Here is a 227,219-nt window from a genome sequence, read left to right as displayed (position 1 = left end):
GTCGGCGCTGCACGACGCCGCCGCCGAACACGGGCTGATGTTCCCCCTCACGCTGGGCGCGCGCGGATCGGCCATGATCGGCGGCCTTCTGGGCACCAATGCGGGCGGGTCGAACGTGCTGAAATACGGCAACATGCGCGACCTGTGCCTCGGCCTCGAAGTCGTCACGCCCACGGGCGAGGTGATGGATCTGATGTCGGAACTGCGCAAGGACAACTCGGGCTACAACCTCCGCAACCTGATCGTGGGGGCCGAGGGCACGCTGGGCGTCGTCACGGCGGCGGTGCTGAAACTGGTCCCGCAACCGGCGGCCTATGCCACCGCGATGGTCGCCGTGCCCGCGCTCGACGACGCGCTGGCGCTCCTGAACCGGTTGCAGGTCGAAACCGGCGGCGCGGTCGAGGCTTTCGAATACATGCCCCGCGCCTACATGGAGCGGCACGTCCGCCTGACGGGCAAACGCCCGCCCTTCGACACCGACTACGACGTGAACCTGCTCGTGGAACTCGGCGCGACCGCCGCACGCGACGCGCAACCCGGCCCGGACGGCACGGTGCCGGTCGTCGCCCGGCTGGAGGCGCTTCTGGCCGAAGGGCTGGAAACCGGTGCGGTGCTGGACGCCGTGGTCGCGCAGAACGAGGCGCAGCGGGCCGAGATGTGGGACCGGCGCGAGGACGCGGCCGAGATCACCTTCGCCACCAAGCCCTTCGTCAACAACGACGTGGCCCTGCCGCTGGAGCAGGTGGCGGTCTTCCTCGACCGGATGAAGACGCGGCTGGCCAAGGTCGACCCCGACGGATCGGAACTCGCCATCGCGCACCTGGGCGACGGCAACGTGCATTACACCGCCTATATCTCGCGCGACGACAAAGCGCTTTACGACGCGGTGGTGGAGGCGGTGGAGGACGTGGCGCTGGAGTTGGGCGGCTCGTTCTCGGCAGAACACGGCGTGGGCCTGTCCAAGCTGAACTCGATGGCGCGGCGGAAGGACCCGGTGGCGCTGGCGATGATGCGAAGCATCAAGGCGGCGCTGGACCCCAAGGGCATCATGAACCCCGGCAAGGTCCTGCCCGGCTGAACCGGCGGACCGGGGCGCTGCCCCGGACCCCGACATATTTGCAAAGAGAAGAAGCTCTCAGGCAGATTTCCAGTCGAAGAAATCGTCGCTGGCTTGTGACAGAAGCTCAGAGGCGAGAGCGCGGCCCATATCCGCGCCGTCGGCGATGGGGCCGGTGCGCGCGCCGGCAAGACATTCCGAGCCGTCGGTGCGCAGGATTTCGCCGCGCAGGGTGAGCGTGTCGCCGTCAAGCGTGGCGAGCCCCGCGATGGGCGTTTCGCAGGAGCCGTCAAGTGCCGCGAGGAAGGCGCGTTCGGCGGCGAGGCGCTGGCCGGTGGGGGTGTCGTGGATGGCCTGCAGCAGGGTGGCGGTGGCGTCGTCATCCGCGCGCCGCTCGATCCCGATGGCCCCCTGCGCCACGGCGGGCAGCATGTCGTCGGTGTCGATCGGGGTGGCGGGGATCTTGTCCATCATGCCCAGCCGGTTGAGCCCGGCGGTGGCGAGGAAGGTGCAGGCGGCGACGTTGTCCTGCAGCTTCTTCATGCGGGTCTGCACGTTGCCGCGAAACTCCACGATGGGCTGGCCGGGGCGGCGGTGCAGAAGCTGCGCACGGCGGCGCAGCGAGGAGGTGCCGAGGACGGCATCGGGCGGCAGGTCCGCCAGCGCGCCATGGGCAAAGCTGACGAAGGCGTCGCGCGGGTCCTCGCGCGGCAGGTAGCAATCCAGAAGCAGGCCCGCGGGCTGTTCGACTGGCATGTCCTTCATCGAGTGCACGGCGATGTGGATATCGCCGCGCAGCATCGCCTCCTCGATCTCCTTGGTGAAAAGGCCCTTGCCGCCGATCTCCTTCAGCGGACGGTCCAGCACGCGGTCGCCGGTCGTCTTGATCACGACGATTTCGAAGGCGTCGTCGGGCAGGCCGTGGGCGGCAGCGAGACGCTCTCGCGTCTCGTGCGCCTGCGCGAGCGCGAGGGGCGAGCCGCGGGTGCCGATCTTGAGCGGGGCGGAGGGGGAAGGCGAGGTCATGGCGGAAGGGGTAAAGGTGTCAGGTTGACTTGACAAGTCGGGAGTGCAAGCTGTGCCCCGACCAACAGGATTCCGAGCATGACCAAGACGATACTGAAAGCGCTGGCGGGAGAGGTACAGGACGTCCCGCCGATCTGGATGATGCGGCAGGCGGGGCGCTACCTGCCCGAATACCGCGCCACGCGGGCGCAGGCCGGGGATTTCCTGTCGCTGTGCTACAATCCCGAACTGGCCGCCGAGGTCACGTTGCAGCCGATCCGCCGCTACGGGTTCGACGCGGCGATCCTGTTCGCCGACATCCTGCTCTTGCCACAGGCGCTGGGGGCGGACCTGTGGTTCGTCACCGGCGAAGGCCCGCGCCTGTCGACGATCACGTCCGAAGACGAACTGGCGCAGCTGAAGCCGGTGGACGAGATCGACGAGACGCTGTCCCCCATCTATGAAACCGTGCGCATCCTGAGCCGCGAATTGCCGTCCGAGACGACGCTGATCGGCTTTGCCGGAGCGCCTTGGACCGTGGCCACCTACATGATCGCCGGGAAGGGCACCAAGGACCAGGGGCCGGCGCATGCGCTGAAGGACGGGAACCGCGCGGTGTTCGAAGGCATCCTCGACCGGTTGACCGAAGGCACGATCCACTACCTGTCGAAACAGATCGAGGCGGGCGCGGAGGTCGTGAAGATATTCGACAGCTGGGCGGGGTCGCTGAAGGGCGAGGATTTCCGGAAATACGCGGTGGAGCCCTGCCGCCGGATCACCGCCGCGATCAAGGAACGGCATCCCGGCATCCCGGTGATCGGCTTCCCGCGCGAGGCGGGCGAGGGATACGTGGGGTTCCACGCCGCGACCGGCGTCGATTGCGTGGCTCTCGACAACTCGGTGTCGGCGGAATGGGCGGCGAAAGAGGTGCAGAAGGATGGTTGCGTGCAGGGCAACCTGGCATCAACACACATGGTCACGGGCGGGCAGGCGCTGGTCGACGAGACCCGCGCCATCGTCAAGGCATTCTCGGGCGGACCGCATATCTTCAACCTCGGCCACGGGATCACGCCGGACGCCGATCCCGACAACGTCACCCGCATGATCGAGGCGGTGCGGGGCGGGTAACCCGGAGACCGGGGTAACCCACGGGTTACCGGTAAAGCACTGATTAACAGTGAAGAACCGGTTAAAGGCGACCTGCTCATCGCGCCCTTGCAGCCGCGCCTCGCGACCGTCTGTGCGGAAAAACGCATGGCAGGTGTGCAGAGACGTTGCTTTTCCCCACAGGCACACCGCGTTACCTGACAGGTCCCGAAGGAAAGAAGACGACATGACGGCAATCGTTGACGTGACCGACCTGCGCAAGGTCTATGACGGCGGGTTCGAGGCGCTGAAAGGCGTGACCCTGCAGATCCGCGAGGGCGAGATCCTAGCCCTGCTGGGGCCGAACGGCGCGGGCAAGACGACCCTGATTTCGACCATCTGCGGGATCACGCGCGCCACGTCGGGGCGGGTGAGTGTGGGCGGGTACGACAACGTCACCGAGTTCCGCAAGGCGCGGTCGCTGATCGGGCTGGTCCCGCAGGAGATCGCGCTGGAACCGTTCGAGACGGTCTGGAACACGGTGTCGCTGACGCGGGGCCTCTATGGCCGGGGTCGGGACGACGCCTACCTTGAAAAGGTGCTGCGGCAACTGAGCCTCTGGGACAAGAAGGACGCCCGCACGATGGAATTGTCGGGCGGCATGAAGCGCCGGGTGCTGATCGCCAAGGCGCTGAGCCACGCGCCGCGCGTCCTGTTCCTTGACGAGCCGACGGCGGGCGTCGACGTCGATTTGCGGCGCGACATGTGGAACATCGTGGCCGACCTGAAGGCCGATGGCGTCACCATCATCCTGACCACCCATTACATCGAGGAGGCCGAGGCCATCGCCGACCGCGTGGCGGTGATCCGCAAGGGCGAGATCCTGCTGGTCGAGGAGAAGGACACGCTGATGCGGCGCATGGCGCAGAAGGAGTTGCGGATCGAGCTGCAGGCCCCCCTCTCCACGCTGCCGGAAAGCGTTGCCCGCGACAACCTGCGGCTGGTCGAGGACGGCAGCGCGCTGGTCTATACCTATGACACGACGGGCGAGCGGACGGGGATCACCCGGCTGCTGGCCAGCCTTTCCGAGGCGGGCATCGCGCTGAAGGACCTCAGCACCACGCAATCGAGCCTCGAAGACATCTTCGTCGGTCTCGTGAAGGAGGACGCGGCATGAACCTGCACGCCATCCGCGCCATTTACGTGAAAGAGATGATGCGGTTCTTCCGCACGCTGGCGCAGTCCTTCATCTCCCCGGTGCTGTCGACATCGCTTTATTTCGTCGTCTTCGGCACCGCCATCGGGTCGCGCATCCAGGAGGTGGACGGCGTCAGTTACGGCGCGTTCATCGTGCCGGGCCTCATCATGCTGAGCGTGATGACACAGGCCATTTCCAACGCGTCCTTCGCCATCTTCTTCCCGAAATTCACCGGCACGATCTATGAAGTGCTGACCGCACCGGTGAACTTCCTTGAAATCGTGGTGGGCTATGCGGGCGCGGCGGCGACCAAGGCGCTGTTCATCGGTGTCGTGATCCTTTTCACCGCGGCCTTCTTCGTGGAGCTGCAAATCCAGCACCCGCTGGCGATGATCGCGTTCCTTGTCCTGACCTGCACCTCCTTTTCGCTGTTCGGGTTCATCATCGGCATCTGGGCGAAGAATTTCGAGCAGTTGCAACTGATCCCACTCTTGATCGTGACGCCGCTCGTCTTCCTTGGCGGGTCGTTCTATTCGATCTCGATGCTGCCGCCGGTCTGGCAGACGATTTCGATGTTCAACCCGGTGGTCTACTTGGTTTCGGGCTTCCGCTGGTCGTTCTATGGCCTGTCGGACGTGCCGGTGGGGATCAGCCTTGTCGCCATCGCGGGGTTCACGACGCTCTGCATCGCGGTTGTCTACTGGATCTTCCGCACCGGCTGGCGCATCCGCGACTGATTGCGCGCGGTCTCAAAAACGGGCAGTTGCGCAGCGGTCGGCAATAAACCGGGGCGCCTGCCTTGTTTGGCGGGGTCCTGCCCTCTACATCGCCCCCCATGAAGCGATTTATCCCGTTCGTGAAATCCCCGCCGGTCGTGTCCATCGTGCGGTTGCAGGGCACGATTGCCGCAGGCTCCCGCGGGGCGCTGAGCGAGCGTGCGGTTGCCGCCAGCCTCGACAAGGCATTCAAACGCGGCAAGCCGAAAGCCGTCGCGCTCGAGATCAACTCGCCCGGCGGCAGCCCGGTGCAATCCTCGCTCATCGCCTCGCGCATCCGGCAACTGGCCGACAAGCACGAGGTGCCGGTGATCGCCTTCGTCGAGGACGTGGCCGCCTCCGGCGGATACTGGCTGGCCTGCGCGGCGGACGAGATTTTCGGCGATGCCGGATCGATCGTGGGATCGATCGGCGTGATTTCCGCCTCGTTCGGGGCGCATGACTTCATCGAACGCCACGGGATCGAACGGCGGGTCTACACCTCGGGCCGCTCGAAATCGCAGCTGGACCCGTTCAAGCCGGAAAACCCCGACGACGTGGCCCGCCTGAAAGGGCTGATGGAGCAGTTGCACACCACCTTCATCGACCACGTGAAATCGCGCCGGGGCGACCGGCTGGCCGACGATCCGCGCCTGTTCACGGGCGAGTTCTGGACCGGCGCGACCGCGCTGGAACTGGGCCTGATCGACGGGATCGGCCATGTCGAGACCGAGATGCGCGCGCGGTTCGGCGACGACGTGACCTTCCGCCTGTATGGCCAGCGGCGCGGGTTGCTGGCCCGGTTCGGCGCATCGCTGGTCGCCGATGTGAGCCACGCCATTGACGAACGCGCGGCCTACGCGCGGTTCGGCCTGTGACACCATGATCTTCAAGATCGTCACCCTGTTCCTGGTCGGCATGGCCGTGCTGGCGATGTTCGGCAAGCTGAAGGTTCCGGGGCAGAAGCGGCTTGCCTCGGCCAAGTGCCCGAAATGCGGCCGGTACCGGATCGGGCGCGGGACCTGTCCCTGCGGCAAGGCGGGCAAGGGATGATCGTTCCCTGGCTGCTGGCCGGACTGGGCCTTGGAGTGCTTGTCCTGGCCGGTGACGCGCTGGTGAAGGGGGCGGTGAACCTCAGCCTGCGGCTGGGCATCCCGGCGCTGATCGTCAGCCTGACGGTGGTGGCCTTCGGCACCTCGGCGCCCGAGCTTCTGATCGCGATCAACGCGGTGATCGGCAATGCGCCGGGGATCGCCATGGGCAACGTGGTGGGATCGAACACCGCCAACGCCCTGCTGGTGCTGGGCCTGCCGGCCATGTTCGCGGCACTTCACACGGCGGACACGGACGCGCGCAAAAGCTATCTCCAGATGATGGCGGCCACCGTGCTGTTCATCGCGCTGGCATTCGCGGGCGTGTTCGCGTGGTGGTCGGGCCTGATCCTGCTCGGCGGGCTTGCGCTTTATATCGGGTCGGCGTTGCGCGCGGCGCGGCGGCACCGCCGGGCGCGGAAGAACGGCAATGGCGACAACGACGACCTGGACGGCGCCGACCCGTCGATGCCGGGCCTGAAGATCGCAATGTACCTTGTCGCGGGCCTTGTCGGCCTGCCGCTGGGCGCGGACCTGCTGGTGGACAATGCCAGCATCATCGCACGCACCTTTGGCATCAGCGACACGGCCATCGGCCTGACGCTGGTCGCATTGGGCACCTCGCTGCCGGAACTGGCAACCACGGTGATGGCGGCGTTGCGGCGGCAGGCGGACGTGGCGCTGGGCAGCGTGATCGGGTCCAACATGTTCAACCTGCTGGCCATCATCGGGGTCGCCTCGCTAATCGGGGCGATCCCGGTCGACCGCGCCTTCCTGACCTTCGACCTGTGGGTGATGCTGGCGGCCTCGGTCATGCTGGTCCCCTTCGTGTTCTTCGGCCAGCCCGTCACCCGCATCTGGGGCGCGGGGTTGACGGCGATCTATCTGACCTACGTCTGGGTTGTGCTAAGCTGATGCGAGGGAGGTGAACATGCGCGCCTTGGTGACCGGAGCGGGAAAGCGGCTGGGACGGGCGATGGCCCTGCATCTGGGCAGCCGCGGGTACGACGTCGCGGTGCATTACGCCTCCTCGTCGGACGCGGCGGACGAGGTCGCGGGGTTGCTGCGCGACATGGGCCGCAAAGCCGTCACCGTGCAGGCCGACCTGCTGGACGAGGCGCAGACGCAGGCGCTGGTCCCCGCCGCGATGGAGGCCCTGGGCGGGCCGATCACCTGCCTTGTGAACAACGCCTCGATCTTCGAATACGACACCATCGAAAGCGCCACGCGCGACAGCTGGGACCGGCACCTTGAATCGAACCTGCGCGCGCCCTTCGTGCTGACACAGGCCGTCGCCGCGTCGATGCCCGACGCCGTGCCGGACGACCGTGGCGAACCCGTCGCACAGGGCCTTGTCGTCAACATGATCGACCAGCGCGTGCGCAAGCTGACGCCCGAGTTCATGACCTACACCATCGCCAAGATGGGCCTGTGGGCCTTCACCCGCACGGCGGCGCAGGCGCTTGCCCCGCATGTGCGCGTGAACGGCATCGGACCGGGCCCCACCTTGCAGGGCGGACGGCAGTCGGCAGAGCATTTCGCCAAGCAGCGCGCGGCCACCGTGCTGGAGCGCGGAGCGGACGAATCGGACATCACCGGGGCGCTCGATTACCTGCTGAACGCGCGGGCGGTGACGGGGCAGTTGATCTGCGTCGATGGCGGCCAGCACCTTGGCTGGCAAACCCCGGACGTGATCGGCGTAGAGTGACGCCGGGGCAAGTTGTGCACCTCCGCCGGGCAGTGCCGCAAAAGGCAAAATATTTTTTAGTATTTTCAGGATGTTGAGCGCGCTCCAAATTTTTATAACATGTTTTCAATAGCTTGCAATACTGCCTAAAATTTGGGCAATCCAATCAAGCCTGCCGAGAACAAGGAAAAATTCCGGATGCCCGCACCTTATCCTGAAACTTGTCCACAGGAACCGTGGATTTGTTAAGTCTTGCTGAAACCGCTTTGGGCCTCTAACGACTCACCTCGAATCATCCATGTCCGACACCGAATCATCCCTGACCGGCCACGCGCTGATCCAGTCGTATCTGAAGACGCTGGATGGCTCGCCGGGCGTGTACCGCATGCTCGATGCGCAGGCGCGGGTTCTGTATGTTGGCAAGGCGCGCAACCTGCGCGCGCGCGTGTCGAATTACGCGCGCCCTTCAGGCCACAGCCCGCGCATCGCGCGCATGATCCGCGACACCGCGCAGATGATGTTCCTGACCACCCGGACCGAGACCGAGGCGCTGCTGCTTGAACAGAACCTCATCAAGCAGCTCAAGCCGCGCTACAACGTGCTGTTGCGCGACGACAAGTCGTTCCCGAACGTGCTGGTGGCCAAGAACCATCCCTATCCGCAGATCAAGAAACATCGCGGCGCAAAGACCGAAAAGGGCGCCTATTACGGCCCCTTCGCCAGCGCCGGCGCGGTCAACCGCTCGCTCAACCAGTTGCAGAAGGTGTTCCTGCTGCGGAACTGTTCGGATTCGATGTTCGACAGCCGCACGCGGCCCTGCCTGCTGTACCAGATCAAGCGCTGCAGCGCGCCCTGCGTCGGCTATATCGCCGAAGAGGATTACGCGCGCTCGGTCAAGGATGCCGAACGGTTCCTGCAGGGCAAGTCGACCGAAGTGCAGGCGCTCTTGGCCGAACAGATGCAGGAAGCCTCCGAGGCGATGGAATTCGAACGCGCCGCCGCCCTGCGCGACCGCATCCGCGCCATGACGCAGGTGCAGACGGCGCAGGGCATCAACCCGCGCGGCGTGACCGAGGCTGACGTGATCGCGCTGCACCTCGATCGCGGGCAGGCCTGCGTGCAGGTCTTCTTCATCCGGGCGAACCAGAACTGGGGCAACCGCGATTTCTATCCCCGCGTGGGCGAATACGTGGAGGAGGCCGAGGCGCTCGAAGCCTTCATCGGCCAGTTCTACGACACCAAGGAACCGCCCCGGCAACTGATCCTGTCCCACGCCATCGAGAACCCCGACCTGATGGCCGAGGCCCTGACCGAGAAGCTGGGCCGCAAGGTCGAGATCCTCGTGCCGCAACGGGGGGAGAAGGCCGAACTGGTCGCCTCTGCCGCGCGCAACGCCCGCGAAAGCCTCGCCCGGAAGATGGCGGAAACGGCGACGCAGGCGCGGCTGCTCAAAGGTCTGGCCGAGGCGTTCGACCTCGACGCCCCGCCGCAGCGGGTGGAGGTGTACGACAACTCCCATATCCAGGGCGCGCATGCGGTTGGCGCGATGATCGTGGCGGGACCCGACGGGTTCCTGAAATCGAGCTATCGCAAGTTCAACATCAAGGGCACCGACCTGACGCCGGGCGACGATTTCGGCATGATGAAAGAGGTGCTGACCCGCCGCTTCACCCGCCTTCTGAAAGAAGACCCCGACCGCGAGAAAGGCGACTGGCCCGACCTTTTGCTGATCGACGGCGGCGCCGGGCAGGTCAGCGCGGTGCGCGAGATCATGGAGGATATGGGGGTCGAGGACATCGCGATGGTCGGCGTCGCCAAGGGCGTGGACCGTGACGCGGGCAAGGAAGAATTCCACCGCACCGGCAAGCGCCCCTTCGCGCTGAAGCACAACGATCCCGTCCTCTATTTCGTGCAACGCCTTCGGGACGAGGCGCACCGGTTCGCCATCGGCACCCACCGCGCCAAGCGGGCCAAGGCCGTGTCAAAGACCCCGCTTGACGACATCCCCGGCGTGGGTGCGGCGCGCAAACGCGCGCTTCTGGCGCATTTCGGGTCGGCCAAGGCGGTGAGCCGCGCCAACCTCGCGGACCTCAAGGCGGTGGACGGGGTGTCGGAGACGCTGGCCGAAAAAATCTACGACTTCTTCCACGAAGGCGGCTGACGCCTATTCGGCGGGGCGGGCGAGCGGCGGGCGTTCGTCTTCCTCGAACTCGAACGTGTCGAGCCGGCGCGCGCGGCGGCTGGCCTTGTCGGCGCTGACGCGGATTTCCGACAGGTCCTTCGCCGCCTGCCCGAAGTGCCGGTCAAGGTTGTCGACCCGCGCGCCCAGCCGCGTCACGTCGTCGTTCAAAAGCCCCAGTTCGCGCCGGATCGCGCCTGCCTGTTCGCGCATCCGCGCGTCCTTCAGAACCGCGCGCATCGTGTTCAGCACCGCCATGCAGGTCGTCGGCGACACGATCCAGACCCGCGCGGCGAACCCTTCGCGCACCACGTCGGCGAAATTGGCGTGCAACTCGGCATACACCGCCTCGGACGGCAGGAACAGCAGCGCCCCATCCGCCGTTTCTCCGGGCAGGACGTACTTGTCGGCGATATCGCGGATATGCTTGCGCAGGTCACGCTTCATCTGGGCGATGGCGGCGTTCAGCTCGGCATTCGTGCCCGACCGGCGGATCGCCTCGTAGGCGTCCAGCGGGAACTTGGCATCCACCACGATCGGTCCCGGCGGTTGCGGCAGGTGGATCAGCAGATCGGCCCGCGCGCCCGTCGTCAGCGTCGCCTGCCAGGTATAGCTGTCCTTGGGCAGCGCCTTGGCGACGATGTCGTGCAACTGGATCTCGCCGAAGGCACCGCGCGTCTGCTTGTTCGACAGGATGTCCTGCAGCGACAGCACGTCGCCCGACAGCTTGGTGATGTTGGCCTGCGCCCGGTCGATGGCCGTCAGGCGCTCCTGCAACTCGCCCAGCGACTGCGCCGTGCGGCGGGACGCCCCGCCCAGCGCCTCTGCCATCTGCGCGTTCACATCCGCCAGCCGCGCCTCCATCAGCCGCAACACCTGCGTTTGCGACGCCGCCTGCGCCTCGGACACGTGGGTCAGACCGCCGGCAAGCTGCTGTTGCCCGTCGCCTAGGGCCTGCACCCGCGCGTTCAGCGCCGCGACCGATTGCGCGAGGGGTTCGGACGCACGCGCGGCGCGGGACGCCGCCCGGGCCGAGGACCACAGCAGGATAAGAACCACCAGCGCCACAGCCCCCAGCGCCAGCACGACCGGATCGTCCAGAGCGATCTGCAAATCACCCAGCTGGATCATGTGCGGCCGAACAGCCGTTCGATGTCAGCCAGCTTCAACTCGACATACGTGGGCCGCCCGTGGTTGCACTGGCCGGAATGGGGCGTCGCCTCCATCTCGCGCAAGAGGGCGTTCATCTCGTCCGCCTGCATCCGACGCCCGGATCGCACCGATCCGTGGCAGGCCATGCGGCTGAGGATCGCGTCGATCCGCGCCTGCACCAGCTGGCTGTCGCCCTCGTCCGTCAGCTCGTCAAGAATGTCGCGGATCAGCGGCGCTGCCTCGACCGTGCCGAGGATCGCGGGCACCTCCCGCACGGCGAGCGCGGTTGGGCCGAACGCCTCGATTCCGAGGCCGAGGCGGGTGAGGTCTTCGGCACGGGTCAGAAGCAGGTCGCGTTCTTCGCGTGTGACCTCGATAACCTCGGGGATCAGCAGCGCCTGCGCGGCGACGCCCCGCGCGGCCACCTGCGCCTTCAGCTTTTCATAGACCAGCCGCTCATGCGCGGCGTGCTGGTCGACGATCACCATCCCGTCCCGCGTCTGCGCGATGATGTAGCACTCGTGCACCTGCCCGCGTGCCGCGCCCAGCGGCTGGTCGGCGGCGGGCGCAGGCGCTGGTTCCTCCACCACGTCCTCCACCCGCGCCGATACCGGCGCGAAGGGCGCGGGCCCCTCGCTCATCCGGTGCGGCAGGGGCGCGGAGACAGAGCGGGAGGCAAGGTCCATCTGGTAAACCGGTGTGACGGGGGTTTCGGGGCGGGCGGCCCCGAGCGTCGCGCCTGCCACGGTGGTCGAGGCGCGATGCCCCGCCTCGGCCAAGGCATGGCGCAAGCCGCTGACGATCAGGCCGCGCGCCGCGCCGGGATCGCGGAACCGCACTTCGGACTTCGCCGGGTGCACGTTCACGTCAACAAGGTGCGGATCGCAATCGATGAAGAGCGCCGCCGCCGCGTGCCGGTCGCGCGGCAGAAGGTCGTAATAGGCGGCCCGCAATGCCCCACCCAGCAGCTTGTCCCGCACCGGGCGGCCACCCACGAACAGGTACTGCGCCACCGCCGCGCCTCGCGAATAGGTCGGCAGCGCGGCGAACCCCGTCAGGTGCAGCCCGTCGCGTTCGGCATCGAGCGGCAGGGAATTGTCGATGAACTCCCGCCCGATGATCTGCCGCAGCCGCCCCTGCAGCGCGCCGAACAGGTCTCCGGTCTGCGCATCGGCGCGGAAGGTCACCCGGTCCTGCCCGCCCGAGCGGTCGCGCAGGGTGAAACCGACGAAGGGTTCGGCCATGGCGAGGCGCTTGACCACGTCGGTCACCGCCTGCATCTCGGACCGGGCGGAGCGGAGGAACTTCAGCCGTGCGGGCGTGGCATAGAAAAGGTCGCGCAACTCCACCACGGTGCCCGCGTTCAGCGCGGCGGGGGTGACGGCGCCCTGAACCCCGCCTTCGACCGTGACGCGGTGCGCGGGCTCGTCCGGCGGGCGGGAGATGAGCGTCAACCGCCCCACCGCGCCGAGGGAGGGCAGCGCCTCCCCCCTGAACCCGAAGGAGCGGATGTCGAGCAGGTCGGCCCCGTCGGTCTTGGACGTGGCGTGGCGCGACAGGGCGAGCGCCAGGTCGTCGGGCCCCATGCCGCAGCCATCGTCGGTGACCCGGATGAGCGTGGTGCCGCCATCGGCGACCTCGACCGCGATACGCGTCGCGCCCGCATCCAGCGCATTCTCGACCAGCTCCTTCACCGCGCTCGCCGGGCGCTCCACCACTTCCCCTGCCGCGATGCGGTTGATGGTGGCGTCATCCAGCTGTCGGATGACCGGTCTTGTGGATATGTTGCGGGCGTCGTCCGGCATACCACGAGATGTAGCAGGGCATGGGTGATTCCGGAAGGGCAGAGGCAGCAAGGCCTTTCGAAAGGCCTTGGCGAAGCGCCCGCGCGGGTGCTTGGTCAAGCGATTTCGAAATCGCTTGGGCCGCCGCGCGCGGCGGCAACGATCTTCGAAGATCGTTGCACGAAAAAACCCGGGCGCGAACGCCCGGGCAGTGGTCACATGAGGGTTGATCGGGAAGGAACGATCAGCCCTTGGAGAATTCGGGATACGCCTCCATGCCCAGTTCCGACATGTCGAGACCGTTCACTTCGTCCTCTTCGCTCACCCGTATGCCCATCACGGCCTTGAGGATGAACCACACGACGAGGCTGGCGACGAAGGTGAAGACACCGTAGGCCGCGATGCCCATCAGCTGCGTGCCGAGGCTGGCGTCGCCGTTGTAGAAGACAACCGCGATGGTGCCCCAGATGCCCGCGAACAGGTGCACCGGGATGGCACCGACCACGTCGTCGAGCTTGAACCGGTCGAGCATCGGGATGGTCAGGACAACGATCACGCCACCCACGGCACCGATCCACAGCGCGCCGAACAGCGTCGGTGCCAGCGGCTCGGCGGTGATCGACACGAGGCCGGCCAGCGCGCCGTTCAGCACCATCGTGAGGTCGGGCTTCTTGTAGAGGATCTGCGTCAGGATCAGCGCGGTCACCGCGCCGGCTGCCGCCGCCATGTTGGTGTTGGCAAAGATGCGCGACACGTCGCTGACGTCACCCACGGTGCCCATTGCCAGCTGCGACCCGCCGTTGAAGCCGAACCAGCCGAGCCACAGGATGAACGTCCCCAGCGTGGCGAGGGCAAGGTTCGAACCGGGCATCGGGTTGACGCGACCGTCCTTGTACTTGCCCAGACGCGGGCCCAGCACGATGACACCCGCCAGCGCCGCCCAGCCACCGACCGAGTGCACGACCGTCGACCCCGCAAAGTCCGAGAAGCCCGCTTCGGACAGCCAGCCGCCGCCCCACTGCCACGACCCCGAGATCGGGTACATGACACCGGTCAGCACGACGACGAAGATCAGGAAGGGCCACAGCTTGATCCGCTCGGCCACGGCGCCCGACACGATCGAGGCGGTCGCGGCGACGAAGACCAGTTGGAAGAAGAAGTCGGACCCGACCGACGCATAGTCAAGCGCGGCATCCGCCGCCGACACGCCCACCGGATCAAGAACCGTCGGCACGAAGAAGCTGCCGACATAGCCGTTGAAATCGCCGGGATACATCAGGTTGAAACCGATGAACCAGTACATGATCGCGGCTATGGAATAGAGCGCGATGTTCTTGGTCATCTGCATGGTCACGTTCTTGCCGCGCACCAGCCCGCCTTCGAGCATGGCAAAACCCGCGGCCATGAAGAACACCAGAAAGCCCGCCATGCAGAACAGCAGGGTGGTCATGATGTACGGGCCGATCTCGTCGAAACCGGGCGCCGCGTCCTGGGCCAGCGCAAGGCCGGGCAGCAGGACGACCGCCGCGCCAAGGGCCAGAGAGTTGCGAAGTGTCATTGTGAAATTCCCCTTGGTCAGCGCGCCTTACAGCGCATCTTCGTTGGTTTCGCCGGTGCGCACCCGCACGGCCTGGACCACGTCGAGAACAAAGATCTTGCCGTCGCCGATCTTGCCCGTCTGTGCGGTCTTGGTGATGGTCTCGACGACCTGGTCGGTCATCGCCGCCGTCACCGCGATCTCCAGTTTGATTTTCGGTACGAAGTTCACGGCATATTCGGCGCCGCGATAGATTTCGGTGTGGCCCGATTGCGATCCGAAACCCTTGATTTCGGTCACCATCATGCCGCGCACGCCAATCTCGGTCAGTGCCTCGCGCACTTCTTCGAGCTTGAACGGCTTGATCGTTGCAATGATCAGTTTCACCAGTGTCCCCTTTCCTTGCGCGGGTCGGGCCCGCTGCTTGCACCCGCAAGAAATCGGTCGGTGGCGCGTGAAAGGAAGGATTTGGCGTATCGAGCGTCTCGAAACCGGACGTGCGCGCACATTTTTTAAGCACAAATGCGTCACAGCCTAAAATTTCATCAGTATCGAATCCGGCAGGTCGCGTCGCGGTCTCTACAAACGCGGCGCATCGGGGTATACATCGGCAAAACAGCACGAGCCGGGCAGGCCAGATCATGAGTGAGTCAAAGGGACGCAAACCGCGGCTTGTCGCGGATCGTCGGTACAGCGCGTCCAAACCCAAGGCCGCGCGCAAGACCAGGCGCCGCCCGAAAAAGCGCACGGCGCGCAAGGGCGGCATCCGCGGCTGGCTGCTCGCCGTCCTGATGTGGCCGGTGCGCCTGCTGTGGCGGCTGACGCTTGCGGGCACGGCGATCGTTGCCGTGCTGGTGGGCCTCGCGGTCTTCTACTACGCCTCGACCATTCCCGATTATGACACGCTGCTGGACGGGCGTGCGCGCGGGTCGGTCACGCTCCTTGACCGGAACGGGCGCACCTTTGCGTGGCGCGGCGACCAGTTCGGCGGGGCGATCGCGGTGTCGCAGGTCTCGCCGCACCTGAAGAACGCGGTGATCGCGACCGAGGACAAGCGCTTCTACCGCCATTTCGGCGTCAGCCCGCGCGGCGTGGCGTCGGCCATGCGCATCAACGTGCGAGAGGGGCGCGGGCCGCTGTCCGGCCACGGCGGGTCCACCATCACCCAGCAAGTCGCCAAGCTTCTGTGCCTCGGCCAGCCCTTCGATCCCGCCATCTGGGCGTCGGAGGCGAAGTACGAGGCCGAATGCCGCCGCACCACGCTCTGGCGCAAGGTCAAGGAAGCGGCCTATGCGCTGGCGCTGGAGACACGCTTCACCAAGGACGAGATCCTCGGCATCTACCTCAACCGCGCCTTCCTCGGCTCCGGCGCGCGCGGGTTCGAAGCGGCCTCCAAACGCTATTTCGGCAAATCCGCGCAGCTGGTGAACGCGCCCGAGGCGGCGATGCTGGCGGGCCTTCTGGTCGCGCCGACGCGGTACGCGCCCACCAATGACCTCGACCGGTCCCGCAGTCGCGCCAACCTCGTGCTCGGCCTGATGGAAGACCAGGGCTACCTCACCAAGGCAGAGGCCGACACCGCCCGCGCCAACCCCGCCGTCCTGTCACAGGCGGCCGAGGCGCGCGCGGGCGGCGCCTTTGCCGACTGGGTGGTGTCGTCGGGCCCGGAATTCTTCACCCGCAACACCACCGACGACGTCTTCATCCAGACCACGCTTGACCCCGCCGTGCAGCGCGCCGCCGAAGAGGCGCTGTCCTATGTCTTCGAGAACCGCGTGCGCGAAGGGTCCGAAGCGCAGGCCGCCATCGTGGTGATGAGCGCCGACGGCGCGGTGCGCGCGATGGTCGGCGGGCGGCAATTGCGCAGCGCCGGCGGGTTCAACCGCGCGACGCAGGCCAACCGGCAGACCGGGTCGTCGTTCAAGCCGTTCATCTACGCGCTGGCGATGCAGGAAGGTTATTCGCCGCTCGATTTCGTGCGGGACGAACCCTACACGATCAATGTCCCCGGTTCGGGGCCCTACACGCCCAGCAACTATGACAACAAGTTCCACGGCCGCATCACCCTGACCGAGGCGCTGGCCCAAAGCTACAACATCCCCGCCGTGAAGATCTCCGAAGGTCTGGGCCGCGACAAGGTGCGCGAGATCGGCCGCAATTTCGGCCTGTCGGGACCGCTGGTGGACAGCCCCTCGGTCGCGCTGGGGGCGTCGGAATCGACGCTGCTGGAGATGACGGGCGCCTATGCGGGCATCCTGAACGGCGGCTCCTCGGTGACGCCCTATGGCCTTGTCGAGTTGCGCCTGCAGGGCGAATCCGAGCCGCTGATGGGCACGACGGGCGGCATCGGCCCCCGCGTGATCCGCGAGGACGCGGCGCAGAAACTCGTCTGGATGATGTACCAGGCGGTGGAAACGGGCACCGGCACCCGCGCCCGGCTCGACGACCGGCAGGTCGCGGGCAAGACCGGCACGACGCAGGCGGCGCGGGACGCGTGGTTCATCGGGTTCACCGCCGATTACGTGGCGGGCGTCTGGATGGGGTATGACGACAACACGCCCCTGACCGGCGTGACGGGCGGTGGCCTCCCGGCGGCGATCTGGCGGGAGACGATGGTGCGTGTCCATGCCGGCGTGCCGCCCCGCCCCCTGCCGATGATCGTGCCCGAAACGCCCGCCTCGCGCGCGGCAGAGGCGCAGCGGCAGCCTACCCGGCGGCAACAGGTCAAACGCGAAACCGTCCTGCGGCAGGTCCTGCGCGATCTTCTGGGTCAGAACTAGCGGCTACGCGCCGCCCCACCGCATCAGGGTAAAGACCGTCCCGCCATAGCGGCGCTCTTCCAGCGTCTCGAACCCCTCGGGCGGGTCCATCGGCGCGGCCTCTTCCCAGACGATCAGCGCATCCTCGGCGAGCCAGCCGCCCCAAGCGGCGGCGGCAAGCGCACGCGCGCCAAGATCGCGGCCATAGGGCGGGTCAAGAAAAACGAGGCCGGCCATCAGGCCGGATGAGTGGCCCGGCCGTGTCGCGTCGCGGGCAATCAGCCGGGCGCGGCCGCCCAGACCCAGCGCGCGGATATTGTCGCGGATCAGGCCCTGCCCCACGCGTCCGCTTTCGACGAACACCGCCTCAGCCGCGCCGCGGCTCAGCGCCTCCAGCCCCAGCGCCCCGGTCCCCGCGAAGAGATCGAGCACCCGCGCACCCGTCACCGGATCGCCGTAACGCCCGCCTTCCAGCACGTTGAACAGGGCTTCGCGCAGGCGGTCGGTGGTGGGGCGCAGCGCCGCCTTGGCGTCGCCTTTGCCCAGCGCCGCCAGCCGCCTGCCACCCAGCTCTCCGCCGACGATCCTCACGCGCGCAAAAGTGCCTTCAGGTCGGTGTCGGGGTCGGCGATGGTGTCGGGCGCGGGCGAGCGGCCCGCCTCGATCAGCCGCTTGCCGATCATGTAGCCGCGCGGATCGTTCATCGCGTCCACCGCCAGCAGCGTCAGCCCGTGGTAGTACCAGAAGGACACGGCATCGCCTTCTCCCTGCCGCGTCACGATCCGGTCATAGCCGGTGTTCAGCCCGGCGATCTGCAGCTTGGTGTCGTACTGGTCCGACCAGAACCACGGCTGTGGCACGTAATCGATGCCCGCGCCCATCATGTTCTGCGCCACCACCTCGGCCTGGTCGATGGCGTTCTGCACCGATTCCAGCCGGATGCGCTGGCCCCGGAACGGCAGCGAGGCGCAATCGCCCGCCGCCCAGATATTTGCGTCCGACGTGCGCCCGTGCAGGTCGGTGCGGATGCCGTTCTTGATGGCAAGCCCCGCCGCCTCGGCCAGCGCGGTCGCGGGTGCGATGCCGACGCCGACGATCACGAAATCGACCTCCAGCCGCGTGCCGTCCGTCAGGTGGGCCGCGCGCACCCGGTCGTCGCCGTCTAGCCGGTCGAGCCCCGTGCCTTCGCGGATGTCGACGCCATGGCTGGTATGCAGGGCGCGGAAATAATCCGATGTCTCGGGCGCGGCGACGCGGCCAAGGATTCGGTCGGCCATTTCGACCAGCGTCACGGCGAGGCCGCGCTTGGCGCAGACCGCCGCCGCCTCCAGGCCGATATAGCCGCCGCCCACGATCAGGACCCGCGCGCCCTCGCGCACCTGGGGCTCCATGGCGTCGACGTCCGCCAGCGTGCGCACCACGTGCACCCCGCCAAGGTCACCGCCGATGGCGGCGGGCAGGCGGCGCGGCACCGATCCCGTGGTCAGCGCCAACTGGTCGTAATGCAGCACCTCGCCGCCCACGGTCACGGTCTGCGCCTCAGCGTCGATCGCGTCCACGCGCGCGCCGGTCTTCAGGGTGATCGACTGGTCGGCGTAAAAGCTTTCGGGTCGCAGGAACAGCCTCTCCAGCGCCATGTCGCCCAGCAGGTAGCCCTTGCTCAGCGGCGGGCGCTGGTAGGGCGGGACCGGCTCTTCGCAGACCAGCGTGACCTCGCCGTCGAACCCGTCCTTGCGCAGCCGCGCGACCAGGGATGCCCCGGCCTGCCCGCCGCCCACTACGATGAAATGCGCCATACTCGTCCTCGTTGGCCTTTGCCCGTCTCCCGATTATATCAGCCGCAGACGAAACCCAACCGGTCGAAGGACGACACGAATGATTGCTCAAGGCGACACGCTTCCCGCTGCAACGCTTCTGAAGATGGGAGAGAACGGCCCCGAACAGGTGGACCTCGGATCGAAGACCGCAGGCCGCAAGGTCGTGATCTTCGCCGTGCCGGGTGCCTTCACCCCCACCTGCCACTCGGCCCACGTGCCGTCCTTCATCCGCACCAAGGACGAATTCGACGCCAAGGGCGTGGACGAGATCATCTGCGTCTCCGTCAACGACCCCTTCGTGATGAAGGCCTGGGGAGAGGCCACGGGCGCCACCGATGCCGGCCTGACCCTGCTGGGCGATGCCGATGGCAGCTTCACCAAGGCGATCGGCATGGATTTCGACGCGCCGCCCGCCGGCCTGATAACCCGGTCCAAGCGCTACGCGATGCTGGTCGAGGACGGCAAGGTCACCACCCTGCATGTCGAGGAAAGCCCCGGCACCTGCGAAGTGTCGGGCGGCGAGGCCCTGCTTGCCACGATGTGAGCCGGACAAGGGGGGTGGGTGAAATCACCCACCCTACGATTGCAGGGGCACCGGCGGTGCGCGATGGCCGGCGGTGCCGGGTGAGATCACCCGACCTACGTCACCCCGCCTGCACAAGCGTGCGCGTGGGGAACGGGATGTCGATCCCGCCGGCATCCAGCGCCTCTTTCACCGCGCGCTTCATGTCCGCCTGGTAGGCGAAGTAATCCGACGCATCCACCCAGACCCGCACGAGGAAATCCACCGACGAATCGCCCAGGTTGTTGACCTGGATGAACGGCGCGGGATCGCTTTTCGACCGCGGATCGCCAAGGATCGTGTCGCGGATGATCCGCTCCGCCTCGGCCAGGTTGGCGCCGTAACCGACCCCGAAGGTCCATTCCGCGCGCCGTGTCGGATAGGTCGAGTAGTTGGTGATCGTGTTTCCCCAGACCTCGCTGTTGGGAATGATGATCTGCACGTTCCCGACCGAGGCGAGCTCGGTGAAGTTGAGCGTGATGGCCTTCACGGTGCCCATCTGCCCGTTGACCTCGACGAAATCGCCCTGCCGGATCGGCCGGAAGAAGATCAGCATCACCCCCGCCGCCACGTTCGACAGCGTGCCCTGAAGGGCAAGGCCGATGGCCAGGCCCGCCGCACCGATCACCGCCACGACGGACGTCGTCTGCACCCCGAAGGTGTTCAGCACGAACAGGAAGGCAAAGCCGATGATCGCGTAGCGCGCGATGTTGGCAAGGAAATCAAACAGCGTGTCGTCCATCTGCGGATGCCGGTGCGCGATGCGCATGATCCGCCGCGACACCCAGCCCGCGATGATGAACCCCGCGATCAGGATCACGATGGCGGCAAGCACCGATCCCAGCACCTGCGCGAGGAACTCGACCGACACGATGTCTCCAACGGTGCGGCCCTGCCACACCTCCGTCTGCAAAAGCTGTTCGATCATGCCGCCGCGTCCTCCATGGCGCGGGCAAGGGTCATGTCCAGTTCGGTCAGCCCGTTGGCGTCATGGGTGACCAGCGTCACCTCGACCCGGTTGTAGACATTGGCCCATTCGGGGTGATGATCCATCTTGTCGGCCACGATGGCGATCCGCGTCATCCAGCCGAAGGCCTGCGCGAAATCCTTGAACCTGAACGTCTTGGTGATCGCGTCCCGTTCGCCGTCATGCGCCCATCCCCGCGCTTCGGCCCATGCCAGCGCGTCGGCGCGCGCCGCGTCTTCCAGTCTGGTCATTCGTCTTCCTCGACCTGGACCTTGCGGAACGGTCCGAACGCCGCAAGGTCGGTGTTTTCATCTTCCACGGCGGCCCGTTCGGCCTCCAGGTACCGCGCCACCGCGTCCCGGAACCCGGCATCCCGGATCCAGTGCAGCGAATGCGTGGTCACAGGCATGTAACCCCGTGCCAGCTTGTGCGTTCCCTGCGCCCCCGCCTCGACCCGGCCGAGCCCCTGCGCGATGGCATAGTCGATGGCCCGGTAATAACACGCTTCGAAATGCAGGCAGGGGTGATCCTCGACACAGCCCCAGTAGCGGCCATAAAGCGTCTCGCGCCCGATGAAGTTCAGCGCCCCCGCCACGTCCCGTCCATCGCGCGAGGCCATGACCAGCGCCATGTCGCCCCTGAGCGTGTCCTGCGCGATGTCGAAGAACTCCCGCGTCAGGTAGGGAGAGCCCCACTTCCGCGCCCCGGTATCGGTGTAGAACCGCCAGAAGGCATCCCAGTGATGCGGGCGGATGTCATCGCCGGTGAGCGTCGCGATCTCGCCGCCAAAGGCCTGCGCCACCCGGCGTTCCTTGCGGATCGTCTTGCGCTTGCGGGAGTTCAGCGCGGCGAGGAAATCGTCGAACGTCGCGTAGCCGTCATTGACCCAGTGAAACTGCTGGCTCGCCCGGCGCAGCAGGCCGATCTTCTCGCCCGCGATGGCCTCCGCCTCGGTGCAGAAAGTGACGTGCAGCGACGACACCTCGTTCTCCGCCGCCAGCTGTACCGCGCCCTGCACCAGCGCGCTCAACCCCGCCGCCTCGAACCCCGGCCGGGTGAGGAACCTCCGCCCCGTGGCGGGCGTGAACGGCACCGCCTGCTGCAGCTTGGGGTAATATGCCCCGCCCGCGTTTTCATAGGCATGGGCCCAGGAATGGTCGAAGATATACTCGCCCATCGAATGGCTCTTGGCATACAGCGGCGCCACGGCCACCGCCTCGCCCCCCATCCGCGCCACAAGGTGACGCGGCTGCCAGCCGGTGCCGGACCCGACCGATCCCGACGCTTCCAGCGCATGCAGGAACCGGTGCGTGGTGAACGGATCATTCGGCGCACCGCCATCCGCCGCCTCGGGACAGGCGCAGGCATCCCACTCCGCCTCCGGGATGGCATCCATCCCGCCCAGCACCTCGATCGCTATGGTCCGGTCATCATCCATCGCAACGCCTCATGCAGGGACAGATGGCGCTCACGCTCGCGGGTTCAAGCGAGGTAACCCTCGAAGGTGACCTGGTCGGCCACCTTGCGCGCCTCCCGCTCCGCCTCGGGTGACCGCACGGTCCAGCACAGGATGCTGCGGCCCCCTGCCTTCACCTCCGCGACCCTCGGCGCCTGAAGGTCCCGCACGTCATGGCTGATGAAATCGCAGCCCAGCCGCTCCACGTCGGGAATGGCACGCAGGGCCTGCCTGCGCGCCTCCGGCACCAGCGGCCAGTCCTTCGCCGCCCAGTCGCAGGTCACAAGCCCCCTCGGCACGTCCGGCAAGGCCTCGGCCAGAACCTCCACGCTGTGCGGGTTGAACGACATCACCGCCACCGGCCCTTCATAGCCGCGCAACAGATCCGCCGCCGCGCGCTCCAGCCGGCCCACGCCCGGCCCCAGCGCTCCGTCCTGGTCCTTCACCTCGATCACCAGGGGCACCGCGCCACCGACGATCTCCAGCACCTCTGCCAGCGTCGGCACACCCTCGTCACCACCAAGCAGTCGCCGCCCGGCAAGCTCGTCCACGGGCACCGCCGCAACCGCCCCGGCCTGCCCGGTCAACCGCGCCATGTCGTAATCGTGAAACACCATCGGCACGCCGTCGGACGAGGGCTGCAGATCGATCTCGATCCCGTATCCCGCCGCCACCGCCGCACGGATCGCCGCGCGGCTGTTCTCGGGCCGCCCATGCGCCACGTCATGCAGGGCCCGATGCGCGATCGGGCGGCGCAGGAACGCCTCAGGCAGCATCGATCTCGAAAATCCCCTCGATCTCGACCGCCACGCCCAGCGGCAAGGCTCCCGCCGACACCGCCGACCTCGCATGCCGCCCGGCATCGCCCAGCACGTCGACCATCAGGTCCGAACAGCCGTTGATGACCGCCGGCTGGCCCTCGAAATCCGGCGTCGAATTGACGAACCCCGTCAGCTTCACCGCGCGCCGGAACCGCGACCAGTCACCCCCGATCGCCGCACTCACCTGCGCCAGCAGGTTCAACCCGCAACGCCGCGCCGCCTCGGCTCCCTCCTCGGGAGACAGGTCCGCGCCCACCTTGCCGATGATCTTCGACCCGTCCGCCGCAAGCGAGATCTGCCCCGACACGTACAGCGTGCCGCCCACCTGCACGAACGGCACGTAATTCGCCGCCGGCGCCGACGCATTGGGCAACTCCAGCCCCATCTCCGCAAGTTTCGCCACCACGTCGACCATCTCGTACCCTCCATTCAAGCCGCGCCGCAACGCTACGCGCCCCACCCGCCAGCGCAAGCCCATTCCGGCTTCTTCTCTTTGCAAATATGTCCGCCGGAGGCTCCCGCCCCCGCAACCCGCTCCCCCACCCGATCGAACCGGACAGGCCCCGCCACGTGCGCACCCCCCGAGGGGGCCGGGGGGGTCACGACGCCATGCGTGGGCGCCAGCCCAATCCGCGCGGTCAGGTCAGCTTTCGCGGAAGGCGCGGGCGAAGTAATCCGCCATCGGCTTCACGAGGTAGGCCAGCGGGGTGCGGTCGTCGGTGCGGATGAAGGCCTCCACCGGCATGCCGGGGATCAGCGTCGCCCCGGCGGGCAGGCGGTCCTGCTCGCCTTCCGACAGCACGATTTCCGCGCGGTAATAGGACGCGCCCGTCGTCTCGTCGGAAAAGGCATCGGCCGAGATCTGCGTCACCCGCCCGAACAGTTCCGGCGTCGTGCGCTGGTCGAGAGCGGCGAAGCGCAACGACACCGTCTGGTCCATGAACAGCTGGTCGATATGGATCGTCTCCACCTGCGCCGCGATCACCAGCGGGCGATCCTGCGGCACGATGTAAAGGACGGGCTCCGCCGGGCGCACCACCGCGCGCTTGGCAAAGACCTCCAGGCCATAGACGATGCCCGACACAGGTGCCGTGATGTCCAGACGCTGCAACTGGTCGATCAGCGCGCGGCGCTGCTCGGCGAATTCGCGCTCGCGCGATTGCAGGTCGCGCAGCTCTGTGATCGCCTCCTCGCGGCGGCGCTCCTCCAGTTTCAGGATTTCAAGGTCCAGCTCGGTGATCCGGCCCGCCGCCTGCGCGCCCTGCGCCGTCAGTTCGCCCACCGTGCCCGACAGCCGCGCCTGTTCGCGCTGCAGCCCCAGAACCCGGCTCGCCTGGGCAAGCCCGCGGTCCAGCAGGTCCTGCTGGTTCGCCAGTTCCTCGCCGATCAGCTCCAGCTGCGTCGCCAGCGCCTCCTGCTGCGCCTCGATCCCGCGCACCTGGTCGGCGATCTGGTCGCGTCGCTTGCCCAGCTGCTCGATCTCGCGCGCGATGGACACCGCCCGCGCCCGGAACAGGCGCTCCTGCCCGTCCCGCAAGTCGGCGACCTCGGGATCGGTGGCCGCGCGTTCCAGCAGCACCGGGGCCCAGTCGATCACGTCTTTCTCGTCGCGCTCGGCCACCAGCCGGCTGCGCCGCGCCACGGCCTCGAAATACTGGCCCTCGACGATGGCCAGCTGCGATTGCAGGCGCACCGGGTCCAGCCGGATCAGCACGTCGCCCGCCTCTACCACGTCGCCCTCGTCGACGAGGATATCCTCGACCACACCGCCATCGGGGTGCTGCACCACCTGCCGGTTCTGGTCGACCTCGATCTGCCCGCTGGCGATGATCGCGCCCGAGATATTGGCCGTCGCCGCCCAGTACCCGAACCCGCCGACAAGGATCGCCAGCGACAGGACACCCAGGATCATCGGGCCGCGCATGCTGAATTTGACAGGGTCGCTCATCGCACGCCGCCTCCGCCGGTGTTCTGCTTGATGTCCTGGTAGTTCTTCACGACGTTCTTCAGCACCTCGTCCTTCGGACCGAAGGCCGTGCGCGCACCGCCATCCAGCATCAACAGCATGTCGCATTCCTGGATCGCCGAAGGCCTGTGCGCCATGATGATCGCCGACTTGCCGCGGTCGCGCATCGACCGGATCGCCTTGTTCAGCGCCTCGGACCCCTCGTTGTCGAGGTTCGAGTTCGGCTCGTCCAGCACCAGCAGCACCGGATCGCCATACATCGCCCGCGCCAGCCCGATCCGCTGGACCTGCCCGCCCGACAGGCGGCCACCCGCCGCGCTGACCGGCGTGTCATAGCCGTGCGGCAGCTTCAGGATCATCTCGTGCGCATCGGCCTTCTTGGCGGCCTCGACCACCTTCTCGGCATCCGGGCGCGGCGACAGCTTGGCGATGTTTTCCGCGATGGTGCCGTCGAACAGCTGCACCCGCTGCGGCAGGTAGCCGATATGCTGGCCCAGCACGCCCACCGGGTACTGGTCGAGCGCGGCGTTATCCAGCCGGATCTTGCCGCCCGCCGGACGCCACACACCCGTCAGCGCGCGCGCCAGCGTCGACTTGCCCGCCCCCGACGGGCCGATCACGCCCAGCGCCTGGCCGGGTTTGAGAGAGAAGGACACCATCCGCAGGCTGGCCTGGCTTTCGCCCGGCGGCACCACCGTGACCTGCTGCACGTCCAGCTTGGCCTGCGGCGCGGGCAGTTCGGTGCGCTCGGGCTCGGGCGGGACCTCGCTCAGAAGCTGGGCGAGGTTGTCCCAGCCCTTGCGCGCGCGCTGTACCAGCGCCCACTGGTTGATCGCCATCTCGATTGGCGCCAGCGCCCGGCCCATCAGGATCGACCCGGCGATCATCGCGCCCGGCGTCAGTTCGTTCTGCAGCACAAGGTACGCGCCCAGGCCCAGCATCGCCGATTGCAGGAACAGGCGGAACGTCTTGGTCGTGGTCGAAAAGGTGCCCAGCAGGTCCGCCGACCGCACCTGGCTGTCAAGAGACCGGGTGCGCGCGACGGTCCAGCGCTGGAACGCGGCCTCGCGCATGCCCATCGCCTGCACCATCTCGGCCTCCTTGCGGATCTGGTCGCCCATCGCCTCCGACTGGTAGGACGCGCCCGCCGCTTCCTGCTGCGGCTTGCGGGTCATCGCCTGGTTGATGAAGGTCACGAGGATCAGGAAGGCCCCGCCCACCAGCGCCAGCGCGCCGAGCCACGGATGGAAGATCGCGATCGCCAGCAGGAAGAACGGCGTCCACGGGATGTCGAACAGCGCCATCAGCACGGGCGAAGACAAAAGCCGCTGCACCGATTCAAGGTCTTTCAGGCCGGTTGCGCCGGTTTCGTCCTGCACCAGCGCCGACCGGCGCACCACCGCGTCGAAGACCCGCAGGTCCAGCTTTTGCTGGAACCGCGCGCCGACGCGGCCCATCACCCGGCCACGGGTATAGTCCAGCAGGCCCATCATGCCGTACAGGAACACCACCAGCACCGACAGCGCGACCAGCGTCGCCTCTGACCGCGAACCCAGCACCCGGTCATAGACCTGCAGCATGTACATCGGGCCGGTCAGCATCAGCATGTTCACGAAGAAGCTGAAAATGGCGACAAACCAGTAATACTTGCGGCTTTCACGCCGCGCCGCGCGCAACTCCTCGCGTCCGGCTTCGTCACTTTTCGGTTTCATGCGCGTCTTTCCGCCGTCTGATCTTTTCCCCGACCCCGGCACTATGCCATGAAAGGGCCGAAGCTCGTCAATGTCGCCCTTTCGCCACAGCAGCGGTGAACCACCGTCCGGGCTCTGGGAAAATCAATGTCATGGCCTAGGTTCATTAAACTGATACGTGGATTACGAAACGCCGCACCGGATTGCCACTGTTGAATACCTTACCCCGCCTCCTCCGCCGTTCGGCCGCGCTTGTCGCGGTTCTTCTCGTGGCCGCCTGCGCCGCGCCACCGCCCAGCGGTGCGCCGGGCGAGTTCAACGATCCCTACGAGGCGGCCAACCGCAAGCGGCACGAGTTCAACAAGCGGATCGACCGGACGCTGGTGCGCCCGGTGGCACGCCGCGTGTCCAAGGGCGACGGTGACGGCACCGCGGGCCGCGTGGTGAGCAACTTCGCGTCGAACCTATCGATGCCGCAGGCGGTGGTGAACCACGTCCTGCAGGGCGATCTGAACAACGCCACCCGGATGACCGCGCGGTTCCTGCTGAATTCCACCTTCGGGTTCGGCGGCCTCGCCGATATCGCGACCGAGGCCGGCCTGCCCGAGGAAGACACCGATTTCGGCGCGACCCTGCACGCCTGGGGTGTGGGCGAAGGCGCGTATCTCGAACTGCCGGTCTTCGGCCCCTCCACCGAACGGGACGCGGCGGGCATGGTCGTCGACCTCTTCACCGACCCTCTGGGATCGGTGCTGACCGCGCGGCAGGCCAACATCGCCCGCGCTGCCCGCATCGCGGGCAAGGTGGCCGACCGGGGACGGTTCGGTGACACGCTCGATTCGATCCTCTATGACAGCGCCGACAGCTACGCGCAGGCGCGGCTGATCTACCTGCTGAACCGCCGCGACGAGTTGGGCGTTGAGGCCGAAGACGACTTTATCGATCCCTACGAGGATATCTATGCCGAGTAACCCGTTTCGCCGCCGCCGCGTCCTTGGCCTGATGGCCGCGCTGCCCTTCGCCACTTTGCCGCTGCCCGCGCTGGCCCTGTCCGAGGCGAAGGCGAAACGCCTCGTCGAAGGCATCGTCGCCGACATCAACCGCATCATCGCGTCCGGCAAGTCCGAAGCCGCGATGATCCGCGACTTCGAACGCATCTTCGTGGAATATGCCGACGTGCCCACCATCGCGCTCTACACGCTGGGGCGCGACGGGCGGCAGGCCTCGAACGCGCAGAAACGCGCCTTCACCGAAGCCTTCCAGGGCTATATCGCGCGCAAGTACGGCAAGCGGTTCCGCGAATTCATCGGCGGCCGGATCGAGGTGGAAAGCGCCAAGACGGTGAAAACCTCGGTCGAAGTCCGCACCACCGCCTACCTGCGCGGCGAGGCCCCCTTCACCATCGACTGGGTGGTGTCCGACCGGTCGGGCCGCGACAAGTTCTTCAACATGGTGATCGAGGGCGTGAACATGCTCCTGACCGAGCGGACCGAGATCGGCGCGATGCTCGACCGCCGCCGCGGCAATATCGACCAGCTGATCGCGGACCTGCGCACCGCGGGCTGACCTTTGGCGGGGGTCGGCTGGCAAGCAGCCGACCTACATTCCCACGACGCCGTAGGTCGGCTGATCCTCAGCCGACACCTCCGACCAAAAGCTTCACAGCATCGTAGGTCGGCTGATCCTCAGCCGACACCCCCGACCAAAAGCTTCACAGCATCGTAGGTCGGCTGATCCTCAGCCGACCCCGCCTTGTCACGACCAAACCGGGACCTGCCGCCGCGCCGCACGACGGCGCAGGATCAACGTGACCACGATCAGGTTCAGCACGTATCCGCCATTGAGCGTCAGATCGTACAACACGCCCGACGTCTCCCCGAAAACCAGCTCGACCGGGATGGCGACCAGAATGGTCGAGCCCGCTCCGAACGCGAAAGCCAATGCATAGGCCATCCAGATCCCGTGCCGTGCAAAATCCCGCTGCCACGCCGCACGCGCGCCCAGCCAGAGCGTCCCCAGCCAGCCCAACGCCACGACCCAGCGCAGCACGTTGACAAGCGGTCCGTCCGCGGGCCGTATCGGCGTGTTCACAATGGCCGCAAGGCCTGCCACAACCGCGACCGTGCCCAGACATAACAGCGCATGTCCCGCCCAGCGATGGGCCTGACGTGGCGCAAGGGTGACCTGCCACGCCCCGATCAGGCAGAACAGGTTCGCCGCGATGATATGGGTCACCAGCGCCACCGGCGGCGCGCCATTCGTTGCCGCGTCAGGCTGCAGAGGTATCCATCCCGCAATCGCTGCCAACCGAATACTCCCACCCGCAACCGGGACAAGAGCCAGAATACATAGTCCTGCAAAGACCAGCCGTGGCCGGCGCATCCGCGTCACGCCGCGCATCGCAAATCTCCAGATCAATCAATGGACGCGGCATAGCGCGGCCGCCCGGTCACGCGGAAGTGCCGGAATCTGCAGATGTCTTACGCGTATTACGAATAGGTCGGGTGGAACCGGCGCGCGGGTGACAGGGTAAAGATCTCCACCCCGTCCTCGGTCACGCCGACCGAATGTTCGAACTGCGCCGACAGCGACTTGTCGCGCGTCACCGCCGTCCAGTCATCCGACAGCACCTTGGTTTCCGGCCGCCCGAGGTTCACCATCGGCTCGATGGTGAAGAACATGCCGGGTTCCAGCTTCGGCCCCGTGCCCGCGCGCCCATAATGCAGCACGTTGGGCGGCGCGTGGAACACCCGGCCCAGCCCGTGCCCGCAGAAATCGCGCACCACGCTCATGCGGTGGCCTTCGACGAAGACCTGGATCGCGTGGCCGATATCGCCGAACGTGTTGCCAGGCTTCACCGCCTCGATGCCCAGCATCAGGCTGTCATGGGTCACCTGCAACAGGCGCTCGGACTTGCGGCTCAGCCGTCCGGCCACGTACATCCGGCTGGTATCGCCGTACCAGCCATCGACGATCACGGTCACGTCGATGTTGAGGATGTCACCCTCCTTCAGCACCTTCGTTCCCGGAATGCCGTGGCAGACCACGTGGTTCACGCTGATGCAACTGGCGTGCTGGTAGCCCTTGTAACCGATCGTGGCCGAGGTCGCGCCCAGCTCGGTCACCCGATTGCGGATGAAATCGTCCAGCGCGCCGGTGGTCTGGCCCACATGCACATGCTCTGCCACCTCGTCGAGGATCTTTGCCGCGACCTGTCCGGCCACGCGCATCCCTTCGAAATCCGCCGGGGCGAACAGGCGAATGCCATCACGGGTCAGTCTGCCACGTTCTTCTCGGTTCACGGGCGTGCTCCTTTGTGCATTGGCGGTACTTAGGCGCAAACGCCGCCATTTGCCAGCCCCGTGCCCCGGATTGGCAGGTCGGCCCATCCACGCTATCCTCGTCGCCATATTTTGTAAGCACCGGATGATTTGCCATGAAACACCTCGCTTGCGCGGCCGCGCTTTGCGTGGCACCGCTCCCCGCCCTCGCCGATTGCACCGCCGAGATCGCCGCCCTGTTCGACGGTGGCGCGCTTGACGCCTATGCCCGTCCGCCGCACCGCCACTTCAAGGAGATCCGCGGCGAGGACGGCACCCTGAAACAGACCTTCACCTCGGTGGTCGAAACACCGCTGAAGACCATTTCCGACGACAGCGCCGGCACCTACGCCCTGGCGGTGGAGGACCGCGCCTGGACCGGCCCCGGCGAAGACGGGCCATGGACGCCTTCGCCCGCCAACTTCCCCGCCGACCGCAAGGGTACGCACAAGGCGATGATGGCGGCACAGGTGCGGAACCTGAAGGATACGGTCTGCCACGGTACGGTCACGCGCGACGGGCGCGACTATCTCGGCTACACCTTCACCACCCAAACCGATCCCGACCCGCAATTCGGCAACGCTTTCTTCGGGTCGACCGACACGGTGTTCATCGACCCCGCGACCGGCCGGCTGGCGATCTGGCAGCAGACGGGCCTCTTCTCGTCATGGCTGCCGACGCCGCAGACCGACGTCTACACCACCACCTTCACCTACGACCCGACCATTTCCATCGAGGCCCCCGAATGACACGCACCCTCGCCATCGCCCTCGCCGCCATGCTGGCCCCGGCGCTTGCCTCCGCCGATGCTTGCCGCGACGAGATCGCGGCCCTGTTCGATACCGGCCCGCTCAACCCGTTCAACCTGCCGCCCAACCATGTAGAGAAGGAGGTGCTGAACCCCGATGGCAGCCGCCAGTATATCCTCGACATCCACACCCAGTCGCCCACCCGCATCGTGTCGGGCATCCGGGGCGGGATGCTGATGATGATGGTGGGCTCCGATACGTGGATGGGTCCGTCGCTCGACGGGCCGTGGACGGCGGGCCAGCGGATGCAGACCGATGACATGGAAGCCGCCCAGCGCACCGTGCCCGAGGCGCAGGCGCGCAACCTGTCGGATACCGAATGCCCCGGCATCACGTCGCTCGACGGCAAGGACCGGCTGACCTACGTCTTCCGCACCCGGACCGACCCGCACCCGGCGCGCGGCAATTCGTGGTGGGGATCGCTCGACCGCGTCTATATCGACCCCGCGACCGGGCTGATCGACGAAATCCACCAGACCGAGCATGTCGCAAGCTGGGCCGAGGGGATGAAGATGGAGACGCACATCCTGCGCTACAGCTACGACCCCGACCTGAGGATCGAACCGCCCGAATAAGCGGTCAGAGGACCGGCAAGGGCCCGCCGACCGTGATCCCGGTCACGTCAATCTTCGCGGCCAGCGCCATGATCTCCACCCCCGCCCCGCGCGCGGCATCCAACGCGGCGGCATAGGCGGGATCGATATCGGCGGCGACGCAGACCCGGTCGCAATCGGTGCGCTGCACGAGGTACAAAAGCGCCGCCCGGTCGCCCGCGCGCACGCGCCCGGCCAACTCGTCCAGATGCTTGGCTCCACGCCTGGTCACGCTGTCGGGAAACTCCGCCAGACCGTCCTGCCGCGACAGGGTGACCGATTTCACCTCCAGCCACAGATCGGGCGCATCACCGCCCGTCAGCAGGAAATCCACACGGCTGCCCGCGCCATACGGCACCTCGGCCCGCACACTGTCATAGCCGGCAAAGGCCGCGACCTCCCCCGCCTCCAGCGCCGCCTTCAGCGCGCGGTTCGGCACGCCGGTATCGACGCCCACGAACCCGCCCGGCACCTCGACCAGCCGCCAGCCGAACTTCAGCTTCTTCTTCGGATCGTCGTTCGGCTCCAGCCAGACGCGCATCCCCGGCTCGGCCAGCCCCATCATGCTGCCGGGATTGGCGCAATGCGCCACGACCTCGCGCCCGTCCTCCAGCGTCACGTCGGCAAGGAAGCGTTTGTACCGCCGGATCAGCCGACCCGGCACCAGAGGCGATGGAAACTGCATGACAGCCGCCCTATACCGTGACCAGCGCGTACTCAAGGAGGCCCCATGACCAACCCCACAGCCGCCATGCTGGTGATCGGCGACGAGATCCTTTCGGGCCGCACGCGCGACGCCAACATGCACCACCTCGCAGGCGAACTGACCCGCGTGGGCATCGACCTGAAGGAAGCGCGCGTCGTGTCCGACCACGCCCCCGCCATCGTCGCGGCCGCCCGCGCCCTCTCGGCCGCCTATGACCACGTCTTTACCTCGGGCGGGATCGGCCCGACGCACGACGACATCACCGCCGACTGCATCGCCGAGGCGATGGGCGACACGATCGACGTGCGTGCCGATGCCCGCGCGGTGTTGCAGGCCCATTACGACGCGCAGGGGATCGAGTTGAACGAAGCGCGCCTGCGCATGGCGCGCATCCCCTCGCGCGCCACGCTGATCGACAACCCGGTTTCCGCCGCGCCGGGCTTCACGCTGGGCAACGTGCACGTCATGGCGGGCGTGCCGCGCATCTTCACGGCGATGGTCGCCTCGGTCCTGCCGACGCTGACGGGCGGTGCGCCGCTGCTGTCGGAAAGCCTGCGCGTCGACCGTGGCGAAGGCGACATCGCCAAGCCGCTCGCCGACATGGTCGCGGCCCATCCCGACCTGTCCTTCGGCTCCTACCCGTTCCAGAAGGATGGCGGGTTCGGCGTCAACGTGGTGATCCGGGGCACCGATGCCGCGCGGCTTGCGCAGGTGCGGGAGGACCTCGCCGCCCGCCTCGCCGAGATATGACCGACCCGTCCCTCCTCCCCCGGCTCTGCGCCGCGATCCACGGCACCTGGCCCGCGAAATCCACCCGCCGGCTCGGCCCCTTCACCCTGCGCGACGGCGACGGCGGCGGTCAGCGCGTATCGGCAGCGACCTGTGACGAGGCGGGCACGGCAGGGCCCGACGAGAGCGCGCTGGATGATGCCATCGCCGCCATGGCGCGACCGCTCTTCATGGTCCGTCCCGGCCAGTCCGCACTCGACGCGGCGCTGGCCGCGCGCGGTTTCGCGCTGAAGGACCCGACCGACATCCTCGTCACGCCCACCGACCGGCTGACCGGAACGCCCGTTCCCCGCGTCACCACCTTCGCCATCTGGGAACCCCTGCAGATCATGCGCGACATCTGGGCCGAAGGCGGCACGGACGCCGCCCGCCTGCGCGTCATGGACCGCGCTCCGGGGCCGAAAACCGGCATCCTCGGCCGGATCGACGACCAGCCCGCCGCCGCCGCCTTCGTCGCCATCCATGACGGGATCGCGATGCTGCACGCGCTCGAAATCCGGCCCGCGCACCGGCGCAAGGGGCTGGCCGTCTGGATGATGCGGCAGGCCGCGATCTGGGCCGCCGACCACGGTGCCGCGCAGTTTTCCGTCCTCGTGACCGCCGCCAATGCACCCGCACAGGCGCTCTACGCTTCCCTCGGCCTGACACACGTGGGACAATACCACTACCGCATCAAGGACCAGGCCCCATGACCCGCCCCGACCAGCCCTCCGCGCTCGACCTGCCACCCGTCGATCCCCTGCCGCCGGAAACGCAGGCCTATTTCGACATCTGCCAGGAGAAACTGGGGCTGGTGCCCAACGTGCTGCGTGCCCATGCCTTCGACATCGACAAACTGAACGCCTTCACCGGGCTCTACAACGACCTGATGCTTGCCGATAGCGGGCTCACCAAGCTCGACCGCGAGATGATCGCCGTCGTCGTCAGCGCCGAGAACCGCTGCTTCTACTGCCTCGTCGCCCACGGGCAGGCGGTGCGCGCCCTGTCGGGCGACCCGATCCTCGGCGAACAGCTGGTGATGAACTACCGCACCGCCGCGCTCGACGCGCGCCGCCGGGCCATGCTCGACTTCGCCGTGGCCGTGACCCGCCGCCCGGCCGAGATCGAGGACCCCGACCGCGACCGCCTGCGCGCCCACGGATTCACCGAGCGCGACATCTGGGACATCTCGGCAGTGGCCGCCTTCTTCAACATGACGAACCGGCTCGCCGCCGCAACCGACATGCGCCCGAATGACGAATACCATGCCCGCAACCGGTAGAACGGCGGCAGCGGCGGCGCTCCTGTCGCTGCTGGCGGTGACGCCGCTCTCCGCGCTCGACCTGCCGCGCGGCGCGGTGTCGGACGGCGCGCAGGTGCGCGCCTTCGACAGCTATGCCCTGCCCACCGGCCCGTGGAGCGACGGGCTGCTGCCGACCGAGACCTTCGAAGGCCGCGTGTCGCGGCAGGCGTGGCGCATTCCCGTCGCGGGCCTGACCACGCTGCAACTGATCGCCCCCCTGCGCGACCAGCTCGAAGCCGACGGGTTCGACATCGTCTTCGAGTGCCAGGCAGAGGTCTGCGGCGGGTTCGATTTCCGCTTCTCGATCGACGTGCTGCCCGCGCCCGAGATGTTCGTCGACCTCGCCCGCTACCGCTTCCTGTCGGCCTGGCGCGCGGTCGACGGCGCGCGCAGCGCGGTGTCGGTGCTGGTCAGCCGCACCGACGAGGCCGGGTTCGTCCAGATCATCCAGGCCGGTGACGCCGCCGCACAGGCGACGGTCACGGCAACCGCAAGCCGCGTGACCTCCGCCGGCGCGCTGTCGCTGGGCGAGGCGCTGGAAACCGACGGGCGCTACATCCTTTCGGACCTCGCGTTCGAAACCGGGTCCTCGGCGCTCGGCGCCGGCCCGTTTGCGTCACTGGCCACGCTGGCGGATTACCTCAAGGCCAATCCCGGCCGCCGGGTGGCGCTGGTGGGTCATACAGACTCGACCGGCTCGCTCGACGGCAACATCGCGCTGTCCAAACGCCGCGCGGGATCGGTGCGCCAGCGCCTGATCGACACCCATGGCGTCCCCGCCGCGCAGATGGCCGCCGAGGGCATGGGCTACCTCGCGCCGCTGACCTCGAACCTCACCCCCGAAGGCCGCGACCGCAACCGCCGGGTCGAGGTGATCCTGATCTCGACCGAATGAAAAAGGTCGGCTGACGAGCAGCCGACCTACATCATGGTCGCGTCGCGGATATGTAGGTCGGCTGGTTCCCAGCCGACCCCGCCGATTACCAGTCGTTCGCGCCCTTGTCGCCGTACTGGTGCACGAGGAAGTCGATGAAGGCGCGGACCTTGGGCTGGGTGAACCGGCCCGGCGGGTAGACGGCGTAGATGCCCTGCGTCTCCATCGGCAGGTCGGGGATCGCGTCCTCGACAAGGCCCTGTTCCATCGCGTCCGCGTACAGAAACGACGGCAGGTAGGCGATGCCCAGCCCCGCCATGCAGGCGTTCAGAAGCGACTGCCCGTCATTCACCGACAGCCAGCCGGCCGTACGCACCTGGCGTTTCTCTCCCGACGGCGCGGTCACCTTCCACACGTTGCCCGAGGACTGGTTGGAATAGTGCAAGAGCTTGTGCTCGTTCAGGTCGTCGATCTTGGCCGGGCGGCCGTATTTCTCGAAATAGGACGGGGCGGCGATCATGCGCTTGTTGGTCTCGGTCAGCTTGCGCGCCCGCAACGTGCTGTCTTCGAGGTCACCGATCCGGATCGCCATGTCGAACCCTTCCGAGATCAGCTCGACGTAACGGTTGTTCAGCACCATGTTCACCGTGATGTCGGGGAACTCGGCCAGGAAATCGCCCAGGATCGGGCTCAGGTGGTTGACCCCGAAATCGGTCGCGACGCTGACCCGCAACAGGCCCGACGGGGCCGATTGCATCGACGTGACCAGCGCGTCCGCCTCGCCTGCATCGTTCAGCACCCGGCGGGCGCGGTCGTAATAGGCCAGGCCGATTTCGGTCGGCGACACGCGGCGCGTCGTGCGGTTGAGAAGGCGCGCGCCAAGTCGGGCCTCCAGCGAGCTGACGTGCTTCGACACGGCAGACTTGGAAATGCCCATCTTCTTGGCCGCATCCGTAAATCCGCCCTGGTCCACCACTGTGGCAAAGGCTTCCATTTCGGTCAGTCGGTCCATGCTCTGTCCTCTTTTTGTCGAGGATCGTATGGCGGCGAAATGCGACCGGTGTGAGGCAGGCGGCAGACAATATCGGGGTAATCCCGCGGATTGTCTGGGGCGGCGAAACAGGGGAACAGTGTGTTTACAGCGCCGCCCGCGCGACCTTTGCCGCCTTTTGCACGGTCTCTGCCGTGCCGCCGATCAGCAGGAAGGCATGGGCATCTGTGGCCCATGCCACGGCGGGCAGGCCCTCCATCTCCCGCATCACGGGGGCAGAGGCACCGCCCGCGCGGGCGATGATGCACAAGGCAACCGGGCGGCCCTCGGCATCGGCATAGGCGATCTGCAACAGGGGCTGACCGTCATGGCCCAGCATCTGCGCGCGCCGCAGGTTCAGCCCAGGCAAATCCGGCAGCGCGGACAGGTCAATCCCAAGCTCGGGCGCAAGCTCGGCAATCCGCGCCCGTGCCGCATCAGGCGTCAGGTCCGCCCCCGCCACGGTGGCCGGCACGTAAAGCGCCTGGTAGGCCGCCACGTAGCGCTCCCAAGCGGGCGGGCGGGAATAGAGCCACCCCGCGCCCGCGATCGCGGCAACAGCAATACCTGCGGCGAACCCCGCCGCCATTCCGCGCCAAGCGATGCGCCCGGCAGCGGGAGACAGGTCCGGCGCGTCGGGCGCGTCGGCCATCAGCGCATCGAACCCCGCAACAAGATGTGCGCCCGCCGCTTCCATCGCGGCAAGATCGGCGGCAAAGTCCGGGTCGGCGTCACGCGCCGCCGCGATCCGCACCGCCAGCGCGGGGTCGGCCTCTCCGTCAAGGAAGGCCGAGATCTCTTCATCCGTGAACCGTTCCACCATCACGTTCCCGCTTATCGTACCTTCCGCCCCGCCTCTTGCGCGTCGCCCACCCGTGCCGCGACCGACCGGCGCGCCGCGGCGATCCGGCTCATCACCGTCCCCACCGGAATGTCGAGCGCCTCTGCCGCTTCCGCATAACTGTAACCTTCAACCAGCACCAGAAGCGCGGTCACGCGCTGCGCCTCGGGCAGGGCCGTCACCACGTCAAACACTTCTGATGCGAAAATATGCGTCTCTATCCCCGGCGCGGGATCGGGCAGGTCCAGCTCCTCCACCGGGCGCAGGCCCGTGCCCTTGCGCACCGCGCGGTGCCGCAACTCGTTCAGCCACAGCCGCCGCGCCATCACGAACAGCCAGCGGTCCAGATGCGTGCCGGGCTGGAACTTCGCCGCCTGCTCCAGCGCGCGCAGAACCGTTGCCTGCGCCAGGTCCTCGCCCGCCGCGCGATCCCCCGCCAGCGACACGCAGAACCGCCACAGGCGCGGATACACCGCGCCGATCCCGGCCCTCACCGCATTTTTCCGCGCACCCCACCGCATAAACCCGAAGGCTCCCGTGTTGTCGGTGTGGGTTATGACATGACAGGGAGGACAACCCCATGAAAACTTTCGCAACCGCCGCCGCATTCGCGCTTCTCGGCTCAGCCGCCTTCGCGGGGGAGACACCTTCGAACCCCGATGCCAAGGTCTATTTCATCAACATTACCGACGGGGCGACCGTGCAAAGCCCGGTCTTCCTGCAATTCGGCCTGTCCGGCATGGGCGTCGCGCCCGCCGGGACCGAGAAAGAGATGACCGGCCACCACCACCTGCTGGTCGACCGCGCGCCGTTCGGCGAAGGTGCGGACGATGCCGAGATGGATGCCGACGGGCTTTATTCCGACGACAACCACCGCCATTTCGGCAAGGGCCAGACGGAAACCTCTGTCGAACTGGCGCCGGGCACGCACACACTGCAACTGGTGCTGGGCGATCTGTATCACGCGCCCCACGACACGGCGATCAAGTCCGACGTGATCACCATCACGGTGACCGAATAACCGCGTGTCTCGCCCCGGTGGCGGTTCACCGGGGCGGGGCCACCGTGCTCAGATCCAGCGCAGCCAGCGGAACAGCCACAGGACCACCGCGGCGCTGATGACCATCGCCACGCAGAGAACCGCGAAGGCGCCGGGCCAGTCGAGCCCCGGAACCCCCGCCACGTTCACCCCGAACAGCCCCGTCAGAAAGCCCAGCGGCAGGAACACCGCCGCACCACGCTCAGCGCGTAGGAGTTGCGCGAATGACGCGCGGCGTGAATCGCGTCGAGGTGGTCGGCCGCCGCCGCGCCCCGGTCGCGAACCGCTTCCATCTCTTCCACCGCGCGGGTCAGGCGCAGCGCGCTTTCGGCCAGCCGCAACCGCTCGTGTTCGTCCACCACGGCGTTCACCGTCGACATCTTCGCCACCGCGTCGCGTTGCGGGCGGGCAAAGCGCAACAGCATGATGGCCCTGCGCCGCACCGGGCCAAGCTCGTCATGCACGCCCTCGTCCGCATCGAGGACCCGGTCATCGACCGCGTCCATCGCGTCCGTCAGCGCGACCGAGGCACCCTCGATCCGGTCGACCAGCCGGTCGGTCAGCGTCGCCACGAAGACGCCCGCATCCGCCGGGGCGTGACCCGCTTCCGCCTGCAGGCGCATGTCGTCGGCGGCAAAGACCCGGCGCAGACGCGCGGTGATGACAAGCCCGGCGGAGACCCAGCACCGCAACGAGATCATGTCGGCCACGTCCGCCCCGTCATTGAGGTTGATCGCGCGCAGGTTCAGGATCATGCCGTCGCCAACCACGTCGCAGCGGGGGCGCGTTTCCGCCTGCGTCAGCGCCGCCGCGACGCGTTCGGGCAATTCCGCGTGGATCCATTTCACCGTCGCCGGGTCCGTCAGGTCAAGGTGCAGCCAGCGATAGCCTTGCGCAGGTGGTTCGGCACTGGCACTGGCCACGGGCACGGCCCGGCCCGACGGGTCGATGTCAAAGGCGCAGATCGGGGTCATGGGCGGTATCCGCATACAAGTAGGGGCCGAACCTGCAAAGGTCCGGCCCCGTCGTCAACCCTTCGGGCGCATGGCGTCAGGCCGCCTTGCGCGCGTGCTCGCCTTCCTCGACCTCCTCGACGATCTTCGACACGAAGTCCTTCAGGTCGTCGGGATTGCGGCTGGTGATGATGCCCTGGTCCACCACGACCGGGCTGTCCTCGAAATGCGCGCCGGCATTGATCACGTCGGTCTTGACCGAGTGGTACGAGGTCATCTTGCGGCCCTTGGCGATCCCCGCCTCGACCAGCACCCACGGCGCGTGGCAGACGGCGGCGATGGGTTTGCCCGCATCGTGGAACGCCTTGACCAGCTTGATGGCGTCCTCGTTCACGCGCAGCAGGTCGGGGTTGATCTGGCCACCGGGGATGACCAGCGCGTCATAGTCTTCGACCTTGGCATCGGCGATCTTCAGATCGGCCTCCGCCTCGCGGCCCCAGTCACTGCCTTCCCAGCCCTTGATGGCCTCTCCGTCCGGCGTGGCGACGTGCACCGTCGCGTCCTTGACCCGCAGCTGGTCGCGCGGGAATTCCAGTTCGGATTGCTCGTAGCCATGGGTGGCGATGATGAGGATCTTCGATTCGTTGATCTTCGGCATGTCAGCCTCCTGTGCGTTGATTTGCCCCCTCAACGCTCAAGGCCCCTTTGCCCGTTCCGAAATTTCCCCTGCTCCCGCGCATCCCGTGGCGAGGCGGCCCATCAGGGCCGATGAGCGGCCCGCCTAAAGGCTTGCCGCCAGCCGGGTGCCCTGGTCGATGGCGCGCTTGGCGTCGAGTTCCGCTGCCACGTCCGCGCCGCCGATCACGTGCACGGTCCGGCCCGCCGCCTCAAGCGTATCGGCCAGCGACCGCTCGCTCACTTGGCCCGCGCACAGAACCACCGTGTCGGCGGCGATCACCTCGGGGTTTTCCCGCGCCTCGCCATAGCTGACATGCAGGCCGTCGGCGTCGATGCGTTCGTAATTCACGCCCGCCTTCATCTCGACGCCCTTCATCATCAGCGCCGCGCGGTGGATCCAGCCTGTGGTCTTGCCCAGCCGCTTGCCCGGTTTCTCGGACTTGCGCTGCAACAGCGTCACCTGCCGTGCCGCCGGATCGGGTTGCGGGCCTTCTGCGGCCAGCCCGCCGGGGGTCTCGGACGGATCGCCCACGCCCCATTCCTCGCGCCATTCGTCAAGGTTCTCTGTGGGGCTCTCGCCCTCGTGGACAAGGAACTCGCTCACGTCGAACCCGATGCCGCCCGCGCCCACGACCGCGACGCGCTTGCCCACCTCGGCCCCGTGCTTCAGCACGTCGACATAGGACAGCGCCGCCTCCTGCCCCGCGATCTGCGGGTCGCGCGGGAGGACGCCGGTGGCGATGATGATCTCGTCGAACCCGTCCAGCATGTCCGCCGTCGCCTCGGTCTCCAGCCGCAGGTCGATGCCGTTCACCTCGACCATGCGGGCGAACCAGTCGACCAGACCCCAGAACTCTTCCTTGCCCGGCACCTGCTTCGCCATGTTGAGCTGCCCGCCCAGCTGGCTGTCCCGGTCGAACACGGTGACGTTGTGCCCCCGCTCTGCCGCCGTGATCGCCGCCGACAGGCCTGCCGGACCGGCGCCGACGACCGCCACCGTCTTGGGCGCGTCGGCCTTGGTGATCGTCAACTCGGTCTCATGACACGCGCGCGGGTTCACCAGGCACGACGACAGCTTGCCACTGAACGTGTGGTCCAGGCACGCCTGGTTGCAGGCGATGCAGGGCGCGATCTGGTCGGCGCGGCCTTCCTCGGCCTTCTTCACGAAATCCGCATCCGCAAGGAACGGGCGCGCCATGCTGACCATGTCGGCGCAGCCATCGGCCAGCACCTGTTCGGCCACGTCCGGCATGTTGATCCGGTTCGAGGTGATCAGCGGGACCTTCACCTCCCCCATCAACTTCTTCGTCACCCACGTGAACGCCCGGCGCGGGACCGAGGTGGCGATGGTCGGGATGCGCGCCTCGTGCCAGCCGATGCCGGTATTGATGATCGTGGCACCCGCCTCTTCAATGGCCTTGGCCAGCATCACGACCTCGTCCCATGTCGACCCGTTGGGGACAAGGTCGATCATCGACAGGCGGTAGATGATGATGAAATCCTCGCCCACCGCCTCGCGGCAGCGGCGCACCACCTCGACCGGCAGGCGCATGCGGTTCTCGTAAGGGCCGCCCCAGCGGTCGGTGCGCTTGTTGGTGTGGGTGACGAGGAACTGGTTCAGGAAATACCCTTCGGACCCCATGATTTCCACCCCGTCATAGCCGGCCTCGCGGGCGCGGGTCGTCGCGGTCACGTAATCGGCGATCTGCTTCTCGATGCCGTCCTCGTCCAGCTCTTTCGGCGGGAAGGGAGAGATCGGGGACTTGACCGCGCTCGCACTGACGCATTCGGGGGAATAGGCATAGCGCCCCGCATGCAGGATCTGCATTGCGATCTTGCCGCCCGCGTCGTGCACCCGGTCGGTCACCACCTTGTGGTTGGCGATGTCGTCGTCGGTATAAAGCCCCGCCGCCCCCGGAAAGACCCCGCCCTCGCGGTTCGGCGCCATGCCGCCCGTGACCATCAGCGCCACGCCGCCGCGCGCGCGTTCGGCATAGAACTCCGCCACGCGGTTCCAGTCCTTGGTCTCTTCAAGGCCGGTATGCATCGACCCCATCAGCACCCGGTTCTTCAGCGTGGTGAAGCCCAGGTCGAGCGGTTCAAGTAGGTGGGGATACAGGGTCATGGCACGCCTCCTCGGTGTCGCGCCAACTCAACCCCATCTCGCGCCCCGCGTCACCTGCAGACGCAGCGTCATTGCGGCCCGCGGGCCACATCGCGTGAACCGGATTGTCCCGCCCGCCCAGCGGACGACCGTCCGGTTCGCAGATGACGTGGTAGTTGCGGGCATTGCGCGACCCGAACCGGCTGTCATCCAGCGGGTAGATGCGCCGCCGTGCGCGCATCCCGCAACCGGGATACAATTCCCACACCTTCAGGCCCAGCACCCCGCCATAGGCGTCCATCAGGTAGCCCGCCAGAACCGCCGAATGGGTTGTGTCGTTGCCCGGCGCGCCCAGCCCCTCGCCGCCATCCCAGCGGTCGGCAGGCCGCCCATCGCGGTGCATGAAGGTGCCGATGGGCGTGCCCGGCGGGATCACCGCATCCACGACCCGCGGCCCGCGCCGCCAGTTGGCGACGCTGCGCATGGCGTTGACCGCGACCTTGGGCAGGACGACACATTCCTCGCATCGCCAATAGCGCACATGCGCGGTCAGCCACTCCTCCAGCCCCGTGTCGAACCGCCACTCCCGACAGTTGCCCAGCTCAGGCGCCGGACGCGGCCGTATCCCGCGCAGGTCATCCATCGCCGTCGCCCGCCTTTGACAGATCCGCCGCCATCAGCATCTGGCGGGCATGGCTTTCCAGCGCGGTTGCGCCCAGCCCCTTCAGATGCGGGTTCGCGGCCCAGTAGGCCTCGGGATCGAACGAGGCGGTGGGCCGCCGCCCCTCCACCACCCCGAATTCGAGGTAATGCTCCAGCGGGTCGATCCCGGCCTCGGCCACTTCCGGGTAGGTGTCGAGGTACCATGCCGGGTCGAACACCCCCGCCGCCACGATCACGCGGTAGGCCTCGTCATGGCTGTTGGCCGCGGGCTCGGTCGCGATCCCGCGCTCGGCCAAGAGCAACTGCATCAGGTGCCGGACGCGCCCCTCGGCCTGCGCCAGGTCCTCGCGCAGCCGCTCGGTCCGGGCGGTCAGCACCGTGACCTCCTCGCGGGAGACGTTGCGCGACTCCCACATGTCGTTCACCTCGCCCGCCAGCCAGCCGAGGTAACCCGCGAATTCGCCTTGGCCGCTGGCGGTGCCCGCATCGGCCACGGCGCGGGCATAACTCGCCTCGAAAGCATCCAGCGCGGCCTGGAAGGTAAAGCGCCGCCGCACCTCCTGCGTGACGCGCGCGATGTCCACCGGGTCCCACGCCGCGATCTGGCCGCGCAGCCATGCCGTGTCGAACCGGTCCGCCGACCGGTAATAGCGCGGGCTGTAATTCGCCTCCGCCCAGTCATCGAGCGTATCCATCGTTATCCGCGTGCCCGCCAGTTGCGGCACGATAGGGATTACCGCGCAACCACAGGCCATGGCCTCCAGCGCCGACCGCCCGATGGCAAAGACCATGTCGAAATCCGGCAAGGCGTATTCCGGGCGCGGGCGCGGGTTGTTGTAGGGATAGCCGATCTTTTCCAGCGTCAGCCCGTTGGCGACGCAGGCCTCTTCCAGCATCCGCAACTCGTGCGCGTAAAACCCGCCATGCCCGAACAGCGTCGCGCTGTGGGGCCGGTCGGGCACCGTGCGCACGTGCGAGAACCGGTCGGTATCGACGGTGTTGGGGATCAGGTCGATCCGGTCCTCGGGGATGCCGTGCTCGGCCGCCATCAGCGGCCGCATCCGCCCCGAGGTCACGATCCGCCGCACGATGCGCGGATGGTGCGGCACCTCTTCCACCCATGGCCGCGCGCCGTGCCAGACATGCACGGCGGGCACGCCTTCGAACCGCGCCAGCGCCGCCATCAGCGGCAAGTGATGCTGACCGTGGATCACGTCGGGGACAAAGGGCAGCGCGTCGGTGGCGTCCGCCACCACGATCCCGTTCGATGAGATCAGCCGCGCGATCTGGCCGGGGCGCGGGCAATAGACGGCCACGTCATGGCCCCGCGCCTTCAGGCCGCGCGCCACTTCGGCGGTATAAAGCTCGGACCCGCTGTATTTCTCCAGCGCCCGCTGCGTCAGCAATATCTTCACGGTGGCCCCAACCTGCAAATCCGCGAAACGAGTGACTTCACTTGAATGCAGGCAGCTTGTCCAACCCGCCCCGGCCACGCAAGGATTTAAGATAAAACAACAATTTCTGTGGATAACTACACAACCCCAGCGAAAGCCGCCCGCGCTTACCTCGCGTAAACGTTTAGGGGTTGATCAATATTCCGGCGTTTGACCCGGTTTCAGGTCGTCTCGACGCAATGGCGGCGGAACGCGCGCTTCAGCATGTCGAGTTCGGCGCGCAGCAGGTCCATCTCTGCCCGGATGTCATCGCCCAGCGCCTCGCCCGCGAGAATCGCGAAAGAGCCCAGCGTCTCGTCGGTGTCGCCATCGGTGATCAGCACGGTCTGCACGCCGTCGGCGATCGCCTCCGCCGGGACGCGCACCTTGAGGTCCCACGCGCCCTCGTCCTGCGTCTCGCTCAGCGACACGCCTTCGAGCGGCTGTTCGAGATGCGTGACCTTGAGGTTCGGACGCCCCGCGCCGTCGCGCAGCCGCGTCACCACGCCTTCCCACACGCCTTCGAACAGGCGCACCTTCGTCAGGGCATAATCGCTCATCCGGTCACATCCCTACATCTCGGCCCGCGGGAACCGCGTCATCGTCAGGTCGCGCAGGATCACCTGGTTCATCTGCGGCCCCTCGAAGATCACGTCGAGCCACAGGCCCGTCACCCGCTTTTCGTTCATCTTGGTATAGGCAAGGTCAAACTCCACCGCGACCTCCTCGGCGCTGACCGGCACCTCGCGCACGATCTGCTCGGTGTTGGGGCCGTGCTTGATGTTGAGCCGCGCGAACAGTTCCAGCGGCTTCTCCATCTCCACGATCGTCTCCATCCGGATGACGTGGCGCTTGCGCAGCCCCTCGGTCGCGTCCTTCGGCAGGTCGATGGCCAGCGACAGGTAGGACCCGTCGAACTGGAACACGTCCAGCCGCAGCCCGAAGGGCGCAAGGTCGGCCTCCCGCGTGTTGCGCAGCTGGCGCAGCGTCAGCTCGGAATGGGCGCAATCGTGGAACAGCGTGACCTCGCGGCCCAGCATCGCCTTGGACTGGACCGAGGACATGCCCGGCACGCCCAGGGGCCCGCGCCACAATTCCGGCCGCCACGCCCAGTCGGTGCCATGCGGCTTGGCAATCGCGGTCGACCCGATGGCGGGCAGCGCCAGCCGCCCCTCGGCCACGTGCAGCAGCTTGTCGATATGGCTCCGCAGGGCTCGCGCGCGGCCGCGCTGGTCGCGCAGGTCCGACAGGTCCGTCTCGGCCGCCGATTCCGCCGCACGCGCCCAGCGGCGCAGAGCAAAGCCATGCACCATCCTGTCCAGACGCGATCCACCCCGGTCGCTCATACTGCCTCCGCCCGCTTGGCCCGTTCGGGCCTGTTCCGGCAACATTAACCAAAAAGGTGAACGATCCACAAACGCAGACCTGCGAATGGCGGTCCGGCGTGGCCTTCGCGCCTCAGCCGTCGGTGTCGGCGACCAGGTCCTCGGATCGCCGCGCGATGACCGAGGCATCGCGCACGCTGGCGGCAAGGTCGCGCAACAGGTCGCCGCCCCTCGCACCCACCAGCGCGCTGCCCTTCGGCACGTAGACGGCCAGCCCCACCAGCCGCGGGCCGACATGCAGAACGCCCCGCCAATGCACCGGCGACGCGCCGGGCACGGCAAGGTCGCCGCCCTTTTCAAGCTGCACCACCACCAGGTCCTCGCCACCCTTGGCCGCGCGCGGCCCCTGGTCGGCAAAGGCCGCGGCCAGCGCCTGCGCATCGACATCGGCAGTGCCCAGCACGTGCAGCCGCCCGACGGTGACGGTCAGTACGGCCGAGGGCACGTCCGCGCCCTGCCCCTTGCCCGACACCCGGTCGCAACTGGCCATGACGGCGACGCGGCGGCTGATGCCCGGACCGCTGGCGGCGGAGGCATCGACGCAATAGCCCGCGGGCGCGCGCGCCACGACCCCGCCGGTCAGGACCAGCTCGCCCACCGCCTCGCCCTCGGGCCTCGCCTTCGGCTGGCTCAACCCCGCGCGTGGCGCGTCCTTGCGCTCGAAAAACCCGGCGAGGAAACCGCGCTTCGGCGCCGCCTCGTCGACGGGTTCGGCAATGTCAGACCGCAACGCGATGTCGGCCTCGACCGCGCCGGCGGCCTTGTCCGCGCCCTCCGCGCTCCCGCCCCGCAGGTCGGGCAGGACACCGCCGCACCCGGCCAGCCCCAGCGAGAGGCACAGGATCGGGAAAAGGCGGCGGTTCGGGATCATCGCGTCACAGGTCCATGTACGAGTGCTTCTCAGCCGCGCCGCCGGGATGGGTCACCGCCCCGCGATAGGTCGCACCCACCGCCTGCGCGTATTTCCACAGCGCGCCGCTGGCATAGATCGTCTCGCGCGGGCCGGCCCATGCCGCCTTGCGCGCCGCCATCTCGTCATCGTCCAGCGCGACGCTGATCGACCCCTCGATGGCGTTGATCGTGATCATATCGCCATCCTTCAACAGCGCAATGGGCCCGCCATGCGCGGCCTCGGGGCCGACATGGCCCACGCAGAAGCCCCGCGTCGCGCCCGAGAACCGTCCATCGGTGATCAGCGCCACCTTCTTGCCCATGCCCTGACCCGACAGCGCCGCCGTAGTCGCCAGCATCTCGCGCATGCCCGGCCCGCCGGACGGGCCCTCGTTGCGGATGACGAACACGTCGCCTTCCTCGTAGGCGCGCGACTGCACGGCGTCGAAAGCGTCCTGCTCGCATTCGAAGATGCGCGCGGGGCCGGTGAATATCTGATGCTGCGGCTCGATCCCCGCGACCTTCACGATCGCGCCTTCGGGGGCAAGGTTGCCCTTCAGGCCGACAACGCCACCGGTCTTGGTGATCGGCGTCTCGACCGGGTGGATCACCTGCCCGTCCGCTTCGCGCGTGTTGCGGTCCAGCTCCTCGCCCACGGTCAGGCCGCTGGCGGTCATGCAATCCTCGTGGATCAGGCCCGCCTTGCGCAGCTCCTTCATGACGACCGGCACGCCGCCCGCCTCGTAAAGGTCCTTGGCGACGTACTGACCGCCGGGCTTGAGGTCGACGAAATAGGGCGTGTCGCGGAAGATCTCGCACACGTCGTCAAGGAAGAACTCGATCCCCGCCTCGTGCGCCATCGCCGGCAGGTGCAGGCCCGCATTGGTCGACCCGCCGGTGCAGGCGACGACCCGCGCCGCGTTCTCGAACGCTTCGCGCGTGCAGATGTCGCGGGCGCGGATGTTCTTCTCCAGAAGGTCCATCACCGCACGGCCCGACGCCTCGGCATACTGGTCGCGGCTCTCGTAGGGCGCGGGCGCGCCCGACGAGTTGAACAACGCCAGACCGATCGCTTCGGACACGCAGGCCATCGTGTTCGCGGTGAACTGGCCGCCACAGGCCCCCGCCGACGGGCAGGCAACCCGTTCCAGCACATCAAGCGCCGCATCCGACATCTGGTCGTTCTGGTGACGGCCCACCGCCTCGAACATGTCCTGCACGGTCAGGTCGCGGTTGGCGAAATCCTCGGGCACGTCGGCGCCCACGGGTGCCTTGCCCGGCAGGATCGACCCGCCATACAGGAACACCGACGGCACGTTCAGCCGGATCATCGCCATCATCATGCCCGGCAGGCTCTTGTCGCAGCCGGCAAGGCCGACCAGCGCGTCATAGCAATGACCGCGCATCGTCAACTCGACCGTGTCGGCAATCGCCTCCCGGCTGGCCAGCGACGAGCGCATGCCCTCGTGCCCCATGGCGATCCCGTCGGTCACGGTGATGGTGGTGAACTCGCGCGGCGTGCCGCTGCCCGCCTTCACGCCCATCTTGGCCGACTGCGCCTGGCGGTTCAGCGCGATGTTGCACGGCGCCGCCTCGTTCCAGCAGGTGGCCACGCCGACCAGCGGCTGGTGGATTTCCTCCTCCGTCATCCCCATCGCGTAATAGTACGAGCGATGCGGAGCGCGGGCCGGGCCCTCGGTTACGTGACGCGACGGCAACTTGGACTTATCGAACGGACGTTTCAGCATTGATCTTTCCCCGCGAACAATCGTTGCGTTTCGGGATAAAGAAGCCACGTCTGGGGAACAAGGCCGATTGCGACGCTCGAGGCCGTCGCGTAAGCACAATCATGGACTACCGCCTGCATCACCTGCTGACAGACCCCGCGCGCCCCACCGCGCAACTGTGGCGGCTTGTCGCCGGCGCGGCGCTGATCGTGCTGATGTACGTCGTCCTCGGCATGGTGATGATGTCCGCCCTGTCGCAGGTCGTGGGCGAACTCGGCTACGCCGTTCTCACCGACGAGATGAACACCGGCGCCACCCCCCGCGGCATGCTGGCGCAACTCTTCGGCATCGGGCTTCTGACGATCCCGGTCCTGCTGGTGACGATGTCGCTGCACCAGCGCGCGCCGCTGGGCCTCTTCGGGCCGCTGCCGCTGGCCACCGCCCATTTCGTCCGGGTGACCATCGCGGCCTTCGCCGCCTCGCTGCTGATCTGGGTGCTGCCGCCCTCGGAATACCTCGTCGACCCGGTCCGCGCGATGGCGATGCGCCCGTGGCTTGCGCTCCTGCCGCTGTCGCTCGCCGCCGTGCTGGTGCAGGTCATGGCCGAGGAACTGGTCTTCCGCGGTTACCTCCAGCAACAACTGGCCGCGCGGTTCGATCACTGGGTGATCTGGATGGGCGTGCCCTCGGCGCTGTTCGCCATGCTGCACTACGCGCCCGAGTTTGGCCCCAACGCGTGGCTGGTCGTGGCGTGGGCCTTCGCCTTCGGATGTGCCGCCGCCGACCTGACGGCGCGGTCGGGCACGCTGGGCGCCGCCATCGGCCTGCACTTCGCCAACAACACCATCGCGCTCCTGATCGTCGCCTTGCGCGGCAATTTCGACGCGCTGGCGCTCTGGCACCTGCCGGTTGCGCTGTCGGACGCCGCCGCGATGCGCCCGATGATCCTGATCGATTTCGTCGTCCTCATCTGCCTCTGGATCGCCGCCCGCGTCGCCCTGCGGCGGTAACCGGTCGGCCCGCCCGCACCCCGCCCCTTCGCCATGCGGCAATTGCATCCACCGCCCGCGCCCATTAAGTGAGCGGCACCCAAGCACGGAACGCGCCATGAACTGGATCTCGAACTACGTCCGGCCCCGCATCAACTCCATCTTCTCGCGCCGCGAGGTGCCCGAGAACCTGTGGACCAAGTGCGACGAGTGCGGAACGATGCTGTTCCACCGCGAACTCAGCGACAATCTCAACGTCTGCACCTCCTGCGACCACCACATGCCGATCTCGCCCCGCGCGCGGTTCGCCACGCTGTTCGACGGCGGCACCTTCGCCACCGTGGACGTGCCCGAACCGGTCGAGGACCCGCTGAAATTCCGCGACCAGAAACGCTACCCCGACCGGATGAAAACCGCCCAGCGCGCCACCGGCGAGAAAGAGGCGATGCTGGTCGCCACCGGCGAAATCGGCCGCACGCCCATCGTCGCCGCCTGCCAGGACTTCTCGTTCATGGCGGGATCCATGGGCATGTATGTCGGCAACGCCATCATCGCCGCGGCCGAGAAGGCGGTTGAACTGAACCGCCCGCTGATCCTCTTCTCCGCCGCCGGCGGCGCGCGGATGCAGGAGGGCATCCTGTCGCTGATGCAGATGCCGCGCACGACCGTCGCGGTGCAGATGCTGAAAGAGGCCGGCCTGCCCTACATCGTCGTGCTGACCCACCCGACCACGGGTGGCGTCACCGCGTCCTACGCGATGCTGGGCGACGTGCACATCGCCGAACCGAACGCGCTGATCTGCTTTGCCGGGCCGCGCGTGATCGAACAGACCATCCGCGAAAAGCTGCCCGAAGGGTTCCAGCGCGCCGAATACCTGCTCGACCACGGGATGCTCGACCGGGTGACGCCGCGCACCGAACTGCGTGACGAGCTGATCACGATCACCCGGATGCTCCTCGGCCTGCCGCCCGCGATCATGGGCGACCTGCCCGCGCCGGACGCCACCGACGACGCGGCACCCTCCGACGACACCGCGCCCGCCGCCTGAGCCGAGGCGGGCATGCACAAGCCCGACGAGGCGCCACCCATGACGCACTCCTCCGACGTCATCCTCGACCGGATGATGGCGCTGCACCCCAAGATCATCGACCTGACGCTCGACCGGATGTGGCGGCTGCTGGAGCGCCTCGGCAACCCCGAACGCGACCTGCCGCCGGTGATCCATGTCGCGGGCACCAACGGCAAGGGATCGACGCAGGCGATGATCCGCGCCGGGCTCGAAGCGGCGGGGCATCGCGTGCACGCCTATACCTCGCCCCACCTCGCCCGGTTCCACGAACGCATCCGGCTGGCGGGAGAACTGATCACCGAAGAACACCTGGCGCAGGTGCTGGATGAATGCGAGGCCGCGAACGGCGGCACGCCGATCACCTATTTCGAAATCACCACCTGCGCCGCGCTGCTTGCCATGGCGCGCACGCCCGCCGACTACACCCTGCTCGAAGTGGGCCTCGGCGGCAGGCTCGACGCGACCAACGTGGTGGACCGCCCTGCGCTGACGGTCATCACGCCCGTCTCCATCGACCACACCCAGTTCCTCGGCGACACCATCGCCCAGATCGCCGGCGAGAAGGCGGGCATCCTGAAACGCGGCGTGCCCTGCGTCGTGTCGCGCCAGCACGAGGACGCGCAGGCGGTGATCGAGGCGCGCGCGGCCCGCCTTGGCGCGCCCCTGCACGTGCAGGACGAACACTGGCACGTGGAAGAAGACCACGGGCGGCTCGCCTACCATGACGACACCGGCCTTCTCGACCTGCCCCGCCCCGCGCTGATCGGCGCGCACCAGGTCCAGAACGCGGGCGCGGCGATCACCGCGCTGCGGCTGCTCGGGCAGGGAGAAGAGGCCTGCGCGGGCGCGATGCGCAACGTGACATGGCCCGCGCGGATGCAACGCCTGACCCGCGGCCCGCTGATCGACGCCGCGCCGGGGGCCGAGATCTGGCTGGATGGCGGGCACAACCCCGCCTGCGCCGCGACGCTCGATGAAACGCTGTCGCGCCTGCCCGCGCGGCCGACCTTCGCGATCTGCGGCATGATGAACACCAAGGACGTGGCGGGCTACATGGCGCCGCTCGCCGGGCATCTCGCGCACCTGACGGCGGTGCCCATTCCGGGCGAGCCGAACACCCTGCCCGCCGCGGCCACCCGCGACTTCGCCGAGGGCGCGGGCATCCCCGCGGACACTGCCGAAGACGCCGCTTCGGCGCTTGCCGCCATCGTCGACCGCGCGCCGGACGCCCGCATCCTGATCTGCGGCTCGCTCTACCTGGCCGGTCGCATCCTGCGCGATCACGCCTGATCTCCGCCCATTGCAAATCGTCGAATGGCGCCATTTCGCGCCGGATTCCGCCCAATCGAATTGCCATTTCGGCGGAAAACGAATCGCTGATTCGGGGGGTTACGAAAAATCTTGCCAAGTGATTCGATTTTTCTTTGACGCGCGAATCACCTTGCCGCTATATCTGGTGCCACATCCAATGCGCACCGGGCCTGCCAGCCAATAACACATCATATGGTGCGCTGGATCTGGGGGTATTGGGCATGAAATACGCGGCATCGGGCGCGCTTTTGGCGATATGCGCCAGCTTCTCGGCTCAGGCAGACACGTTCGAAGTCACCTCGTTCCTCTTCAACGGCCAGCGCCTCACCATCCACCAGTCGACCCAGATCAGCGGCAGCAAGCTGCTGCAATTCGCCGCCCTGCCGCAAAGCTGCACGGGCGTCTGCGTGTCGCCGATGATCGCCACCCGCGGCGTCGCCACGGTGGGCGAACTGGAAGTGCTCGAATTCATGAAATTCTCGGTCGCGCCCGGCCTCGGCCTCGTGATCGACGCGCGCCCGCAGGACCAGCGGCGGCTCGGCTTCGTGCCGTCCTCGATCAACATTCCCGTCGCCGTGATGGAAGGCGCCACCGCCTACCGCACCCAGATCCTCGAAGCCCTCGGCGGGCAGCGGACGGGCACGGGGTGGGACTTCCGCAATGCCTACGAACTGGTGGTCTACGACACCGGCCCCGGCACCTCGGACGCGCCGCAGCTTCTGCGCGAACTGGTGAGCTTCGGCTACCCGGCGTCCAAGCTCTATTTCTACCGGGGCGGGATGCAGGCCTGGGCGGGCCTCGGCCTCAGCTATTCGGAGCCGCAATCATGACGACCCGCGCCCCCCTGACCATCGACAGCGTCCGCGCCACCAAGGGCCCCGGCATCACCGTGACCTCGGTGCGCCCCCTGCGCCTTGCGGTGACCGAGCCGGGATCGCGGATCGCCTCGGCGGCCACCACCACCACCGCCGCCGCCACCACCACCGCCGCCGCCACAGCCGTCGCACCCGCCACAGCCGTCGCACCCGCGCAGCCCGTCGAACGCCCCATCGGCCTTGGCGCCGACCTCACGCACAAACCCGACATCCCGTCGAAAGGCCCCAACCTCGGCCTGCTCGTGGCGCTCGCCGGGATCGCCTTCGCCGCCGGTATGGTCGTGACCGTCGCCACGCAGCGCCCCGACCTCCTCGCCGTCTGGACGTCACCCGTGGCGTCCGAGACCTCTGTCACCCGCAACGCCACCGCGCTCCTCGACGCACCCGTGGCCGAGCCGACCGCGCCCGAGCCAATCTCCGGCTCCATCGCGCTCACCCCCGAACAGCAGCAAAGCATCGCCGCCGTGCTGGCCCTGGCCGAGGGGGAGGCCACCTCCCCCGCCCCGGCGCAGGTCGAACAGGTCGTCGCCAAGGACCGCTTCCACGTCATCGCGCCGGGAGAGACGCTCGCCGACATCGCCGCCCGCTACTACGGCGACGCCGCCGAAACCGCGCCGATCCTCGGGGCCAATGCCGACACGATCCGCAATCCCGACCGCCTGACCATCGGGCGCATCCTCACCATTCCGCCGCTCTGACACCGCCCGCGCGCCACGAAGGACGACACTTCCATGACCCGAGTATCCACCGCCTCCGCCGCCCTCGCCGTGACCGGCGTCGCGTTCTTCGTCGGCAGCCTCGTGACGCTGCAGATGATCTCGAACGCGCCGCAACAGGGCTATGCCCCGGTTGCAACGCAGGTGACCCGCGCCGCAAGCCCCGCGCTGCTTGCCCCTGCCACGCCAGAGCCGGTGCTGGCGGCGACGACCACCGTGACCGAACCGGCCCCCGCCGCCGCGCTTGCCACGCCCGGCGCGCTCGACATCACCAGCGCCCTGCGCGCGCCCGCGCCCTCTGCCGCGCAACCCGCCGCACCGGCGGCCACGGCGGAACTGGGGACCGACACGATCGAGCTGATCCAGCAGGCCGCGCAGGCCTACCGCGTGATCGGCCGGTCGGAAACGCTCGACGGCAATACCAAGCGCGTCGTGCTGGTCGGCCTGCAGGGCGGCAAGGACGAACGCGGCCTGCAGGACATGCTGGGACACGCCGCCCGGTCCGGCCTGATCGCCGTACCCGAAGGCCTGTCCACCGCCGATGGCGGCGTCGACACCCGGTCGCTTCTGCTGAACATCGTGGAGAAGGCGGTGCAGGAAAACGATCTGCGCACCGCCCCGCAACGGCAGGTCGCCGCGCTCGACAGCACCACGCGCCCCGTCGCCGCCCCGACGCGGCAACTGGCCGAACCCGTCATCTACGTGGTCGAACCGGGCGACAGCCTCGCCTACATCTCGCTCCAGTTCTACGGGCGCACGTCCGACTACAACCGCATCTTCAACGCCAACCGCGACCAGCTGCGCAACCCTAACCGCATCAGCGTGGGCCAGCGCCTCGTGATCCCGGCGGGCTGATACAGGAGTTTTCCAAGGGTCCGAGCGGGCAAACCGCCAGAACCGTACAGAGCAGAACCAGCCGAGCAGCAAACTTTCAGGAGGCCTTCGGGCCTCCTTTTTTCATGCGCCCCAGCCGTCCGACATCATCTCGCGCAAGCGGGACGCCGTGCGCTCGAACTCGAATGCGCCGGTGCCTTCGAGATACAGCATCTCGGGTCGCCGCGCGGCGCTGGCGACCAGCCGCACGCGGGCCTCGTAGAGCGCGTCGATCAGTGTCACGAAGCGCCGCGCCTCGTTGAAATTCGACCGGCCAAGCTCGGGGATGTCCTCCAGCAGCAGCACGCGCACCGCCTCGGCCACGGCAAGATAATCGGCGGGGCCCAGCGCACTGCCACACAGGTCATAGAAGGTCACCCGCGCCACGCCGTTGTGAAAGGCGGGCAGCACGACCTCCCGCCCCTTCACGACCAGCGTCAGGGGCGAGGCCGGGGCACCATCCGTAAGGTCCTGCCAAACCGCGTCCACGGCCTCCCGCGCCTCCCGCCCCAAGGGCGTGAAATAGACGGTCGCACCGGCCAGCCGGTCCTGCCGGTAATCGGTGTCCGACGACAGGTGATGCACCACCATGCGCTCTTCCAGAAGCGCGATGAAGGGCAGGAACAGGTCGCGGTTCAGCCCGTCCTTGTAAAGATCGGCGGGCACCCGGTTCGACGTGGTCACCACCACCACGCCCTGATCGAACAGCTTCTGGAACAGGCGGCCCACGATCATCGCGTCGGCGATGTCGGTGATCTGCATCTCGTCGAAGGCCAGCACCCGCGCCTCGCCCGCGATCTTGTCCGCGACCGGCTGGATGGCGTCCTCGATCCCGCGCTCGCGGGCGGCGGCGATCCCGGCCTGCACCTCCTGCATGAAGGCGTGGAAATGGACGCGCCGTGCGGGCACGTCGAGCGTGTCGACGAACAGGTCCATCAGCATCGACTTGCCGCGCCCCACCCCGCCCCAGATGTAAAGGCCGGGGACCGGATCGGGCTTCTTGGCGAACCATCCGCGCCTGACCGGTTGCGCCACCGCCGCGCGGATGCGCTCCAGTTCGGGCAGCACCGCGCGCTGGACGGGATCGTCCTGCAAGGCGCCCTCGGCCACCTGCGCCTCGTATGTCTCCAACACGCTCATGCGGCAGGCTTAACCCGCGTGGCGCGGGTTGTGAATGAGGTCCGGCACAGGCCGCGCATCCGCGTGATTCCCGCCATCACGAACAATCATGAACCGGCCGCGCGCCGGGTGTTGCGCAGCACCGGGCAATCTGCTCAGTTCCGCGGACCGAAGTGAGCAAATTGTACGGAAATCAATACCACCGATGTCCCAACGCACGTCTTTGCTTACACCCGTCCTGATCGTCGGTTGCATCATCGTTCTGGTTAGTTTCGCGATCCGCGCGTCCTTTGGCGTGTTCCAGATCCCCATCGCGTCCGAATTCGGCTGGGTCCGGACCGAGTTCTCGCTCGCCATCGCCATCCAGAACCTCGCATGGGGGATCGGCCAGCCGATCTTCGGGGCCATCGCCGAAAAGGTCGGCGACAGAAAAGCCATTGTTCTCGGGGCGTTGGTCTATGCCGCGGGGCTCGTGGCCTCGTCGGTCTCCACCACGCCCGAGGCGCACCAGGCCTTCAACTGGCTGATCGGCTTCGGCATCGCGGGCACCGGGTTCGGCGTGATCCTGGCGGTCGTGGGACGTGCCGCGTCGGACGAAAACCGCTCCATGTCGCTGGCCATCGTGACCGCGTTCGGCTCTGGCGGGCAGATCGTCGGCCCACCGCTGGCGGAATGGCTGTTAACCTTTATCACGTGGCAACAGGTGTTTCTCGTGTTCACCGCGATGATCCTTGCCACGCTGCTGATGCTGCCGATGATGCGGGCGCCGGTGCGGGCTACCAAGGTGGAACTCGAAGAGTCGCTGGGCCGGATCCTTGTCAAGGCGTTCCGGGATCCGTCCTACTCGTTGATTTTCCTTGGCTTTTTCTCCTGCGGGTACCAGCTTTCCTTCGTCACGGCACACTTTCCGGCGCTGGTGACCGAGATGAGCGCGCCGATCGCGCCGGGCGGATGGCTCGACTCGATCGGCATCTCCACCGCCTCGGCGCTTGGCGCGGTCGCCATTTCGGTCATCGGGATCACCAATGTCGCGGGCACGCTTCTGGCCGGTTGGGCGGGCAAGCATTGGCCGAAAAAGTATTTGCTGGCAGGAGTTTATACGGGCCGGACACTGATCGCGGCGGTGTTCTTCATGTTTCCGATCACGCCGGTTTCGGTGATCGTGTTCTCGGCCGCGATGGGCTCGCTCTGGCTCGCAACCGTGCCGCTGACCTCGGGCCTTGTCGCGCATATCTACGGCCTGCGCTACATGGGCACGCTCTACGGCATCGTGTTCCTCAGCCACCAGCTGGGCAGCTTCCTCGGCGTGTGGCTGGGCGGGAAAATGTACGACATTACAGGGGATTATACGCTGGTCTGGTGGGTCGGCGTCGGCGTCAGCGCGTTCTCGGCCCTCGTGCACCTGCCCATCCGCGAGCGCCCCCTTGCCGCCACCGCCGCCTGACAGTTGCCAATTCCCCTTTCATTTCGACATAATGAAAACAAAATTGTCGCCTAGAGACGGCCTTAACAAACGCAAAGTAACGAGGCGGTCTGAGCAGGCCGGAGCATGTCGATGCTGGAATTCGACAACGTCAGCAAGTCCTTCTGGACCGGGACGCAGCGCAAGGTGATCCTTGACGGTGCCTCGTTCCGCGTGGACCTCGGCACGTCGCTCGGCATCCTTGCCCCCAACGGCACCGGCAAGACCACCCTGATCAAGATGATGGCCGGGCTGGAAAAACCCGACGAGGGCGAAATCCGCCGCGGCTGCAAGATCTCGTTCCCACTGGGCTTCATGGGCGGCGTCGTCGCCAAGCACACCGCGCGCGAGAACGCGCGCTACATCGCGCAGCTCTACGGACTCGACCCCGATTACGTCGAGGCGTTCTGCCGCTGGCTGTGCGAACTGAAAGAGTATTTCGATCAACCGCTTGGCACGTATTCGTCCGGGATGCGCGCGCGGTTCACCTTCTCGCTCATGCTGGCGCTCGACTTCGACATGTACCTGATCGACGAAGGCATGCCCTCGTCAACGGATGTCGATTTCAACCGCAAGGCGGGCGAGATCCTGCAAGAGCGACTGCGGACGACGACCATCGTGATCGTGTCCCACCAGCCCGACATCCTGCAGAAATTCGCGCGGCGCGCCGGCGTTCTGATGAACGGCAAGCTCCACATGTTCGACACCTTGGAAGAAGCGAAGCAATTGTATGACTACGAAACCCAAGGCTAAGAAATTCCGCATCCGCCGCCCCGAAGGCGGATCGACGCCCCCCGCCACCCCGGCGGCAACGCAACCCGACGTGGCGGATGCCGTTGCCGCGACGGTGGCCGAGAACGCGGGCACTCAGAAGAAAAGCGGCGTCACCTCGATGGCGGCGGCGCGCAAGACCACCGACAAACCGGCCACGGCCCGCGACGGACAGGTCGCCTCCGCCGCCGAGGCGGAGACCGACATCACGATCGAGTCGATCCGCAAGGAAGGCCTCACCGGACGCCAGCTGCGCATGGCCCGCCGGGTGGCACAGAAGCACGGGCTTGCAGCGACATCCGATTTCGACGCGGTGCGGCTGCTGCGCCTGAACGGGATCGACCCGTTCCAGAAATCGAACATGCTGGAACTGGTCGTGCCGGACCCCAACGCGCCCAAGCCCGCCGACAGCGGCAAGACGCAACTGCCGCAGACGATGCCTGTGGGGCAGGTCAAGCTGCCCTCGACCCAGACGGCCAGCCCGGCAGAGCGCCGGGCGCGCGAAATCTCGGAAATCCAGCGCAACATCGCCAAGCGCCGCCGCCGCAAGGTGATGCAGCTGTTCACCCGGCTCGCGATCTTCGTGGGCCTGCCGACGCTGATCGCGGGCTGGTATTTCTATGTCATCGCGACGCCGCTTTACGCGACCAAGTCGGAATTCCTGATCCTCAAGGCCGAAAGCGGCGGCGGGGCGATCGGCGGCCTGTTCTCGGGCACGCAATTCGCCACCAACCAGGACGCGATCGCGGTGCAAAGCTATTTGACGTCGAAGGACGCGATGCTGCGGCTGGACAAGGACGTGGGCTACAAGGCGCATTTCTCGCAGGACTGGATCGACCCGATCCAGCGGCTGAACGAGAACCCCTCGAACGAGGCCGCGCACAAGCTGTTCAAGCGGCACGTGCAGATCGGGTATGACCCGACCGAGGGCGTGATCAAGATGGAGGTCACCGCCGCCGATCCCGAAACCGCGGCCGAGTTCTCCCGCGCGCTGATTTCCTATGCCGAAGAGCGGGTCGACAACCTGTCGCGCCGCAAGCGCGAAAACCAGGTGGCCGACGCCCAGCGCGCGCTGGACGAAGCGACCGACAAGCGCCGCACGGCGCAGGAATCGCTGGTCGCGTTGCAGCAGGAAAACCAGATCGTCGACCCCGAGGGGCGCATAGCCTCGCTTAGGACGCAGATCGGCAACGTGGAGACGCAGATCCTCGACAAGGAGCTGGAGCTTGCGGCGCTCCTCGACAACGCGCGTCCGAACCGCGCCAAGGTCGAAGGCACGCAGGGCGACATCCGCCGCCTGAACGCCAAGCTGGCGGAACTGAACGCCGCGATGACCGAAGCGTCGAGCGGGGAGACGTCGCTGGCCGAGTTGAGCGCACGCATCCAGATGGCGCAGGCCGACCTCGCCACGCGCGACCTGATGCTGCAATCGGCGTTGGAGACGATGGAACAGACCCGCCGTGACGCGCTGAGCCAGGCGCGGTACCTCACGACCTCGGTCGTGCCGGTCGCGTCCGAAGACCCCACCTATCCGCGCAAGTTCGAGAACACGGTACTGGCTTTCCTGATCTTCTCGGGCATCTACCTGATGATGTCGCTGACGGCATCAATCCTGCGCGAACAGGTGTCGACCTGACCCATTGGCGGGGCCGCTCGTCGCTCTCGGCCGAGCGCGCCTCGCTCTCTCCGCCCTGCCCTAGCCTTTGGGATAGGGCGGCTCACCTTCTTCCCGGTTCACTGACCCTTGTGGCAAATTGCCCGGCAGGTGCCGCGTCTGGCATCACCGCCTCGTGTGAGAGGAGACCAACGACATGACCGCCCCCCTGCCCCAAGTCACGCCCAACTCATGGGCCTTCCTTCAGGATGCGATGATCGCGCCCACCGGCTTCCGCGAATACGACGCGCGCTGGCAGTACCCTGAACAGATCAACCTGCCCGGCATGACCGCGCTTGGCCTTGGGCTTGGAACGCAGATGCGCCGCAGGGGCATCCGCCCGGAAATCGCCGTGGGCAACGATTACCGCGACTATTCGCTGGCTATCAAACAGGCGCTGATCCTCGGCCTCGTGCAGGCCGGGATCGAAGTGAAGGATATCGGCCCGGCGCTGTCGCCGATGGCCTATTTCAGCCAGTTCCACCTGGACGTGCCAGCGGTAGCGATGGTCACGGCGTCGCACAATCCCAATGGCTGGACCGGGGTGAAGATGGGATTTGACCGCCCGCTGACCCACGGCCCGGACGAGATGGCGGAGTTGCGCGATATCGTGCTGCAGGGACAGGGCGAACCGGCCCCCGGCGGCGGCTGGACCCGCGTGGATGGCGTGCGCGAGGCGTATCTTGACGACCTCGCCGGCGATTTCAGGCTGTCGCGGCCGCTGAAGGTTGTCGTGGCCTGCGGCAACGGCACGGCATCGGCCTTTGCGCCCAAGTTGCTGGAACGGATCGGGGCCGAGGTTGTGCCGCTGCATTGCGAACTGGATTACACCTTCCCCAACTACAACCCGAACCCCGAAGCGATGGAGATGCTGCACGACATGGCCGCCGCCGTGAAGGCGAGCGGTGCGGATCTTGCGCTTGGCTTCGACGGGGATGGCGACCGGTGTGGCGTGGTGGATGACGAGGGCGAAGAGATCTTTGCCGACAAGGTCGGTGTCATCATGGCGCGCGACCTGGCCAAGCTGTATCCGGGCGCGACCTTTGTCGCGGACGTGAAATCGACGGGACTTTTCGCATCGGACCCCGAACTGAAGGCGCATGGGGCAAAGGCCGATTACTGGAAGACCGGCCACAGCCACATGAAGCGCCGCGTGAAGGAACTGGGCGCGCTGGCCGGATTCGAGAAGTCGGGCCACTACTTCCTGTCGGGCGAAGTGGGCCGTGGATACGATTGCGGCATGCGCGTCGCGGTGGAATTGTGCAAGCTGATGGACCGCAACCCGGACAAGTCGATGTCGGACCTGCGCCGCGCGCTGCCCACGACTTACGCCATGCCGACCCTGTCACCCTATGCCGCCGATACCGAGAAATACGACATCCTCGACCGCACGGTCGAACGCCTGAAATCCCGCACCGAACTGGGCGGTCGCAAGGTCGCCGACATCGTCACGGTGAACGGCGCGCGCGTGATCCTCGACAACGGGTCATGGGGGCTGGTGCGCGCTTCGTCCAACACGCCGAACCTCGTGGTGGTCTGCGAATCGAACGACAGCGAGGAAGAGTTGCGCGCGATCTTCGCCGACCTCGACGCGGTGATCCGCGAAGAGCCCGGCGTGGGCGATTACGACCAGACATTCTGACGCAGAACAGCGTTGCAGGACACGCATGGGGCCGCGGGGTGACAACCTTCGCGGCCCCGCCTATAAGGCCGCGACTTTGCTTCCCAGATCAGGACCCATTCCCATGACCACGCTCGTTTTCGGCCACAAATCTCCCGACACCGACTCGACCGGCTCGCCGATCATCTGGGCGTGGTACCTGCAAAGCCAGGGCATCGATGCGGCGCCGCGCCTGCTGGGAGAACCGAACACCGAAGCAGCCTTCGTGCTGGAACGCTGGAACCTCGACAAGCCCGAGATCATCGAAGACGTTGCCGCCGATACGCCGGTGGTGATCGTGGACACCAACAACCCCGCTGAACTGCCCGGCAGCATCAACGACGCCGACATCCGCGCGATCATCGACCACCACAAGCTGGTGGGCGGGCTGGAGACGAAAGGCCCGATCGACATCACCGTGCGCCCGCTGGCCTGCACCGCGACGATCATGGTCGACCTGATGGGCGACGCCGCTGCCGACATGCCCGAAGGCATCAAGGGCGCGGCGCTGAGCTGCATCCTGAGCGACACGCTGGAATTCCGCTCGCCCACCACCACCGATCACGACCGCGCGCTGGCCGAGAAACTGGCGGGCGACCTGGGCGTGTCGATCCCCGACTACGCGACCGAGATGTTCGCGGCGAAATCCGACGTGAGCGCCTTTTCGGATGCCGAATTGCTGCGGATGGATTCCAAGGAATATCCCGTCGGCGACACCAAGTTCCGCGTGTCGGTTTTGGAAACCACGTCGCCCGGCACTGTGCTGGCGCGCAAGGACAGCCTGATGGAGAGCATGAAGACCGTGGCCGCCGAAGACGGCGTCGACCAGGTCCTGCTGTTCGTCATCGACATCCTGAACGAGGAAGCCACACTGCTGGTGCCGAACGAGCTGGTGAAATCGGTCGCCAAGGCGTCGTTCGGCGCGGATGCGGCGGGTGACACGGTTGTCCTGCCCGGCGTAATGAGCCGCAAGAAGCAGATCATCCCGAACCTCGCGGTCTGATCCGCGGCGGGGTCGGCTGACGATCAGCCGACCTACAGGTCCGCGGTGATGTAGGTCGGCTGCTTGCCAGCCGACCCCCCTGAGCCCACACTTGCACCATGGCCGACGCGAAGGCCCAAACCCCGCAAAAGGGAGAGCCCGCCATGACCCAGATCATCTCGCACCTGTCCGAAATCGGCGACAGCTATGACGCGACCTTCGTCGATCTGTGGGGATGTCTGCACAATGGCGTCACCGCCTTTCCCGATGCCGTCGCCGCCCTGCAGGATTATCGCCGCAAGGGCGGGATCGTCGTGCTGCTGACCAACGCGCCGCGGCAGCGCAGCGAAGTCCGCAAGCAACTCAAGAAATTCAACGTGCCCGACGATTGCTGGGACACGATCACCACCTCCGGCGACAGCGCGCGGCTGGCGATGTTCACGGGTGCCGTGGGCAACAAGGTCTATTTCATCGGGCAACCGCACGACCAGCCGTTCTTCGACCCGCTGAAACTGGTCGAGGACCCGGTCGAGATCCGCCAAGTTCCGCTGGAAGAGGCCGAGGGCATCGTCTGCTGCGGCCCGTTCGACCCTTACGCCGATCCCGACGAGATGCGCGGGCCGCTCCTCTATGCCAAGCAGAAGGGGCTGAAGCTGCTTTGCGCCAACCCCGATATCGTGGTCGACCGGGGCGAACGGCGGGAATGGTGCGCCGGCAAGCTGGCGCAGATGTACGAGGAGATGGGCGGGCAGAGCCTGTATTTCGGCAAGCCGCATCCGCCGATCTACGACCTCGCGCGCCGCCGTCTGGGCGCAGTGAAACAGGGCATCCCCGACAGCCGCATCCTGTGCATCGGCGACGGCATCCTCACGGATGTGCGCGGCGCGATTGGCGAGGACCTCGACTGTCTGTTCATCACCGGCGGACTGGCGCGGGAAGAGACCGGGACGGATGAGCAGCCCGACCCGGAAAAGCTCGACGCGTTTCTCGCGGCAGAGCAGATGTCGCCGCGCTACGCGATCGGGATGCTGCGCTGATACTGCTTGATCTTTCTGCGACTGCGAAGTAATTATATTGCCGAAACCCGGCAGTTAAGTGAATCATCGTTTCGCGCAGGATGGACAATCAGATGCTTGACAACCAGCCACGCGGCACCATCGTCATCGAGGAACTGGAAATCGGCATGTCCCGCTACCTGCAGAAGGTGGTGACGGACCGCGATATCCAGATGTTCGCCGAGGTGTCGACAGACCACAACCCGGTGCACCTGGACGATGCCTATGCCAACGACACGATCTTCCAGGGCCGGATCGCGCACGGGATGCTGACGGCGGGCCTGATCTCTGCGGTGATCGGCGAGCAGCTTCCGGGCCACGGCACCGTCTACATGTCGCAATCGCTGAAATTCCTCGCCCCCGTGCGGCCCGGTGACCTTGTCCGTGCCGAGGTGACGGTGCTGGATATCGAACATTCCAAGCGCCGCGTGAAGCTGGATTGCGAGTGCACCATCGACGGCAAGAAAGTGCTGGTGGGCGAAGCCGTGGTGCTGGCCCCGTCCGGCAAGTTCGACTGATCCTTGCACCCCGCGCGCCCGGCGGCTAACCGGGACGCATGAAGACCCTGCGCGATTATCGATATGTCGCCCCCGAGGATCGCGGGGCCAGCGCCGCCATCGGCAATTTCGATGGCGTCCACCTTGGCCATCGCTCGGTGATCGACCTCGCACGCCGCGATGGCGTTCCCCTTGGCGTGATGACCTTCGAACCGCATCCACGCGAATTCTTCCAGCCCGACGCACCTCCCTTTCGCCTGATGAGCCCGACGGCGCGCGCCGCACGCCTCGCCAAGCTGGGCGTCGACGTGTTGTTCGAATTGCCGTTCAACAGCGCGCTTGCATCGCTCACGGCGCGTGAATTCGCGCAGGACGTGATCGCGGACGGGTTCGGCCTGTCGCACGTGGTCGTCGGGCAGGATTTCCGGTTCGGCAAGGGCCGGGAGGGCGATGCCGCGATGCTGGCCGATCTGGGCCACGAGATGGGGTTCGAGGTCACGCAGGCGCCGCTGCTGGAAATCGGGGGGCTGGAAGTGTCCTCCACCGCGATCCGCACCGCGCTGAGCGAGGGCCGCCCGCGCGACGCCGCGGCCCTTCTGGGGCACTGGCACCGGTTCGAGGGCCCGGTGATCGGCGGCGAACAGCGCGGGCGCGAACTGGGCTATCCCACCGCCAACATGTCGGTCGACGGGCTGCACCTGCCGAAGCTGGGCGTCTACGCGGTCGAGGTCGACGTGCGTGACGGCCCGCATGCCGGGTCATACACCGGCGCGGCGAGCCTTGGCGTGCGTCCGATGTTCGGGGAGAACCTGCCGAACCTTGAAACCTACCTGTTCGACTTCTCGGGCGATCTGTACGGCGCGACCCTGTCGGTCGCGCTGGTCGAGTTCCTGCGCCCCGAGTTGAAATTCGACGGGCTGGACGCGCTCATCACGCAGATGGACGCCGATTGCGCCCGCGCGCGCGAAATCCTGGCCGCGGCATGAGCGATCCCATCGACCGCGACGGCCTGCGCGACGGGTTCTGGCGCAAACCCATGCACAAGATGTCCCGCAAGGAGTGGGAGGCGTTGTGCGACGGCTGCGGCAAGTGCTGCCTGAACAAGCTGGAAGACGAGGATACGGGCGAGGTTGCGCTGACGCGGGTGGCCTGCCGGTTGCTGGACGACAGCACCTGCCTGTGCGCGCAGTACCCGATCCGCCACCAGTTCGTGCCGGATTGCATCGTTCTGACGCCGGGCAACATCGCCGACAACCTCTACTGGATGCCGCAGACCTGCACCTACCGCCTCGTCTACGAAGGCCGCGACCTGCCGCCATGGCATCCCCTGGTATCCGGGTCGCACGACACGGTGCACGAGGCGGGCGTCTCGGTGCGGGGGATCACGGTGTCGGAATTCGACACGCCCGAGGACGACTGGGAAGACCATATCATCGAGGAGCCCGTCTGATGTTCTTCGCCTCCGACAATGCGGGCCCGGCCCATCCCGAGGTCATGCAGGCGCTGATGGACGCGAATGCCGGATATGCCATGCCCTATGGCGCGGACGTCCAGATGGCCGAGGTCACCGCGCGCATCCGCGACATATTCGAAGCGCCCGAGGCGGCGGTGTTCCTTGTCGCGACCGGAACGGCGGCCAATGCGCTGGCGCTGGCGACGCTGTGCCAGCCGTACCAGACAGTGTTCTGCTCGCCTGTGGCGCATATCAATTGTGACGAATGCAACGCGCCCGAATTCTACACCGGCGGGGCAAAGCTGACGCTTGTGGGCGACAGCCACCGCATGACGCCCGAGGCGTTGCAGACAGCCATCGCCGGTTCGAGCCCCAGCGACGTACATGTCGCGCAGCGCGGCCCGGTCTCGATCACGCAGGTTACCGAGTGCGGCGGTGTCTACACGCTGGCCGAATTGCAGGCCCTGTGCCGCGTGGCGCATGACGCGGGCCTGCCGGTGCATCTGGACGGTGCGCGGTTCACCAACGCGCTGGTCGCACTGGGCTGCACCCCGGCCGAGATGTCGTGGCGCGCGGGCGTGAACGTGGTGTGTTTCGGCGGCACCAAGAACGGCTGTCCGGGGGTCGAGGCGGTGATCTTCTTCGATCCCGCCCATGCGCGGGAATTCGAGCTGCGCCGCAAGCGCGGCGCGCACCTGTTTTCCAAGCACCGCTATCTCAGCGCTCAGATGCTGGCCTACCTGACGGATGATCTGTGGCTGCGCTCGGCCCGGTCGGCCAATGCCAACGCCAAGCGGCTGGCGGACGGGCTGGCGCTGAAAGGCGCGCAGTTCGAACACGACCCGCAGGCCAACATGATCTTTGCCCGCCTGACCCGCGCGCAACATCAGGCGGCACATGCGGCGGGCGCGCGGTACTATCTCAATGACGGTCCTCTCGACACCGGCCACGCGGACACGCGCCTGTCGGCGCGGTTCGTCTGCGACTGGTCGATTCAGCCGCAACAGATCGACGCGTTTCTCGCCGCGATCTGACCCCGGATCAGTAGCTGTATTCGTCGTAGATCCGGCCCAGGTCCCCACCCCATTCGCCGTGATACCTCGCCAGCAACTCGTCCGCCGGGACTTGCCCGCTGTCGAGGCTCTCTTTCAGGGCGTTGAGGAAATGCGTCTCGTCCGGGATCATGCCGCCCGCGCCGGGACGCGCCCGCCGCGCAAGCCCGCCTTCCGACAGCGCCACGACCTCGCTCGCCAATGCGTGCATGTCGATATCCCCGACCTTGGCGGCAAGCCCGTCAACCGAGGCCGCGACCCGCAGCGCCTCGCGCGTCTCGGCATCCCAGCCTTTGACAAGGTCCCACGAGGCATCCAGCGCCGACTGATCGTACATCAGCCCGACCCAGAAGGCCGGCAGCGCACAAAGGCGCCGCCACGGCCCGCCATCGGCGCCGCGCATCTCGATGAACTTCTTGACGCGCGCCTCGGGGAACACCGTGGTCAGGTGATCCGCCCAGTCACTGAGCGTGGGCGTCTCACCCGGCAGGGCGGGCAGCTTGCCGTCGAGAAAATCGCGGAAGGACTGGCCCAGCGCGTCGATATATTCGCCGTCGCGGTAGACGAAATACATCGGCACATCGAGCGCGTATTCGGCCCATGCCTCGAACCCGAAGCCTTCGTCGAACACGAAGGGCAGCATGCCGGTGCGGTCGGCGTCAAGGTCGCGCCAGACGCGACTGCGCCACGACTTGTGGCCGTTTACCTTGCCCTCGAAGAACGGCGAATTGGCGAAAAGCGCCGTGGCCACGGGTTGCAGCGCCAGCGCCACGCGCATCTTCCGGACCATGTCCGCCTCGGTCGAGAAGTCGAGGTTGACCTGAACGGTGCAGGTCCGCCGCATCATCACGCGGCCCATCGTTCCGACCTTCTGCATGTAGGCATCCATCAGCGCGTAGCGCCCCTTGGGCATCAGCGGCATGTCCTCGTGCCGCCATTCCGGCGCGGCCCCCAGCCCGATGAACCCGGCACCGATTTCGTCCGCGATGTCCTTCACCTGCTGCAGGTGGTCGTTCACCTCGTCACAGGTCTGGTGGATGGTCTCAAGCGGAGCGCCCGACAATTCCAGCTGTCCCCCCGGTTCCAGCGAGATGTTGGCCCCGTCCTTGGTCAGCCCGATCAGCTTGCCCTTTTCGTCCACCGGCGCCCAGCCGTGGCGGTCGCGCAGACCTTCGAGGATGGCGCGGATCGACCGCGCCCCGTCGTACGGCAGGGGTTTGTGGGTATCCCGGCAATAGCCGAATTTCTCGTGCTCCGTCCCGATGCGCCAGTCTTCCTTGGGCTTGCACCCTGCTTCGAGGTAGCCGGCAAGCTGCTCGTGCCGCTCGATCGGGCCGCCGCCGGATTGGGGGATGGACATGGACGGTCTCCGTTTGCAGGTCAGGGCCGAGGGTTGGTCCGAAATTCCGGGCGTGTCAATGCAGCCTTGCGGGAGGTTCGTGCCAGATGACGACCGGATGGTCGGGCCGGGTCTCCAGCGCGCGCAGCATGTGGCCGGTTTTCAGGCCGGGCAGGACGGCGAAGGCATCGAACAGCGCCTCGGCCCCGTCGGCATCCAGCGGGATCGACAGGTCGTCCTCTCCCGCGGCCTGCAGCACCCATGACGGCGGGTGCGCCGTCGGGTCAAGGATTACGGCCCGCAGGCCGCGCAATCGCCGCACACCACCGGTGAGCGGCCCGAAATAGGCGATCTCTCCCTCGGCCACCTGCACCGTGCCCGGCCCGCCATCGCCCACGCGGAACCGCCCCCGCTGCACGCCAAGCCAGATCACCGCCAGCGCCAGCGGGGCAAGCGCCGCGCCGACGTAGGGCAATATGCCCCGGCCAAGGATCAGCCATCCCAGCGCCAGCGCCAGCAAGGCGACGCCTGCCAGCGCCTCGGCCCAGCGCGACAGGGCGGCGGCGGCTTCGGGCCGGATGAAACTCATCGCCAGTCCCCCACGCCGTGTTGCCACAATGTCAGCGCCGCGACCGCCGCCGTGTCGGCGCGCAGGATGCGCGGGCCGAGAGAGATCGTCGTGACATGGTCGAGCGCCTTCAGCCGCGCGCGTTCGCCGTCGGAAAACCCGCCCTCCGGCCCGATCAGCACCGCGCCGCAGGTTGCGAGGCCGCCCGTCAGGGCGGATGAGCCGCCCGCTTCCGCCTCGTCACAGAAGACGATCTGCCGGGACGGGTCCCAGTCCCGCAGCACCTCGTCAAGCCGCCTCAGCGGCGCGACCTCGGCCACGACCGTGTTGCCGCATTGCTCTGCCGCTTCCACGGCATGGGCCTGCAACCGGTCCTGCCGGATGCGTTCGGCATTGGTGAACTCGGTCTGCACCGGCAGGATCCGGCGCACGCCCATCTCTGCCGCCTTTTCGACGATGAAATCGGTACGCGCCTTCTTGATCGGCGCGAAAAGAAGCCAGAGGTCGGGCACCACGTCCTGCGTCTTGCTTTGCGCCACGCATCGCAAGCTCCCGCCGCGCTTGCCCGCCTCATCGACCACCGCGCGCCATTCCCCGTCGATCCCGTTGAACAGCGCCACCTCCACTCCGACCGATTGCCGCATCACGCCGAACAGGTAATGGGCATGGTCCCGTGACAGCTGAACGGATTGCTCCGCCCCCAGCGGCTGGTCTACAAAAAGGCGGATCTTCGGTCTCATGAGGCAAGACATATGACGCAGGGGCCGGGCATTCCAGAACCATCGGGCCAGGTCGCCGATGCGGTATCGGGCAATTGGGTCGATCGGTACGCGCCATCCGCGACCCGCCCCTACCTGCGCCTCAGCCGCGCGGACCGTCCAATCGGGACCTGGCTGCTACTGCTGCCCTGCTGGATGGGGCTGGCGCTGGCCATCTTCCACGACGGTTACCTGCGGTGGGAGGATGCGTGGATCGCGCTGGGCTGCGCCGCGGGCGCATGGCTGATGCGCGGCGCGGGATGCACGTGGAACGATATCACCGACCGCGATTTCGACGCGCAGGTGGCGCGCACCCGCTCGCGCCCCATCCCTTCGGGCCAGGTCACGCCCCGTGCCGCGTTGGCATGGCTGATGGCGCAGGCGCTTGTCGCCTTCGCCATCCTTCTGACGTTCAACACCGCCGCCATCGTGCTGGGCATCGTCGCGCTGGCCCCTGTCGCGATTTACCCCTTCGCCAAGCGCTTCACGTGGTGGCCGCAGGTCTTCCTTGGCATCGCCTTCAACTGGGGCGCCCTCCTGGCATGGACGGCGCATACCGGCAGCCTCGGCTGGCCCGCGGTCGTCCTGTATGCCGGCGGGATCGCGTGGACGCTATTCTACGACACAATCTATGCCCATCAGGACACCGAGGATGACGCGCTGATCGGCGTGAAATCGACCGCCCGTCTCTTCGGCGAAAACAGCCCCACATGGCTCGCGCGGTTTCTCGTGGCCACCGTCAGCCTCATTGGCCTCGCCGTCGTCCTCGCCGCACCCAGCGGAGAGCTTTTGTCACTGGTCATCGCCATTGGCGGACCATGGGCGATGGGCTGGCACATGACCTGGCAGATGCGACAGCTCGACATCGACAATCCGGACACCTGCCTGCGCCTCTTCCGCTCAAACCGCGATACCGGGCTCTTGGGCGTGCTGTTTTTTGCCGTGGCCGCGCTCCTGTGATTGATCGCGCGTCTCACCCGGCGTATCACGTGTCGGCAACTAGTACGGGTCACTCACCTCGATGCGACTGTCCTCTGTCCTGCTGACCGCCGGCATCTTCATCCTTGCCGGTGCGCTATGCGTGCTCGCGGCGGTGTTTGCCGTCCGGATGGTCGAGGACAATTCACGCCTCGCCGTGATCCGCGTGCTGGGAGAGGCGAACATCAACTGGGCCGACGCCGATACCGACGGCCTGCAGGTCTTCGTCATCGGCACCGCCCCGACCGAAGCCGCCCGCTTCCGCGCCCTGTCGACGGCGGGCACCGTGGTCGATGCCGCCCGCGTGATCGACCAGATGACCATCGCCGAAGCGGACGACATCGCGCCGCCCCGCTTCTCGATCGAGATCCTGCGCAACGAGGCGGGTATCTCGCTGATCGGCCTTGTCCCGGCTTCCACCGACCGTGACGAACTGGTCAACCGCGTGGACCGCCTGACGCGCGGGACCACCGTGTCGGACCTTCTGGAAAGCGCCGATTTCCCGACGCCGGATGGCTGGGAGGCCGCGCTCGATTTCTCGACGCTGGCCCTGCAACTCCTCCCCCGCTCCAAGATCTCGGTCGAGGCCGGTCAGGTATCGCTCACCGCGATGACCGACAGCGCCGAGGCCCGCGTGCGGCTCGAAGAGGAACTGATGCGCAAGCTGCCGGGCGAGGTGGAGCTGGAACTGAACCTCTCCGCCCCCCGCCCGGTGATCACGCCCTTCACCCTGCGCTTCGTGAAAGACAGCGACGGCGCCCGGTTCGATGCCTGTTCCGCCGACGAGGAAGACGCCCGCGACCGCATCCTCGCCGCAGCCCGGCGCGCCGGCGTGCCCGAGGACACGACCTGCACCATCGGCCTCGGCGTGCCGACGCGCAAATGGTCCGAAGCCGCCGCCAAGTCCATCGCGGCAACCGACGAGTTGGGAGGCGGCACGCTGACCCTGTCAGACGCGGATATCGCGCTGATCGCGCTTGAAGGCACCGACCAGGCGCTGTTCGACCGTGTCGTGGGCGAACTGGAAAACTCGCTACCTGACGTCTTCGCCCTGAAAGCCGTCCTGCCCAAGACCCCCGAGGCAAGCGCCGAAGGCCCGCCCGAATTCCTCGCCATCCTCAGCCCCGAGGGCGCCGTGCAGCTGCGTGGCCGCGTCGCCGGCGAAATCGCCCGCCAGACGGTCGACAGCTTCGCCAAGGCGCGGTTCGGCTCCACCGCCGTGCGCACCGCCGCCCGCGTCGACGACACGCTGCCCGCCGAATGGTCGATCCGCGTCCTCGCCGGGCTCGAAGTCCTGACCCACCTCAACAACGGCGCCGTGACCGTCACGCCGGACGAGGTCGCCGTGCGCGGCATCACCGGCAGCCAGACCGCCACTGCCGATATCAGCCGCCTCCTGTCGGAAAAGCTGGGCGAGGCGCAGGACTTCGCGATCGACGTCTCCTACGACAAGAAACTGGACCCCGTCCTCGGCCTGCCCACGCCCGAGGAATGCGAGGCCCAGATCGCGGACGTGATGGCCGAAACCAAGATCACCTTCCAGCCGGGCTCGGCCGATATCGACACCGGCTCCGAAACCGTGATGGACGAAATCGCCGCGATCCTGCGCCGCTGCGAGGACATCGCCTTCGAAATCGGCGGCCACAGCGACAACCAGGGCCGCGACTCGATGAACCTCGAACTCAGCCAGGCCCGCGCCGAAACCGTCCTGAACGAATTGCGCGACCGCCGCATCCTGACGGCCAGCTTCATCGCCAAGGGCTACGGCGAAACCACCCCCATCGCCGATAACGGCACCGAGGAAGGCCGCGAGGCCAACCGCCGGATCGAATTCAGGCTGATCGCCGAGGCACCGGCCGAAGACGCGGACGACACCGCCGCCGCCGCTGAAGAAGAGGACACATCGAATGAACAGAACTGAGTTCATCATCGCCACCGCGGTGATCCTGATGGTCGCCTTCTGCATGGGCTGGTTCGCCAACTGGTTGCTGCACCGCTTCACCCGCGTCTCGAAATCCGACGTCTCCGAACTGGAACGCATGAGCCAGGAACTGCACGACGCCGAGGAAACCCGCGACCAGGCCATCACCTACCTGCAACAGCGCGAAGCCGAACTCACCAACCAGCTCACCCAGACCGAAGCGGAACTGAGCGCGGCGATGGAAGGCCTGCGCGACGCGCGCCACGAGGCGGAAGAACTGCGCATGTATGTCGAACGCATGCAGAACGCCTGACCAGACACCGCTTCTTCTCTTTGAAAATATGTCCGCCGGAGGCACCCGGACCCATCCGCCCGCGTATCCGCCCGACACCAATTGGCGCTCCGCCCGCCACGCGCACTAGGATAAAGCGCGCCGCAGGCGCTCGATCAGGTCACGGCCGGCTCACCAGCGATCGAGGGCGGCCTCGTCGTCGTCCTTCGCCGCAACCCACGTCGCGCCGCCATCCGCGCGGTGTTCCTTCTTCCAGAACGGCGCGCGGGACTTGAGGTAGTCCATCAGGAAATCCGCCGCCTCGAAGGCCGCAGCGCGGTGGGCAGCGGCGGTTGCGACCATCATGATCGGCGCGCCCGGCTCCAGCCGCCCGAACCGGTGGATGACCAGCGCATCGGCAAGGTCCCAGCGGTCCATCGCCGTCTGCACGATGCCGGTGATCGCGCGTTCGGTCATGCCGGGGTAATGCTCGATTTCCATGGCCATGATCGGGTCGTCCTCAAGCGACCGGACGACGCCGGTGAAGGTCACGACCGCACCGATGTCGCTGCGCCCCGCCGCAAAGGCACTTGCCTCGGCGCCGGCGTCGAACGGCTCGGGCTGCACGACAACGCGCATCAGCCGCCCGTCATCGGCGGGAAGAACGCAACCTCCCGCACACCGGCAAGCGAGGCGTCGAAATCCGCGAGGTCCTGGTCAAGTGCGACGCGCACCGCGGTCAAGTCGGCAAAGGCCGCCGCATACCGCGCGTCCCGTGCCGACAGTTCGGCGACAAGATCGGCCACCGTGGCCGCTTGCGTCTCGACGCTTTCACGCGGGACGCCGATCCGCTCCCGCACCCATGCGAAATAGACCACGTCCATCAGCGTCCCTCCTTCAGGTGGGGGATCGCCTTGCGCAGGTAATCATACCCGGTGATCGCGGTCAGGGCGGCCGCGATCCACAACAGGGTCAGCCCCACGTCACCCGACCATTGCATCCCCGCGACCTTCCATTGCAGGCCAAGGACGTCCTCTTCTTCCCCGTTCAGGATCGCGTCGACCATCGCGGCATCCATGCCGAACACGCTCATGCCCACGTAATGCTCGAACACGCCCTGCAGGAACAGAACCGCGATCGCGATCATCTGCACGGTCGTCTTCCACTTGGCGAGCTTCGTCACCTTGAGCGTCCCCGCCACGTCGCCGAGGTATTCGCGCAGGCCCGACACGAACACCTCGCGGAACAGGATCACGGTTGTCGGCAGGACAAGCCATGGCGAATAGGACGAATAGCCCACGATCACCATCAGCGCGATCACCACCATCGCCTTGTCGGCAATCGGGTCCAGCATCGCGCCCAGCTTGGTTTCCTGCTTCCACGACCGGGCAAGGTAGCCGTCGAACCAGTCGGTGACCGCCGCGCCGACGAACAGGATCAGCGCGCACCAATCCGCGATGGGCCGAGCGAAATACAGAAACATCACCGCCACGCCCGGCGCCGCGATGAGGCGCAGGAGGGTCAGGATATTGGGAAGCGTCCAGGTCATGCCGCCTGACTACCCCGCTTTGCCGGTCGGTAAAAGATGTCTCCGCCGGGGCACCGCTTCCTCATAACCCGTCCACCCGCCGGGCAAAGTGGCTGACGAAGCGCGCCCGCGCCTCGGGCAGGGGCCGGTTGCCAAGGTCGTGCGCAAGAACGTTGGTCAGGAAATGGCCGGTGACCTGGAACGCCTGCAACACCTCGGCATCCTCGCCGTCCCCGTCGCCGCGCAGGATGGGCGGCAGCGGCAAAAGGCGCGACGCCCATTCCCCGGCACCCGATGCCGACACCGCCCGGCCCGTGCGCGGGGAGACATAGATGAGATCGCGGCTCGATCCGGTCACCGCGCACCGCGCCAGATCAAGGGCGAAACCCGTCTCTTCCAGCAATGCAACCTCCCACTTCAGATAGGCCAGCGGCCAGAGGTCGGGCTGGTCGAGCAGGTCCAGAAGGCGTTCGGTGCGCGCATACAGCGCCGGGTGCGCTTCGCGTTCGGCCAGCGCGAAGGACAGAAGCGCGCAAACCGCGTTCAGACCGGCAAGCGCCAGCCGGTGGCCCATCGCCGCCGCGGCACGCGACCGGACGGGTTCGACCGTGTAGGTGCCGATATGGTCTTCGAGACGCGCGCGCCACGCCACGTCCAGCTGCGCACCCGGTTGCAGGACCGGAGCGATCTTGCGGCTGGTCGCGCCCCGCAGGACCCCGGCATGGCGGCCGTGGTCGGGCGTGAAGACATCAAGGATGGCCGAGCTTTCGCCGTGCCGCCGAAGCCCCAGCAATATCCCCTGATCGCGCCATTCCATGTCTCAGACATGGCCCGCAGCGCGGCGCGCGACAAGCCCTGCCATGCGGCGCGATCAGGCGACGTCGGTCGACCGGGTCATGAAGGCGGGCGGCGTCATCACGACGCTGTCGTCGGCCGCCACGGCAGGGGCCGGATCGACGGGCAGAACGTGAAGATCCGCCGTGGCGAGATCGGCCTCGGGCCGTGCCGGTCGGCGCAGGCGTGACGGGGCCATGCCGAAATCCCGGCGGAACGCGCGGGAGAAGGCGGCAGCACTGGAATAGCCATAGGTCTGCGCGGCGGCCTCGACGCTCAACTCGCCATCCTTGATGCGGTGCGCCGCAAGGATCATGCGCCAGTGGTTCAGGTACGCCATCGGCGTCTGGCCCACCATCTCTCCGAACCGCCGCGCGAAGGTGGCGCGCGCCAGCCCCGCGCTCAACGACATGGTGCGCAGGGTCCAGTTGTCGCCGGGATGGGCATGAATGTCGTCCAGCATCTGCGCGATGCCGGGATCGGTCAGACCCTTCAGCCAGGACGGCGGCAGGTCGGTGCCATGCGCCTCGACCCAGACCCGCAGCGTCAGCGCCAGCAGGCTGTCGAGAAGACGCGGCAGCACCAGCCCCGCGCCGGTCCCCGACGCCGCCGCTTCGGTCCGGATCAGTTCGACCAGCAGGTGCAGTTGCGGGTTCTTCGCGATCTGGTCGGCGCGCAGGATCATCGGTTCGGGCAACGCCGCGAGGATCGAACCCGGCGCGACCATGTCCTGCGAATAGGACACCGTCATCACCGTCGCGGTCGGGCCCATATGGGTCTGCAACAGCGCGGCGTTGCGGTCGAGCGCGCGGGACAGCGTCAGCGCGCGGCTTTCGGGATGGTCCGACAGGATATGCGCCGCGCCCGACGGGATCAGGACAAGATCACCCGAGGCCAGCCGTTCGGGCAGGTGCCCGCCGCAGCGCAGGCAGCATCCGCCATCGGCCACGAGGTGCAGTGTTGCGCAGGGGGTATCCGGCTTTTCCTCGAACAAGACGCCCCAAGGCAGGGCGAAAGAGCCGAGGCATTCGATTCGGCCCGTCAGGCGCGCGGCGGAAAAGATCGAGGTCAATGCATCCATAACGAATCGTACCCAGAACAAATTATCCTTGGATTATCGGCAAATTTCCGCTGAGTGACAAATGTCGAACGTCTCAAAGTCAGTTATTCCAGACCTTCTGCCTCAAGAAGATGCCGTCCGGCGCGGTCTTCGACCTCGATCACCCAGAGGTCGGGGTCGAACTGCCGCTGCTTGCGAATCGAGTCGTCGACCTCCGCTTCGTCGCCCGAGACCAGCGTGGCCCAGACGCGGTCGCCGGTGGCGAGGTCGAAACTGCGCGTGAAGGCCTCTGCCTTGCCATCAAGTGTGTTGAGTTTGACCAGAACCGCGCCGCCGGTGTCGTCGCCATGGGCGGTGACGAAGGCAGGAATGTCCGACAGGCGCAGGCGCGCAAGGTAGGCGTCCACCCAGAAACGCGCGGTCAGCCTAGGAGCCATCGCGGAAATCGAGGCCCATCTCGGAATACCGCGCGGCCTCTTCCAGCCAGCCGGACCGGACCTTGACCTGCAGGAACAGGTGCACCTTGCGCCCAAGGAATTCGGACAGCTCCTCGCGCGCGGCCTTGGACACGGCCTTGATCGTTTCGCCCTTGTGACCCAGCACGATGCCCTTGTGCCCGTCGCGCGTGACATAGATCACCTGGTCGACGCGGGCCGAACCATCGTCCCGTTCCTCCCAGCTTTCGGTCTCGACCGTCAGTTGGTACGGCAATTCCTGGTGCAGGCGCAGCGTCAGCTTTTCGCGGGTCATCTCTGCCGCGATCATCCGCAGGGGCAGATCGGCGATCTGGTCCTCGGGATACAGCCACGGGCCTTCCGGCATCTGTTCGGCCAGCCATGCCTTGAGATCGGCGGCGCCATGCCCCTTCTCGGCCGAGATCATGAAGGTGTTGGCAAAGTCGAACCGGTCGTTGAGGTCCTTCGACAGCGCAAGCAACGTGTCGGCCTTCACGCGGTCGATCTTGTTGATGGCCAGCGCGACGGTGCGACCCTTGCCGATCTCGGCCAGCCGTTCGAGGATCGCCTCGACCCCCCTGGTCACGCCGCGATGCGCTTCGACCATCAGGACGACCACGTCGGCATCCGCGGCCCCGCCCCACGCCGCGGCCACCATCGCGCGGTCGAGCCGGCGGCGCGGTTCGAACAGGCCGGGCGTGTCGACGAAGACGATCTGCGCCTCACCTTCCAGCGCGACGCCGCGGATGCGCGCGCGCGTGGTCTGCACCTTGTGGGTCACGATCGACACCTTCGCGCCCACCATCCAGTTGGTGAGCGTGGACTTGCCCGCATTGGGCTCTCCGATCAGGGCAACGAATCCGGCGCGGGTTGTCATGTACGTTCCTTTGGCGATGCGGCGGGGTAACGGATTTTGCCAGACTTGGAAAGCCGACACGATTTCGGCCTGATTTCGCCTTTTTCGCGGGATCCGGAACCAATTCCGTCAAGATCGGGGTAATTTTGACCAAACATGTTCAAACCCGCGTTCTTGCTGCCGAAAATTTCATCTTATGCACAAATTACTGCACGAATCGGTGTCTAGGCAGGCTCGTGACATCTGGGGAGATGACACATGCAGAACGAAACACTCACTAAAACCGCCCGACTGTACCACGATGCCTGGTGCGCGCCCGATCCTCGAACGATGATGCGCGCCACCGGGACAGACCTGCGACCGGATGCGCGCGAAAATGACTGCGGGACACGCGAAGAGGGCGACAGCATGGCTGTCGCCCTCTGCCGTTCCGGCACCGGCTTTTTCGACCTGGTCGCGGAGAGTGAAGCAGAGCTCGCCCGCGCCATCCTCATCATCATGGAAACCGTGCCGGTCACCGCTGTTGGCTGGCTCGAACCGCATATGGTGGTCGACCGGGACACGTTCCGTGCGATCCTCGAACCGCCCGCCGCGCCCTGCCCGCAACGCCCCCGGCCATCGGGTCGCCGCCGGCCCCGCCCGACGCGGCGTGCCGCGCTGCGCATGTGCGCCGATCAGCGCGCCGAGATCAGCGACGAGGTTCTGCGCCACGGCTTCGTGACCGAAGCCGAGCGCGTCGAACTCGCCCGCCTGCGCAAGGAACTGGGACTGCCCGCGCATCAGCACCGCGCGGCATGCCACGTGATCGCGTCCACCGCTGCGGTGATCGCGCTGAACGCAACACAGGCCGCGGCCGGCGTACTGGCCTACCTGCCCACTTTCTGAAGACTGTCTCAGGCCTCGACTGCGGCCAGAAGCGCTTTTGCGGCAAGTTGCTGCGCGTCCCGCTTGGACCGTGCCTGCGCCTGCGCCGCCTGACCAGAGGCCAGCCGCGCCTCGACCGTAAACAGCGGCGCATGATCGGGGCCATCCCGACCGACATCCACGTAATCGGGAGGCGGCAGCTTGCGGGCCTGCGCCCATTCCTGAAGCGCGGTCTTGGCATCGCGCGCGTCCGCTTCCACCGACAGGATCCGACCTCCCCACAGCCGCAGGATCAGCGCCTGCGCCGCGGCAAAGCCCGCATCGCGATAGACCGCCGCGATCACCGCCTCCATCGCATCGCCCAGAAGCGCCTGCTTGCGCCGCCCGCCGGTCATCATCTCGGACCGGCCGAGTTTGAGCGCGGCACCAAGGTCGATCTCGCGCGCGACGGCGGCGCAGGTCTCTTTCCGCACGAGCGCGTTGAAACGCGGGGCAAGCTGGCCTTCGGTGGCGTCCGGGTCGGCCTCCAGCAGCGCTTCGGCCATGACGAGGCCCAGCACGCGGTCACCGAGGAATTCCAGACGCTGGTAATCGCCGCGGGTCGGGGAGCCGACCGAGGAATGCGTCAGCGCCCGGACCAGTAGCGCGGGATCGGCGAACCGGTGGCCAAGGCGGTCCTCGAAGGCGCGTGTCTCTGCCGACAGCTTCACTCGATCCTCTTGAAGAACCGGTCACCCCGCCAGGTCCAGAAGAACAGCATCGACGCGCCCGCAGACGAGAACATCACGCGTTCAGCGCGGCCGACGAGGTTTTCGTAAGGCACGTAGCCCACGCCACCGAACTGCTGCGGCACGCGGCTGTCGGACGAGTTGTCGCGGTTGTCGCCCATGAAGAAATACATGCCTTCGGGGATAGTGTAGACGGGCGTGTTGTCCGAGGGCTGTGTGCGCACGTTCAGGATCGAATGGGTGTGCCCGCCGGGCAGCGTTTCGATGAACTTTTCCTTGATGCAATCCGCGCCTTCGCCCACGGGACCGTTGGCACAGGCCTGTCCCGTGCGGCGCGAGATGATGCGCGGTTCGACGAAGGTGCCATCCGGACTGACCTCGACCGGGGTGCCGTTGATCGACACGACCCCGTCATTCACCTGCACCGTCTCTCCCGGCAACCCGATCAGGCGCTTGATGAAGTCGCGGCCGGTGACGGGGTGGCGGAAGACAACGACATCGCCGCGCTCGGGCTCACCGCCCCAGTAGCGCCCGCCATCGTCCTTCTTGAGAAAGCCGCAGATGTCCTCGGCATCGATATTGATGCCGAAGCGGGGGATGATGACCGACGGGCAAGAGGCATAGCTGTAGCCATAGGCCATCTTGTTCACGAACAGGAAGTCACCGATCAGCAGCGTGTCCTTCATCGACCCCGACGGGATCCAGAACGGCTGGTAGAAAAGCGACCGGAACACGCCCGCGATCAGCAACGCGTAGACGATCGTCTTGATCGTCTCGATAACGGCATTGCCCTTTTTCTGCTCGGCCTTGGCCATGGCGTGCCCCTTTGTCAAATAATGCGCGCTACATCGCCGGGGCGGGTGCGGGTGTCAATGGTCACACCCGTTTGACGTCATCCGAGCGCAGGAATTCGGCGATGCCCTCGGGCACGGTCAGCCCTTCGTCGCGCACGCGGGCATCGAGCGCGTCTTCGAGCGCCCGAACCTCTTTCACCCGCACGGCGACGGCGTCTATTTCCTCGAACGGCACGATCACGACGCCGTCGCGGTCGGCAACCACGAGATCGCCGGGCCCGATGCGCTGGCCCGCCATGGTCATCGGCAGGCCGGTGCGGCCCGGTCCGTTGTCGTGGGGCGTGGCGGGTGTCAGCCCGGTGGCCCAGACCGGCAGGCCGACTTCGGCCAGCCCATCCGCATCCCGCACCGGCCCGTCCGTCACGATCCCGACACCGCCCGCGTTGCGGAACATGCCCGCCACCCTGTCCCCTACGGCGGCCATGCCCTGCCCGCCCGAGACCGAGATCACCAGAACGTCGCCCGGTTGCGCGCAGGCCAGCGCGGCCAGCGTCGCGACGATGGCGCCGGGCGGGTTTTCGGCGGGCAGCGCGGCCCCCACCACATGGCGCGGCACGTGATCCTCGACCAGGACCGGGCTGATCGCCCCGTCAAGCACGCCCCGCCCCATCATCGCGTCGGACACGATGCTGGCGGGCACGCTTTCGAAGGCGGCGATCTGCGCCGGCGTCGGGCGCGGCCAGTCTTCGCGCAGGGTCAGCTTGGGGGGATGTTCGATCATGGGTCACTCCGTCACGGGCCGGGCCTCGATCAGCACGAAGGCCTGCGCCCACGGGTGATCGTCGGTCAATGTGACATGCACGATAGCCTCGTGCCCCGGCGGCGTCATCTGTTCCAACCGCTCGGCGGCCCAGCCCGTCAGGTGCATCACCGGCTGGCCGGTGGACAGGTTGCTGACGGCCATGTCCTTCCACGCGATCCCCATGCGCAACCCGGTGCCCAGCGCCTTGGAGCAGGCCTCTTTCGCGGCCCAGCGCTTGGCATAGGTGCCGGGCGTGTCGGCGCGGCGTTCGGCCTTGCGCTGCTCGACCTCGGTAAAGACGCGGTTGCGGAAGCGGTCCCCGAACCGGTCGAGCGTGCGCGCGATCCGGTCGATATTGGCAAGGTCGGTGCCGATGCCGAGGATCATGGACGGACCCGCAGACGCATGATCAGTCAGGCGGGTTCAGCACGGTGTCGATCTCACCGGTCGACTGGTTGAGCGTGAAGGACAGCATCATGTTGTCGAACATCGCGGTCGCCGGGTTGTAGACCTGCACCGGCACGTCGAACAGAAGGCCGACCGCCGGATCATATCCCGTCTGCATCGCGTCCCAGTAGACGCCCGCGAAACCGGTCGACCATGTATGGCTGATAATCCGGCATTGCCGGCTGCCCAGTTCGTCGCGTGGCGGCGACAAAAGGTGCAGGTGGAACGCGCCCGCCGCCGGTTCGATCCGGTCAAGCAGCGTCAGCCGCGTCTGGCCGTTGGCGAAGGTGCGGGTGTGTTCCTCCCACGGTTCGACGATGGCCTGCGCGGTGCCTTCCCAAAGGCAATCCTGAATGACCTGCGCATGGGTGGCGAACGGTACGTATGAAAGGAGGGCAACCGCCCCGATCTTGAACGCGTACTTCATGGAAAAGGGACTCTTCGGAAGAAACATGGCCCAAGCATATCGGTCTGCGCCCGGCCCGTAAACGGGTGGGGAGGCGGGTGCAGCAGCGGCGCTCCTACACCCGCGGTCATGTTCAGAGAACGAACTGAAGGATGGCCAGGACGATTACGACCAGGCCGACCAGATAGATGATGTTGCGCATGGGATGTTCCTTCGAGAGTTGTGCTGTCACAACCCCGGACGTCCCCGGCGGTTCCCCGTCTAGCCCGCGCGCGCGGCGTCCATGGCCTCTCGCATCTGGGAGATCGCGGGGCCAAGGCCGCGGAAGATCGCCTCGCCGATCAGGAAATGCCCGATGTTCAGCTCCACCACCTGCGGGATCGCGGCGACCGGGCCGACATCGTCATAGGTCAGCCCGTGGCCCGCATGAACTTCGAGCCCTAGGTCGTGGGCATAGGCCGCCATGTCGACCATCGCGGCGAGTTCGGCGTCGCGTTTGGCCATGTCGCCCTCGGCAAAGGCATCGCAATAGGCGCCGGTATGCAACTCGATCACCTGCGCACCGATGCGATGCGCGGCGGTGATCTGGTCGCGGTCGGCGGCGATGAAGATCGACACCCGGCAGCCAGCCTCCCGCAGGGGTGCAATGTAATGCGCAAGGCGATTGTCGTCGCGCACGACGTCGAGCCCGCCTTCGGTCGTCCGTTCCTCGCGCTTTTCGGGCACAATGCAGACCGCGTGCGGCACGTGGCGCAAGGCGATCTCCTGCATCTCGGGCGTCGCGGCCATCTCGAAATTCAGCGGCACGGTCAGCGCGTCCATCAGCGCCTCGATATCGGCGTCGCGGATGTGGCGGCGGTCTTCGCGCAGGTGGGCGGTAATACCGTCGGCGCCCGCCTCCTGCGCCATGATCGCTGCGCGGGTCGGATCGGGAACGGCACCGCCGCGCGCGTTGCGGACGGTCGCGACGTGATCGATGTTGACGCCAAGGCGCAGGGGGCCGACGGGCTGCATGCTGGTTCTCCTATCGCGGGTCAGGCCAGAGTGTAGACCGCGCCCGCGGTTTTCAAAATCGGGTGGTTCACCTGTCGGACCGTTCGCCCTCTGCCTTGGCCTTGGCGGCCTCTGCTTCGGCCTTGGCGGCGGCGCGGCGTTCGCGCAGGGCTTCGAATTTCTCCTTCAACAGCCCCTTGCGGCGTTTCTTGTAGGCCCGGATCACGGGGATCGACAGGTAATAGCCGATCGTGGCCACGACGATCCCCGGCAGGATGCCCCCGATGAGGTAGGGAAAGAAGACCTCCTGGTAGAACACGCCCAGGGCTGTCCAGTCCGCGGTCGCGTCCGTGAAGGGTGCCGTGATGTTGTGCCAGAGGTCCTCACCCGCCTTGACGAACTTGCGGCCGATCGATCCATCGATCCGGTCCTCGGGCCGGATGCCCAGAAGCGCATAGCCCGTGTGCAACGAGATGACGCCGATCGGGACATAGGTCAGCGGGTTGCCGAAGAACGTCGCCAGCATCGCGGCAAGGATATTGCCGCGCATCACCATGGCGATGGCACCCGCGACGATGAAATGCAGGCCATAGAACGGCGTGAAGGTCGTGAACAGGCCCGCCCAGATGCCACGGCTGATGCGTTCGGGGCTGTCAGGCAGACGGCGGAGACGGTGCTTGACGTATTGCGCCGCGCGGGTCCAGCCGCCCTTGGGCCAGATCAGCTCAAGAGCCCAGCGGCCCCAGCTTTTCCTGTCGCGGCGCTTGAACACCATGCGTGGTCTTGCTCCCTTCCTGTGCGCGTCAGGCCGCCGCGCCGGGCAGAATCCGGCCCGGATCGCGATGGCGGCCGATCTCTGCCACGTGGTCCTCGGCCTCGAGCGTCGAGATCAGGGAATGGAGATGCTGGGCGTCGCTGAGTTCGACGGTCATCATCAGGCGGAAGAAATCGGGTTTGCGGTCTACGAATTGCAAGTCCGAGATATTCGCCATCCGCTCGCCGATCAATGTGCAAACGCGTCCCAGGACGCCGGCATCGTTGCCGATCACCAGGTCGAGCGTGACGGAATAGATCGCCGGGTGCCGGCCTTCCTGCCAGTGCAGGTCCAGCCAGCGCGACGGCTGGTCGTCGAACCGTTCCAGCGTGTCGCAGTCGATGGCATGCACGACAACGCCCCGCCCGCGCACGGTGATGCCGACGATCCGTTCGCCGGGCAGAGGCTGGCAGCAATCGGCCCGTTCGAACGCCTGGCCCGGTTCAAGCCCGATGACCGCGCGGCTGGCCGCGATCTCTTCACCCGCCTCGGCGACAAGTTCGGGATATACGGCGGCGACGATCTGCGCCGCCGTCAACTCGCCCGATCCGACGCGACCAAGGAGGTCGTCGATCTCCTTGATCCGCAAGGTCCGCGCGGCGGTTTGCAGCACCTTGTCGGTCAGCTTCTTGTTGATGTTCTGGAAGGCCGAGCGGACGACCTCGCGCCCCAGCTTGGCGAATTTCTCGCGGTCCACCTCGCGCAGCGCCTTGCGGATGGCCGAGCGCGCCTTGCCGGTGGTCGCGATGTCGAGCCACGTGGCCTGAGGCACCTGCCCGTCGGCGGTGATGATCTGCACCGACTGCCCGTTCTTGATCCGCGTCCACAAGGGCACGCGGATGCCGTCGATCTTGCCCCCCACACAGCCCGCGCCGATCCGGGTGTGGATGGCATAGGCAAAGTCGAGAGGCGTCGCCCCGCGCGGCAGTTTCACAACGTCGCCCTTGGGCGTGAAGCAGAACACCTGGTCGGAATACATCTCGAGCTTCACGGCTTCGAGGAATTCCTCGTGATCGTCCTCGGGATCGAAGGTCTCGGTCAGCTGTGCGATCCACTTGGCGGGATCGACGGCGAACGGGTTCTCGGACCGGACGCCATCGCGGTACGACCAGTGCGCCGCCACGCCGGTTTCGGCCACGTCGTGCATCTGGCGGGTGCGGATCTGCACCTCGACCCGCTTGCCGTCCCGGCCCGACACCGTGGTGTGGATCGAGCGGTAGCCGTTCGACTTGGGCTGGCTGATATAATCCTTGAACCGACCGGGCACCGCGCGCCAGCGGCGGTGGATCGTGCCCAGCACCTGGTAGCAGTCTTCTTCCGTCTCGGTGATGATGCGGAACCCGTAGATGTCGCTGAGGCGGGAGAAGCCAAGGCCCTTCTCCTCCATCTTGCGCCAGATGGAATAGGGTTTCTTGGCGCGGCCGAACACCTCGGCCTCGATGCCCGCCTTTTCCAGTTCGGCGCGCATGTCACCGGTGATCTTCTGCATCACGTCGCCGGTTTCGCGCTGAAGCGTGATGAAGCGGCGGATGATCGAATTGCGCGCCTCGGGGTTCATGACGCGGAAGCTGAGATCCTCCAGCTCTTCGCGCATCCACTGCATACCCATGCGACCGGCAAGGGGCGCGTAGATCTCCATCGTCTCGCGCGCCTTCTGGGCCTGCTTCTCGGGCCGCATCGCGCGGATCGTGCGCATGTTGTGCAGCCGGTCGGCCAGCTTCACGAGGATCACGCGCATGTCCTTGGACATGGCGATGAACAGCTTGCGGAAGTTCTCGGCCTGCTTCGTCTCGGACGACGACAGCTGCAGGTTGGTCAGCTTGGTGACACCATCCACGAGGTCGGCGATTTCCGACCCGAACCGGTCGGCGATCTCGGAATAGGTCGAGCGCGTGTCCTCGATCGTGTCGTGCAGAAGCGCGGTGATGATCGTCGCGTCGTCAAGATGCTGCTGGGTCAGGATCGCGGCGACGGCGACCGGATGCGTGAAATAGGGCTCGCCCGACTGGCGGAACTGCCCTTCGTGCATCTCTTTGCCATAGGCGTAGGCGTCCGCGATCAGGGTCGCGTTCGTCTTGGGGTTATAGGTGCGAACCAGAGCAAGGAGGTCATCGACCGAGATCATCCGCCCTGGCCCTCACGCCAAAAGCGGGGCGTGCGTCGCGGCCCCGCTTACCCCCGTTCCTGCGCTTGCATCAGCTGGCGCAGCAGGTTTTCCTCGCTCATGTCGCCCTCGGCCGGCTTGTCCGGTTCCGAGCCCATGAGCAGCGCCATCGAGTCCTCTTCGGGCTCGTCCACCTCGATCTGGGTCTGGTTCGACTCGATCAGGCGTTCGCGCAGTTCCTCGACCGACTGGGTCTCTTCCGCGATCTCGCGCAGGGACACGACGGGGTTCTTGTCGTTGTCACGCTCGACGGTGATCGGGGCACCCGCGGAAATCTCGCGCGCGCGGTGCGCGGCAAGCATGACCAGCTCGAACCGGTTCGGCACTTTGTCAACGCAATCTTCGACCGTCACACGGGCCATCGGGAAACTCCTGTTCGCTCCTCGGGGTGAGAGGTGTCAGATAGAACCATATCTGCGGATTTACAAGCCAAACCCGCGTGATCCGTCACAGGGGAACAACTTGTGATTTGTCGTCGGGATCGAGCCGCCCCGCCATCTGGGAAACGGTGATATCCAGCACGGGATGACGCCAATCAGCGGCAATATCCATCAAGGGAACCACCACGAAGGCGCGCTCGTGCAGGCGGGGATGCGGCAGGATCAGGTGATCCGGCGTGTGATTCGGCTGTTCGGCGGGCGGAATTTGCATCCAGCGGCCCACGACAGCGGAATCCGGCACGACTTCGTGACCCAACGTCAACAAATCAAGGTCCAGCGTGCGTGCACCCCAGCGGGCAAGGCGTTCGCGGTCGTGATCCGCCTCGATCCGGTGCAACACGTCCAGCAACGATCGCGCGTCGCCTGACCACATGCCCGAGCATGTTGCATTTATGTAATCAGGCCCGGCACCTGCGGGGAAAGCCGGCGTGCGGTAGAACCGGCTGATCGCCGTCAGCCGCACACCCGATCCGGCCAGCCTTTCAAGGGCGGATGCGCAGATTTCCACTGAATTTTCGGCGCCATTCGGCAGGTTGGACCCCAGCGCGATGAGGAATTCTTGATCCATGCTCAACCCTCGGTTACCCTTTTGATGTGTATTGTATCTTGCGAGGATTTATACCAAGCCCTAGCTTCTGCTGAGGACCGCCGACTTTTCACACTCACTCACGGACAGGCGGGACTCCATTTCGGAAGGACATTTGATGTTTTACAAAGACGAACGGCTCGCGCTGTTCATCGATGGGTCGAACCTGTACGCCGCGGCCAAGGCGCTCGGGTTTGATATCGACTACAAGCTACTGCGTCAGGAGTTCGTGCGCCGCGGCAAGATGCTGCGCGCCTTCTACTACACCGCGCTTCTCGAAAACGACGAGTATTCACCGATCCGTCCCCTCGTGGACTGGCTGCACTACAACGGCTTCACCATGGTGACGAAGCCGGCCAAGGAATACACCGACAGCCAGGGCCGCCGGAAGGTCAAGGGCAACATGGATATCGAGCTTACGGTCGATGCCATGGAGCTGGCACCGCGGGTCGATCATATCGTGCTGTTTTCGGGCGACGGGGATTTCCGCCCGCTGGTGGAAAGCCTGCAGCGCCAGGGCGTGCGCGTTTCGGTCGTGTCGACCATCCGGTCGCAACCGCCGATGATCGCGGACGAACTGCGCCGTCAAGCCGACAACTTCATCGAACTCGACGAGCTGAAGGACGTGATCGGACGTCCGCCGCGCGAACAGCAATACAGCGATCGCGGTGATCGCGACCGCGAACCGCAGGCAGCGGCCGGGGCCTGACCCAAGCCGCTGGCGCCCTGCCGGACTTTCCACTAATCAGGTGGATGCCGGAGGAGTGCCATGTCGAAACCTGACCTGACGATTCATCTTGCCGCACCGCGAGGGTTCTGCGCGGGCGTTGATCGTGCGATCAAGATCGTGGAGATGGCGCTCGACAAATGGGGCGCGCCCGTCTTTGTCCGCCACGAGATCGTGCACAACAAGTTCGTGGTGGACGGCCTGCGCGAAAAGGGCGCGGTGTTCGTCGAGGAACTGGACGAGTGCCCGCCGGACCGGCCCGTGATCTTTTCCGCCCATGGCGTTCCCAAATCGGTGCCCGCCGCCGCCGAGGCGCGGGAGATGGTGTATGTCGACGCGACCTGCCCGCTGGTCAGCAAGGTCCATATCGAGGCGCAGCGCCACGCCGATAATGGCCTGCAGATGGTGATGATCGGCCATGCGGGCCATCCCGAAACCATCGGCACGATGGGACAGCTGCCCGAGGGCGAGGTCCTGCTTGTCGAAACCGTCGAGGACGTGGCCACGCTTGACGTGCGCGACCCGGCACGACTGGCCTATGTCACCCAGACCACGCTGAGCGTCGACGACACCGCCGACATCGTCGCCGCCCTGCAGGAGCGTTTCCCCGCGATCCAGGGACCGCACAAGGAAGACATCTGCTACGCCACCACAAACCGCCAGGAAGCGGTAAAGGCGATGGCGCCCGAATGCGATGCCTTGCTGGTCGTCGGCGCGCCCAATTCGTCGAATTCCAAGCGGCTGGTCGAAGTCGGTGCGCGGGCGGGCTGCGCCTATGCCCAGTTGGTCCAGCGCGCCGGGGACATCGACTGGCGCGCGCTGGACGGCATCCGCTCGGTCGGCATCACGGCGGGGGCAAGCGCGCCCGAAGTGCTGGTCAATGAGGTGATCGACGCGTTCCGCGACCGCTTTGACGTGACCGTGAAACCGGTCGTCACGGCCGAGGAAAACGTCGAATTCAAGGTGCCCCGCGTCCTGCGGATGGCCACGGCATGATTTCGGCGCAGTTCCTGCTGACGGCGTTCGTGGTCGTGATCGCGCCGGGCACCGGGGTGCTTTACACGCTGGCGCTCGGGCTTGGGCAGGGACGGCGCGCGGCGATCGCCGCCGCCTTGGGCTGCACCTTCGGGATCGTGCCGCACCTTGCGGCGGCGACGCTGGGCCTTGCCGCCGTGCTGCATACCAGCGCGCTTTTGTTCAACATCGTCAAGTTCGCGGGCGTGGCGTACCTGTTGTACCTCGCATGGGGCGCGCTGAAGGAAACGGGCGGGCTGTCCATCGCCCCGCGCCGCACCTCGGACGGGTGGGCGCGGATCGCGACGCGCGGGGCGCTCATCAACGTGCTCAACCCAAAACTGTCGATCTTCTTCCTTGCGCTCCTGCCGCCGTTCCTGTCCGGCGCGCCGGATCGCGCGGCGCTGGAGATGGCGACGCTGGGCGCGGTTTTCATGGCGATGACTTTCGGTGTCTTCGTCGTCTACGGCCTGTTCGCCGCGGCGATGCGGCGCTGGATCCTCGGATCGGAGCGCGTGATGACATGGCTCAACCGGTCCTTCGCGGCGGTCTTTGCCGGGCTGGCTGGACGGCTGGCGCTGGAACGCGCCTGACCCTTGCCAGCGCGGCCTGCCGCCACACCTGTCACCCCATGACCGGCTACGTCACCTTCACCGCGCGGATCGTCCCGATGGAATGGGGCGACAGCACCTATACCGTGCTGCCCCTGCCCGACGACGTGCGCGCCGCACTTGGCCCGGCCAAGCGGGTGGAGGGAGAGATCAACGAGCATCCCGTCAACCTCGCCGTCACCAGGGCCCCGGTGCTGGACATGCCGTTCCTCTGGACGGGGAAATCCCTTCTGGACGAGATCGGCATCGCGCCGGGCGACGAGGTGGAGGTGCGCCTGCGCCCGGCCGATCCCGACGCGGTCGACGTACCGCGGGACGTGACGCTCGCCCTGCGGAGCGCCGGCGTGACCGACGCATGGGACGCGCTGACCCCCGGCAAACGCCGCGGCTTGCTTCACACGGTGAAGACGGCGAAAAGGGCGGAGACCCGCGCGCGGCGCATCCATGCGCTGATCGCCCAACTGACCGAAGGATGATGGATGCCCGTACCCCGCACCGCTCTTGTCCTGACATGGGCCGGGATGCTGCCCTTCGTGCTGGCGGCCATCCTGCGCCTTGCCCCTGATCCTGCCGCGCCTCCGGGACATTTCGGCCTGCTCTACCCGACGGATGCCATCGCGATCCTCGCGGCTTACGGGGCCGTCATCCTGTGCTTCATGTCGGGCGTCCTGTGGGGGTTCGCCGCGCAAGGACCCTCCCCCCGCGCACCTTTGGCATACGTGCTGTCCGTGATCCCCGCCCTCGCCGTCTTTTTCCTTGCGACGCAACACATCCTCGGCGCGCCGTCCAACACTGACGCGCTCTTCTGGCTGATGCTGTTCTTCCCCGGCCTGCTGATCCTCGACTGGCTGTTCCGCCGCTGGGCGCTAGCACCGGATTGGTGGCTTCGCTTGCGTGTGCCGCCGACGATCGTTGCGACGATCAGCTGCGCCATCGGATGGGCGGTATGAGCGACCGTGAAACCATCGCCGTCTACGACGCCCGCGCGCAGGACTACGCGGACCGGTTCGGCACCGATGCGCCCGGTGGCGCGCTGCGGCGGTTCATGGACCTGTTGCCGGAAGGCGGACGTGTCCTCGACCTCGGCTGCGGCCCCGGCCATTCCGCCGCGCACCTGGCGCAGGCGGGTTTCGTCGTCGATGCAACCGACGCCTCTGCCGGGATGGCCCGCCTCGCCGCCGCCCAGCCGGGCGTGTCCGCGCGGCAAGCCCGGTTCGAGGACCTGACAGCCACGGCACTCTATGACGGCATCTGGGCCAACTTCGCCCTCCTCCATGCGCCGCGCGATCAGATGGACGGTCACCTCGCCGCCATCGCCACCGCACTTCGGCTCCGCGGCGTGCTCCACATCGGCATGAAGACCGGCGACGGCACCGCGCGCGATCCCATCGGCCGCAGGTACACGTATTACACCCCGGACGACCTGCGCTCGCGGCTCGACCGAGCCGGGTTCGACATCGTGGGCGAGGAAACCGGCAGCGACACCGGCCTTGCCGGGACAAACGATCCGTGGATCATCCTCAGGGCGCGCCTGCGTGGCTGAACTCTTCGCCTATACGGACGGCGCGTGCTCGGGCAATCCCGGCCCCGGCGGGTGGGGCGTCCTGCTGCGCGCCATGGACGGAGAGACCGTCGTCAAGGAACGCGAGTTGAGCGGCGGCGCGGCCGAAACCACGAACAACCAGATGGAATTGCTCGCCGCCATTTCCGCACTCGAGGCCCTGTCCCGCCCCTCCAGGCTGACGGTGGTGACCGACAGCGCCTACGTGAAAAACGGTGTCACAAGCTGGATCCACGGCTGGAAGCGCAACGGTTGGCGGACGGCGTCGAAGAAGCAGGTCAAGAACGCCGAGCTGTGGCAACGCCTCGACGAGGCCGCAAGCCGCCACGAGGTGACATGGGAATGGGTAAAGGGCCATGCCGGCCACCCCGAAAACGAACGCGCTGACGCGCTCGCCCGCGCGGGCATGGCCCCCTTCAAGAGCTGACGCCTCAGGCATTCGAAATCGGTGTTATGCCTCTGGACACCGGTCGGACGCTCGCCTAGAACGCACGCACCCAACGGCCAGCCGTTCCCGTGCCCGGGTAGCTCAGGGGTAGAGCAGTGGATTGAAAATCCTCGTGTCGGTGGTTCGATTCCGCCCCCGGGCACCATTATTAAAACAAAACACAATGAAATCATGGTGCTGCAGAATCTGGCGGTTTTCAGGCCACCTTTTGGGCCACCTCGCCGACAGCGATGCGGTGGCGTTGTATGTTCCGCTATGGGTCCGCTATTCTAAAACTCCTCGGACCGTGGGCAACCGCAACCGGGGCATCGCGATGCTCCTTATCTCAAGGAGACATTGTGATGAGGATACTGTCGAAACGCGAACTGAAGGAGTTGGTCTTGTATTCACCGCAACACGTCGCGCGATTGGAGAAGGCGGGTCAGTTTCCCAAGCGGGTACAACTCGGTCCCAATCGTGTTGGCTGGATTGAGGATGAGGTGCTGGACTGGCTGCGAATTCGGGTAGAGTTGCGAAAGTAACCGCACAAACTCCGAACAGAGCGATGGCGGCTCGGGTTGGCCAAAATCCCGGGTCGCCATTTTGATTGGGTGTGATACGAGAAGTGGGTAATAAAGAGAGTGCTGACGGTGGGCGCAAAAGAAACGATAAGAAAAGAATTCGGCTGTACCAATTTGGCGGCTGGAGAGTTGCTTGCTAAGTCGAAGTCACTTTCGGACGCATTTCTTAAGTTGCGTAATGCTTATAGCACAGACCTGCTGAGTGAGGCTGATGGCGGGGTCCGTCGATCCATCTGCGACTGGCAACATGGAAGCCATCTGCCGCAACTGCGCCCACGTCATTTTGGAACACGATCACTACCGTTAAATGCGCATGCCGGCTTTGCCCCTTTCCGGCACAACTTTGTGTTCCGCCAACTCGAAGGGCTGCCGTCAGATTTCGCCACCGGTTGGCACTTTGCCGACGATCGAGCCGCCAATCCATTTCCGTTGTCTAACGCGAACTGGCCAGGGTGACCGAGGAGCGCGACATCCTAAAGTCGTTGGCTGGTCCGCCCAGTCCCGAATGACCACGGACCTGGTCCTGCAGGCCCTGTTGATGGCCGTCTGGCGACGCAAGCCAACGGACCGGGTCACGGTGCACTCCGACCAAGGTTCGCAGTTCACCAGCCGGGAGTGGCAGATGTTCCTACATCAGCACAATCTGTAACCGAGCATGAGCCGGCGCGGAAACTGCCATGACAATGCCGTTGCAGAAAGCTTCTTCCAGCTCCTGAAGCGGGAGCGCATCCGGCGACGAACATATCCGACCCGCGACGACACGCGGCGAGACGTGTTCGAATACATTGAGCTGTTCTACAACCCGAAGCGCAAGCACACGAACAACGGCATGCCGTCGCCCGTTGACTATGAGATCAGGCAGCAGGAACTGAACCAGGCAGGTGTCTAGGAAACTAGGGGCACCTCAATCTGCAGCTGCCGGATGGCATCCACGCGGGACATTCCCTGTCCGCACAGCACCTCAACCTCCCGTAACTTCATGACAATCTCTTCCGGCTTGTGGCGTTTGATCCCCATCTTTGATCCTCCGTTTCCTAACTATAGGGGCGGACCACTTCAGTGGGGGAGGATCAGAAGCCTTGAGCCGGTTGTAGAGATAATTGGTCCTTTCACGTATTGAACGTAGGAAGCAATTTTCTTACGCTGAGGACGCGCAGATAAATTATTTCGAATGTCTCAAATATTCATCTCATATCCCCGGTCACATTTTGCGGCAATAAAGCCCGTGATTGACTACATGCGTACCAGAGGCGCGTCGGTCTGGTATGATGGGGATGTCGTTGTTGGCAATTTCGAAGACCAGATCATGGAAGCGATCGATGCCTGTAAGGCATTTGTCGCATTCATAACGGAGGCCAGTGTCGCAGCCGGAAGCACAGGCTGGGTTGAAAGAGAAATCAGCTACGCGCGAGACAGCCGAAAGCCGTACATCTATCCTTGCATAATTGGTGATTTCCAGCTGCCGCAGTCTCTCGACCGGTCGATTTCGTCCCTGCAGCAAGGTGCGTTGGAGGAAGGTAGCAACTACCTTGAGAATGAAGCGTTCAAAAAACAAATTGACTTCCTGATCGACGTCGCATGTCAGGGTGCAAGCGAATCTTCACGTCCTGTTCCCGTTGGGGCAACCCCGGCAGAATGGTTCACGCACGAGCGCAGTGTCAAGGCGGAGGCGTTGGCATTAACGGTTGCGTGCCTTGAATACGCGCATGCGTCGGCAGTTCTGACCGTTGCAAAGTCGCTGGAAGCTGCTTTTGAAGTAAAGCTCCGGCCTTTGACCGAGGAAGAAGCGAAAGCCCAACCCAGGTCTATCAGCGCCGCGACGCAATCCGCGATGTTGAGTGAAGTTGCGGCGGAACGCGTAAGCCTGCCTGATCCGTGGACAGGTAAGAACGAAAATGTGGTGCGTTTCAAGGATCGGAATTGGCGCCATGGACTTCTGAGTCATGTGTGGCTTGAACTTGATGAGGTTCGCGAAGTCTTTCTTGCGTGGATTTCCAACCTTCTGATTCAAAAAGACACCGCCGAGTTTGGTCTTTACATTTCGCGAACTCTGGGAACGTTCGCCTTGCTGGATTTTCGCGGATTAGAGATAAACGTGCTGGACCATTGGCTGGATCCCGAGCGCGGCTTGGACCTCCATCATGTGCGCGCGTGCGCCACAATCATGGCTGTCGCCGCGGAAGACAAATCCAACACGCCTCAGATCGAAGCCCAGTTAATTCGGCTGCTTTCATCTCGCCGAAACCGTTTGGCGGCTCGACAGGCAGCTTTGATTATTGCCTTGGGACCACTGGGTTTGCGCCGACCAAAAATCGCAATGGAAGTCCTGCGCAGGCTAGACCGACAGACATTTGCGAATGATGCGTTGCTTGAGGTTTTCCTGCGGACGGATGCGATTTACGGTGCCAAGAAGGACGATGAGCGTGACATCGACGTAAGCGAAATGCAGGAGGCTGTCGCATCGGAAGAGGCCAGTGAAAGCGCAGGCGGCGTTCAGGAGACCCTCGAAACAATGGAAGACCGGCTCGAACCGGTAGCGGTAAGCGCGCTTCCGGCTGCGGAATTCCTCGCGGAGTTGGCGGATTGGGCAGATGCCAAGGTGGATGGCAAGCCTGGCCTCATCAAGCGGCAGACGCCACTTGCCGCGTTGTTTTTTGCCATGCAGCGAATGCCGTTGTTGACATCCAAACGCTCCAATCGATTGACGCTTGAGGACCTCACTTCCGACATTGCTGATAAGTGGCCCGGCCTGATCGATAGATTGATACGGGCGTTTGTTCGCGCTGCTCTTGCGAGGCCCTTGAACGAAAGCCGGTACGTGCCGAAGCGGCATATGCAGGAGGCAATGCGTCTTTTCGCTCGTGAACGTGACATGATCCGCAAGAATGGTGGTGCACTGCCAGACCGTGATCCATACCTTTGGTTTGCTGCGAAACTTTACGCCGCGTTTTTGCCCTACGGTGATGACACGGCTGCACTCGTGCTGGAGCGCAGTTCAGCGTACCTTTTAGACAAAGACATTGCCGCGATCCGAAGCGGTTTACCGCTGTGATAGCAAAGGGAACCCGAAATGAGCGTGCTTATTCAGACCTATGATAGTTTTGCGAGCCTACCAAAGGACAAGCGCGGCTGGGTATGTGTTGCAAAAACGAAGCGTGATTTCGTCACTCTCGGATCCCCGCCGCGCTTGACCATGGGGGAACGATTGCTCGGTGGCTACGGCCCGTTTTACCTGATAAATACCGGTCCATTGAACATGACACGGAGTTGCGAGGCCAGATCACGTTCCGGTCAACTTGAATTCAAAGTGAGACTGGACGTTGATTTCCAACTCGAACCGGATGCCGCCATCGAAGCCATCGAGGCATCCGACCCCATCGGGTCTTTCGTTTTTCGCCCACTGATACTTGAGGCCCAGGAGCTTAGTGAGACCTTCGAAATCACTAATGACAGGGATTATCAAGCTGCCCTCAAAAACAGGCTTGACCCGGTCAACAACATTACTGCGTCATATCGACCGTTCCAATTGATCCGGTTACGCGTCCGTGTGGATCCTCCTCGGGAAGTCACTTCGAAAGACGAGCATTGGGCGATTCTTCAGAATATTGATTCCGATTTGATCGTGGCGGAACGCCGCGGCGACAGCGAAACAGCAAAACGACTGCGCGCGGCGAAAGCGGCCATGAAGGAACTACGTGGCGATCAGAGCGGCGCCGTGCTCGCTGCCGGTATGGATATTGTCGAGATGCGCAAGCTTGTCACGGCAATGGAAGATGCAGGCTTCTCACGCGATGATCCGGTTGTTCGGCAATACCTTGAGAAGATCGAGGACTACAGCTGTCAGGGCAAACCAGTTGTGCAAGATGGGAGGCGATCAATTGGCAGCGCTGACCAGAAAGAAATCCAAGATCAAGAAGATGATGACTGGAACTAAGTCTTCGGCGCGGAGTGAATTTTCTTGCTAGGTTTTCTGCTCCCTGACGCGATCAACGCACAGTTCTACGAAATTGTTCGGAACCTGCACTATGCGTGGCACTGGATCGGAATGGCGATTTTTGCAGCGTGCTATTACGCGCTGATCGGTTTCATCATATATTTTTCCACCCTGCGCATAGACGCACGGGTGTCCTTCGCGCGTAGAAAGGCGGGGCATATCCCCGGGCCTGTCTTGCATGCGATATCTCCCGTCGCTTGGTGGCTGTTTATCAGTTTTTCTGCGCTTGGCGCTCTGTTTGTCGCAAGCGCAACGCTCTACACGATCGGAGCTCGCACCGGACTTGGCCAATCCGAGGCCTACACCGGAATCCATGCAATTTCGCGGAGTGTTTATCAATTTATGCGTCCGTGAGGCGCTCAAAAAAAAATCCTGCAAAACCTATTGACAGAATCGCCGATATTTAAAAGCTTGTCAATTATAGGGAGTTGATTTTATGGTCCGCATGATTTTTGCGTGCATTTTTGCATGTTTGATATCTTTTCCCGTTGCCGCTGCAGAATGCAATTCGGAAACTGAAAGTGAGATTCGGGGACTGCGTGACGAAGCACAGAACATTTCGAAACAGGCTCGTCGATTGTCCGCGCGGGCTGATGGACAGACATTCCGCGTTTTGAAATTGCCGGTGGGGTGGCGGTCTTCAGTGCCAAAAGCTCCGGAAATTCCGCGGTTGAGCCTAGATCAGTTCGGTGAAGATCTGAGGCCGATCATTGTATGCGACAATGAAGGAAACGGAACGGTAGGTCTTGATGCGGCGACGTCTGCTCTTCTGGACTACGCCGAGGCGCTAGACGCGATCTCACAAACGCTAGACGCTCGGGAAACCGCGCTGGTGAGCGTCGAAGACAAGGTTGCAGCGGGCGAAGCGCCGCCAGAAGCTGCCGCTCCTCCGGTTGTTGCGGAAGCCGATCCAGAGGCTCCCCCTCAGACGGACAAGCCCGAAGCGCCAGAGGTGGCCGAGCCTGAAGCCCCGGAGGTAGACGAGTCGCAGCCTAACGAGGCCCCCGAAGTTGCTGCCCCTGGCGCCGTACGCGAACCGCTGTTTGTTGAAGGTACCGAAGGGCTGTACCGGCGGGCAATCTCGCTTCCTAGTGCCCAACTGTACGGGTCGGCTTCGGAAGGTGATGTCACGGGTGCGCTACCCACGTTCTCGGTTCTGTATGTTTTTGCCGAAAGTTCGGCCAACGGTAAAAGCTGGCTTGAAGTGGGCGACAGCTTGCGGGAGCCGCCATCGGGATGGGTGAAGGTTGATGAAACCTTGCCGTGGTCTTCCATGCTTGTGATGCAATTCGCGCCACGCGGGAAGCGTAGCCGCGTTGTGTTTTTTGAGCGCGAAACGATGCTCGCGGATCTGGTTAACTCGTTTTCATTCCGCAACGAAGCGCAATCCATCTATCAGACGTTGGAGGAGGAAAAGCGCCGTATTGCCGATCAACCGGACGCTGAGCCCAATTGGGATCGTCGCCTCGTTGCGATCGAGCCGGAGACGGCCGTCAGTTTTTCGGATCAACCCTACCTACTGCCAATCCTGGATTGGCGGCCCGAGCTGTTTGACGGCACAGTCGAAACAACTCTTTTGAAGGTTGCAGCTATACCCGCAACTGCGCAATCTGTCGGCACACGGGATTCGCAGAGTTTCGAAAACGACGCGGGCCAATTGGCCGCCGAAGATGGTGAATTGCGCGTTGGGGTTGTGTTTGTGATCGACACAACGGTTTCGATGCGTCCGTTCTTGGAACGGACTTACGAGACCATTGAACGCTTTTATCGCGCCTTTGAACAGTTCGAGAGTACCTCATTCATATCGTTTGGCCTGCTTGGCTTCCGTGACAACATAAAACACGACAACGCAGGGATCGAATACGTAACCCGAATGTTCCAACCTCTGGATCCCGAGACATCGCCGCGACAAATCCTTTCCAACATGGAGCAGATGCGTGAAGCCAAGAAACCTACGATAGATTTCAAGGAAGATGTCTTTGCCGGTTTGATTGAGGCGATCGAGGACAACGACTGGACACCATATGATGCCCGGCTGATCGTTCTTGTTACGGATGCGTCTGCGCGGACGGGACGCGACCCCTTGGCCACATACCAGGGAGAAACAGCGGGTTCAGTTGCACAATTGGCGCGCGACAAGAATATTGTCATTCTGCCGGTTCACCTTATTACTCCGACAAACCAACGCAACAACAACGATGCCGAAGCCGAAGATCAGTTCCGGGAATTATCGCAAACGGGTGATGAGAACACTGCAAAGTATGTGCGTGCCGATGCCACATCTGATGAGCGATTCGCTGCAGAAATAGACCTACTCGCCAACCGTATCGCTGAATCTGTGTTCAAGGCGAACTCCGGCCAACTGATTGGTGCGCCGGGCGGCAATATAGAGCTGGAAGAAATCCCATCGCCGTCCAAGCCGGGCCTTTTGGCAGACGCGGCGCAAAACGAAATTTTCCGAGCGCAGCTCGAAAGCCTCAGTCGTCAAAGCGGAGGCGACGCACCATCATTTCTCGCGGGATGGGCGTCGGACCGTGATCTGGTTGACCCCGATGTCGAGACGTTGCAGGTCAGCGTATTCCTGACGCGTAACCAACTATCGACCCTCGACAAGCGGCTTGACCTGATCGTTGACGCCTTTCGATCAGGTGGCGATGACCCCGAAGTCTTTTTCGACAATCTCCAGCTTTTGGCGGCAGAGATGTCGACAGATCCGGATGCCGTGCGTGCGGATGAAAGGCAAGCGATCCAAACGCTCTTGCCCAGCTTCCTCCAGAACCTGCCCTACAAAAGCCAGGTGCTTCGGTTGAACAGGGATTACTGGTCTAGCCTGAGTGTGGCACTGCGGCAGGAGTTCATTGAGCAAATCGAAGGCAAACAGACAATCTACGCCAACATTTTCGACCAGACCAGCCTCTGGATGGACTTCGGAGCTGGAGACCCTGGGCTTGAGGCAACGGCCATCCGCTTGAGCAATTTGCCGTGACCGACGCGGCCCGCGTGTCTGACAGCCTGTCGCCACTGACGTCTGTGCGCGTGGATGGCGCTCGGATTTCGCGTAAACCCCGCGCATCGGTGCCTTATGCGCTGGAGCTTGACTCCTTTCACGCGCGTCAAGGGGCACGGCTTGGTATTGTTGGCCCAAGCGGCAGCGGGAAAACGACTTTTCTGGAGTTCCTGGGGCTGTTGTCTTGGCCGGATACAGTGCGCGGATTCGACATCGCACCTTATGGCGATGGCCGCCTGATGGATGTGACGCCGCTGTTGACCAATCGAGAGGTGTCCGCACTTGCCCAAATCCGCGCGCAATGCGTTGGTTTCGTCATTCAGGATGGCGGCTTGTTACCTTACTTGACAGTCTTGGAAAACGCTCTGTTGGCGGCGGAATTGTCACAAGGTTCGCACCACAAGCAACGCACCAAAATCCACGAATTGGCGAATGCGATGGACATTGGCGATCTTCTCAACCGTTATCCCGCCACGCTTTCAGGTGGGCAGCGCCAACGCGCTGCTGTTCTGCGGGCTTTAGCGCCGGGCGTCCCTATCCTGATTGCGGATGAGCCAACGGCGGCGCTGGATCCGGACACAAGCTTGGAGGTCATGGACGCGATCTGTGCAACCGCGACGCAGCAGAATGCTACCGTGATTGTCGCCAGCCACAACTTTGATCTTCTTTCAGCCTTTGATTTTTCGCTCCACTTTGTTGAAGTCGAAAAGACATCCGAACTTATTTCGGCCCGGTTGGTGGCGGCGTGATTGCCCGGCTTCGCATAGGTCTGGTCGCTTGGCTTGCAGTGCGCGATTTGCGGCACGCCTGGCAGTCCACGGCGTGTCTCGTGGTTGCGGTGGCTGCGGCACTGACACCGCTGCTTTTGCTGTTCGCCTTAAAGTTCGGCGTCATCACGTCGTTGATCGACACTATGCGAACCGACCCGCGCATTCGCGAAATAAGCTTGGTGCGCGATACCGAGCTTTCCCCTGAGTGGTTCGCTGCATTGCAAGCGCGTGACGACGTCGGCTTTCTGCTCCCGCGTGCAAACTACCTCGCATCATCCGTGAGGTTGCGTGGTGCCGATGGTCGCTCCCTGTTGGAAACGCGCCTGATCCCAACAGATCAGGGTGACCCTTTGTTGGCCGGACATGAGGTTCCGCGTGGATTGTCGGAGATTGTCATGACGGCTCGTGCTGCTCAGGAAGCTAAGGCTGTTCCGGGCGACACAGTAACGTTGATTGTACGGCGTTTCGTGAACGATGAGCAGCAACGCGAACGCCACAGGGTGCTTGTTCGGGACGTTATTCCCCGGGACCTGCTGCAGACTGACGACATTTTTGTCACCCGCTCTTTGGAAGACGCAATTGAGCGTTATCGACAGGGATTCGCGGTGGAAAAGCTCGGTTGGGAGGGTGTTCGTGCGTCCTCTAGTACCGCCGCGCCGTCTTTTGCAAGCTTTCGTCTGTATGCAACCGATGTTCGGACCGTGCCCGGTTTGCGGGATCATTTGCTACGCGAGGGGCTGGATGTGCGCACCCGGGCGGAAGAGATCGAAACGACGCTTGCCATTGAAACTGGACTGGGCTGGGTCTTTCTTGTTGTTTCAACCCTCGCCGCCGCGGGTTTTTTGGTTACGCTGGGACTGCATCTGGCGGCGGCAGCAGTTGAAAAGGCGCGAGAACTAGCGGTTTTGCGGTTGCTTGGGTTGCGCAGCCTAGAGCTTGCTTTGATCCCATCGTTACAAGGCATTTTTATCGGAGGCCTCGGCGCGCTTTTTGCGTTTGGCGCTTTCGTCGTCGCTCAGCCTCTCCTGAACAGCGCGCTTGAAGGACTCGCCGGACTGAGCGGGGATGTCGCTCTGATGCAGTCTCGACATTTTGTAATTGCCTTGTTGGCCACACTGGCGGCAGGCGCGTTGTCCGGTTCAGTGGCCGGGTTACAGACAGCGTCGCTGGAACCAACTGAAGGATTGCGCCGTGATTAGACCTTCCGCCGTTTGCATTGCATTGCTTTTGGCTGCTTCAAGCGTCGAGGCGCAGGCAATAGGTGAGAAGGAAGACTGGTGCCAAATTGACGATCCCGCCAGTTGGACGGAAGCAAGGCAAAAGTTGATCGAAGACGGCGCTCAAACGCTCGACGATATCCCGTGTCCAGAGAAAGAAGGCGGCGCTGCGTTGCCGGTTACGGTGACACTGCCGATGCCGTGCGGCCGTGCCATGGTGTTCCGTCGCGTGGACATATTGGTCGATGACGCGTTATCACAAGCGGTCGGAGCCTTTGGGCGATCGCTGGATGTGACGTCCGAAACACCGCAGAACATTTTGTCAAACGGACCTTGGGATGCACCGGTCGGTGGCGTGTTCAGCATAGCGGAGACCGGCCTGAACGGCGTGTCTTCCACACTCGTCAACATCAAGGCGCGGTCATATTATATGGCGCGCTACGAAGTCACCGAATTGCAGTGGGCTCTGCATGAGTTGGGGCTTTTCGAATTACCCTTGGCGGACACCGCGACGGCAGACGCGCCAGGCTGCGTTGATTTCGAAGCATTGCTGGCGACCGCCTTCGAAACGACAAAGCTCCGCAACATCAATGCACAGGGTGGTCTCTCGTGGTTTGACGCGGTTGAGTTCGGGCGCACCTACGGCAATTGGCTGATCCGCAATGATGCGGCTCGACTCGATCGCGGTGCAGATCCAATACTGCCTTGGGAGCAGGGCGCGACCGGTTATGTCAGGTTGCCAACTGAAGCCGAGTGGGAATATGCGGCGCGGGGCGGGCAGGCATTTGTTACCAAACAATCGCGCAACCAGCGCATGCCCGCAGTACAGGCTACAGATGACGCAGGCGACACGCAGCGGGCGGCAGAACTCAATGAAGTTTGTGCCGATGAACCCCGGCAGCGGGATCAGGTGCTTGGACCGGTTGGCCGGAAATCACCCAATCTTTTGGGACTGTACGATGTTGTCTGCAACGCGGAAGAGATCGTGCTCGACCTCTTTCGGCCCACGCGCCCCGATGGTTTGGCCGGCCAGATAGGCGGTGTCACCACAAAGGGCGGTAGTTCGAAGTTCCTGCGGACGCAAAACACCGTTGGGCGCAGGACCGAGGCCGCGGCGCTGTTTACGCTGGACGGCGAGGGGGCCAGCGCGTCGATGGGAATGCGGCTGATGATCTCGGCACCAGTATTCGCCGGACGGCGTGATACGGGAGATCCGTATAGAGAAGGCCGCGCAAACCAACCGTTGGAACAAGCCTTTGTTGACGCTCATGCACGATTGTCGAATGAGACAAATGACTCCACCGGCGACCAAAGCCAGGCGCTTAGCCAAGAAGTGGAGCGGCTGCGGGCCCGTATTGAAGCCGGTCAGGTGACAGAGGCAGAACTGTCGCAACGCACCAGCGCTCTGCAAATTGAACTGGATCGGCTGAACACTGCACTTCAACGGCAGGCTGGGGAAACGGTCTTGATGTCGATCCGGTCGGCTATCGTTAGTGCCAACTTGATCGACCGTATCGGGCGCAACATGTACGCAGCAATGGAAGGCGTAAAGCAGGTTCGTGCCGGGGGGGCACTTTCTGCCGAAAACCGTGAAGCAATCCAGCGACTGCGTACTCGTATCGCTGTGAACGAGCGCCGGATACAGGCGACCTTTGATCTTTATTTGCGGGTTCATTCTGACCTCGCCGAGCAGGCAGAGCCGTTTGTCTTTCGTCAGATCAGGTCGAGCAAGCGCGGCCTTGGAGGGGCCAGCATCGAGGTGTTCGGAGCTTATCATGAACTGTTTGAGCAACACCATAAGGCAGTCCGCGACAACCGCGACCGTGTCAGCGAAACCATGCGTCGTGATTGGCTGAAGCAACTCGACGCAACCAGAGACTTAAGAGCGCGGGAATTTCCAGACCAACAACCATAGTCAATTCAGAGGAGGGATATAAATGATGAATTCACCTAGAGGCCGAACGGTTCGCGCAGCTCCGGCAGTGCTGGCCGTCGCGGGAATGCTGCTGCTTGGCGCATGTGACGAGCAAATCACGCTGACGCAGACGGCGCAGGACCCAAACGACAACTGCACTCCGTTCCGCCAGCAGATCTCAGATGCGAGACGTACTGAAATTCAAAAGCAGACGCAGAACGCCGTCGCGGGCGCTGTTGTTGGTGGAATACTTGGCGCACTTGTAGCCGGGGGGGACAGCCAACAACGCGCTCGTGGCGCGTTGATTGGTGCTGCTGCAGGCGGTTTGGCTGGATACTCAGCAACCTATTACAACCAAAAGAAACAGCGTTCCAGCGATGCGGCAGCGCTGTTGCGTTCAGTGAACGCAGACGCATCGCGCGAAAGCGCCTTGGTTTCCCGCACTGGTAAAGCCGCAAACTCCCTGCGCAGCTGCCGAATTTCTCAGCTGGCGGCTTTGGAAAGCCGTGTCAAACGGCAACAGGTGAGCAAATCGCAAGCCAAGGCGGAACTTCGCCAGATTCGCGCCAAGGTTTCAGGGGACAATCGCATCATATCAGCCGCGTTCAACGGGATTGGGCAACGGGTGGATGCTTACGTGGATGCTACCGCGGCAGAAACTGGTGTTAACCGCGCAATTGTTGCCAACCAAAGAGCAGCGCAAAACGCGCGGGATCGCAGAGCGCGCGCCGCAACGCCAAACGTGGCGCGGGTGAGCACGCAATCCAGCCAAATCCGGGCGGCTGACAAGCGAGCCAGTGATGCTGTGGACAGAAAGCTGAATTCCTTGGAAATTCTGCTGGGATGATGCGCTTAAGCGCAATTTCGGTCGCTCTGGTATTTGCTGGAGCGGCCTCCTATGCCAACCCGCCCGCGCGCGTTCTGGATGCACTTGGGTTTGTGCAGCCGCGTGCCAGCGAAAGCCAACGTGTCTTGGAGTTGCAGCAGGATCTCGCGTGGCTTGGTCTTTATGATGGTGCATTGAACGCTGTCGAGGATCGCGCAACGACCCGAGCAATTCGTCAATTCCAAATTTCTCTGGATGGCAGGGCGACCGGTCGCCTCGACCGCGATGAGCGTGAAACGCTTCGTCGGCGCGCGCGTCAAGCCATCAGTGATGCAGAATTTTCAACGGAAAAGATTGACTGGACCGGTATGCAGCTTGCCATGCCCAACGCTTTTTTGAACGGACCGCAATTGAAAGGAAAAGAGCGCCATCATGTCTCCTATAGCGGTCGCGATGCGGGGAGATTCAAGATTGAATTATGGCGTTTTTTTTGGGGCGTATCTGCCACTAACCTTTTGCGAGAACTGGAAAAAGCGGCCATCGGCGACGATAAAGATGAACCCGGCCAAGTGATTGTGAAAGGCAGCTCCAGCGACTACGTCTATTTGCGCTCGTTGCGCGACGGAGCAGAGCAGATAGATGTCTTTCAAATTAGACGGGATGAGGTACGGGGCATTACTCTGTCCTACGAACAATCGTCCCGCGGCAGCCTGCTTCCGATTGTGAGCCGTGTTCTGAATTCGCTCGTTTTGTTCGATGGTCCAGGAGTTGCAAAAGGGGATGTCAGAGCGCGCTTGCGCTCGAGGGATTATCCCGGCGGCCGCGATACACCGGCCTGGTACGACAGTGTTGTTGGATCCGGTTCAGGCTCGGTTGTGTCCTTTTCTGGTCATATACTGACAAATTTCCATGTGGTTTCAGGATGTAGGCGGCTTACGGTAAATGGCCAGCCCGCTGATCTAATTGGTTCTGATGTCCGTACGGATCTTGCCCTTCTTGTCGCACCGCGTTTCGCAAACCGGTCTCCGGTTCGGTTCGCCGAGCGGTCAATCGGATTGGGCGAGCAGGTATTTGTCATGGGTTATCCCGTGTTTTCGTTGACCCAATCTCTAAATCTGACGGACGGGATAGTGTCGTCTACTGTGGGATTGTATGGCGACCGGACGCGCATCCAGATCACAGCGCCCGTTCAGCCTGGCAACTCCGGAGGACCAGTTCTTGACCGGCGTGGTGCGCAAGTCGCGGTCGTTGTTTCGAAAGTCTCTGCTGCCGCTCAATTTTCCAGGAATGTCGAAAATATCGCTTGGGTGATCCGAGCTAACGAAGCTGTCCGTTTTCTGCGGCGCTTTGCGGTTGAACCTCTGTGGACGCGTGCGGAAACTCCTGCCGTGCCTGTTTCCGCTGAAAGAGTTCGCGACTGGCGAAATTTCACTGTCAGGGTCGAATGTCACGACTCTTGACGCGCGGGTGAAACTTTAGCAACGCCGCTTGCATCAATCGTGACAATGGTCTTTTTCTTCGTTGCCGCCGTTTTGGCGGCCCGCGACGAATGTGACTGGGGCCTGTCCGCGCCTCCAAAAATGCAAATGTCTGCCAGATCAATTATGTGCGCGTTGGCGGTCTCAATCCCATCTGCAAAGGTTTTGGACGTAGACAATATGTCAACATCTGAAGCCCCAAGTGGACGCAAGTCAATCATGCGGTCACGACCTCGCGCTGCCCGCGACAGAGCGGCATTTGCTTCTTCAACCGCATCGTGACGCAGGTTTTTGGCAGCTATTGCCTCCGTATCCAACCTGGCTTTCGTCAATATCCGTAGTCTAAGGAGATCGCCTGGGCGATTGGAAAGCCGCCTCCAACTGTCTAACAACGCGGTTGCCGCCTCAGTGTCAAAGCCAGGTGCATCGGGGGTCAGAACTTCCAACGATAGACATTCGATGGGCAATGATTGGTCTGCCACCAGTTTTTCTAATATCGTTGGCAATTCTGAAAGATACGGAGAAGCCCCCCGGATCGGCCCCATCACCGAAACCCTTACCCGCTTGCGCCATTGCGGCCAGAGAGCAAATGCCTTGTTGAGCTTGGGTGCATTGTCGATGATTGTCTTTAGTACATCCAGGTCCTTGTTTTGCTCGTCGATTGGCAACAGATCGAAGGCTGCCAGGGAAGGGTGAAGTTTTTTTTCATCATCACGTTGCGCACCGACCGCCAGTTTGTATCCGTCTGCCGCCTTTTCCGAACGCCACCTGTCATGTTCGGTCCGGTGCAAAGCGGTGAACCCCGCCACTGTATCCAACAAGTGTTGAGCAACCGGTGAAGAAATCCGCATGCTTGCCTGCGCGGCATTTGCATCAGGTACCAAGCCCATGACGCGATAAATTTCAGGAAGAAACATTGCAGCCCGAACGCTGGACTGGCGTTGAGCCGCCGACATGTTCACCCATTTAGACGGGTTTTCCCCTCGCATGATTTGGCCTTTGACCCAGCTTTCATGCACAGCGCGCCCGATGTCATCAAACAGGGCGCTCATGCGCATGTCCATGCGGCTTCGGGTGCGTCCACCGAAATAGATGATACCAGCGTTCAGGTGATCGATGGCTTCTGGCGCGACACTTCTGCGTGCGTCGCTGCGAACAAAAATTGGTGCTTTGAGAATTAAACGCTCTCTCTGCAGCAGCCTCAGACGCATCGCGATTGTGGCGTTTACCTCGTCCTTTCCAGTCGCGACAACAATCGCTGTTACACGCAGTTTACATTCTATCTGCTCAAGCCGGTCGCTTGTCTCACCGACATTGGCACACTGGAGGCCGTCAAAGTCGACAAATTCAATGCGGTTTTCTGCCTCCATTGCTGCGAGCATGCCTGGCTGTTCGGTTGCAAACCGATGGCGCGCGCGCTGCGGCTCACGATCGAGCACTGTCAGATGAAGCGGCAGGAGATCGGGGCTGTGAAAACTCATGAACGCCTCAACGGCGACCTCGACACCTACACTGCCAAGACCGATGATGAGTACATGAACACGGTCTTGCCTTTGAATGCGGGCCAGATCAGTGATGGCGCTGTGGTGCGACCATGTTTTGGCAACAGTTCTAGCACTGGAAAAAACCGTGGCCCGGGTCAATTCGGGCGCGTAAAGACCAAGATCACGCAGTACGGCATCGCTTTCGATCCGCAATGAAATGCTGGTGTCCGGATATTGTCTTACAAAATGACGCGCACGTACGAGATTTGTGACCGTGTCTTTCGTCCCGAAAACTGCATATTCAGGCGACTGGCCACAAGCCCGGGCCAGTTGCACCGGATCGTCAGGGTTTGCGGGGATCCCAAGTGATTTTCCGAACCTTTCGGGTGGGGTGTTGATTTTCATCAATGCATCAGGATTATCGATGATTGTCACGTCGCGCCGATCGTTGGCCGCCAGTTGCAAGGCTTCGGTTTGGGCGAAATCAGAGGCCCCGATCAACACAACATGCCGAGTACGTCGCGCGGCTCGTACCATCGCAATGCGATCCCGCAGAAAACCAAGCACAATTGTCAAAACAGCCGCGAGCGTTGCCAGGAAACCGGTCAACCGCGCCACGCGAAGCTGCCAATTCCCCATCTCTGGAGCACTGGCATATATCGGATCACCACTGAACGCGATCAATGTCAGGTAGAACGCATCCCAAGGGTCTCGGCCTTGCTTGAGCCAACCCACCATGCCGAAAGTCAATGTTGCAAAGATGCAAAGGACGACACCCAAAAAAATAATTGGTTTCATATGTTTTCTTCGCTGAGACCACTCAAATTCTTGCCTTTCTCTGGGATTCCTGTTCGGTGCGCGTATCGCGTCGATTGCTAGAGAAACACCAACAACAACCACGAAAAACGTCGCCGGGATCAGCAGTACGCGCCAGCTCGGGATCTCACCAGTTTGCGAAAACCCTGCAAATGTAAGCAGCGCAGCCGAGAGAAATGGAGCATGCATGCGTGCGCGGCGTCCAAATCCGTAGTGAGGAGCGTGCCAAACCACAAGCAGTGCGACGAGACCGGCTTGGGCTGTTTCTAAGCTCAAACTCCGCTCGGATGCCCAAACATGGAATGCGTCGGTTAATATCAGGGATGACAAAGCGGTCAGAGGCGCTGTCAAAATCGCATGAATGTCTGCCGAAAGAGCTTCGGTATCGCGCCTCGCCACAATGATCAATGCGGCGCTCATAAGGAACCAAATGAACAAAGCCGAAAGCAGCACGTGCGAGGTGGAAACATCGCCAATCAGCCAAGGCCAAATCGTCGCGTCTCGCCCCGCAAACAATACGGCCACGGCCAGAGTGATCGCTAGAACGGCGCTGATCTTGCGGCCGATCATTCTGCGCGGCTCGCGGCTTGTAGGGCGCTTACTCGTTGCCCGAGAAATGCAGCGCATCCGCGCGATACTGCGAGGTACGCCGTGAGTTGATCCCAATGTGCTTGCGCTGCCCGGGTCAGCCCGGCTCGCGAGCTCGCATGGGCCACGGCAGCTATGCGGGCCACGCTTGCATTGCGCATCTCGCGACCGAGGGACCGTGCGATATCCGCTCTAGCCGTAATGGATGTGACGTTTCGCAGAACGTTCTCGACATCTTCTAGAATGGCTGCGGTCAGAAAATCGCAAATCGTGGGGTTGCGCAAAACTCTGGCCTGGCTAGCAAGCAACCTGTCTGATACTTCAATACGCCTGATCCGTGCAGCAGAGTAATATGGGTCTGCCCGTATCGCGCGGGTGTAGTGTGCATGGCAGTCAAGATCAGGCTTGCGGCTGCGTTCGCACAAAACGCCATCGACGAACGCCAGATCGGCTCCTATCTGAATTCCTCCGACATCCGGAAGAGCGGCGGCAAGCGGCTGCATGTCTTTGGCAAGCTTCGTGAGACTGTCATTTGTTACCGCATCTGGTGAACGGAGAGCCCGCAGCAGCATTTCCAGACCGGCTCGGTATCTTATCTCGATCGAGTAGTCCGGATGGGTCAATGGTTGCAGAATTTGCCACGCAACTTTTGTCGTGCGGGCAATCTCGGCCGCTATGAAGCGGCGGCTTATTGCAACGGGGATATTTTGAATCTTGATCGGATGTCGCATAAAGACTGTGTCCGCAAGCGGCAAACGCTCTTTATCGGTTTCATCACAAGGCTCCGCCATTTCTCGCAGCACCTGATCCGTACGGTTCGGATCGGCTGACATAGGCGCTGGTGCTTTTTTCCGAGCCGGGTCGTACACAAAATGCGGCCCTAAAGGCGCTGGTGCGCTGACCTGCCCCGGGACACTGCGGGTCACTTCAATTGGTGCGCATGCAAGCGCGGCGTTTCCAGACAAGATCAACCAAATCAGCCAAAAGAGCCTCATCTGCAAAATCCGCTATCCTCGAACACAAGCTCGGTCCTCTCGCGGCGCAGCCGTTCTTCAGTGAGTGCCCACCTAAACGATACACCTGACGCAATCAGTTCCGGAAAAATTTGCGCGAACGCAGCGTACCCACCTTCGGTAACACTGAAATATGCAGCGTAGCCGCGATCAAATATTTCTTGGTTTAGTAGCGCAATATTGCGCGCTGCCGTGCCCGGACGCGGATCCATTTTTATGATGTCCACACTAAGCGACATGGCGTTGAAATCTCGCCGCTCGATCATGCGTTCTACGCCCATTTCGAAAGCACCATTTTCCGATATCAGGTTGGCGCGCAAAGACGCCGCGTAGTCTGCGCCGAACGCGTCATATGGTACGATCCGCATGCCCTTTTCCGAGACGTGGACAAATCGCGAAACCGGACGCAATGCACTTAGTGTACATTCTCGCAAACTGACAAGCGGCTGGCCAGGTGGGTTTTGTGTTGGCGCGGGGGCGTCAGTGACAACCACGTTTGCGGGAAACAGCAGCAACACCAGCATCAAGACCGCGAATAGGTTCAAAACAACGTCGGTGAACGGAATAGTGGTCGCGTCAAGAGAGCCTTGAATTTCGTCTTCCGTCATGGCGTGGATCCAATCCCAAGAAGAGAAGTGCACGCCTGATTGCTCTCGCAGGGCACCATTTCGACGCGCCAATCGATTTCGGAAAGCCCGAGGTTGGCGCGAACACTTTTCAGGGAAGTGTATACCTTTTTGGCACACGCCAAACCGTCCGCATCTGTCAAGATCGCCACTGCCACGCTTTCAAGACCTGGAGCGAGCATGCGTTGCAGGGAGGCAATCGGTACGGCAAGACGGGTTACCTTTGCGGCTTTCCCGGCCGGATAGGTAATGAACGTATCGCCGTTGGCGCCGATCTCGTCATCTGTGTAGCACCCGACCACATGAGTTGCCTGGCGATGATATCCTTTATTTTCTTCGCCTGAGGTCAGCACCAGCAAAAAAATCAGGAGAACTGCGGATGCACCCAGCACGACATCGAGTAGAGCATCAGGACGGAACGCATTCATCGCAGGTTTGGCTGCGCCATGCGATCTTCTGCAAGCGCCCGGGCGACATCGGCCATATTGCTCAGGTACATCCGCGCCAAAGATAGGGTGAGCGACCCCAGAATCCCAATGATCGTTGTGGCAAAGGCGTATCCCAAGCTACCTAAAATGATGCCCTTGTCCTGTGCAGTTGCGTCTTCGGACAGAACTCGAGGCATGTCTTGTATCGCCAGACTCAGGCCGATAATTGTTCCAAGCAACCCGAGCATCGTCAATGCGCCGACACCAAACTCGATAGGGCGCATCAGTCTTTGATCCGTGCGGGTTTGCAGCCTAAAATACCCATCTTCGATAATCTGGTCGATATCTGCCGAGTGAGCCGCCGGAATGATGTTTCTTCCCGTCGCCCGCAGCATCCTGCAGGCTGTGATTGAAACGCGGCCGCCCTTGAGAAGACCAAGCTCAACCCGGTAACCAAGAATTTGAAGGCCCGCATATGCCCAAAACATGCACGCTGGCAGGAAAACGATGTTAATGAGCGGTTCGGTCGCCAGAAGAGAGACAATGTCCAATGCACTGCCTTCGCGTTGGACGCTCCGTGCGATCAGAATGATAAGCGAGAAAGCCGATAGCCCGATAAGCGCAGCCAACAGCGTAGGCCGCGCGAAAGTTGGACCATGCTTTTTTTCCGTAAGCACGCGTCAGTCTGATGCAGCGTTTGGTTCGGCCGACTCGGTACCAGCCGCCGCTTGGCTGATCGTGCTGAGTGCGACGACAACGTTCTCCATTCCGGAAATCGACGCGTCGATTTCGTCGAGAGCGCGCGAGACATAGTTTGCCCGCAGCAGCGTTTTGGCCCGTTTCTTGGCGGTTTCAAGCTGCGCGGCAGCTGCATTCGCGTTGACGCGCAGGTCGCCAAGGCGACCGCGAAGCGCTTCCCAACGAGCGTATTCCTCTTCGAAAAGCGGCGCAAGATCTACCGTGTCGATATCCCCTAAAGCCTCTTCGCGAAACTCGATAATCAAGCGGCCGAAACGGTCCATTTCGCTGGAAAGCGGGCCACCTTCACTGCTCATGTCAATAATGCTCAACGCAAGTTGCTCCATATCGGTCAATTGCTGTTCGACGTTTTGCGCGTTGTCGATGTTCTCGCGAAGCGACTCCAAGCGGGCTTCAACCGAAGGTCCGAGACTGTCCCCCATTCGATCCAAGTACTCAACGATGCACGTGAAGTCTGTTGTGTCCAACGGACAGTCCAAAGGTGCAATTGCCAGTTCTGAATTCAGTTCATCCTCTCCGAGTGCTTCGACCGGAGCGTCTTGCGCGAAGACTGCATTTGCTAGGGCAAAAGTAGCAACGAATGTCAGGCTAGAAAGAAATTTGGTCATGTTGGTCTCCACCAGTGTTTTCGAATAGACAATTAATCACCCGTTCCTACGGGATCGGTTGAGCCACCAAAGGTCCTGATGGCCTCCTGAAACAGCGCGTCAAGTTCGCGGAACTCGCTGACCAGTTGTTCCGCGCCTTCGATCGCCGACAAATAGCGTTGCTCAGCGCGCATGCCTGGAACTTGCTCTTGCAGGACAACTCGCAACTGTTCCGAGAGCCGATCCATCGAGTTGCGTGTTTCCGCAAGTTCGACGAGACTCGTTTCCAATCGCTCGGAGAGTCGCGATTTCTGCTCGGCACTCAAAGCGGGGTCATCCTGAACTTCAATCAAAAGGTCCTGCACTTGTTGAACGGCAACCCGAATGCGAGAGTTGAATATACCTCCCGGCAATGCGTCTTCGCGAAATTTTTCCATAGCTCCAACAATCGATTCAAGATTACTGAGGCTTGGATCGTTGTTATACCTGTCAACTTGACCGGTGGCAGTTCTAAGGCGCTCCAAAATCTGAAGCCGCAATTCCGCGTTGCCTAATGGGGTATTTTTCGAGGTATCATCTTCGGTAATAGATACCTGTGCGTTCACCGGTGTGGTTGCAATGACAGCCACGGTCACTATGGTCATGATTTTCTTGAACGTCAGAAACATCCGCTAAATACCTTTTGTGAATTCAAGTCATTGAAGGATCGCGTTATCCTTGCAAGCCGTGCCTCGTAATCTTTTTGAGTATTTGCTTGGTTGTCTTGCCAAATTTCGTAGTCGGCCCAATTCTTGCTGCGCGCGTTTTGGGTCGCTGCATTATTAGCTGTGCTGGGACCTTCCAGATTAAAGACGCACTCGGCCAGTCTTCCAAAGTACTGACGACATTCCCGGAAAGACATAGAGTTTGCAATGTACTGGTCGAGCTTGGCCTGTGCAGCCTCAAGGCTATCGCGCGTCTCGAAGCCGATGAGCGTGTGGTCACAAACAGATGACCCTGAAGAATCTACTTCAGGGTATTCAGGTAGTAGTGCTTCCAGGTCTTTCTCTACTGCAAAAATCGCAAGCTCTTTGCCCGCACTGTTAAAGATATTGAAGTCTGACACGGTGCATTGTGAGAAGAGGACATTAAGCCGAACCTCTGTTGGATCATTCCCCTTTGAGTCTGGTCCGATAGAATAACGTTGGAATTGCGGGCAAGTCAGGTCGCCAATTTCTTTCGGAGAATTCTCGGTAAGCCTGTCTGGTTCGCAGCGATTCACATATTCCATACAGAGAGGTTTATCCTTGGCGCGTCCCAGTTTCAAAATACCACAAGAGGCTCCGTTTGAAATTTTGCTCACAAATTCTGAGTTCGTGCATTCTTCTTGATAGAGCGTGGGGCAATCCCTGATTGATGGCTTCTCGCAAACGGCTTGAGCCGAAATAAGTGATGGTAACGCTGCAAACGAAATAGATAAAACAAGGATATGGCGTATCATTCTTTCCTCAAAGTAATGCCACGAATATCTAACATGCACACAAATATGCGCCTTTTCAAGGAGTTTTGCATTTCTGATCGTGCAAACTGGGCATCGCGTTCAGGATTCGATTGTTTTAGTCAGTCGTTGTGTTGCTCGGTCAGAATGGGGAGGGTAAGCATGTTGACCTGCTCCCTTGAGAGTCCGCGTTTATAAGTTAGCTCTGTTCAGGGTTTGGTCCTCTTCTGACCGTTGGTGATACTCCCGCGGGGTGAGCCCGTCGAGGCTGGAATGAGGCCGGGTGTGGTTGTAGTCGTCGCGCCATGCCGCAATCAAATGGCGGGCGTGGCGCAGGGTCGGGAACAGGTGTTCGTTCAGGCACTCCTCACGCATCCTCCCGTTGAAGCTTTCCACCAGGCCGTTCTGCATGGGCTTGCGCTTCGTGTTGTAGAACAGCTCAATGTATTCGACCACGTCTTGCCGCGCGTCGTCGCGGGTCGGATATGTCCGTCGCCGGATGCGCTCCCGCTGCAGGAGCTGGAAGAAGCTTTCTGCAACGGCATTGTCATGGCAGTTTCCGCGCCGGCTCATGCTCGGTTCCAGATTGTGCTGAGGTAGGAACATCTGCCACTCCCGGCTGGTGAACCGCGAACCTTGGTCGGAGTGCACCGTGACCCGGTCCGTCGGCTTGCGTCGCCAGACGGCCATCAACAGGGCCTGCAGGACCACGTCCGTGGTCATTCGGGACTGGGCGGACCAGCCAACGACACGTCGCGAGAACAAGTCGATGACGGCACACAGAAACATCCAGCCTTCGTGGGTCTTGATGTAGGTGATGTCGGTCACCCAGACTTGATCGGGAGCGGATGCCTCGAACCGCTGCTCACGGCGGGCTTGCCGCCATATCGGCCGGGACGGCGCTTGTAGCCCACCTGTGCGGTGATCCCGGCCAGCGACGCCAACCGGGCCACCCGGTTCTCCTAGATGCGTTCGCCTTGGTCGCGCAAATCGTCGGCCAGCTTGCTATAGCCATAGATCTTGCCGCTGTCAGCCCAGGCCTGCCGGATCAGCTCTATCTGGCGCGCATCCTCCTGCGCACGGTGGCTTAACGGATCCTTAAGCCACGCATAGAAGCCGCTGAAATGCACCCGCAGCACTCGGCACATGGCCCGAACGCCGAACTCTTCGCGATGCGCCCGGATGAAGGCGTACTTCATTGGGGCCCTCGCGCGAAGTACGCCGTTGCCTTTTTTAAGATGTCGCGCTCCTCGGTCACCCTGGCCAGTTCGCGCTTCAGCCGCCGGTTCTCAGCCTCATGGTCCACCCCCGACTTTTTCGGCGCAGGATCGCCGAACAACTTCATCCACTCGTAAAGCGAATGCGTGCTGACCCCCAAACGCTGCGACACCTTTCGAACCGGATACCCGCGCACCGTGATCTGATGCACCGCATCCTGCTTGAACTCATCGCTGTAATTGCTTGTACCCATGTCGGCCTACTCGCCTCAAAGTTAGGCGGCAAAGCGTCTACAAATCTAGGGGCACCTCAGCCGCCCCCACGCACCAACCATCACCACGGTCATCCCTGTTCCATCGCGGTAGATCGGCGAAGGTATCGCGACGATTGGAAAGCCTCTCGCAGCCTGCCTCACCGCTTTGAAAACACCTCTTCGATTTCCCGGTCGCCCATGACCCCGACCGGGCGCAGGGCCATTGTCAGGACGATGACCAGCCCCAGCATGATGCCGGACAGACCAAGCAGTTCGGGCAGGTTGATCCCGATAACCTTGGGCCCGGTTTCCAGCCATCGCACGATTTCAAGTCCGAACGAGATCGCGAAGGTGCCCAGCACCGCGCCGGTCACCGTGCGCATGCCGCCGAATATCAGCATCGCGAGCGTCAGGAAGACATGGTTGAAATAGAACGGCCGCGCCGAGATCGTCCCGAGGAAATAGGCATAGGCGATGCCAGCCGTAGCAAGGATCAGGCCGGACAGGACCCATGCGATCAGCCTCAGGCGCCGCACGTTCACGCCCATCGCCGCCGCCCCGGTTTCATCGTCCGCCGAGGCGCGCAACATCACGCCCCACGGGCTTTCGCGAAAGCCGCGCACGATGAACACGACCACCACGGCGAGGATCACGATGGAGGTCAGGGAAAATACCTGCGGGATGCCGAAGAACGCCTGGTTGCCTTTGAAGATGTCGGTTCGGTAGAGGAAGATCGAATGCACGATCACCAAGACGGCGAGGCTTGCGATCGTGGCCCCGGTGCCCGTCATCCGCACGATGAAGACGCCCACCGCGAGGGACACGATGCCCGTGACGATCAGCGCGATGATGGCGGATGTCACGGGGTCGAGCGCGAAGGCGTTCAGCCCCCAAGGTGCATCCGGCAGCGCGATCTGTTTCATCGCCACGGGGGTTACGCAGATCGCGGCGGCATAGGCGCCGATGCCCATGAACGCGCTGTGGCTGAGGTTGGTGAGCCGGGAATTGCCCATGAAGACCTGCAGGCCCAGCACCACGATCAGGTTCACGAAGGCGCTGTAGACCAGCCGCAACTGGTAGTTCGAGGCAAAGAACGTCGTCACGACGCCAATGGCGATCAGGATCGCGGCGAGCATGCACGCGCCGAAGAACCCGCGCTTCTGGCTTTGGGTGAGGGTCACTGCTTGTCCCCCTTTTCCCGCGCCGGGCTGAGGATTCCGTCGGGCCTCCACACGAGGACAAGCGCGATGATCCCGAACACGAACGCATCCTTCAACCCGCCGTAATCCTGCGGTAACAGGACCAGCATCGCGACCTCGACGGCACCCAGCAGGAAACCCCCGAGGACGGCCCCCGGCAGGCTGCCGAACCCGCCGACAACGCAGGCAACGAACGCCTTGAGCACCGGGTTGAAGCCGAAATGCGGATCGACCGACCCGCGCCGCGCCATGATGAAGACACTCGCCAGTCCGGCCAGCAGGCCGGAGATCAGGAAGGCCAGCGCAAAGACTCGGTTCGCGCGGATGCCCGTCAGGCGCACCATCTCGAAATCGAGCGAGGCCGCCCGCATCGCAAGACCAAGGGTGGTCTTCTGCAGGAACAGTACCAGCCCCACAATCACCACGACGGTGGTCACGGATTCAAAGATCTGGAGCGAGGATATCTGCACGCCGAACAGCATCACCGGCGCGTCGAGGAAATAAAGCGACGTGACCGCGATCGGGCGCGGCGAGATGAACAGCAGGAACAGGTTCTGCAGGACGATGGAAACCCCGAAGGCGGTCAGCAGCCCCGTTGTCGGATCGGCATAGCGCACCGGCCTGAACGCCACCCGTTCAAGTGCGACCGAGGTCATCGCCGTCGCCGCCACGGCGCCGACGATGATGATCAGCGGGTTGGCCGTCACCAGCGCGGCGAAGGCGACCATGGTATAGCCGCCGACCGCGATCACCTCGCCATGGGCGAAATTGACCAGTCCCATGACCGAGAAGACAATCGCCAGGCCCAGCGCGAGCAAGGCGTATTCGGCTCCGAAGGACAGGGCGTTGATGACCTGTTGCGCAACATATTCCATCTCAGCCCAGACCCGTCAGCTTTGCCATCATGTCCTTGCTCCCGCCCAGGTCCGCCGGAGTGCCTTCGGCCTGTATCCGGCCGTTATTCAGGAGGTAGCCGTAGTCGGAGATCTTCAGCGCCTGCCGCGCGTTCTGTTCCACCAAAAGGATCGTCATGCCTTCGGATCGCAGCCGGTCGATCATCTGGAACACCTGCGCGACGATGCGAGGCGCGAGACCGAGGCTGGGTTCGTCCAGCAAGAGGATCTTGGGCCGCGACATCAGCGCGCGTGCAATCGCAAGCATCTGTTGCTCGCCACCCGACAGGGTCCCGCCCGGCTGGGTGCGGCGTTCACCGAGGATGGGAAAGGTTTCGAACCAGTTGGCGATGTCGCGGGCGACGTTCTCCCGATCCGGGCGGACGCCGGCACCGATGCGCAGGTTCGCCTCCACGCTGAGATTGCTGAAAATCCGCCGTCCTTCCGGGGAGACGGCGATGCCGCTCCTGACCCGGTCCTCGACGGATGCCTTCGACAGGTCCGCCCCTTCAAGGGCGATGGTGCCGCTCGATTGCGCCACCCCGCAGATCGCGGAAATGGTCGAGGTCTTGCCCGCGCCGTTCGGTCCTAGAAGCGCCACGCATTGCCCCGCGCCCACGCTCAGGGAAATGCCGTGGACGGCCTCGATTGGGCCGTGAAAGACGTGAAGGTCGCGGATATCCAGCATGACGTGAAGGGGCGCGGCCCAAGCGGGCCGCGCCGGATCTCTTACCAGTCCGTCGGCACGTTGTCGGGCACGACGTTCGACACCAGCACGCGCTTGCCGTCCTTGAACCCGATCACCGGGATCGTGCGCTGCGCATAGGTCTTGGTGTCCTTGAACGAGATGCTGTCGACGGTCAGCACCGGAATGCTGTCGGCCTCGCGGATGGTCTTGGCGATGGTCGCGGGATCGGTGCTGCCCGATTGCCCGACCGCCCATGCGACCGCCTTGACGGTATCGGCGCCGGTGGCCGGGAACAGGCCCGGCACGTCAACGCCCAATTCCTTGCAGGCCTTCATGAAGTTCACCACCGCACTGTCGTCCTGGCTGGGTGCCAGCGTGGCGAAGAACACCTTGTCGAGGATCGACGGATCGTCGGTCCCGATGGCATCGAGCGACGGGTCGTCGAACCCGTCTGACCCCACGACCCACGCGTCGATACCGGCGCTGCGCAACTGGCGCACCAGCACGCCGACATCCGGCATGATGGACGAGATGTAGACCGCGTCGATCTCTTCACCCAGGGCGCGCATTTCCGCGATCTGCGGGGACCAGTCCGAGGTTCCGAAGCTGAAGTTCAGCGTCGTCAGGACCTTGCCGCCACCCGCCTCGATCACCTCGCCGAACCACAGGGGCGTCTTGGCCGACCAGCTGCCGCCTTCGTCCGAGGCCAGCAGAACGACGTCCTTCACCCCGTTCTCCAGCGCGTAATTGGCGGCGGCCGTGGCGGTGAACGGGTCGGGCGAGACGCCGGTGAAGAAGTTGTCGACGATGCCCGCATGCATTTCGACCTGCGTTGACTGGGGCTGGAAGATCGACACGCCATACCCCTTCGCAATCTGCGCCACCGGGATCATCGTGTCGGAAAACGGGATCGTGCCCAGCATCACCGCGCCTTCATCGAGGAACTTCTGTGCCAGCGAAATCGCCGTCTGCGTGTCGGCGCCGGAATCCTGCACGAGGATCTCGATTATCTTGCCGTCGACGCCGCCATCGGCGTTGATCATTTCGGCCATGCAGCGCGCGCCCTGCCATTCGGCATAGGGTGCATAGTCGCCGGTCATCGGAACGCCGAGGCCGATCTTGATCGTCTCTTGCGCAAGTGCCGGTGTCGCCAGCGCGGTGCAGGCCAGGGCTGCGAGAATTCTCTTTTTCATGGTCGTCTCCTTGTTGGTCGTCTTCCGGGATTATGCCTCTGCGCCGATATCCTCCCCGAGGTAGGCGCTGATGACCTTGGGGTTCTGCGTGATCTCCTGCGGGCTGCCCTCGGCGATGACCGCTCCCATGTCGAGCACGGTGATCCGGTCGCACAGGGTCATGATGAATTTCAGGTCATGGTCGATAACGAACAGCGCGCACCCCGCCTCGCGCTGCACCCATCTGAGCGACGCGCCCAGCGCCGCCGTTTCTTCCTCGTTCATGCCGGCGGCAGGTTCGTCGAGCATCAGGACCTTGGGCCCAAGCGCGAGCCCGCGAACGATTTCAAGCCGCCGCTGATCGCCATAGGACAGGGCATTGGCGCGCGCGGTCAGCTTGTCGCGCAGGCCGAACTCGGCGATGGCCGCGTCGACCAGCGGCGCGCCACCCGCGGCGTACCGGGCGACGTCGATATTCTGCTCGACGCTGAGGCTGGGAAAGACGCGCAGGTTCTGGAACGTCCGCGCGATACCCAGCCGCGCACGCTGATGCGCGCTCTTGCCCTTCAGCGGCAGGCCATCCAGCGTCATGCTTCCAGCGGTCGGTGCAAGCAGCCCGGAAATCAGGTTCACAAGCGTGGACTTCCCCGCCCCGTTCGGCCCGATCAGCCCGCGCACCTCGCCCTGCTCAAGTACGAAGGACACGTCGCGCACCGCGTGCACGCCACCGAAGGACTTGCTGACGCCGTTCAGTTCCAGCATCCGCGCCTCGCCCTTTGCTGCCGTCCCGCCCCGGTCATGTCTGACCCAGTTCGGCGACGAGTTCGGCGGTGGTGACCTGCCGGCAATAGCCCTTGATCGCAGCGATCGAATTCAGGTGCCGTTCGGGGGTGTAGGTCAGGCAGGCATCCGTGACCTGCGTGACAAGGTATCCAAGATCACACGCATCCCGGATCGCGCTTTCCACGCATTGATCCGTGATCAGCCCCGATATCACCAGCTGCCGGACACCAAGGTTGCGGAGCACGTAATCGATATGGGTGGAGATGAAGACCGACGAGGACGATTTTGGAAACACCATCTCGTCGCCCTGCGGCGCGATCTGGTCGATCACCTTGCCGTCCCATGACCCCTTGGGCACGTTGAACCCCGTGATCTTGTAATCGAGCGACCGGTCACGACCGTCGAGGGTGAGGCTTTCGATGGTGGTATACATCACCTCGACCCCAGCGGCGCGGCAGGCAGACTGGATGGCCTGCATGTTGGGGACCACGCGGGTCTTCAACTCGTCGAAGAACAATTCGTACGTGTCCGAGAATACGTCCGGCGGCATGTCCTTGAATTCGCCCCCGTCGGGATGCGCCGCAAAGTTCTGGACATCCACGAACAATAGCGCGGCCTCTGCCGGGACGAGGGCGCGATTGCGGGTCAGCGCATCCGTCATGGCCGCGCCTCCGCAACCGCGTCGTGAATCGCGTCGGCCAGAAGGTCGGCCCAATGGGCGACGCCTGCCTCATCCCGCAGATGATCGTTGCGCACTTCGATCAGCGTGTGCCGCACACCGCGCGGTTCCGCATGGCGGGGGATGAACCAATCGGTGGCATCCTCGATCTGGTAGGGCTGGTTCAGCGCCAGCTCGAGATCGGCTGCTTTCCGGGAAATGGAGGTCATCAGGACCCGCGCCGTCGGCCGGTCGCGCCGCGTCAGGAACCCCGCATCCCACGGGCGGTCCTGTCCCTGGAAATGCCGCGTGAAGGAATGGATCGAAAAGGCCGCCTGCCGTGGATGCGCGTCGAACGCGGCGTCGATGGCCGCGTTCATCGGATTGAAGATCGCGCACGTGCGCTCTGCCAGATCCTTCGGCCCAAGCCCGGCATTGCCCGGCACGCGGACCCCGTCGCTTGCCTCGGGCACCGAGGCCTCCGACCCCGGCGGGCGGTTGCAATCGATCACCAGCCGGCTGTAGCGCTGGATGATCAGCGGGCAGCGCAGGCGATCAGACACCGCGCGGGCCAGCGCCCCTGCCCCGATATCCCACCCGATGTGCTGATCGATGGCACCGTCCGGCAGGCCCAGCCCGTTCAGCGCCTGCGGAATGGCCTGGCCGGCATGTTCGCACAACAGCACGACCGGCGACTTGGAACGCGCATGACAGACCTCGACCGGAGCGGGATCGTCCGGACACAGAAGCTGTCCGCGACCGGATTGCCCGGCTATCACGTCATCAGTGGCGTGTGTTCGACTCACGATTGCTCCCCGGTTTCGGGCACGAGTAGACGAACCAAAAATTCCAAAGTCAAGAATTTCAATTTGACTGAAAGAAAATTTTCAGAAACGCTGAGGCAACAAGCAGGAAAGCCAAGGAACAGACGTGCAGATCAGGCAAAAGATCGAACAGGCATCCGATGCCTTCACCGCCGGCGAACGCAAACTGGCGGCGGCCATCCTTTCGGACTATCCCTATGCCGGCCTTTCCTCGATCCAGGACCTCGCCGAACGGTCCGAGGTGTCGGCACCGTCCATCTCGCGCTTCATGGGCAAGATCGGGCTGGCGGGTTACCAGGAATTCCAGCGCTCCCTGATCGCGGAACTGAAGGACGGTGACCGGAGCCCGGTGGAAGTGCACGAACGCGGCCGCCATATCGAGGGCGACTTCCTGTCGGACTTCCTGTCCAAGGCCAGCGCCCAGATGGCAATTGCCGGGGACGCCATCACCGAGGAACAGTTCAACCGCGCCTGTGGCCTTCTCGCCAACCCGAAACACAACGTCTACGTGATCGGCGGACGGATCAGCGACACGATCGCGGCGCATATGTCGTTCCACCTGCGGCAGGTCCGGCCCGGCGTCTACCACCTGCCGTCCGACCCGGAGACCTGGCCGGAATACCTGTTGCAGATGAAGGCGGGAGACGTCTTTTTCGTCGTCGACTTCCGCCGGTACCAGACCTCGCTCGCGTCACTGGCGAAACTGGCGCGCGATGAACGCAATGCCCGTGTCATCGTGATGACCGACAAGTGGATTTCCCCCGTCGCACGTCACGCAACCGACGTCCTGCCGGTGCCGATCGAGTCGGGGACGCTGTGGGATACCTACTCCTCCGCCCTCGCCGTGACCGAGGCCATCGTGACCCGCATCGCCGAGGACAACTGGGAAACCACCCGCACCCGGATCGAAAGCTGGGACACGATGCGCATCACCACCAAGGACACAGACGCATGACCCCGATGCCCCTGATATTCGCCGCCACCTGCGACATCGCGGGCAAGGTGCGCGGCAAGGCTTTTCCCGCCGATCAGCTTGAACGACGCCTGAAACGTGGCGTGGGATGGGTGCCGACGAACGTGCAGATCAACTGTTTCGACGGGATCGGGGACAGTCCCTTCGGCTCCCTTGGCGACCTGCTGCTGATCCCGGATGCCGAGTGCGAAGTGAGGCTCGCATTCGACGACGACGCGCCAGAGCATTTCATGCTGGGCGATATCGTGACGCTGGACGGGGACCCGTGGGATTTCTGCACCCGTCACATCCTGCGCCAGGCCTTGGAGCGTCTGAACAGTCTGAGCGGTGCGCACCTGTTTTCCGCCTTCGAGCACGAGTTTCAACTCAAGGGCGCCGGGCTACCCAACGAAGGCTTCGGGCGGAACGCGTTCGAACCCCGCCGCGCGTTCCTTGGAACGCTGATGAGCGCGTTGAAGGACGCGGGCCTGACCCCTGACAGCATCATGAAGGAATACGGCCCGAACCAGTTCGAAGTGGTGATCGCACCGGAACTGGGCATCACCGCCGCCGATGCCGCCGTGATCCTGCGCGAAGTCACCCGCTCGACCGCGCGCCACATGGGCGAAGAGGCGACCTTCGCGCCGATCCTCGACACGGCCTCGGTCGGCAACGGCGTGCACATCCACCTGAGTTTCCGCGACGATGACGGCGCGCCGCTCACCTATGACAAGGACGGGCCCTGTGGCATGTCCGCCCTGACGGATGCCTTCGCGGCCGGCGTGTTGCGGTACATGCCGAACATCCTCGCGCTGACCGCCCCTTCGGTGATCTCTTACGAACGGCTGACGCCGCATCGCTGGTCGGCGGCCTACAACAACCTCGGTTTCCGGGATCGCGAGGCTTCGCTTCGGGTCTGCCCCGTAACGGCGAAGGACCCGGCATCAATCGCGAAGCAATTCAACATCGAGTACCGCGCGGCGGACGCCGCCGCCTGTCCGCATCTGGCGCTGGCCGCCGTGGTCCATGCCGGGTGCCAGGGGATCGAGGACGGGCTGCGTGCGCCGGACGCGACCGAGGATGACCTGTCGCTGCTGTCGCCCGAAGACCTTGCCGCAAGAGGCTTTACCCGGTTGCCCGAAACGCTTGACGCGGCCCTTGATGCCTTCACCGGCAACGAGACGGTCACCGGCTGGTTCCCGGCGCAATTCGCCGAGGTGTACCGCACGCACAAGGCGTCCGAGATCGCGCATGTCGCCGACATGGATGTGCCCTCCCGCTGCGCCGCCTATTCCGAAACCTACTAGGAGCGGCGCATGAAACTGGCGCTCTGGCAGACGCATCCCCGGTACGGGATCGATCCGGCGCTGGACGCCGTGACCACCGCCGCCCGGACCGCTGCCGACGCAGGGGTCGAGGTGCTTGTCACGCCCGAGATGTTCGTGGGCGGGTACAATATCGGCGCAAGCCAGGTCATGACACATGCGGATCAGGCGGTGCGCGTGCAGGAGCACCTTGCCGCGATAGCCCGCAGGCACGGGATCGCGCTGGTGGCCGGGCTTGCCCTGCCGGGTAGCCCGCATCCCCTGAACGCCTGCATCGCGATCGACAGGACCGGGCAGGAGGTCGGGCGATACAATAAAACCCACCTGTTCGGAGACGTGGACCGGGCGCAGTTCACGGCGGGGGACACGCTGTCGCCGGTTTTCGACCTTGCTGGTTGGAAGGTCGCGCTGGCCATCTGTTACGACATCGAGTTTCCCGAACTGGCCCGCGCGCTGACACTTCGCGGTGCGGACTGCATCCTGTGCCCCACCGCAAATATGGCCCCGTTCGACGGCGTCGCCACCCGGCTTGTCCCCGCACGGGCCGAGGAAAACGCGATCTTCGTCGCCTACTGCAACTATGTCGGGGCCGAAGGCGAATTCGCCTATAACGGCCTGTCCTGCGTGACCGGTCCCGACGGGGCTGACCTCGTGCGCGGTGGCCAAGGCGAAGAACTCCTTTATGCCATGCTCGACCGCGAAACCCTGCGCGCCACCCGCGCAACGCAGACCCACCTGAAAGACCGTCGCCCCGATCTTTACGGAGGTCCTGAATGAACCCGGTCACGGTCTTCGGACCCGACTTTCCTTTTGCCTATGACGACTGGATCAAAAGCCCTGGCGGGCTGGGTTCGGTGCCCGACACGGCGCACGGTCGCAAGGTCGCGATCATCGGGGCCGGCGCGGCGGGCGTGATCGCGGGCTACGAGTTGATGAAGCTGGGCCTGCACCCGGTCCTGTTCGAATCCGGTCGGTTCGGCGGGCGGTTGCGCTCGCAACCCTTCGAAGGCGCCGACGGCGTGATCGCGGAACTGGGCGGCATGCGGTTCCCGGTTTCGGGAACCGGATTTTACCATTACGTCGACCTACTGGGCCTTGAAAGCAAACCCTTCCCGAACCCCCTGACCCCCGCTGCCGGGTCGACGGTGATCGACCTGTTGGGAGAGACCTATTACGCCGAGACGCTGCATGACCTCCCTGCCCTCTTCCAAGAGGTCGCGCAGGCCTATGACGCGGCACTGGAGCAGGGCGCGAATTTCGCGGCGCTGAAACAGGCGATCCGCGACCGTGACATTCCGGCGATCAAGGAGATCTGGAATCCGCTGGTCTCTACCTGGGACGAACGCACGTTCTATGATTTCGTGGTCTCGTCCGAGGCGTTCCGCAAGCTGTCGTTCCATCACCGCGAGGTGTTCGGGCAGGTCGGGTTCGGCACCGGCGGCTGGGACAGCGACTTCCCCAACTCGATGCTGGAAATCCTGCGCGTCAACCTCACCGACTGCGATGACAACCAGCGCTACATCACGGGCGGGGTGGAACAGGTGCCGCGCGGATTGTGGAGCCGCGCGCCCGACCGGCTGGTGCACTGGCCCGCCGGCACGACGCTGAGCAGCCTCAACGACGGCGCGACCCGCGCGGGTGCCAAGCGCATCCAACGGTCGGGCGACGACGCGTTCGAGATCACCGACACGTGGGGGCGGCGCGACACGTTCGACGCCGTGCTTGTCACCTGCCAGACGCATCTTCTGACAACGGCGATCGACACCGAGGAGAGGCTCTTTTCGCAAGAGGTTTGGATGGCGCTTGACCGCACGCGGTATATGCAATCGGCCAAGACCTTCGTGATGGTCGACCGTCCGTTCTGGAAGGACAAGGACCCAGCGACCGGGCGCGACACGATGTCGATGACCCTGACGGACCGGATGACGCGCGGCACCTACCTGTTCGACAACGGGCCCGACAAACCCTCGGTCATATGCCTCAGCTATGCGTGGATGACCGATGCCCTGAAGGTGCTGCCGCTGCCGGTGGAACAGCGCGTCGACCTCGCGCTGTCGGCACTGGCAAAGATTTATCCGAACGTCGATATCCGCGGCCATATCGTCGGCGACCCGATCACGGTCAGCTGGGAAGCGGACAGCAACTTTCTTGGTGCCTTCAAGGGCGCGTTGCCGGGGCACTACCGGTACACCCACCGCATGTTCGGCCATTTCATGCAGGGCGACATGCCGCCGGTCGAACGTGGTATCTTTCTCGCGGGCGACGGGATCAGCTGGACGCCGGCATGGGTCGAGGGCGCGGTCCAGACCTCCCTGAACGCAGTGGCAGGTATCGTTGCGCATTTCGGCGGCGGCTCGGTCCCCGGCAACCCGTCCCCCGCCGACACCTACGCCCTGCACGGGCCGATCCGTCTTACAGGTTAGGATCAAGCAACGGAGGCTCCCGATGACCTGCAATCACACGATCCACAAGCATCACCACCACCTTGGCTGGGACAACACGATCGAGCCGGTGCTGAGCGTCGCGCCCGGCCAGACCATCGCCGTCGAAACGATAGACGCGTCGGGAGGGCAGTTGCACGCCAACGCGACGCTGGAAGACCTGACTGCGCTTGATTTCGACAAGGTGAACCCGGTCACCGGGCCAATCCACGTCGACGGGGCAGAGCCGGGGGATGCCGTGGCCATCACCTTCGACGCGTTCCATGCCTCGGGCTGGGGGTGGACGGCCAACATCCCCGGTTTCGGGCTTCTGGCGGACGACTTCCCCGACGCCGCCCTGCACGTCTGGACCTACGACACGGGGCTTTCGAAACCCGCCCTTTTCTCGCCCATGGGTCAGGTCGCGCTGAAACCCTTCGTGGGCACGATTGGCCTCGCCCTCGCCGAGAAAGGACTGCACAGCGTGGTGCCGCCGCGCCGGGTGGGAGGCAACCTCGACATCCGCGACAATTGCCGTGGATCGACGCTTTACCTGCCGGTCGAGGTCGCGGGCGGGCTGCTGTCGCTGGGGGACACGCATGCCGCACAGGGCGATGGCGAGATCTGCGGCACCGCCATCGAAAGCCCCATGACGGTCGAGATCACGGTCGACCTGGTCAAGAACGCGAATTTCGCGTTTCCGCGACTGGAAACCGGTGGGCCGGTCACCAACCACATCGACGGCCACGGCTATCGCGTGACCACCGGCATCGGCCCGGACCTGATGCAATCGGCACGTGACGCGGTGCGCCAGATGATCGACTGGATCTGCGCCACCGCGAAGGTGTCCCCTGTCGACGCCTACATGCTGTGCAGCGTGTCAGGCGATCTGCGGATTTCGGAAATCGTGGACATGCCCAACTGGGTCGTCAGCTTCTATTTCCCGAAGTCGGTCCTGGGGTGATCGGGTCGTGCGTCTCGATCCGGCGGACAATTTTTGTCACCCGCACGACGGACCCTGAATTGAGGTGAAACCGTCCATCTTTCTGGTAAGCACGGGACATCACGTCGCGTGTACCGCGCATTTCTGGAGGGGAACACCGAATGGCACGAAACAGCTGGAACATCGCGGTGATCCCCGGAGACGGCATCGGGAAGGAAACCGTTCCCGAAGGATTGCGGGTTCTGCAGGCCGCGCAGAAGCGGTTCGACCTCGGGTTCGACTTCACCGAACACGAGTTCGCGTCCTGCGACTATTACGTCAAGCACGGCGAGATGATGCCCGCCGATTGGAAGGACCGGCTGGCGGGGAGCGACGCGCTTTTCTTCGGCGCGGTCGGCTGGCCGGAACTGGTGCCGGACCATGTCTCGCTCTGGGGGTCGCTGATCCAGTTTCGCCGGGAATTCGATCAATATGTCAGCCTGCGCCCCGCGCGGGCGATGCCCGGCGTGCCGCTGCCGCTGGCAGGTCGCGCACCGGGTGACATCGACATGATGATCGTGCGCGAAAACACCGAGGGCGAATATTCCTCGATCGGTGGGCGCATGTTCCCGAACACCGACCGGGAGGTCGTCATCCAGGAGACGGTGATGAGCCGCATCGGGGTCGACCGTATCCTGAAATACGCCTTTGACCTCGCGCGGGAGCGCGGCGGGCACCTGACGTCCGCGACCAAGTCCAACGGGATCTCGATCACGATGCCTTACTGGGATGAACGCGTGGCCGACATGGCATCGCAATATCCGGACGTGAAAGTGGACAAGTATCATATCGACATCCTGACCGCGCAGTTCGTCCTGCACCCCGACTGGTTCGACGTGGTCGTCGCCTCGAACCTCTTCGGTGACATCCTGTCGGACCTCGGACCGGCATGTACCGGCACGATCGGCATCGCGCCGTCCGGAAACATCAACCCCGAAGGCAAGTTCCCCTCGCTGTTCGAACCCGTTCACGGCTCCGCCCCCGACATCGCGGGCAAGGGCACTGCCAATCCCGTCGGCCAGATCTGGGCCGCCGCGATGATGCTCGATCATCTGGGCGCGAAGGATGCCGGTCAGGGGATCGTGACGGCCATCGAACGGGTCCTGTCCGAAGAGGCTTTGCGCACTCCCGACCTGGGCGGGCCGGCCGACACGACGCAATGCGGGGCGGCGATTGCCGACGCGGTTCTGGACCTGTCGTAAGCCCTGCTTCCATGATGCCAAAACGAGTCAACCAGCGCGTGTGAAGCCACACGTGAGCAGATTCGGCGGGGGCATGTGTCGAGGCACGAACGGATTTTTGGCTAAAATATTGTTTTTGCTATAAATAAAAAACTTCATCGCCTCTCTTGATGCGAATTATCGCTAACCATATTTAACTTACATATATGATGTGTATGCATCTTATCTGTATCAATAATACATGGTGGCGCATGGTTCGAATGAAGGATGACCTCATCAGGTCTCTGATCCACGATGTGGCGCACCAATTGCGCCTGCGCATCGATGAAGCGCTCAGGCCTTACGACCTGACGCGGGTCACTTGGCTGGCCATATCGATAGTGGACCAGAACGAAATGCTGACGCAGTCGGAGCTTGCCGCGAGGCTTGAGCTCGGAACGGCTGCGACGGGGAAGTTGATCGATCGGCTCGAAGAACGGGGGCTGGTGCGAAGGCATGACCACCCGGACGACCGACGCGCCAATTTGCTGTCGATCACAGACCAGGCGCGAGACTTGCTCGAACGCATCGAACCGATCGGCGAGTTCCTGAGAGAAGATGTCCTTCAGGATCTCGGCCAACATGAAAGACAACGCCTGCGGCAATCGCTTCAGACGATCAAATGCCGCCTCACGGAAGACCGCTCGCAAGTGGCCTGACATTCAAGCGGACGAAGAGGGACACCATGGAAAGAAAGACCGAAATCAACATCTGGTACTGGATCCTCGCGTTCATGGCAGTGATCCTGATTCAGGACATCGTCGCGGGCACCCGCGATATCAGTCCGATCAGCTACAGCCAGTTCGAATCCTACCTCGAAGAGAACAGGATCCAGTCGGTCGCCGTCGGCAAGGACCGGATCACCGGCGTCTTTACCTCGCCCGTCGATGGCCACAGCCGGTTCGTCACCAACATCGTGGATCCCGCGCTTCTGGATCGCATCGACCAGGCTGACGTCGACATTACCGGCGTGCCGGAAAACACGTGGCTTGGTGCCGTGCTTTCGTGGGTCGTCCCGGCGCTGGTCTTCTTCGCGCTCTGGTCGTTCTTCTTCCGCAAGATCGCCGACAAGCAGGGATTCGGCGGCTTCATGCAGATCGGCAAGAGCCGTGCGAAGGTCTACATGGAAAAGGAAACCGGCGTGACGTTCGATGACGTTGCCGGCGTTGACGAGGCCAAGCAGGAACTTGAGGAAGTCGTCGAATTCCTTCGCGATCCGGCCGAATATTCCAAGCTGGGCGCGCGCATGCCCAAGGGCATTCTGCTTGTTGGCCCTCCGGGCACCGGCAAGACCCTTCTGGCGCGCGCGGTGGCCGGCCAGGCGGGTGTGACCTTCCTGTCCATCTCGGGATCGGAATTCGTCGAGATGTTCGTGGGCGTCGGCGCGGCACGCGTGCGCGACCTGTTCGAACAGGCCCGGAAAAGCGCCCCCGCCATCATCTTCATCGACGAACTGGACGCGCTTGGCCGCGCCCGCGGCGCGGGCAACATGGCCGGCGGCAACGACGAACGCGAACAGACGCTGAACCAGCTTCTGACCGAACTGGACGGCTTTGACCCGTCGGTCGGGATCGTTCTGCTGGCCGCCACCAACCGGCCCGAGATCCTCGACCCGGCCCTGCTGCGCGCCGGTCGCTTCGACCGGCAGGTTCTGGTCGACCGTCCCGACAAGAAGGGCCGCGTCGCGATCCTGAACGTGCACATGAAGAAGGTGACGCTCGCCCCCAACGTGGACGCCGAAAAGGTCGCCGCCCTCACCCCCGGTTTCTCGGGCGCGGATCTTGCGAACCTCGTGAACGAGGCCGCCCTGCTTGCAACCCGCCGCCGCGCAAACGCTGTAAGCATGGACGACTTCAACAACGCCGTGGAACGGATCGTCGCGGGGCTTGAAAAGAAGAACCGCGTGCTGAACGCCCGCGAGCGCGAGATCGTCGCGCATCACGAGATGGGGCACGCGCTGGTCGCGATGGCGCTGCCGGGCGTGGACCCCGTCCACAAGGTTTCGATCATCCCGCGCGGCATCGGTGCGCTTGGCTATACCATCCAGCGCCCGACCGAGGACCGGTTCCTGATGACCAGCGACGAACTGGAAAACAAGATCGCGGTCCTGCTGGGCGGTCGCGCGGCCGAGAAGGTCATCTACAACCACCTGTCGACCGGCGCCGCCGACGACCTCGTCAAGGCAACCGATATCGCCCGTGCGATGGTGGCCCGGTACGGCATGGACCCCGAACTTGGGCATGTCAGCTATGACACGGACCGTCCGGGCTTCCTTGGAACCGGCGACCAGTCCTCGTGGCTGAACCGCCGCTACAGCGAGGCGACCGCCGAACGCATGGACGCGGCGGTCAAGGCGGAAGTCGACAAGGTGTTCGACCGGACCGTCTCGCTTCTGAAACAGAATCGCAAACTGCTTGAGGAAGCCGCGAAAGACCTGCTTGAGCGGGAAACCCTTGACGAACCGGACCTGCAGGCCATCGCCGAAAAGGTCAAAAACCCGCAAGCGTCTCGGGCAGCTTGATCCACCTCAAAGAACCGAATCCCTGCTTGCGAATAGCAAGCCGTAAGAAATGGAGGACACTGACAATGGCAAACGGAATTTGTGATGTATGCAAGACCCGCCCGGCTGCTTTCAGGGCCCAGGTGTCGGTAAACGGAGAGCGCCAGACGATGGAGCTGTGCGACGAGGATTATCGCAAGCTCGCCCGGCGCCAGCAGCGCAGCGCATCGCCGCTGGAATCGCTCTTCGGCGGCAATTCACTGCTGGACGAGTTTTTCGGCGACAGCGGTCGCGGCGGAAGCCTGTTCGATCGCCTCGGCGCCGACACGGACGGCGAATCCATCCCCGTCCGCTCGACCGCGCGTCGCGGTGGCGGCGGCATGAACATTGCCGACCGGCTTAGCGAACAGGCCAACAAGCTGCTGCAGGATGCCGCCCAGAAAGCGCATGAATACGGCCGCAGCGAGGTCGACACCGAACACCTGCTGTTCGCGCTGACCGGCTCGGACGTGGTCAAGACGCTGCTCGACCAGTTCAAGATCGACGCCAACGACCTGCGCCGCCAGATCGACACCGAAGCCCGCAAGGGAGAGGCCACCGACGCCGATGCCGAGATCCGCGTCAGCCCCCGCGTGAAGGACGCCCTGAACCGCGCCTTCATCGCCTCGAACGAGCTGGGGCATTCCTATGTCGGCCCCGAACACCTGCTGATCGGCCTGGCCGAGGAAGGCGAAGGCATCGCCGCGGGCATCCTGCGCAAGTACGGCCTCACCAGCCAGGCCTTGCGGCAACAGATCACCAAGGTCGTCGGCAAGGGTGCCGAGGAAGGACGCGTCGACACCCCGTCGAACACGCCGGACCTTGACGAGTTCAGCCGCGACCTGACCAAGGCCGCCCGCGAAGGCAAGCTGGACCCGGTCATCGGTCGCGCGCGTGAAATCGAAACCACGATCGAGGTGCTGGCCCGCCGCAAGAAGAACAACCCGGTCCTGATCGGTGAACCCGGCGTCGGCAAGACCGCCATCATCGAGGGCCTCGCCCAGCGCATCGTCGCGGGCGAGGTGCCCGAGGCCCTGCGCGACAAGCGCCTGGTCGAGCTGAACATCAACTCGATGGTGGCCGGGTCCAAGTACCGCGGCGAGTTCGAGGAACGCGTCCAGAAGATCCTCAAGGAGATCACCGAGGAAAAGGACAACATGATCCTCTTCATCGACGAGATCCACACCATCGTCGGTGCAGGACAAGGCGGTGGCGAGGGCGGTCTGGACATCGCCAACACGTTCAAGCCCGCGCTGGCGCGGGGCGAGTTGAACCTGATCGGTGCGACAACGCTGAACGAGTACCAGAAATACATCGAGAAGGATGCAGCACTCGAACGGCGCTTCCAGCCGGTCTATGTCGACGAACCGACCGTGGCGCAGGTCATCATGATCCTGCGCGGGCTGCGCGACACGCTGGAATCCCACCACAAGGTGACGATCACCGACGAGGCGATCATCGCCGCCGCCGAGCTGTCGGATCGCTACATCACCGGCCGCTTCATGCCCGACAAGGCCATCGACCTGATCGACCAGGCCGCCGCGCGGGTGAAGATCAGCGCCACGGCGCGCCCGGTGGACGTGCAGGAACTGGAAGCCGAAGTCGAGCAGATCAAGCGCGAGCTGGACTATGCCTCTGCCCGGAAGCAGTTCGACCGCGCTGCCGAGTTGAAAAAAGAGCAGGAGGCCAAGCAGGCCGAACTCGACGACCTGCTGGAGACCTGGAAGAAGGATCGCGCGTCCGCCACGGCAGAAGTCCGGTCCGATCACGTCGCCCAGATCGTCAGCAAGATCACCGGCGTGCCGGTCAACGAGCTGACGACTGAAGAGAAAGAAAAGCTGCTGCTGCTGGAAGACCGCCTGCACGAGCGTGTCATCGGCCAGGAAGAAGCCATCGGCGCCGTGTCGGACGCCGTGCGTCTGGCCCGTGCGGGCCTGCGCGAAGGGTCTTCCCCGACCGCGACCTTCCTGTTCCTCGGGCCGACCGGCGTAGGCAAGACTGAGCTGGCCAAGGCGCTTGCCGAAACGATCTATGGCGACGAAGACGCCATGATCCGGATCGACATGTCGGAATACGGCGAACGCCACGCGGTCGCCCGTCTGGTCGGTGCGCCTCCGGGCTATGTCGGCTATGACGAGGGCGGCCAGTTGACCGAACGCGTGCGGCGCCGGCCCTACTCCGTCATCCTGCTCGACGAGATCGAGAAGGCGCACCCGGATGTCTACAACATCCTGCTTCAGGTCTTCGATGACGGTCGCCTGACCGACGGCAAGGGGCGCGTGGTGGACTTTACCAACACCATCATCATCGCGACCTCGAACCTCGGCTCGGAGATCATCCAGAAGAACCTCAAGAAACGGGGCACCAAGGAGTTCGACGAGGCCAAGCAGAAATCCGAGCTGATGGAGGTGCTGCGGCACCACTTCCGGCCCGAGTTCATCAACCGGATCGACGAGATCATCGTCTTCCATTCGCTGAACCAGACCGAGATCCGCCAGATCGTCGAATTGCAGCTCAAGCGGGTTGCCCGCACCGCCCTCACACAGGGTGTGGAGCTGGAATACGACGACAGCACGCTCGATCACTTCGGCGCGGTCGGTTTCCGTCCGGAATTCGGGGCGCGTGAATTGCGCCGCCTGATCCGGTCCGAACTGGAAACCGAACTGGCCCGCGAATTGCTGGCCGGCCGGATCGAGGATGGCGACCGGGTCCGCGTCGCGTGGTCGGGCGACGATCAGAAGGTCGTTTTCGAAAAGCTGGAACGCCCGGAACCGGACGCGAAGGCAGAGGACACGAAAGCGGCTGACGCCACGGACGAACCCGACGCATCCGATGCCGACGGTGACGCACCGAAGGCGGCCGCCGCGGAATAACGCACCACTCTCCCGGCGGCCACGTTGGCCGCCGGGCACTTCATGGAGGTCTACGAGATGACCAGGGAAAACTTCGAAGTAAACATTGCTTGCACCTTGTCGCGGAACTGGTGGGCCTTCGTTCTGCGCGGCGTGGTCGCGCTGATTATCGCCGTTCTTGCATTCCTGATGCCGGCAGGGGCCGTCCTGACCCTGACGATCCTGTTCGGCGCCTTCGCCTTCGCCGACGGCGTCTTCGGTCTGATCTCGGCCGTGCGCAACATCCGCCAGGGCGAAAGGTGGGGATGGCTGGCCGCCAGCGGCGTTCTTGGTGTCCTGACCGGTATCATCGTAATCGTGGCGCCGATGGTGGCAACCCTTGTGCTTGCCGCCTTCCTGTGGGCCAGCATCGCGTTCTGGTCCGTCGTCTCGGGAATGTTCGAGATCGCGACGGCCATTCGCCTGCGCAAGGAAATCGAAGGCGAAGTCTGGCTGGGTCTCAGCGGCGTATTGTCGGTCCTGTTCGGCGTTGCCGTCGTGTGGTTGCTGATGCTCCGTCCGGCTGAAAGCCTGCTGGCGCTTGGCTGGCTGCTCGGCCTTTACGCCGCGATCTTCGGCATCGTGATGCTGGTGCTGGGACTGAAACTGCGGCGCAGCGAGGCTGCGTCAGGCGAACAGGCGACAAGCTGAACAAGTTGGAGGATCGCTCCGATGATAGGACGTCAGAAACACAACCGCCCGCCATTCGACCCGAAACGGCCCGGAACCGATCTGCGCTCGAAGGATGTCCCGCCGGCGCTGATCTACCGCCCGTCGAAGACGGTCACGCAATCGGGGCCGCGCAATCGGGGCTGGGTGCTCGAATTCGAGCCCTCACAGGCAAAGTCCACCGACCCGCTGATGGGGTGGATTGCCAGTTCCGACCCGTTCCAGCCCATCCGGCTCAGGTTCCCGAATCGTGACAGCGCCGTCGCCTTCGCCGAGCACAACGACTGGGATTATATCGTGAGCGACGATGCCGGGACGGGCGAACGGGCGCACCACGAACCACAAGCCCCACCCGCGCGTTCGGTCACCACCTCCGCGACGGAGGCCGGCGAGGGCAACCCTGCTCCCGGCAGCACACCGGAAGCGTTCGATCCGGTCCTCGAAGCCGACGAAGAGTCATTCCCCGCCTCTGACCCGCCGGCCTGGACCGGCACGACACTGTCAAGCCGAAAACCGACGCAATGACAAATGTCGCGGTACTGGCCGTTTCGGTTCTGGTAGCGGCGGTACTTCTTCATCCCCGCGTTGCGACGTCGGTCGGGTGGCGAGCGATCGTCACCCCCTTGGCATCCATCATCGGCAGCGGCTTTCTTGTCATAGGCCCGATCCTCGATGCGTCGTTCGGGTACTATGCCCCCGTCGCGATGGCCCTGCTGTGCATCTTGGCTTACGCCTTCGGCACCGCGATACGCTTCAATATCCTGCGGATGGACAAGGACACGCAACGCTCGCGGCTCGAGGACATGCTGGAGCTTGTAGCTTCGTGGGTTCTGGTTCTGGCTTACGCGATTTCCGTTGCCTACTACCTGAACCTGCTGGGCGCGTTCTCGCTCAGCCTCACGCCCTACGACGATCCGCTGGCGGCGCGTCTGGTGACGACCGGAGCCCTTTTGGTAATTGCCTACACGGGCTGGACCCGAGGCTTTACCGCGCTCGAAGGAATGGAGAAGCTGGCCGTCACCCTGAAGCTGGCGATCATTGCCGGGCTGCTATGCGGTCTTGCCATCTATTTCGGCGCGACGGCGGCCCGAGGGGCCTTGGTGTTCAACCCGCCGCAAGTGACCGACTGGGCAGGATTGACCCTTGTCTTCGGCCTGATCGTCACGGTTCAGGGATTCGAGACGTCGCGATACCTGGGCAGGCAATACGACGCGCACACCCGCATCCAGAGCATGAAACGCGCGCAGTGGATCGCGACGGCGATCTACATGGTCTATATCCTCCTGCTGAGCTTCCTGTTCGCTTCGGGAACGATACCCCTGAGCGAAACCGCCATCATTCCGTTGATGAAGGTCGCCGCGCCGATCCTGCCCGTTCTGCTTGTCGGTGCCGCGCTGGCGGCCCAGTTCAGCGCCGCTGTCGCGGACACGGCAGGATCCGGCGGGCTGGTTGCGGAGCTGACGCGCGGCCGCGTGAGCACGCGTGCCGGATATACCGTGCTGGCCGTGATCGGAGTGGTGCTGACTTGGAGCGCCAACGTGTTCGAGATCATCACGATAGCCTCGCGCGCATTCGCCGCATACTACGCGATCCAGGCCGCCAACGCCGCGGCAGGATCGCTGGCGTCCGGCCACCGAACGGCGGCGATCGCGTTTTCCTGCCTCGCCGCCCTTGGCCTCCTGGTTGTCGTGACCGGAGCCTCCGTCTCTGTCTGACCCCGCGGCTGAACGGCGAAGGATCAATTCGGCCTTGGCCGCGGTGTCATGTTGGAAGCCGGGACAATTGAGAGGCGATTTGCCGCTCCAGCGCCTGTCAGGCGTCCGCAAGCTCCAGACGTTTCCGGGCCGCCCTCTCGCAGTCGCCCGACGCGAGCGCGACCGTGATCTCCATCTCCAGTTCCATGCATGCCAGGCGCGCGTAATAGTCGAGCCCCTCCTTCAGGTGCGCCAGAACGATGCGCCCCGTCGCAAGCGGATGAGTGCCGGTGACATTGCAATCGGGCATGGCCGTCGCGTGTTCGAGTCCGACTTCAAGCCCATGCCTGAACAAGTCCGACGACATCCGGAGCGCCTCACCGCCAATCGGGTTCTGGATGACCTTGGCCTCCTCCAGATCAACAGTGGCGGTGACTCGCTCCACTCACAGATTCCGGGTTCGACACAAGCGGATCGCACCTACGCGCCGGCAGCGAGGGGCTTTGGATTCATCACTACATGCTGAATTGCCAGAACAGCCCGGTATGCGTTGTGCGGCGCGGTCTCGGTGCAAACCGGCTTCTTATAAGGCCGGCGTTTCTGTCAGGTCTCGAGGTAAGCAATCGTATCTCGGTCCGGTTGACGTGGCGTTTATTTCAATGAGTGACCATGTGTATACCAGCCGCAAAGAGCAATGATTTAGGTCACAGCGCGACGAGGATCGCGCCGACGGCGATCAGCCCGATTCCGGCCCAGTGGGTCGGTGACAGTGACTCGCCCAGCAGCGTGACACCAAGAATGGCGACAAACACGACGCTCAGCTTGTCGATGGGCGCGACGCGTGCCGCGTCACCCAGCTTCAGCGCCCGGAAATAGCACAGCCACGACGCACCGGTCGCAAGGCCGGACAAGACGAGGAAGACCGCGGCGCGCGGGGTTACCTCGTCCAGTGTCTGCCAGCCGCCCTTGGCCGTCAGCAGAGCCACGAGGACGACAACGACGACCAGCGTGCGCAGGAAGGTCGCCAGATCGGAGGCGATGGTATCGACGCCAAGCTTTGCGAAGATCGCCGTCAAGGCGGCGAAAACGGCCGCAAGCAGCGCCCAGAATTGCCAGGTCAGGTACAGGTTGCTCATGCGGGGTCCATCCTGTGCTGTGCGTAGCTGCGCGCGATTTCCAGTGTGGGCTCGTATCGAACGAGCGGAGGTTTGAGGTCGTGGGAAAAGAGTTCCTGCCGCAACTCGTGGGTCGTGCCGATCAGGATGAGCGGAACCCCCCGGTCACGCATCTTGTGACCAAGGCTTTCGATCACGGCGGCGCCCGTCGAGTCGATGAACGGCACGGCCGACAGGTCGAGGATCAAAGCCTTCGCGGTGTCCGATATGCGATCTAGCACCGCACCGACCGATGCTGCCGCACCGAAAAAGAACGCACCGCGGATGTGGTAGACAAGGATGTCTGGATCGGCAGCTTCTTCTTCATGGAATTCCGTGCGCCCGCCATTGCCGTCATCGGGGCGGTCGACCGGGACCAGCGGCGTGGCCGTCACGATGGCGGTCGTGCGGGACATCCGCGCGATGAAAAGCACCGCGCCGAGCGCGAAACCGACGACGATGGCTTCGGTCAGGTCACGGAAAATCGTCAACAGGAACGTCACCCCAAGGACCGAGGCCTCGCCCGTATTGGCACGCAGGAGTGTCAGAACCGCGTCCCGCTCGATCATGTTCCACGCAACCACTGCCAGCACCCCCGCCAGCGCCGAGAGCGGGATGTACGCAGCGAGCGGCGCGGCCACCAGCATGAAGACCAGCAGGAACAGGGCGTGCAGCATGCCCGCGACGGGGCCGTGCGCCCCGGCCCGGACGTTGGTGGCCGTGCGCGCGATGGTGCCCGTCACGCAGATGCCGCCGAACAGGGCCGATCCGATATTGGCCACGCCCTGCGCCACCAGTTCGCAGTTCGACCGGTGCCGCCGACCCGTCATGGCGTCCGCCACCACCGCCGACAAGAGCGACTCGATTGCACCCAGAAGCGCGAAGGACACCGCCGCGGGCAGCACGGCCTGGACCTTGGCCAGGGTGATCTCGGGCAGGTGCGGTGCGGGCAGGCCGCCGGGGATGCCGCCGAACCGGCTGCCGATTGTGGCAACCGGCAGGGACAGCGCCCAGACCGCAAGCGCGGCAAGACAAACGGCGATCAGCATGCCGGGCCAGTGCGGGCGATAGCGCCGCTGCACCACGATCACGGCGATGGTGCCCAGCGACACGGCAACGGCGGTGGCGCTGAATGTCGGCAGCGCCTCCCACAGGTAGGGCAACTTCTCGACCAGCGGTCCGGGCTCGGACCCGTCGGGCGACAGGCCAAGCAACTCTCGCAACTGGCTGGCAAAGATGATGACCGCAATCCCGGCGGTGAAGCCCACCGTCACCGGGTAGGGGATGAACTTGATATACGTGCCGAGCCGCAGGAACCCGGCCGCGACCAGCAGCAGACCGGCAATCGCCGTCGCAAGGATCAACCCGTCCATGCCATGCTGCATGACGGTGGCGGCGACCAGAACGATGAACGCCCCCGCCGGCCCGCCGATCTGGAACCGGCTTCCCCCCAGTGCAGAGACGAGGAACCCGCCGATGATCGCGGTATAAAGGCCCTGCGCCGGCGTCGCACCGGACGCGATGGCGATGGCCATGGAAAGCGGCAGCGCGACGACCGCCACGGTCAGACCCGCGACCGCGTCCGCCTTGAACGCGTGCAGGTCATACCCGTCACGCAGGACGGTGATCAGCTTCGGCAGGAAAAGATCGGAGAAGTCCGCCATGAGGTTCCACGCGCGGCAAGGTCGACCCCGCCCCATCCGCGAGGGCGGGACGGGGTCATCCGGTTCAGGCGACCTGCGTCGCGTGCGAGATGCGGGCGATGTCCTGCAGGACGCGCAGTTGCAACTCGTCGTTTTCGTGGATCCGGGTCAGCACGTCGCGTGCGCCCAGCACGGCCACGGGCGCATCACCCTCGACGACCACGAGATGCCGGATACCGTACCGCGCCATGATGTTCAGCGCGTCGGACAGCTTGCTGTCGGGTGTGCAGGTCTTCACGTCCGGCGTCATCCATTCGCTGACGCGGATCTCTCCCAGGTCAGCGCCGGTATCTGCCAGCGCGCGGATGATGTCGTGGTCGGTGATGATGCCGGCCAGCTTGCCGTCATCGACAACCGCCAGCGCGTTCACGCCGAGTTCGGCGATTTCCACGGCCGCATCGAACACGGATATATCGGACGTGCAGAAAGGGGATTTCCGGCCCCGGTGCGCGTCCACGATGGTTCGTACAGTCATCGTCATGATCCTTTCCCAGATCGTTGACAGGGTACTGACCCAAGACAGGGCTTCCACGGTCAGGAACACCGAGAGTGCGAAGATCGCGGACTAAACCAAACGCTGCTTGAGCCGGTTCAACAGGTCCTCCAGTTGCTTGCGCTCCTTCGATCCGAAATCCTGGAGGACGTCTTCGCGGATCGCTGTGCCGACCGGTTCCAACTCGATCAGCAGGTTGTCGGACTTTTCGGTCACGAACAGGCGGTGGACACGCCGGTCGCCGGGATCGGCGCGCCGCTCCACCAGTTCCCGGCTCACCAGCCGGTCGACAAGCTTGCCGGTGGCTGCCGGTTTCAACTCAAGCCGTGCGGCCAACTCGCTTTGTGTCATCCCCGGCGTGGTCTGCACCAGCCCGATGGCCAACCACTTGAGACGGGTCAGCCCGAACGGCTGCAATTCGTTGTCGATCCGCTGGCGGATCAGGTGAGCGATGTCCTGAAAAAGGGAGCCGACAATATCGTTTTGTTTCCTGATCATACGCGGAAAGTATATGTCTACATAATTAATGCAAGCATATTTAATCCTCGAACTCGCATACCTGCCATGCAAAAACCGCATACCTCGAAACCGGCACTCCCATCCTGTTGCCGGAGCTTCACACTGCCTTGAACCTTATCGTGGCACGCAGACCCGGTTCGTTGTCGGCCAGCATCATCTCGGCGGAGTGCAATTCAGCGACCGCCGCGACAAGCGACAATCCAAGCCCGTGACCCGGCGTGGACCGGCTTCGTTCGAGCCTGTAGAAGCGTTGCGTGACCTTGCCACGTTCGCCTTCGGGAATTCCGCTGCCCGTGTCCGCGACGATCAGGCTGACACCATCCGAGGATTCCTCGACCGAAACCGTGATTTCGGTACCGGCAGGCGTATGGACAAGCGCGTTCTCAAGCAGATTCGAAACGGCCTGCCCCAAAAGTTCTGCATCGCCCTTGATCGGATGGGTGCGTTCGTCGATGTCGACCTGCAGCGTCTTTCCCGCGTCCTCGATGGTCGGCTGGTACAACTCCGCGATGTCCTTCGCGATCTTGCCAAGATCGACGATGGTGAAATTCTGGCCGTGATCGCTGCCCTCCACCATCGCGATCCGCACCATCGCGTTGAACACCGACCCGGCGCGCCGGACCTCGTGCGCCGCCTGCCCGGCAAGCGCTTCGGCCTCGGCATTGCCTTCAACGGAGCGCTGGAGGTCTTCAAGCAGCCCGGACACGCGCTGAAGCGGTGTCTTCAGGTCATGCGCGATATCCGTCGACACCTGCCGCAACGCCGCGATGGAGTTTTGCTGTTTGCTGGCCAACCGGTTCACCCCCAGCGCGATCCTCGCCATGTCGTCGGATCCCGTCGGTGGATCGGCGCGGGCGGTCAGATCCCCGCCCGTCAGCTGATCGAGCGTCCGTTCGATATCCGACACCCGGCGCGCATCGCGACGGGCGACGGCAACACCCGCCAGCAGCGACAGCGCCGCTGTCGGGACGATGCTGATGAGAAACAGCAGCAGAAAGTTTCTCCGCAGGTCGTCTAGCGGAGCGAGGCTCACCCCGAGGATCAGGATGCCACCGGCCAGTTCCTGCGGCTCGCGCAAGTATCCCGCCGGAGCGAGGGGCTCGCCACCCTCACGGGGGACAAGAGCGATCTCGCCACCCCGCATCGCCGCCCGCACGTTGCCGACCTGCCTGCCGTCGGAACGCAGGAAGACCATGACCATTTCAGCGGGATCGCTCACGCGAGCCCGCGCGGCGACAATCGTCGACAATGCGTTCGGCGTTGCCGTCAGATCGAGCCCGGCCGCCTCGCGGCGCAGTTCAGCGGCCAGTTCCCTCGCAACGTCGGCCCGAAGCTTCAGATAGGCGGCACCAAGGCTGAGAACGTCGATGGCGATGAAGACTGCCAGCAACAGAAGCGTGTGGCGCATCGGCGCCGAATGATGCAGCTGCCGCCACCAGCGCCCGGTCTTCTGCCGCGTCTCCCCGCTAGTCATCGATCCGGTACCCGGCCCCTCGAACCGTGACGATCAGATCGCGGTCGAACGGCTTGTCGACCTTCGCGCGCAGGCGGCTGATATGGGTGTCGACGACATTGGTCTGCGGATCGAAACTGATCCCCCAGACCGCTTCCAGAAGCATGGTCCGGGTCTGCACCCGGCCTTTCCGGCGCAACAGGGTTTCCAGCAACGCGAATTCCCTTGGCAGCAAATCGATGGTCTTGCCCGCACGGGTGACCTTTCGACGTACGAGGTCCATCTGCAGATCCCCGGCGGTCAGAACCGTCGTCTCCGTGGTCTGAACCGGGGGCCGCCGCGCCACCGCGTCGACACGGGCGGACAATTCGGCAAAGGCGAAGGGCTTGACCAGGTAATCGTCCCCGCCCGCCTTCAACCCATCCACCCGGTCTTCCAGCCCGTCCATGGCGGTCAGGAAAATGACCGGCAGGGGGTTGTTCGCGGCACGCAGCGCCTTGACGACGGACAAACCATCGAGACCCGGCAACATGCGGTCCACGATCGCAACGTCGTAGCTTGCCGTCGTCGCCTGGGCGAGCGCATCCCGACCATCGTCAAGACAGTCGACGACATGCCCTTCCTCTCGAAACCCCCGCGCTATGAATTGTGCCGTCGCGGAATCGTCTTCGGCGATCAGGATCTTCATCTTCTTCCCACTTCGGCCAGCCTTTTTCCGGCTGTCTCAAGGCATTCTGCAATCACGCGCCGCAGTTTCTGACCTGCGATTGTCACACAGATTTGTGACCAACATTGAGAAATTGCAATCTTTCTGCCGTCGGCGGGTAACGCGAGTGGCGGATGGTGCCTCCGGAATTTCACCAATCGCCGCCAACCAGCGGCAAGGAGGACCACGAAAATGACCATCAGCAGGAAAAAGTCATCGCTTCTGGCAGCATCGATGGCCGCGGTTTTGCTGGGGACATCGGGGCTTTCGCCGGCCTATGCCCAATCCGACCCGACCCCTGACATCGTCAAACCCATGAACGTCGCGGCCGTTGCCGCACGGGTCGCGCCCGCGATCGTGACGGTCGAAACCCGCAGCGCCGACGATGGCGCGGAATTCCCCCTGTTCGACCAACGCGCGCTGTTCGAGGAGTTCGCGAAGCAGTTCGGGATGAAAATGCCCAAGCACTTCAGGTCACCGTTCCTTGCGGGGTCGCGCGCGGCCACCGGCTTTGTCGTATCCGATGACGGCTACATCGCGACCAACGCCACGGCCATCGACGGCGCGACCTCGATCCGCGTGACGCTTGAAAACGGCCTGATGTTCGACGCCACGGTCGTGGGCATCGACGACATGACCGACATCGCCGTTCTGAAAATCGACGCCGACAACCTCGCATCGCTTGAATTCGCCAAGCCGCAGGACATGGAACTGGGAGAACCGATTGTCGTCGTCGGAACGAACGCGCCGACCGGCACTGCCGTTTCGACCGGTGTTCTGGCCACGATCGGCGACGACACGGGCGGCGCCCTGTTCGACCTCGTTCAAACCGATGCCACGGTCGGCATCGGCACGACGGGCGGCGTGATGGTCGATGGCGACGGCAAGGTTGTCGGCGTGAACGCGATGCATGTCTCGTCCGGTTCCGAAGCTGGAGGAACAAACGTGGCGCTTTCGGCCAAGGTCGCGGCAAATGTCATTGCCAACCTGATCGATGATGGCCGCGTCGACCGTGGCTTCCTTGGCGTGTCGATTGCCCCGGTCGGCGATGATGTCGCGATCGCGCTTGGCATGGAAACCACGCTGGGCGCATTCGTCACGGACGTAGCGGCAGGTACGCCCGCCGACGCGGCCGGCCTGCGGAAAGGTGACATCGTGATTTCCGTCGACGGACAGGACGTCAAGGCCCCGCGCGATCTGACCCGCCTTGTTGCCAGCAAGCAGCCCGGCGCCAAGGTCGTCATCCAGATCCTGCGGGCCGCTCAACCCCGGACGTTGGAGGTGGTGCTGGGCAACCGGGCCGATCACAAGGCCTGACGCCGGGACGGGAGAGCCGGCGGGGTCGCCGGGCGCCATATCCGTGCGCCCGGCGGCTCAGCTTTTATCGGACTTACGCGTTCAGACCCGACCGCGGTCCGGGATATTCCCAGTTGAACCAAGGGCGTCTTGCGGAAATGATAGGCGGCACATGCGCAGAACCTCACCAGCACAAGCCACCTGCCACGTTTGCGGAAAGTCTTTTCCGAAGCGTTCCATGCGTGCATGGGCCACGATCAGGCCCAGCGTTTCCCGGATCATCGAAGTCGCCAACCCCGGCTGGGGCGACGGCAAGTTCATCTGTTCAAACGACCTCGCAAAGGCCCGGCGTGCCCATGTCGAGGCCTTGCTTGAAGAAGAACGGGGCGAGCTCGGCAAGCTGGATCAGCAGGTTGTCGACGCGATGTCATCACAACAGTTCGTCACGCAGAACATGGCGGACGACATTGGCGAGCGCTTCACGTTCGGTGACCGGGTCGCCGACAAGGTGGCCTCGTTCGGCGGAAGCTGGTCCTTCATCCTGTCCTTCCTGTTCGTCCTGATTGCATGGATGGCCGTCAACGCGTCGCAACTCCTGCGCGAACCCTTCGATCCCTACCCGTTCATCCTGCTGAACCTCGTCCTTTCCACACTCGCCGCCCTGCAGGCACCCGTCATCATGATGAGCCAGCGCCGACAGGAAGAAAAAGACCGCCTGAGGGCCGAGAACGACTACCTCGTGAACCTCAAGGCAGAGCTGGAAATCCGGCAACTGCACGAAAAGATCGATCACCAGCTGGCCCACCAGTGGGAGAAACTGGCGGAGCTTCAGCAGATCCAGATCGACATGCTTGAAGACGGCTACGACAGTGCAAAGCCCCGCTAAGTCCTGGCTCCTTCGCGGCCTTGCCTTGGTGGAACACCCCGTGGTGCGCGGCGGCATCCCGCTTTTGATCATCGCAATCGCCGTGTTCGTGCTTCACAGGCTCTCGCTGGAAGTGAACCTCGCGGACGTCCGCGCCGATCTTGCCGCGGCCAATCGGGCATCCCTGATCCTTGCGGTGCTTTCCACATGTGCCGGTTTTTCGGGGCTTGCGATGTACGATGTCATCGCCGCCAGAGCCTTGACGGGAACCACCGTGCCAAGCCGGATCGCCGCGCTCACGGGCGCGGCGGGATACGCGTTGTCCAACCTGCTTGGCTTTTCCTACCTGACGGGAACGGCGTTGCGATACCGGGTCTACGCGGGGCTGGGCCTTGACCTTGCAACCGTCCTGAACCTGATCGCCTTTTCATGGGGCGCGTTCTGGCTTGGGCTCGCATTGACGGTGGGCGTATTGCTTGTCTTCCACCCGGTCGGGTTATCGGGCGTCCTGCATGTCTCGACTCCAGTTGAAATCGCGGCGGGTGTCGTCCTGCTTGGATTGCTTGCGGTGGTGCTGGCCCGTTTTGCTTTCGGGCGCAGGGAAATTGCCACGTCGGGGCACGTTTTCACCTTGCCGACGATCGGGCAGTCAATGGCGTTGACTGCCGCCGCCGTCGTTGATGTCGCCGGGTCAGCGCTGGCGCTCTACGTACTGATGCCCGCCGATCTGACCCAGAACTTTTCTCTCTTTTTCATCGTGTTCGTCCTTTCGATCGCCCTCGGCGTGTTCAGCCATGCGCCGGGCGGCATCGGCGTTTTCGAGGCAACGCTCCTGACAGGTCTCGGGGCCGGCGGTCGGTCCGACGCGCTGGCCGCGCTCCTGCTCTACCGCGTTATCTATACCGGGTTGCCCTTCGCGCTGACGGTCCTCGGCATCAGCCTCGTCGCGCTGAAATCGCGCCGCGACCTGCTGCTTTCAGCAACGGGAACCATGCGCAGGCTCGTCCAGCCCACGGCACCGTTGATCGCGTCCGCTGTCGCTCTGGCCGCGGGTACCGTCCTGCTCTTGTCCGGCAACCTCCCCGCAGTCGAGACGCGGCTGGAGCTTTTGCGCGATTTCGTCCCGATCGGGTTGGTCGAGGCATCGCACCTCGCGGCAAGCGTCGCGGGCATGCTGCTTCTGGTCGTTGCACGCGGGCTGTTCCGACGTCTGAAAAGCGCGTGGATCCTTGCAATCGTGTTCCTCGCCGTCGGCCTTCTTGCCTCTATCGCGAAAGGTCTGGACCTCGAAGAAGCGGCGTTGATGGCGGGGGCCATCCTTTTCCTCCTTCTCTTCCGCCCGGCGTTCCACCGAGTGCCCCATTCCGCACCGCTAAGGCTCGGCTGGGTCTGGTTCGCCAGTATCGTCATCCTCCTCGCCGCACTCACATGGATTGGCGTATTCGCCTACAAGCATGTCGAGTACCGGGACGCGCTGTGGTGGCAGGTATCGTGGTCAGGTGACGCTTCGCGCTTCCTTCGCGCAAGCCTGGCGAGCGCGGTCGTGCTGTCCGTGCTTGCCCTGAATTCGCTGATCGGCGTTCGGGGCACGCGCCACGCGGCGGAGCCGATTCCGTCTTGCGTGCGTCACCTCGTCAGCGCCAGCCCCAATGCAGAGGCCAACATCGCGCTTCTTGGCGACAAGTGCTTCCTGATCGATCCCGAAGAGCGCGCCTACCTCGCCTTTGGCGACACGGGCTCGGCGCTCGTGACACAGGGTGAACCAGTCGGGGAGCCCGAAGCGTCACGGAACCTCTTGTGGCAATTCCGCGAGATGGCGGACCGCGAAGGCAAGAGGTTCGTCTTTTTCGGCGTGTCTTCCACCTACGTGGAGACGTTCCTCGACATGGGGCTTGCCGTGGTCAAATACGGCGAAGTCGGGCGCATCGACTTGCAGTCCTGTACGCTCGACGGTCCGTCGATGAAGGACTTCCGCTACGCGCGAAACCGGGCGGCGCGCGAAGGTTATACCTTCGAAATCGTGGCGCGCGACAAGGTGCCCGCAATCCTCGACGACCTGCGCAGGATATCGCAGGCATGGTTGCGCGTGAAAAGCGGCAAGGAAAAAGGCTTCACGCTGGGCCGGTTCGATGACACGTACCTGTCGAATTTCGACATCGCTATCCTGCGCGCTCCGGGCGACAGCGGCGAGATCGTCGCGTTTGCCAATATCCTCAAGGGCGCCCAAGTCGAACTTTCGGTCGACCTGATGCGGAACAGGCCCGGTTGCGCCAATTTCGTGATGGATGCGCTGTTCGGCGAACTCGTCCTTTGGGGCAAGGCACAGGGCTTCGAATGGTTCAACCTTGGTGCCGCTCCCTTCTCGGGGACGGCCCGGCACGAGCTGGCATCGATCTGGCAGAAGCTGGGTGGACTTATCTATGAGCATGGCGACAAGTTTTATCACTTCGAAGGCTTGCGCAGCTTCAAGGAGAAGTTTCACCCGGTGTGGTCTCCCAACTATGTCGTCTGCAAGGGTGGCGTCGGGATCGCCCGAGCGTTGCTTGATGCGAACGAATTGATCTCGGGCGGACTTGTGGGGCTTGTCCGAAAGGAGCCGTGACATGATCAAGAACTTTGCCGATCACGCGTCAAACGAACGAACATTCCTCGCCTGGGTGCGGACCGTCATCGCGATCGAAGGATTCGGCCTGGTGGCGGCACGGATCAATGATGGCCCAACGCGTTTCTGGTCGGAACTGGGCCTCCTGTTGGCGGGGCTCCTCGTACTGGTTCTCGCCTATGTCAGGTTGCGCCACGTGCGCGCCCGGATCGACGATGAACGGCCCTCGGATGACGAGGGCCTGTTCGCGGACGGTCTGTTATTGGCCCTCGTTGCCGCGATGTTCGTTCTGATCGGCGCCTTCGGGTTGCACGTCTGGTAAAACCACCGCGGCCTAGGTTTCGGCCGGGTAGAGCGGCGGCAGGGCTTGCGCGGTTCTGTTTGAACCGCTGTCCAGCATCCGATCCGCATGTTGCATGTCGGCCACCAGCCCACGCAAGTCGACCTCGCCCCCCTGCGAAGAGAACATGCTCGCTTCGAGCGCGTCGAGGTGCCGGCCGATATCGGGAAGCCGCACGTGGACGGCCTCCACCGAAAGCCCGCTGGCCCGGATCCAGTCCATCGCGGCGCGATGGACACCGGAATCATCGCCGGCCTTCGCCGCCCTGCTGGCCCTTCCAAGCGCGCTTCTTCGGCGCGCGGAAAGATCGTCCGCCGGTTTTGTCCGGGGCTTGACTGCCCCGGCAACCCGCGCCGCGCGCCGGACGCTGACGACACGAACCGCAATGGCCAGCACCAGCAAACCCACGATAATCGCCGCCGCCACCAGGGCAAACGTCAGGGTCCGGTCGGGCAGCAGGTCCTCCCGGTTCCGGGCCTGCGTCGCAGAGGCGTTTTCCCGTCCTGACGATATCGCCGCCGTAACGATCGGGCCTTCGACATCGAAACGCTGCGCCGCCACGACAGCGCGGTCCTTTTCCTGCCGCGTGACGTCGAACCAGTCGACCCCGATCTCCGGCAGCGCTAGCTCGCCGCCCGTCGTCGGCACGATGGACCACGTGAATTCACGCATCGCCGCGGTCCCGTCCCGCGTCGGCACCGACCGCGTGTCCGATCCTTCGAAGTAAACCCGCGCACCGTCGATGGCAGGCATGTCGATATCCGGGATCTGTTCGCCATGCGCGCCCAGCGCCACGACCTGGATCTTGCGCGTCACCGCGGCGCCGACTTCGAACACGGGCGGATCGGGTTGCCAGATCTCGCGCAACTCGACGCCTTTTGCCGGGAGTGCCCATCCCGAGGCACCGCCGGGTGTCGCATTGACCTGCAGGACCAGCGGTTCACTGACCGCCGTGACGTTGCGGGTGCGTGCGAACATGCTGCCGAACGGATCACGCCCGAACGGAGCGTTCTGGAAAAAACCGGCGAAGGGGTCGCGCCCGAAAGGCGACTGGCCAATGCGCCCCGATGGCGTCTGGTCCGCGACGCTGGCGACCACCGTGAAAGGATCAAGCGAGATCGTGCCCTCCCTTTGCGGGCGCATGAAGTATTTCCGTTCCAGCAAAACGGTCCCGTCGGGTTGCCGGGTCGTGCGATCCTCGCCCACCTGGTTCAGCAAAACATCGGTGCTTTCGGGCGCGCTGATCTGCGCGCCGCGCGTGCCGGCGGGCAACCGGGCACGCACTGTCAGCGGAACTTCCTGGTGGGCATAAAGCGTGTCACCCTCGACAGACACCGTCACGCTTGGCCGCGACGCGCGCACGGCCGGAGGAAGGCTCGCCGCGTCCAGAACCGAAAGCCGCAAGGGTTCGCTTGAAACCGCGCCCGCCTCGATCGGCGGAATGACAATCTGTCCCTCCCGCTTGGGCATCAGCGTAACCTGCCACGTCCGGCTGTCCTGACGCCGTCCATTGATGATGGTCGCCTGGGTGCCGGACGTCGTGCCCAGCACGCGGAAATCGGTCTCCAGCACGGACAGGTCCGGCTGCCCCGCCCCGGTGGCAAGATCCGCCGACAGGCTCAGCACCACCTGGTCGCCTTCGGCAATCTCGGTCGCGCTGAGGGTGGCTTTCAGCCCGGCGGCCCATGCAGGCAACCCGATCAGGCCGAGGAACAGGACCGATGCAATGATCTTGATGCTGTTGAACATGGACGTCACCTCAGTTTCCGTTTGCGCGCATCTGCGCGTAGTGCTGGCGAATTCGGGCACGCAGAAGGCCCGCCGGGTCATCCGGCACGGCGCGCAACTGCTGTTCCGCGGCCTGGCTCAGCGGGACGGCACCGCGCGCGGTGCCCTGTTCGGCCTCGTCTTCCACCGGCTCGCCATTGCCCTCCAGCATCCGGTCGATAAGCGAGGACAGCAAAGAGGCGTCTTCTTCGCCGGGCGCGTCATGTTCACCGGTTCGCTCGCCCTCCCCGCTTAGGGCCGACGCACCGGGTTCTGCCGTTTCATCACCGGGCGTGGCCGATTGCCCACCCTGCTGCTCGTCCGACGCGCGGCCGCCTGGTTGCCCTTCCACCGGCTGGTCCGCGCCGGACTGCTGCTCACCCGACTGATCACCGCCGGACTGCTGTTCGCCCGACTGGTCGCCGCCAGATTGCTGTTCGCCGGTTTGGTCACCGCCGGACTGTTGCTCGCCCGACTGGTCGCCGCCAGATTGCTGTTCGCCCGACTGGTCACCGCCAGATTGCTGTTCGCCTGACTGGTCGCCGCCGGACTGCTGCTCACCTGATTGGTCACCGCCGGATTGTTGCTCACCCGACTGGTCACCATCGGATTGCTGTTCACCCGACTGGTCACCGCCGGACTGTTGCTCGCCCGACTGGTCGCCATCCGATTGTTGATCGCCGGATTGCGGTTGATCGGCTTGTTCCTCACCAGTCTGGCCCGAACCTTCGTTCTGCTCCTGCTGGGGGTCGCCACCTTGCGAGTTCTGATCCTGTTCTTGTTCCTGATCCTTGTCCTCGGCCTGCTGCTCCTCAAGCAGCTTGGCGACGAGATCACGGTTGAACCGGGCGTCCGCGTCATCGGGATTGGTCGCCAGATGCGCATCATAGGCTGCAAGGGCGTCCTCGAACCTGCCCGCCTTGGCGAGCGCGTTGCCCTTGTTATACGCGTCCGCGCCGAACAGCTGGGCGGCACCTTCGTAGTCGCCCGCCTTGTACCGCGAGCTTGCCGCCCATTGCGGGGCGTCAAAGGCGCGCACCGCGGTTTCGTAGTCACCTTCGCTGAACGCGCGGTACCCTTGCTGATCTGGTGTCGCCCAAAGGTCATCAAGCGTCCCGGCCTGTGCGCCTGGCCCCGTTCCAAGACCCGCGATCAAGCCGAGCCCGACCGCGAACAGAACACCCCGGCGGAATGCCAGCGGCATCAACAGCATCGGAACGATCAGCAAAAGGTATCCGCGGTCGTGCCAGCGATCCGCCTTCAGGTCGCTCAGTTCACCGCCCAGCGCGCCCTTGGCGGGTGGCGGCAGCACACGATCGAGATCGGACAGGTCCGGCGTGATCGTGGAGAATGCGCCTCCCCCGGCCTCTGCCAGGGAGGCCATCGCCCCGACATCCAGCCGCACGACAGGCGCGTTTGATCCGTTGACGCGAATGACCTGACCGTCGGCGGTTTGCAGCTGTGCGCCTTCCTCGGTGCCGACACCCAGAACGCTGACCTTGTACCCGGCGCGCCGGGCGGTCACGGCAGCGGCGCGCGCCGCTTCGGGATCGACGCCCAGATCGTCTGCCATGACAAGGATGCTGCCACGCATCGCACCGGCCGAGGTCAGCATCTCGCGCGCCGAGTCGATCGCAATGTGCAGACGATTGCCAAGAACCGGCATCAGGGCAGTTGACAGTTCCGGCAGCATTTCCTGGATGACGGCCGCGTCCGGTGTCAGCGGAGCCGCGACGAAGGGCCGGTCGGCGTATATCACAAGCCCGACATCTTCACCCTGGGCACGGTCGAGGATATCGCGGACCTTGTGACCGGCACGTGCGAGACGCGAAGGCACCAGATCGGTCCCGTTCATCGACTGCGACAGGCTCAGCACCACGACCACGGGTTCGGCACCGCGCTGCGTGGGCGTCGGCAGTTTCTCCCAAGCGGGGCCCGCCATCGCAAGGACAGATGCCAGCAGACCGGCCGCAAGCGCCCCGACCAGCCAGCGCGAGCCTTGGCCGCCGGAACCGCGCACCATCAGGTGCCGCAGCAAGTGCGCATCGACCTTGCCGGCCCAGTCCCGCGCGCCGGATTGGCCGCGATTGCGCCACGCGATGGCCGTGACGATGGCGGCTGGCAAAAGGGCCAGCAGCCATTCGGGGCGAAGAAAATGGAACGCGCTCATCGTGCTGCCTCCTTCGTCGCGAAACCGCCATGGCGTGGGAACAGAACGGACAGCCGCGCCAGCCCCGCCGAAAGGGCGAGGATCAAGGCCAGGCCAAGCGGCCAGTGGAAGACGGAAATCGTCGGTCGCACGACCTGCGGGTCGCCTTCGACCGGTTCAAGACGGTCGATTTCCCTGTAAACCTGCGCAAGACCGCCCGCGTCGGTCGCGCGGAAGAACCTGCCGCCGGTCAGATCCGCGATTTTCGTCAGGGTCTCTTCGTCGAGGTCCGAGGACGGGTTCACCAGCCTCTGGCCGAACGCGGTATTGGCCACCATTTGCGACGCTCCCACCCCGATGGTGTAGATGCGCACGCCCATTTCCTTCGCCAGTTCCGCGGCCCGCAAGGGCGGGGTCACGCCGGCATTGTTGGCCCCGTCGGTCAGCAGAACCAGCACCCGGTCGCCCTCGGGCCGATCCTTCAGCCGCTTGAGCGACACGGCAATCGCATCCCCGATGGCCGTTTCCGTGCCGGTCAGCCCTACCTGTGCCTCGTCAAGGAATTCGCCAACAACCTTGCGATCGAATGTCAGCGGCGCCTGCACGTAGGCGCGGTCGGAAAACAGGACGAGGCCGATCCTGTCGCCTTCGCGCCGCGCGATGAAATCGCCGGCGGCAACCTTGACCACGTCAAGCCGCGTCGCGGGACGCCCGTTTGCCAGGAAATCTTCGCGCCCCATGCTGCCGGACAGGTCCACCGCCATCATGATGTCACGCCCCTCGGCAGGGAGCGGCGCGGGTTCGCCCACGATCACGGGGCGGGCCATGGCGGCGACCAGAAGGGCCCAGATGACCCACGCCAGAAGGGCCGATACCCGCCGCGTCGCCATGCCACCGCCGGAACTGCCCGCAAGGGACTTGAAGAACGGCACCTTCAGGGCACCGTCCGCGCCTTCGGGCCGGGGCGGCAGCAACCGGCGGGCAAGCAACGGCACGGGCAGAAGGAGCACGGCGAAAGGCCAGAGAAAGGTCAGTGTCATGCGGTCCTCCGGATCCAGGTCTCGGCAGGCTTGAACAGGCGCTCGACCTGATCGCGCGTGAAGGTTTCGGGGCGGCGATAGGGCATCTCCGCCAGCAACTCGGCCATCTCGGGCGGGATGCCTTTCTTGCCGGCCGCAAGTTCCCTCGCCCAGTCATCGCCGCTCAACCCCGCGATGCGGCGTCCCTGCGACGACAAGGCGACCCGGCGCACCAGCGCGGCGAGGTCCCCGGCAACCGACATGTCGGGGTTCTCCTTCAATCGCTGGCGCAAGGCTTCGAGTTCGCGGAGCGCCTGGTAACGGCGCGTCCGGCGCCGCAGGATCGACCAGCCGAGGGCCAGCAGGACAAGCAACAGCAGGATGGCGGCCAATGCCCACCAACCGGGCGCAAGGGGCCACCAGCCAACGGGTTCGGGCAGGCGGATGTCGCGCAACTGGTCCAGCACGGCCTGTTGTTCGGGTGTCAAAGGGGTCATGCCACGGCCCTCCGCCTGTGCGGGAACAGGATCGATTGCGCCTCGTCCTCGGTGGACAGGCTGTGAAACGCCATCCCCAGATGGCCGGCCAGCGCGTTCAGGCGCGCGTTGCGCTCCGCGAACCCCGCGCTGTGGCGCTCCCTTGCGGCGCGGGTAAGGCTGGTCACGCCGATGGCCCCGCTGCCGTCGCTCAACCGTCCTCCCGTGGCGGGGAGTGCCTCTTCCATGCGGTCGTGGATCGAGATGCAGGTCACGTTCGCGCGCCGGGTCAGGCGCCGGAATTCCCGTTCCGTCGCAGCGTCCAGATCGGAAAAGTCACTGACCACGAAGACAAGCGAGCCCGGCCGGCACACCTTGGTCAACCGCTTGAGCGCGGTTGCCATTGACGGTTCGGCCCCGTCCTGTTCGGCGTCCAGCAAGGTCGCGTCACTGACCCGTTTAAGCATGCCCAGAACCGAGGCCCGCGACCGGGACGGCGCCACCTCGACCAGTCCGCTGCGCGTGAGGATCGTCGCTCCGACGCGGTCTCCGCCATCATGCCCGGTCCACGCCAGAAGCGCGGCAATCTCGGCGGCAAGGTTGGATTTGAACCGCCGCCGCGTGCCGAAGTGCATCGGCGAACGCAGGTCGATCAGCAGGTAGACCGGCCGCTCGCGCTCTTCGTGATAAAGCTTTGTATAGGTCGTGTCGCTGCGCGCGGTCAGGCGCCAGTCGATGGACCGCGGCTCGTCGCCGGGCTGGTAGGCCCGGCTTTCGGCGTATTCCATCCCCCGCCCGCGAAAGACGCTGCGGTTCGCGCCCCAAAGATGGGTCGACACCCGGCCACCGGGGGCAAACCCGGTCACGCTCCGATCCGGGCGGGCCCGGATCAGGTCGGACGGCGCGGCCTCGATCCCTTGCGCATAGTCACGTGTCATCGGCGGCCTCTCAGGTCAGGTTACCGGAACCAGTTCAAGCAGCCTGTCGATCAGCTTGTCCGACGTCATGCCGTCGGCTTCCGCCTCGAAGGTCGGGATGACGCGGTGTCGCAGAACGTCATGCGCAACCGCCTGAACGTCGGATGGCGCGGCATAATCCGATCCGCGCATCATCGCGTGCACGCGCGCGCACCGGTCGAGCGAGATCGACCCCCGCGGGCTGGCGCCCCACGCAACGGCCTCGGCCAGTTCCGGATCCCAGGTTTCGGGGTGGCGCGTGGCCTGGATCAGGGCCAGCACATAACTTTCGAGCGCGGGCGAGACATGAACGTCAAGCGCGGCTTTCCGGGCCTCGAATATCTCCTGTTGGGGAATGCGCCGCGAAATGGTGGCGTTGTCGCCAAGCGCCTCGCCTCGCGCGATGCGCAGGATGTCGTGTTCGCTCTTGGCATCGGGATAGCCGATACGGATATGCATCAGGAACCGGTCGAGCTGTGCCTCGGGCAACGGATAGGTGCCTTCCTGTTCGATCGGGTTCTGCGTCGCCATCACCATGAACAGGCGCGGCAGCGGATAGCTTTCGCCACCAACCGTGATCTGGCGCTCGGCCATCGCCTCCAGCAGCGCCGACTGCACCTTGGCCGGTGCGCGGTTGATCTCGTCCGCGAGGATGAGGTTGTGGAAAAGCGGGCCCTTCTGGAACTCGAACGAACCCTGTTCGGGGCGGTAGACCTCGGTACCGGTCAGGTCGCCGGGCAGCAGGTCAGGCGTGAACTGCACCCGCTTTTCGTCGCAGTCGATCGCCTTTGACAACGCGACGATGGCACGGGTCTTGGCCAGACCGGGCGCGCCTTCGACAAGGATGTGACCATTCGACAGAAGCGCGATCAGCAGTTTGTCGATGAAGGCGTCCTGCCCGACGACGCAGGTTTTCAGATGCTGGCGCAGTTCGTCGACCACTTGGGTCTGCACCGAAGGTTTTGATGCCTGGATGTTCATGTCGTCCTCTTGGTTCTGGCTGAAAGGGCGGCCCCGCGATCAACGCCGGGCCGCCGGATCGGCAAGCGATCAGTCGTAATCGTCGGCGCCCTGCTCCGGGATCGCGTCGATCGAGAAGCTGCGCACGATGACCGCGTCCTCCATCGCCTTGAGGGCGAGGTTGGCCTCGAAATACTTGCCTTCGTCGATGAGGGTCTGCGCCTTCAACAGCAGGTCGGAGGCCTCGGTGATCGGCAGCAGTGCCGCGGTCACGTTCACCTCGATTTCCGCGAGGCGCAGAACCTCCACCGCGTCATCCGGAGACCCGGACTGCATCAGGCCATAGAATTTCTCCAGCGCCTGCTTGTTCACTTCCGTCCCTTCGAACGTTTCGCTCAGGGACATGGACATGTCGAACGGCAGGTAGCGCACGGCGCCTTCCGGGGCCTCGGTATCGCCGATGGTCAGATCGTTCAGCTCTTTCTCGGACTCGATGAACTCGGCGCGGGCTTCGGCCACCCGTCCCTTGGCGGTTTCGACGTCGTCGTCAAACAGCGCCAAGCGCGCGGCGCGCGCATGCGTGATGGCAACGAGCGCATGATCCGCGGTCTTCAACATCTCGGTCTGCGTGTCATAGGTCGGCACGTTTTCACCGGCATAAGCCACGAGGGATGTCGAAGACATGAGGGTCGCCAGCGCGAGGGCCGCGATGCGGAAATGGCGTTTCATGTTGGTCTCCTTTCCGGAAGAATTTCGGACCAACCTTCACGCCAGATGGTTTCGCGGTATACGCGCGCGCATTACAAATCTGGAAAGTTCTTCACATTCATTTGAACGACCCGGAAATTCCCGGAAAACAGGCTTTTTGCAGCGCCCGCGAATTTGAGTAATCTGGGGCCAAAGCAAATGTCCTTGCGAGGGATCGCCCCATTTCCGGGCGCCCCGCAACCGGGCGACCGACCCGAGGAGAGCAGACACCGATGCTGTGTTCCATCGCCTTCATCGCCGCCTTTCTGTCCTTCTGCGAAGCCGATCAGCCGCTGGCGGTCGGCTATATCGAGGGAGAATACGTTCTTGTCGCCCCGATCGAGACGGCGCGCGTCGAACGGCTTGCGATCGAGCGGGGGCAGCGCGTGGAAGCGGGCATGCTTCTTGCCGAACTGGACGACCGCGACCTCAATATCCTTTCAGCGCAGGCCCAGGCATCCGTCGCCCGCGCCCGCGCAGAGCTTTCCGACCTCTCGCAAGGGGCGCGAGACGCCGAAATCGCGGTGGCGGAAGCCGCCGTGCAATCCGCCCTGGCCGATTTCGAGGAAGCCGAACGTGAACTTGTCCGGGTGCAGGGCCTGTTCGTGCGCAACGTCTCGACGCAGGCGCAACTGGATCAGGCCGCTTCCAAACGCGACATCGCGCAAGCCCGGCTCAGCGAAAGCGAGGCCCGGTTGCAGGTCTTGCGCCTGCCCGCCCGGCAGGACCGGATTGCAGCCGCCGAAGCTGCCGTCGCAGAGGCGACAGGCACACTGGACCTGATGGAATGGCGGCTTTCACAACGGCGGCTGCAGGCCGAGGTTGCCGGCACGGTTGCCGACATCTACCGGTTTCCCGGCGACCTTGCTGGGCCGCAGGCGCCGGTCCTGTCGATCCTCCCGGACACGGGCATCAAGCTGCGGTTCTACGTGCCCGAATCCGCCTATGCCCTACTGAAGGTCGGCGACAGCGTCGCATTCGCCTGTGACAACTGTCCCGACGGGCTGAAGGCGACGGTCAGCTACCTCGCGACAAGCCCGGAATTCACGCCGCCCGTCATCTATTCGCTCGATACGCGGCAAAAGCTGGTCTACCTCGCCGAAGCACTTATCGCCGGCTCCGACACTGACCTGAAACCGGGGCAGATCATCGACGTGCGCCTGCCTGAGGCGTCACGATGATCGCAATCGACGTTGCCGGCCTGACCAAGCGATATGGCCAGAAAACCGTCGTCGACGGCGTCGACCTTCAGGTCGAAAAGGGCGAAATCATGGGGTTCCTTGGCCCGAACGGGTCGGGCAAGACCACGACGATCCGCATGATCTGCGGACTGCTGACCCCCGACGCGGGATCAGGTCGCGTTCTTGGCATGGACCTTGGCCGGGATGCGACGCAGATCCGCCATGAAGTGGGGTACATGACCCAGAGGTTCTCGTTCTACGAAGACCTGACCATCGAGGAGAACCTTCAGTTCGTGGCCCGCCTGTACGACCTGCGGCCGACCGCCCGCCATGTCGACGCGGTCCTCGCCGAACTTGGGTTGCAGGACCGGCGCCACGACCTTGCCGGAACATTGTCGGGCGGCTGGAAGCAGCGACTGGCCCTCGCCGCCTGCATCATGCACCGCCCGAAGCTGCTGTTGCTGGACGAGCCGACCGCCGGTGTCGACCCCGAGGCACGCCGGGAATTCTGGGACCACATTCATGCGCTGGCGGCGGGCGGCATGACCGTCCTCGTATCGACTCATTACATGGACGAAGCCGAACGCTGCCACCGGATCAGTTATATCCTGCAAGGCCGGTTGCTGGTCGCGGGCACACCGGCCGAGATCATTTCGGCAAGCGGCCTCGCGGCCCTCGACCTCGTAGGGCACGGCCTTGAGCAGACGGCACAGGAACTCAACAACGAGGCCGCCGTCGATCAGGCAACGATCTTTGGCAATGCGTTGCACGTGGTCGGCACGGACGCCCGGAAATTGCGGGCGTCCATAGACCCTGTCGCCACCCGCGACGGATTGGCGGTGCGCGAAAGCGCGGTCACCATCGAGGACGTGTTCATCGACCTCGTGACAAAGTCGGAAAAGGCGGCATGAGGCGCTGGCGGTTTTCCCCGCGGCGGTTCGGTGCCATCCTGGTGAAGGAAACGCTGCAGATGCTGCGGGACCGGGTCACCTTCGCAATGATGATCGGCGTCCCGATCATGCAACTGGTGCTGTTCGGATTTGCCATCAACAACGATCCCAAGCATCTCGACGCGGCGCTGGTGGCGACCAGCCAGGATCACCTGACACGCGCCGTCGTCACCAGCCTGGAGAACACCGGCTATTACCGGTTCACGCATGTCACAGACAGCGCCGCCGAGGCCGAGGCGCAGCTGGCGAGTGGAGCCGTATCCTTCGTCGTCACCGTGCCGTCGGATTTCTCGCGCCGGGTGATGCGCGGTGACCGGCCCCGGATCCTGATCGAGGCGGATGGAACCGATCCCTCGGTCGCCTCGGGCGCGATCTCCACCCTTGGCACGCTTGCGCAGACCGCGCTGAACCGTGAACTCGGCATCGCCCCCGAAACCGCGCAGGGCCCGAACCCGTCGCTCGAAATCGTCGTGCACCGCCGGTACAACCCCGAAGGCATCACGCAATACAACATCGTGCCCGGCCTTCTGGGCGTGATCCTGCAGATGACGACGGTGATGCTGACCGCCTTTGCCGTCACCCGCGAAGTCGAACGCGGCACGATGGAAAACCTGCTCGCCCTGCCCGCTTCGCCGATGGAGATCATGCTGGGCAAGGTCGTACCGGCCCTGGGCGTCGGCGCGGTGCAGGTGTTCATCGTCCTTGCCAGCGCCAAGCTCCTGTTCGACGTGCCGTTCGTCGGCAGCCTGTGGCTGTTGCTGTCCGGCGTCCTTCTGTTCGTCCTTGCCCTGATCTTTCTGGGCTACTTCATTTCCACCTTCGCCCGCACGCTGATGCAGGCCATGCAACTGACGACGTTCTTCTTCCTTCCCTCGCTTTTGCTGTCCGGGTTCATGTTCCCCTACCGCGGGATGCCGGTCTGGGCGCAATGGCTGGGGGAGGTTTTCCCGCTCACTCACTTCAACCGGCTCATCCGGTCGGTCATGCTGAAAGGCGGGGATTTCGAGGCCGTCTCCGGCCCGTTCACCGCCCTTGTCCTGTTCAGCCTCGGCTTCGCGGCGGTCGCATTGATGCGGTTCCGGCGGACGCTGGATTGAACACCTGCATCCCCGCCTCCCTGACGGGTCAGGACAGCCGTGCCGGTTCCGGACGTGTCGTGAGCGTCGCGTCGTCCTGTTCGCCCTCGTGCCATTCGAGACTTCGAAAATCGAACCCAGCCGCGATCGTCGGTTTCACGATCTCGAAATAGGGGGACAGGTCGAAATCGCGCGGCGCGAACAGCGAATGATGCCGGATGTGCAGGACTTCGCGGCAGGCATATTGCGATCCGTTACGTTCCCGTATCATCGTGACATCGGGCAGGATCGGATACCGCACCGACTGGAACGCCTGCGCGATCAGCGAAGAGCATATGGCGCGGGTCGGCGCCCCGGATCCAAGCGCAATCATACGCCTGCGCCACCGGACAGGGACCGGCGGTTGCGGCACGTAGTATCGCAAGAGGTCAAGAATGTTCCGCAGATCGTATTTCAGGCCGATGTTGTCGATCATGAAATCAACGATCTTGCGACGTTCCTCCCCGTTCAATCCGACCGGACGGCAAATTCTTGTGTTGAAAGAGGCATACTTGTCGAGAGGCACCGCCACGCAACCTTCGCGAAGATTGACCTCGACCAGGCTGAACGCGTCGGCCTCTGGATCGTCGTCGCGCAGCCGGTCACCAACGAACATCGCCGCATGCGACCATGTTGATTGCGTCAGGTACTTGATCGCGCCAGAGATGCGCTGGTTCCCCTCGACCAGCAAAACGTCGCCGGGCTCCAGCGCCTTCCTCAGCGCCTCGAAATCTGAAGTCGAACAGGGCTCATAGCCATAAGTCGGGGTGGCCAGCCTGACGGCCATCCGCGATCCAAGCCAATCAAGCAACCGGTCGAATCTCGATTCCATGTTCCGAATATGGGCAGGATTTTCGGCAACACCAATATCCGCGCCGTTTTGTGATTTCGGCCCGGCGAACGTGATCGCCGGAAGACGGCAACATGCGCGGTGGCGCAAGCATCAGGGCTCTCCCACAAAACCGGTCCTGCGCAACAGCCGGCCCAGACCCGACGATCAAGCCCAGCCGCCTTTCACCCAGTCCCATGCCTGATCCAGTTCGCCTTCGTCGAAAACACGAACCTCGCCTGTCATCAGGACTGCGCTGAACCGGAACAGCGCCCTGATCCAGTTCGGGCCTCCCACGACCGCCAACCTTTCGAAGTCACCTCTGTGCTCGATACCGATCAGCGTATCGTCCCATGCCGCCTGCAAGTCCCATCCGGTAAACTCCGGGCCGAGATGGCAAAGCAGGTTCACCTTGCCTTCAGCCTCGAAAAGCTCGGCCAGTTTCGGAAGAAGGACATTCGCATAGTCCTCGTGGGTCAGTTCGCCCATCGCCTCGACGCCAAGGACATTGCCCCGGCTTTCTGGAAGAATTCTGAACATGGTCGTTACCCCAGGATGAGTTTTTCGATGGTGTCCTCGATGCCATCAAGCTCTTCGCGGAACCCGGCATGCGCCTCGGACCATGTTTCGGAATGCTTTTCACGCGCCGTCTCCAGCCGCTCTTCCAGGCGGCGGCGGCGCTGTTCCAGCTTCGTCAACGATTCCAGGGCCTCGACCTTGTCGGGGATGTCCCCGTGTTCCAGCGTCTTGTTCTCCCGCGCGAGCGCGCGTTCGATTTCCTTCAGACGGCTTTCGAGATGATCAAGATAACTGGTGTGGGTCATCTTCGTCTCCTGCTGCTTTCAGGTTCAGGTCTTATGGCTGCCCTTGTGGCTGCCCGAAGACGTCCCGTCAGAAATCAACCGACGCAGGACGTCTTTTTCCCGGTGCACCATGCGCGCTCCGGCAGCGACCGCGCGGCGTTTGGCGGCGAATTCCAGGGTGCCGAGCGGCGGGTCGAGACGTGGCTGCAGGACCAGGTCTGCCTGCGAGAACCGCAAGGTGGCGTGTTCGTTCTGGCAGATCTCCAGCCCGCGCAGCATCGCCTGCATGCCGTTCGTCGGAAGCGCCCCGTGAAGGTTGCGCGACGCGTCGATCGCGATCACCGGGCCGTTCACCAGCCGACGCGCCAGCCCGATCGGCGCGATATCGGAATATCCCCCGTCCACAAGGAGATGCCTGTCGATCTTCGCCGGGGGCAGAATGCCTGCGAGCGCGGAACTGGCATAGACCCGCTCCCATGCGAGGCCTTCGCAGAACGCCACCCGTTTGCCATCGGCAAGATCCGTCGCCGTGATGCAAACGGGGATTCTGCCGTCTTCCAGTGCTTTCTCCAGAGTGAGCCGCTTGAGAACGCCAATACCCCAATCATACGTAGCCTCCCCGATACCCCAGCCGTACCAGCTGCTCGATACGAATTTCTCGGCCTGGTAGAGGCTTTGCAGGCGCCTGGTCACCCCGGTGACCGAGAAATCGGGGACCGCGGGGAACCCGGAAATGTCCATGTCGACAAGGGCGGCATACCAGTCAGGGTTCAGGGCATAGGTCGCGCCGACCACCGCGCCCATCGAAACGCCCACGATCGCGGCAGGGCGAAGGCCCATGTGTTCAAGCGCCAGCAGCGCGCCGACATGCGCGAACCCGCGCGCGCCTCCTCCCGACAGCACAAGGCCAAATCCATCCGCCTTGCTTGGTTGATCATTAACAGACATCTTCCGATCCGATCCTTGTCTATCCGGGTTCGCGCGATGCCGGATCAGTCAGACCGCGGAACCCTCCGCAAACCGGCCTGTCCGATCCGGTCCCGGACCGGCGACGGGACGGCCGGCATGCGGCTTCATCACGGGCGCTCCCGTCCCGTCGCCATACCCGTCAAATTCCGTATCCCCAGGACGGCAACCGCCCCAGGTGCACGTCGACGCCTTGCACGCCCGGTACGTTTTCGGCAGCGACCCGAACGCCGTTTTCGACGAAATCGCTGTCCGCCACGCCCCGGATGGTCACGCGTCCGTCATCCACCGTGACGTTGATCAGGTTGACCGCGGAACCCGGCACTTCCCGCAACGCGGCGAGCACCGCTTTCCGCAATTCCTCGTCCGTTGCCGTCAGGCGCGGCAGGGCCTTGGCGTCGATCTGTGCAAGCGCGTGCAGCAGGTTACCGCGCGACACGATCCCGACGACCTTGCCATCGCGCACCACCGGGACCCGCTTGATCCGCTTGGCTTCCAAGGTGCGCGCGACCTCGCTGACCGGGGTGGTTTCGGCGACGGAGACGACATCGCGGGTCATCACGTCCGACACGTGGCGGCTGCGCGTCTTGACGAAGTCGTCCGTGCTGTCTTCAGGAGCCGAGAACAGCTCCAGCCACCAGCTGCGGCGCGGGGCATCCTTGCCCCGCAGGCGGCGCATCAGGTCGCCTTCGCTGATCAGCCCGACGAGTTTCCCGTCCGCCCCGACCACAGGCAGGGCGCTGACGTGGTGCTCCAGCATCAGCGCGACCGCCTCGTCAATGGTCGCATCGTTCCCGACCGTGATGACGTCGGTCGTCATGATATCCTTGGCATGCATTTGCTTTCCTTTCCTGTCTGATCCGGCACGCGCCGCCCCGGTTCGAACCGGGACAGCGCCGGATGCAGATCACAACCCGAAGAATCCCACGATGATCAGGCCGCCGACGGCAACGCCGCCGATCAGGGTACCGATCGTCAGACCGGGCCGGTCTTCCAGGTTGTCGACGTAACGGGCGGCCAGCATCGCGATGACCACGAAAAGGATCAGGTCGATGATCCCGTGCGTGACCCAGTGGTGCCCGGTCGCCGCCTTCATCCATGCGAGGATCGTGTCCTCGTTGGTTTCCTTGAGCACGACCAGAAGCGCGCTCAGAACACTGGTGATCCCTGCCGACATGGCGAAGGCCGGGGCAAGGCGATCAGCCGTCGTCACGGTTCCCGATGACAGACCGGCGCCCGATGACGAGCTGTGTGCAGTATGTGCCATGGCTTGTTTCCTTTCCTCGATTAACCGGCTTGCTGAGCCAGCAGGGCCACCTTGGCGCCGAGACCGATGATGGCACCGGACCCTTCCATCACGAGGCCGAGGCCGATCACGGTCAGGGCCGACCAGTAAACCAGCTGGCGCGCCGATTTGCGGACCTGCAGGTTCGCGAAGGCGGCAAGCGGCAAAAGCGTCGCGACAAGAAGCAGGCTGAGGAACAGGTGCTCCTTCGATTCCATCACGAGGCTGTGCGCGAACGGCCAGGGGCCGGCCTTGATCAGCGCCTTGTCGGCCGCGTAGAACACGACATACCAGTAGCCGCCGATGATATAGGCCAGCCAGATGAACCCGGCCGAAAGCAGGGCCGCTGCCCGGATCCGGATCGTGTTTGTTGCCGACACGTTCAGTGTCTCGGCGAACACCCAGACCGACGCGAGGATCCCGAGGACCCCGAAAGCCGGGTGCAGCATCAGAATGATCTCCTTGGACATTGTTACCTCCGGGAGCTGATGGTTGTGCGAGCATCGCTCGCTTTGAACGCGACAAAGGCGGCGAGACCGAAGAGCAGCTTCGACACGAAGCTGACCGGCATCGGAACGATCGTCACGAATTCCGGGCTGAGCACGGGGAGCAGGATCAGGAAGTTGAAGGCCCAGACCCCGCTCAATGCCGTCACGGCCAGCAAGAGGTCGACCGTCCAGCCGCGATCCCGCAGCGGCAGGGCCCGCATCAGCCCCACGACGGCCACGCCAAGGGCGCCCGCGAGCAACAGGTGAATGATGATGCCCAGCGCGACCGGGCTTGCGCCACCGCCAAACCCGACGGCTTCGGACACACCGCGCGCCACCGTGGCCGCGCTGGTATTGCTGCCGGCGGAATAGGCCGTGATCCACAGGATCTCTGCCAGACCGCCGGCAAGCCCTGAGACCAGGCCGATCTGCATCAGCGAAGACCGCTGGTCGTGCGCGATGGCGATTGCTGTCTGTTTTCCTTGCATTGTCTTGGTCCCTTTCTGGGTTGCGGGGATTGGCCGACTTCAGACTCCGATCGTCAGCCTCAGATCCTCGCCAAGTGTGTAGGGTGGTATGTCGAGATTGCGGGGCGCAGGGCCTTTGCGGATGCGCCCGGACGTGTCGTAATGCGAGCCGTGGCAGGGGCAGAACCAGCCACCGAAATCACCGATGGCCCCGCCGTCCTGCCCCAGGGGCACGCAACCGAGATGCGTACAGACGCCGATCACCACCAGCCATTCCCCGTCCGGATCGAAAACCCTGTTTTCGTCCAGCGCCGGAACCGGGCTTTTGTGGTTCGGGTCTTCCTTGGCGGTGTCGACCGGGTCGACCAGATCTTCCAGCGACACCGCGCGTGCGGCCTCGATGTCGGATTGGCTGCGCCGCCATATGAAGACCGGTTTGCCCTGCCATTTGACGGTGAGCCGCTGGCCGGTCTCCAGGCTGGAGACGTCCACGTCGATCTTGCTTGCGCTCAGGACGTCGGCGGACGGGTTCATCGAGTTGATGAGCGGCCAGATGGCCGCGCCCGTCGTGACCGCCCCGGCACCCGCCGTGGCAAAATAGAGGAAATCGCGGCGGGTCCCGCCGGAATGGGCGGTATCCGGCGCGTCATGTGCATCTTGTCCGGACATCACGTGCCCTCCTTGCTGCATTGACACGTGGTCTCCTGTTGCCCGTCAGCGGCCTTTGCTGACCCACCGCCGCAGCAGTCACCGGCCTTGCGATCCTCGGTTCGCCCGGCTTGTTTTCCGCCGCAACAGGCATGCTCGTCCGGCGACGCCTTGCGGTCCTGGGATGTGGGGGCTGCCGGGCTCGACCGGGCACCGGCGATGTCACGCAGCCAATCGGAAAATAGTGTCACGTTCCGTTCCTCCGTTCGGGGTGCAGGCCGTTTCGGCCCGCCGGAAAGTCATTCGATATCCAGTAGACGCTCGTCCGCGGGAAACATTACAACCGGACCCGATATCGAATTGGCATGGCCCCGGCCGAAATCTGGCCATCAATAATTTCACATGAAATAAATGGCTTACAGCGCAGAGACCGGAGATTCGATGTGCACACCTGCATCGACGTGCAGCACTTCACCGGTCACGGCAGCGGTGTAATCGCTTGCCAGCAAAAGAGCGGTCCGACCGACTTCGTCGGTGTCGATGTTGCGCCGCAGGGGCGCAACGCGGGCGCTTGCCGTCAGCAGATCACCCGACCCGACCAGTCCGGACGCAGCGCGCGTGGCCGCCGGACCGGCGGAGATCGCGTTGACCCGAATGCCCTTCGGACCCAGCTCGTGCGCGAGATATCGCACGCTTGCTTCCAGGGCCGCCTTGACCGGTCCCATCACGTTGTAATGTTCCACGACCCGTTCGGCACCGAGATAGCTGAGAGTGATCAGGCTGCCGCCGTCCGTCATCAACGGTTCGGCCAGATGTGCCATGCGGATCAGCGAATGGACCGACACGGTCATGGCCTCGGCGAACCCCTCGGCCGAGCAGTCGGTCAACCGGCCGCGCAGGTCTTCGGGCCGGACTTTTCCGACCGCGTGCAAGACGAAGTCGATCCGCCCCCACTCCTTGGCGATGGCGTCAAACACCGCGTCCAGATCCCGGTCGCGGCCCACGTCGCAGGGCAGGAACAGCGACGCCCCGATCCGGTCGGCCAAGGGCGCGACATGGGGCCGGGCGCGGTCGCCGACATAGGTCATGGCAAGATCGGCCCCCGCCTGCCGGAAATGCAGCGCTGCCGGCCATGCAAGGCTGTGTTCGTTCGCAATGCCGATCACCAGCCCCTTCCGGCCCGAAAGATCAAGCATCTCGCGCGGATCGCAGCACTCGGGGAAACGGTTCTCGGACGGTGTCATCGGCTCGCACTTCCCAGTGGAAGCGGACAGCACGCCGTCTCGGGCACCGGGGCCGCGCGCAACGAGCGGTGCAGTTCCTCGGCAAGCCGAGCGGGCCCGGCGGGGCGGCGCAACAGCGCCGCAAGGGCGAGGGAGTAAAGCCGCGCCTCCTCGGTATCGGCGCGCGATGTCAGGACCACCGGGGCGGCCAGCCCAAGGGCCACGCCGGCGGCCTGCGCGCCGCCAAGGTATTCCAGCGCCTTGGAAAGGATGTTGCCGCTGACAAGGTCAGGGACCAGCAGGATATCGGCCCGGCCGGCGACGTCCGACCTGATCCCCTTTTCCGCTGCGGCGCGGGGCGACACCGCATTGTCGAATGCCAGCGGGCCGTCAACGACAGCGCCGGTGATCTGCCCGCGCCGCGACATCAGCGCAAGGCCCGCGGCATCCAGCGTGGAGCCAATGGTTTCCGTGACCGTTTCGACCGCGGACAGAACGGCCACCCGAGGCTCGGGCACGCCGATGGCGTGGAACACGTCGACCGCGTTCTGGCAAATCTGGGCCTTGGCAGAAAGGTCCGGGGAGATGTTGATCGCGGCATCGGTCACGCCGATCAACCGGTCGTGTCCGGGCACTTCCAGAAGGAACAGGTGGCTGACCCGGCGATCCGGCACCCGTAATCCGGTGTCACCGTTCAGCAGGACCCGCATGAACGTGTCGGTGTGCAGGTTCCCCTTCATCACCACGTCCGCCTCCCCGGCGTGGATCAACCGCACGGCCTCCTGCGCGGCGTCCGCGTCAGGGCCGGTGTCGTGCACGCAGACCCCGTCGAGCAGAAGGCCAGCCTGCCGCGCCAAGGGTTCGATTTCAACACGCGGACCGACCAGGTGAGGTTCGGCAAGGCCCTCTTCCATGGCACGCTTCATGGTGGCCAGAAGCACGCCCTGCGCGGCATCCGCCACGGCAACGCGAACCGGACCGGTCGCGCGGGCAAGCGCGACGAGATCGCCCAGTTTGCTTGGTGAATCCCCTTTCGTCATCACGAAGCCTCCCTCACCGTGTCGGCGCATGTTCCGCAAAGCCGATACACGTGGGCGGCGATCATGGATTCCTCGTCCGTCTCGCGCACCTCGACGACCACGCGGGACGACCGTGCCGAAATGATCCGGCTGTTGTCCTCGTTTGCGACGGCATCCAGCTTCAGCCCCAGGTAGTCCAGGCCCGCGCAGACCAGCGACCTGACCTGCGCTGCATTGGTCCCGATCCCACCGGTAAAGACGAGGCGATCGATGCCTTCCAGCGGCGCGGTAAGCGCGACGAGATGGCGGCGCACGTGGTAGCAGAAATACCGGATCGCATCGGCCGACGCGGGGTCGTGATGGTCGATCAGGTCGGCCATGTTGCGGCTGACACCCGACAGGCCCAAAAGCCCCGCGCCGGTTTCCAGAAGGTCCCCCAGTTCCTCTGCCGACATGCCATGGTCGGTCTGCAAATGCAGCAAGAGGCCCGGATCGATATCGCCCGACCGGGTGCCCATCGGCACGCCCGATATGGTCGAAAATCCCATCGTCGTATCGATCGACCGTCCATTGCGGATGGCGGCGAGCGAGGCGCCGTTGCCAAGGTGCGCCACGATGATGCGTTCAGACGCAACATCGACCCAGTCCCGGCCCAGCGCCTCAACGATGTATTCGTAGCTGAGGCCATGATAGCCGTAGCGCCTCAGCTCCGGCGATTGCATCGCAAGCGGAAGCCCGGTCATCTGCGCGACGCCCGGCATTTGGTTGTGAAACGCCGTGTCGAAGCAGGCGATCTGCGGGATGTCGGGACGGCGCGCGGAGACGGCCTCGATCCCGGCGATATTCGCCGGCAGGTGCAGGGGGGCTAGCGGCACAAGGTCACGCAACCGCTCGAGAAGCGCGGGCGTGACGGCAAGGGGGCAATCGCAGTCCGGCCCACCATGAGCGACCCGGTGGCCGACCACCGATATCCGGTCCGTGATACCCTGATCCGAAAGTGTTTTCAGCACCCGGACAAGCGCATCGTGATGATCCTGCACGGGCCCGTCGAGGACCGGCGCGCTGGTCTCGCCATCCATGCGCAACGTCACGCCGGCAGCGGGCGTCCCGATCCGCGTCACCGCGCCACGCAAGATGGCGCTGTCGGGTCGGGTTGCATCGAACACCGCGAATTTCAGGCTGGACGAGCCCGCGTTGAGAACAAGTATCACCGCGTCGGGCATGGTTTTATCGCTGTTCATCGGTCCCGGCTTTCGCGTTGGTTCGGTCAGCGCAATGGCCCATGTCCCTGTCGATGGAAGGGCTGCGCCCGGTCGGGTGCATGGCCCTGCGGGCCACGCTTGGAGCATTGACCAGCCAGCCGCTGAGAATTGACCGCACGGGTCAGGCCCCGCGCGTCGGCAAGAGACCGAAACCCGGCGCGTACAGGGCCTTGAACACCGCCGCTATCGCCTCGTCGCGACCAATGCGTGCCGCCCCGAGGGACCGCCCGATGGCGTCCAGCGCCTCGCGTTCGGCCAGGATCGCCGGATCGTTTTCGGCAAGCGGCGTCCGGGTCTCGCGGATCGTGTCGGCCGTTGACCGGACGTACCGCATCCACGGATTGTACCGCTCCGAGAACATCAGCCGCGTCCATCGCATCGGGTGCATCGCCTGCATCATTTCGGCACCCGCCGGGGTCGCCATGGCGCGTATCCACGGCCCCATGAACGTGTCGTAGGCCGTCTCGTTGATGCGCGACACCTCGGCGACGTTCGCAAGCGTGTCCACCGGACGCGCCGTGGCGATATCGGACACCTCGCGCGGTTCGAACGTCACCGTGAAGGCCGGTTTGTGGCAATCGCGGTCTCCCGACGGGTTGTCGATCTTCATCTCGTAAAGGCCCGGCGGCAGCGCCTCGATCTCGTCGAGGCTTTCGAGAATGGCCCGGTGCTCCAGCTGCGCCACCGAGGCGGATACGAAGATGCCGAGGTGCCCCACATGCGGGTTGATGAGGTACACGATCCGCTGTCCCGCCGCCTTCAGTTCCGCCGTGTCGGCATACACGCGGGGGATCCAGCCCAGCGCCTGTTCGGGCGGCGTGATGTTGTCGCCGCGCGAGGCGAACACGACCAGCGGATTGTGGATGCGCCGCAGATCCGCGGTGCAATCGTCACAAATCCGCATCTCGCCGCTTTCCAGCTTGTTGCCGATGAACAGGTTCTCGGTGATGGCCATGATCTCCTCGCGGCTGAGGAAATAGAAGCCGTTCCACCAGCGCTCGAATTCGAGAAACCGCTCCCGTTCGTCATCCACATGGCTGAACAGGTGGGCGTATTTTTCCCAGATCGCCTTTTCGGGCTGCAGGTTTTCGAAGTTCTGCGCCAGCCACGCACCGTCTATGCGGCCATCGCCGAGGTCCGACACAAGGTGCGCCATCCAGTTGCCGCCAGACAGACCACCCAGCATCCGCATCGTGTTGTCGCCGGCGTCGCCCGCCCAGTAGGACAGGGGCGATCCGTTCAGAACCACCGGCCCGGTCAGGCCATGACAATCCGCCGCCAACAGGGTAGCCGCCCAGCCGGCCTGGCAATTGCCGTACAGCACGGGCGGGTGATCGGGATGGCGGCGGGCGACCTCTTCCACGAAGCGGCGCAGGGCGTGATGCACATCCGCCAGCGTCTGGCCCGGCATGGGTTCGGGGTAGAACATCACGAAATAAACCGGGTGGCCCTCGTGCATGGCCATGCCGACTTCGCTGTCACGCTTGAAGCCGCCGATGCCCGGCCCGTGTCCCGCGCGAGGATCGATCACGATCACCGGCGGCTTGGAGTCGTCGACGCAGTCTTCCCAGCAATCGTCCCCGACCTCGGTGATCCGCAGAAGGGCATAGTTGGCCGGGGTGTCGAACGTGCGGGCGTCAAGGATGGTTTCGTGCTTGAAGTGGAGAAGTGGCGGCATGCCCTGCCGTTCATGTTCGATCATGTTGTCCGCGCGTTGCCGCAGGGTGTCGAGAAACAGGACCCACCGCTCCATCACGTCGCGGGCGTACGGGGCCTGTCCGGTGATCGGTCGAACCGCAGGTGTGTCGGCGGCGTCAGATTCGTTGGGCGAAAGGTTCCGGTTTGCGCTGGCGGCAGCAGCCGCTTTCGCCTTCTCGGATGTCGCAAGTTTGGTCTTTGCCATGGCTAGGTCCTCCAGACCGGGTTCTTGGGTGGGGTTGCACAGCAGCAACCCGTCATCGGTTCGTTTTCGAGGGTCGCGCCGCCGGGCGGGCCAAGCCCGAGGGTCAGCAGGACCGCGATCTCGCGCCGTGTCCGTTCCTGCAGATCCACCGCATGAGCATGCGAAATCCCGAGCGCCTCACTGGCTTCCGCGAGCGCGATGCCTTCAAGGTCGACCATGCGAAACAAGTCACGACGCAGCGACTTTTCGGGGGTGTCCAGATGGGGCAGGCAGGCGCAGAACAGCGCGTCGATCAACCTTTGAAAGTCGTCTCCCGGCCCGGTCTCGATGACAACCAGCTGGGAACATCCCCGTCGCTCTCCGCCCATTTTCGCTCTCTTTGCGCTATGCGTCCTGCATTGTCGTCAAAGGGAGGACGTCGGCTGGGCGAAAACATTACAGCTTTCGGGTCGAACTTTTTTCTACCCGTGATCGCCGCAATGGTTTTCGCTGTCCGCGGACTCACAGCCCTGCGGCGGGCAGGAACAGTCCTGGAAACCGTCTTCGCAGCAACATCCGCAGTGATCGAGAAGCCGGTCGCGCAACGCGATGCGCGCGCGGTGAAGGCGGACATTCAGCGTTCCCGGTTGCACATCCAGCGAACCGGCGACGGCGCTGCGGTCTTCCCCGTCAAGATCGATGCGCTGGATCAGCTCGGCATCCGCCGGACGCAGGCTGGACAACAGGCCGCTCGCGCAATGACAGATGTGCTGCGCCTCGTCGGGGGCGTCCTCGCAATCCTCGGCCGTCACCATTTCCAGTGTGACCGCCTCCTGCAGCCGGCGTCTGCGACCGTTCTTGCGGTAGTGGTCGTTCAGGACAGACCGCAACACGGCATAAAGCCATGCATCCATGCGCTCCGCTTCGCGCAACTGCTGGGTCCGCGACATCACGCGAACACAGAAATCCTGCAGCACGTCTTCGGCTTCGGCCCGGTCGCCCAGTCGCTTCATCAGGAAGCCAAGGAATGACGTCCGGCATGCGATCAACCGCATGCCAAGCTGGTCATCTTCGAAGAACGCTTCGGGTTCTTGCAGTTGTCTCACGGCTGACATGCCAGATCCTCCAGAATCTCTAGTGGCCCGAAGTGGGGACTCGCCGGTATCGCTCCAGCCTAGGACGAATCAGGTTCTTCGTCCTTGCGCTGGATCAATTCGGGGTCAAGTACGTCATAAAATAATATGTCTGCATATTAAATGGAAGAGCGTTTTTCTTCTTTGGGCGCGTTTCAGCCATGCGGTCAGCGCAATGCTCATGCGGAGGCATGGTCCAGTTCCGGATTCGTTCAGATATCCGCACCGAAGGCGGGCAATTCCTGGCACCAATCAAAATCTGTAATGCCCGCACGTGTCGAGCGTCTACCTGTCACGCCCCATGGAAAACGCCTGCGGGCGCGACAGCAAGAGGAGACCGACAATGGCACACTCGACAGACACCCACGCGCATTCGCATGTGCCGATCGCACCGCTCGCGTGGAGCCTCGGCATTTTCTTCGCGATCACCTACGTGATCTGCGTGCTCTTCGATCTGGTCTTTCCCGGCCAAAGCATGACCTCCCTGTGGCTGCCGTTGCTGCCCTGGGTGAACGGCATCAGCCTTGGCGGCTTCGTCCTCGGGCTTGTCGAAACCGTGCTTTACGGCTGGTTCGTGGCCCTGATCTTTGCGCCGCTCTACAATTTCTTCGCTGACAGGGCGGCTGGATGACGTCCGAAGGCCGCCCAACACTGCGGTTCCTCGGGGCCGCGGGTACCGTGACGGGATCGCGGTACCTGGTCGAGTGCGGGCACCGCCGCATCCTGATCGATTGCGGCCTCTTCCAGGGGTTCAAGCAGTTGCGCCTGCGGAACCGGAAACCCTTTCCAGTGCAACCCGCCCGGATCGACACCGTGCTGCTGACGCACGCGCATCTCGATCATTCCGGCTACCTGCCGGCCCTGATCCGCGCGGGCTATCGTGGCCGGGTGCTGTGTACCCCGGCCACGAAAGAGCTGTGCGGCCTGATCCTTCCCGACAGCGGACATCTGCAGGAGGAGGAAGCGAAATACGCGCGGCGGAAGCAGTTTTCCGAACACAGGAACCCCACGCCGCTTTACACCCTGAAGGACGCGAAGGCGGCGCTGGAGCGGATCGACACGGTCCAGTTCAACGCACCGGTCGACCTTGGCGATGGCATCCGGGCGGAATTCATTCCCGCCGGGCACCTGCTTGGGGCGGCGCAGATCCGCCTGAACATCAATGGCACAACCGTGCATTTCAGCGGCGATCTCGGACACGACAGGGACCCGCTGATGCGCCCGCCGGTTCCGTTTGGCGGCGCGGACGTGCTGGTCTGCGAATCCACCTACGGGAACCGGAAGCATCCCGATATCGACCCCGAAGCAGAGCTTGCACCCGTGCTGAAACGCGTCCTCGGGCGGGGCGGGACGGTTCTGATCCCGTCCTTTGCCGTGGGCCGCGCGCAAGGGCTGATGCACCACATCGCGCGCCTGATGGATCGGGGCAAGATCCCCGAGGTCCCGGTTTTCCTCAACAGCCCGATGGCGGTCGATGCGACCGAAATCTATCACCGCCACCATGACGAACACCACGTCAGCCGGGAGGACTGCAATAACATGTTCCGCCTGGCCAAGCGCGTGAACTCGGTCGCGCAATCCAAGGAACTGAACTCCCGCAAAGGGCCGATGATCATCATCTCGGCCAGCGGCATGCTGACCGGCGGCCGCATCCTGCACCACCTCGTCAGCTTTGGCGGCGACCGGCGCAATGCCATCGTCCTTTCAGGATTCCAGGCCGGAGGCACACGCGGGGCATCCCTTGCGGGAGGCGCGCGCGACATCCGGGTGTTCGGCGAAGAGCACCGGATCGAGGCCGAGGTGGTGCAACTGGAATCCTTCTCGGGCCACGCGGATGCCGACGAGATCCTGTCATGGATGCGCGCCGCACCGGCGCCACGCATGACCTACCTGACCCATGGCGAACCCGACGCTGCAGATACGCTGCGCCGCCGGGTCGCGCATGAGCTGGGCCGTCGGGCGCGGGTGCCCGAACACCTTGAAACCATCCGGATGGACGCGCCGAAATGACCGAACAGCACGACAGGATGCCGCTAGTTCCGGCCAATATCGACACTTACCGGCACCCGGTCGTCTACATGCACGAGGATTGCCATCTGTGCCGCTCGGAAGGGTTCACCACGCAAACTCGGATCGAGATCGAGTTGGACGGCAAACGGATCATCGCGACGCTCAACGTGATCACCGGCGAGGATTGGCTGCCGCCGGAAACCGCCGCTCTCAGCAACACGGCGTGGGAGGCGATGACGGTTCAGCCGGGGGCCGTCGGCCGGTTCTCGCACCCCGAGCCTCCGGCATCGGCCTCTTCGATCCGCGCCAAGGTCTATGGCGGCAGACTGGACGAGGACGGCTGCCGCGCGATCATCTCCGACACGGTCCAGCGGCGCCTTTCGGACCTCGACCTTGGCGCCTTCGTGACCTCCTGCGCCGGTGACCGGCTGGATACGGCGGAAACCACTGCCCTGACGCTTGCCATGCGCGACGCCGGTGCGCGGCTCGACTGGGGGGCCGGGCCGGTGCTCGACAAGCATTGCGTCGGCGGCCTGCCCGGCAACCGGACGACGCCGATCGTCGTGGCGATCGTGGCCGCTGCTGGGCACCTGATCCCCAAGACCTCCAGCCGCGCGATCACCTCGCCCGCCGGAACCGCCGACACGATGGAAGTCATGGCCCCCGTCGCCCTCGACCAGTCCGCGATGCGGCGGGTGGTCGAGGCCGAGGGCGGCTGCATCGTCTGGGGCGGCGGGTTGGACCTCAGCCCCGCCGACGACATGCTGATCCGGATCGAACGCCCCCTCGATTTCGACAGCGAGGGCCTGATGGTCGCCAGCATCCTGTCCAAGAAGGCCGCCGCCGGGTCGAGCCACGTCTTGATCGACATGCCCGTGGGGCCGACGGCCAAGGTCCGCTCGGACATGGCAGCGCAGTCCCTTTCGCGGCGATTGACCGCCGTCGCGGGCGCGCTTGGCCAGACACTTGCCATCCATCGCAGCGACGGTTCAACACCCGTCGGGCTCGGGATCGGCCCGGCGCTGGAGGCGCATGACGTGCTGGCGGTTCTGAGGCGCGACCCGCAGGCCCCTGCCGATCTGCGCGCGCGGGCGCTCGATGTCGCAGGGGCGCTGCTGGACATGGCCGGAACGGATGGGCGCGCACGGGCCGCCGACCTTCTCGACGGCGGCGCGGCGGAAGCGCGGTTCATGGCGATCTGCGCCGCACAGGGCGGGTTCCGCGAACCCGGCACGGCGCCGCAGGTCAGCCCGGTGACCGCCGCGCGCGCCGGAACAATCACCGCGATCGACAACCGCCGCATCGCGAAGATCGCGAAACTCGCCGGGGCACCCGGACGCAAGACCTCGGGCGTTCGGTTGCACGCCCGCGTCGGCGACACCGTCGCCGCCGGCCAGCCGCTGTTCAGCGTGCATGCCGAAACGCGCGGCGAACTCAGCTGGGCGCTCGATTACGCTGCCAGCGGCGACAGCTCCTTCGTCGTGGAGGATGCACCGTGACCCCGCTCATCCTCGTATTTCCCGGCATGGACGCCCTCGCCACCGAAATGGCGGGGTTGTTGGGGGCAGAGACGGCGGCGGTTGATCTGCACCGGTTCCCCGACGGCGAGAGCCTCGTGACGCTCCCCGACACCATGACCGGCCGCAATGTCATCATCCTGACCACGCTGCGCGACCCCGACCCGCTGGCGCTGCCGTTGCGGTTTACCGCCGCCACGGCGCGCGAACTGGGGGCGGCGCGGGTGGGGCTCGTGGCGCCCTACCTCGCCTATATGCGGCAGGACACCCGGTTCGCGCCCGGACAGGCGGTGACCGCACCGCTGTTTGCCCGGTATCTCGAAGACAGCTTCGACTGGCTGGTCACCGCCGACCCGCATCTGCACCGTATCCCGTCGCTTGGGCGGTTGTTCGGCATTCCGGCAATCCGCGTCCAGTCCGCACCGCTGATCGCCGACTGGATTTCGCGCGAGGTGCCGGACGCGGTCATTCTTGGACCCGACAGCGAAAGCCAGCAATGGGTGGCCGAGGTCGCGCGCATGGCCGGGCGTCCCTTCGAGGTGCTGAGCAAGGTGCGGTCCGGCGACAGGAACGTGCAGGTCAGCGTTCCGGAAAGCGAGGCGCTGACGCAGGGCACGCCCGTCATCCTCGACGACATCGCATCGTCCGGTCGCACGATGATCCGCGCGATCGAACGCCTTGCCGCGGCGGGAACCAGGCCGCCCGTCTGCGTCGTCATCCACGCCGTTTTCGCCGCCGGTGCCCATGACGAGATCCTCGCCGCGGGCGCAGCGCGCGTGATCACCACGAACAGCATCCCGCATCCAAGCAACGCCATATCGCTGGCCGAGCCTCTGGCCGCGAATTGCATTCAGGCGATGTCTGGTATGGTTGGAAAACCAACCGGTCAGACATCGCGCTCCCCCAACATGCCAACAACGGAACCCGAGACATGAAAAACCACCACCAACACGCCCACGCGCATGCCGAGCCGGCAAGTGACGCCATCGTCTATGTCTGCCCGATGCATCCGGAGGTGCGCCAGAACGAGCCGGGCGATTGCCCCAAATGCGGCATGCATCTTGTCCCCGAGGGCGAGGCCGGCGACCACGCGCACCACGACCACCACGCGCACGATCACCACGGCCACGCGGCAGCGGCGGCAGGCGGTGGCGCCTACGACACCGTGCCCGCGGGCTATTCCGGCGCGGTCTATACCTGCCCGATGCACGCCGAAGTGCGGCAGACGCATCCCGGCTCCTGCCCGATCTGCGGCATGGGGCTGGAACTGGAAAGCGCGGCGATGGCCGACGAGGGACCGAACCCGGAACTGGTGGATTTCACCCGCCGCTTCTGGGTCGGCACCGTCCTGACGATACCGCTGCTGGTCTTCACGATGGCCCCCTATCTCGGTTTTCCCGGCGTGCGCGAGATCTTTGGCGAACGCGCGACGCTCTGGATCGAACTGGTGCTGGGCACACCCGTTGTCTGGTGGTGCGGCTGGCCCTTCATGGTGCGCGGCTGGAATTCGTTCCGGACGTGGAACCTCAACATGTTCTCGCTGATCTCTATGGGCGTCTTGGCCGCGTGGGCCTTCAGCGTCATCGCCGTGCTGATGCCCGATATCTTCCCTGACGGGTTCCGCGATGCCGAAGGACATGTCGGCGTTTATTTCGAAGCCGCCGCCGTGATCGTCACGCTGGTGCTTCTGGGCCAGGTCATGGAGTTGCGCGCCCGCGAAGGCACCGGCAAGGCGATCCGGGCGCTGCTGGACCTCGCTGCCAAGACGGCGCGGATCATCCGCGAGGACGGAAGCGAAGAGGAGATCCCGCTGGAAGACGTGCAGGTGGGCGACCGGCTGCGCGTGCGCCCCGGTGACAAGGTGCCGGTCGATGGCATCGTGATCGACGGCCGCTCGTCCATCGACGAAAGCATGATTACCGGTGAGCCGATCCCGGTCGAAAAGGTGGCGGGCGAAACCGTGACCGGCGCCACGATCAACGGCACCGGATCGCTGGTGATCGAGGCCACCCGCGTCGGCGCCGACACGATGCTGAGCCAGATCGTCGAAATGGTGTCGAACGCCCAGCGCTCCCGCGCGCCGATCCAGAAATACGCCGACCAGGTCGCGGGGTTCTTCGTACCCGCCGTGATTGGCATCGCGGCACTGTCCTTCATCGGATGGGCGATCTGGGGGCCCGACCCGGCGCTGTCCTACGCGCTGATCGCCGCCGTTGCCGTGCTGATCATTGCCTGCCCCTGCGCGCTTGGCCTCGCCACGCCGATGTCGATCATGACGGCCACCGGGCGCGGTGCGCAGGCGGGCGTTCTGATCAAGAACGCCGAGGCGCTGGAGCGGTTCGAGAAGATCGACACCCTGATCGTCGACAAGACCGGCACGCTGACCATGGGCAAGCCGCGACTGGTCGCGGTGCTGCCGGAGGACGGGCATGACGAGGCCGAGGTGCTGCGCCTTGCGGCAACGCTCGAAAAGGGCTCTGAACACCCGCTGGCCGAGGCCATCGTCGAAGGCGCCGGGGAGCGCGGCGTCGCCACCGGCGATGCAAGCGATTTCGAGGCCGTGACCGGCAAGGGCGTCAAGGGCACGGTGGACGGCAAGGCCGTCGCGCTCGGCAACCGCAAGCTGGTCGAGGACCTTGGGCTTGAAGCGGGGCACCTGACCGATATCGCCAACTCCCGCCGTGACGAAGGCGAAACGGTGATGTTCGTGGTGGTCGACGGTGCGGTCGCCGGTCTTGTCTGCGTCACCGACCCGGTCAAGGAAACCACGCCTGCCGCGCTGAAGGCGCTGCACGAACTGGGCTTCCGAATCATCATGGCCACCGGCGACAACGAGCGGACTGCCAAGGCGGTCGCCGCGCGGCTGGGCATCGACGAAATCCGCGCCGATGTCATGCCGGAAGACAAGGCGACCATCATCAAGGAACTGCAGGCCAAGGGTGCCAAGGTCGCCATGGCCGGCGACGGGGTGAACGACGCCCCCGCGCTGGCACAGGCGGACGTGGGCATCGCCATGGGCACCGGGGCAGACGTCGCCATCGAAAGCGCGGGGATCACGCTGGTCAGGGGCAACCTCGACGGTATCGTCCGCGCCCGCAGGCTGGCCCGCGCCACCATGCGCAACATCCGCCAGAACCTCTTCTTCGCGCTGATCTACAACGCCAGCGGCGTGCCGGTTGCGGCGGGTCTGTTGTTCCCGTTCTTCGGCATCCTGATCAGCCCGATGTTCGCCGCTTTCGCCATGAGCGCCTCTTCGATCTCGGTCGTGCTGAACTCGCTCAGGCTGCGAAGCGCCAAGATCTGAACGGGAAAAGGAGCACGCAATGACCCCCGACAGCGATCGGCAAACCGACACTCGGACCGGCGGTGGAACCCAGCCACCGCCGGTCCGGAAATCCCGCGCCGGCATCTACTTGCTGGTCGCGCTGGCCCTCGGCGGACTGGTGCTCGGATACGCATACCGGGACCTGCTGCCCGTCGGAAGCTGGTTCATCTGGCTGCCTTTGCTGATCTGCGTCGGCATGCACTTTTTCATGCATGGCGGCCATGGCGGACATGGCGGACACGATCACAAGGGAGGCGACACGTCGTGACAAAGCGCACCCCGCCCCCAGGGCCGTGGCCGCGCGTCACAATCATCCCGGCGGTCTTCATCGCATCCGCACCCGGTCGCGTGGACATGCGGAGCGCGGGCTGATGGCACGGCGCGTCTGGCTGCTTGGCGGATCCGGCAAGGTGGGTGGCCACGTTGCCCGGATGCTGGCCGCCGACGGGATCGCGGTCACGACCGTTTCACGACGTCGGCACAATCCCGGCAGCCCCCACCCGCATGTCAGCCTCGATCTCGCCGCACCCGGCACCGCCTTGCCGCTTGGCGCGGACGACGTCGCGATCAACCTGACCGAGGCGACGACAACCGACCATGTGCTGGCGATCCTGCGGCAGGGTGCGACGCTACTCGAAACCTCAGCGACGGAAGAATATGTCCTGCCGACGCGCGACGCGGTTCGTGCGGCCCGCCCTCCCGGAACGCTGGTCGATTGTGTCGGGGTCGCTCCCGGACTGACCAACCTGATGGCCCACGAACTGGTCCGCACGCATCCCGGCATCCGGCACCTGCATATCGGCGGCGAACTGGGCCTTGGCGAACATGCCGGCGCGGCGGCAACCCGTTGGTTCCTTGACGGGCTGGGCGCCCGCACCGCTGCCAAGGTCAACGGCACATGGCAAGAGGTGCCCACCGGTTCCTTCTCCCGCAAATTCGCGTTCCACCCTGACCGCCCCGCGCGACGTGCCATCGCCTATCCATTTGTCGAGCAGACGCTGCTGGCGGAAGACTTCAACAGCGGCATCGACACGGTCCTCACCTATCTCGCCCTCTCTCCGCCTTGGATCACACGCCTGCTTTCCGCAGGTCTTCGCCTTGGCGCAGGCCCGGTGGCGAGCCGCCGGGCAGAGAGCCTGACGCGCTTCCTGATGCGCTTTCCACCACTTGGAGAGACCAGCACACGGATCGTCGTGGAGGGCGAGGATCACGCGGGCAACCGCGCCTCGATCACGCTGGAAACCGGGGAGCAAAGCCGCGCAACCGCCGCCATCATCGCGGCCACGGCACGGGCGGTCGATCCGATGCGGCCTGCGGGACTTACAACGATCGTGGACTGGCTGACCGTCGACGATGCGGTGGCGGCGCTGAAGGACGCACACCCGCGCACCCGGTTGGCACGAACCGCCGTCGACAGAACCGAAACTGCCATACCTGGCAAAATTCCGAATGGAGTGACCCCGTGAAACTGGACCCCGACGACCAGAATATCCTGTTGGCGACGGCCCATGCGCTGGTCACCGACGCCGCCACGGGTCCCACGCAATGCCCCCGATTTGCGAATCTTCGGGGATCGGGGAGTTCATGGATATGATCCGGCGCGCCCTCATTATCACGGCACTCTGGGCGGGCACGGGCGGCGCGGTCCTTGCCCATGAATTCACCGTGGGTCTTTACCTGGAGGGGCCCGGCTCCAAGGCCCGGCTTGCAGAGATCGTGGCAGGGTTCCTGCTGGCAGCGGACGAGCGCGACGGGCACGCGGGGGAGACCTCTGACGGGCATCTCGGTGGGGTGGACGTTCAGATCCTTCCGCTTCCGCGCGGCGTTGGTGAAGACATTGCCGGCCTCTACGGGAACCCCGCCCAATCCCCCGACGTGGTCATCCGGTTCGGCTCGACCAGACCTTCGGACATCGACATCCCGCCGACGACCCCCGTCTTCGAAGCCGGGACGCTCGACCCCGGTCAGGACTGGCAGCAAAGCGATTTCGCCGCGCGTTATGCGGCAACCTACGGCACGTCGCCGACCCGTGACGCCGCGCAAGGATACAACGAGGCGCGCCGTCTGGACATGGCGATCCGTCCGCTCGACGGGCTGACGCCAGGGCCGGCTTTCGAGGCCGCGATTCTTGCTACCGCCGGAGGATTGGAATGGTGAGATACCCCACGGCCAAACGTCATCTTGTGGTCATCCTGATCGCGGCGGCGGTCACGTATGCCTTTTTCGCATCAAGGCCGGAATGGTCCGCGATGCACCGCTACAACAGGGCCTTCGGCGACGCTTCGCTGATCCTCGTTGCGATGGCCATGGCTCTTGGGCCGTTAACGCGCCTGACCCAATGGAAACCGGTTCGCCAAGCGCTTCCCTACCGGCGCGAGTTCGGCATTTACGCGGTTCTCGTCGCGCTGATCCACGCCGTCATCATCCTGATCGGCTGGGTCGAGCTGGACCTGTGGCGCCTGTTCGGGTTCGAGTTCCATCCGCGCCTCAACCGCTATGTCATGGTCCGGCACGGGTTCGCGCTGGCCAACGCTGTCGGCATTCTTGCACTGGTCTATGGCTTGGTTCTGGCCCTGCTTTCGAACGATTCCAGCCAGCGCATTCTTGGACAAAGCGTCTGGAAGTTCCTGCAACAGGGAGCCTATGTGCTCTGGTGGCTGATCGTGCTGCACACCGCCTATTTCCTGTTCGTCCACTTTCTCGATTATCACCGCCGGACACCCGATCCGAACTGGGCACGCTGGCCCTTCGTGGCCCTCGTACTGGGCATCACGGCTTTGCAATTGCTTGCAACGCTTGGAACGTGGCAGCGGCAACGCTCGCGATCCGATGCTCCTCAAGCGGATGCAGGGCAAATCAGGGGACAGAGCCAATGAGCAATCACAACCACGACGCGCCAAACCAGGCCTCGGAAGGCTCCATCAGCCTGACAAGTGCCGTGGCGATGGGGACCGGCGTGATGATCGGCGCGGGCATCTTCGCGCTGACCGGGCAGATCGCCGGGCTGGCCGGGCCGTGGTTCCCCCTGTCGTTCATCGCCGGGGCCATCGTGACCGCCTTCAGCGCCTATGCCTACATCGCCATGTCGAACCGTTGGCCATCCTCCGGCGGCATCGCGATGATCCTGACCAAGGCCTATGGTCCGGGCGCGGTCGCCGCGGCGGCATCGCTGCTGATGGCGCTGTCCATGGTGATCAACGAAAGCCTCGTCGCGCGGACCTTTGCATCCTACGCCCTGCGCCCCTTCGACATCGATGGCGGTCCGCTTGTGCCGATCATTGCGGTGGGCCTGATCATCTTTGCCTACCTCGTCAACGCGTCGGGCAACCGGTCGGTCGGGGTTCTGTCGATCCTGATGTCGGCGCTGAAGATCGGCGGTATCGCGCTGTTCGGTATCGCGGCGCTTTGGGCGGGCGGGGGGTTGGCTGACACCGCCGGCGACTTGGCGGATTTCGCACCGCTCGGTTTCGTCGGCTCGGTCGCGCTGTCGATCCTCGCCTTCAAGGGTTTCACCACCATCACCAATTCCGGGGGCGAGATCACCGATCCCCACAAGAATGTCGGCCGGACCATCGTGATCTCGATCGCGATCTGCGCCGTTACCTACCTGTTGGTGGCGCTGGCCGTCGGTTCAAGCCTCACCCCGCCGCAGATCGAAGCGGCAAAGGACTACGCGCTGGCGGAAGCGGCCGAACCGGTTCTGGGGCGGACCGGTTTCTACCTGACCGTCGCGCTTGCCATGGTCGCAACCGCGTCGGGCATCATCGCCAGCGTCTTCGCCGTGTCGCGGATGCTGACGATGCTGACGGACATGAAAATGATCCCGCACAGCCATTTCGGGATGTCCGGTTCGATCCGGTCGCACATGCTGGTCCACACCGTGGTCATCGCGGCCCTTCTTGCGGTCCTGTTCGACCTGTCGCGCATCGCGTCGCTGGGAGCGTTCTTCTACCTCGTCATGGACATGGCCGTGCAATGGGGCGTCTGGAGCCGCCTGCGCCACGAAATCGACGCGCGCGGCTGGGTGATCCTGACCGCGCTCGCGCTTGACGGGCTCGTCCTTGCTGCCTTCACCGGGCTGAAACTCCAATCCGACCCGATGATCGTGGTCTACGCCATCATCGGGATCGTCGCGGTCTTTTTGTACGAACGGTTCTACCTCGACACGTGGACCGGCGACCATGACGGGGAGGCGCATGGCGGAATGAAATGACCCGTCTCATGACAATCGGTTTCGTTCCTTTCCTCCTGCTCGGCGGGGCCTTGGGCTGGATGGTCGCGTGGGGCACCGCAACCCCCTACCTGTGGCCCGTCTGGACGATCATCCTGCTGGCGGCTGGCCTTCTGCTGAGGATCATTTGGCTGGGTACCTCGGTTTGCCTTCGGCACGGGCCGGACGACACACCGATCTGGCGCATGACGCGGGCCTGCATCCTTGTCACGCTTGCGCCCGCGCTGGAACGGATCCTGTTGACGCGGGAAATCGGAGAGGGGCCAGGCCGGCACCGCCTGCTGGCCGCCGAATTCGACCCGATCCTCGACCGGATCGAGCCGATGGCGGGGCGCTTGCGCGCAAGCGCCACGCTTGCGGACCTGCCCGGTTTCGGAAACCGCCTGATGGTGGAACTGGCGATCTATACCAGCGCGGCCCATCGCGTTCTGCTGGATGCTGGCATCCCGCCCTCGGACGCGCGCAGCGTGATCGCCGATGCCGGGTGGATCGTCTATTCCGGTATGCTCCGCCTGACCTCCCTGCCCTTCCGTTGGACAAGCCGCGACCCGGCAACGCGCTTGCGGCGCACCATCCGGACCCTGCTTTGGTTCCCGTTCCACGCGCCCGGCGCGCCGGGCTACGCGGTCGATGTGCGCACCGACAGGGATGGCATCCGGACCCATTTCACGCACTGCCCGCCACAGACTTTCGTCCGCAACCTCGCCGCGACCGACGACCGCGACGACCTGCTGGCATTCCGGCAAAGCTGGTGCCGGTACGACTGGCCCGGAGCGGACCTGATCGCGAATGACGGGCGGCGCGGGCACTACACGCGGCCGCACACCCTGTCACACGGCGACAGCGTCTGCGACATGTGCTGGCTTGGGCGCAGGTCCGCGCCGGAAACGGGTGGCACATCGCATAACCGGGCGACACAAGGCGACACGACATGACCCTATCGACCGTCATCCCGGATTGGCGCCCCACATCGGTCAACCCCGACGCACATCGCCGGGTCGCCACGGTTCTGGGCCTCGCCATCCTGCTGACAACCGCGGCCGAGCTGTTTTACCTGGTCGTCTGGGGCATGGTGCTGTTTCCCGACGGCAGCTTGCCGGGTAAGCTGGCATGGACCCTGACATGCGGTCTCGCGATGGGCTCGGTGATGGGTGCCATGACACTCATCCTCGCCGAACCCCGACAAAGCCGCGCCGCGGCCTTCTGGATCGCCGCAGGCACGGTGGCCCTTGTCGGCAGCTATTGCGCATGGCTGTGCAGCCGCATCGATGCGCGCTTCGACTATTTCGGCGGGCCGGAACATGGCGCGCTCTTCGTGGCTTCGGGCGTCATACCCGCGGTGATCGGAGGGCTGCTCTACGCCTGGCTGCTTTACGGGCGGTCTGGACCGCCATCCAACCCAAGTTGAAAGGAGAAAACCAATGAAACATGCCATGATCGGATTGGGGCTTCTTGCCGCCATCCCTGCCATCCCGGCATTCGCCGATGAAGACGCCGCGCAAGGCTCGGGGCAAATCCTGACCGCTGGCTTGATTCTTCCCGCGATGGATGCCGCGCGAGGACGTGCCCTGTTCGCCGAAAAGGGATGCGTCGTGTGCCATTCGATCAACGGGACCGGTGGCGAGGACGCCCCGATGCTCGATGCGGAATTCATGGACGAGGTCATGAACCCCTTTGACTTCGCGGCCCGGATGTGGCGCGGCGCCGGGGCGATGGTCATGATGCAGGAGGACGAACTGGGAGGCCAGATCGAGCTGACCGGCCAGGAACTGGCCGACATCATTGCCTTCGTGCACGATGCGAACGAACAGGCCAAATTCTCCGAAGCGGACATCCCCCACGAAATCGAGGAGATGATGCACGGGGGGGAAGAGGAAGACGGTCATGACGACGGCATGAAGGAAGACCACGACTAGTCTTAACCACGCGGACCGTCGGTCGGCGGGACCGTCGCCCGCCCGCAAACCTTGGCGTCACCAGCGCACCGAGCCACGGCTTTCGCGGGCTTGACTGCCGAACCTGCCCTGCCGCATCGATACCCCGATCATGCTTGACCGGCGGTACCGATGAAAACTGACCAGAATTCCCTATCCACCCGCTTTGCCATAGATCTGGCAGTCCTGTCCTTCGTGTTCCATTTCGCGTGGGAAATCCTGCAGGCGCCGCTCTATTCCAGCCTCGACGACGCGAGCCATTCTGTTGGAACTCTCGAATGCTTGCAGGCGACGCTTGGCGACGTGATCATCATGTTCGCCGCACTGGCCTTGGTAAGGTGGATCGCTGGACCGGCATGGAATGACAGCGCCACGGGACGAGGGCCATTGGTCTTTCTCGTGGTCGGGCTTGGTGTCACCATCGTGCTCGAATTCGTCAATACGAGCCTCCTCGGTCGCTGGGCCTATGGGCCGGACATGCCAAGCCTGCCGGTTCTGGGAACCGGGCTGGCCCCTCTCGCCCAATGGGTGGTCATTCCCCTGATCGTGTTGTGGTACCTGCGCCGACTGCATCCGGCCCCGGCAGGGGGGCGCTAAAGCGGCAATTCGACCGAGGCGATCAGACCGCCGGTTTCACGGTTGCGCAAGATCACGTCGCCGCCATGGGCTCGCAGGATGGTCCGGGCAATCGCAAGTCCAAGCCCGCTTCCCCCGGTGTCGCGGCTGCGCGATGCCTCGAGCCTCCGGAACGGTTCGAACACCGCCTCGAGCTGATCCTCCGGCAGGCCCGGTCCGTTATCCGAAATCGAAATGACCGCCGCGTCCCCGTCCCGCTTGAGACCAACCTCCGCCCCGCCGCCATACCGGGCCGCGTTGTCGATGAGGTTCCGCAAAGCACGTTTCAGTGAAACGGGACGCACGCGCGCCATGACCGCGGCCGCATCGCCATCATCCGCCATGCTGGCATCAAGCGTTTCCCCGGCGAGGCTTTGCAGAAGCTCCCGCAGGTCCAGCGTCACGGTTTCCTCGGTCACGGCCTCGCCACGGGCAAAGGCGAGGGTCGCCTCGACCATGGTCTGCATCTCCTCGACAAGGGCCTCCAGCCTGTCCCGGTCCTCGCCCTCCTCGATCAGTTCCAGGCGCAGGCGCATCGCCGTCAAAGGCGAGCGCAGGTCATGCCCCAGCGCCGCCAGCATGCGGGTTCGCCCGGAGACGAACCGCCTGATCCGGTCCTGCATCCGGTTGAAGGCGCGCACCGTGTCGCGGACCTCGCGCGGGCCGGTTTCCGGCAGCGCATCCACCTCCTCGCCCTTGCCTGCGCGATCCGCCGCATCCGCCAGCCGCGCCAGCGGGCGCACGATCCGCACCGATGTGAGGACGGCGACGAGCGTGATGAGCACGGCGGCGATCAGCAGGGCCGCGATGTCGCCGAACAGCCACTGGCCCACCGGCCGGTGAAACATCGACCGGACGTTGAGCCATTCTCCCGATTCAAGACGGATCGACATGGCCAGTTCCAGCGGCCCGGTCCGCTCTGCCAGCATGGCGGAATGCATCTGGCGCATGCCGTGCGGCACGTCCTCGACCGCGGGCAGGTCATCCGTCCGGTCGTGGATCTCCACCAGGATGTCGCGGTCGGGATCGTTGAGGGCGCTGCGCAACCGGTCCGAGATTCCCACGGAATCGTGTCCCGCGTGATCGACCGCCGGTTCATCATCCAGCCAGAACCGGACAAGCGGGGAGTTCGCGGCCAGCACGATCTGCGGGCGCAACTCTTCCGGGGCCTCGTCCAGCAATTGCGCGACGTTTGCCGCGCGCCCCGCAGCCTCGTATCCCAGCGCCGCCCGCACCGCGCGGTCGCGTTCGTCGCTGAACACCAGAAGGCTCAACCCCTGGCTTGCGCCGAGCGCAAGAAGCAGCATCACAAGCAGTTGCGCGCCGGTCGACTGGGGCCAGAGACGCCGGATCATGACGCGTCCCTCACGTCCGCCGACAGGGAATACCCCCCGCCCCAGACCGTCGCGATCAGTTCGGGATGCGCCGGGTCGCGTTCGATCTTGCGCCGCAACCGGCTGACCTGATTGTCGATGGCGCGGTCGAACACGTGCTCCTGCCGCCCGCTGGTCAGGTCCAGAAGCTGCGCGCGGCTCAATACGTGGCGGGGACGTTCGAGGAACACCGTCAGAAGCCTGAATTCCGCCGTGGTCAGCGCGACCTCGGTCCCGTCGCCAGAAAGCAGCACGCGCCGGTCGGTGTCCAAAAGCCACCGGTCGAAGGCAAGCTTGCGTCCCGCCATCGCCCCGCCTTCCTTCGCAGGCGTGCGGCTGCGGCGCAGGATCGCCTTGACCCGCGCCAGAAGCTCCCGCGGACTGAACGGTTTGGCAAGGTAGTCGTCCGCCCCCATTTCCAGCCCGATGATGCGGTCGGTTTCCTCGCCCAGCGCCGTCAGCATCAGGATCGGCACATCGCCTTCGGCCCTCAACCTGCGGCAGACAGACAGCCCGTCCTCTCCCGGCATCATCACGTCCAGCACGATCAGGTCGAACCGTCCCGCCTTCATCGCCGCATCCATCGCCCGCGCATCCGCGGCCACCGTCGCGCGCATGCCGTTCTTTTCCAGATAGCGGGCAAGCGCATCGCGGATATCGCGGTGATCGTCGACGACCAGTATGTGAGGACTGTCTGGCATGATGGGTCCGGAAGTGTCTCTGGCACGATATCTAAGCCCAAAGTTCCGGCGAAACCTCTGAAATTTCCCGAGCATTCCCCGCCTGACACAATTTGCGACACTTTTCATGCCCGGCTGACAAACTTCTGCGACAGGCGCCCCCCACATCCGGTTCATCGAACGAACATCCACGGAGGATCGAACAATGAAACGGCTTTTGATTGTGACTGCGGCTGTCGCGGCCCTTGGCACTGCCATCCCCGCATTCGCCGATGCCAACCACGGCCACGGCGAAGGCCGCGGCGGCGACAAGGCCGGTGCCACCGGCCAGAACGCGCCCGGCCAGATGATGATGGGCGACATGGGCCAGATGATGCGCATGATGCAGATGATGCATGGCGGTCAGGGTGGCATGATGGGCGGCGGCATGATGGGCGCCGACATGATGGGCGCCGACATGATGGGCGGCGGCATGATGGGCGCCGACATGATGGGCGGCGGCATGATGGGCGGCGGCATGATGGGTGCCGACATGAAGGGCCAAGGCATGATGGGCCAGGGCATGATGATGGGTGACGCCGGGCACTTCCAGTCGCTTTTCGACGCGAACGATGACGGCACGGTGACCCCTGAAGAACTGCGTGCCGGGTTTCTGGATGCGCTGAAAACCTACGATGCCGACGGCAATGGCTCGCTGTCGCTCGACGAATTTGATACCATGCATGCGGCGCATATCCGCGCGACGACCGTTGACCGGTTCCAGGCCTTCGACGCCGATGGCGACGGACAGGTCACCGCCGAAGAGATCGCTGCACCCGCGGACCGGATGCAGAAGATGATGGACCGCCGCGAGGCGACCGCACAGCAACGCATGCCGATGATGGACGGTGACGACGCCCAGCGCGGCGGCATGATGAACGACAACTGACAAGAAACTTCGGGGCGAGGCACCAATGGGCCCCGTCCCGGACACTGAAAGGAGACACGACAATGATGACCGGTTTTGGAATGGGATTCGGCTGGATCTGGGGGATCATTATCCTCGTTTTGGTCGGGCTGGCGATTGCTGCACTGATCAAGTACCTGCGCAGCTGACAAAGGGAAGAAGCGTCATGGCATACACCATCAACCGCGTCTTCCCCGGTGCGACCTTGGCCGAGATCGACGAACGCACGCGCAACGCCCTGGCGGATGCCGGGTTCGGTGTGCTGACCGAGATCGACGTCAAGGCGACCATGAAAAAGAAGCTCGACGTTGACATGCCCGGTTATCACATCCTCGGCGCCTGCAATCCCAGGATGGCGCACCAGGCAATCGGCATGGAACCGCGCGTGGGTGCGATGCTGCCCTGCAACGTGATCCTGCGCGAAACGGATGACGGGATCGAGGTTTCGGCCATCGACCCCGTCGCCTCGATGCAGGCTATCGACAACGCGGACCTGCTGGATGTCGCCGGGCAGGTCCGGGACATGCTGGCGGGCGCCGTCAAGGCGATCTGACCACGGGCGGAAACGCCCCCGGCGATCCGAACAAGGGCGGGCTTGGTGCCCGCCCTTTTTTGCGCGCCTGTCGGGCACGGGACCGCTCCGCCCGGACGTGCACGGCCCTGTCTCAGGATTATTAGGGTCCGGACATGACGATCTGGGTCTTGAGGTCCTGCGGCCGGTCCGCGAACGTCTCGAACGCCTCCTGGATGCGATCAAGCGGGTACTCGGCACCGGTGAACGGGCCGGTATCGATGCGCCCGTGGGTCAGCAGGGTGAGCGCATCGTGCATGTCCTCGCCCATGCCCGCGACCGATCCCTTGACCGAGTTTTCCCGCAGGATCGTCGTCAGGATATCGAGCGACAGCGTCTCGTCCGGACCGGTGATGCCGAAGGCCGCCAGATGCCCGCCCGTGCGCATCAGGCGCTGCGCCTCCGCATAAAGCTGCGGCAGGCCCACGCTTTCGATGACGATGTCCGCCCCGCGACCATCGGTCATGTCCCGCACAACATCGGCGAGGTCCTCGGGCGCGGCCACGGCGTCGGCCCCGCAGGCGAACGCCATGTCGCGCCGGTTGGCGTTAACGTCGGATGCAATGATCGGGGCGGCGCCGATGGTGCGCAGCAACTGGACATGCAGGTTGCCGATCGGCCCCGCGCCCATGACGACCGCCGACTGCCCGAAGGTCACCCGCGCCTTGCGCGCCGCGCGCACGACGCAGGCAAGCGGTTCGGTCAGCGCCAGAACCTCGGTCGGCACGTCGGGCGAGGCCGGGATGACCAGCCGCGCCGGCACAGCGATGTAATCGGCGAACCCGCCGTCGCAATGGATGCCCATCTGCCGCATGTCCGGGCAGTTCAGGATCTCGTTCCGGCGGCACCAATAGCAGCGCCCGCAGCCGATATTGGTGTCGACCACGACCGGCTGCCCCTCTTCCAGCCCCTGCACGTCGCGCCCGATCGCAGCGACATGGCCGGTGAATTCGTGCCCCGGTACCAGGGGCAGGAATTCGGCGGAATACCTGCCGTGGAAGATGTGGATATCGGTCCCGCAGATGCCCGTGCGGGCGATCCTGACCAGAACCTCGTCCCGCCCGACGGCGGGAACCGCAACCTCGCGCAGGTCGAACCGGCCCGGTTCGACAAGGTATGCCGCGCGCATGGATGTCATGCCGTCCCTATCGGATGGTCGGCCATTTCAGTCAGGTCGGTTCCCATCTGCCCCGCGTCCTTCCGATGCTGCACGCACCAGCTAGGTTTACATGCTTTCTGCTGTCAAGTGAGCGGCGGATCCCCGACGCGCCTCGCATCTGCGCGGAAAATACAAACGATTGCAGCCGCTTGAGAATGAAGAAAAGTGCGCAAAGCGATGGCCGGGCAAGACCGGCAGCAAGGTCTAGTTCCGCGATGGCACGCTGTTGACGACGATGATCACGAGGAACGCGAACACGAACAGGACCTCACCCGCCAGTATGCGCCGGACCGCGTCGTCGGTGACCGGGAAATCGGCGAAACTCGCGGTGAAGGCGTTCGACAGGCTCATCAGCAAGGCGTCGGTATAGGTCGGAGTGCTGCCGGGCCACGTGATCGCGTCGCGGTATCCGAAGAACAGGATATAGGCGTATCCGGCGATGCCGAAGAAGAACGACAGCAGGAAGGTCATGGTGCGGCGCAGCTGGAAGGCATGGCTGTCCGATTTTGGAGGCGCCCGCCAGACGTGGTAATAGAAGTAACTGAACAGCGCGGACCCGATCAGGTAACTGACGCCCCAGCGGCCCCACTGGGCCTCGACGCCGAACCACACCAGCAGGATCAGCGCCAGCCACTTCAGCCCCATGAAGCTGTCGATCGCCACCGACCGCGCAAGGTAACGGCCCGCGCGGTCGCGGCCGAACGCGATCCACGCCGCCTTCCAGTATTCGATCAGGCTGAGATGCCACAGCAGCCAGACCAGCGACTGCCCCAGCGCCAAGAGGGGGCTGAGCTTCAGGTAGGGTGCGGGGCTTTCCGGCCTGTCGCCGAAGGGGACGGGGCCGCCATCCTCCTGATCGGTCTGGGCGCTTGCGGTCATGTCGTCTCCACAAGCTTTCTTTCACCCTGCAGGAACTTGCGGATACGGCGGAACCGCCACGGATCGTAGGTGGCGATCATGTGGTTGTTCAGGTCCGCGATCACGGCGATCACACCCTCGGCTGTCGGCGGTTCGGCCACCTCCAGACCGCGGGCATGGGCGATGTACCGGCCCAGCGCCTCGTATGCGCGGGACGTCTCGTTGAAGATGAACTTCCGCTCCGCGCGGATGCGGTCGAGCATGCCCAGCGCCGCCAGCAACGCAGCATCAGACATCCACTTGCCGGCTTCGCCCACATCCCCGTCCGTCTCGCGGATCCAGTAGGCGCGGATCACGCTCAACTGGACCGCGTTCGTCGCAAGCGACAGCGCCGACAGCGACGGCCCGGCGGTTGTCAGCTGCTCTACCGCTTGGTCAGAATAAAGCTCCTCCGCCGCATCGAACAGTGCGTCGCGCGCCTTGGCACAGTCTGCGCAATGCTTCTCCTCGGTATCGTTCACGCATTCATCGGCGTCGCAATTGGCGCGGGCGATGTAATACCGGCTCAGACTGATCGACATGCGTTCGGCCAGATGCCGCAGGGCCAGAAGCCCGGTTTCCATGAACGGCTCGCTCGCGTCGCGATCTTCGTCGAACGCCTCCAGAGCCTTTTTCAGCTCGATTTCCGCCTCGTCGAGGTCGGCGTCGTTCTCGGCCCGGATCCGCTTGCACACCGCGCTGAGGAAATGCGCCTCCCGCCCGCTGAAATTGCAGACCAGTTCGCCTTTGTCGTTACGGATCGGCGGGATCGAGGGGATGACGTCATGCGCCTTGGCGCGGTCAAGGATGGCCAGCGCCCGGTGCGCGTGGCTTTCCGCCACCGACCACTTGTCCGCCGCCGCGAACGCCGCGCCCAGCGCAAGAAACTGCAGATGGCATTCCAGCCGCCCGTCTTCGCGCTGATCCTCTGGAACGTCGTCGGAAATCGCCTCGAAATCCTTGTGAAACGCGTCCTGTTTCGCCCCGGCATACCCGTATCGGCTGGCCAGCTTGTCGAAGATCGCCTTGGTATTCTTCAGGTTCGAAAACTGCAGGTCCGGCGGGTTCCGGACGATCCATCCCCCGCCCGTGCCCTGCAGCATTTCCGTGCCGAGGTTCGAGAAATGCAGCATCGTGCGATCGCGCGTCCTGTCGACATATTCCATCATCCAGATCGCGGCCGCCTCGAAATCGAGCGGTTCGCTGGTTTCGCCGCCCGACAAACGCTTCAGGTCGTCCGAGATGATCTGGACAAGATGCGCCTGCGACGTTTCATCCAGCGAATGCCAGGACGAGAACCGCGACTGTTTGACCTTGCGCAGCGCCAGCCGGTCCCAGTTCTCGATCACGTCAAGGAACTCTTCCCGGAAGTTCCTGGGCGGTTTCTCGGTCTTGCGACCAAGCGATATGTCCTCCAGCAGCCGGCGTTTCTGCAGGATGGGTCCAGCGGTGTCGACGAACAGCCCGGACAGGAAGCTGAACACCTTGGCGGTCTGCACACCTTCGGCAATCTCGTCATGGGCAAAGGCGTGCAAGTGCCGGACGTAATGCAGGCTGAACCGGTCGAACCAGTTCTTCCGCTCGTCCTGGCCATCGGCGACGTTGAGGAAAAATTCGTTCAACAGTTCCGTGCGCCGCCGGAATTCCGAGTAATCGCCACCCCCGTAAAACCGCCCGACGATATCGTCGAGACTGGTTTCGATCTTGTCCGAACCGTTGTAACTGGCCTCCACGAGGTTGCGGTCGCCGGTGACAAGGACAACCCGCAGATCGAACCCGTGATCAAGAATACGCCGGTTCACGATTGCCAGTTCGGCCAGCGCCTCGGCATCGCGCTGGATGCGCCACGTCTCGGTAGAGCTGGCCCGCACCTTCCGCTGCAACCGCTCTTGCCAGTACCGTTCAAGGAACGCGTGAGCCTCGCGCTCCATCGGCGAATATTCCATGCCGAACAGCGTTTCGAGCCCGGCGACGTTGTAATCCGCAAGGTCCTCCAGCTTGAAACACTTGCGGTCGAACGCGTTGAGGCTGGCGCTTTGACGGGCGACACCGAAACCGCTGAGCACTTCGCGGGTCATGATCTCGTCGACAACGTAGTCGAGGAAGTCGGGAAGGCTGTGGCGCTCACCGTTCTTGGCCCAGCTTTTCAGCGCCAGTTCCACGAACTTCTTCATGTGGTTCCGGCGATCCGCCTCGTTCTGCAGCCTTTGAGTGCCTTTCAGGCTATCGACGCGATGCCTGATCGCGTCGCGCAACCGGTTGGTTTCCTCGAAATGCGCGCGCATCTGCCACAAGGGCGGGCTGGAATTGCGCCCTCCATCCTTCCACGCCGCGTTGGCACCTTCGACCGCGGCATTTGCCAGAAGCTCGGTGATGCGGATGGCAAGGCGATCTTCGGCAGCGCGCTGGACGCGCAGGACCTTGCGATCCTCCGCATCAAGGCCGTATTCGGTCGCGATCTGGTACATGCGCGGCAGCAATTGGCCCAGCCCGTGCCGCGAACGCCCCTGCAAAGGCCCCACCGACCACGGCGCGGTCAGCGCAGTCAGGATCGAAGTGTCGTAGACGTAGATGATCTTGCGGCCGACTTTCTCGTTCGAGAACCGGTGACTTTCGATCTGCCCGAAAAATTCCCGCGCAAGAAACGCGCTGCGGCGGAACAACTGGTGGAATTGTTCCTCGCGGATCAGGCCAAAGCGACGTCCCTTCGTCATGCCGCCGCCTCCCGCCTGTCATCCTCGGCCTTGCGCGCCATGGCGTTTTGCATCGTGAGGGCGATGTCTTCTTCGGTTGGTTCCGCGGCAACCGATGTACCGTCCGAGAACAATAGCCCCGTTTCGGGGTCTTCGAACGACGCGCCGCTGACCGCGTAAGCGGCGACATGCGCGGCGTCTTCATACTCGAACGTCGATTCCGTCATATCGATCGGCGGGGCGAGGACGGCGTATCCCTCTTCCTCGTTGATCGCGACGGCAATGCCTGCCGTGCGCAGGGCCTCGTCGATCAGGTGTTGACCGAGGATGATCGCGTGTTGCCCCGCATTGTCCGTTTCGTAAAATCGGAGGATGGACGCGGTGAAGGTGCGGGCACTATCCCGGCCATCGCTGCCCGGCATCGACACCTCGACCGCGATGTCGGTGGCGGCAAGGAACCCGATCGACGCGCTGACCTCGTGCAGGAAGGTCCGCAGCGGGGAAGCGATCCGCGGCGTGCGCGCGTGGAACGGTTCCTCGACATACGGGTCTTCGCAACGGACATTCGGGTCGACTTTGACCTGGCGGTAGGCTTCGTGGCGATAGACCTGCTCGGTCGTTTGACCGACCCTGACGAACGCGCCATCTTCCGCCTCGGCGAAAACCTCGCATCCCAAGGGCACCGCGCAGGTGGTCACGATCTGAAGGAAGCCGTGGTCATCGTGGAAGAACCTGACGACCGGCGCGGCGAATTCGTGGTTGTCACCCCATGCCAGCTGCATGCCGGGGCGCAGAACGACGCCTTGACCACCCGTGTCGAACGCGTCCTTGCTCATGCGCCGGCCCCTGTCGCGCGGGGCGTGCGTGCATTGGCCCGGAAGCGTGGCATTCCGGCCTCGGCATCGACATAGGCCACGGGCGCCCCGAACAAGCGCCGGTCGAACCCGCCAAGCGCCATCAGCGCGTCGCGGTTTTTCTGCGCGACCTCGCCCCTGTTGTCGCCGCCTTCCGATACGGGCGTCGCGATTTCGACCCAGAACCCGTTTTCGGCACACCGCTGCAGCGACACCTGCGCGCCTTGGTCAAGGTGACGCGCGGCGAACCGGCGGATGCAGGTCAGCCGGTAATCCCACTCGACCGCCTCGGCACCGAGCGTCTCGTCGCCATCGCGCAACAGCCCGAGCCCCTGCATCAGCTTGTGCCGGACAGTGCCGTCCAGCTCGTCCTGGATGCTCTGGAAATTGTAGTCGTCGGGCCGTTTGATCCGCGTGGCGTTCTTCAGCGGTTCGACAATGGCGTTCATGTCGTCCTTGGGACCGACGCGAAGGAATACGAGGTTGGTCTTGAGCGGGATCTCTTCGGACGGCGCACCGTCGTCGCCCTCCAGTCGGATCACCCCGGCCTCTTCATCGTAACTACCGATGGCGAATTTGGCTCGCTTGTCGGGGTTCTCCTCCACGCCATCAAGCCGCGCCGCCAGCAGGCCGAACAGCAGGACGTTGATCATCGACATCTTCTCGGCGCCGCGAAACTCGCGGTCACCGACCAGCAGCACACCGTTGCCCCGCAACGAGTGTTGCTGCGATTTCAGCGCAGTCAGCCGCTGCTTGAGCGCCGGGTGATCCGCCGCGGCCTCGCGCAGAATGTAGGCGAGGTCGTCAAGCAACTCGTCGCCCGGTGCACGCGCGCGCCGGCATGCTGCCAGCACCTTCGCTTCCCAGTCGGATTTCAGGTCTTCCTCGTCGGTGAAATCCGGCCGGCGCGGCGGGACGTGGTATCCGTCTTCACGGCCAGCCGCGATCAAACCCGGCCCGACCATGTCGCTTCGTTCCGGGCCGAACCCGATCCGGATCGCGTCGATCAGCCCACCGTCGCCAAGGCCGCAGACGATCAGCTTGTGCTTCTTGAAGCGGTAGATCTCGCGCTGGAAGTTTTCTAGGTTGTCATCCCACCAATAGCTGTCCGCGCGCGAGCCCTCCAGCAATTGCTCGCGCCCGAAGCCCAGCGCATAGATCACCACGTCGGCCAGCCGCCGGTCCCGATCGCCGTCGCGCGAGATTTGCCAGAGATCCTCTTCATTGCGGCGCACCCGCGCGATGGAGCGGATCGGGGATTCGCAGTGGATCAGGGCCTTTTTCTCGCTGGTGATCTGGGCAACGACCTCGTCGGCCAGCATGTCCTCGGCGATCGCGTGCGCGCTTCCCGCGCTCCAGTTCATCATCGGATGATCGGTCGTCGACAGGTGACGCAGGGCTTCGGGCCAGTCGTTGTAGCTTGGATGGCTGTGCCGGTGATGACAGTCGAGGTGCAGGCCCAGGAGCCGCTGACCGCCCTCGTAGATCTCGGTGTTTTCGAACCCCAGCGCATGCAGCGCGATAAAGCAGGTCAAGCCGCCGATACCGCCACCGCAGATGGCTACCTTCAGTGTCTTGCGCTTGTCACCGTGCTCTCGTTCCACCAGGTCGGCCAGCTCATGCGCCCGTTTCTGGTGCAGGTTGAAATTCACGCGGCTCGCACGGTAATCGAGCGCGTAGAAATTCGGCAGCGTCTTGCGCTGGCCCTTGCACGGCATGTCCGCGTCGTCGCGCTTCCCTGCACACTCGCACCCGTTGGTGTCGCAATACGTGACCGTAAAGAGATCACTTGCGCGTTTTTGCGCATCAGGATTAATCGACATGGGCACCCGTCCTTCGAACGGGATGAAACCAGAAGTCATTTGGTCTTGCAACGAAAGCATGTGGCGAAACCGGTTGGCATTTCCACACCGCGCCCTGTCGGCAATTACGCCCGTGCGCGTGACTTTCCCCGGATTTCAGAAATCGCTGCATAATTGAATTCTGGTCGGTAATTCTCGGACAATTGAAATTCCACGTAAACCATGGCCTATCAAACCGAATCCGGCAAGTGCCGGTGCACCCCGGCGCCGGCGCTCGAGCCACCGCGCATTTCGCGGATCAGGCGGAGGATTTCCCGTTCGCCTCCAACCGGCGGCTGACGGTGTCCACCACCTGGTCGATCAAGGGATGCGTGATGCCGACCTGCCGACCGACCAGTTGCACCAGAAGGTCCACGCGTTCGATCCGGTCGGCGCCGGCATCGATGGCACGCGCCGCCGAGGACGGTTTCAAAAGGTTCTCGGCCGCCTTGGCGTATTTCTCGAACGGGACGTGGCTTTCAGCGTCGGCGCCCAGCCTGTCCACGATGTTGCAGACCGTCTGGTAGACATCCTGCGACGCGCCACGATCCGACAGCACCGCGTCGCGGATTGGTTGCACGCCGTCCGGCAGAACGCAGCGATAGTTCCCGGTCAGAAGCATGGCCCACTTGGCGAACGGCACGAACAGCGAGTCGTGGACCCGCAGCTTGACCGGAACTTCCTGCCCATCGACCCGGACGGCATCGATGTCGTCGGCCAGCTCACGCAGGATCGCGGTGTGGGCGGGGTCCCCGAACGGGGCCGATTTGAAATTCGTCGGCAGGCCGACATGCAGCACGTTCGGCTTTTCCTCGGGCGGGCGGAACGCCTGCGGATCGGGGCTGCACAACGTGACAAGGCCCGGCGCGAAATCTTCCCAGCCAGACGTGTTGTTGAACGCGCCCACAAGACCGCTGACATCCAGCCCACTGATCCGCTGCAGATAGGGCAGCGGCGGCATGTTCATGATCGACACCGCCGGTTTCCTGGCCGCCGCGATCCTCTCCATCAGCGCGCGGATGTCGCCATGTCCGTATTGCGGTTCGGACATCGCCAGCGCGACCATGTCGTACCCGGCGGGATCGACCTGATCGGGTGCCTTGGCGTCCAGCGTGCCCGGAAGGTCATGCGAGTGGAACTCGCGATGCGCATCCTCGCCGCGCAGCTTGATCCGCACCTTCGAGCCTTCGGCATTGAACAGCGCGGCGGTCTGCGCGCGGCAGACAAGCGTCACGTCGTGCCCGGCCATGAGCAACTTGGTGCCAAGAAGGGAACCGTAGGAGGCTCCGAGGATCAGGATTTTCCGGGGCATGTGTCGCGTGCCTTTCAGTCAAACCGCCCGCGCGGCTGTATTCGGGGTTCAAGGGTTTCGTCGCTGGTGCAGCGCGTGGCGCAAGGCCACCCTGCCAGTGTCACTCGGCGGCCTGCGGCCTGGGGTCGCCGACAGCGCCGCTTCCGATGACCTCTTGCAAGGCGTCGCCGTCATATCCCAGCACGTCCTTCAGCACCTCGACGGTATGCTCCCCCAGAAGCGGGGACCGCTCCACCTCGACCGGGCTGTCCGACAGCTTGATCGGGCACCCGACGCTGACATACCGCCCGCGCTCGGGGTGGTCGCATTCCACGATTGTCCCGGTCGCGCGCAGGCCCTCGTCCTCCATCAATTCCTTCATCGACAGGATCGGGCCGACAGGGATGTTCAAAGGATTGCAGATTTCCATGACCTCGAACTTGGTCTTGGTCATGGTCCATGCCTCGATCGCGTCGAAAATCTCGTTCAGCTTGTCGAGCCGTTCGGGCGGCGTGGCGTATCCCTCGGCCTCTTTCCACTCCGGCTTGCCGATCACGTCACACACGTTGCCCCAGACCGCGGCCTGCGTGATGAAATAGGTGTATGCGTCGGGATCGGTCTCCCACCCCTTGCACTTGAGGATGCGGCCCGGTTGCCCGCCGCCGGAATCGTTGCCCGCGCGCGGGGTTGCCTCCCCGAACGGGACGCCCTCGCCATACTGGCTGTATTCCTTCAGCGGCCCGGCGGCGAGGCGCTGCTGATCGCGCAGCTTCACGCGGGTCAGGTTCAGAACGCCATCCTGCATCGCGGCGCTCACCTTCTGGCCGCGTCCCGATCTTTCGCGCTGGTAGAGCGCCGTCACGATGCCGAGGCACAGGTGCAGCCCGGTGCCGGAATCGCCGATCTGCGCGCCGGTCACCAGCGGCGGCCCATCCCGGAACCCGGTGGTCGAGGCCGCGCCGCCCGCACATTGCGCGACGTTTTCATAGACCTTGCAATCCTCGTACTTGCCCGGTCCGAACCCCTTGATCGAGGCGAGGATCATGCGCGGGTTGATCTCCTGTATCCGCTCCCACGTGAACCCCATCCGGTCGAGCGCGCCAGGCGCGAAATTCTCGACCATTACGTCGCATTCCTCGATCAACCGGGTCAGGACCTGCTTGCCCGTTTCGTTCTTGGAATTCAGCTCGATCGACCGCTTGTTGTGGTTCAGCATGGTGAAATAGAGGCTGTCGGCCCCCGGAACGTCCACCAGTTGCTTGCGCGTGGCATCGCCCACGCCGGGTCGTTCGACCTTGATCACGTCCGCGCCGAACCACGCCAGCAACTGCGTGCAGGTCGGGCCCGATTGAACATGGGTGAAATCGAGGACCTTGATACCTTCCAGAGCCTTCATGCCCGCTCCTCCAATCCGGTTTTGCCCGGTCGGCACACGGCTGTTCGCGCCATGACCGGGGCCAGTTTCAGTGTTCCATTGGCGCCTACCGGCATCGGCAAGCCCCGCAACCCCGTTGTTCCATTGTTCGTTCGCACTCGCTTATCCCTTCGCCGCACCACCGCTCACCCCGCAGGAAGCGCGAGCCGCGCCCAGGTGCGGCGGACGTGGTCGTGCAACTGCATGGTGTGTTCGCGGACAAGGCGCGCGGACAGCTCCGCATCCCGCGCCTCGATCGCGCCGATGATACCCGCGTGGTCCACGACCGAACGCTGCACCCGGTCGCCTTCCCGCATCGCGCGGAAGCGCACCGCCTGCATGTGCAGGAACAGCCCGTCGGCCATCTCCTTCAACAGCCCGCAATGCGAGATTTCGAGGATGCGCTGGTGAAAGCGGATGTTGTCGTCGGAATATTCCGAAAGCCGCGCGCTGACGGAGGTACCGTCATATTTCGTGGCGATCCCGCGCAGGCTGGCGATCTCGTCATCGGTGGCGGCTTCGGTCGCAAGGCGGGCCGCCATGCTTTCGAGGGCGGCCCAGGCCACGATCATGTCGAGGATCTGGTCAAGGCTCTTGCGGACGATGAAAACACCCTTGCGCGGCACCACCTGCAACAGCCCGTCCCGTTCAAGCCGCGCGATGGCCTCCCTGAGAGGCGTGCGCGAGATGCCCAGCTGGTCGGCAAGCGAACGCTCGTCAAGTTTCAGCTGCGCGTCCTCGGCATAGATATCGAGGTTGGTGATCGCCTCCTTGAGCCGCTCGTAGACATGGTCCTTGAGCGTCAGGTTGACGACAATCGGCTGCAGCTTCATCTGGGCTTCGTTCCCGGAACTCATAACTTCGTCTCGCGCGGCATGTGGTATACCATAGGCCAGAAAGCGGTGGAGACAAGTCGCTCTGCGCTGCTCTAGTTCAGAAAAAATCGAATGTTTCACCGAGTTCCGTTGCCAGAAATCACAAATGGCATGTGGTATCCCAAAGCGACATCCGAACGATGGCGACCGTTCCAACCCCGGATCAGACTGTCAACTTGGCAAGTTCAAAATGCGAGTCCCGGCCCACTACGGAAAGGGTCCACGCGGTGAAGGTCGCAGGACCTCGGAACGTGGCGGCAAGCGTCTTTGAAGACGCTTGCCCCGCTCAAATGCCAGCCCCTACTCCGCGGCCACCGCCTCTGCCGCTTCGATACGAACGGCCGAGAACTTGAACTCGGGGATCTTGCCGTAGGGGTCCAGCGACGGGTTGGTGAGGATGTTCGCCGCCGCCTCGACATAGGCGAAGGGCACGAACACGTTGCCTTCGGCCACCGCCCTGTCGGCCCGCGCCATGATGGTGATCGACCCGCGCCGCGTTGTCAGGCGCACGTAATCGCCCGCCTTCACGCCCAGATCGCGCAAGGTGCGCGGATGCAGCGAACAGTTTGCCTCCGGCTCCACCGCATCAAGGACCGAGGCCCGCCGCGTCATCGACCCGGTGTGCCAGTGTTCCAGCTGCCGTCCGGTGATCAGGACATGCGGGTACTCGGCATCCGGCACCTCGTCGGGCGGGATCACGTTCGCGGGCGTAAACCGCGCGCGCCCCTCGGGCCGCGGGAAGCCATCGCCGAACACGATCGGCTGGCCGGGATCCTCGGGGCTGAGCGACGGATAGGTCACCGCCGTCTGTTCCAGCCGCTCCCACGTGATGTTGTCGAGGCTGCCCATGTTCAGCTTCATCTCGGCGAAGATCTGGCTGGGATGCGTGTAGTCCCAATCGAGGCCAAGGCGCTTGGCCAGCTCCACCTCGATCCACCAGTCCTCTTTCGCGTCACCGGGGGGCGGCACGGCGGGGCGGCCCATCTGGACCTGACGGTTGGTGTTCGTCACCGTGCCCGTCTTCTCGGGCCACGCCGACGAGGGCAGGATCACGTCGGCATAGTTCGCGGTCTCGGTCAGGAAGATGTCCTGCACCACCAGGTGATCCAGCATCGCCAGCGCGTCGCGCGCATGCTGCACGTCCGGGTCCGACATGGCCGGGTTCTCGCCCAGGATATACATGCCCTTGATGTCGCCATCGTGGATCGCGTGCATGATCTCGACCACGGTCAGGCCCTTCTGGTTCGAGAAATCGCCCGACTTCCACACATCGGTGAAGGCCGACCGCACGCCATCGTCGGTGACGTCCTTGTAGTCCGGCAGGAACATCGGGATCAGGCCCGCATCGGACGCGCCCTGCACGTTGTTCTGACCGCGCAGCGGGTGCAGGCCCGTGCCGGGACGGCCCACCTGCCCCGTCATCAGCGCAAGGCTGATGAGGCAACGCGAATTATCCGTGCCGTGGATGTGCTGGCTGACGCCCATGCCCCAGAAGATCATCGCCGCCTTGGCACCGGCAAAAGTGCGGGCCACGTCGCGCAGCGTATCGGCGTCGATGCCGCAGATCTCGGCCATCTTCTCGGGCGGGAAGTCCGCCAGATGCGCCTTCATGGCGGGCCAGTTCTCAGTGAAGGCCTCGATGTATTGCTGGTCGTAAAGGCCCTCATCGACGATCACGTGCATGATCGCGTTCAGCATCGACACGTCCGCGCCGGGCTTGAACTGCAACATGTGCGAAGCGTGGCGTTTCAGCCCCTGACCGCGCGGGTCCATGACGATCAGCTTGCCGCCGCGCTTGGTAAACTGCTTGAAATAGGTTGCCGCGACGGGGTGGTTCTCCGTCGGGTTGGCCCCGATCACGATGGCAACGTCGGCGTTTTCGATCTCGTTGAACGTGGCCGTCACGGCCCCCGATCCGACGTTTTCCAGCAGCGCGGCCACCGACGAGGCGTGGCACAGCCGCGTGCAGTGGTCGACGTTGTTGTGGCCGAACCCCTGCCGGATGATCTTCTGGAAGAGATAGGCCTCTTCGTTCGAACACTTGGCCGAGCCGAAGCCCGCGATCTCGCGCCCGCGGCCTTTCATGCCGTTGGCCGCGGCATCCAGCGCCTCATCCCAGGTCGCCTCGCGGAAATGGGTGTGAATGTTGGCCGGGTCGACGTTCAACCCCTTCGCGGGCGCATCGTCCCGCCGGATCAGCGGTTTCGTCAGGCGGTGCGGGTGCGCGATATAGTCGAACCCGAAGCGCCCCTTGACGCACAGCCGGTTCTCGTTCGCGGGGCCGTTGATGCCGTCGACATACTTGATCTTGCCGTCCTTGACCTTGAACGACAGCTGGCAGCCAACTCCGCAATAGGGGCAGACGCTTTCGACTTCCTCGTCGAAATCCTTAGTGTCGTTGGTGGTGTCCGCGACAGTGGCGGGCAGCAGCGCGCCGGTCGGGCAGGCTTGCACGCATTCACCGCAGGCGACGCAGGTGCTGGCGCCCATCGGGTCGTCCTGGTCGAACACGATCTTGGCGTCGTGCCCGCGACCCGCCATGCCGATCACGTCGTTGACCTGCACCTCGCGGCACGCGCGGACGCACAGGTTGCAGTGGATGCAGGCATCGAGGTTCACGCGCATCGCGACGTGGCTGTCATCCAGCAGCGGCACGCGCGCCTGTTCGATCGCCGGGAAACGGCTTTCGCTGACATCGTTCATCGCCGCCATGTCCCAGAAATGCGAGGACGCATCATGCGGCTTTGCGGGCTGGTCGGCGGCCAAAAGCTCGACCACCAGCGCGCGGGATTTCTCGGCGCGGTCGGTGTCGGTCTTCACGACCATGCCGTCCGCGACGGGCCGGATGCACGAGGCGACCAGCGTGCGCTCGCCCTCGACCTCGACCATGCAGGCGCGGCAGTTGCCGTCGGGGCGGTATCCCGGTTCGGGTTTGTGGCAGAGATGCGGGATCACAAGGCCCCGACCGTTCGCCGCTTCCCAGATGGTGGTGCCTTCGGGCACGGTGACGTCTTTCCCGTTGAGGGAGAAGGTGACGGTGGTCTCGACGATATCCTTCATCTCAGATCTCCTCACCGAAATGTTTCATGACCATGCGTATGGGGTTCGGCGCCGCCTGCCCCAGCCCGCAGATCGAGGCATCGGCCATCACCGTGCACAGGTCTTCCAGCAGGTCCTGATCCCACGTTTCGGCCTGCATCAACTTCACAGCCTTCTCACACCCCGACCGGCAGGGCGTGCATTGGCCGCAGCTTTCATCCTCGAAGAACTTCAGCATGTTCAGCGCCGCGTCGCGGGCGCTGTCCTTGTCCGACAGGACGACCACCGCCGCCGAGCCGATAAAGGTGCCGTGCGGTTGCAGCGTGTCGAAATCCAGCGGCACATCGTCCATCGACGCGGGCAACAGGCCCGAGGACGGGCCGCCCGGCTGGTAGGCCTTGAACGTGTGCCCATCGGCCATGCCGCCCGCCGCCTCGATGATGTCGAGGATCGTGGACCCCGCCGGCAGCAGGAAGACGCCCGGTTTCGCCACGCGCCCGGATACCGAGTAGGACCGCAACCCCTTGCGGCCGTTCTTTTCAGTCGCGTTCAGGCATTCCGGCCCCTCGCGGCAGACCTTGGCCACCCAGTGCAGCGTTTCGACATTGTGGACGAGCGTGGGACGGTCGAAGACACCCACCTGCGCGACGAAAGGCGGGCGGTGGCGCGGCAGGCCACGCTTGCCTTCGATCGACTCGATCATCGCGCTTTCCTCGCCGCAGATATACGCGCCCGCGCCACGGCGCAGGTCGATATATCCCGGCTCCACGATCCCAGCCGCTTCAAGTGCAGCGATCTCGTCCGCGAGGATCTTCAGGACGGCGGGGTATTCGTCCCGCATGTAGATAAAGCACGTCTCGGCCTCGACCGCCCATGCGGCGATCAGCATGCCTTCAAGGAACAGGTGCGGCGTGCGTTCAAGGTAATAGCGGTCCTTGAACGTGCCCGGCTCGCCCTCGTCCCCGTTCACGGCAAGGTAGCGCGGGCCGGGATTGGCCCGGACAAACCCCCACTTCTTGCCCGACGGGAAGCCCGCGCCACCAAGGCCGCGCAGCCCGCTTTCCAGCACCTTCGCCTGCACCTCTTCCCAGTTGCCTGAGGCGCGGAGGTTGGTCAGCGCCTCGTACCCGCCGCCCGCGCGATAGGCGTCGAAGCTTTCGTAGTCGGGGATGTCGGCATGGGTGTGGCCCGCCGCGAGGGCGGCATGCACCTTTTCCGGCGTGGCGTGGTCGATGTGATGGTGGCCCAGTTCCAGCACCGGCGCGGTATCGCACCGCCCCATGCAGGGCGCGCGCACCACCCGCACCTCGGACGCATCCAGCCCATCCTCCAGCGCCTTTTGCAGCGCCTCGGCCCCCGCCAGTTCGCAAGACAGGCTGTCGCAGACCCGGATCGTCAGCGCGGGCGGCGGCGTCTCGCCATCGCGCACCACGTCGAAATGGGCATAGAAGGTCGCGACCTCGTACACCTCGGCCTGCGCCATCCGCAATTCGTCGGCAAGCGCGGCGATGTGGGGCGCGGACAGGTGCCCGTGCGCATCCTGGATCAGGTGCAGATGCTCGATCAGCAGATCGCGCCGACGCGGGCGGTCACCCAGCAGCGCCCGGACTTCGGCCAGCGCGCCGTCGTCGACCTGCCGGCCCTTGGGCGTCTTGCGGGATTTCCCCGTGCCCTTGCGTTTCCAGACGCCTTTTTGATCGTCGAGCGGTGCCATCGCAATTCTCCCTTGTACCGGCATCCTGAATTCAGGAAAGCCAATCGTCAAATCGCGATTCGTAAAGATGCGATAAGTTGCGCCTATTGATCCGCAACCGCGCGGCGCAGCGCGTCAATCACCGGCAATGCTTGGGCCCGACGCGACACGATCAGGGCCACCGGCTTGCGGATCTCGGGATCGACAAGCGGCAGGATCCGCACGCCCGGCCGCAGCGACAGGTTCTCGATGAAAAGGCGCGGCAGCACCGTCGCGCCGGCCCCGTCCATCACCATGGCCATCGCGGCAGAGAACCCGGCAGTTTCCGCGATGACGGTCGGCGCCACGCCCGCCTCGCGAAAGATCGTGTCAAGGATCCTGCGGTTCTGCATGTCCCGGTTGAGCAGGACCAGCGGCAGCCCCGCCGCCGCCTCCCATGTCGCAGTCGCACCCTCCGGCGCCAACGCGTCCCCGACCAGCAGCGCGTATTCCTCGTCATAGACCGCTTCGATCTGGTGTATGTCGGCGGGCGTGCCCTCGACATAGGTAAAGCCTGCATCCAGCTGCCCGTCATCGACACCCTGCTGCACGGCAAAGGACGTTGCTGTCTCCAACCGCAGGCGGATACCGGGATATTGCCGGTGCAACCGGCTTGCCACGCGCCCGGCAAACGGCGCGGCAGAAGGTATGACGCCCAACACAAGATCGCCCACGACCTCGCCCCGCGCCGCCCTCACGCCCTCTTCCAGCGTCCGCACGCGATCAAGGATGGCGCGGGCATGGTCCAGCACCAGCTCCCCCTCCGCCGTCAGCCCGTGATACCGATTGCCGCGCTTGACGATCCGCGCGCCCAGCTGGTCTTCGAGGTTGCGGATGCGCATCGAAAAGGCCGGTTGCGACAAGGCGCATTTCTTGGCGGCCCGCGCGAAATGCTCCTGCTGCACCAGCGTCACGAGGCATTGAAGGTCTTTGAGATCGATCATGGGTCTTCGGATCGCCTGCGGTCTGTCGCGTGCCAGCGCCTTGGAACGGCCCTTTCCAGCTACTGCGTTTCGGACGCATGCGGAAGGCCCGCGGTGGCCGGAACGGCGGTGCCGGACGCAAAGGACGCGCTTTGCAACCGGGAACCGGGGCACCGGAGCAAGGGTCCGGGTGCAACACTTCCGGATTTCCGACGCAAACGGTCTGGAAAAACGGCAACAAAGCGCCACCTTGGAATTGCTGGCCCGGGCTGGCACACATCCGCTTGCATTGACCTTCGAAAGACATAAGAACTCCGCCCGTGTCACTGTTCTTCATAGTCGCTCTGCCCTTCCTCGGCGCTTTGCTTCCGGGCGTGATGAACGCTGCGGGGCGGTCGTCCTGTGCAGGCGTTACCTTCACGGTCTCGCTGTCGGCCTTCGTGGGGCTTCTGACGAACCTGCCCGCCATCCTGCGGGGCGAGGTCGTCAAGGCGCGCATCGCGTGGATGCCCGAGCTTGGCCTCGACGCGACCTTCATGCTCGACGGGCTGGGCTTCTTCTTTGCCTTCCTGATCCTCGGCATCGGCCTGCTGATCATCGCCTACGGGCGGCATTACCTCAGCCGCGACGACAACATGGGCGAATTCTTCACCTACCTGCTGCTGTTCCAGGGCGCGATGGTGGGCATTGTCCTCAGCGACAACATCCTGCTGTTGCTGGTCTTCTGGGAGCTGACCTCGCTGTCGTCCTTCCTGCTGATCGGATACTGGAAACACCTGCCCGAAGGCCGGCAGGGCGCGCGGATGGCGCTGACAGTGACCGGAATGGGCGGGCTTGCGATGATCGGTGGCATGCTGATCCTCGGCCAGATCGTCGGCAGCTATGACCTCAGCGTGATCCTGCAGAACCGCGACCTGATCCAGGCCGACCCGCTATACCTGCCGGCGCTGATCCTGATCCTCTTGGGCTGCTTTACCAAGTCGGCGCAGTTCCCGTTCCATTTCTGGCTGCCGCACGCCATGGCCGCGCCGACGCCGGTATCGGCCTACCTGCACTCGGCAACCATGGTGAAAGCGGGCATCTTCCTGATGGCCCGCATGTGGCCCGCACTGGCCGGGACGACGGAATGGTTCGTGATCGTGACCTCGGCGGGACTGATCACCATGGTGATCGGCGCCGTGATCGCGCTCTTCAAGCACGATCTTAAGGCGCTGCTGGCCTTCTCCACCGTCAGCCAGCTTGGCCTGATCACGATGCTTCTGGGCACCGGCACCGCCTTTGGCGCGATGGCGGCAATGTTCCATATCCTCAACCACGCGACGTTCAAGGCGGCGCTCTTCATGTCGGCGGGCATCGTCGACCACGAAGCGCACACCCGCGACATCCGTCGCCTAGGCGGCCTGCGGCACCTGATGCCGGTGACCTTCACCATCGCCACCATCGGGGCGCTGTCGATAGCGGGCATCCCGTTCCTGAACGGGTTCCTGTCGAAAGAGATGATGCTCGAAGAGATGACGCGCACCGTCATGTTCGACAGCCCGCTGCTGGTGCCGGTTCTGGCGACCATCGGGTCGCTCTTCTCGGCCGCCTATTGCTTCCGCTTCGTCGGTCACACGTTCCTTGGCCCCGTGCGCGACGACTACCCGTCCAAACCGCACGACCCCAATCCCGGCATGTGGATGCCACCCGCGATCCTTGCCGTCCTCGTCGTCGTGATCGGCACGGCGCCCTTCCTTGCCGAACCCTTCGTCAAGCTGGTGACGGCCTCGGTCCTCGGTATCGAGGCCGAGGTGCCGAAATCCTATATCAAGATCTGGCACGGCCTTGTCCCGGCGCTTTACCTTTCGGTGATCGCGCTTCTGGGCGGCCTTGTCCTGATGCTGATCTTCAACCCGCTGCTGCGGCTGTGGGACGCGATGCCGCGGCCCGAGGCGAAAACGATCTTCGACGCCATCGTCGCGGCGTCGGTCTCTGCCGCGCGGGCGCTGACCTTCACGCTGCATAACGGGTCCTTCACCCGCTACGCGATGATCGGCGCCATCGCCATCCTCGCCGCCGGCTACCATGCGTGGATCACGGGCAGCGTCGGCACGCCGACGCGTGCCGTTCAGGCAGCCGGGCCGGTGCCGATTGCCGGCTGGGCCATGCTGGTCGCGGCGTCGCTTGGGCTGGTATTGCTGCACCGCAACCGCTTTTTGTCCCTGATCTTCATCGGGATCGTCGGGCTGATGGTGTCGATCGGGTTCGTCTATCTCAGCGCGCCGGACCTCGCCATGACCCAGTTCACGGTCGAAGTGGTGACGATCATCCTGCTGTTGCTGGCGCTGAATTTCCTGCCCAACCGCACGCCCGTCGAAAGCACCACGCTGCGCCGCGTCCGCGATGCCAGCGTCGCCGTCGCCAGCGGGCTGGCGACCTTCGCGCTGGCCTATCACTACCTCCTGCGCGATGCGGTCGGCACGCCGATTTCCGAGTTCCACCTCGCCAATTCGTACAAGGGTGGCGGCGGCACCAACGTGGTTAACGTGATCCTCGTCGATTTCCGGGGCTTCGACACCTATGGCGAGATCATCGTGCTCGGCATCGCGGCGCTGTTGATCTTCGCCCTGACCGAAACGCTGCTGCGCGGCCCCGTCCGCGCGCGGCTTCTCAACCGCGTGCCCGACCAGCCGCGTGCGGGCGACATGCACCCGATGATGATGGTCGTGGTCACCCGTGTCCTGATGCCCGTGGTCCTGATGGTGGGTTTCTACATCTTCCTGCGCGGCCACAACGAACCGGGTGGCGGGTTCATCGCGGGCCTGATCGTGTCCATCGCGGTGGTGATGCAATACATGGCCAGCGGGTTCTCGTGGGCCACCGCGCGGCTGCGCTATCCCTATCACGGGATCATCGGCGCGGGCGTGCTGATCGCCGGGTTCACCGGGATCGGATCGTGGTTCGTGGCAAAACCCTTCCTCACGTCGGACTTCACCTATGTGCGCATTCCCCCGTTCGAGAAATTCGAACTCGCCACCGCCGCCCTGTTCGACCTTGGCGTGTTCCTCGCGGTGGTCGGCGCGGTGATGCTGTCGCTTGAAAGCTTCTCCCGCCTCGCACGGCGGGCCAGCTCGCAGGACAGCGAACACCCGATGGACATCGACCCCTCCCGCGAGGAAGGCGCCCTCGCGCCTGATGGCACCAAGCCGGAGGCCGGGTAGGATGGAACTGCTCGTCGCCTCCGCCATTGGCGTTATGACCGCCGCCGGGATGTACCTTGTCCTGCGGCTGCGCACCTTTCCCGTGATCCTCGGCATGTCGCTGCTGACCTACGCCGTGAACGTCTTCCTGTTCGCGTCCGGTCGCCTGACCATCGGCGCGCCGCCGATCCTGCGCGACGGGGTCACCACCTACACCGACCCTCTGCCGCAGGCGCTGGTGCTGACGGCCATCGTGATCTCCTTCGGGATGACGGCGGTCGTGGTGATGATCGGGCTCGGCGCGTACCTCGGCTCGGACGACGACCATGTCGACGACGCGCCCGTGCCACGCACCAGTGAGCCGGAGGACCCGGCATGACCCACTGGATCATCGCCCCCATCGTCCTGCCCGCGATGCTGGCCCCGTTCATCGTGCTGGCCGCGCGGTACCACGTCGGCATCCAGCGCGTCTTCTCGGTCGCGGGCGTGCTGGCGCTGATCGGTATCTCCGCCGGGCTCGCATGGCAGGTGTCGGACGGATCGGTCATCTATTACCGGCTGGGCGACTGGGCCGCGCCCTTCGGCATCGTGGTGGTCGGAGACCGCCTGTCGACCCTGATGATCCTGCTGACGTCGGTGCTGGCGCTATTCGTGCTGCTGCACGCCATCGGGGCCGACTGGGACCGCCGCGGGCGCCATTTCCACGCGCTCTTCCAGTTCCAGCTGATGGGCATCCTCGGCGCGTTCCTGACCGGAGACCTGTTCAACCTCTTCGTCTTCTTCGAAGTCCTGCTGATCGCGTCCTACGGCCTGATGATCCACGCGGGTGGCAACGCGCGGCTGCGCGCGGGCGTGCAATACGTGCTGTTCAACCTGATTGGCTCTACGCTGTTCCTGTTCGCGCTCGGCTCGATCTATGCCGAAACCGGCACACTCAACATGGCCGACCTCGCCCAGCGCGTCGCGCTGATCGGGCCGGAGGAAACGGTGGGCATCCGCGTCGCTGCCGTGCTCCTGCTCTTGGTCTTCGCGATCAAGGCCGCGCTGGTGCCGCTGCACTTCTGGCTGCCGTCGAGCTATGCCGAGGCGCCCGCCCCGGTCGCGGCGCTGTTCGCCATCATGACCAAGGTCGGCGCCTACGCGATCATCCGCGTCTACACGCTGATCTTCCCGCCCGACCTCGACGTGACGGCGGGCTTGTTCGACCTGTGGCTCCTGCCCGCCGCGCTTGTCTCGCTCGCCATCGGGATGATCGGCGTGCTGGCCGCGCAAAGGCTCGACCGGCTGGTCGCCTATTCGATCATCGGATCGATGGGGATGGTGCTGGTGTCCATCGCGCTGTTCACGCCCGAAGGCATCGCTGCCGCGCTCTACTACATTGTGCACTCGACCCTCGCGGGCGCGGTCCTGTTCCTGGTGGTCGACCTGGTGCGCACCGGCCGCGGTTCGGTCGAACTGACGACCCAACCGCCCATGGCCGGTACCGCGCTGACGGCGGGCCTGTTCTTCCTCGCCGCCATCGCGATGGCGGGCCTGCCGCCGCTTTCGGGGTTTCTCGGCAAACTGCTGGTGCTCGACGCCGCATATGGTACCGACCTGATGACGTGGATCTGGGCCATCGTGCTGGGATCGAGCCTTGTCAGCATCCTCGGCTTCGCCCGCGCGGGCAGCGTGCTGTTCTGGAAAGCCCACAGCGTCGCGCCGACCGAGGAAGAAGAAAGCACCAAGGACGGCGACGACGGCGGCGACGAAGACGAACCCGATGCGGGCGCACCTTCGCGGCTGGCCTATGCCGCAACCGGCGGCCTGCTGGCCCTGCTCGTCGCGCACACCGTCTTTGCCGGGCAGGTGCACGGCTACACCATCGACATGGCGGCGCAGCTCTTCGCGCCCGACAGCTATATCTCGACAGTGCTCGACACGCCGGGCAAGCTCAGCGCACCGAAGGAGGGCAACTGACATGGCGCGCGCCTATCGCTGGCTCCTGCCCCACCCGCTGCTGACGCTGATCCTCGCCGTCGTGTGGATCCTGTTGCAGAACGAGGTCACCGCCGGAATGGCCGTGTTCGGCGTGATCCTCGGCATCCTGATCCCTTGGGTCACGTCGGTCTGGTGGCCGGACACGCCGAAAGGGTTCCGGATGGGCAAGATGATGTCCTACAGCCTCGTCGTGATCTGGGACATCCTCGTCGCCAACATCCAGGTCGCGTGGATCGTCATCAGCGTGCCCAATGCGCGCCTTACGCCGGCCTGGATCGTCGTGCCGCTGGAACTGAAAAAGCCCGAGGCGATCACCGTCCTCGCCGGCACCATCACCCTGACACCCGGCACCGTGTCCGCCGACCTGTCGGACGAGGGACACAGCCTGCTGGTCCACGTCCTGCACACCGATGACCCCGACGCCGTGCGGGACGAGATCAAGCAACGGTACGAGCGCCGCCTGTTGGAGATCTTCACATGATTGCCGCAAACGACATGATGCACGCCGCGCTGGCCATTGCGCTGCTCTCCCTTGTGATCGGACAGATCCTGTCGATGGTGCGGCTGGTCATCGGGCCAACGCCCGGAGACCGCATCCTCGCGCTCGACACGATGGTCATCAACGCGCTTGGCCTTGTCATCGTGCTGGGCATCCACCAGGGCGTGCGCGTCTATTTCGAGGTCGCCCTGCTGATCGCGATGCTGGGTTTCGTGTCCACCGTGGCGCTGGCCCGGTTCATCCTGCGGGGGGACATCATCGAATGATGTGGGAAGCGATCGCCCTTTACGCCGCTGCCGTCTCGCTGCTTATCGGAGCGGGGTTCATCGTGGTCGGCGTCATCGGCCTTCTGAAGTTCAACGACCCCATGACGCGCCTGCACGCGCCCACCAAGGTCGGAACCGTCGGGATCGGCATGCTGCTGCTGGCCTCGCTTCTGAATTCGCTTGCCGTGGACAATCCGTCGATCCACGAATTGCTCATCATGGCCTTCCTGTTCGTGACGGCCCCGGTCTCTGCCAATTTCATCGCCAAGGTCAGCATCCACCGCCGCGATTGCGAGCCACCTCCGGCTCCGCCACATGACGAGAACTGGTCAACGCTCAGCGCTCCGGATGCCGAGGACAGCTAGTTCCGGACACCCCTGATCGGAAAACGCTGGATTTCCCGGCCAGCGATGCACTTTAGTTGCAAGGCGGCAAGCCGGGGAGGAAGCATGCGCACCAGCGTCGTGATCATCGGGGGCGGTCCCGCCGGGCTGCTTCTGGGTCAGCACCTGAACAGGGCGGGGATCGACAACGTGATCCTCGAACGCAGGACACGCGACCACGTGCTGGGCCGCATCCGCGCCGGGGTCCTTGAAATCGGCACGGTGGAACAGATGCGCAGCGTCGGGCTGGGCGCGCGGATGGACCGCAAAGGCTTCGTCCATGACGGCACCATCATCTCGTACAACAACGACGAGATCCGCATCGACTTCGCCGTGCATACCGACCGATCGGTGCTGGTCTACGGCCAGACCGAGGTCACCCGCGACCTGTACGAGGGCCGCGATGCCGACGGCGCGCAGACCCTGTTCGAGGTGGACAATGCCGTGATCGAGGACGCCACGACCGACGCGCCCTTCGTCACCTTCACGCGCAATGACCAGGGCCACCGCATCGATTGCGATTACATCGCGGGATGCGACGGGTTCCACGGCGTCAGCCGCCCGACCATCCCGGCAGAGGTCCGGCGCGAATATGAAAAGGTCTATCCCTTCGGCTGGCTCGGCATCCTGTCGGAAACCCCGCCCGTGCATGACGAACTGATCTATGCCAATTCCGACGCCGGTTTCGCGCTGTGTTCGATGCGGAACGCCAATCTCAGCCGCTACTACATCCAGTGCGACGCCTCGGACGATCCCGCTTCATGGTCCGACCAGGCCTTTTGGGACGAGTTGCGCCGCCGCATCCCCGGAGCCTATGCCGACATCCTCCAGACCGGCCCGTCGATCGAGAAATCCATCGCGCCGCTCAGGTCCTTCGTGTGTGAACCGATGCAGTGGGGGCGCCTGTTCCTGTGCGGTGACGCGGCCCATATCGTGCCACCCACGGGCGCCAAGGGCCTGAACACGGCGGCAAGCGACGTCTACTACCTCGCCAATGCGCTGAAACGTCACTACCTCGACGCGGATGGCGCGGCGCTTGCCGGCTACTCCGAACGCGCGCTGGCCCGTGTCTGGAAGGCAGAACGGTTCAGCTGGTGGATGACGCGCCTGTTGCACCACTTCCCCGACCAGTCGGCATTTGACCACAAGATGCAGATGGCCGAGGTCGCGTTCCTCAAATCCAATGCCGAGGCGCAATCGGTCCTTGCCCAGAACTACGTCGGCCTGCCGTACTGATCGCGTTCAGGCCGGGTCGCCAAACCCCAGCGCATCCGACATCGCCATCGCGGTCATGCCTCCGTCGATCACGATGTCCTGCCCCTTGATCCAGTGCGATTGCGGTGACAGCAGGAACAGGATCACGTCCGCCACCTCGTCCGCCTCTCCGGCCCGTCCGGCCCGCGCGATGTTGCGCGCCACCTTCTCGCCAAAGGCCGCCGTGAAATCGTCGAGGATGCCGGTGCTGACGGCGGCGGGGCTGACCGAGTTGATCCGCAACCCACGCGCCACCATCGCTTCGGTCCGCGCAAGGGTCAGCGCGATCACCGCCTCCTTGGACAGGTTGTAGGCGCGCACCGGGTCGATCCCGCGCTCGGCAACGAACGCCGCCACCGTCGCATGGTCACAGGCCATCAGCCCCTTGATCTCGTCCACGCTGTCGCGCCATGCCGCGCCCGCGCGCGAGGCGACGTTCACGACGGACGCACCGTCCGACAACCGGCCCACCATCCCGTCTAAGAACCGCCGAAGCCCAAGGAAATTCACCCGAAGGATCGCCTCTTCCAGCCCGTCGCGGGGCGGCAGGCCGGCATTGTTGACCAGCCCGTCAAACCGGCCCTCCACCTGCGCCAGCGCTGCGTCGATGGCGTCCGGGTTGCTTATGTCCGTGCAAATCCACGACTGCGCATGATCGGCAGGTTCGGCGATGTCGAACACGACAACCTCGTGCCCCTGCCCTGCCAGCTTCCGCAGGACCGAGGCACCGATCCCCGTCGCGCCCCCCGTCAAAGCGATCCTCATGCGCGTCTCCTCCCGATGACAGGCAAAACCATAGCCACGGGCGGCCCGAAGGCCAGCACTGCATGCATCGCATCTGTCTGGAGGATCAGTGGTGAGCCGTGCAGGGTTCGAACCTGCGACCCACTGATTAAAAGTCAGTTGCTCTACCAACTGAGCTAACGGCCCACGAGGCGCCTATCTAGAAACAGCCCCGCACCGGGTCAACCCCGAATCCAGACATTCCGTCACGCGGGGTGGAATTGCCGCACCCGCCCCCGTATATGCCCCGACATGACGACCGATCGCGCCCCCGGCCTGCCGTTCATGAAGATGCACGGGCTTGGCAATGACTTCGTCGTGCTGGACGCACGGACGGGGCCTGTCGCGCTGTCGGAAAACCAGATCGTCGCCATCGGGGACCGCCATCGCGGCATCGGGTTCGACCAGCTGACGGTGATCGAGGATCGCGGGAATAGGCTCCACCTCACCTTCTACAATCAGGACGGGTCAACGGCCGCCGCCTGCGGCAACGCCACGCGCTGCGTCGCGCGGCACGTGATGGACGAGATCGGCGTGGACGCCCTGACGCTCACCACCGAACGCGGCACGCTTCAGGCGCAACGCGCGGGCGACCTGATCTCGGTCAACATGGGCCAACCGCAACTGGCGTGGGACGAGGTACCGCTGGCGCGGGAGATGGACACGCTGGAACTGCCCATCGACGGGGCGCCCACGGCGACCGGCATGGGCAATCCGCATTGCACTTTCTTCGTGGACAATGCCGAGTCCATCGACCTTGCCACGCGCGGGGCCGAGATCGAACACCACCCGCTCTACCCCGAACGCACCAACGTGCAATTTGCCCACCTCGTCGGCCCCGACCACCTGCGCATGCGGGTTTGGGAGCGGGGCGTAGGCGTCACGCTCGCCTCCGGCTCCTCCTCCTGCGCCACCGCCGTTGCCGCCGCGCGGCGCGGGCTGACCGGGCGCAAGGTGCGGATCGATCTTGACGGTGGCACGCTCTGGATCGACTGGCGCGACGACGGCGTCTGGATGACCGGGGACACCTGCCATGTCGCCTCCGGCACCTTCACCGCCGATTTCCTGAACGCACACGCATGAGCCTGAAATTCTCAACCCACGGCTGCCGTCTCAACGCCTACGAGACGCAGGCGATGCGCGATCTGGCGACGGGCGCGGGGCTGGGCGATGCCGTGGTCGTCAACACCTGCGCCGTGACCGCCGAAGCGGTGCGCAAGGCGCGGCAGGACATCCGCAAGCTGCGGCGCGAGAACCCGGATGCCAAGGTCATTGTCACCGGATGCGCGGCACAGATCGACCCCGACAGCTTTGCCGCGATGGACGAGGTCGACCACGTCATCGGCAATTCCGAAAAGATGCAGCCCGCCACATGGGCGGGCCTTGGCACTGGCGACACCGAGCCGGTCGTGGTCGACGACATCATGTCCGTCACCGAAACCGCGGGCCACCTGATCGATGGGTTCGGCACCCGCTCCCGCGCCTACGTGCAGGTCCAGAACGGCTGCGATCACCGCTGCACCTTCTGCATCATCCCCTACGGACGCGGCAATTCGCGGTCCGTCCCGGCGGGCGTCGTCGTGGACCAGATCAAGCGGCTGGTGGATACCGGTTTCAACGAGGTCGTCCTGACCGGCGTCGACATGACGTCATGGGGCGCCGACCTGCCCGGAGCGCCGCGCCTTGGCGATCTGGTCATGCGCATCCTGAAACTGGTGCCGGACCTGCAGCGCCTGCGGATCAGTTCGATCGACTCCATCGAGGTGGACGAGGCCCTGATGCAGGCCATCGCGACCGAGCCACGCCTGATGCCGCACCTGCACCTGTCGCTTCAGGCGGGAGACGACATGATCCTGAAACGCATGAAACGTCGCCACCTGCGCGACGACGCCATCGCGTTTTGCGAAGAGGCCCGCCGCCTCCGCCCCGACATGACCTTCGGCGCCGACATCATCGCCGGCTTCCCGACCGAGACGGAGGCGATGTTCGCCAACTCGCTCAGGCTGGTCGATGAATGCGACCTGACATGGCTGCACGTCTTCCCCTACTCGCCCCGCCCCGGCACGCCCGCCGCGCGGATGCCGCAGGTCGACGGGCGCGCGATCAAGGACCGCGCCGCGCGCCTGCGCAAGGCCGGGGAGGATGCCGTCCAGCGCCATCTCTCTGCGCAGGTCGGGCAGACCCATGCCGTCCTCATGGAAAACCCGCATATGGGCCGCACGCCGCACTTTGCCGAGGTGACCTTCGACGCGCCCCGGCCCGAAGGGCAGATCGTGCAAGCCACAATCACGGGCCTCGACGCAAACCAGCTTTGCGCGATGTGAACCGGGCCTCCGGCATTGCTGGACAATCGTGGCGGTTCCTGACCAACTCGCGCCATGCATCCGAACCCGATCTTCCGTGGCCGCGCCGATGCGCGCAATCTCGACTTCGCCCGCGCGCAGGGGTTCGGCGCGCTGATCGTGGCGGTCGACGGTGTGCCACAGATCGCGCAGGCCCCGTTCCTTCTGTCAGATGACGACGCCCATGCCGACCTGCACCTGTTGCGGTCCAACCCGGTCTGGCGCGCACTGGACGAACCCCGGCAGGCGACGCTGCTGGTGACTGGCGCGCATGGCTATATCTCGCCCGACTGGTACGGCATCGACGACCAGGTACCGACGTGGAACTACGTCTCGGTCCACCTCACCGGCACGCTCGAACGCCTGCCGACCGGTGCGCTGCGCGACACGCTCGACGCCCAAAGCGCGCATTTCGAGGCGCTGACGGCACCAAAGCCGCCATGGACCACCGACAAGATGCCGCGCGACCTGATGGCAAAGATGATGCGCACGATCATGCCCCTGCGTCTCACCATCACCGGGATCGACGGCACGTGGAAGCTGAACCAGAACAAACCAGACGCCGCCCGCCTCTCTGCCGCCGACGCGGTCGAAGCGCACGGGCTGGGGCTGGACACCCGAACCCTCGCCGCGCTGATGCGCGATCCCCCGGAACAGGAGAGCCCATGATGAAACTCTACCAGGCCGATGCCTCGCCCTTCGTGCGCAAGGTGCGCGTGCTGCTGCACGAAACCGGGCAATATGACGACGTGGAGCACGTTCCGGTGCAGATCACGCCCGTCTCTCCCGACGCCGCCGTCAGCGCCGCCAATCCCCTCGGCAAGATCCCCGCGCTCGAACGCCCCGATGGCCCTGCGATCTATGACAGTCGGGTGATCTGCCGGTACCTCGACGCGCGCAAGGGCGCGGGGCTCTACCCCGAGGCGCGGATCTGGGAGACGCTGACGCTGGAGGCCACCGCCGACGGCATCATGGAGGCCGCGGTGCTGATGGTCTACGAGGCCCGCGTACGCCCCGAGGAGAAACGCTTTGACGGTTGGATCGACGCGCAATGGACCAAGGCCATCGGCGCGGTGAACACCATCAACGCCCGCTGGATGAGCCACCTGCACGGACCGCTGGACGCGGCCCATATCGCGGTGGCCTGTGCGCTGGGATACCTCGATTTCCGGCATGGCGACCGCGACTGGCGCTCCGCCAACGGCCCACTGGCCGCATGGTACGCCGAATTCTCCGCCCGCCCCTCGATGCAGGCGACGGTGCCGGGATGATCCGCGCCGGCGGCGCTGTCAGAACTTCAGGTTGATCCCGAAATTCAGCGCATTGGTGTTGATGTTGGTGTTGAGCGTCCCGCCGCCTTCAAGTTCGGCCTCGTTCCGCGAATGCGTGAACTGGTATTCGCCGAACAGCGAGAAGCGGTCGCTCAGATCGTAACTCATGCCTGCCGTCAGCCGCAGGGCCGGGCCGGTGAACTGGTATTCGAACGTGTCCGGCCCCACGATCGGGTCCGCATCCACATGCGGGATCGCCACGCCAAGGCCGCCGCCGACATAGGGCGTCAACCGCCCGCTGGCCCACGCATCCGGCCACCGGCGCATCACGTTGACCGTCAGGATGTTCAGCCCGTCGGTCAGTTCAAGGTTGTTGAAACCGGCTGCCTGCGCCTCCGAATCCGGGGCGTAGACCTTGGTGTGGGTGAACTCGACGCCGAACCCCAGCGTCGCCGACTGCCACCACGTTCCACGCACGCCGTAATAGGGCGGCGGGGCGAACGAATTGCCTTCCCAGCCGATCAGCGCGTCATAGCTGCCGCCGCCCGCGGGCAGGTCGCCCCGGATGCGGCTGTGCGGCGCGGTCTGGACGCCCGTGTAGAAGCCAAGCTCGACCTCTGCCGCCGCGGGGATCGCGGCGGATGCTGTCAGAACAGCGGCAAGGATCAGGGCACGAAGCATGTCTGAGCGTCTTTCAATGGAAGTGACCCAGATATAAGCCCGGATATCCACAGCGACAACAGTGACAGATCGGCCACAACGGCCTGCGCGCGTTTGTCCGCTGGACGATTGTGCGACCACAGGTTAGTTAGCCGCTTGAATGGGCGGGAATCTACCGTCCAGCCGTCATTTTCGGCCGAATCCGGCCCATCAGCTACGGAGAACCCCCGTGTCCCACGCAGACGATCACGCAGGCACCCGGCGCGACTTCCTCTTCTACGCCACCGGCGGGGCTGGAGCAGTCGTGACCGGCGCAGCCGTCTGGCCCCTGATCAACCAGATGAACCCCTCCGCCGACGTGCGCGCGCTCAGCTCGATTCGCGTCGATGTCTCGGCGGTCGAACCCGGCACCCAGCTTACCGTCAAATGGCTCGGCAAGCCGGTCTTCATCCGCCGCCGGACCGAGGAAGAGATCGCCGACGCCCGCAGCGTCGACGTGTCGGCCCTGCCCGACCCGGTCGCGCGCAACAACAACGCCTCCGCACCGCTCGACGCGACGGACGAAAACCGCGCGCTGGACGAAACCGGTGAATGGCTGGTGATGATCGGGGTCTGTACCCACCTCGGCTGCGTTCCGCTGGGCGATGGCGCCGGTGATTTCGGCGGTTGGTTCTGCCCCTGCCACGGTTCGCACTACGACACGTCGGGCCGCATCCGCAAAGGTCCCGCACCCGAGAACCTGCTGGTTCCGGTTGCGGAATTCGTTGACGAAACAACCATCAAACTCGGTTAAGGGAGAGACACGACATGGCTGGTATCCCGCACGACCACTACGAACCTCAGTCCTCGGGCGAGAAATGGCTGCACAAGCGCCTGCCCATCGCCGGGCTGCTCTATGACACGCTGATGATCCCCACGCCCAAGAACCTGAACTGGATGTGGATCTGGGGCATCATCCTGACCTTCTGCCTCGCGCTGCAGATCATCACGGGCATCATCCTGGTGATGCACTACACGCCGCATGTCGATTTCGCCTTCGCGTCGATCGAACACATCATGCGGAACGTGAACGGCGGTTACATGATCCGCTACCTGCACATGAACGGCGCTTCGCTGTTCTTCATCGCGGTCTATGCCCACATCTTCCGCGGCCTCTATTACGGGTCGTATAAGGCGCCGCGTGAAATCACGTGGATCATCGGCATGCTCATCTACCTGCTGATGATGGGCACCGCGTTCATGGGGTACGTGCTGCCGTGGGGACAGATGTCCTTCTGGGGCGCAACCGTGATCACCGGCCTGTTCGGCGCGATCCCGTTCATCGGCGAACCGATCCAGACCTGGCTGCTGGGCGGACCCGCCGTGGACAACGCGACGCTGAACCGCTTCTTCTCGCTGCACTACCTGCTGCCCTTCATCATTGCCGGGCTCGTGATCGTGCACATCTGGGCCTTCCACACCACGGGCAACAACAACCCGACCGGTGTCGAAGTGCGCCGCACCTCGAAGGCGGATGCAGAAAAAGACACCCTGCCGTTCTGGCCTTACTTCGTGATCAAGGACCTGTTCGCGCTGGCCGTGATCCTGGTCGCCTTCTGGGCCATCGTGGGCTTCATGCCGAACTACCTTGGCCACCCCGACAACTATATCGAGGCGAACCCGCTCGCCACACCCGCGCACATCGTGCCCGAATGGTACTTCCTGCCGTTCTACGCGATCCTGCGTGCCTTCGACGGTGACGTCTGGGTAGTGATCCTCGCCAACTGGATCACCTTCGGGATCGTCGACGCCAAGTTCTTCGGCGTGTTGGCGATGTTCGGCGCGATCGCGGTCATGGCGCTGGCGCCGTGGCTCGACACGTCGTCGGTCCGCTCGGGCCGCTATCGTCCGATGTTCAAGTGGTGGTTCGCGCTGCTGGTGATCGACTTCTTCGTCCTGATGTGGGCGGGTGCGATGCCGGCCGAAGGGATCTATCCCTATATCGCGCTGCTGGGTTCGGCCTACTGGTTCGCATACTTCCTGGTGATCCTGCCGCTCCTCGGCGTGATCGAGAAGCCCATGACCCCGCCCGCGACGATCGAAGAGGACTTCGACGCGCATTATGCCAAATCCGAAGACGCAGGTGCGGCCACCCCGGTCGCTACGCCGGCAGAATAAGGGACATCGACGCATGTTCATCAAACACATCGCAACAGCCGCTGCCGTCCTGTCGCTTGCTGCGGGGCCCGTCCTCGCAGCACCGTCGGAAAGCAAGGTCAAGAACTACGACTTCTCGTTCGAAGGGCTGACCGGCACTTATGACCAGAACCAGCTGCAACGCGGATTGAAGGTCTACACCGAGATCTGTTCCGGCTGCCACGGACTGAAATACGTGCCGCTGCGCACGCTTTCGGACGATGGCGGGCCGGGCTTCACCGAGGCGCAGGTTCGCCAGTACGCGGCCGACAATTTCGAGGTCTATGACGAGGAACTCGACGATTTCCGCCCGGCACGTCCGAGTGATCACTTCCCGGAAAACAACGGCGCGGGCGCACCCGACCTGTCGCTGATGGCAAAGGCCCGCGCGGGCTTCAGCGGCCCCTACGGACTGGGCATCAACCAGTTCCTCAATGGCATGGGCGGGCCGGAATACATCGCGTCCCTGCTGGCCGGCTATACCGGCGAGGAAAAGGAAGAAGCCGGTACGATCCTCTACGAGAACACGGCCTTCCCCGGCGGCTGGATCTCCATGGCGCCCCCGCTTTACGGCGAGGACACCGAGTTCGACGACGGCCATGCCAACGACCTCGAAAACATCTCCAAGGACGTCGCGGCGTTCCTGATGTGGACCGCCGAACCGAAGCTGGCGGCACGGAAACAGGCCGGGCTGACCGGCATGATCTTCCTGACGATCCTCGCGGTGCTGCTGTACCTCACCAACAAGAAGATCTGGGCACCGATCAAGGGACGCGGCAAGCGCGAAAGCTGATCGTCACTCCATGACCTTATGAGAGGCCCCTGCACCCGCTGCAGGGGCCTTTTTCGTGGCGCGACGCCCGGCGCGACCGGCTGACGCCTTGGCAAGGACGGGCCGGGGCGGTATCCCACCGCGAACGACAGGCGGAGCGGGACGACATGAGCTTCAACACTTTCGGCCACCTCTTCCGCGTCACCACGTGGGGGGAAAGCCACGGACCGGCCCTTGGCGCCACAGTGGACGGCTGCCCGCCGGGCATCGCCATCGACGAGGCGATGATCCAGCACTGGCTTGACCGCCGCAAACCCGGCCAGTCGAAGTTCACGACCCAGCGCCGTGAACCGGACGCGGTGCAGATCCTGTCGGGCGTGTTCGAGGGCCGCACCACCGGCACCACGATCCAGCTGATGATCGAGAACACCGACCAGCGGTCCAAGGATTATTCAGAGATCGCGCAGAAATTCCGCCCCGGCCATGCCGACATCACCTACCACCAGAAATACGGCCTGCGCGACTATCGCGGCGGCGGGCGGTCCTCGGCCCGCGAAACCGCCGCCCGTGTCGCCGCCGGGGGCCTTGCCCGCGCGGCGCTGGCGGCACTGGTCCCGGACCTCAGGATCACCGGCTACATGGTCCAGATGGGGCCGCACGGGATCGACCGCGGGCGATTCGACTGGGACGAGATCGAGCGCAACCCGTTCTGGACCCCGGACCCGCAGGCGGCCGAAGACTGGGCCGCGTATCTCGACGGCCTGCGCAAGTCCGGCGACAGCGTCGGTGCCGTGATCGAGGTGACGGCACGCGGCTGCCCGCCGGGCCTTGGCGCGCCGATCTATGCCAAGCTGGATACCGACCTTGCCGCCGCCGCCATGTCGATCAACGCCGTCAAGGGCGTGGAGATCGGGGACGGCATGGCATCGGCGGCGCTGACGGGCACCGCCAATGCCGACGAGATCACGATGGGACCGGATGGCCCGGACTATGGCTCAAACCACGCGGGTGGCATCCTTGGCGGTATCTCGACCGGGCAGGACATCGTGATGCGGTTCGCCGTGAAACCAACCTCCTCGATCCTCACACCGCGCCGCACGATCACCATGGACGGGGAAGAGACCGACATCGTGACCAAGGGCCGCCACGACCCCTGCGTGGGCATCCGCGCCGTGCCCGTGGGCGAGGCGATGATGGCCTGCGTGATCCTAGACCACCTGCTGCTGGACCGGGGCCAGACAGGCGGCGTGCGCGGCGCTATCGGCTGATCGCGGACGGGAGGGGCCAGCCCCTCCCGAACCCTCCCCGACATATTTTCAAAGAGAAGAAGACCGCACCGGGCGCACCTTGGACAATTGCACCGCGAGGATGCCGGCCGCGATGACGGTGACGCCGAGGATGTCGAGAAGGCCGAGCGCCTCTCCCAACAGGGCCCATGCCACGAGGACGCCGAAGAACGGGTTGAGGAAGTGGAAGGTCGCGGCCTTGACCGCCCCGATGCGCTGCACCAGCACGAACCAGACCCAGGTTGCGGCAAGGCCGGGGAAGAGCGTGGTGTAGGTGAAGGCGGCAAGAAGCTGCCATGACCACGTGACGGCATAGGTTTCGGTCGCAAGCGACACCACGGCCAGCACAGCCGCGCCGATCAGCATCTGGTAGCCCACGACCGTCAGGATGTTGCCGCCGGAAGACGCGCCGCGCATCGCCAGCGTCGCCACCGTCAGCGCCGCGGCGGCGATGAAGCACAGGGTCACGCCCTGCACGTCCAGCGCGCCGCCCACGCGCCCGCCCATGATGAGGGCCACGCCCCCGAACCCGGCGACAAGGCCAAGGGCGGCAAGGGGCGCGAGGCGTTCGCCGAAGACGGCAAACCCCGCCACCGCGACCATCAGCGGCATGGTCGAGGCGATGATCGAGGCCAGCGAGGCCTCGACCGTCTGCATGGCGTAGAAGTTGAGGCCGAGATAGATCGCGTTCTGGCAGATCCCGAAGATCAGCGTCGCCCGCCACTGAGGGTGGTTCAGGCGAAAGGATTGCCCCAGTGCCCGCGCGAGGATCAGCGCCAGGAGGCCCGACAGCAGGAACCGCACCGACAGCGTGCCCACCGGCGGCGCATAGGCCACGATCACCCGTGCCGAGGTGAACGCGGACGACCACATCAGCGCAAAGACCAAGCCCATGAAAAGCGCGCGAATATCCATGCGCGAGACCCTACAGCGCCGGTCCGGCACCGCCACAAAAAAAGCCCCGCCAGAAGAGCTGGCGGGGCAAAGGTGAGTGTCCGGGGGGATACGTCCCGTTCGGACACTGGCGGTGTTCACATGTCTCAGTTCGCGCGACTGCCCTTCAACTCGGCCCGGACCTGCTGTCGCAGGACGTCGATCGGGACCTGTTTGCCGTCGCGGCGGAAATGCCAGTAAGTCCAGCCGTTGCACGAGGGCGCGCCTTCGAGATGCGCGCCGACCTGGTGGATCGACCCCTTGATGTCATCGCCGATCAGCGTGCCGTCGGCGCGCACCTTGGCCATCTGGCCGCGCGTGTTGACCAGCATCTCGCCGGGGCGCAGCATCCCGCGTTCGACAAGCTGCCCGAAGGGAATGCGCGGCTCCTGCCGCTTGCCGGCGGTGACCTCCAGCGCGCTGGCGTCGTACTTGCGCGTCTTGGACAGGCGGCGTTCGGCGATCTCGCGATAGGACGCATCCCGTTCGATCCCGATCCAGTGGCGGCCCAGCATCTTGGCCACGGCGCCCGTCGTACCCGAGCCAAAGAACGGATCCAGCACCACGTCGCCGGGATTGGTCGAGCCGACCAGCACGCGGTGCAGAAGAGAGACCGGTTTCTGCGTCGGATGCGCCTTGTTGCCCTCGGCATCCTTCAGCCGTTCATGGCCGCTGCAGATCGGCAGCACCCAGTCGCTGCGCATCTGGATGCCTTCGTTTAGCGCCTTCAGCGCCTCGTAGTTGAAGGTGTATTTCGCCCCTTCCGACTTCGACGCCCAGATCATCGTCTCGTGCGCGTTGGTCAGCCGCTTGCCCCGGAAGTTCGGCATCGGGTTCGACTTGCGCCAGACCACGTCGTTCAGGATCCAGTAGCCGGCATCCTGCAACGCCGCGCCGACCCGGAAGATGTTGTGATAACTGCCGATCACCCAAATCGCCCCATGGGGTTTGAGCAACCGGCGCGCCGCTTTCAGCCAGTCTTGGGTAAATCTGTCATAGGCGGCGAAACTTGAAAACTGGTCCCAGGCGTCATCAACCGCGTCCACGCGGGAATTGTCCGGGCGATGCAGCTCTCCCTTGAGCTGCAGGTTATAGGGCGGATCGGCAAAGATCAGGTCGACCGATGCCTCGGGCAAGGCCAGCATCGCCTCGATGCAATCGCCATCGATAATCGTGTTCAAAGGGAGCGCCTCGGCGCCCTTCTGCGTGGTCATGTCTTTTGTCTGCCTCGGTCCGGCGCCTTGGGCGCTCGTTGCTTGCCCTTAATGTGAAGCCGGGCCGAATCGCAGTCAAAAAGAATTTTGAATCAAAGGCTTCAGTTTTTATCTTGATACAAGATGTTGTGGACGGGCTTGAATGACCGTCTATGGTGTGGGGTCGCGCCGTATTTTTGCAACGCCGCCCTGTGGCTTTTCGACGGATATCCCATGTTCGTCTGCCAGCCATAATCGGGGTAGTGTTGCGCCAAATCCTGCATGACATAATCCCGCCGGATTTTGGCCACAATTGAGGCCGCCGCGATGGACAGCGAACGTGCATCTCCCTTCACGATCGTCTCGACAGACCCTGTCAGATCGCGCGGGCGCATCGACCCGTCGACCAGCACATGCGCCGGCCTTTGCCGCAGGGATGCCACCGCGCGGCACATCGCAAGGTGGGAGGCCCGCAGGATGTTGAGGTCGTCGATCTCTTCGACGCTGGCCTCGCCCCACCCGACATCGGCGACCTCCAGCAACTGGTGATAGAGCACCTCCCGCCGCTTGGCGGTAAGTTTCTTGGAGTCGTTGATGCCGTCCGGGATACGCTCGGGGTCCAGGATGACGGCGGCGGCGGTCACCGGGCCGGCGAGCGGCCCGCGCCCGGCCTCGTCCACCCCCGCGACGGGCCAAAGGCCCCTGTTGCGGGCGATGTCTTCGAAACTGAAATCCGGACCAGCCATGGCCCATACCTGCGCAACTGCCACGCAGGGGCAAGCCCGAAAAGGAAAGGGAGGACCGGAATGGCCCTCCCTCCCGCCTGGAGACCGCGCCGGGGGGCCGGCGGGCCCTGCTCGACCAGGTGTGTCAGTGCCGCGCGATGCGGAAGCCGTAATCCTGCAGGCAGCGGATCTTGTAGCCCGACCGCCACTTGCCGCGCATCTTGACCGACTCGCGGCACACGCGCGGCAGGCGGTCGGCGTGGCGATAGTTCTTCTTCAGGCAACGCGCGCCGAAGGTGCGGTAGGTGCGGCCGTCACGCGTGGGGGCGTACCGGATGCAGTAGCGCGGCAGCAGGCTGGTGCCGTTGTGCACCGCGCGCGGCTTGGGCTTGGGTTTGGGATGGGTGGTGCGCGGCACCGGGTGGTTGTGAGGGACGTAATGCGTCTGCGTGCTCGTGCGCGGTTGGGCCTGCGCGTTGCTGATGGCACTGCCGATGATGACCAGCGTCGCGGCACCGGCGAGGAACCGGGCAAGGCGATCCCGGTCGGACGATCCCGCGACGGCGGGCGTCACGTTGATGCTGGTGAGCGCCACGGCAGCTGCGGCGATGGTGGTGATGAACTTGCGGCTCATGTCAGAACTCCGTCATGTGGGTCGGGGCCCGGCAGCGGTGCCAGGCGGCGTATCCAAACCCTCGTCCCGGTCCTGAACGTCACGCAATAACACCCCCCTGTTATCGGATAACGGCCCTCCCGACGCCGCGCTGTTATTGAAAAACACCGGCGATCCGCGCAGGTTGGGGGCATGAAACACGTTCTTGCCCTCTGCCTCGCACTGGCCGCCAGCATCGGCTCTGCCGAGGCCGCCTGTTATGCCGAGTACAAGGCCAAGCGGGACAACCCGCTTCAGCTGCACTACGGCATCCTGCAACTGCCCTCGGACGCCGCCTGCCGCAACCAGCAGCGGGCCGGGGCCGTGATCGAGCGCCGCATCGGTCGCGACGGCTGGACCCTCCTGAGCGTCATGAGCCTGTCGACGACGCCTCCCTCCGCTGAACAGAGGTCCAATGCCGGACAATACTACCTCCGCTACTGACGCGCGCCGCTCGGGCACCCGCATCGTTGCCTTCGGGATCGCCGGTATCGCGGCGGTCCTTGCCATCACGGCCATCGTCCTGATGGTCTCCCTTCCCGACGCCAACGCCTTCAACGCGCGGGTCGAGCGCATCTTCGTGGAAAACGACCTCACCACGCAGGCCGAGATCAAGCTGCTCGAAGTCCTCGCCCAGTCCGGCACCGTCTTCGCCGATACGCTGACCAGCTACCGGCTGGTGATTTTCGTTCTGCTGATGTTCGCCACGGGCATGCTCGTGGCGGCGCTGGTTTTCCTCGTGATGCTGGTGATCCTGAACCGCCGCATGGCCGAAATCGAACATTCCGGCATCCAGGTGTCCTCCCTGCTGATCAGCCGCGACGAGAAGACCGTCTACCTCAACAACATGGGCTTCAAGCTGACCGATGCCGCGATCGAAACGCTCAGCGTTCTGGCCGAGGCCCGGATGGACGACGACATGCTCACGGGCGCCCAGATCGAGGCGATGATCACCGGCCGCGCCGAGGCCGATTGCGAAGAAGCCGCCGGCGCCACCCGCGTCAAACGCCTGCGCGATACGCTGGGCAACCAGATGATCTCGGAACTGCTGGTCAAGAACATCACCCGCAAGGGCTACATGCTCGCCATCGACAAGACGGTCATCCGGATGGTCTGAAAGGGGAAAGGCCGCACCCGAAGGTACGGCCTTTTTTGGTTGCGGGAGCAGGATTTGAACCTGCGACCTTCAGGTTATGAGCCTGACGAGGTGAGGCGGGACCGTGGCGCCAGTGGCGCCGCGTAAGCCCGCCGAACGGGCTGCGACGGTGCACAAAAGGGAAAGGCCGCACCCGAAGGTACGGCCTTTTTTGGTTGCGGGAGCAGGATTTGAACCTGCGACCTTCAGGTTATGAGCCTGACGAGCTACCGGGCTGCTCCATCCCGCGCCAGTAGTCCGTGTGATCTATGCCGAGTCGCGGGCGGGTGCAACCCTGCGCCCCGCGCCTTCGTCAAAAAAGTGTCACTTCGTCGGGACATAGACCCCGCGATATTTCCCGCGACGGTTGAACCCCTGTCGTGCTACGCTGGTCCTTATTCGAAAGGGTTTTGATGCCCGAGCATATTTCGAAGTCGCGCATGTCACCCGCCGATCCCACGGTGAGCGCCAGAACCAACCGCCCGACCGTGGCGTCTCCCCGCGAACGCGGCACCGCAGAACTGCAAGCCATCGCCGACAGCCGCCGCAACCCCGCCTTCCCCGTCGGCCTGCAACAGAGCATCGAAGCCCGGTCAGGCGTCTCCATGGCGGATGTGCGGGTCCACCGGAACTCCTCCGCCCCCGCCGAACTCGGCGCCCACGCCTTCGCCCGCGGACGGGACATCCATCTGGCACCGGGGCAGGACCACCACCTGCCCCACGAGGCGTGGCACGTCGTGCAGCAGGCCCAGGGACGGGTGGCGGCGACAGATCGAATAGGTGGGATCGCCGTCAACACCGATCCGTCTTTGGAAGCGGAAGCCGACAGCTTCCACAGCTCGCGAGGTTTTGTAGCGCCGGATACATTTGAGACGCATCCTGTTTCACCAACACCCGTGGCGCAATGCGTGATCATCGATGACACGACGCATGCGGCGCTTTCGGAAGCAGCGATCAAGGACCGTGCACGCAGGCTCAACTGGGCGCGCGACACGACGAATGCCGTCATCGCGCAGTACCACAAACCAAGCGCGCACATATCCTGGTCGAAAGTTGTGGAGGCCGTCAGCGACGCGCAATTCGCAGACTTGCAGGGGTCGGACATGTCGGATGCTGAATTCCTGCCAGGCGATGGAGATTCGTCCGACGACGATACGTCGGGTTCGATTTCGGACAGCGAAGTCGCCGCGATGCATGAAGACTCCAAGAGACCGATCTTGCCGCCTGAACCGGTGGCAGGCGCGATGAGCGCAGTGCGCTACGACGCAATGCGTACTGCCGGACGGTCCACGAATTCGATGTTCGCGATCAAGGTTGGTTCGAGCACAGAGGCCTTTGGACGCAACACGAAGACCAGCGCCGACCATACATGGAGTTCGGGTGCGGCATCTGGAACGGATGGATTGAAACCGGGATCGAAGCCGCGGGCAGGCACGTCCTATCACGCTGAAGAAAAAGTCGTGAAATCCAGCAAGTTCGACAGCCAGGTGGACAAGATGATTGCACGCCTGAAGTCGTCCACCGATACGGGCGAAATCTATGTCGGCATCAATCGTTCTTCGTGCGGCAATTGCATGAAGGAACTTCAGCAAGCGCGCGCCAGCGTGATCAGCAAGCTGAACAAGGCAGGCATTGCGCCGAACAGGGTGACGTTCACCGTCGTGCTGCTTGGACTTTATACCAAGGCAGATCCCGACAGTATCACCAGCTTAAAGGCAATCGGGTGGAATGCCGTGATCCAGAAGGACGAATATGGCGAGGTCACCAAATCCGGCTACAAACTGCTCGCACGCATACTCGGCTGAGTGCTTGGCGTTTCAGATCAGGTGAAGAACATCGTCGAGAGATACAAATCCGTGTTTCTTGCTAGGTTTGGCGGTGACCTACTCTCCCACGTCTTAAGACGCAGTACCATTGGCGCAAAGGCACTTAACGGCCAGGTTCGGGATGGGGCTGGGTGTTTTGCTCTCGCTATGACCACCAAACCAAGGAAGAAACACGGGTGTCCAAGTCAGGGGTGCTGACTTCTGATCAGAAGTAGTCTGGCTACTACTGGATCAAATCAAGCCTATCGGACAATTAGTACCGGTCAACTGAACGCATTACTGCGCTTACATCTCCGGCCTATCGACGTGGTGGTCTACCACGGTCCTCAGGGATACCTTGTTTTGAGGGGGGCTTCCCGCTTAGATGCCTTCAGCGGTTATCCTGTCCGATCATAGCTACCCTGCACTGCCGTTGGCACGACAACAGGTCCACCAGTGGATCGTTCACCCCGGTCCTCTCGTACTAGGGGCAACTCCTCTCAAGTATCCTACACCCACGGCAGATAGGGACCGAACTGTCTCACGACGTTCTAAACCCAGCTCACGTACCTCTTTAAACGGCGAACAGCCGTACCCTTGGGACCTGCTCCAGCCCCAGGATGAGATGAGCCGACATCGAGGTGCCAAACACTGCCGTCGATATGGACTCTTGGGCAGTATCAGCCTGTTATCCCCGGCGTACCTTTTATCCGTTGAGCGATGGCCCTTCCACTCGGGACCACCGGATCACTATGGCCGTCTTTCGACTCTGCTCGACTTGTCAGTCTCGCAGTCAGGCTGGCTTCTGCCATTGCACTCAACGAGCGATTTCCGACCGCTCTGAGCCAACCTTCGCACGCCTCCGTTACTCTTTGGGAGGCGACCGCCCCAGTCAAACTACCCGCCACACAGGGTCCCGGGCCCCGATAAGGGGTCGCGGTTAGACATCAAGCAATGCAAGGGTGGTATCTCAAGGGAGGCTCCACGCAGACTGGCGTCCACGTTTCAAAGCCTACCACCTATCCTGCACATGCATGGCCTGATGCCAATGTGAAGCTGTAGTAAAGGTGCACGGGGTCTTTCCGTCTAACCGCGGGAAGCCTGCATCTTGACAGGCAATTCAATTTCGCTGAGTCGACGTTGGAGACAGCGGGGAAGTCGTTACGCCATTCGTGCAGGTCGGAACTTACCCGACAAGGAATTTCGCTACCTTAGGACCGTTATAGTTACGGCCGCCGTTTACCTGGGCTTCAATTCGGAGCTCTCACCCCTCCTTTTAACCTTCAGGCACCGGGCAGGCGTCAGACCCTATACGTCGTCTTGCGACTTCGCAGAGCCCTGTGTTTTTAGTAAACAGTCGCCACCCCCTGGTTTGTGCCCCCAAGCTCTAGTTGCCTAGAACCCGGGCCTCCTTCTCGCGAACTTACGGAGGTATTTTGCCGAGTTCCTTCAACGTCGTTCTCTCAAGCGCCTTGGTATTCTCTACCAGTCCACCTGTGTCGGTTTAGGGTACGATCTAATGGAAGGCTATTTCCAGGGACCAATCAGCAGCCCATTCAATCCGATAAGGATGAACTACCTTCATGATCCGTCACATCTTCCTGGCTCCGGAATATTAACCGGATTCCCATCGACTACGCCTTTCGGCCTCGCCTTAGGGGTCGGCTTACCCTGCTCAGATTAGCTTTAAGCAGGAACCCTTGGACTTTCGGCGGGAGTGTCTCTCACACTCCTTGTCGCTACTCATGTCATCATTCTCACTAGTGATCTCTCCACCGGATGGCTCACGCCCCGGCTTCATCGAAAGCCTCTCTCCTCCAATGCGGGCGAACCCGCTAAGGAGGAATGAGACTATATCACACTACGCTCTGCTACCACGCTCTCGCGTCCTCAGCTTCGGCTCATGGCTTGAGCCCCGTTACATCTTCGCCGCAAGACATCTTGATTAGACCAGTGAGCTGTTACGCTATCTTTAAAGGATGGCTGCTTCTAAGCCAACCTCCTGGTTGTTTTGGACGTCTCACCTGCTTTCCCACTTAGCCATGAATTAGGGGCCTTAGCTGGAGGTCAGGGTTGTTTCCCTCTCCACTACGGGCGTTAGCACCCGCAGTGTGTCTGCCATCTAGTACTCCCGGGTATTCGGAGTTTGGTTAGGATCAGTAAGCCTGTGGGGCCCCATTACCCATCCAGTGCTCTACCCCCCGGGGTATTCGGATGACGCTCTACCTAAATAGATTTCGCAGAGAACCAGCTATCTCCGAGTTTGATTGGCCTTTCACCCCTAGGCACACCTCATCCCGACCTTTTTCAACAGGTGTGGGTTCGGACCTCCAGTAAGTGTTACCTTACCTTCATCCTGGACATGCCTAGATCACTCGGTTTCGGGTCTGATCCATCTAACTCGTCGCCCTATTCAGACTCGCTTTCGCTGCG

Annotated in this window: 223 protein-coding genes, 3 tRNA genes, 2 rRNA genes and 3 pseudogenes (2 of these 231 cut by a window edge); 113 read left to right on the top strand and 118 right to left on the bottom strand. The window is 64.4% G+C overall.

Features of this window, described 5'->3' with window-relative positions; genetic code table 11:
- Positions 1-1,078 carry the 3' portion of an FAD-binding oxidoreductase gene (locus tag ATO11_RS04870; RefSeq protein ID WP_050530035.1) on the top strand. Its footprint begins 323 nt before the window's first position, so 1,078 of the gene's 1,401 nt are visible here — the last part of the coding sequence; its start codon lies beyond the left edge, outside the window; the stop codon is at positions 1,076-1,078.
- Between the two features lie 57 nt (positions 1,079-1,135).
- Here the strand turns inward: ATO11_RS04870 and hemC are convergent, their stop codons facing one another.
- Positions 1,136-2,083 (bottom strand): hydroxymethylbilane synthase, encoded by a 948-nt coding sequence (gene hemC, locus ATO11_RS04865; RefSeq protein WP_050529712.1) that lies wholly within the window; start codon positions 2,081-2,083, stop codon positions 1,136-1,138.
- A gap of 78 nt (positions 2,084-2,161) precedes the next feature.
- Between hemC and hemE the strand changes: the two genes are divergently transcribed.
- From hemE to uvrC, 8 genes are all read left to right on the top strand, one after another.
- Entirely contained in the window at positions 2,162-3,190 is a 1,029-nt protein-coding gene (gene hemE / locus ATO11_RS04860) for a uroporphyrinogen decarboxylase (protein ID WP_050529711.1), read from the top strand.
- A 205-nt stretch (positions 3,191-3,395) separates the two neighbouring features.
- Positions 3,396-4,325, top strand: a complete 930-nt coding sequence (locus ATO11_RS04855) for an ABC transporter ATP-binding protein (protein ID WP_050529710.1) — start codon at positions 3,396-3,398, stop codon at positions 4,323-4,325.
- Positions 4,322-5,083, top strand: coding sequence for an ABC transporter permease (locus ATO11_RS04850; RefSeq protein ID WP_050529709.1), 762 nt, complete (start codon positions 4,322-4,324; stop codon positions 5,081-5,083). The genes ATO11_RS04855 and ATO11_RS04850 overlap by 4 nt, the downstream gene beginning before the upstream one ends.
- A gap of 98 nt (positions 5,084-5,181) precedes the next feature.
- Positions 5,182-5,979 carry a S49 family peptidase gene (locus tag ATO11_RS04845; RefSeq protein ID WP_050529708.1) on the top strand — a complete coding sequence of 266 codons (798 nt, stop codon included), beginning with the start codon at positions 5,182-5,184 and terminating at the stop codon, positions 5,977-5,979.
- 4 nt (positions 5,980-5,983) lie between these two features.
- Positions 5,984-6,154, top strand: coding sequence for a hypothetical protein (locus ATO11_RS22075; protein ID WP_050529707.1), 171 nt, complete (start codon positions 5,984-5,986; stop codon positions 6,152-6,154).
- Complete coding sequence (locus ATO11_RS04835) at positions 6,154-7,107, top strand: calcium/sodium antiporter (RefSeq protein WP_050530034.1); 954 nt, start codon at positions 6,154-6,156, stop codon at positions 7,105-7,107. The genes ATO11_RS22075 and ATO11_RS04835 overlap by 1 nt, the downstream gene beginning before the upstream one ends.
- A gap of 16 nt (positions 7,108-7,123) precedes the next feature.
- Complete coding sequence (locus tag ATO11_RS04830) at positions 7,124-7,900, top strand: SDR family oxidoreductase (RefSeq protein WP_050529706.1); 777 nt, start codon at positions 7,124-7,126, stop codon at positions 7,898-7,900.
- A gap of 277 nt (positions 7,901-8,177) precedes the next feature.
- Positions 8,178-10,040 (top strand): excinuclease ABC subunit UvrC, encoded by a 1,863-nt coding sequence (uvrC, locus tag ATO11_RS04825; RefSeq protein WP_050529705.1) that lies wholly within the window; start codon positions 8,178-8,180, stop codon positions 10,038-10,040.
- 3 nt (positions 10,041-10,043) lie between these two features.
- Here the strand turns inward: uvrC and ATO11_RS04820 are convergent, their stop codons facing one another.
- The 4 genes from ATO11_RS04820 to ATO11_RS04805 all read right to left on the bottom strand — a co-directional run bounded on the left by ATO11_RS04820 (position 10,044) and on the right by ATO11_RS04805 (position 14,918).
- Positions 10,044-11,189, bottom strand: coding sequence for a DNA recombination protein RmuC (locus ATO11_RS04820; RefSeq protein WP_050529704.1), 1,146 nt, complete (start codon positions 11,187-11,189; stop codon positions 10,044-10,046).
- Entirely contained in the window at positions 11,186-13,015 is a 1,830-nt protein-coding gene (gene mutL, locus ATO11_RS04815; protein ID WP_050529703.1) for a DNA mismatch repair endonuclease MutL, read from the bottom strand. The genes ATO11_RS04820 and mutL overlap by 4 nt, the downstream gene beginning before the upstream one ends.
- A 223-nt stretch (positions 13,016-13,238) precedes the next feature.
- The gene (locus ATO11_RS04810) at positions 13,239-14,552 is read right to left on the bottom strand and encodes an ammonium transporter (RefSeq protein ID WP_050529702.1); all 1,314 of its coding nucleotides are present in this window, start codon (positions 14,550-14,552) and stop codon (positions 13,239-13,241) included.
- A 27-nt stretch (positions 14,553-14,579) separates the two neighbouring features.
- Positions 14,580-14,918 carry a P-II family nitrogen regulator gene (locus tag ATO11_RS04805; RefSeq protein WP_050529701.1) on the bottom strand — a complete coding sequence of 113 codons (339 nt, stop codon included), beginning with the start codon at positions 14,916-14,918 and terminating at the stop codon, positions 14,580-14,582.
- Positions 14,919-15,172: 254 nt separating this feature from the next.
- On the opposite strand from ATO11_RS04805, the gene ATO11_RS04800 reads away from it, so the two are divergent.
- A complete protein-coding gene (locus tag ATO11_RS04800) occupies positions 15,173-17,311 on the top strand; it encodes a transglycosylase domain-containing protein (RefSeq protein WP_050529700.1) in 2,139 nt (712 codons plus the stop codon).
- Between the two features lie 3 nt (positions 17,312-17,314).
- Here the strand turns inward: ATO11_RS04800 and rsmD are convergent, their stop codons facing one another.
- Positions 17,315-17,881, bottom strand: coding sequence for a 16S rRNA (guanine(966)-N(2))-methyltransferase RsmD (gene rsmD, locus ATO11_RS04795; protein WP_050529699.1), 567 nt, complete (start codon positions 17,879-17,881; stop codon positions 17,315-17,317).
- Positions 17,878-19,086, bottom strand: coding sequence for an NAD(P)/FAD-dependent oxidoreductase (locus ATO11_RS04790; protein ID WP_050529698.1), 1,209 nt, complete (start codon positions 19,084-19,086; stop codon positions 17,878-17,880). The genes rsmD and ATO11_RS04790 overlap by 4 nt, the downstream gene beginning before the upstream one ends.
- Before the next feature lie 79 nt (positions 19,087-19,165).
- Here ATO11_RS04790 and ATO11_RS04785 point away from each other — a divergent pair, with 79 nt between their 5' ends.
- The gene (locus ATO11_RS04785) at positions 19,166-19,651 is read left to right on the top strand and encodes a peroxiredoxin (RefSeq protein ID WP_050529697.1); all 486 of its coding nucleotides are present in this window, start codon (positions 19,166-19,168) and stop codon (positions 19,649-19,651) included.
- 100 nt (positions 19,652-19,751) lie between these two features.
- Here ATO11_RS04785 and ATO11_RS04780 read toward each other — a convergent pair whose 3' ends face one another.
- From ATO11_RS04780 to ATO11_RS04750, 7 genes are all read right to left on the bottom strand, one after another.
- A complete protein-coding gene (locus ATO11_RS04780) occupies positions 19,752-20,597 on the bottom strand; it encodes a mechanosensitive ion channel family protein (protein WP_050529696.1) in 846 nt (281 codons plus the stop codon).
- Positions 20,594-20,887: a 4a-hydroxytetrahydrobiopterin dehydratase gene (locus ATO11_RS04775; protein WP_050529695.1), complete on the bottom strand. Its 294-nt coding sequence runs from the start codon at positions 20,885-20,887 to the stop codon at positions 20,594-20,596. The genes ATO11_RS04780 and ATO11_RS04775 overlap by 4 nt, the downstream gene beginning before the upstream one ends.
- A complete protein-coding gene (locus ATO11_RS04770; protein ID WP_050529694.1) occupies positions 20,884-22,074 on the bottom strand; it encodes a GNAT family N-acetyltransferase in 1,191 nt (396 codons plus the stop codon). The genes ATO11_RS04775 and ATO11_RS04770 overlap by 4 nt, the downstream gene beginning before the upstream one ends.
- Positions 22,075-22,118: 44 nt before the next feature.
- Complete coding sequence (locus ATO11_RS04765) at positions 22,119-22,868, bottom strand: glycerophosphodiester phosphodiesterase family protein (protein WP_050529693.1); 750 nt, start codon at positions 22,866-22,868, stop codon at positions 22,119-22,121.
- Entirely contained in the window at positions 22,858-23,328 is a 471-nt protein-coding gene (locus ATO11_RS04760; protein ID WP_050529692.1) for a RidA family protein, read from the bottom strand. Before ATO11_RS04760 ends, ATO11_RS04765 begins: the two co-directional genes overlap by 11 nt.
- A gap of 228 nt (positions 23,329-23,556) precedes the next feature.
- Complete coding sequence (locus tag ATO11_RS04755) at positions 23,557-24,861, bottom strand: HlyD family type I secretion periplasmic adaptor subunit (protein ID WP_050529691.1); 1,305 nt, start codon at positions 24,859-24,861, stop codon at positions 23,557-23,559.
- Positions 24,858-26,591, bottom strand: coding sequence for a type I secretion system permease/ATPase (locus ATO11_RS04750; RefSeq protein WP_050529690.1), 1,734 nt, complete (start codon positions 26,589-26,591; stop codon positions 24,858-24,860). The genes ATO11_RS04755 and ATO11_RS04750 overlap by 4 nt, the downstream gene beginning before the upstream one ends.
- 191 nt (positions 26,592-26,782) lie before the next feature.
- Between ATO11_RS04750 and ATO11_RS04745 the strand changes: the two genes are divergently transcribed.
- Positions 26,783-27,541 (top strand): MlaA family lipoprotein, encoded by a 759-nt coding sequence (locus ATO11_RS04745; RefSeq protein WP_110553569.1) that lies wholly within the window; start codon positions 26,783-26,785, stop codon positions 27,539-27,541.
- Positions 27,531-28,136, top strand: coding sequence for an MlaC/ttg2D family ABC transporter substrate-binding protein (locus ATO11_RS04740; RefSeq protein ID WP_050529688.1), 606 nt, complete (start codon positions 27,531-27,533; stop codon positions 28,134-28,136). The genes ATO11_RS04745 and ATO11_RS04740 overlap by 11 nt, the downstream gene beginning before the upstream one ends.
- 189 nt (positions 28,137-28,325) lie before the next feature.
- Here the strand turns inward: ATO11_RS04740 and ATO11_RS04735 are convergent, their stop codons facing one another.
- Both ATO11_RS04735 and map read right to left on the bottom strand, forming a co-directional pair.
- Positions 28,326-28,877: a DUF2306 domain-containing protein gene (locus ATO11_RS04735; protein WP_165586934.1), complete on the bottom strand. Its 552-nt coding sequence runs from the start codon at positions 28,875-28,877 to the stop codon at positions 28,326-28,328.
- A gap of 182 nt (positions 28,878-29,059) precedes the next feature.
- Complete coding sequence (gene map / locus ATO11_RS04730; RefSeq protein WP_050529686.1) at positions 29,060-29,872, bottom strand: type I methionyl aminopeptidase; 813 nt, start codon at positions 29,870-29,872, stop codon at positions 29,060-29,062.
- A 134-nt stretch (positions 29,873-30,006) separates the two neighbouring features.
- Between map and ATO11_RS04725 the strand changes: the two genes are divergently transcribed.
- Positions 30,007-30,639 (top strand): hypothetical protein, encoded by a 633-nt coding sequence (locus ATO11_RS04725; protein WP_050529685.1) that lies wholly within the window; start codon positions 30,007-30,009, stop codon positions 30,637-30,639.
- Positions 30,636-31,274, top strand: a complete 639-nt coding sequence (locus ATO11_RS04720) for a hypothetical protein (RefSeq protein ID WP_050529684.1) — start codon at positions 30,636-30,638, stop codon at positions 31,272-31,274. The genes ATO11_RS04725 and ATO11_RS04720 overlap by 4 nt, the downstream gene beginning before the upstream one ends.
- A gap of 4 nt (positions 31,275-31,278) precedes the next feature.
- On the opposite strand, the gene sfsA is transcribed toward ATO11_RS04720, so the two are convergent.
- Entirely contained in the window at positions 31,279-31,977 is a 699-nt protein-coding gene (sfsA, locus tag ATO11_RS04715; RefSeq protein ID WP_050529683.1) for a DNA/RNA nuclease SfsA, read from the bottom strand.
- A 45-nt stretch (positions 31,978-32,022) separates the two neighbouring features.
- Between sfsA and ATO11_RS04710 the strand changes: the two genes are divergently transcribed.
- From ATO11_RS04710 to ATO11_RS04695, 4 genes are read left to right on the top strand one after another with little or no spacing between them, the layout of a single operon-like run.
- Positions 32,023-32,748, top strand: coding sequence for a competence/damage-inducible protein A (locus ATO11_RS04710; RefSeq protein ID WP_050529682.1), 726 nt, complete (start codon positions 32,023-32,025; stop codon positions 32,746-32,748).
- Positions 32,745-33,479 carry a GNAT family N-acetyltransferase gene (locus tag ATO11_RS04705; RefSeq protein WP_050529681.1) on the top strand — a complete coding sequence of 245 codons (735 nt, stop codon included), beginning with the start codon at positions 32,745-32,747 and terminating at the stop codon, positions 33,477-33,479. Before ATO11_RS04710 ends, ATO11_RS04705 begins: the two co-directional genes overlap by 4 nt.
- Positions 33,476-34,048: a peroxidase-related enzyme gene (locus ATO11_RS04700; protein ID WP_050529680.1), complete on the top strand. Its 573-nt coding sequence runs from the start codon at positions 33,476-33,478 to the stop codon at positions 34,046-34,048. Before ATO11_RS04705 ends, ATO11_RS04700 begins: the two co-directional genes overlap by 4 nt.
- Positions 34,020-34,964 (top strand): OmpA family protein, encoded by a 945-nt coding sequence (locus tag ATO11_RS04695; protein WP_242601355.1) that lies wholly within the window; start codon positions 34,020-34,022, stop codon positions 34,962-34,964. The genes ATO11_RS04700 and ATO11_RS04695 overlap by 29 nt, the downstream gene beginning before the upstream one ends.
- Positions 34,965-35,049: 85 nt before the next feature.
- Here the strand turns inward: ATO11_RS04695 and ATO11_RS04690 are convergent, their stop codons facing one another.
- The 3 genes from ATO11_RS04690 to ATO11_RS04680 all read right to left on the bottom strand — a co-directional run bounded on the left by ATO11_RS04690 (position 35,050) and on the right by ATO11_RS04680 (position 37,308).
- A complete protein-coding gene (locus ATO11_RS04690) occupies positions 35,050-35,955 on the bottom strand; it encodes a LysR family transcriptional regulator (RefSeq protein WP_050529678.1) in 906 nt (301 codons plus the stop codon).
- A 124-nt stretch (positions 35,956-36,079) separates the two neighbouring features.
- Positions 36,080-36,796: a hypothetical protein gene (locus ATO11_RS04685; protein ID WP_050529677.1), complete on the bottom strand. Its 717-nt coding sequence runs from the start codon at positions 36,794-36,796 to the stop codon at positions 36,080-36,082.
- Between the two features lie 11 nt (positions 36,797-36,807).
- Entirely contained in the window at positions 36,808-37,308 is a 501-nt protein-coding gene (locus ATO11_RS04680) for an RNA polymerase sigma factor (protein ID WP_242601354.1), read from the bottom strand.
- 86 nt (positions 37,309-37,394) lie between these two features.
- On the opposite strand from ATO11_RS04680, the gene ATO11_RS04675 reads away from it, so the two are divergent.
- Positions 37,395-37,835, top strand: a complete 441-nt coding sequence (locus ATO11_RS04675; protein ID WP_050529675.1) for a DUF4399 domain-containing protein — start codon at positions 37,395-37,397, stop codon at positions 37,833-37,835.
- Between the two features lie 48 nt (positions 37,836-37,883).
- On the opposite strand, the pseudogene ATO11_RS04670 reads toward ATO11_RS04675, so the two are convergent.
- From ATO11_RS04670 to ilvD, 9 genes and pseudogenes are all read right to left on the bottom strand, one after another.
- Positions 37,884-38,827 (bottom strand): annotated as a pseudogene (locus tag ATO11_RS04670) (zinc transporter ZntB).
- Positions 38,828-38,903: 76 nt separating this feature from the next.
- Positions 38,904-39,464, bottom strand: coding sequence for a type 1 glutamine amidotransferase domain-containing protein (locus tag ATO11_RS04665; RefSeq protein ID WP_050529673.1), 561 nt, complete (start codon positions 39,462-39,464; stop codon positions 38,904-38,906).
- Positions 39,465-39,587: 123 nt separating this feature from the next.
- Entirely contained in the window at positions 39,588-41,609 is a 2,022-nt protein-coding gene (locus ATO11_RS04660) for an NADPH-dependent 2,4-dienoyl-CoA reductase (RefSeq protein ID WP_050529672.1), read from the bottom strand.
- Entirely contained in the window at positions 41,584-42,231 is a 648-nt protein-coding gene (locus ATO11_RS04655; protein WP_050529671.1) for a hypothetical protein, read from the bottom strand. Before ATO11_RS04655 ends, ATO11_RS04660 begins: the two co-directional genes overlap by 26 nt.
- Complete coding sequence (locus ATO11_RS04650) at positions 42,224-43,666, bottom strand: glycosyltransferase (protein WP_134643068.1); 1,443 nt, start codon at positions 43,664-43,666, stop codon at positions 42,224-42,226. The genes ATO11_RS04655 and ATO11_RS04650 overlap by 8 nt, the downstream gene beginning before the upstream one ends.
- Before the next feature lie 200 nt (positions 43,667-43,866).
- The gene (locus ATO11_RS04645) at positions 43,867-44,244 is read right to left on the bottom strand and encodes a hypothetical protein (protein WP_050529669.1); all 378 of its coding nucleotides are present in this window, start codon (positions 44,242-44,244) and stop codon (positions 43,867-43,869) included.
- Between the two features lie 12 nt (positions 44,245-44,256).
- The gene (locus ATO11_RS04640; protein WP_050530033.1) at positions 44,257-45,030 is read right to left on the bottom strand and encodes a DUF6478 family protein; all 774 of its coding nucleotides are present in this window, start codon (positions 45,028-45,030) and stop codon (positions 44,257-44,259) included.
- Between the two features lie 112 nt (positions 45,031-45,142).
- Positions 45,143-45,940, bottom strand: a complete 798-nt coding sequence (locus ATO11_RS04635; RefSeq protein ID WP_050529668.1) for a hypothetical protein — start codon at positions 45,938-45,940, stop codon at positions 45,143-45,145.
- 4 nt (positions 45,941-45,944) lie between these two features.
- Positions 45,945-47,708: a dihydroxy-acid dehydratase gene (gene ilvD, locus ATO11_RS04630; RefSeq protein ID WP_050529667.1), complete on the bottom strand. Its 1,764-nt coding sequence runs from the start codon at positions 47,706-47,708 to the stop codon at positions 45,945-45,947.
- Between the two features lie 101 nt (positions 47,709-47,809).
- Between ilvD and ATO11_RS04625 the strand changes: the two genes are divergently transcribed.
- From ATO11_RS04625 to ATO11_RS22295, 6 genes are all read left to right on the top strand, one after another.
- Complete coding sequence (locus tag ATO11_RS04625; protein ID WP_050529666.1) at positions 47,810-48,697, top strand: CPBP family intramembrane glutamic endopeptidase; 888 nt, start codon at positions 47,810-47,812, stop codon at positions 48,695-48,697.
- Between the two features lie 97 nt (positions 48,698-48,794).
- Positions 48,795-49,724 carry an acetyl-CoA carboxylase, carboxyltransferase subunit beta gene (gene accD / locus ATO11_RS04620; RefSeq protein WP_050529665.1) on the top strand — a complete coding sequence of 310 codons (930 nt, stop codon included), beginning with the start codon at positions 48,795-48,797 and terminating at the stop codon, positions 49,722-49,724.
- A 39-nt stretch (positions 49,725-49,763) separates the two neighbouring features.
- Positions 49,764-51,035: a bifunctional folylpolyglutamate synthase/dihydrofolate synthase gene (locus ATO11_RS04615; RefSeq protein ID WP_050529664.1), complete on the top strand. Its 1,272-nt coding sequence runs from the start codon at positions 49,764-49,766 to the stop codon at positions 51,033-51,035.
- A gap of 242 nt (positions 51,036-51,277) precedes the next feature.
- Positions 51,278-51,886: a rhodanese-like domain-containing protein gene (locus ATO11_RS04610; protein WP_050529663.1), complete on the top strand. Its 609-nt coding sequence runs from the start codon at positions 51,278-51,280 to the stop codon at positions 51,884-51,886.
- Positions 51,883-52,629 carry a LysM peptidoglycan-binding domain-containing protein gene (locus tag ATO11_RS22070; RefSeq protein ID WP_050529662.1) on the top strand — a complete coding sequence of 249 codons (747 nt, stop codon included), beginning with the start codon at positions 51,883-51,885 and terminating at the stop codon, positions 52,627-52,629. Before ATO11_RS04610 ends, ATO11_RS22070 begins: the two co-directional genes overlap by 4 nt.
- 33 nt (positions 52,630-52,662) lie before the next feature.
- Positions 52,663-53,502 carry a LysM peptidoglycan-binding domain-containing protein gene (locus ATO11_RS22295; RefSeq protein WP_207382940.1) on the top strand — a complete coding sequence of 280 codons (840 nt, stop codon included), beginning with the start codon at positions 52,663-52,665 and terminating at the stop codon, positions 53,500-53,502.
- Positions 53,503-53,604: 102 nt separating this feature from the next.
- Here ATO11_RS22295 and zapE read toward each other — a convergent pair whose 3' ends face one another.
- Positions 53,605-54,660, bottom strand: coding sequence for a cell division protein ZapE (gene zapE / locus ATO11_RS04595; RefSeq protein ID WP_050529660.1), 1,056 nt, complete (start codon positions 54,658-54,660; stop codon positions 53,605-53,607).
- A gap of 184 nt (positions 54,661-54,844) precedes the next feature.
- Here zapE and ATO11_RS04590 point away from each other — a divergent pair, with 184 nt between their 5' ends.
- The 10 genes from ATO11_RS04590 (at position 54,845) to ATO11_RS04545 (ending at position 65,207) form a co-directional block, all read left to right on the top strand.
- A complete protein-coding gene (locus ATO11_RS04590; protein WP_050529659.1) occupies positions 54,845-56,083 on the top strand; it encodes an MFS transporter in 1,239 nt (412 codons plus the stop codon).
- 111 nt (positions 56,084-56,194) lie between these two features.
- Positions 56,195-56,854, top strand: a complete 660-nt coding sequence (locus ATO11_RS04585) for an ABC transporter ATP-binding protein (protein WP_050529658.1) — start codon at positions 56,195-56,197, stop codon at positions 56,852-56,854.
- Positions 56,832-58,508 (top strand): KpsE/RkpR family capsule polysaccharide export protein, encoded by a 1,677-nt coding sequence (locus ATO11_RS04580; RefSeq protein WP_050529657.1) that lies wholly within the window; start codon positions 56,832-56,834, stop codon positions 58,506-58,508. Before ATO11_RS04585 ends, ATO11_RS04580 begins: the two co-directional genes overlap by 23 nt.
- 175 nt (positions 58,509-58,683) lie before the next feature.
- Positions 58,684-60,168 (top strand): phosphomannomutase/phosphoglucomutase, encoded by a 1,485-nt coding sequence (locus ATO11_RS04575; RefSeq protein WP_050529656.1) that lies wholly within the window; start codon positions 58,684-58,686, stop codon positions 60,166-60,168.
- A gap of 103 nt (positions 60,169-60,271) precedes the next feature.
- Positions 60,272-61,189 carry a manganese-dependent inorganic pyrophosphatase gene (locus ATO11_RS04570; protein WP_050529655.1) on the top strand — a complete coding sequence of 306 codons (918 nt, stop codon included), beginning with the start codon at positions 60,272-60,274 and terminating at the stop codon, positions 61,187-61,189.
- Between the two features lie 143 nt (positions 61,190-61,332).
- Complete coding sequence (locus ATO11_RS04565; RefSeq protein WP_050530032.1) at positions 61,333-62,205, top strand: TIGR01459 family HAD-type hydrolase; 873 nt, start codon at positions 61,333-61,335, stop codon at positions 62,203-62,205.
- A gap of 92 nt (positions 62,206-62,297) precedes the next feature.
- Complete coding sequence (locus ATO11_RS04560) at positions 62,298-62,741, top strand: MaoC family dehydratase (RefSeq protein ID WP_050530031.1); 444 nt, start codon at positions 62,298-62,300, stop codon at positions 62,739-62,741.
- 38 nt (positions 62,742-62,779) lie between these two features.
- Positions 62,780-63,706: a bifunctional riboflavin kinase/FAD synthetase gene (locus ATO11_RS04555; protein ID WP_050529654.1), complete on the top strand. Its 927-nt coding sequence runs from the start codon at positions 62,780-62,782 to the stop codon at positions 63,704-63,706.
- The gene (locus ATO11_RS04550) at positions 63,703-64,170 is read left to right on the top strand and encodes a YcgN family cysteine cluster protein (RefSeq protein WP_050529653.1); all 468 of its coding nucleotides are present in this window, start codon (positions 63,703-63,705) and stop codon (positions 64,168-64,170) included. The genes ATO11_RS04555 and ATO11_RS04550 overlap by 4 nt, the downstream gene beginning before the upstream one ends.
- Positions 64,170-65,207 carry a threonine aldolase family protein gene (locus ATO11_RS04545; RefSeq protein ID WP_050529652.1) on the top strand — a complete coding sequence of 346 codons (1,038 nt, stop codon included), beginning with the start codon at positions 64,170-64,172 and terminating at the stop codon, positions 65,205-65,207. Before ATO11_RS04550 ends, ATO11_RS04545 begins: the two co-directional genes overlap by 1 nt.
- Before the next feature lie 7 nt (positions 65,208-65,214).
- Here ATO11_RS04545 and ATO11_RS04540 read toward each other — a convergent pair whose 3' ends face one another.
- From ATO11_RS04540 to ATO11_RS04530, 3 genes are read right to left on the bottom strand one after another with little or no spacing between them, the layout of a single operon-like run.
- Positions 65,215-66,585: a glutamate--cysteine ligase gene (locus ATO11_RS04540; protein ID WP_050529651.1), complete on the bottom strand. Its 1,371-nt coding sequence runs from the start codon at positions 66,583-66,585 to the stop codon at positions 65,215-65,217.
- A 55-nt stretch (positions 66,586-66,640) separates the two neighbouring features.
- Entirely contained in the window at positions 66,641-67,153 is a 513-nt protein-coding gene (locus tag ATO11_RS04535) for a hypothetical protein (RefSeq protein ID WP_050529650.1), read from the bottom strand.
- Entirely contained in the window at positions 67,150-67,872 is a 723-nt protein-coding gene (locus ATO11_RS04530) for a 16S rRNA (uracil(1498)-N(3))-methyltransferase (RefSeq protein ID WP_050529649.1), read from the bottom strand. The genes ATO11_RS04535 and ATO11_RS04530 overlap by 4 nt, the downstream gene beginning before the upstream one ends.
- 12 nt (positions 67,873-67,884) lie before the next feature.
- On the opposite strand from ATO11_RS04530, the gene ubiA reads away from it, so the two are divergent.
- From ubiA to ATO11_RS04515, 3 genes are all read left to right on the top strand, one after another.
- A complete protein-coding gene (gene ubiA, locus ATO11_RS04525) occupies positions 67,885-68,850 on the top strand; it encodes a 4-hydroxybenzoate octaprenyltransferase (protein WP_050529648.1) in 966 nt (321 codons plus the stop codon).
- A 61-nt stretch (positions 68,851-68,911) separates the two neighbouring features.
- On the top strand, positions 68,912-70,789 hold the full coding sequence (locus tag ATO11_RS04520) for an OmpA family protein (protein WP_050529647.1): 1,878 nt from the start codon (positions 68,912-68,914) through the stop codon (positions 70,787-70,789).
- On the top strand, positions 70,776-71,102 hold the full coding sequence (locus ATO11_RS04515; RefSeq protein WP_050529646.1) for a hypothetical protein: 327 nt from the start codon (positions 70,776-70,778) through the stop codon (positions 71,100-71,102). The genes ATO11_RS04520 and ATO11_RS04515 overlap by 14 nt, the downstream gene beginning before the upstream one ends.
- Before the next feature lie 150 nt (positions 71,103-71,252).
- On the opposite strand, the gene ATO11_RS04510 is transcribed toward ATO11_RS04515, so the two are convergent.
- From ATO11_RS04510 to era, 7 genes are all read right to left on the bottom strand, one after another.
- Positions 71,253-71,699 carry a molybdenum cofactor biosynthesis protein MoaE gene (locus ATO11_RS04510; RefSeq protein ID WP_050529645.1) on the bottom strand — a complete coding sequence of 149 codons (447 nt, stop codon included), beginning with the start codon at positions 71,697-71,699 and terminating at the stop codon, positions 71,253-71,255.
- The gene (gene moaD, locus ATO11_RS04505; protein WP_050529644.1) at positions 71,699-71,944 is read right to left on the bottom strand and encodes a molybdopterin converting factor subunit 1; all 246 of its coding nucleotides are present in this window, start codon (positions 71,942-71,944) and stop codon (positions 71,699-71,701) included. Before moaD ends, ATO11_RS04510 begins: the two co-directional genes overlap by 1 nt.
- The gene (pgsA, locus tag ATO11_RS04500; RefSeq protein WP_050529643.1) at positions 71,944-72,609 is read right to left on the bottom strand and encodes a CDP-diacylglycerol--glycerol-3-phosphate 3-phosphatidyltransferase; all 666 of its coding nucleotides are present in this window, start codon (positions 72,607-72,609) and stop codon (positions 71,944-71,946) included. Before pgsA ends, moaD begins: the two co-directional genes overlap by 1 nt.
- A gap of 61 nt (positions 72,610-72,670) precedes the next feature.
- Entirely contained in the window at positions 72,671-73,405 is a 735-nt protein-coding gene (recO, locus tag ATO11_RS04495; RefSeq protein WP_050529642.1) for a DNA repair protein RecO, read from the bottom strand.
- Positions 73,406-73,459: 54 nt separating this feature from the next.
- Complete coding sequence (locus ATO11_RS04490; RefSeq protein WP_050529641.1) at positions 73,460-74,503, bottom strand: AraC family transcriptional regulator; 1,044 nt, start codon at positions 74,501-74,503, stop codon at positions 73,460-73,462.
- An 83-nt stretch (positions 74,504-74,586) separates the two neighbouring features.
- Complete coding sequence (locus ATO11_RS04485) at positions 74,587-74,919, bottom strand: DUF1491 family protein (protein ID WP_050529640.1); 333 nt, start codon at positions 74,917-74,919, stop codon at positions 74,587-74,589.
- Complete coding sequence (gene era, locus ATO11_RS04480; RefSeq protein ID WP_050529639.1) at positions 74,909-75,814, bottom strand: GTPase Era; 906 nt, start codon at positions 75,812-75,814, stop codon at positions 74,909-74,911. The genes ATO11_RS04485 and era overlap by 11 nt, the downstream gene beginning before the upstream one ends.
- 237 nt (positions 75,815-76,051) lie before the next feature.
- Here era and ATO11_RS04475 point away from each other — a divergent pair, with 237 nt between their 5' ends.
- Positions 76,052-76,678, top strand: a complete 627-nt coding sequence (locus ATO11_RS04475) for a hypothetical protein (protein WP_134643067.1) — start codon at positions 76,052-76,054, stop codon at positions 76,676-76,678.
- A gap of 8 nt (positions 76,679-76,686) precedes the next feature.
- Here ATO11_RS04475 and rnc read toward each other — a convergent pair whose 3' ends face one another.
- The 10 genes from rnc to folK form a co-directional block, all read right to left on the bottom strand.
- A complete protein-coding gene (gene rnc / locus ATO11_RS04470) occupies positions 76,687-77,367 on the bottom strand; it encodes a ribonuclease III (RefSeq protein ID WP_050529637.1) in 681 nt (226 codons plus the stop codon).
- Positions 77,364-78,200, bottom strand: a complete 837-nt coding sequence (lepB, locus tag ATO11_RS04465; protein WP_050529636.1) for a signal peptidase I — start codon at positions 78,198-78,200, stop codon at positions 77,364-77,366. Before lepB ends, rnc begins: the two co-directional genes overlap by 4 nt.
- 61 nt (positions 78,201-78,261) lie before the next feature.
- Positions 78,262-78,960, bottom strand: coding sequence for an RraA family protein (locus tag ATO11_RS04460; protein WP_050529635.1), 699 nt, complete (start codon positions 78,958-78,960; stop codon positions 78,262-78,264).
- A gap of 3 nt (positions 78,961-78,963) precedes the next feature.
- Positions 78,964-79,368 carry a holo-ACP synthase gene (gene acpS, locus ATO11_RS04455; RefSeq protein ID WP_050529634.1) on the bottom strand — a complete coding sequence of 135 codons (405 nt, stop codon included), beginning with the start codon at positions 79,366-79,368 and terminating at the stop codon, positions 78,964-78,966.
- A gap of 22 nt (positions 79,369-79,390) precedes the next feature.
- Entirely contained in the window at positions 79,391-79,855 is a 465-nt protein-coding gene (locus ATO11_RS04450; protein ID WP_050529633.1) for a hypothetical protein, read from the bottom strand.
- A gap of 240 nt (positions 79,856-80,095) precedes the next feature.
- Positions 80,096-80,848, bottom strand: coding sequence for a pyridoxine 5'-phosphate synthase (locus ATO11_RS04445; RefSeq protein WP_050529632.1), 753 nt, complete (start codon positions 80,846-80,848; stop codon positions 80,096-80,098).
- Between the two features lie 67 nt (positions 80,849-80,915).
- Positions 80,916-81,602, bottom strand: a complete 687-nt coding sequence (locus ATO11_RS04440; protein ID WP_050529631.1) for a DUF2062 domain-containing protein — start codon at positions 81,600-81,602, stop codon at positions 80,916-80,918.
- Positions 81,603-81,630: 28 nt separating this feature from the next.
- Entirely contained in the window at positions 81,631-83,766 is a 2,136-nt protein-coding gene (locus tag ATO11_RS04435) for a RelA/SpoT family protein (RefSeq protein ID WP_050529630.1), read from the bottom strand.
- A 47-nt stretch (positions 83,767-83,813) separates the two neighbouring features.
- On the bottom strand, positions 83,814-84,167 hold the full coding sequence (rpoZ, locus tag ATO11_RS04430; RefSeq protein WP_050529629.1) for a DNA-directed RNA polymerase subunit omega: 354 nt from the start codon (positions 84,165-84,167) through the stop codon (positions 83,814-83,816).
- A gap of 85 nt (positions 84,168-84,252) precedes the next feature.
- Positions 84,253-84,813, bottom strand: coding sequence for a 2-amino-4-hydroxy-6-hydroxymethyldihydropteridine diphosphokinase (gene folK / locus ATO11_RS04425; RefSeq protein WP_050529628.1), 561 nt, complete (start codon positions 84,811-84,813; stop codon positions 84,253-84,255).
- 136 nt (positions 84,814-84,949) lie between these two features.
- Here folK and ATO11_RS04420 point away from each other — a divergent pair, with 136 nt between their 5' ends.
- From ATO11_RS04420 to ATO11_RS21160, 20 genes and pseudogenes are all read left to right on the top strand, one after another.
- Positions 84,950-85,540 (top strand): LabA-like NYN domain-containing protein, encoded by a 591-nt coding sequence (locus ATO11_RS04420; protein WP_050529627.1) that lies wholly within the window; start codon positions 84,950-84,952, stop codon positions 85,538-85,540.
- Between the two features lie 60 nt (positions 85,541-85,600).
- Positions 85,601-86,554 (top strand): 4-hydroxy-3-methylbut-2-enyl diphosphate reductase, encoded by a 954-nt coding sequence (gene ispH / locus ATO11_RS04415; protein ID WP_050529626.1) that lies wholly within the window; start codon positions 85,601-85,603, stop codon positions 86,552-86,554.
- On the top strand, positions 86,551-87,165 hold the full coding sequence (locus ATO11_RS04410) for a LysE family translocator (RefSeq protein ID WP_050529625.1): 615 nt from the start codon (positions 86,551-86,553) through the stop codon (positions 87,163-87,165). Before ispH ends, ATO11_RS04410 begins: the two co-directional genes overlap by 4 nt.
- Before the next feature lie 38 nt (positions 87,166-87,203).
- Positions 87,204-87,659: a YdeI/OmpD-associated family protein gene (locus ATO11_RS04405; protein ID WP_050529624.1), complete on the top strand. Its 456-nt coding sequence runs from the start codon at positions 87,204-87,206 to the stop codon at positions 87,657-87,659.
- 3 nt (positions 87,660-87,662) lie between these two features.
- The gene (locus ATO11_RS04400; protein ID WP_082176155.1) at positions 87,663-88,133 is read left to right on the top strand and encodes a DUF3429 domain-containing protein; all 471 of its coding nucleotides are present in this window, start codon (positions 87,663-87,665) and stop codon (positions 88,131-88,133) included.
- Complete coding sequence (locus tag ATO11_RS04395; RefSeq protein ID WP_050529622.1) at positions 88,130-88,726, top strand: class I SAM-dependent DNA methyltransferase; 597 nt, start codon at positions 88,130-88,132, stop codon at positions 88,724-88,726. The genes ATO11_RS04400 and ATO11_RS04395 overlap by 4 nt, the downstream gene beginning before the upstream one ends.
- On the top strand, positions 88,719-89,171 hold the full coding sequence (gene rnhA / locus ATO11_RS04390) for a ribonuclease HI (protein WP_050529621.1): 453 nt from the start codon (positions 88,719-88,721) through the stop codon (positions 89,169-89,171). Before ATO11_RS04395 ends, rnhA begins: the two co-directional genes overlap by 8 nt.
- A gap of 91 nt (positions 89,172-89,262) precedes the next feature.
- Positions 89,263-89,337, top strand: a tRNA-Phe gene (locus ATO11_RS04385).
- A gap of 85 nt (positions 89,338-89,422) precedes the next feature.
- Positions 89,423-89,713, top strand: a complete 291-nt coding sequence (locus tag ATO11_RS22525; RefSeq protein ID WP_341271323.1) for a helix-turn-helix transcriptional regulator — start codon at positions 89,423-89,425, stop codon at positions 89,711-89,713.
- Positions 89,714-89,812: 99 nt separating this feature from the next.
- A complete protein-coding gene (locus tag ATO11_RS22065) occupies positions 89,813-90,208 on the top strand; it encodes a hypothetical protein (protein WP_165586924.1) in 396 nt (131 codons plus the stop codon).
- A gap of 19 nt (positions 90,209-90,227) precedes the next feature.
- Positions 90,228-90,641: pseudogene (locus ATO11_RS04375) on the top strand (IS3 family transposase); the annotation flags it as partial.
- 282 nt (positions 90,642-90,923) lie between these two features.
- On the top strand, positions 90,924-92,804 hold the full coding sequence (locus tag ATO11_RS04365; RefSeq protein ID WP_082176154.1) for a toll/interleukin-1 receptor domain-containing protein: 1,881 nt from the start codon (positions 90,924-90,926) through the stop codon (positions 92,802-92,804).
- Between the two features lie 18 nt (positions 92,805-92,822).
- Positions 92,823-93,686, top strand: a complete 864-nt coding sequence (locus tag ATO11_RS04360) for a hypothetical protein (RefSeq protein ID WP_134643066.1) — start codon at positions 92,823-92,825, stop codon at positions 93,684-93,686.
- Positions 93,687-93,710: 24 nt separating this feature from the next.
- Positions 93,711-94,100 (top strand): hypothetical protein, encoded by a 390-nt coding sequence (locus tag ATO11_RS04355; RefSeq protein WP_050529617.1) that lies wholly within the window; start codon positions 93,711-93,713, stop codon positions 94,098-94,100.
- A gap of 91 nt (positions 94,101-94,191) precedes the next feature.
- On the top strand, positions 94,192-96,732 hold the full coding sequence (locus ATO11_RS04345) for a vWA domain-containing protein (RefSeq protein ID WP_134643065.1): 2,541 nt from the start codon (positions 94,192-94,194) through the stop codon (positions 96,730-96,732).
- The gene (locus ATO11_RS04340) at positions 96,729-97,502 is read left to right on the top strand and encodes an ATP-binding cassette domain-containing protein (RefSeq protein ID WP_082176153.1); all 774 of its coding nucleotides are present in this window, start codon (positions 96,729-96,731) and stop codon (positions 97,500-97,502) included. The genes ATO11_RS04345 and ATO11_RS04340 overlap by 4 nt, the downstream gene beginning before the upstream one ends.
- Entirely contained in the window at positions 97,499-98,722 is a 1,224-nt protein-coding gene (locus ATO11_RS04335) for an ABC transporter permease (protein ID WP_050529613.1), read from the top strand. Before ATO11_RS04340 ends, ATO11_RS04335 begins: the two co-directional genes overlap by 4 nt.
- Complete coding sequence (locus tag ATO11_RS04330) at positions 98,715-100,655, top strand: SUMF1/EgtB/PvdO family nonheme iron enzyme (protein ID WP_134643064.1); 1,941 nt, start codon at positions 98,715-98,717, stop codon at positions 100,653-100,655. Before ATO11_RS04335 ends, ATO11_RS04330 begins: the two co-directional genes overlap by 8 nt.
- Before the next feature lie 85 nt (positions 100,656-100,740).
- Positions 100,741-101,502 carry a glycine zipper 2TM domain-containing protein gene (locus tag ATO11_RS21165; protein WP_165586933.1) on the top strand — a complete coding sequence of 254 codons (762 nt, stop codon included), beginning with the start codon at positions 100,741-100,743 and terminating at the stop codon, positions 101,500-101,502.
- Positions 101,499-102,941 (top strand): serine protease, encoded by a 1,443-nt coding sequence (locus ATO11_RS21160; protein WP_082176151.1) that lies wholly within the window; start codon positions 101,499-101,501, stop codon positions 102,939-102,941. Before ATO11_RS21165 ends, ATO11_RS21160 begins: the two co-directional genes overlap by 4 nt.
- On the opposite strand, the gene ATO11_RS21785 is transcribed toward ATO11_RS21160, so the two are convergent.
- The 16 genes and pseudogenes from ATO11_RS21785 to ATO11_RS04245 all read right to left on the bottom strand — a co-directional run bounded on the left by ATO11_RS21785 (position 102,929) and on the right by ATO11_RS04245 (position 118,407).
- Positions 102,929-105,829, bottom strand: coding sequence for a hypothetical protein (locus ATO11_RS21785; protein WP_134643063.1), 2,901 nt, complete (start codon positions 105,827-105,829; stop codon positions 102,929-102,931). The genes ATO11_RS21160 and ATO11_RS21785 overlap by 13 nt on opposite strands.
- Entirely contained in the window at positions 105,826-106,842 is a 1,017-nt protein-coding gene (locus tag ATO11_RS21780; protein ID WP_134643062.1) for a hypothetical protein, read from the bottom strand. The genes ATO11_RS21785 and ATO11_RS21780 overlap by 4 nt, the downstream gene beginning before the upstream one ends.
- Positions 106,839-107,468 (bottom strand): hypothetical protein, encoded by a 630-nt coding sequence (locus tag ATO11_RS04310; protein ID WP_050529608.1) that lies wholly within the window; start codon positions 107,466-107,468, stop codon positions 106,839-106,841. Before ATO11_RS04310 ends, ATO11_RS21780 begins: the two co-directional genes overlap by 4 nt.
- Entirely contained in the window at positions 107,465-107,914 is a 450-nt protein-coding gene (locus ATO11_RS04305) for a hypothetical protein (RefSeq protein WP_050529607.1), read from the bottom strand. The genes ATO11_RS04310 and ATO11_RS04305 overlap by 4 nt, the downstream gene beginning before the upstream one ends.
- On the bottom strand, positions 107,911-108,543 hold the full coding sequence (locus ATO11_RS04300; RefSeq protein WP_050529606.1) for a MotA/TolQ/ExbB proton channel family protein: 633 nt from the start codon (positions 108,541-108,543) through the stop codon (positions 107,911-107,913). Before ATO11_RS04300 ends, ATO11_RS04305 begins: the two co-directional genes overlap by 4 nt.
- 51 nt (positions 108,544-108,594) lie before the next feature.
- Positions 108,595-109,281, bottom strand: a complete 687-nt coding sequence (locus ATO11_RS04295; protein WP_134643061.1) for a hypothetical protein — start codon at positions 109,279-109,281, stop codon at positions 108,595-108,597.
- A gap of 32 nt (positions 109,282-109,313) precedes the next feature.
- Positions 109,314-109,928 carry a hypothetical protein gene (locus ATO11_RS04290; protein ID WP_050529604.1) on the bottom strand — a complete coding sequence of 205 codons (615 nt, stop codon included), beginning with the start codon at positions 109,926-109,928 and terminating at the stop codon, positions 109,314-109,316.
- On the bottom strand, positions 109,919-110,740 hold the full coding sequence (locus ATO11_RS21775; RefSeq protein ID WP_134643060.1) for a hypothetical protein: 822 nt from the start codon (positions 110,738-110,740) through the stop codon (positions 109,919-109,921). The genes ATO11_RS04290 and ATO11_RS21775 overlap by 10 nt, the downstream gene beginning before the upstream one ends.
- Positions 110,741-110,929: 189 nt before the next feature.
- A pseudogene (locus ATO11_RS22290) lies at positions 110,930-112,208 on the bottom strand (IS3 family transposase).
- Positions 112,209-112,366: 158 nt separating this feature from the next.
- Entirely contained in the window at positions 112,367-113,389 is a 1,023-nt protein-coding gene (locus ATO11_RS04275) for a branched-chain amino acid ABC transporter permease (protein WP_050529602.1), read from the bottom strand.
- Positions 113,386-114,282: a branched-chain amino acid ABC transporter permease gene (locus ATO11_RS04270; RefSeq protein ID WP_050529601.1), complete on the bottom strand. Its 897-nt coding sequence runs from the start codon at positions 114,280-114,282 to the stop codon at positions 113,386-113,388. The genes ATO11_RS04275 and ATO11_RS04270 overlap by 4 nt, the downstream gene beginning before the upstream one ends.
- 1 nt (position 114,283) lies before the next feature.
- Positions 114,284-114,988 (bottom strand): ABC transporter ATP-binding protein, encoded by a 705-nt coding sequence (locus ATO11_RS04265; RefSeq protein ID WP_050529600.1) that lies wholly within the window; start codon positions 114,986-114,988, stop codon positions 114,284-114,286.
- Between the two features lie 41 nt (positions 114,989-115,029).
- Positions 115,030-116,181, bottom strand: coding sequence for an ABC transporter substrate-binding protein (locus ATO11_RS04260; protein ID WP_050529599.1), 1,152 nt, complete (start codon positions 116,179-116,181; stop codon positions 115,030-115,032).
- A gap of 30 nt (positions 116,182-116,211) precedes the next feature.
- Positions 116,212-116,922, bottom strand: a complete 711-nt coding sequence (locus ATO11_RS04255; protein ID WP_050529598.1) for an ABC transporter ATP-binding protein — start codon at positions 116,920-116,922, stop codon at positions 116,212-116,214.
- A gap of 34 nt (positions 116,923-116,956) precedes the next feature.
- Positions 116,957-117,604, bottom strand: a complete 648-nt coding sequence (locus ATO11_RS04250; protein ID WP_050529597.1) for a cysteine hydrolase family protein — start codon at positions 117,602-117,604, stop codon at positions 116,957-116,959.
- Positions 117,601-118,407: an N-formylglutamate amidohydrolase gene (locus ATO11_RS04245; RefSeq protein WP_050529596.1), complete on the bottom strand. Its 807-nt coding sequence runs from the start codon at positions 118,405-118,407 to the stop codon at positions 117,601-117,603. Before ATO11_RS04245 ends, ATO11_RS04250 begins: the two co-directional genes overlap by 4 nt.
- Positions 118,408-118,531: 124 nt before the next feature.
- On the opposite strand from ATO11_RS04245, the gene ATO11_RS04240 reads away from it, so the two are divergent.
- The 12 genes from ATO11_RS04240 (at position 118,532) to ATO11_RS04185 (ending at position 133,138) form a co-directional block, all read left to right on the top strand.
- Complete coding sequence (locus ATO11_RS04240) at positions 118,532-119,380, top strand: MurR/RpiR family transcriptional regulator (protein WP_050529595.1); 849 nt, start codon at positions 118,532-118,534, stop codon at positions 119,378-119,380.
- Positions 119,377-120,684: a type I glutamate--ammonia ligase gene (locus tag ATO11_RS04235; RefSeq protein ID WP_050529594.1), complete on the top strand. Its 1,308-nt coding sequence runs from the start codon at positions 119,377-119,379 to the stop codon at positions 120,682-120,684. The genes ATO11_RS04240 and ATO11_RS04235 overlap by 4 nt, the downstream gene beginning before the upstream one ends.
- A gap of 9 nt (positions 120,685-120,693) precedes the next feature.
- Entirely contained in the window at positions 120,694-121,479 is a 786-nt protein-coding gene (locus ATO11_RS04230) for a carbon-nitrogen hydrolase family protein (protein WP_050529593.1), read from the top strand.
- Positions 121,476-123,125 carry a flavin monoamine oxidase family protein gene (locus tag ATO11_RS04225; RefSeq protein ID WP_050529592.1) on the top strand — a complete coding sequence of 550 codons (1,650 nt, stop codon included), beginning with the start codon at positions 121,476-121,478 and terminating at the stop codon, positions 123,123-123,125. Before ATO11_RS04230 ends, ATO11_RS04225 begins: the two co-directional genes overlap by 4 nt.
- Before the next feature lie 22 nt (positions 123,126-123,147).
- Positions 123,148-124,086 (top strand): acetamidase/formamidase family protein, encoded by a 939-nt coding sequence (locus ATO11_RS04220; protein WP_050529591.1) that lies wholly within the window; start codon positions 123,148-123,150, stop codon positions 124,084-124,086.
- Positions 124,087-124,226: 140 nt separating this feature from the next.
- Positions 124,227-125,306 (top strand): tartrate dehydrogenase, encoded by a 1,080-nt coding sequence (locus tag ATO11_RS04215; RefSeq protein ID WP_050529590.1) that lies wholly within the window; start codon positions 124,227-124,229, stop codon positions 125,304-125,306.
- Positions 125,307-125,545: 239 nt separating this feature from the next.
- Complete coding sequence (locus ATO11_RS04210; protein ID WP_165586930.1) at positions 125,546-125,983, top strand: MarR family winged helix-turn-helix transcriptional regulator; 438 nt, start codon at positions 125,546-125,548, stop codon at positions 125,981-125,983.
- Between the two features lie 26 nt (positions 125,984-126,009).
- Entirely contained in the window at positions 126,010-127,845 is a 1,836-nt protein-coding gene (gene ftsH, locus ATO11_RS04205) for an ATP-dependent zinc metalloprotease FtsH (RefSeq protein ID WP_050529588.1), read from the top strand.
- Positions 127,846-127,967: 122 nt separating this feature from the next.
- Complete coding sequence (locus ATO11_RS04200) at positions 127,968-130,736, top strand: ATP-dependent Clp protease ATP-binding subunit (RefSeq protein ID WP_278044279.1); 2,769 nt, start codon at positions 127,968-127,970, stop codon at positions 130,734-130,736.
- 57 nt (positions 130,737-130,793) lie between these two features.
- Positions 130,794-131,405 carry an HdeD family acid-resistance protein gene (locus ATO11_RS04195; RefSeq protein ID WP_050530030.1) on the top strand — a complete coding sequence of 204 codons (612 nt, stop codon included), beginning with the start codon at positions 130,794-130,796 and terminating at the stop codon, positions 131,403-131,405.
- Between the two features lie 21 nt (positions 131,406-131,426).
- On the top strand, positions 131,427-131,948 hold the full coding sequence (locus ATO11_RS04190) for an NADH dehydrogenase ubiquinone Fe-S protein 4 (RefSeq protein ID WP_050529586.1): 522 nt from the start codon (positions 131,427-131,429) through the stop codon (positions 131,946-131,948).
- Positions 131,945-133,138: a hypothetical protein gene (locus ATO11_RS04185; protein ID WP_050529585.1), complete on the top strand. Its 1,194-nt coding sequence runs from the start codon at positions 131,945-131,947 to the stop codon at positions 133,136-133,138. Before ATO11_RS04190 ends, ATO11_RS04185 begins: the two co-directional genes overlap by 4 nt.
- 97 nt (positions 133,139-133,235) lie before the next feature.
- Here ATO11_RS04185 and ATO11_RS04180 read toward each other — a convergent pair whose 3' ends face one another.
- From ATO11_RS04180 to ATO11_RS04150, 7 genes are all read right to left on the bottom strand, one after another.
- Positions 133,236-133,562 (bottom strand): DUF5661 family protein, encoded by a 327-nt coding sequence (locus ATO11_RS04180; protein WP_050529584.1) that lies wholly within the window; start codon positions 133,560-133,562, stop codon positions 133,236-133,238.
- Positions 133,563-133,821: 259 nt separating this feature from the next.
- Positions 133,822-134,253, bottom strand: a complete 432-nt coding sequence (locus ATO11_RS04175; RefSeq protein WP_050529583.1) for an EamA family transporter — start codon at positions 134,251-134,253, stop codon at positions 133,822-133,824.
- On the bottom strand, positions 134,250-135,935 hold the full coding sequence (locus tag ATO11_RS04170) for a SulP family inorganic anion transporter (protein WP_207382939.1): 1,686 nt from the start codon (positions 135,933-135,935) through the stop codon (positions 134,250-134,252). Before ATO11_RS04170 ends, ATO11_RS04175 begins: the two co-directional genes overlap by 4 nt.
- Positions 135,936-135,999: 64 nt before the next feature.
- The gene (locus ATO11_RS04165) at positions 136,000-136,449 is read right to left on the bottom strand and encodes a CBS domain-containing protein (protein ID WP_165586929.1); all 450 of its coding nucleotides are present in this window, start codon (positions 136,447-136,449) and stop codon (positions 136,000-136,002) included.
- Positions 136,450-136,539: 90 nt separating this feature from the next.
- Positions 136,540-136,965, bottom strand: a complete 426-nt coding sequence (locus tag ATO11_RS04160; protein WP_050529580.1) for a MarR family winged helix-turn-helix transcriptional regulator — start codon at positions 136,963-136,965, stop codon at positions 136,540-136,542.
- Positions 136,966-137,083: 118 nt separating this feature from the next.
- On the bottom strand, positions 137,084-138,460 hold the full coding sequence (locus ATO11_RS04155) for a sensor histidine kinase (RefSeq protein ID WP_082176146.1): 1,377 nt from the start codon (positions 138,458-138,460) through the stop codon (positions 137,084-137,086).
- A complete protein-coding gene (locus tag ATO11_RS04150) occupies positions 138,453-139,127 on the bottom strand; it encodes a winged helix-turn-helix domain-containing protein (RefSeq protein ID WP_050529578.1) in 675 nt (224 codons plus the stop codon). Before ATO11_RS04150 ends, ATO11_RS04155 begins: the two co-directional genes overlap by 8 nt.
- 210 nt (positions 139,128-139,337) lie before the next feature.
- Here ATO11_RS04150 and ATO11_RS04145 point away from each other — a divergent pair, with 210 nt between their 5' ends.
- The 4 genes from ATO11_RS04145 to ATO11_RS04130 all read left to right on the top strand — a co-directional run bounded on the left by ATO11_RS04145 (position 139,338) and on the right by ATO11_RS04130 (position 144,230).
- Complete coding sequence (locus ATO11_RS04145; RefSeq protein ID WP_082176145.1) at positions 139,338-140,462, top strand: S1C family serine protease; 1,125 nt, start codon at positions 139,338-139,340, stop codon at positions 140,460-140,462.
- A 217-nt stretch (positions 140,463-140,679) separates the two neighbouring features.
- A complete protein-coding gene (locus ATO11_RS04140; protein ID WP_207382938.1) occupies positions 140,680-141,327 on the top strand; it encodes a DUF1003 domain-containing protein in 648 nt (215 codons plus the stop codon).
- Between the two features lie 28 nt (positions 141,328-141,355).
- A complete protein-coding gene (gene mprF / locus ATO11_RS04135; RefSeq protein WP_242601353.1) occupies positions 141,356-143,908 on the top strand; it encodes a bifunctional lysylphosphatidylglycerol flippase/synthetase MprF in 2,553 nt (850 codons plus the stop codon).
- 1 nt (position 143,909) lies between these two features.
- Complete coding sequence (locus ATO11_RS04130) at positions 143,910-144,230, top strand: DUF202 domain-containing protein (protein ID WP_050529574.1); 321 nt, start codon at positions 143,910-143,912, stop codon at positions 144,228-144,230.
- 12 nt (positions 144,231-144,242) lie between these two features.
- Here ATO11_RS04130 and ATO11_RS04125 read toward each other — a convergent pair whose 3' ends face one another.
- The 7 genes from ATO11_RS04125 to ATO11_RS04095 form a co-directional block, all read right to left on the bottom strand.
- Positions 144,243-145,997 carry a BatD family protein gene (locus ATO11_RS04125; protein ID WP_050529573.1) on the bottom strand — a complete coding sequence of 585 codons (1,755 nt, stop codon included), beginning with the start codon at positions 145,995-145,997 and terminating at the stop codon, positions 144,243-144,245.
- 10 nt (positions 145,998-146,007) lie between these two features.
- Positions 146,008-148,185, bottom strand: a complete 2,178-nt coding sequence (locus tag ATO11_RS04120; protein ID WP_050529572.1) for a VWA domain-containing protein — start codon at positions 148,183-148,185, stop codon at positions 146,008-146,010.
- A complete protein-coding gene (locus ATO11_RS04115) occupies positions 148,182-149,204 on the bottom strand; it encodes a vWA domain-containing protein (RefSeq protein WP_050529571.1) in 1,023 nt (340 codons plus the stop codon). Before ATO11_RS04115 ends, ATO11_RS04120 begins: the two co-directional genes overlap by 4 nt.
- Positions 149,201-149,680, bottom strand: a complete 480-nt coding sequence (locus ATO11_RS04110; protein WP_050529570.1) for a DUF4381 domain-containing protein — start codon at positions 149,678-149,680, stop codon at positions 149,201-149,203. Before ATO11_RS04110 ends, ATO11_RS04115 begins: the two co-directional genes overlap by 4 nt.
- Entirely contained in the window at positions 149,677-150,597 is a 921-nt protein-coding gene (locus tag ATO11_RS04105; protein WP_050529569.1) for a DUF58 domain-containing protein, read from the bottom strand. The genes ATO11_RS04110 and ATO11_RS04105 overlap by 4 nt, the downstream gene beginning before the upstream one ends.
- Before the next feature lie 15 nt (positions 150,598-150,612).
- A complete protein-coding gene (locus tag ATO11_RS04100; RefSeq protein WP_050529568.1) occupies positions 150,613-151,596 on the bottom strand; it encodes an AAA family ATPase in 984 nt (327 codons plus the stop codon).
- Between the two features lie 69 nt (positions 151,597-151,665).
- Complete coding sequence (locus ATO11_RS04095; protein WP_050529567.1) at positions 151,666-152,304, bottom strand: YfdX family protein; 639 nt, start codon at positions 152,302-152,304, stop codon at positions 151,666-151,668.
- A 251-nt stretch (positions 152,305-152,555) separates the two neighbouring features.
- Here ATO11_RS04095 and ATO11_RS04090 point away from each other — a divergent pair, with 251 nt between their 5' ends.
- From ATO11_RS04090 to ATO11_RS04080, 3 genes are read left to right on the top strand one after another with little or no spacing between them, the layout of a single operon-like run.
- Positions 152,556-153,503, top strand: coding sequence for an HlyD family secretion protein (locus ATO11_RS04090; protein ID WP_050529566.1), 948 nt, complete (start codon positions 152,556-152,558; stop codon positions 153,501-153,503).
- On the top strand, positions 153,500-154,414 hold the full coding sequence (locus tag ATO11_RS04085) for an ABC transporter ATP-binding protein (RefSeq protein ID WP_050529565.1): 915 nt from the start codon (positions 153,500-153,502) through the stop codon (positions 154,412-154,414). Before ATO11_RS04090 ends, ATO11_RS04085 begins: the two co-directional genes overlap by 4 nt.
- Positions 154,411-155,550 carry an ABC transporter permease gene (locus ATO11_RS04080; protein ID WP_050529564.1) on the top strand — a complete coding sequence of 380 codons (1,140 nt, stop codon included), beginning with the start codon at positions 154,411-154,413 and terminating at the stop codon, positions 155,548-155,550. The genes ATO11_RS04085 and ATO11_RS04080 overlap by 4 nt, the downstream gene beginning before the upstream one ends.
- A 28-nt stretch (positions 155,551-155,578) precedes the next feature.
- On the opposite strand, the gene ATO11_RS04075 is transcribed toward ATO11_RS04080, so the two are convergent.
- From ATO11_RS04075 to ATO11_RS04005, 15 genes are all read right to left on the bottom strand, one after another.
- On the bottom strand, positions 155,579-156,508 hold the full coding sequence (locus ATO11_RS04075) for a YiiX/YebB-like N1pC/P60 family cysteine hydrolase (RefSeq protein WP_242601352.1): 930 nt from the start codon (positions 156,506-156,508) through the stop codon (positions 155,579-155,581).
- A 57-nt stretch (positions 156,509-156,565) separates the two neighbouring features.
- Positions 156,566-156,937, bottom strand: a complete 372-nt coding sequence (locus ATO11_RS04070; protein WP_082176142.1) for a SpoIIAA family protein — start codon at positions 156,935-156,937, stop codon at positions 156,566-156,568.
- Positions 156,938-156,942: 5 nt separating this feature from the next.
- Positions 156,943-157,221, bottom strand: a complete 279-nt coding sequence (locus ATO11_RS04065) for a hypothetical protein (protein ID WP_050529561.1) — start codon at positions 157,219-157,221, stop codon at positions 156,943-156,945.
- Positions 157,222-157,245: 24 nt separating this feature from the next.
- A complete protein-coding gene (locus ATO11_RS04060) occupies positions 157,246-158,148 on the bottom strand; it encodes a patatin-like phospholipase family protein (RefSeq protein ID WP_082176141.1) in 903 nt (300 codons plus the stop codon).
- A 160-nt stretch (positions 158,149-158,308) separates the two neighbouring features.
- Entirely contained in the window at positions 158,309-158,986 is a 678-nt protein-coding gene (locus ATO11_RS04055) for a CBS domain-containing protein (RefSeq protein ID WP_242601351.1), read from the bottom strand.
- 87 nt (positions 158,987-159,073) lie between these two features.
- Entirely contained in the window at positions 159,074-159,433 is a 360-nt protein-coding gene (locus tag ATO11_RS04050) for a hypothetical protein (RefSeq protein WP_134643059.1), read from the bottom strand.
- 20 nt (positions 159,434-159,453) lie between these two features.
- Positions 159,454-159,921 carry a hypothetical protein gene (locus ATO11_RS04045; RefSeq protein WP_050529557.1) on the bottom strand — a complete coding sequence of 156 codons (468 nt, stop codon included), beginning with the start codon at positions 159,919-159,921 and terminating at the stop codon, positions 159,454-159,456.
- A gap of 2 nt (positions 159,922-159,923) precedes the next feature.
- A complete protein-coding gene (locus tag ATO11_RS04040) occupies positions 159,924-160,427 on the bottom strand; it encodes a hypothetical protein (RefSeq protein WP_050529556.1) in 504 nt (167 codons plus the stop codon).
- A 39-nt stretch (positions 160,428-160,466) separates the two neighbouring features.
- Positions 160,467-161,075, bottom strand: a complete 609-nt coding sequence (gene petA, locus ATO11_RS04035; RefSeq protein WP_050529555.1) for a ubiquinol-cytochrome c reductase iron-sulfur subunit — start codon at positions 161,073-161,075, stop codon at positions 160,467-160,469.
- 395 nt (positions 161,076-161,470) lie between these two features.
- Positions 161,471-162,298 (bottom strand): enoyl-ACP reductase FabI, encoded by an 828-nt coding sequence (fabI, locus tag ATO11_RS04030; protein ID WP_242601350.1) that lies wholly within the window; start codon positions 162,296-162,298, stop codon positions 161,471-161,473.
- Positions 162,295-163,317, bottom strand: a complete 1,023-nt coding sequence (locus ATO11_RS04025) for a bifunctional enoyl-CoA hydratase/phosphate acetyltransferase (RefSeq protein WP_050529554.1) — start codon at positions 163,315-163,317, stop codon at positions 162,295-162,297. Before ATO11_RS04025 ends, fabI begins: the two co-directional genes overlap by 4 nt.
- On the bottom strand, positions 163,317-164,537 hold the full coding sequence (locus ATO11_RS04020) for an acetate/propionate family kinase (RefSeq protein ID WP_207382937.1): 1,221 nt from the start codon (positions 164,535-164,537) through the stop codon (positions 163,317-163,319). Before ATO11_RS04020 ends, ATO11_RS04025 begins: the two co-directional genes overlap by 1 nt.
- A 142-nt stretch (positions 164,538-164,679) precedes the next feature.
- A complete protein-coding gene (locus ATO11_RS04015) occupies positions 164,680-166,461 on the bottom strand; it encodes a DUF3141 domain-containing protein (RefSeq protein ID WP_082176140.1) in 1,782 nt (593 codons plus the stop codon).
- A 2-nt stretch (positions 166,462-166,463) separates the two neighbouring features.
- Entirely contained in the window at positions 166,464-166,757 is a 294-nt protein-coding gene (locus ATO11_RS04010; RefSeq protein ID WP_050529553.1) for a hypothetical protein, read from the bottom strand.
- A 165-nt stretch (positions 166,758-166,922) separates the two neighbouring features.
- Complete coding sequence (locus tag ATO11_RS04005; RefSeq protein WP_242601349.1) at positions 166,923-167,555, bottom strand: RNA polymerase sigma factor; 633 nt, start codon at positions 167,553-167,555, stop codon at positions 166,923-166,925.
- A 361-nt stretch (positions 167,556-167,916) separates the two neighbouring features.
- Between ATO11_RS04005 and ATO11_RS04000 the strand changes: the two genes are divergently transcribed.
- From ATO11_RS04000 to ATO11_RS03935, 14 genes are all read left to right on the top strand, one after another.
- On the top strand, positions 167,917-168,204 hold the full coding sequence (locus tag ATO11_RS04000; protein ID WP_050529552.1) for a DUF5676 family membrane protein: 288 nt from the start codon (positions 167,917-167,919) through the stop codon (positions 168,202-168,204).
- A complete protein-coding gene (locus tag ATO11_RS03995; protein ID WP_050529551.1) occupies positions 168,201-169,583 on the top strand; it encodes an MBL fold metallo-hydrolase RNA specificity domain-containing protein in 1,383 nt (460 codons plus the stop codon). Before ATO11_RS04000 ends, ATO11_RS03995 begins: the two co-directional genes overlap by 4 nt.
- On the top strand, positions 169,580-171,082 hold the full coding sequence (locus tag ATO11_RS03990; protein ID WP_050529550.1) for a thymidine phosphorylase family protein: 1,503 nt from the start codon (positions 169,580-169,582) through the stop codon (positions 171,080-171,082). Before ATO11_RS03995 ends, ATO11_RS03990 begins: the two co-directional genes overlap by 4 nt.
- Positions 171,079-172,035: a ribose-phosphate pyrophosphokinase gene (locus ATO11_RS03985; RefSeq protein WP_110553562.1), complete on the top strand. Its 957-nt coding sequence runs from the start codon at positions 171,079-171,081 to the stop codon at positions 172,033-172,035. The genes ATO11_RS03990 and ATO11_RS03985 overlap by 4 nt, the downstream gene beginning before the upstream one ends.
- Positions 172,032-174,404 carry a copper-transporting P-type ATPase gene (locus tag ATO11_RS03980; protein WP_207382936.1) on the top strand — a complete coding sequence of 791 codons (2,373 nt, stop codon included), beginning with the start codon at positions 172,032-172,034 and terminating at the stop codon, positions 174,402-174,404. Before ATO11_RS03985 ends, ATO11_RS03980 begins: the two co-directional genes overlap by 4 nt.
- A 19-nt stretch (positions 174,405-174,423) precedes the next feature.
- Positions 174,424-174,693 (top strand): DUF2933 domain-containing protein, encoded by a 270-nt coding sequence (locus ATO11_RS03975; protein WP_050529548.1) that lies wholly within the window; start codon positions 174,424-174,426, stop codon positions 174,691-174,693.
- Between the two features lie 103 nt (positions 174,694-174,796).
- Positions 174,797-175,891 carry a saccharopine dehydrogenase family protein gene (locus ATO11_RS03970; protein ID WP_050529547.1) on the top strand — a complete coding sequence of 365 codons (1,095 nt, stop codon included), beginning with the start codon at positions 174,797-174,799 and terminating at the stop codon, positions 175,889-175,891.
- 124 nt (positions 175,892-176,015) lie between these two features.
- Complete coding sequence (locus tag ATO11_RS03965; RefSeq protein ID WP_165586928.1) at positions 176,016-176,582, top strand: hypothetical protein; 567 nt, start codon at positions 176,016-176,018, stop codon at positions 176,580-176,582.
- A 26-nt stretch (positions 176,583-176,608) separates the two neighbouring features.
- Positions 176,609-177,301: a ferric reductase-like transmembrane domain-containing protein gene (locus tag ATO11_RS03960; RefSeq protein WP_242601348.1), complete on the top strand. Its 693-nt coding sequence runs from the start codon at positions 176,609-176,611 to the stop codon at positions 177,299-177,301.
- The gene (locus tag ATO11_RS03955) at positions 177,298-178,638 is read left to right on the top strand and encodes an APC family permease (protein WP_050529544.1); all 1,341 of its coding nucleotides are present in this window, start codon (positions 177,298-177,300) and stop codon (positions 178,636-178,638) included. Before ATO11_RS03960 ends, ATO11_RS03955 begins: the two co-directional genes overlap by 4 nt.
- An 8-nt stretch (positions 178,639-178,646) precedes the next feature.
- Positions 178,647-179,591: a hypothetical protein gene (locus ATO11_RS03950; RefSeq protein WP_050529543.1), complete on the top strand. Its 945-nt coding sequence runs from the start codon at positions 178,647-178,649 to the stop codon at positions 179,589-179,591.
- Positions 179,588-180,064, top strand: coding sequence for a hypothetical protein (locus ATO11_RS03945; protein ID WP_050529542.1), 477 nt, complete (start codon positions 179,588-179,590; stop codon positions 180,062-180,064). Before ATO11_RS03950 ends, ATO11_RS03945 begins: the two co-directional genes overlap by 4 nt.
- Positions 180,065-180,077: 13 nt before the next feature.
- Positions 180,078-180,572, top strand: a complete 495-nt coding sequence (locus ATO11_RS03940) for a c-type cytochrome (RefSeq protein ID WP_082176139.1) — start codon at positions 180,078-180,080, stop codon at positions 180,570-180,572.
- A 150-nt stretch (positions 180,573-180,722) separates the two neighbouring features.
- A complete protein-coding gene (locus ATO11_RS03935; protein ID WP_050529541.1) occupies positions 180,723-181,187 on the top strand; it encodes a hypothetical protein in 465 nt (154 codons plus the stop codon).
- On the opposite strand, the gene ATO11_RS03930 is transcribed toward ATO11_RS03935, so the two are convergent.
- Together ATO11_RS03930 and ATO11_RS03925 are read right to left on the bottom strand one after the other, a co-directional pair.
- Positions 181,184-182,560 (bottom strand): ATP-binding protein, encoded by a 1,377-nt coding sequence (locus ATO11_RS03930; protein ID WP_050529540.1) that lies wholly within the window; start codon positions 182,558-182,560, stop codon positions 181,184-181,186. The genes ATO11_RS03935 and ATO11_RS03930 overlap by 4 nt on opposite strands.
- Positions 182,557-183,279: a response regulator gene (locus ATO11_RS03925; protein WP_050529539.1), complete on the bottom strand. Its 723-nt coding sequence runs from the start codon at positions 183,277-183,279 to the stop codon at positions 182,557-182,559. Before ATO11_RS03925 ends, ATO11_RS03930 begins: the two co-directional genes overlap by 4 nt.
- A gap of 184 nt (positions 183,280-183,463) precedes the next feature.
- Here ATO11_RS03925 and ATO11_RS03920 point away from each other — a divergent pair, with 184 nt between their 5' ends.
- On the top strand, positions 183,464-184,186 hold the full coding sequence (locus ATO11_RS03920) for an EF-hand domain-containing protein (protein WP_050529538.1): 723 nt from the start codon (positions 183,464-183,466) through the stop codon (positions 184,184-184,186).
- Between the two features lie 184 nt (positions 184,187-184,370).
- On the top strand, positions 184,371-184,757 hold the full coding sequence (locus ATO11_RS03915; protein ID WP_050529537.1) for a DUF302 domain-containing protein: 387 nt from the start codon (positions 184,371-184,373) through the stop codon (positions 184,755-184,757).
- Positions 184,758-184,878: 121 nt separating this feature from the next.
- Here ATO11_RS03915 and ATO11_RS03910 read toward each other — a convergent pair whose 3' ends face one another.
- The 11 genes from ATO11_RS03910 to ATO11_RS03860 all read right to left on the bottom strand — a co-directional run bounded on the left by ATO11_RS03910 (position 184,879) and on the right by ATO11_RS03860 (position 201,514).
- Positions 184,879-185,904 (bottom strand): zinc-dependent alcohol dehydrogenase, encoded by a 1,026-nt coding sequence (locus ATO11_RS03910; protein ID WP_242601347.1) that lies wholly within the window; start codon positions 185,902-185,904, stop codon positions 184,879-184,881.
- A gap of 234 nt (positions 185,905-186,138) precedes the next feature.
- On the bottom strand, positions 186,139-186,813 hold the full coding sequence (locus ATO11_RS03905; protein ID WP_050529535.1) for a hypothetical protein: 675 nt from the start codon (positions 186,811-186,813) through the stop codon (positions 186,139-186,141).
- Positions 186,810-189,545: a hypothetical protein gene (locus ATO11_RS03900; protein WP_050529534.1), complete on the bottom strand. Its 2,736-nt coding sequence runs from the start codon at positions 189,543-189,545 to the stop codon at positions 186,810-186,812. Before ATO11_RS03900 ends, ATO11_RS03905 begins: the two co-directional genes overlap by 4 nt.
- On the bottom strand, positions 189,542-190,360 hold the full coding sequence (locus ATO11_RS03895; protein ID WP_050529533.1) for a hypothetical protein: 819 nt from the start codon (positions 190,358-190,360) through the stop codon (positions 189,542-189,544). The genes ATO11_RS03900 and ATO11_RS03895 overlap by 4 nt, the downstream gene beginning before the upstream one ends.
- Positions 190,357-192,201: a hypothetical protein gene (locus ATO11_RS03890; RefSeq protein WP_134643058.1), complete on the bottom strand. Its 1,845-nt coding sequence runs from the start codon at positions 192,199-192,201 to the stop codon at positions 190,357-190,359. Before ATO11_RS03890 ends, ATO11_RS03895 begins: the two co-directional genes overlap by 4 nt.
- A 277-nt stretch (positions 192,202-192,478) precedes the next feature.
- Complete coding sequence (locus ATO11_RS03885; RefSeq protein WP_050529531.1) at positions 192,479-193,531, bottom strand: ketopantoate reductase family protein; 1,053 nt, start codon at positions 193,529-193,531, stop codon at positions 192,479-192,481.
- 100 nt (positions 193,532-193,631) lie between these two features.
- Complete coding sequence (gene frc / locus ATO11_RS03880) at positions 193,632-194,906, bottom strand: formyl-CoA transferase (protein WP_050529530.1); 1,275 nt, start codon at positions 194,904-194,906, stop codon at positions 193,632-193,634.
- Positions 194,907-195,070: 164 nt separating this feature from the next.
- The gene (locus ATO11_RS03875) at positions 195,071-195,781 is read right to left on the bottom strand and encodes a GntR family transcriptional regulator (protein WP_242601346.1); all 711 of its coding nucleotides are present in this window, start codon (positions 195,779-195,781) and stop codon (positions 195,071-195,073) included.
- Positions 195,782-196,099: 318 nt separating this feature from the next.
- The gene (fdhF, locus tag ATO11_RS03870) at positions 196,100-198,859 is read right to left on the bottom strand and encodes a formate dehydrogenase subunit alpha (protein WP_050529529.1); all 2,760 of its coding nucleotides are present in this window, start codon (positions 198,857-198,859) and stop codon (positions 196,100-196,102) included.
- A 1-nt stretch (position 198,860) separates the two neighbouring features.
- The gene (locus ATO11_RS03865) at positions 198,861-200,552 is read right to left on the bottom strand and encodes an NAD(P)H-dependent oxidoreductase subunit E (protein WP_050529528.1); all 1,692 of its coding nucleotides are present in this window, start codon (positions 200,550-200,552) and stop codon (positions 198,861-198,863) included.
- Between the two features lie 83 nt (positions 200,553-200,635).
- Positions 200,636-201,514 carry a LysR family transcriptional regulator gene (locus ATO11_RS03860; RefSeq protein ID WP_050529527.1) on the bottom strand — a complete coding sequence of 293 codons (879 nt, stop codon included), beginning with the start codon at positions 201,512-201,514 and terminating at the stop codon, positions 200,636-200,638.
- A 299-nt stretch (positions 201,515-201,813) separates the two neighbouring features.
- Between ATO11_RS03860 and ATO11_RS03855 the strand changes: the two genes are divergently transcribed.
- From ATO11_RS03855 to pobA, 7 genes are all read left to right on the top strand, one after another.
- On the top strand, positions 201,814-204,693 hold the full coding sequence (locus ATO11_RS03855) for a monovalent cation/H+ antiporter subunit A (RefSeq protein ID WP_050529526.1): 2,880 nt from the start codon (positions 201,814-201,816) through the stop codon (positions 204,691-204,693).
- A 1-nt stretch (position 204,694) separates the two neighbouring features.
- Positions 204,695-205,051 (top strand): Na+/H+ antiporter subunit C, encoded by a 357-nt coding sequence (locus ATO11_RS03850; RefSeq protein WP_050529525.1) that lies wholly within the window; start codon positions 204,695-204,697, stop codon positions 205,049-205,051.
- Positions 205,048-206,631, top strand: a complete 1,584-nt coding sequence (locus ATO11_RS03845) for a monovalent cation/H+ antiporter subunit D (RefSeq protein WP_050529524.1) — start codon at positions 205,048-205,050, stop codon at positions 206,629-206,631. The genes ATO11_RS03850 and ATO11_RS03845 overlap by 4 nt, the downstream gene beginning before the upstream one ends.
- 1 nt (position 206,632) lies before the next feature.
- A complete protein-coding gene (locus tag ATO11_RS03840; protein WP_050529523.1) occupies positions 206,633-207,133 on the top strand; it encodes a Na+/H+ antiporter subunit E in 501 nt (166 codons plus the stop codon).
- A 14-nt stretch (positions 207,134-207,147) separates the two neighbouring features.
- Positions 207,148-207,417, top strand: a complete 270-nt coding sequence (locus ATO11_RS03835) for a K+/H+ antiporter subunit F (protein ID WP_110553591.1) — start codon at positions 207,148-207,150, stop codon at positions 207,415-207,417.
- Entirely contained in the window at positions 207,414-207,782 is a 369-nt protein-coding gene (mnhG, locus tag ATO11_RS03830) for a monovalent cation/H(+) antiporter subunit G (protein ID WP_050529521.1), read from the top strand. The genes ATO11_RS03835 and mnhG overlap by 4 nt, the downstream gene beginning before the upstream one ends.
- 84 nt (positions 207,783-207,866) lie before the next feature.
- Complete coding sequence (gene pobA / locus ATO11_RS03825) at positions 207,867-209,036, top strand: 4-hydroxybenzoate 3-monooxygenase (protein ID WP_050529520.1); 1,170 nt, start codon at positions 207,867-207,869, stop codon at positions 209,034-209,036.
- Between the two features lie 6 nt (positions 209,037-209,042).
- Here pobA and ATO11_RS03820 read toward each other — a convergent pair whose 3' ends face one another.
- Positions 209,043-209,819 carry an SDR family oxidoreductase gene (locus ATO11_RS03820; protein ID WP_050529519.1) on the bottom strand — a complete coding sequence of 259 codons (777 nt, stop codon included), beginning with the start codon at positions 209,817-209,819 and terminating at the stop codon, positions 209,043-209,045.
- An 89-nt stretch (positions 209,820-209,908) separates the two neighbouring features.
- Positions 209,909-209,984: transfer RNA gene (locus ATO11_RS03815), tRNA-Lys, on the bottom strand.
- 105 nt (positions 209,985-210,089) lie between these two features.
- Between ATO11_RS03815 and dapF the strand changes: the two genes are divergently transcribed.
- Genes dapF through ATO11_RS03795 form a run of 4 tightly spaced genes read left to right on the top strand, consistent with a single transcriptional unit; the run spans position 210,090 to position 213,450 of the window.
- Positions 210,090-210,920: a diaminopimelate epimerase gene (dapF, locus tag ATO11_RS03810; protein WP_050529518.1), complete on the top strand. Its 831-nt coding sequence runs from the start codon at positions 210,090-210,092 to the stop codon at positions 210,918-210,920.
- Complete coding sequence (gene mtaB, locus ATO11_RS03805) at positions 210,917-212,161, top strand: tRNA (N(6)-L-threonylcarbamoyladenosine(37)-C(2))-methylthiotransferase MtaB (protein ID WP_050529517.1); 1,245 nt, start codon at positions 210,917-210,919, stop codon at positions 212,159-212,161. Before dapF ends, mtaB begins: the two co-directional genes overlap by 4 nt.
- A 54-nt stretch (positions 212,162-212,215) precedes the next feature.
- Positions 212,216-212,848 carry an FMN-binding negative transcriptional regulator gene (locus tag ATO11_RS03800; RefSeq protein ID WP_050529516.1) on the top strand — a complete coding sequence of 211 codons (633 nt, stop codon included), beginning with the start codon at positions 212,216-212,218 and terminating at the stop codon, positions 212,846-212,848.
- Positions 212,848-213,450, top strand: coding sequence for a glutathione S-transferase (locus ATO11_RS03795; RefSeq protein ID WP_050530022.1), 603 nt, complete (start codon positions 212,848-212,850; stop codon positions 213,448-213,450). The genes ATO11_RS03800 and ATO11_RS03795 overlap by 1 nt, the downstream gene beginning before the upstream one ends.
- Before the next feature lie 18 nt (positions 213,451-213,468).
- Here the strand turns inward: ATO11_RS03795 and ATO11_RS03790 are convergent, their stop codons facing one another.
- Positions 213,469-214,131: an outer membrane protein gene (locus ATO11_RS03790; RefSeq protein WP_050529515.1), complete on the bottom strand. Its 663-nt coding sequence runs from the start codon at positions 214,129-214,131 to the stop codon at positions 213,469-213,471.
- Positions 214,132-214,339: 208 nt separating this feature from the next.
- Between ATO11_RS03790 and petA (ATO11_RS03785) the strand changes: the two genes are divergently transcribed.
- From petA (ATO11_RS03785) to aroC, 4 genes are all read left to right on the top strand, one after another.
- A complete protein-coding gene (gene petA / locus ATO11_RS03785) occupies positions 214,340-214,903 on the top strand; it encodes a ubiquinol-cytochrome c reductase iron-sulfur subunit (protein ID WP_050529514.1) in 564 nt (187 codons plus the stop codon).
- A 14-nt stretch (positions 214,904-214,917) separates the two neighbouring features.
- A complete protein-coding gene (locus tag ATO11_RS03780) occupies positions 214,918-216,267 on the top strand; it encodes a cytochrome b (RefSeq protein WP_050529513.1) in 1,350 nt (449 codons plus the stop codon).
- Between the two features lie 13 nt (positions 216,268-216,280).
- The gene (locus tag ATO11_RS03775) at positions 216,281-217,078 is read left to right on the top strand and encodes a cytochrome c1 (RefSeq protein ID WP_050529512.1); all 798 of its coding nucleotides are present in this window, start codon (positions 216,281-216,283) and stop codon (positions 217,076-217,078) included.
- A 146-nt stretch (positions 217,079-217,224) separates the two neighbouring features.
- Positions 217,225-218,325, top strand: a complete 1,101-nt coding sequence (gene aroC / locus ATO11_RS03770) for a chorismate synthase (protein ID WP_050529511.1) — start codon at positions 217,225-217,227, stop codon at positions 218,323-218,325.
- Positions 218,326-218,373: 48 nt separating this feature from the next.
- Here the strand turns inward: aroC and ATO11_RS03765 are convergent, their stop codons facing one another.
- The 4 genes from ATO11_RS03765 to ATO11_RS03750 form a co-directional block, all read right to left on the bottom strand.
- Complete coding sequence (locus ATO11_RS03765) at positions 218,374-219,258, bottom strand: DMT family transporter (RefSeq protein WP_050529510.1); 885 nt, start codon at positions 219,256-219,258, stop codon at positions 218,374-218,376.
- A 125-nt stretch (positions 219,259-219,383) separates the two neighbouring features.
- Entirely contained in the window at positions 219,384-220,490 is a 1,107-nt protein-coding gene (locus tag ATO11_RS03760) for a site-specific DNA-methyltransferase (protein WP_050529509.1), read from the bottom strand.
- Positions 220,491-220,591: 101 nt separating this feature from the next.
- Positions 220,592-221,215, bottom strand: coding sequence for a ribonuclease HII (locus ATO11_RS03755; RefSeq protein ID WP_050529508.1), 624 nt, complete (start codon positions 221,213-221,215; stop codon positions 220,592-220,594).
- A 124-nt stretch (positions 221,216-221,339) separates the two neighbouring features.
- Positions 221,340-221,828 carry a hypothetical protein gene (locus tag ATO11_RS03750; protein WP_050529507.1) on the bottom strand — a complete coding sequence of 163 codons (489 nt, stop codon included), beginning with the start codon at positions 221,826-221,828 and terminating at the stop codon, positions 221,340-221,342.
- A 171-nt stretch (positions 221,829-221,999) separates the two neighbouring features.
- Between ATO11_RS03750 and ATO11_RS03745 the strand changes: the two genes are divergently transcribed.
- Together ATO11_RS03745 and ATO11_RS03740 are read left to right on the top strand one after the other, a co-directional pair.
- Complete coding sequence (locus ATO11_RS03745; protein WP_050529506.1) at positions 222,000-222,290, top strand: hypothetical protein; 291 nt, start codon at positions 222,000-222,002, stop codon at positions 222,288-222,290.
- Positions 222,262-222,963: a histidine kinase gene (locus ATO11_RS03740; protein ID WP_050529505.1), complete on the top strand. Its 702-nt coding sequence runs from the start codon at positions 222,262-222,264 to the stop codon at positions 222,961-222,963. Before ATO11_RS03745 ends, ATO11_RS03740 begins: the two co-directional genes overlap by 29 nt.
- Positions 222,964-223,154: 191 nt before the next feature.
- On the opposite strand, the gene ATO11_RS03735 is transcribed toward ATO11_RS03740, so the two are convergent.
- A tRNA-Met gene (locus ATO11_RS03735) sits at positions 223,155-223,231 on the bottom strand.
- A gap of 163 nt (positions 223,232-223,394) precedes the next feature.
- Here ATO11_RS03735 and ATO11_RS03725 point away from each other — a divergent pair.
- Entirely contained in the window at positions 223,395-224,786 is a 1,392-nt protein-coding gene (locus ATO11_RS03725; protein WP_082176138.1) for an eCIS core domain-containing protein, read from the top strand.
- A gap of 65 nt (positions 224,787-224,851) precedes the next feature.
- On the opposite strand, the gene rrf is transcribed toward ATO11_RS03725, so the two are convergent.
- Both rrf and ATO11_RS03715 read right to left on the bottom strand, forming a co-directional pair.
- A 5S ribosomal RNA gene (gene rrf, locus ATO11_RS03720) occupies positions 224,852-224,966 on the bottom strand.
- Positions 224,967-225,039: 73 nt separating this feature from the next.
- Positions 225,040-227,219: ribosomal RNA gene (locus tag ATO11_RS03715) — 23S ribosomal RNA — on the bottom strand (it continues 1,233 nt past the right edge of the window).

This window comes from Pseudaestuariivita atlantica, assembly GCF_001205715.1.
Taxonomy (GTDB): domain Bacteria; phylum Pseudomonadota; class Alphaproteobacteria; order Rhodobacterales; family Rhodobacteraceae; genus Pseudaestuariivita; species Pseudaestuariivita atlantica.
Note: the sequence above shows the minus strand (reverse complement) of the source record. Positions and strands in the feature narration are given on the sequence as shown.

Bases quoted from the DNA above. Each gene is read 5' to 3' on its own strand.
- ATO11_RS04225 (WP_050529592.1), top strand. From the start codon at position 121,476: ATGAACCCGGTCACGGTCTTCGGACCCGACTTTCCTTTTGCCTATGAC.
- ATO11_RS03800 (WP_050529516.1), top strand. From the start codon at position 212,216: ATGCATCCGAACCCGATCTTCCGTGGCCGCGCCGATGCGCGCAATCTC.
- ATO11_RS03745 (WP_050529506.1), top strand. From the start codon at position 222,000: ATGAAACACGTTCTTGCCCTCTGCCTCGCACTGGCCGCCAGCATCGGC.
- ATO11_RS04310 (WP_050529608.1), bottom strand. From the start codon at position 107,468: ATGACGGAAGACGAAATTCAAGGCTCTCTTGACGCGACCACTATTCCG.
- ATO11_RS04645 (WP_050529669.1), bottom strand. From the start codon at position 44,244: ATGAGCGATTATGCCCTGACGAAGGTGCGCCTGTTCGAAGGCGTGTGG.
- ATO11_RS04570 (WP_050529655.1), top strand. From the start codon at position 60,272: ATGACCACGCTCGTTTTCGGCCACAAATCTCCCGACACCGACTCGACC.
- ATO11_RS04095 (WP_050529567.1), bottom strand. From the start codon at position 152,304: ATGAAACGCCATTTCCGCATCGCGGCCCTCGCGCTGGCGACCCTCATG.
- ATO11_RS04090 (WP_050529566.1), top strand. From the start codon at position 152,556: ATGCTGTGTTCCATCGCCTTCATCGCCGCCTTTCTGTCCTTCTGCGAA.
- ATO11_RS04195 (WP_050530030.1), top strand. From the start codon at position 130,794: ATGACCAGGGAAAACTTCGAAGTAAACATTGCTTGCACCTTGTCGCGG.
- aroC (WP_050529511.1), top strand. From the start codon at position 217,225: ATGAGCTTCAACACTTTCGGCCACCTCTTCCGCGTCACCACGTGGGGG.
- ATO11_RS03780 (WP_050529513.1), top strand. From the start codon at position 214,918: ATGGCTGGTATCCCGCACGACCACTACGAACCTCAGTCCTCGGGCGAG.
- ATO11_RS04260 (WP_050529599.1), bottom strand. From the start codon at position 116,181: ATGAAAAAGAGAATTCTCGCAGCCCTGGCCTGCACCGCGCTGGCGACA.
- ATO11_RS04150 (WP_050529578.1), bottom strand. From the start codon at position 139,127: ATGAAGATCCTGATCGCCGAAGACGATTCCGCGACGGCACAATTCATA.
- ATO11_RS03945 (WP_050529542.1), top strand. From the start codon at position 179,588: ATGACCCTATCGACCGTCATCCCGGATTGGCGCCCCACATCGGTCAAC.
- dapF (WP_050529518.1), top strand. From the start codon at position 210,090: ATGACGACCGATCGCGCCCCCGGCCTGCCGTTCATGAAGATGCACGGG.
- ATO11_RS03975 (WP_050529548.1), top strand. From the start codon at position 174,424: ATGACCCCCGACAGCGATCGGCAAACCGACACTCGGACCGGCGGTGGA.
- ATO11_RS04395 (WP_050529622.1), top strand. From the start codon at position 88,130: ATGAGCGACCGTGAAACCATCGCCGTCTACGACGCCCGCGCGCAGGAC.
- ATO11_RS03850 (WP_050529525.1), top strand. From the start codon at position 204,695: ATGGAACTGCTCGTCGCCTCCGCCATTGGCGTTATGACCGCCGCCGGG.
- ATO11_RS21785 (WP_134643063.1), bottom strand. From the start codon at position 105,829: ATGATCGGCCGCAAGATCAGCGCCGTTCTAGCGATCACTCTGGCCGTG.
- ATO11_RS04740 (WP_050529688.1), top strand. From the start codon at position 27,531: ATGCCGAGTAACCCGTTTCGCCGCCGCCGCGTCCTTGGCCTGATGGCC.
- ATO11_RS04105 (WP_050529569.1), bottom strand. From the start codon at position 150,597: ATGACACGTGACTATGCGCAAGGGATCGAGGCCGCGCCGTCCGACCTG.
- ATO11_RS04665 (WP_050529673.1), bottom strand. From the start codon at position 39,464: ATGCCGAAGATCAACGAATCGAAGATCCTCATCATCGCCACCCATGGC.
- ATO11_RS04810 (WP_050529702.1), bottom strand. From the start codon at position 14,552: ATGACACTTCGCAACTCTCTGGCCCTTGGCGCGGCGGTCGTCCTGCTG.
- mtaB (WP_050529517.1), top strand. From the start codon at position 210,917: ATGAGCCTGAAATTCTCAACCCACGGCTGCCGTCTCAACGCCTACGAG.
- ATO11_RS04265 (WP_050529600.1), bottom strand. From the start codon at position 114,988: ATGCTGGATATCCGCGACCTTCACGTCTTTCACGGCCCAATCGAGGCC.
- ATO11_RS04115 (WP_050529571.1), bottom strand. From the start codon at position 149,204: ATGACACTGACCTTTCTCTGGCCTTTCGCCGTGCTCCTTCTGCCCGTG.
- ATO11_RS04820 (WP_050529704.1), bottom strand. From the start codon at position 11,189: ATGATCCAGCTGGGTGATTTGCAGATCGCTCTGGACGATCCGGTCGTG.
- ATO11_RS04565 (WP_050530032.1), top strand. From the start codon at position 61,333: ATGACCCAGATCATCTCGCACCTGTCCGAAATCGGCGACAGCTATGAC.
- ATO11_RS04210 (WP_165586930.1), top strand. From the start codon at position 125,546: ATGAAGGATGACCTCATCAGGTCTCTGATCCACGATGTGGCGCACCAA.
- mutL (WP_050529703.1), bottom strand. From the start codon at position 13,015: ATGCCGGACGACGCCCGCAACATATCCACAAGACCGGTCATCCGACAG.
- ATO11_RS04140 (WP_207382938.1), top strand. From the start codon at position 140,680: ATGCGTGCATGGGCCACGATCAGGCCCAGCGTTTCCCGGATCATCGAA.
- ATO11_RS03760 (WP_050529509.1), bottom strand. From the start codon at position 220,490: ATGACCACGCAGAAGGGCGCCGAGGCGCTCCCTTTGAACACGATTATC.
- ATO11_RS04560 (WP_050530031.1), top strand. From the start codon at position 62,298: ATGCTTGACAACCAGCCACGCGGCACCATCGTCATCGAGGAACTGGAA.
- ATO11_RS21775 (WP_134643060.1), bottom strand. From the start codon at position 110,740: ATGATACGCCATATCCTTGTTTTATCTATTTCGTTTGCAGCGTTACCA.
- ATO11_RS04460 (WP_050529635.1), bottom strand. From the start codon at position 78,960: ATGATCGAACATCCCCCCAAGCTGACCCTGCGCGAAGACTGGCCGCGC.
- ATO11_RS04235 (WP_050529594.1), top strand. From the start codon at position 119,377: ATGACCCCGATGCCCCTGATATTCGCCGCCACCTGCGACATCGCGGGC.
- ATO11_RS04545 (WP_050529652.1), top strand. From the start codon at position 64,170: ATGTTCTTCGCCTCCGACAATGCGGGCCCGGCCCATCCCGAGGTCATG.
- ATO11_RS04575 (WP_050529656.1), top strand. From the start codon at position 58,684: ATGACCGCCCCCCTGCCCCAAGTCACGCCCAACTCATGGGCCTTCCTT.
- ATO11_RS04725 (WP_050529685.1), top strand. From the start codon at position 30,007: ATGAAACACCTCGCTTGCGCGGCCGCGCTTTGCGTGGCACCGCTCCCC.
- pobA (WP_050529520.1), top strand. From the start codon at position 207,867: ATGCGCACCAGCGTCGTGATCATCGGGGGCGGTCCCGCCGGGCTGCTT.
- ATO11_RS04305 (WP_050529607.1), bottom strand. From the start codon at position 107,914: ATGAATGCGTTCCGTCCTGATGCTCTACTCGATGTCGTGCTGGGTGCA.
- ATO11_RS04585 (WP_050529658.1), top strand. From the start codon at position 56,195: ATGCTGGAATTCGACAACGTCAGCAAGTCCTTCTGGACCGGGACGCAG.
- ATO11_RS04700 (WP_050529680.1), top strand. From the start codon at position 33,476: ATGACCCGCCCCGACCAGCCCTCCGCGCTCGACCTGCCACCCGTCGAT.
- recO (WP_050529642.1), bottom strand. From the start codon at position 73,405: ATGGAATGGCGCGATCAGGGGATATTGCTGGGGCTTCGGCGGCACGGC.
- hemE (WP_050529711.1), top strand. From the start codon at position 2,162: ATGACCAAGACGATACTGAAAGCGCTGGCGGGAGAGGTACAGGACGTC.
- ATO11_RS04345 (WP_134643065.1), top strand. From the start codon at position 94,192: ATGATTTTTGCGTGCATTTTTGCATGTTTGATATCTTTTCCCGTTGCC.
- ATO11_RS03835 (WP_110553591.1), top strand. From the start codon at position 207,148: ATGATGCACGCCGCGCTGGCCATTGCGCTGCTCTCCCTTGTGATCGGA.
- ATO11_RS03955 (WP_050529544.1), top strand. From the start codon at position 177,298: ATGAGCAATCACAACCACGACGCGCCAAACCAGGCCTCGGAAGGCTCC.
- ATO11_RS04760 (WP_050529692.1), bottom strand. From the start codon at position 23,328: ATGGTCGACGTGGTGGCGAAACTTGCGGAGATGGGGCTGGAGTTGCCC.
- ATO11_RS04065 (WP_050529561.1), bottom strand. From the start codon at position 157,221: ATGACCCACACCAGTTATCTTGATCATCTCGAAAGCCGTCTGAAGGAA.
- sfsA (WP_050529683.1), bottom strand. From the start codon at position 31,977: ATGCAGTTTCCATCGCCTCTGGTGCCGGGTCGGCTGATCCGGCGGTAC.
- rpoZ (WP_050529629.1), bottom strand. From the start codon at position 84,167: ATGGCCCGTGTGACGGTCGAAGATTGCGTTGACAAAGTGCCGAACCGG.
- ATO11_RS03740 (WP_050529505.1), top strand. From the start codon at position 222,262: ATGCCGGACAATACTACCTCCGCTACTGACGCGCGCCGCTCGGGCACC.
- ATO11_RS04290 (WP_050529604.1), bottom strand. From the start codon at position 109,928: ATGTTTCTGACGTTCAAGAAAATCATGACCATAGTGACCGTGGCTGTC.
- ATO11_RS04220 (WP_050529591.1), top strand. From the start codon at position 123,148: ATGACCTGCAATCACACGATCCACAAGCATCACCACCACCTTGGCTGG.
- ATO11_RS04540 (WP_050529651.1), bottom strand. From the start codon at position 66,585: ATGTCCATCCCCCAATCCGGCGGCGGCCCGATCGAGCGGCACGAGCAG.
- ATO11_RS03905 (WP_050529535.1), bottom strand. From the start codon at position 186,813: ATGACCGCAAGCGCCCAGACCGATCAGGAGGATGGCGGCCCCGTCCCC.
- ATO11_RS22070 (WP_050529662.1), top strand. From the start codon at position 51,883: ATGACGACCCGCGCCCCCCTGACCATCGACAGCGTCCGCGCCACCAAG.
- ATO11_RS04655 (WP_050529671.1), bottom strand. From the start codon at position 42,231: ATGGATGACCTGCGCGGGATACGGCCGCGTCCGGCGCCTGAGCTGGGC.
- ATO11_RS03755 (WP_050529508.1), bottom strand. From the start codon at position 221,215: ATGGCTGGTCCGGATTTCAGTTTCGAAGACATCGCCCGCAACAGGGGC.
- accD (WP_050529665.1), top strand. From the start codon at position 48,795: ATGAACTGGATCTCGAACTACGTCCGGCCCCGCATCAACTCCATCTTC.
- folK (WP_050529628.1), bottom strand. From the start codon at position 84,813: ATGGATCAAGAATTCCTCATCGCGCTGGGGTCCAACCTGCCGAATGGC.
- ATO11_RS04635 (WP_050529668.1), bottom strand. From the start codon at position 45,940: ATGATCCCGAACCGCCGCCTTTTCCCGATCCTGTGCCTCTCGCTGGGG.
- ATO11_RS21160 (WP_082176151.1), top strand. From the start codon at position 101,499: ATGATGCGCTTAAGCGCAATTTCGGTCGCTCTGGTATTTGCTGGAGCG.
- ATO11_RS04145 (WP_082176145.1), top strand. From the start codon at position 139,338: ATGACCATCAGCAGGAAAAAGTCATCGCTTCTGGCAGCATCGATGGCC.
- ATO11_RS22075 (WP_050529707.1), top strand. From the start codon at position 5,984: ATGATCTTCAAGATCGTCACCCTGTTCCTGGTCGGCATGGCCGTGCTG.
- ATO11_RS04435 (WP_050529630.1), bottom strand. From the start codon at position 83,766: ATGATCTCGGTCGATGACCTCCTTGCTCTGGTTCGCACCTATAACCCC.
- ATO11_RS03845 (WP_050529524.1), top strand. From the start codon at position 205,048: ATGACCCACTGGATCATCGCCCCCATCGTCCTGCCCGCGATGCTGGCC.
- ATO11_RS04070 (WP_082176142.1), bottom strand. From the start codon at position 156,937: ATGTTCAGAATTCTTCCAGAAAGCCGGGGCAATGTCCTTGGCGTCGAG.
- ATO11_RS04590 (WP_050529659.1), top strand. From the start codon at position 54,845: ATGTCCCAACGCACGTCTTTGCTTACACCCGTCCTGATCGTCGGTTGC.
- ATO11_RS04085 (WP_050529565.1), top strand. From the start codon at position 153,500: ATGATCGCAATCGACGTTGCCGGCCTGACCAAGCGATATGGCCAGAAA.
- ATO11_RS04190 (WP_050529586.1), top strand. From the start codon at position 131,427: ATGATAGGACGTCAGAAACACAACCGCCCGCCATTCGACCCGAAACGG.
- ATO11_RS04040 (WP_050529556.1), bottom strand. From the start codon at position 160,427: ATGCAAGGAAAACAGACAGCAATCGCCATCGCGCACGACCAGCGGTCT.
- ATO11_RS03890 (WP_134643058.1), bottom strand. From the start codon at position 192,201: ATGTCGATTAATCCTGATGCGCAAAAACGCGCAAGTGATCTCTTTACG.
- ATO11_RS04640 (WP_050530033.1), bottom strand. From the start codon at position 45,030: ATGAGCGACCGGGGTGGATCGCGTCTGGACAGGATGGTGCATGGCTTT.
- ATO11_RS04405 (WP_050529624.1), top strand. From the start codon at position 87,204: ATGACCGGCTACGTCACCTTCACCGCGCGGATCGTCCCGATGGAATGG.
- ATO11_RS04720 (WP_050529684.1), top strand. From the start codon at position 30,636: ATGACACGCACCCTCGCCATCGCCCTCGCCGCCATGCTGGCCCCGGCG.
- ATO11_RS04400 (WP_082176155.1), top strand. From the start codon at position 87,663: ATGCCCGTACCCCGCACCGCTCTTGTCCTGACATGGGCCGGGATGCTG.
- era (WP_050529639.1), bottom strand. From the start codon at position 75,814: ATGACAACCCGCGCCGGATTCGTTGCCCTGATCGGAGAGCCCAATGCG.
- ATO11_RS03820 (WP_050529519.1), bottom strand. From the start codon at position 209,819: ATGAGGATCGCTTTGACGGGGGGCGCGACGGGGATCGGTGCCTCGGTC.
- ATO11_RS04515 (WP_050529646.1), top strand. From the start codon at position 70,776: ATGAACAGAACTGAGTTCATCATCGCCACCGCGGTGATCCTGATGGTC.
- uvrC (WP_050529705.1), top strand. From the start codon at position 8,178: ATGTCCGACACCGAATCATCCCTGACCGGCCACGCGCTGATCCAGTCG.
- ATO11_RS03935 (WP_050529541.1), top strand. From the start codon at position 180,723: ATGAAAACTGACCAGAATTCCCTATCCACCCGCTTTGCCATAGATCTG.
- ATO11_RS04855 (WP_050529710.1), top strand. From the start codon at position 3,396: ATGACGGCAATCGTTGACGTGACCGACCTGCGCAAGGTCTATGACGGC.
- ftsH (WP_050529588.1), top strand. From the start codon at position 126,010: ATGGAAAGAAAGACCGAAATCAACATCTGGTACTGGATCCTCGCGTTC.
- ATO11_RS04750 (WP_050529690.1), bottom strand. From the start codon at position 26,591: ATGAAACCGAAAAGTGACGAAGCCGGACGCGAGGAGTTGCGCGCGGCG.
- ATO11_RS04775 (WP_050529695.1), bottom strand. From the start codon at position 20,887: ATGACCAGACTGGAAGACGCGGCGCGCGCCGACGCGCTGGCATGGGCC.
- ATO11_RS04050 (WP_134643059.1), bottom strand. From the start codon at position 159,433: ATGGCACATACTGCACACAGCTCGTCATCGGGCGCCGGTCTGTCATCG.
- ATO11_RS04025 (WP_050529554.1), bottom strand. From the start codon at position 163,317: ATGACGAAAGGGGATTCACCAAGCAAACTGGGCGATCTCGTCGCGCTT.
- ATO11_RS04675 (WP_050529675.1), top strand. From the start codon at position 37,395: ATGAAAACTTTCGCAACCGCCGCCGCATTCGCGCTTCTCGGCTCAGCC.
- ATO11_RS03990 (WP_050529550.1), top strand. From the start codon at position 169,580: ATGACCGAACAGCACGACAGGATGCCGCTAGTTCCGGCCAATATCGAC.
- ATO11_RS03965 (WP_165586928.1), top strand. From the start codon at position 176,016: ATGATCCGGCGCGCCCTCATTATCACGGCACTCTGGGCGGGCACGGGC.
- ATO11_RS04055 (WP_242601351.1), bottom strand. From the start codon at position 158,986: ATGACGACCGACGTCATCACGGTCGGGAACGATGCGACCATTGACGAG.
- ATO11_RS04360 (WP_134643066.1), top strand. From the start codon at position 92,823: ATGAGCGTGCTTATTCAGACCTATGATAGTTTTGCGAGCCTACCAAAG.
- ATO11_RS22295 (WP_207382940.1), top strand. From the start codon at position 52,663: ATGACCCGAGTATCCACCGCCTCCGCCGCCCTCGCCGTGACCGGCGTC.
- ATO11_RS03930 (WP_050529540.1), bottom strand. From the start codon at position 182,560: ATGATCCGGCGTCTCTGGCCCCAGTCGACCGGCGCGCAACTGCTTGTG.
- ATO11_RS04015 (WP_082176140.1), bottom strand. From the start codon at position 166,461: ATGGCAAAGACCAAACTTGCGACATCCGAGAAGGCGAAAGCGGCTGCT.
- acpS (WP_050529634.1), bottom strand. From the start codon at position 79,368: ATGATCCTCGGCATCGGCACCGACCTTGCCAATATCGACCGGATCGCG.
- ATO11_RS21165 (WP_165586933.1), top strand. From the start codon at position 100,741: ATGCTGCTGCTTGGCGCATGTGACGAGCAAATCACGCTGACGCAGACG.
- ATO11_RS21780 (WP_134643062.1), bottom strand. From the start codon at position 106,842: ATGAGGCTCTTTTGGCTGATTTGGTTGATCTTGTCTGGAAACGCCGCG.
- ATO11_RS04705 (WP_050529681.1), top strand. From the start codon at position 32,745: ATGACCGACCCGTCCCTCCTCCCCCGGCTCTGCGCCGCGATCCACGGC.
- ATO11_RS04660 (WP_050529672.1), bottom strand. From the start codon at position 41,609: ATGACCCTGTATCCCCACCTACTTGAACCGCTCGACCTGGGCTTCACC.
- ATO11_RS04615 (WP_050529664.1), top strand. From the start codon at position 49,764: ATGACGCACTCCTCCGACGTCATCCTCGACCGGATGATGGCGCTGCAC.
- ATO11_RS03925 (WP_050529539.1), bottom strand. From the start codon at position 183,279: ATGCCAGACAGTCCTCACATACTGGTCGTCGACGATCACCGCGATATC.
- ATO11_RS04625 (WP_050529666.1), top strand. From the start codon at position 47,810: ATGGACTACCGCCTGCATCACCTGCTGACAGACCCCGCGCGCCCCACC.
- ATO11_RS04710 (WP_050529682.1), top strand. From the start codon at position 32,023: ATGACCAACCCCACAGCCGCCATGCTGGTGATCGGCGACGAGATCCTT.
- ATO11_RS04610 (WP_050529663.1), top strand. From the start codon at position 51,278: ATGAAATACGCGGCATCGGGCGCGCTTTTGGCGATATGCGCCAGCTTC.
- ATO11_RS03865 (WP_050529528.1), bottom strand. From the start codon at position 200,552: ATGGCACCGCTCGACGATCAAAAAGGCGTCTGGAAACGCAAGGGCACG.
- moaD (WP_050529644.1), bottom strand. From the start codon at position 71,944: ATGGACGTGGTCTATTTCGCATGGGTGCGGGAGCGGATCGGCGTCCCG.
- ATO11_RS04020 (WP_207382937.1), bottom strand. From the start codon at position 164,537: ATGAACAGCGATAAAACCATGCCCGACGCGGTGATACTTGTTCTCAAC.
- ATO11_RS04445 (WP_050529632.1), bottom strand. From the start codon at position 80,848: ATGCAGCCCGTCGGCCCCCTGCGCCTTGGCGTCAACATCGATCACGTC.
- ATO11_RS04130 (WP_050529574.1), top strand. From the start codon at position 143,910: ATGATCAAGAACTTTGCCGATCACGCGTCAAACGAACGAACATTCCTC.
- ATO11_RS03970 (WP_050529547.1), top strand. From the start codon at position 174,797: ATGGCACGGCGCGTCTGGCTGCTTGGCGGATCCGGCAAGGTGGGTGGC.
- ATO11_RS04450 (WP_050529633.1), bottom strand. From the start codon at position 79,855: ATGAAGTACGCGTTCAAGATCGGGGCGGTTGCCCTCCTTTCATACGTA.
- ATO11_RS04295 (WP_134643061.1), bottom strand. From the start codon at position 109,281: ATGACCAAATTTCTTTCTAGCCTGACATTCGTTGCTACTTTTGCCCTA.
- ATO11_RS04785 (WP_050529697.1), top strand. From the start codon at position 19,166: ATGATTGCTCAAGGCGACACGCTTCCCGCTGCAACGCTTCTGAAGATG.
- zapE (WP_050529660.1), bottom strand. From the start codon at position 54,660: ATGAGCGTGTTGGAGACATACGAGGCGCAGGTGGCCGAGGGCGCCTTG.
- ATO11_RS04800 (WP_050529700.1), top strand. From the start codon at position 15,173: ATGAGTGAGTCAAAGGGACGCAAACCGCGGCTTGTCGCGGATCGTCGG.
- ATO11_RS04170 (WP_207382939.1), bottom strand. From the start codon at position 135,935: ATGGCGGACTTCTCCGATCTTTTCCTGCCGAAGCTGATCACCGTCCTG.
- ATO11_RS04485 (WP_050529640.1), bottom strand. From the start codon at position 74,919: ATGGCTCCTAGGCTGACCGCGCGTTTCTGGGTGGACGCCTACCTTGCG.
- ATO11_RS03885 (WP_050529531.1), bottom strand. From the start codon at position 193,531: ATGCCCCGGAAAATCCTGATCCTCGGAGCCTCCTACGGTTCCCTTCTT.
- ATO11_RS04410 (WP_050529625.1), top strand. From the start codon at position 86,551: ATGATTTCGGCGCAGTTCCTGCTGACGGCGTTCGTGGTCGTGATCGCG.
- ATO11_RS04770 (WP_050529694.1), bottom strand. From the start codon at position 22,074: ATGGATGATGACCGGACCATAGCGATCGAGGTGCTGGGCGGGATGGAT.
- ATO11_RS04850 (WP_050529709.1), top strand. From the start codon at position 4,322: ATGAACCTGCACGCCATCCGCGCCATTTACGTGAAAGAGATGATGCGG.
- ilvD (WP_050529667.1), bottom strand. From the start codon at position 47,708: ATGCTGAAACGTCCGTTCGATAAGTCCAAGTTGCCGTCGCGTCACGTA.
- ATO11_RS04175 (WP_050529583.1), bottom strand. From the start codon at position 134,253: ATGAGCAACCTGTACCTGACCTGGCAATTCTGGGCGCTGCTTGCGGCC.
- ATO11_RS04100 (WP_050529568.1), bottom strand. From the start codon at position 151,596: ATGAACATCCAGGCATCAAAACCTTCGGTGCAGACCCAAGTGGTCGAC.
- ATO11_RS04550 (WP_050529653.1), top strand. From the start codon at position 63,703: ATGAGCGATCCCATCGACCGCGACGGCCTGCGCGACGGGTTCTGGCGC.
- ATO11_RS04420 (WP_050529627.1), top strand. From the start codon at position 84,950: ATGTTTTACAAAGACGAACGGCTCGCGCTGTTCATCGATGGGTCGAAC.
- ATO11_RS04690 (WP_050529678.1), bottom strand. From the start codon at position 35,955: ATGGACCGACTGACCGAAATGGAAGCCTTTGCCACAGTGGTGGACCAG.
- ATO11_RS04830 (WP_050529706.1), top strand. From the start codon at position 7,124: ATGCGCGCCTTGGTGACCGGAGCGGGAAAGCGGCTGGGACGGGCGATG.
- ATO11_RS04110 (WP_050529570.1), bottom strand. From the start codon at position 149,680: ATGACCCCTTTGACACCCGAACAACAGGCCGTGCTGGACCAGTTGCGC.
- ATO11_RS04080 (WP_050529564.1), top strand. From the start codon at position 154,411: ATGAGGCGCTGGCGGTTTTCCCCGCGGCGGTTCGGTGCCATCCTGGTG.
- ATO11_RS03895 (WP_050529533.1), bottom strand. From the start codon at position 190,360: ATGAGCAAGGACGCGTTCGACACGGGTGGTCAAGGCGTCGTTCTGCGC.
- ATO11_RS04155 (WP_082176146.1), bottom strand. From the start codon at position 138,460: ATGACTAGCGGGGAGACGCGGCAGAAGACCGGGCGCTGGTGGCGGCAG.
- ATO11_RS03900 (WP_050529534.1), bottom strand. From the start codon at position 189,545: ATGACGAAGGGACGTCGCTTTGGCCTGATCCGCGAGGAACAATTCCAC.
- ATO11_RS04185 (WP_050529585.1), top strand. From the start codon at position 131,945: ATGACAAATGTCGCGGTACTGGCCGTTTCGGTTCTGGTAGCGGCGGTA.
- ATO11_RS03725 (WP_082176138.1), top strand. From the start codon at position 223,395: ATGCCCGAGCATATTTCGAAGTCGCGCATGTCACCCGCCGATCCCACG.
- ATO11_RS04250 (WP_050529597.1), bottom strand. From the start codon at position 117,604: ATGACGGATGCGCTGACCCGCAATCGCGCCCTCGTCCCGGCAGAGGCC.
- ATO11_RS03795 (WP_050530022.1), top strand. From the start codon at position 212,848: ATGAAACTCTACCAGGCCGATGCCTCGCCCTTCGTGCGCAAGGTGCGC.
- ATO11_RS04475 (WP_134643067.1), top strand. From the start codon at position 76,052: ATGCAGAACGAAACACTCACTAAAACCGCCCGACTGTACCACGATGCC.
- ATO11_RS04530 (WP_050529649.1), bottom strand. From the start codon at position 67,872: ATGAGACCGAAGATCCGCCTTTTTGTAGACCAGCCGCTGGGGGCGGAG.
- lepB (WP_050529636.1), bottom strand. From the start codon at position 78,200: ATGGCCAAGGCCGAGCAGAAAAAGGGCAATGCCGTTATCGAGACGATC.
- ATO11_RS04000 (WP_050529552.1), top strand. From the start codon at position 167,917: ATGGCACACTCGACAGACACCCACGCGCATTCGCATGTGCCGATCGCA.
- ATO11_RS04365 (WP_082176154.1), top strand. From the start codon at position 90,924: ATGTCTCAAATATTCATCTCATATCCCCGGTCACATTTTGCGGCAATA.
- ATO11_RS04580 (WP_050529657.1), top strand. From the start codon at position 56,832: ATGACTACGAAACCCAAGGCTAAGAAATTCCGCATCCGCCGCCCCGAA.
- ispH (WP_050529626.1), top strand. From the start codon at position 85,601: ATGTCGAAACCTGACCTGACGATTCATCTTGCCGCACCGCGAGGGTTC.
- ATO11_RS04755 (WP_050529691.1), bottom strand. From the start codon at position 24,861: ATGAGCGACCCTGTCAAATTCAGCATGCGCGGCCCGATGATCCTGGGT.
- ATO11_RS04215 (WP_050529590.1), top strand. From the start codon at position 124,227: ATGGCACGAAACAGCTGGAACATCGCGGTGATCCCCGGAGACGGCATC.
- petA (WP_050529555.1), bottom strand. From the start codon at position 161,075: ATGTCCGGACAAGATGCACATGACGCGCCGGATACCGCCCATTCCGGC.
- ATO11_RS04510 (WP_050529645.1), bottom strand. From the start codon at position 71,699: ATGCGCGTTGTCGTGCAGCCCGAGCCGTTCGACGCCGGCGCCGAGGCA.
- ATO11_RS03860 (WP_050529527.1), bottom strand. From the start codon at position 201,514: ATGATCGATCTCAAAGACCTTCAATGCCTCGTGACGCTGGTGCAGCAG.
- mnhG (WP_050529521.1), top strand. From the start codon at position 207,414: ATGATGTGGGAAGCGATCGCCCTTTACGCCGCTGCCGTCTCGCTGCTT.
- ATO11_RS04005 (WP_242601349.1), bottom strand. From the start codon at position 167,555: ATGTCAGCCGTGAGACAACTGCAAGAACCCGAAGCGTTCTTCGAAGAT.
- ATO11_RS04270 (WP_050529601.1), bottom strand. From the start codon at position 114,282: ATGGAATATGTTGCGCAACAGGTCATCAACGCCCTGTCCTTCGGAGCC.
- ATO11_RS03995 (WP_050529551.1), top strand. From the start codon at position 168,201: ATGACGTCCGAAGGCCGCCCAACACTGCGGTTCCTCGGGGCCGCGGGT.
- ATO11_RS04165 (WP_165586929.1), bottom strand. From the start codon at position 136,449: ATGACTGTACGAACCATCGTGGACGCGCACCGGGGCCGGAAATCCCCT.
- ATO11_RS03750 (WP_050529507.1), bottom strand. From the start codon at position 221,828: ATGAGCCGCAAGTTCATCACCACCATCGCCGCAGCTGCCGTGGCGCTC.
- ATO11_RS04060 (WP_082176141.1), bottom strand. From the start codon at position 158,148: ATGTCTGTTAATGATCAACCAAGCAAGGCGGATGGATTTGGCCTTGTG.
- pgsA (WP_050529643.1), bottom strand. From the start codon at position 72,609: ATGACCTGGACGCTTCCCAATATCCTGACCCTCCTGCGCCTCATCGCG.
- ATO11_RS03940 (WP_082176139.1), top strand. From the start codon at position 180,078: ATGAAACATGCCATGATCGGATTGGGGCTTCTTGCCGCCATCCCTGCC.
- ATO11_RS03915 (WP_050529537.1), top strand. From the start codon at position 184,371: ATGGCATACACCATCAACCGCGTCTTCCCCGGTGCGACCTTGGCCGAG.
- ATO11_RS03980 (WP_207382936.1), top strand. From the start codon at position 172,032: ATGAAAAACCACCACCAACACGCCCACGCGCATGCCGAGCCGGCAAGT.
- ATO11_RS03790 (WP_050529515.1), bottom strand. From the start codon at position 214,131: ATGCTTCGTGCCCTGATCCTTGCCGCTGTTCTGACAGCATCCGCCGCG.
- ATO11_RS03765 (WP_050529510.1), bottom strand. From the start codon at position 219,258: ATGGATATTCGCGCGCTTTTCATGGGCTTGGTCTTTGCGCTGATGTGG.
- ATO11_RS03875 (WP_242601346.1), bottom strand. From the start codon at position 195,781: ATGAGTTCCGGGAACGAAGCCCAGATGAAGCTGCAGCCGATTGTCGTC.
- ATO11_RS04230 (WP_050529593.1), top strand. From the start codon at position 120,694: ATGAAACTGGCGCTCTGGCAGACGCATCCCCGGTACGGGATCGATCCG.
- ATO11_RS04160 (WP_050529580.1), bottom strand. From the start codon at position 136,965: ATGATCAGGAAACAAAACGATATTGTCGGCTCCCTTTTTCAGGACATC.
- ATO11_RS04695 (WP_242601355.1), top strand. From the start codon at position 34,020: ATGACGAATACCATGCCCGCAACCGGTAGAACGGCGGCAGCGGCGGCG.
- ATO11_RS04045 (WP_050529557.1), bottom strand. From the start codon at position 159,921: ATGTCCAAGGAGATCATTCTGATGCTGCACCCGGCTTTCGGGGTCCTC.
- ATO11_RS04555 (WP_050529654.1), top strand. From the start codon at position 62,780: ATGAAGACCCTGCGCGATTATCGATATGTCGCCCCCGAGGATCGCGGG.
- ATO11_RS03910 (WP_242601347.1), bottom strand. From the start codon at position 185,904: ATGCGCGCGGCATACCTTGTCGAACCGGGCCGGTTCGACCTGCGCGAG.
- ATO11_RS04845 (WP_050529708.1), top strand. From the start codon at position 5,182: ATGAAGCGATTTATCCCGTTCGTGAAATCCCCGCCGGTCGTGTCCATC.
- ATO11_RS04255 (WP_050529598.1), bottom strand. From the start codon at position 116,922: ATGCTGGAACTGAACGGCGTCAGCAAGTCCTTCGGTGGCGTGCACGCG.
- ATO11_RS04780 (WP_050529696.1), bottom strand. From the start codon at position 20,597: ATGATCGAACAGCTTTTGCAGACGGAGGTGTGGCAGGGCCGCACCGTT.
- fdhF (WP_050529529.1), bottom strand. From the start codon at position 198,859: ATGAAGGATATCGTCGAGACCACCGTCACCTTCTCCCTCAACGGGAAA.
- ATO11_RS04125 (WP_050529573.1), bottom strand. From the start codon at position 145,997: ATGTTCAACAGCATCAAGATCATTGCATCGGTCCTGTTCCTCGGCCTG.
- ATO11_RS03920 (WP_050529538.1), top strand. From the start codon at position 183,464: ATGAAACGGCTTTTGATTGTGACTGCGGCTGTCGCGGCCCTTGGCACT.
- ATO11_RS03950 (WP_050529543.1), top strand. From the start codon at position 178,647: ATGACAATCGGTTTCGTTCCTTTCCTCCTGCTCGGCGGGGCCTTGGGC.
- ATO11_RS03840 (WP_050529523.1), top strand. From the start codon at position 206,633: ATGGCGCGCGCCTATCGCTGGCTCCTGCCCCACCCGCTGCTGACGCTG.
- ATO11_RS04765 (WP_050529693.1), bottom strand. From the start codon at position 22,868: ATGCTGCCTGAGGCGTTCCTGCGCCGCCCGATCGCGCATCGGGCCCTG.
- ATO11_RS04120 (WP_050529572.1), bottom strand. From the start codon at position 148,185: ATGAGCGCGTTCCATTTTCTTCGCCCCGAATGGCTGCTGGCCCTTTTG.
- hemC (WP_050529712.1), bottom strand. From the start codon at position 2,083: ATGACCTCGCCTTCCCCCTCCGCCCCGCTCAAGATCGGCACCCGCGGC.
- frc (WP_050529530.1), bottom strand. From the start codon at position 194,906: ATGAAGGCTCTGGAAGGTATCAAGGTCCTCGATTTCACCCATGTTCAA.
- ATO11_RS04520 (WP_050529647.1), top strand. From the start codon at position 68,912: ATGCGACTGTCCTCTGTCCTGCTGACCGCCGGCATCTTCATCCTTGCC.
- ATO11_RS22525 (WP_341271323.1), top strand. From the start codon at position 89,423: ATGCGGTGGCGTTGTATGTTCCGCTATGGGTCCGCTATTCTAAAACTC.
- ATO11_RS03775 (WP_050529512.1), top strand. From the start codon at position 216,281: ATGTTCATCAAACACATCGCAACAGCCGCTGCCGTCCTGTCGCTTGCT.
- ubiA (WP_050529648.1), top strand. From the start codon at position 67,885: ATGACGCAGGGGCCGGGCATTCCAGAACCATCGGGCCAGGTCGCCGAT.
- fabI (WP_242601350.1), bottom strand. From the start codon at position 162,298: ATGACACCGTCCGAGAACCGTTTCCCCGAGTGCTGCGATCCGCGCGAG.
- ATO11_RS04535 (WP_050529650.1), bottom strand. From the start codon at position 67,153: ATGAGTTTCATCCGGCCCGAAGCCGCCGCCGCCCTGTCGCGCTGGGCC.
- ATO11_RS04685 (WP_050529677.1), bottom strand. From the start codon at position 36,796: ATGGTGGAACGGTTCACGGATGAAGAGATCTCGGCCTTCCTTGACGGA.
- ATO11_RS04790 (WP_050529698.1), bottom strand. From the start codon at position 19,086: ATGGCGCATTTCATCGTAGTGGGCGGCGGGCAGGCCGGGGCATCCCTG.
- ATO11_RS04440 (WP_050529631.1), bottom strand. From the start codon at position 81,602: ATGGTGTTCAAGCGCCGCGACAGGAAAAGCTGGGGCCGCTGGGCTCTT.
- ATO11_RS04490 (WP_050529641.1), bottom strand. From the start codon at position 74,503: ATGGATGCATTGACCTCGATCTTTTCCGCCGCGCGCCTGACGGGCCGA.